The sequence below is a fragment of the Geminicoccus harenae genome, from assembly GCF_019800005.1.
Classification (GTDB): domain Bacteria; phylum Pseudomonadota; class Alphaproteobacteria; order Geminicoccales; family Geminicoccaceae; genus Geminicoccus; species Geminicoccus harenae.
Window position 1 is genome coordinate 1 of the sequence record NZ_JABGCL010000005.1, and the last position, 221,905, is coordinate 221,905.

Here is a 221,905-nt window from a genome sequence, read left to right on the forward strand (position 1 = left end):
AGGCAGTCGTCCAGCGGCAGCAGTGTATGCCGGCGGAAGGCGACGATGATCGCTTCCTCCTCGGGCGTCAGGACCGTCGAGCGGGCCTCCTTCGGACCCATCCGCGCGTCGCTGGTTGTCGGCCGCCCACGCCACTTCTGGATGGTGGTCGGACTGACGCCATAGCGCTTGGCCGCCGCCCTTACGCTCTCTTGACGTAGCTGGATCGCCCGACGGACCGCCTCCGTCGTGGTGGCGCTTCCATGAAGAACCTGGCCCATAGCGCATCCCTTGCCGCATGGTGATCCATTGTACCACCACATTGCGGGATCAAACACCTAATCGATCGATCCTCGAGAGGAGGCCGGTAAACGCGGGCTGAAGAAGCCGGATGAGGCGGCCGCCGCATGACCTGGGCCATTCATGGTCGTGCGGCTGCCGCGAACTCTTCCGATGGCTCAGCCCGTCACATCCTGGGGCTGCAGGCTGGTCACGCCGAACAGGGTGATATGGCCAAAGCCGGTTACCATGCCCGGAATGTCGGCCACATCCTCGATCACCAGGCTCGGCCGGCTCTCGCCCATGAAGGAGGCCGGGCCGATCGAGATGTTGTCGTCACTGCCGTCCACCCGCCCGTCACCGTTGCTGTCGAGATCAGAAAACCGCGCCTGATGGAACAGGAAGTCCGCGAGCAGCTCGTCGTAATACATCGAGGCGATATCCAACGTGTCGCCAGCCGAGAAGTCGGTGATCAGGACATTCGCTTCGAGCCAGGAGTTCTCTGGATCGTCCGAGAATAGGGCCGGAGAATCGAAAAAGAAGTCAAAGCGGTCCGCCCGGAGCCTCCGGTCAGGATGCCGCCACCTTCTCCGGCGCGAAGCACGTCGTCGCCATCCGCGCCGAGGAGGCGGTCGAAACCGTCACTGCCGGAGAGGTCATCATCGCCTTCGCCGCCGTCGAGGCGGTCGTTGCCGTGGCCGCCATACAGTACATCGTTGCCGGCCTCGCCGCGCATGTTGTCGTCGAGCGTTCCTCCCCAGGAGAGATCATTCCCTTCGCCGGCGAGCAAGATGGTGGATCCGGATTCGTCGAAGAAGAGTTCGTGGTACTCCACGCCGATCGTATCATCCCCGGCACCGGCACGGACGACATTGTTCCCGGCTCCAGGATCGAGCAGGTCATTGCCATCCCCGCCATCGAGACGGTCGTCGCCGGGTCCGCCGAAGAGCCAGTCGTCGCCCTCACCGCCGCGGATGGCATCGTCGCCCTCTTCCCCCCAAAGCCGATCCGGCCCGCTCCCGCCATCGACGACATCGTTGCCGACGCCGCCATTGAGGCGGTCCATGCCGGGGCCGCCAATGATTATGTCATTGCCGGCCTGTGCCCGTACAAGATCGTCACCTGGGCCTGCATAAATGACATCATCATCCGCTGTTCCGGATATTTCTTCGTTCAGTATGCTGCCTTGAATGACTAATGATATGCTGGCATTGGCGATGATATTCACATGTCCATCCTTGGAATGGGATAGCAAGGAGTGGAAGTGACTATGCAGAAATTGAAGAAATACGCTATATAGTTGTCATTAATGCTACTATAGCAACTTGCTGACCTGACTGCCGGATCGAGCGGCTACCTGAGCTGCCGGGACAGGCGTGGTAGCAGACGGCCAGGATCCGGCCTGCAGTTCCTCGTCGATCATCGCATGGAAGAAGGGGCATCGTGGTCGGGCCGCCAAGCCATGCGCAGCGTGCCGGCCGCGTGGTGCACGGACGGGTTACAGCGGTCGGAGTACGGCAAGTCGATGCCGCGGTGATCGAGGTGCAGCTCCGAGGTGGCGCCAGCGTGCGGCCTGCAGGAGACCGCACCCTGGCACCGTCAGCCGATGCCCTGGCGGTGCGGCGGCGCGAAGACCTGGTCCGGGTCGACCGCCCGGCGCACCGCGCGCAGCCGTTCCAGGTTCGGGCCGTAATAGGCGGCGGCCGGGTCGGGCAGGTTCACGTCGGGGAAGTTGACATAGCTGCCGCGCGCACCCGGCAGCGCTTCCTGCATGGCGGCATGGGCGGCCCGCTGCCAGTCCAGGGCCTGCTCCAGCCGGCCGTCCTGCTCGGTCCGTTCGGTCCATTCGAGCTCGGTGCCGGCGAGCCAGGCATCGCCGCGATAGGGCATCGCGGTGGCGTCGGGTGCCAGCGCGCCGATCCGGCCGCCGACCTGGAAGAACTTCAGGATGGCGCCCTCGCCCTTGGCGGCGGCCGGGTGGCGTTCGAGCAGGGTCATCAGGCGGTCCAGCGCCGCATCGTTCCCGGCCAGGGGCCGCACGAACAGCGAGGTCTCGTGATAGTGGGCCGGGTGGCCGATGTCCCCCAGGAACGCCTGGGCCTGCCAGTAGGGCAGCCGTGCCATCTGGTGCTCGTCCGCGCTCGCCAGGGGCGCCGCTACCATGTCTTCCAGGGCACCCTCCGGCGCGATCGCCTGCCCCATGAGCGACAGGTCGATCCCGCCGGCATGGCCGATCACGCTGATCTTGGAGCCGACCGAGGCGGGGGCCGCCTCCAGCACCCGGAACAGCTCGGCCAGGGTCTCGCGCTGGCGGCTGCGCCACACCGCCTTGAACACGCTGACCGGCGGGCTCCGCCAGGTTCGCATCCGCCAGCGCGTGGCGATGCCGAGATTGCCGCCGCCGCCACCACGCACCGCCCAGAAGAGGTCGGGCCGCTCGTCGGCCGAGCACTGGACGATGCTGCCATCGGCCAGGACCAGCTCCGCACCCAGCACGGCATCGCAGCCGAAGCCCTGGTGGCGCATGGCAAAGCCGATGCCGCCACCCATGAGGAACGCGCTGGCGCCCACGCCGGAGCAGCGCCCATGGACGATGGCGAGCGCCTCCTCGTCCCGCGATGCGTCGGCCAGCGCCGCGTAGAGGCCGGCATTCAGGGCACCACCGGCGAGTTCCACGACCTCGCCGTCCGGATTAGGGAAGCGCACGCCGTCCAGGCGGCGGAGGTTCACGATCAGGCCCGGCCCAGCGCTGCTGCCGGCATAGCTGTGCCCGCCGCTGCGCGCCGCCACCGGCATGCCCTGCTCGCGCGCCCACAGGATCGCCCGGCCGATCGCCTGCGGGTCACGCGGCAGCACCACCGCTGCCGGCTGATCCAGATCCCAGCGCAGGTTCTGCGGGCGGGTGTGCTCGCGATAGCCGGGCTCGCCACGGCGCAGGAGGCCGCCTTCGCCCATCATCTCCGCCAGGGCAGCCCAGGCCGCGTCGCTCGGCTCACCCGAGGCGAAGGCCGTCGTGCGGCGCAGGACCAGGGGTGCTGCCAGGACGCCACCGGCGAGCGTGAGAAAACGACGGCGGGAGGCCGGCACGACGGGGGAATTCATGGTCGGTGGTTCCCGACGATTTCTGGTGATTCAATAATCCTGTATCGGACTGCAACAATCAATCTGGAGAAAGTCCGATTGATCCGGATATTCCAAATAAAACACGTGAGACGTCCATCCAGGCCCAGTGAATTCGGATCTTGCTTGCGACGGGGGCTATGGTCAGGGATGCGGCGGTACGCGACGTGGCAGGAGCAGGGGGCCGACCGTGGATCGCTGGCAAGCCATGAGGGTATTCGTGAAGGTCGCCGAGCTGGGCAGCTTCGCCAAGGCCGGCCGCCAGCTGCACCTGAGCCCGCCTGCGGTCACCCGGGTGATCTCGGCGCTGGAGGAAGCCATCGGCGCCCGCCTGCTCACCCGGACCACGCGGTCGGTCAAGGCCACCGAGGCGGGCGCGCGCTACCTGGAGGACTGCCGCCGGATCCTGGCCGACATCGCGGACGCCGAAGCGTCGGCAGCCGGCTTCCATGCCGACCCTTCGGGCACGCTCACCGTCACCGCCCCGGTGATGTTCGGCCAGATGCACGTGCTTCCGATATTGCTCGACTATCTGGACATGTATCCGCAGGTGACGGTGCAGAGCGTGTTCGTCGACCGCATCGTGCACATGATCGACGAAGGGATCGACGTGGCCATCCGGATCGGGAACCTGCCGGCCTCCGATCTGCGCGCCATCAGGGTCGGTTCGGTCCGGCAGGTGATCTGCGGTGCGCCGGCCTATTTCGAGCGGCACGGCATCCCGGAGGTCCCGGCCGATCTCGCCCATCACCGGATCATCGCCCCGACCGCCGCCTGGATGTCGCCCGAATGGCAGTTCGGGGGGAAGGACCGGACGCGCGTCACGATCCGGCCGCGCCTCCTCTGCAATACCAACGACGCGGTCATCGCCGCCGTCGAGCAGGGCTGGGGTCTCAGCCGCGTCCTCGCCTACCAGATCGCCCCGGCCCTGCGGGACGGCCGCCTCAGGACGGTGCTGGCCGAGTACGAGGACACTGCCTGGCCGATTCATGTGATGCATGCCGAGGGCCGACGGGTCTCCGCCAAGGTGCGGGCGTTCGTCGATCTGGCGGTGGAGCGGCTGCGCAGGAACGACCTGATCCAGTAACAGAGAATCGCAGCGATTATTCCGCCTGACGGAAGAGTGCCTTTCGGCAGGGCGTCATTAACCGATCGGGCTGCGGAAACATATGGTCAGGCATCGCCCCGGATGATCATGCGTACCGACAATCGGGCGCAGGTGACGGAGTGATGAACAACAGATCGACGTTTGCCGGATTCATTACGGTGATCATCCGGAATGATCCTTCCGCATCGTCCAGAACTGGAGTGACGGCCATTCACGCGCCCATCACCGTGCACTATCGTTCTACCGAGGTCGATGGTGTCGACCTGTTCTATCGCGAAGCCGGTCCGGCCGATGGCCCGGTCGTGCTGCTCCTGCACGGCTTCCCGACCTCGTCGCACATGTTCCGCAACCTGATCCCACTCCTGGCGGATCGCTACCGGGTCATCGCCCCGGACTATCCGGGCTTCGGCCAGAGTGCTGCGCCGGACCGGGCGAGCTTCAGCTATGGTTTCGGCCACTTCGCCGACCTCGTCGACGGCCTGCTCGGCAAGCTCGGCGCCAAGAGCTATGCCATGTATGTCATGGATTACGGTGCCCCGGTCGGCTACCGCCTGGCCCTGAAGCATCCGGAGCGCGTCAGCGGCCTGATCGTCCAGAACGGCAACGCCTACGAGGAAGGGCTGGGTGCGTTCTGGGACGAGATCAAGGCCTATTGGGCGAGCGGCAGCGCGGAGCGGCGGCAGGTCCTGGCGGATCAGGTGACGCTGGAGGCGATCAAGTTCCAGTACACCGATGGCGTCCGGGACGTGACGCGGATCAGCCCGGACAACTGGGTCCATGACCAAGCACTGCTCGACCGGCCGGGCAACCGGGAGATCCAGCTCGACCTGTTCTACGACTATCGCACCAATGTGCAGCTCTACCCGCAGATCCAGGCGTTCTTCCGGGACCGCCGGCCGCCGACGCTGATCGTCTGGGGCGAGAACGACCAGATCTTTGCGGCGGCGGGTGCGCACGCCTACCTGCGTGACCTGCCGGACGCCGAGCTGCATCTGCTCGACACGGGCCATTTCGCCCTGGAGGACAAGCTCGACGAGATCGCTCCGCTCATCCACGATTTCCTCGACCGGAAGATCGCCGGGCGTTGAACGCAAGATCCAGCGGGCCGGCAGCTCGATCTGCCGTGGCAGCCGGCCCCCGGCTCAGAACCCGCCGAGATAGTCCATCTTGCCGATCGGCACGCCCTGCTCGCGCAGGATCGCGTAGGCGGTGGTGACGTGGAAGAAGAAGTTGGGCAGGGCGAAGCTCAACAGATAGGTCTTGCCGTCGAAGTGCAGCTCCCCGCCGCGTGGGCGCAGGACGATCTCGCGGCGCTCGCCGGCTTCGACCTGCTCGGCCGGAACGCTTTCCAGATAGGCAATGGTCTTCGCCAGCCGCTCCTGCAGCTCGGGGAAGGTCGTCTCGGTGTCGGGAAAGCTCGGGACCTCCTGGCCGGCCAGGCGGGCCGCCGCACCCTTGGCCGTGTCGCTGACCCGCTGGACCTGCTGGTTGAGCGGGAACATGTCGGGAGCGAGACGCGCCTCGATCAGCACGGAAGGCGGGTCGCCCCGGTCGCCGGCATGGGCCTCGGCCTTGGCCAGGATCGCCTGGAGATTGCGCATGCCGTGGATGAAGACCGGGACGGACGCCTCGTAGATCGACAGGCTCATCGGGAGCAGTTCCCTTCGGATGAATGACGCGCTCCGTCCTCATGTCGGTAGCCCCGGCCCCCGATGGTAGGCCGCCTCGCCCATCGCCGGCTCTTCCGGATAGCCAATGCCCGGGTGGTACCGCTAAGTCTGGGGCAGGGGTTGGGACTGGAACGCTTTCATGAGCATGGTTCGCGAGGACCGCGCGCCGTTCGGCGCGTGGCATACCTGGTACCGGGTGACCGGTGATCTGGAGAACGGCCGCCCGCCGCTGGTCGTGCTCCATGGCGGCCCGGGCTGCACCCACGACTATGTCGATTCCCTGAAGGACATCGCGGCGACCGGCCGGGCCGTGGTCCATTACGACCAGCTCGGCAACGGCCGCTCCACCCATCTGCCCGAGAAGGGTGCGGATTTCTGGACGGTGGAGCTGTTCCTGGACGAGCTGGACAATCTCCTGCGCCATCTGGGCATCGCCAACGGCTATCATGTGTTCGGCCAGTCCTGGGGCGGGATGTTGGGCTCCGAACATGCGATCCGCCAGCCAAAAGGCCTGCGCTCGCTGGTGATCGCCAACTCGCCGCCGTCGATGCGGCTCTGGGTCGAGGAGGCGAACCGGCTGCGCGCGGAGCTGCCGGCGGACGTGCAGGCGACCCTCTTGCGCCATGAGGCGGCCGGGACGGCAGACAGCCCGGAATATCAGCAGGCGATGCTGGCCTTCTACGAGCGCCATGTCTGCCGGGTGGTGCCGATGCCGGACGAGGTGGTGCGCACCTTCAAGGCGATCGAGGACGACCCGACCGTCTATTTCACCATGAACGGCCCGTCCGAGTTCCACGTGATCGGCACGCTGAAGGACTGGTCGGTGATCGGCCGGCTCGGCCGGATCCAGGTGCCGGTGCTGCTGATCTCCGGGCGCCATGACGAGGCGACGCCGAAGGTGGTGCAGCCGTTCGCCGATGAGATCCCCGACGTGCGCTGGACGATCTTCGAGCAGTCCAGCCACATGCCGCATGTCGAGGAGCGCGAAGCCTGCATGGAACTGGTCGCGGGTTTCCTGGACGAGCAGGACCGGGCGGGGCACGCGCCGGCCTGACATTGCGGCGATCCGCCATGGCGGGTGCGTTTTGCCTGGCATGGGCATGGCTGTCCGGCAGACGTGGTGGCGGAATTTCCGGCATCGTGCGAGGCTGGCCGCGGCCGTCCATGCTTTGCCTGAAATTTGCATGAACTTGCATGATGTGCGGCCCGGGCGAGCCGGCAGGGACGAGGAGAGGCGTTTCGATGTGGCGTGAGATCGAGCCGGACCGGATCCACGAGGTGCGGATCGACGGCGGCTTCAAGGTAGTCGCCTACGAGTTCGGCAGTGGCGACGAGACCGTGTTCTGCCTGAACGGCGGCCCGGGGCTCGCCTGCGACTATCTCCGCGAGGCTCATTCCTGCCTGATCGACCATGGCTACCGGGTGGTGGCGTTCGACCAGCTCGGTACCGGCAAGGCCGACCAGCCGACCGATCCGGCCCTTTGGACGATCGGCCGCTATGTCGAGGAGACCGAGCAGGTCCGCCGGGCGCTGGACCTGGGCAAGGTGCACCTGCTGGGCCATAGCTGGGGCGGCTGGCTCGGCATCGAGTATGCGCTGACATATCCGGACGCGCTCAAGACCCTGATCCTGGAGGACACGGTCGGGGACATGCCGCATCTGGTGAGCGAGCTGGAGCGGCTGCGCTCGGCCCTGGGTGCCGAGACGGTCGCGATGATGCAGCGCCACGAGGCCGAGGGCACGCTCGACCATCCGGAATACCAGGCGGCGGTCACCATCCTGAACTACCGCCATGTCTGCCGGCTCGACGAGTGGCCGGCCCCGGTCAAGCGCTCGCTGGATGGCTGGAACATGGGCCCCTACGTGACGATGCAGGGGCCCAACGAGTTCCTCTACACCGGCAACCTGAAGGACTGGAACCGCATCCCGGACATGCACCGGATCACCGTGCCGGCGCTGATCACGGTGGGGCAGCATGACGAGCTGACCCCGGCCTGCGCACTCAAGATGAAGCTGGCGCTGCCGGATGCGGAGCTGCACTGCTTCCCGAACAGCAGCCACATGCCGTTCTACGAGGAGCCGCACGCCTACTACCCGGCGTTGCTGGCCTTCCTCGAAAAGCACCGGGGCCGCTGATGTACGATCGTTCGGTCCTGGCGGACGGCTTCGTCGTCTGGGACGACCGGCCGGCGGATGCGACCCATGAGGTCGCGGTCGGCGGCGGCCACAAGGTCAGGGTCTATTCCTATGGCGAGGGCGACGAGACCGTCTTCCTCCTGAACGGCGGCCCGGGTCTGCCCTGCAACTATCTGCGCGCTCCGCATCTGCCGCTGGTGGAGGCGGGCTACCGGATGGTCGTCCACGACCAGCTCGGCACCGGCGCCTCGGATCATCCGGACGACCCGTCGCTCTGGACGCTCGGGCGTTATGTCGAGGAGGTCGAGGCGGTCCTGGCGGCACTGGACCTGAAGCGCATCCATTTCCTCGGCCATAGCTGGGGCGGCTGGTGTGGGATCGAGTATGCGCTGACCTACCCGCAGCGCATTGCCTCGATGATCCTGGCCAACACCGCGGCCGACATCCCGCATCTGCTCACCGAGATCGAGCGGCTGCGCGGGGCCATGGGTCATGAGACCGTGCAGATGATGCAGCGGTTCGAGGCGATGGGGAACTACGACCACCCAGCCTACCAGGCGGTCGTGGACCTGCTCGACTTTCGTCACATCCGCCGCCTGCCGGAACGGCCCAAGCCCGCCGCCGACAGCAAGGCCGGCTTCAACTACCCGATCTTCCTCGCCGTGCAGGGGCCGAACGAGTACCACTATACCGGCTCGATCCGGACCTGGAACCGGATCGACCAGCTCCATCGCTTCACCTGGCCGACCCTGGTGATCCAGGGCCAGCACGACGTGCTGACGCCGGCCTGCGGCATGCGCATCTTCAATGCGCTGCCGAACGGCGAGATCCGGATCTTCCAGAACAGCTCGCACTCGGCCTTCTACGAGGAGCCGCAGGCCTATCGCCAGACCCTGCTGGACTTCCTCGGCCGCCAGCGGGCGACGGGCTGAGCCGGACGGTTGACCATGCACCGCTTCCGCTTCGTCCTCTGGCGGCCCTTGCAGCTCCTCCCCGTGCTGTTCGGGATCAGCGTGATCACCTTCGTGCTGATCCGCTCGATCCCGGGCGACCCGGCGAGGCTCCTGCTCGGTACCCGGGCGACGCCCACGGCCCTGGCGAAGATCCGCGCCCAGTACGGGCTCGATGAGCCGCTCTGGACCCAATATCTCTATTTCCTGCAGAACCTGTCCCAGGGCGAGATGGGCCGCTCGATCGTGTTCAAGATCGGCGTGCTCGACCTGATGGCCAACCGGATCCTGCCGACCGTGCTGCTGGTGGTGGGCAGCGTGATCCTGTCCCTGCTGATCACCGTGCCGCTGGCCTCGGCCGCGGCGCGAAACCGCGGCCGGCCCCTGGACCATGCGATCCGGCTGGTCTCGACCGCCGGGCTGGGCCTGCCCGCCTTCTGGCTCGGCATCATGCTGATCATCCTGCTCAGCGTGAACCTGGGCCTGTTCCCGGTGGCGGGCTTCGGCGACACGTGGCTGGACCGGCTGCACCACATGGTGCTGCCCTGCCTGACCGTGGCGCTGGCGCTCTCCGCGGTGCTGACCCGCAACCTGCGCGCCTCGATGATCGCCGAGATGGCTTCCGACCAGGCCACGGCGGCGCGTGCTCGCGGCCTGCCCGAGCGGGTGATCTTCCGTCGCCACGTCCTGCCGAACTCGCTGGTGCCGACCATCAACCTGCTGGCGGTCAATATCGGCTGGCTGATCGGCGGCTCGGTGGTGGTCGAGACCGTGTTCTCCCTGCCGGGCCTGGGCCAGCTCCTGGTGCGCGGGATCTTCGCGCGCGACTACATGGTGGTGCAGGCGATCGCCATGGCGTTCGCGGTGGCGACCGTGCTGATCAATTTCCTGGCCGACGTGCTGACCGTCGCCATCGACCCGCGGATCCGGCTGTGAGCGTGGCGCTGGCGAGGCCGCGGCTGCGTATCCCGGGCCTGCCGGTGCCCCTGGTGCTGGGCGTGCTGCTGGTAGGTGCGTGGGCGGTGCTGGCCGCAGGGGCACCCTGGATCGCGCCCTATGACCCGATCGCGCAGGACCTGACGGTCAAGCTGCAGCCGCCTTCCGCAGCGCACTGGCTGGGCACCGACAATTTCGGCCGGGACATCCTGTCCCGGGTGATCTGGGGGGCCAGGATCGACCTGCAGATCGGCTTTCTCGGCGTGATCTTCCCCTTCCTGATCGGCACCTGCATCGGCGCCGTCTCGGGCTATGCCGGCGGAATCGTCGACAATCTGTTCATGCGGCTGGTCGACATCGTCCTGGCCTTCCCCTTCCTGGTCCTGATGATCGCGATCATCGCGGTGCTGGGGCCGGGGCTGGCCAGCTTCTACATCGCCATGGCCCTGGTCGGCTGGGTCTCCTATGCGCGGCTGATCCGGGCGCAGGTGCTGGTGCTCAAGCATGCCGACTTCGTGCTGGCCGCGAAGAGCCTGGATTTCGGCCATGGTCGGATCCTGTTCCGCCACATCCTGCCCAACGCGCTGACCGGCTCGATCGTGTTCGCCATGTCGGACGCGGTGCTGGTGATCCTGAACGGGGCGGCGATCTCCTATCTAGGCCTGGGCGTGCAGCCGCCCACCGCGGAATGGGGCCTGATGATCGCGGAAGGGCAGGGCTTCATCACCACTGCCTGGTGGATCACCACCTTCCCGGGCTTGGCGATCGTAGTGCTGGCCTTCGGCTTCTCGCTCCTGGCCGACGGGCTGGGCGAGCTCCTGGGGGTGCGCGAATGAGCGATGCCCTGCTCGACGTTCAGGGACTGACCGTCATGTCCGGCCGCGGCAGCGTGGTCGAGGACGTGGGCTTCAAGGTGGCACAAGGCCAGGTGCTGGGCCTGGTCGGCGAGAGCGGGTCGGGCAAGACCGTCACCTGCCGGGCGGTGATCGGCCTCCTGCCCACGGGCTCGCTCGCGATCACCAAGGGCTCGGTGCGGCTCGAAGGCCAGGAACTGGTCGGGCTCGACCCTTTGGCGATGGGCAAGGTCCGTGGCCGGCGGATCGGCATGATCTTCCAGAACCCGTCCAGCCATCTCGACCCGGTCATGCGGATCGGCGACCAGATCGGCCTGGCGGTGCGCCACCATATAGGCCTGTCCCGGCGGGAAGCCCGGGCACACGGGATCGAGCTGCTCCGCCAGGTCGGCATCCCGGACCCAGCGGCGCGGATCGACAACTACCCCCACGAGCTGTCCGGGGGCATGCGCCAGCGCGCCATGATCGCGACCGCCCTTGCCTGCGACCCGCAGCTCGTGATCGCCGACGAGCCGACCACCGCCCTGGACGTCACCATCCAGGCGCAGATCCTGCGCCTGCTGCTGGACCTGCGCGACAAGCGCGGCTTGGCGATCCTGCTCATCACCCACGATCTCGGGGTGGTGGCGCAGACTTGCGACCGGATCGCGGTGATGTATGCCGGCCGGATCGCCGAGCAGGGCGACAAGCGCCGGGTCCTCACCAGCCCGCACCATCCCTACACCGCGGCCCTGATCCGCTGCCAGCCGGCCAGCGGCGGGGGCCAGGGCGTCCTGCCGACCATCCTGGGCCAGCCGCCGCTGGTGGGGGCGATGCCGCCGGGCTGCCGCTTCCACCCGCGCTGCTCGCGGATGCAGCCGCGCTGCCGGGAAGTGGTGCCGCCGCTGGAAGCCAAGGGCGATGGCAGCGAGGCGGCCTGCCTCTACCCGATCGAGGCCCCGGTCCTGGAGTTCGGCCGATGAGCGCGCCACTGCTGGAAGCGCAGGACCTGGTGGTGCAGTTCCGCGGCAGCGGCGGGACGGTGCGGGCGGTCAACGGCGTGTCGCTGACGGTGCGGCCGGGCGAGACGCTGGGGCTGGTGGGCGAGAGCGGCTGCGGCAAGAGCACGCTCGGCCGGGCAATGATGGGCCTGACCCCGCTCTCCGGCGGCAGCCTGCGCTTTTCCGGCGAGGCGGTGGAGAGCCGCACGGCCTGGGCGGCGCTGCGCCGGCAGACCGCCATGATCTTCCAGGACCCGCTGAACTCCCTGAACCCGCGCCTGACCGTGGGGGAGACGCTGGCCGAGGTGCTGCGCGTCCACGGCAAGGTGCCGCGTGCCGGCGTGGCCGGGCGGGTCGCCGAGCTGCTGACCATGGTCGGCCTGCGCCCGGAGTTCGCCGCACGGCGGCCGGGCAGCCTGTCCGGCGGGCAGTGCCAGCGGGTCGGGATCGCGCGCGCCCTGGCGATCGAGCCGAAGCTGGTGATCGCCGACGAGTGCGTGGCGGCACTGGATGTCTCGATCCAGGCGCAGATCATCAACCTGCTGATCGAGCTGAAGGAGCGGATCGGCCTGGCGCTGGTGTTCATCGCCCACGACCTGGCCCTGGTCCGGCGCTTATGCGACCGGGTGGCGGTCATGTATCTCGGCCGGATCGTCGAGGAGGGGCCGACCGAGCAGGTGTTCGGCCGCCCACTGCACCCTTATGCCGACGCGCTGATCCGGGCGATCCCGGAGATCGACCCCGACCGGCCGCTGCCCGAGGCGATCCTGGCCGGCGAGCCGCCGAGCCCCCTGCGCCTGCCGGCCGGCTGCGCGCTCCATCCCCGCTGCCCCAGGGCCTTTGCCGACTGCGCCGGAGGGCAGCCGCCCCCGCTGCTGCCGGTCGAGGGCCGCGAGGTCGCATGCCTGCTTTATCGTCCGGCATCTGTGCCCGCCTGAGGGCCGCTGCCATCTCATAGGGAGGTCGAATCGATGAGACGTCGCACCATTCATGCCCTGGCCCTGGTGACCCTGCTCGCCGGCAGCGTGCTGGGCTCGAGCCTGGCGCTGGCCGAGGGCGGCGTCCTGACCATCGGCCGGCGCGAGGACGGCACCACGTTCGACCCGATCAAGACCGCGCAGAACGTCGACTTCTGGGTGTTCATGAACGTCCACGACGTGCTGGTGCGGGTCGACAAGAGCGGCAAGGAACTGGTGCCGGGCCTGGCCGAGAGCTGGGAGATGTCGCCGGACGGGCTGACCTACACCTTCAAGATGCGGGACGCGAAGTTCTCCGACGGCAGCCCGATCACGGCGGAGGACGCGGCCTTCTCGATCCTGCGCATCCGTGACAGCGAGGAATCGCTGTGGAGCGACAGCTATCAGGTGGTGAAGTCGGCGGAAGCCAAGGACGACCGGACGCTGGTGGTGACGCTGAACGCGCCGTCGGCGCCGTTTCTCGCCTCGCTGGCCATGCCGGGGGTCTCGGTCCTGTCCAAGGCAGCGGTCGAGGCAAACGAGATCGGCTTCGGCGAGATGCCGGTCGCGTCCGGCGCCTTCAAGGTCAAGGAGTGGATCCGCGGCGACAAGGTCGTGCTGGAGCGCAACCCGGAGTTCTGGGAAGCGGACAAGGTCAAGCTGGACGGGGTCGAGTGGGTCTCGGTGCCGGACGACAATACCCGGATGCTGAAGGTGCAGGCGGGCGAGCTGGACGCCGCGATCTTCGTGCCGTTCTCCAGCGTGGCCGAGCTGGAGAAGAACCCCGACCTCACCGTGCATAAGGACCCGTCCACCCGCGAGGACCATCTGCTCCTGAACCACGAGCATCCGGCGCTGGCGAAGAAGGAAGTCCGCCAGGCGCTGGACTTCGCGATCGACAAGCAGGCGATCGTCGACACCGTGACCTTCGGCGTGGGCGAGGTCGCGAACTCCTACGTGCCGCGCGGCGCGCTCTATCACAATGACGACAACCTGCAGCGGCCCTACGACCCGGAGAAGGCCAAGCAGCTCCTGGCCGAGGCCGGGGAAAGCGACCTCACCCTGAACTATCTGGTCGAGGCGGGGGCGCAGACCTGGGAACAGACCGCGGTCCTGATCCAGGAGCAGCTCGCCAAGGCCGGGGTGACCGTGAACCTGCAAAAGGTCGACCCCAGCACCGCCTGGGACATCGAGGTCGCCGGCGAGTATGACCTGGCCGAGAACTACTGGACCAACGACGTCATCGACCCGGACCAGAAGACGACCTTCGTGCTGGGCCACGACACCAACATGAACTACATGACCCGGTACAACAATCCGAAGGTCAAGGAACTGGTGGATCAGGCCCGCATCGAGATGGATCCGGCCAAGCGCGCGTCGCTGTACGAGGAGATCCAGGTCATCGCCAAGGACGACGTCCACTGGATCGATCTGTACTACAGCCCGTTCGTCAACGTTTCGCGCAAGAACATCGAGAACTTCTACCAGAACCCGCTCGGCCGGTTCTTCCTGGAAGACACGGTGAAGAACTGAGCCCCCGGTCCGGAGGCGGCGCGGTCGCTCAGGCGGCGACCGCGTCGTAGCTCTCCGGGCTCGGCCGGGCCGCGCGATCGCGCGGCTCGTCGTCCGGCTCCGGACGCACCAGCGCGAACAGATCCCGCACCGACACCAGGCCCAGCGGCCGGCCCTCGTCGACCACCGGGAGATGGCGGAAACGGCCGGCCCGCATCCGCTCCAGCGCCACCGAAGGGGCTTCCTGGGGGCGGACGGTCTGTGGGGCGCGGGTCATGACCAGGCCCAGCGGGGTGGTCGACAGCTCGAGCTGGAAGGCGATGCAGCGGGTCAGGTCGCGCTCGGTGAAGATCCCGAGCAGGCGGTCGCGCTCAGCTACCAGCACCGCGTCCACGCCCAGGCGGTACATGCGCAAGGCCGCCTCGGCGACGGTGGCGGCGCGCGGCAGGATGATCAGTTCCTGCCTGCCGTTGACGAGGTCGGGGATGATCCGTCGCTGCACCTCGTTCCTCCCTGGGAAGCATGGGCATCGACCGGCCGGGATCTCCCTGGTCCCATGGAATGGCCCGTCAACGGCTTCCAGGGGAGTCAATGTCACGGATCCGGATCTTGAAGTCAAGATCCGGACCGAGTTGTACAATACTATGACAGAAGACTAATCATCCGTTTTTTCGGTTCTTCTCGCGCTCGATGGCTTCCAGGATCACCACCTTGGCTTCGTCCACGTCGCCCCAGCCCAACACCTTGACCCACTTGTTCGGCTCGAGGTCTTTGTAGTGCTCGAAGAAGTGCTGGATCCGCTTGATGTCGATTTCCGGAATGTCCAGGTAGTTCTGTACCTTGTTGTTGATCTGCGTGATCTTGTCGTCCGGCACGGCCAGGATCTTCTCGTCCATCCCGGCCTCGTCCTCCATCTTCAGCACGCCGATCGGGCGTGCGCGCAGGATGGCCCCGGGCATCACCGCCATCCGCCCGACCACCATGCAGTCCAGGGGATCGCCGTCCTCGGACAGGGTGTTGGGGATGAAGCCGTAATTGCACGGGTAGAACATCGTCGTGTACAGGTAGCGGTCGACGAAGATCGCGCCGCTCTCCTTGTCGTACTCGTACTTGATCGGGTCGGAGCGCAGCGGCACCTCGATCAGGACGTTGATCTCGTGCGGCGGGTTCTTGCCCGGGGGGATGCGCTCGATATCCATTGAATTGCCTCGGTTCTTCGGCGTGAGGGTGAAGTAGTGATCACGGCCAGGCGGCGGAAGGCGGCAGCGACATGAGCACCGCCTCGGGGTTGCCGCCGGTCTTGAGCCCGAACTGGGTGCCGCGATCGTAAACCAGATTGAACTCGACATATCGGCCGCGCTTGACGGCCTGCAACTGCTTGTCGGCCTCCGTCCAGGGCGTGTGCATCCGCCGGCGCACGATCCGCGGATAGACGTCGAGGAACGCCTCGCCCACCGACTTGGTGAAGGCGAAGTCGCGCTCGAAATCGTCTTCCAGGTAGTCGTAGAAGATGCCGCCCTCGCCGCGCGTCTCGCCGCGATGCGGGATGAAGAAATAGTCGTCGGCCCAGGCCTTGTAGCGGGCGTAGCGCTCCGGATCGAACGGGTCGCAGGCATCCTGCAGCGCCAGATGGAAGTCGGCCGTGTCCTCGGCGATCGGGATGATCGAGTTCAGGTCGGCACCCCCGCCGAACCAGCGCCGCGTCGTCACGATGTGCCGCGTGTTCATGTGCGCGGGCGGGACGTGCGGGTTGACCATGTGCGCCACCAGCGAGATCCCGGACGCCCAGAAGCTCGGATCCTCGGCGGCACCCGGGATCGCCTTGGCGAACTCCGGCGCGAACTTGCCGTGCACGGTCGAGACGTTGACCCCGACCTTCTCGAACACCCGGCCGCGCATCAGCGCCATGATCCCGCCGCCGCCGCCCTCGCGCTGCCAGGGGCGCCGCTCGAAGCGCATCGGCGCCTCGCCCGGCGCATAATCGTCCTCGATCGCCTCGAAGGCCTGGCAGATCCGGTCGCGCAGCGCCTCGAACCAGGCGCGCGCGCGGCCACAGCGCTCGTCGTCGTCCCTCACCTCGTCCGTCCCCGTCCTGGGTCCACTTCCGGCACCTGCCGCTCCCGCTCGATCCCGTCGAAGAGGCCGGTCGCCTGCGCCGCGTGGGCCGCGACCATGGCGGCTGCCACGACTAGGTTCAAGGAACGGGCCTGCGGGCGGATCGGGATCCGCACGCGGGCTCCGGCCTGTGCACGGATTTCCGGCGGGACGCCAGCGCTCTCGCTGCCGAGCAGGAGGATGTCGGTCCTCCGGAACGCGAAGCGGTCGTAGCGGCACGCGGCCTGCGTGCTCAACAGGACCATGCGACGCGGCGTTCCCTCCGGGCCGTTGGCCAGTGCTGCCCGAAACGAGGCCCAGTCCTGGTGGCGGCGCAGTGCTGCCAGGTCGAGATAGTCCATGCCGGCCCGCCGCATCCGCTGGTCGTCCAGCGGAAAGCCGCAGGGTTCGATGATGTGCAGGCCGATGCCCAAGCATGCCGCGAGTCTGGCCGCGGCACCGACATTGCCTGCCTGGTCCGGGCAGTACATGGCGATGTCGATGCCGATTTGTTGCCGCTCCACGTCCGCGCTTTCCTGGAGTGATTCGTGCCTGACGAAATTTGCGAGCACCTTCATGGACTTGTGCGACCGATCGTCGCTTGTCGGGGCGCTGCACCCTCCGTATCTTCCGCCCCGCTTTCCTACATGCCCCCATGGAGAGGCGCATTCACATGGCCGATACGACGGTTCGACACGGCGAGAGCGGCGGCGCCACCCGGCGCGACGTGCTCGACGTGGTCACGTGGTCGGCGGTCGCGATCGGCGCCGGTACGATCGTGTGGCCGCTCATCAGCAGCATGAACCCTTCGGCCGACGTCCTCGCGTTGTCGTCCACCGAGGTGGACGTGTCCCAGGTTCCGGAAGGTTCGGGCATCACCGTGATGTGGCGCGGCAAGCCGACCTTCGTGCGCCATCGCACGCCTGCCGAGATCGAGGAGGCGAGGGCGGTGCAGCTTTCCGCGCTGAAGGACCCGCAGGCCGACGAGGAGCGGGTGAAGGCCGGCAAGGAGGCCTTCCTGATCGTCGGCGGCAACTGCACCCATCTCGGCTGCGTGCCGCTCGGCAACAAGTCGACCGACGACCGCGGCGACTTCGGCGGCTGGTTCTGCCCCTGCCACGGCTCGCATTACGACACCTCCGGGCGGATCCGCCTGGGCCCGGCACCCACCAATCTGCCCGTGCCGGAGTATGAATTCATCTCCGACACCGTGGCCCGGATCGGCTGAGCCGACGTACAAGAAGTGGATGCGGTGGCGCCCGGGGGACCGACCGAGGCGCAAGACCGCGAGCAAAGGGACGAACATGGCGGCGGGCTCCGGAAAAGTCGTCTTCAAGAGCAGTTTGCTCCGCTGGATCGACGACAGGCTTCCGATCGTAAGTGCGCTCTACAACGATGCGGTCGTCTATCAGACGCCCCGCAATCTCAATTACTGGTGGAACTTCGGTTCGCTGGCCGGCGTCATGCTGACGCTGCAGATCATCACCGGCATCGTGCTGGTGATGCAGTACACGCCGCATGCCGACATGGCGTTCGACAGCGTCGAGCGGATCATGCGCGACGTGAACTATGGCTGGCTGCTGCGCTACGCCCACGCGAACGGCGCCTCGATGTTCTTCATCGTGACCTACATCCACATGTTCCGCGGGCTCTATTACGGCTCCTACAAGGCGCCGCGCGAGCTCCTGTGGATGCTGGGCGTGGTCATCCTGCTCCTGATGATGGCCACCGCCTTCATGGGCTACGTCCTGCCCTGGGGCCAGATGAGCTTCTGGGGCGCCCAGGTCATCACCTCGCTGTTCTCGGCCTTCCCGCTGGTCGGTGACCCGATCGTCACCTGGCTGTGGGGCGGCTTCGCGGTCGACAACCCGACGCTCAACCGGTTCTTCTCGCTGCACTACCTCCTGCCGTTCGTGCTGGTCGGCGTGGTGTTCCTGCACCTGATCGCCCTGCACACCCACGGCTCGAACAACCCGGTCGGCATCGACGTCAGCAAGAAGGACAAGATCCCCTTCCATCCGTACTACACGGTGAAGGACCTGCTGGGCCTGTCGGTGTTCTTCCTGTTCTTCTCCTACTTCCTGTTCTTCTACCCGAACTCGCTGGGCCACCCGGACAACTACATCCCGGCCGACCCGCTGGTGACGCCGGCCCATATCGTGCCGGAATGGTACTTCCTGCCGTTCTACGCGATCCTGCGCTCGACCGTGTACGAGAGCCTGTTCACGCCGCTGGCGATCTTCGGCTACCTCGGCATCACCGAGAAGCTGATGGGCGTCATCGCGATGTTCGGCTCGATCCTGGTGCTGCTGGTCCTGCCCTGGCTCGACACCAGCCGGGTGCGCAGCGCCACGTTCCGGCCGATCTACAAGTGGGTGTTCTGGCTGCTCGTGATCGACGTGATCGTGCTGCACTGGGCCGGCGGCGAGGTGCCCACGCCGACGGTCGTGCTGGTCGGCCAGATCGCGACGCTCTACTACTTCGTCCACTTCCTGGTGATCATGCCGCTGCTCGGCAAGTTCGAGCGTCCGCGCCCGCTGCCGGACAGCATCGGCAAGCCGGTCCTGTCCCACGGCGCTGCCGCTCAGCCGGCGGAGTAAGTGATGCGTCTCCTGAAACTATCCGCTCTCCTGGTCGCCGCCGGCGTCGCCCTGTGGTCCGCCGGCTCCCAGGCGGCCGAGGGCGCGGCCGAGCCCAAGCAGATCTCCTGGCCGCATGACGGCTTCTTCGGCACCTTCGACCGGGCTGCCCTGCAGCGTGGCTTCAAGGTCTATCAGGAGGTCTGCCACGCCTGTCACGCGGCCAAGTACGTGACCTTCCGCGCGTTGAGCGACCTCGGCTTCAACGAGGACGAGGTCAAGGCGCTGGCGGCCGCCTACACGGTGACCGACGGGCCTGACGAGAATGGCGAGATGTTCGAGCGGCCGGCCAGGCCCTCGGACACCATGCCCTCGCCGTTCCCCAACCCGCAGGCGGCCCGTGCCGCCAATGGCGGGGCCTATCCGCCCGACCTCTCCCTGATGTCGAAGGCGCGCCATGACGGCGACAACTACCTCTTCTCCCTGCTGACCGGGTATGATGACCCGCCGGCCGGCGAGGAGGAGCTGGCGCCGGGCCAGTACTACAACCACTACTTCCCGGGCCACCGGATCGGCATGCCGCCGCCGCTCATGCCGGACCAGATCACCTATGACGACGGCACCTCGGCCACGGTCGAGCAGATGGCCAGCGACGTCACCCAGTTCCTCGCCTGGGCGGCCGAGCCCAAGATGGAGGAGCGCAAGCAGACCGGCATCAAGGTCATGCTGTTCCTGATCGTGCTGACCGTGCTGCTCTACCTCTACAAGCGGAAGGTCTGGGCCGACGTCCACTGACGTCAGCCGATCCTTTCCCCGACTCCACCATCGAACCGACGGGGCCGCTTCATGCGGCCCCGTTGCATTTCGGGCTGTCCTGCTGCACCCGGTCGGCAGAAGGAGACGCATCATGCAGGATCTTTGGCGCCGTTCCGCCCGCGCGATGGCGGCTGCCCTGGGTGGCGGCGAGCTTCGGCCGAGCGAGGCGATCCATGCCGCCCTGGACCGGATCGCCCAGGTCGAGCCCAAGGTGAACGCGGTGCCGACGCTCTGCCGGGAGCGCGCTTTGGCTCATGCCGAGCGGCTTGAGCGCCTGGCACCGGAGCAGCGTGGCCCGCTGGCGGGCCTCCCCGTGCTGGTCAAGGACCTGGTCGACGTGGCGGGCGTGCGCACCACCTACGGCTCGCCGATCTGGCGCGACCATGTGCCGGAGACGTCCGACTACCTGGTCGAGCGGATCGAGGCGGCCGGCGGGATCGTGCTGGGCAAGACCAACACGCCCGAGTTCGGCGCGGGTGCGGTGACCTTCAACGAGGTGTTCGGCGTCACCTCGAACCCCTGGGACACCGACCGGACCTGCGGCGGCAGCTCGGGCGGTTCGGCCGTGGCGCTCGCGACCGGCGAGGCTTGGCTGGCCACCGGCTCCGATCTCGGCGGCTCCCTGCGCACGCCCGCCTCGTTCTGCGGCATCGTCGGCTTCCGCCCTTCGCCCGGCCGGGTGCCGGCCGGGCCGCAGCGTGATCCCTTCCAGACGCTGCTGGCGGAAGGCCCCATGGCGCGCGACGTGCGTGACCTCGCTCTGTTCCTCGACGTGATGGCCGGGCACGACCCGCGCGATCCGCTGTCCTGGCCGTCCGAGCCCGACCAGCACCGCCGCGCGGTGGCAGAGCCCCGCCTGCCGGCACGGCTCGCCTTCTCGGCGGACCTGGGCGGGATCACCCCGGTGGACGAGGAGGTCGTGTCGGTCTGCCAGGCGGCGGTGGAGCGGCTGCGCGCGGCCGGCGTCGCCGTGAGCCAGGCCCAGCCGGACGTGTCGGATGCCACCGACATCTTCACCGTCCTGCGCGCTGCCAAGTATGCGACCGACAACGGCCCGCTGCTGCGCGACCACCGCGACCAGCTCAAGCCGGAAGTGGTCTGGAACATCGAGCAGGGCATGGCGCTGGATGCCGACAGGATCGGCCAGGGACAGCGGGCGCGTGGCGAGCTGCAGCGCCGAGCGGCGGCCTTCATGGCCGAGCACGAGCTGCTGCTCACCCCCACGGCGATCGTCCCGCCCTTCGCGCACGGCATCCGCTACCTGGCGGAGCTGAACGGCCACCGCTTCCCGAGCTATATCGACTGGGTGGCGATTGCTTATGCGGTCACGCTCACCGCCTGCCCGGCGATGAGCATTCCCTGTGGCTTCACGCGCGCGGGCCTGCCGGTCGGCCTGCAGCTGGTGGGGCGGCCGCGCGACGAGGCCGGGCTCCTGCGCCATGCCGCCGCCATCGAGGACACGCTGGGCCTGGCCGGGGCAGTGCCGATCGATCCCAAGCCTCCCGCTTCCTGAGCACCGCTGCTAGACCTGTCCGCCAGAGGCAAGAAGACCCAGGGAGGCGGCATGGTCCGGTTCGGCTTGTTCGGCTGCGGGCGCATCGGGCGGATGCACGCCGACGCGATCGCGAGCCATCCGCGCGCAAAGCTCGCCGCCGTGTTCGACGTGGTGCCGGCGGCCGCGGACGCGGTGGCGACGAAGCATGGCTGCCCCGCCGCGCGCGACGTCGACGAGCTGCTGGGCAGCGGCGAGGTGGACGCGGTGCTGATCGCGTCCTCCACCGACACCCATATCGACCTGATCACCCGGGCCGCCCGGGCGGGCAAGGCGATCCTGTGCGAGAAGCCGATCGACCTGGACATCGCGCGGGTGGATGCCTGCTGGCGGGAGATCCAGCCGCTCTCGCCCATCGTGCAGATCGGCTTCAACCGGCGCTTCGACCCGTCCTTCGAGGCGGTCCGCACCGCACTCACGGCTGGCGAGATCGGCCGGCTCGAGCTCCTGGTGATCACCTCGCGCGACCCGGGCCGGCCGCCCGCCGCCTATCTGAAGGTGTCGGGCGGCCTGTTCCGCGACATGATGATCCACGATTTCGACTTGGCGCGCTTCATGCTGGGCGAGGAGCCGGTCGCGGTGTCGGCGATGGCCTCGGTCATGGTCGATCCGGAGATCGGCCGGCTGGGCGACATCGACACCGCCATGGTGACGCTCAAGGCCGCATCCGGCGCCCTCGTCCACATCAACTGCTCGCGCCGCGCGGTCTATGGCTACGACCAGCGCCTGGAGGCGTTCGGCGAGAAGGGCATGCTGCAGGTCGGCAATCGCCGGGCCACCACGCTGCGCCGCTGGGGCAAGGCCGTGACCGAGGCCCAGGATCCCCTGCTCGACTTCTTCATCGAGCGCTATGCCGAGGCCTACCGCGCCGAGCTGGATGCGTTCATCGATGCGGTGACCGAGGGCAAGCCGGTCCCGGTCGGCTTCGAGGACGGCCGGCGTGCCCTGCTGCTTGCGGATGCGGCGCTCGAAGCGTTGAACTCCGGCAAAACCATCGAGCTGAAAGGGAGCTGAGCGGATGCAGCCGAACGGGCTCCGGCAGATTTGGGCAGAAGGCAAGGCCGCACTGAACGGCTGGCTGGCGATCCCCTCGTCCTTTTCCGCCGAGATCATGGCGCATCAGGGCTTCGACACCCTGACCGTCGACCTGCAGCACGGGGTGGCCGACTACCAGACGGCGGTCACCATGCTCCAGGCAGTCGCCACCACCAAAACAACCCCCTTGTGCCGGGTGCCGTGGAACGAGCCCGGCATCATCCAGCGCATGTTGGATGCCGGGGTGATGGGCGTGATCTGCCCGATGGTGAACAACCGCCAGGAGGCGGAGGCCTTCCTGTCGGTGATGCGCTACCCGCCGCAGGGGACCCGCAGCTTCGGGCCGATCCGGGCCCTCTACGCGCACGGGCCGAGCTATCCCACCAAGGCCAACGACGAGATCGTGGCGTTCGCCATGATCGAAACCCACGAGGCCCTGGCCAATCTCGACGACATCCTGAGCGTGCCCGGTCTGGACGCGGTCTATGTCGGCCCATCCGACCTGGCCGCCTCGCTGGGCTACCCGCCGCGCTTCGATCCCGAGGAGCCGGCGGTGGTGGATGCGATCCGGCACATCATCGCGCGGGTCAAGGCGCACGGCCTCAAGGCCGGCATCCACAACGGCTCGGCGGCCTATGCCAAGAAGATGATCGCCGCCGGGTTCGACCTGGTGACGGTCGGCTCGGATGCGCGGTTCATGGCGGCCGAGGCGGCCAATGTCGCTGCCGCCATGCAGGATCGTCCCGCACCCGGCGGCAGCGGCGGGACCTACTGAGATGCCGCACGTCCTGGTGGTGGGCCGGGTGGTCGAGGCCGGGCTGGCGGTGCTGCGCGCTGCACCGGGCGTCACCTTCGAGATGATCGAGGAGCCCGATCCCGAAGCGGTGCGCGTCCGGCTGCCGGAGGCGAACGGCCTGCTGGTGCGGACCATGCCGATGCCGCCGGACCTCCTGGACGCAGCACCGGGCCTCCAGGTCGTCTCCCGGCACGGGGTCGGTTACGACAATCTGGACGTCGGCTACCTGACCGGGCGCCGCATCCCGCTCGCGATCGCCGCCACCGCCAATGCGATCTCGGTCGCCGAGCACGCGTTCTGGATGATGCTGGAGCTGGCCAAGCGCGGCCGCGAGCATGACCAGACGCTGCGCGCCGGCGACTGGGGCTGGCGGCACGGCAACCATGCGATCGAGCTGAACGGCAAGCGGCTGCTGCTGGTGGGCGGCGGGCGGATCGGCCGGGAGCTGGCGCAGCGGGCGCTGGCGTTCGCCATGGACGTCACCGTGTTCGACCCGTTCGCGCCGGCCCTGCCCGGCTGCAGCAAGGCGGACGAGCTGGAGCCGGCGGTGGCCGAGGCCGATGTGGTAAGCCTGCACGTGCCGCGCACGGCGGCCACCGTGAATCTGTTCGATGCGCGGATGCTGGCGCGGATGAAGCCGGGTGCGATCCTGGTGAACACCGCGCGCGGCGGGATCGTCGACGAACAGGCACTGGTCCAGGCCCTGAAGGAGGGCCGGCTGCGCGGTGCCGGGCTGGATGTGTTCGACCGCGAGCCGCCGGCAGAGGACCATCCGCTGTTCGGCCTGCCCGACGCCCTGGTGACGGCCCATGTCGCCGGGGTCACGCAGGAAGCGATGGTGCGGATGGCGGTGGAATCGGCGGCCAATGTCGTGGCGGGGCTGGAGGGGCGGCTGGACCCGGCCGTGGTGGTCAACCGGGAGGTGCTGGCATGAAGCGACTCAATGTCGGCCTGATCGGCAGCGGCTTCATGGGCCGCAGCCATGCGCTGGCCTGGCGTGCCGCGGCGGCGACCTTTCCTTTGCCGGTCACCCCGCACCTGGCGCTGCTGGCCGATGTCGACGAGGCGACCGCCAGCCGGGCCGCGCAGGGCTTCGGCTTTGCCCGCGCCACTGCCGACTGGCAGGCCCTGGTGGACGATCCCGAGGTGGATCTGGTCGACGTCACCACGCCGAACCTCCTCCACGCGCCGATGTGCCGGGCGGTGATCCAGGCGAAGAAGCCGCTCTACTGCGAGAAGCCCCTGGCCCCGGACGCCGCCACCGCGTTCGCGCTGGCCAGGGAGGCGGAGGCGGCAGGCGTGCCGACCTTCGTCGGCTTCAACTACCTGCGCAACCCGATGACCGAGCTGGCTCGCGACATCGTGCAGAGCGGCGAGATCGGCGAGGTCTGGAACTTCCGCGGCATCCATGCCGAGGACTACATGACCGACCCGGACGGCCCCTGGACCTGGCGGCTCCACCCCAAGGGCGGGGCAGGTGCCGTGGCCGATCTCGGCAGCCATATCGTCAGCCTCGCCCGCTATCTGGTCGGGCCGATCGAGCGCCTGTCCGCCGACCTCGACACGGTGATCGCCGAGCGGCCGACCCGGGAGGGCGGGCGCCGGGCGGTCGAGGTGGACGACCAGGCACGGGCGCTGGTCCGCTTCGCCGGCGGGGCGAAGGGCACGCTGGAAGCGTCCTGGATCGCGACCGGGCGCAAGATGTATCAGGCGGTGGAGCTGACCGGCTCCAAGGGCGCGCTCGTGCTGAACATGGAGCGGATGAACGAGCTGAAGCTCTATGTCACGGGCCGCACGCCGGCGCTGGACGGCTGGGTCGAGATCCCGGCCACCCCGGCGCACAAGGACTATGCCGGGTTCATGCCGGCGCCTGGCCACCAATTGGGATTCAACGACATCAAGACCATCGAGGTCGCGGAGATCGTGCGCAGCCTGCACGGGCAGGGGCCGCAGCTCGTGCCGGACTTCCGCGAGGCCGCGGAGATCCAGGCGGTGATCGACGCCATGCTGATGTCGGCCAGAACCGGATCATGGGTATCGGTCGACGAGGTGGCGCGGGCGGCCGGCCGATGAGCCTGGCCCCGCCGCCCAGGGCGGGCAGCTATCGGACCATCTATGCCGACCCGCCCTGGACGTTCGGCACTTGGTCGGAACGGGGCAAGGGGCGCAGCGCCGAGGCGCATTACGACACGCTCGGCATCGACGGCATCGCCGCCCTGCCGGTGGCGGACTGGGCGGCGAAGGACGCCGTGCTGCTCATGTGGATCACCGACCCGCTCCTGCCGCGTGGCCTGGAGGTGATCCGCGCCTGGGGCTTCACCTACAAGACGGTGGGCTTCCACTGGACCAAGCAGAACCGCTCCGGGGACGGCTTCTTCACCGGCATGGGCTTTTGGACCCGCGCCAACCCCGAGCTCTGCCTGCTCGCCACCCGCGGCAAGCCGAAGCGCCGCTCGGGCGGGGTCAAGCGGCTGGTGGTGGCGCCGAGGCGCGAGCATTCGCGCAAGCCCGACGAGGTGCGCGACCGGATCGAGGCCTTATGCGACGGGCCCTATCTGGAGATGTTCGGCCGGGACAGCCGGCCGGGCTGGGACATCTGGGGCAACCAGGCCGGCCTGTTCGACCAGGGCCCAGTGCGCACCCGCCGCCGCCCATCGCGTGAGCCGCCGCCTGTGGGCGCGGAGGAACTGCCGGAGCACTGAGCAGCATACCGGTATGGCAGCCGCGACTTCACCCATCCGCGGCGGCCTAATCATGGCAGGCTGGTCCTGCCGACTGCCGCCAGTGACCGGAAGCAGCCCATGCAGACCCTTTCGCCGCATCTGTTCAGCCGCCGCCACGCCGTGCGGGAGGAGCAGGCAAGGCACATGGCCCTGCTGATCCGCTTCCTGGACGCAGCCGTCCGGCGCGCGCGGATCGGCCCTGACAACCACAATCGCTTCTATCGGCTGCCGGAATACGAGCTGTGCATGGGAGGAGCCTATGCGCTGGGCTTCGTCTGCCGGGACATCCCGCCGGACGACGTGCTTCTGGACCTGGTTGCAGCGCGGCCGGAACTCCTGGACGACCTGTCGCTCTCTGAACTGCGCCGCTACCTGCACCTGCTGATGCGCGCCGAGCGATGGAACTCTCCCGGGGCAAGCCTGATACTGGCGGCCCTGGAGGCCGGTGCGCTGCAACTGCTGGCACAGCGGCTGGAATCCGATGACCGGCTGCGGCTATTCTAGGTCGGTCGGACTCCCGCACGGCGCTGGCAGGTGACAGGCGAACGATACGCCCAGCGGGTTGGCGGAGCCGGGCTTCGCTCCTAGCATCACGTCCTTGCGGCTGGGCCGCGTGGCGCGGAGGCAGGGCATGGCCGGGATCGTCGATGCAGTCTTCCTCGACCGGGCGCTGGGCGAACTCGAGGTAGTGCGCTCCTGGAGCCCCAGGGTCGTGTCGCGTCTGGAGGCCTTGATCACGGCCGGCGAGGACGGGGACCTGTTCCGCGTCAACCCGCTCACCTTCGCGAAGGAACGCGGCGTCGCCACCGAGGAGGCGGTCGACCTGCTCCTGCACGCGACGGCGCTGGGCCTGTTCGAGATGGACTGGCTGCTGGTCTGCCCGCGCTGTGCCTGCGCGGTGAAGAGCTTTGCCCATCTGCGGGCGCTCAAGAGCCGGTATCGCTGCCCGGAATGCCACCACGACTACGAGGCGGCGCTGGACGACTTCATCGCCGTGTACTTCACCGTGTCGCCGAACGTCCGCACGATCCGCTACCATCGCCCGGAGACGCTGGAGCCGTTCGACTATCTCTACGTCTTCCGCGGCGTGCGCGAGGGCGTCGCCCCGGATGGGACGCCGTTCGTCGAGGCGTGCCGGCAGGCGCTGCGCGGCATCGGCTTCCTGGAGCCGGGCGAGACCCGGAGCTTCGCCTTCGAGGCGGCAGAAGGCCTGGTGTTCGGGCTGAGCCGCGACGCGGATGCCGGGTTCGTCATCCGGGTGGAGGGCCGACCGGCTGCAGCGCCGCAACGCATCGCGCTCACCTGGCGTGGGCAGGACTATGCACCCGACCAGATCGCGATAGCACCCGGCCCGGTCACCATCGACATCACCAACGACACGCCCGAGCGCGGCATCGTGGCGATTCTGCAGGGCGGTACCGCGGACGATCAGGGCTTCCTGCGCTTCGAGCCCTATCTGACCGGCAAGCGCCTGCTCACCAGCCAGACCTTCCGCAGCCTGTTCCGCTCGGAGATCATCGGCGGGGCCGAGGGCCTGGCGATCCGCGACGTGGCGCTGCTGTTCACCGACATCAAGGGCTCGACCCGGCTCTACCAGCGGATCGGCGACCTGAACGCGTTCGAGCTGGTGCAGCAGCATTTCGACCGGCTGCGCGAGGCCACGCGCCAGCATGGCGGGGCGATCGTGAAGACGATCGGCGACGCGGTGATGGCGGTCTATCCGGACGCCGCCCAGGCCGTGGCGGCAGCCTTGGAGATGCGCGAGGCGATCCGGCGGTTCAGCGCCGGCCAGTCGGACCGGGCGGTCGCGGTCAAGATCGGCATCCACCACGGTGCCGCCATCGCGGTCACGCTGAACGACCAGCTCGATTATTTCGGCCATACCGTGAACATCGCCTCGCGGGTCCAGGAGATGGCCGGGGCCGGCGAGATCTGGCTCACCGAGGACGTGTGGAGCTATCCGGGCGTGCAGAAGCTGCTGGACGGCCAGCCGGCACAGCATGAGGTCGCGCGGTTCCAGGGGATCGAGCAGCCGATGAGCCTGGTGTGCCTGCCAAGCCCGGCGGAGCCGGCCTGACGCGTCACTCGGCTGCCGGCAGCGCCACGTTGAGGCCCAGCCGCGCGCTCACCCCGGCATGGTCGGACGGCCACAGCCGCCAGCCGTCGAGCGGCCAGGTCCTGCTCGCGGCCTCCGCACCCACCACCCGCAGCTGGCGTGGCTGGATCGGCTCCTGGACGAAGATCAGGTCGACCCGCTGGGCCAGCTCCGACTGCGGGTTGCGCAGGTTCGCCGACTGGCAGCAGGTCGTACCCGGCAGGCTGCCGTAGCGGAGCTTCCAGGCATCGACCAGCCCGGCCCCGGTGAGCACCTGGTATGCGCTGCCCTCGGGCGCCCGGCCATAGGCATCCGGCCCCTCGCTGAACTCGCCGGCCAGGATCACCGGCGACGTGGCCGGCCCGGAAGCTGCGGCCAGCGCCGCGACCAGCTCGGCGGCCTGGGCCGGCGCGTGCTCGGTGCCGCGTGCCAGCCGGGTGGTGACGAAGCGGAAGCTGCGCCCGCGAATGGTGGTCTCGACGCCGACGAAGCCGTGCCGCGCCGTCAGGCGGGCGGCCTTGCCCAGGCCCGGCAAGGGGCGCGGTGGGTCGGCCCGATAGCGGCAGCCATCCTCCGAGCGCAGACAGCCGGCGAACTCGAGAGGCCGCGTCTCCACCCCGACCTGGCGCAGGATCACGTTGCGGCCATAGCCGCCGAGCAGGCCGCGCTTGCCGTCGATCGTGAACGGGATGCCGCGCAGCCGACCGACGCCCGGCAGCGCCGTCTCGATCTCGCGCAGGTCCAGGTCGATCACGCTGGCGGCGACCCGGTAGTCGGCGCCGCGATCGCGCAACGTGGCGAGCGTCGCGTCGAGCTGGTCGCCGAACGCCCGGGCGATCGCCGGGTCGCGGCAGGCACCGGGCACGGGCGGCAGGTCCTGGCAGGTCAGGCGATAGACTTCCTGGAGCGCGACTAGGTCGGCGCGCCGGCGCACGATCTCGGCCGCCTGACGCTCGGCCCGACGCGGGAAATAGTTCTCGGCCACCTGGCGGAGCAGTGCCACCGCCGCCTCGCCGGGATCGCCGGCCGCCGCCGCGTCGAGCAGCCCCTCGACATCACCGCCCGGGTACTGGTTCTGGGTCATGACGTCGATCTCGCCCGGCCAGCGGCGCAGGTCCGGGCGATCGGCAGCGAGCGCACCGGTCGCGGCCAGGAGGATCCACGACAGGCAGAGGGCCATGGCGCCCGTGCTGGCGCGCGACGGGCAGGGCAGGATCAGCCGGAATATCCGGCAAGCGACGTGAACCATTCGTTCGAGCCTGTAATCAGGTCCGCTCAACCAGCCACATGTAATAATCTAGCCGGCCATGACGAGCGGGAAAGTGACGAAGATCAACCGGTGGAAGGGCAATACGGGCCGCGGTGGCAGTGTGCCATACATCGAAAGATATCCTGCGCTGGTCCGGGAAACGGCCCCGCCCCTTCCGCCGGAACCGTTCTCTGGCCAACATATCATGCGTTCGTTAACGAACACCATGCAATCGATCAGGCCTCTTTGCGCCCAGCCGCTCAGAATCGCAGCCAGGCCGCCACGCCGGCATGGTCCGAAGGCCACAGCCGCACGCCGTTCACCGGCGCGGTTCTCGCCGCAGGCTGGTTGCCGTCCAGCCGCACCGCGCGCACCAGGGCCGGCCGGCTCACGAAGATCTGATCGATCCGCTCGGACAGGATCGAGCTCGGGTTGCGCAGATCGGCGGCCTGGCAGCAGGTGAAGCCCCGGGCCTGGGGGAAGCCCGCCGCCCAGCTGTCCAGGAAGCCGGCGGCCGTGAAGCGGCGGTAGGGCGAGACGATCGGTGCCGGCCGCTGGTCGGCCGGACCGGAATTGAAGTCGCCCACCACGATGGTGGGTCCAGCCTGCGCGCGCGGGGCCGTGTTCAGCGCGCCCAGAAGCTCAGCCGCCTGGGCCGACTGGACGGCGGCAGAGCCGGCCGGACCATCGCCCAGCGTTGCGACCTCCAGATGGGTGTTCACGAACCGATAGCTGCGCCCGAGGATCACCGTGTCCACACCGACGAAGCCGCGCCGGAAGCCGATCCGGCCGAGATTGCCCGGCAGCGGCAGGGGGATGCTCGCCTCGGTGCGATAGTTGCAGCCCTGGGCGGAGCGGCGGCAGCCGGGGAAGACCACCGGGCTGGTCGCGATGTCCCGGCGACGCAGGATCACGTCCTGGTCGTAGGCGGAAAGCAGGCCCAGCTTGCCGTCGATCGTGAACGGCAGGCCGCGCAGCAGCCCGATCCCGGGCAGCTCCGACAGGGCCTCGCGCAGGTCGAAGTTCACGACCCGCGCCGCCACCTCGTAGCCGCCGCCGTTGGCCTCCAGTGCCGCGAGCGTCGTGCGGAGGTGGTCGCCGAACGCGGCGGCGATGGTGGGCTCGGTGCAGGCACCGGGCCTGGGCGGCAGCTCGCGGCAGCTCAAGTGGAAGACTTCCTGCAGGCCGACCAGCTCCGGCCGCCGCGCCTGGATCTGGGCAGCCTGCCGCTCGGCGCGGGGCGGGAACGGGCTCGCCGCCGCCTGACGGAGGAGCTCCAGCACCGCCTCGTTCAGCTCCGACGGCGAGCCGGCGCCGGACAGGGTCGCGAGGTCGGCGCCGATATACTGGTTCTGGGTCATCACCAGGATCTCGCCGACCGGGCGCGCCTGGGCATGGGCCTGTGAACTGCCGAGTGCCAGGAGCAGGGCGGTGGCCAGACCGGTCAGGAAGCGGCTCGGACTCATGGCGAGATTCCCGGAACTGGTCATGGCAGCATCAGCAGATGGCCCCGCCGGGCGCGCGCGGTCAAGCCGGGCTGAAGGAGGCCGCCTCACCCGCGAGCAGGCGAGGCCAAGCTGGCCCGGTCCACGAACCGGCTCGGCAGCTCGACCGTCCCTGGCGGCGAGGCAGGATCGGCGAGGCGGGCCAGCATCATGTCCGCAGCCGCACGACCGATCGCACCAAAGTCGCGCACCACCGAACTCACCTCGGGGCTCGCCGCCATCGCCACGTCCTCGGCATCGAGCGCTGCGAGCGACAGGTCCTCCGGCACGGTCAGTCCCCGTTCCCGACAGGCGCGCAGGAGCGCCAGCAGCAGCCGGCTGCCCTCCGCGATCACGGCGCTGGGCCGGTTGCCGTCGTCGAGCAGCCGGCCGAGTTCGGCCGCTACGTCCTGGCCTGGCACCAAGCCGACCGGGAGCAGTCCGGCCGGTTCGAGCCCGGCGGCCAGTCCTGCCGCCAGGAAGTGCCGGCGCCGCTCCAGGGTCGGCCGGATCGCCAGGGTCTGCTGGACCAGTGCCAAGCGGCGGTGGCCCAGCAGCGCCAGCCGGGCCACCAAGGTGGTCATTGCCGCTGCATGATCGGTGCAGACCCGGTCGGCACTGACCGGCAGGTCCCGGTCGAGCAGCACCAGCGGGACGTCGGCCCGGCTGAGCCCCGCCTGGATCTGCGGGTCGGTCTGGTCGGACACGTAGAGGATGATCCCGTCGACCTGGCGGGTGCGCAGCAGGTCGAGGGCCGCGCATTCACGCTGGACCTGCTGGTCGCTGCTGGCGAGCAGCATGGCATAGCCGCGCTCCGCCAGCCGGTCGGCCGCCGCCTGGGCCACCGCCGCGTTGGGATAGGCAGTGAGGCTCGGGATCAGGATGCCGATGGTACGGGTCGCCTGGGTGCGCATCGCGCGCGCCGCCAGGTTCGGGATATAGCCCAGGCTGCGCATGGCCGCCTCGACGCGGGCGCGGGTCGCGGGCACCACCTTGTCCGGCTCGTTGCAGACCCGGGACACGGTGACGGTCGACACCCCGGCCTGGCGTGCCACCTCGCGGATCGTCGGACGGCGACGGCCGGCCGCCGGTTCCCCTGACGGGATGTTGACGTTTTCATCCGCCAAGCGCAGGCTCGGCCAGTTGCGTGAGCGACCAAGATCGGGAGAGGCAGGACATGGCCGTGCTGAGCAGCGAGCAGATTGCCGCCTACGAGCGGGACGGGTTCCTGGTTGTCAAGGACGTGCTGTCGGCGGACGAGGTGGCGGAGCTGCGCCGGGTCACCGAGGAGCTGGTCGAGAAGGCGCGTGGCGTGACGGCACATGACGACCTCTATGACCTGGAGCCCAGCCACTCGCCCGAGGAGCCGCGGGTCCGGCGGATCAAGACCCCGCACCTGCAGGCGCCGATCTACGACCAGGTGATGCGCCATCCGACCATCCTCGGCATCCTGCAGGACCTGGTGGCGCCGGCGATCCGGTTCGACGCGTCCAAGCTGAACATGAAGGCGGCCGGCTATGGTGCCGCGGTCGAGTGGCACCAGGACTGGGCGTTCTATCCGCACACCAACGACGACCTGTGCGCGGTGGGCGTGATGATGGACGACTGCGCCATCGAGAACGGGCCGCTGCTCTGCATCCCCGGCAGCCACAAGGGCAAGGTCTACGACCATCATGCGGACGGGTATTTCTGCGGGGCGATCGACCCCACCGGCTCGGACATCCCGTTCGACCAGGCCGTGCCCTGCATCGGCCCGGCCGGCAGCATCTCCATCCACCATGCCCGCACGATCCACGGCTCGGCGCTGAACACCTCGGACCGGATGCGGCGGCTCCTCCTGTTCCAGTACCGCGCCGCCGACGCCTGGCCCCTGTGCGCCGGCAACCAGATGGACTGGGAGGCCTGGGAGGCGCTGATGCTGACGGGGCAGACTGATCCGATCGCACCGCGCCTGGCCGACGTGCCGGTCCGTCTGCCGCTGCCCCCGGCCAGGAGCCAGGGCTCGATCTATGAGAACCAGCGCGGGCTGAAGACCAGCTTCTTCGGCAAGGCCGACACCCGGGCGGCGTGACCGGAGCACTGCGCCTGCTGGTCATGCTCGGCTGGCTCGCGTGGTCCGGCACGGCGTCCGCCTGTCCGGGTGGTGCCAAACCTTGCGAGGTCGAGGGTGGCAGCTACCTGATGCTGCTGCCTCTGGCCGGGCAGGACGGCCCGCCGCCGGTGCTGCTCCACCTGCACGGCTGGGGCGGGAATGCCGCCGCGGTGCTGCAGGCCGGCTTCTCGCAGGAATTCCTGGCGCGCGGCTTCGTGGTAATCGCACCGCAGGGGCTTCAGTCCAGGCCCGGCGGCAGGACCGACTGGTCAGTGGGAGACGGCCAGCCCCATCCGCGCGACGACCGGGCGTTCGTCGGCCGCGTCCTGGACGACGCCGCCCGCCGCTTCGGCCTGGACCGCGGCCGGGTGCTACTGAGCGGCTTCTCCCGGGGCGCGTCGATGGCGTGGGACATCGCCTGCCAGGAGCCCGCGATGGCCCTGGCCTATGCCCCGGTGGCCGGCGGGTTCTGGCAGAAGCAGCCCACCACCTGCATGGGGCCGGTCCGGCTCCTGCACACTCATGGCTTCGCCGATGCCACCGTGCCGCTGGAAGGCCGCGTGCTGCGCGGCGGTGCGCTGGCCCAGGCCGACATCTTCGCGGGGCTCGCCCTATGGCGCAGGGTGGATGGCTGTGACGGTCCGGCCGAGGTCCCCGCCACGGCCGACCGTTCTGGCGCAAGCGCTGGATCGGCTGCCGGGCGGGCACGGTGGAACTGGCGCTGCACCCGGGCGGGCACGCCATCCCCGATGGCTGGGCACAGCTGGTGATCGACTGGTTCCTGGCCCTGCCGCGCCGGTCGGGCGGAACCTCCGGATAGCGTCAGATCAGCTCGCGGACATGGGCCTCGCGGCCATAGATCGCGACCAGCGCCACGATGGTCACCCCGAGCGTGGCCTGGACCAGCGGCGGTCTGAGCCCCAGCCCGACCAGCACGGTGGTGAGCTCGATCAGGCAGAGCGCGCCGGCGATCGTGCCGAGATAGCCGCCCCGGCCGCCGATCAGCGTGGTGCCGCCAATCACCACCGCGGCGATGGTCTGGAACAGGTAGGGCTCGCCCACCCGTGCATAGGCGGCACCGGAGAAGCCCAGCAGGAGGACGCCGGTGAGCGCCGCGAAGCCGGCACTCAGCGCGAAGGTGATCGTCCAGGTGCGTACCGGGTCGACCAGCGCCAAGCGGGCGGCGCGCGGGTTGCTGCCCAGCGCATAGAGCCGCCGGCCATACACGGTCCGGCCGAGCGCCAGGATCACCACTGCCGCCAAGACCAGGAAGGCCGGAATCAGCCATGGAACCGGGATCGGCCCGATGCTGCCGCCGATCGAGACGAAGCTGGTCACGTAGGAAGGTGCGGCACCGGTCGGAAAGCCCGCCGTCCATAGCTGGACGGCACCTTGTAGGGCGGTGCCGGTGCCGAGGGTCACGATCAGCGGGTGGATCGCCAGACTGGCGGAGACCATGCCGTTGAAGGCACCGATCGCCATGGCCACGGCCAGGACCAGCGGCAGCACCACGGCGAACGGCACGCCGTCGCCGTAGAGCTGGGCGGCGGTGACATTGGCGAAGCCGATCACGAACGGGATCGAGAGGTCGATGCCGCCGATGATGATCACCAGCGTCTGGCCGATCGCGGCGATCGCCAGGAGCGTGGCCAGCACCAGCATGGCGCGGATGCCGAACATGGTGCCGAAGCCGCGGATCAACGCCATGCCGATCAGGTGGATGGCCAGCGCCAGCAGCAGTGCCGCCACCGGGCGCGGGATCCGGGCGAGGGCGGCGCTCATGTATGCCTCCGGCCGCGCAGGAGCTGGCGCAGGCGGTCGGCGTTGAGCACCACCGCCACGGTCAGCACCGTGCCATAGACGATCTGCAGGACGAAGGTCGACACGTTGAAGAAGGTCAGCGCGGTCTGCAGCAGGAAGATGTCCGCGGCACCCAGCACAGCGGCGACCAGCCCGCCGCGCCCGCCGGCCAGGCTGACCCCGCCCAGCGCCACCGCGGAGATCGCGAGCAGCGTGTAGGTGCCCGCGATGTTCGGGTCGGCCGAGCCGATCAGGCCGGTGAGGCACAGGCCGCCCACCGCGGCGATCAGGCCGGCCAGGACATAGGCCAGAAAGCGGACCAGGGTGACCGGGATGCCGGCCGTGTAGGCGGCGCGATCATCGCTGCCCACGCACAGGAGCTGCTCGTAGAAGGGCAGCCGCTTGATCAGCAGCCAGAGCAGCGCCACGGCTGCCAGCGGCAGGATCGAGGTCGGCCCGGCCAGCGCCTTGATCCAGCCGGGCACGGTGCCGGCCGGCGAGGGCACGATGGTGAGCGTGATGCCGGCATAGAACAGGGAGGTCCCGAGCGTGGCGACGATCGGCTGGATGCGCAGCACGGTCGCGAGCAGGCCGTTCAAGGCACCCGACAGGAGGCCCAGCAGCAGGACCAGGGGCACGATCAGGAACGGGGATTCGATGCCCAGCCCTTCCACGAGCCAGCGCACTACCACCACGTTGACCAGGCCCATGAGCGGGCCCACCGAGATGTCGATGCCGCCGCGCCCCGCCAGGATCGGCGGCATGGAGGCGATCGCGGCCAGGACCAGGCCGGAGGCCAGGCCGATCGTCACGCCCAGGCTGGTGGGCGCGAACCGCACAGGGTTCAGGGCGATGTTGACCGCCAGCAGGACGACGAACAGGCCGGCGGCCAGGCGAAGATAGGCGCGGCCGGCAAGCCAGCGGGACATTCAGGCGGCCTCCTGGCCGAACATCGCGGCGATCACCCGGTCCATGGTCATGGCATCGCGGTCCAGCTCGGCGAACAGCCGGGCCTCGCGGAACACCAGCACGCGATGGCAGAGCTGGAGGATCTCCTCGATCTCGCTGGACAGGATCACGAGCGGGATGCCCTGGTCGGCGGCCAGCCTGCGGAACACCTCGTAGAGCTTCATGCGCGTGCCGAGATCGACGCCGCGGGTGGGATCGTTCATCAGCATCACCCGGGGCTCGCGGGCGAGCCAGCGGGCCAGCAGCACCTTCTGCTGGTTGCCGCCGGACAGGGTGCCGATGGAGGCATGGGGCGAGCGGTAGACCATGCCGAGCTCACGGGTGAAGTGGGCGAGCTTCTCCCGCAGCCGGGGGCGGTCGACGATGCCGAAGCGCTGATGGTCGGGCAGGGCGGCGATCGCGAAATTGTCGAACACTGACAGCCCGCCCAGCACGCCGGTAGTCCGGCGGTCACGCGGCAGGTAGGCCAGCCCCTGTGCGGCGGCCTTGGCGAACTCCGTCACCTGGACGGTGTGGCCGTCCTTGCCCTGCAGGCGGATCTCGCCGGCTTCCGGCCGGTGCAGGCCGCACAGCGCCTGGATGAACATGTCCTGGCCGTGCCCCTCGAGCCCGGCCAGCCCGACGATCTCGCCCGGCCTGATCGCGAAGTCGATGGGCGACGCACCCGGCGCCAGCCGGATGCCCTGTGCCGCCAGGATCGCCTGCCCGTCAGTCATGGTGATGCACCGGGATGCGGGTGTCGGGCAGCATCAGGGCGAGCAGCCGGGCACCGGTGATCTCCGCCCCGGCCAGCGTCTCCACCACCCGGCCGCTGCGCAGCACGGTGACCCGGTCGGACAGGCGGCGGACCTCGTCCATCCGGTGCGAGATGAAGATCACCAGCCGGCCTTCTGCGACAAAGCTGCGGACCGCGTCGAACAGGACGTCGCGATCGCCGAAGTCCAGGGCGGCGGTCACCTCGTCCAGGATCAGGATACGCGGGTCGCGCACCAGTGCCCTTGCCAGCACGATGAGCTGCTGCTGGGCCAGGGCCGCCTCGCCGGCCGGCTGGTCGAGGTCCATGGGCGTACGCGACACGTGGGCCAGGATCTGGGCGGCCTTGGCCTGCCGCTCTGCCCGGCTCAGCCGGTAGGTGAGCAGGCCGTCATAGCCCATGAAGATGTTCTCGAGCACACTGCGCTCAGGCGCCAGCAGCACTTCCTGGAACACGGTGGCGATGCCGTGGCGCTGCGCGTCCGCCGGGCCGGTCAGGCGCAGTGGCTGGCCGTCCAGGCGGATCTCGCCGGCGGTGGGCGCCACCACGCCGGAAAGCAGCTTGACCAGCGTGCTCTTGCCCGACCCGTTCTCGCCCAGGATCGTGTGGACATGGCCAGGGGTGAAGGCGAGGTCCGCCTCGACCAGCGCCAGCGTCTCGCCATAGCGCTTGGTGACGCCGGACAGCGTCAGCATCGCCCACCCCCGCTTCTCGCCGTCGCTCTATCTGGCTCCGGTCGCCCTTCCGGCCGTAACGGTTTGCGCTGGCCCGCGCAAGGTCGCCCTGGTATCGTTTACATATGAAGAATGCCGGCCCAGCAACGAGGCCGGCGAGGGGGAGCAAGGAGCACATGACGGCACATGGCGCGCGCCGCACCTGGCTTGCGGCACTGGGGGGATTGGCGGGGCTGGCCCTGACGGCGGGCATGGCGGGCGGTGCCGCGGCGCAGTCGCTGGCCGACCTGCCGGAGGAGCTGCAGGCCCTCTACACCGACGGCATCCCGGTGGGCCCATCCGCCTATGACGACTTCCAGATGCCGGCCAAACCCTGGCGCTGGTGCCACTCCGAATCCTACATGGGCAACCCCTGGCGGGTCAGCGCCGCCAACGAGCTGAAGCGGCTGGTCGAGAACGCCAAGGCCGAGGGCCTGGTCTCCGAGTTCGAGATGTCGGACTCCAACGGCGACGTGACCCAGCAGATCGCCCAGGTCCGCGCCTTCATCGACAAGGGCTGCAGCGTCATCACCATGATCGCCGGCTCGTCCACGGCGCTGAACGACGTAATTGAAGCCGCCTACAAGGCCGGCATCCCCGTAGTGACCACCGCCAGTGCCGTCACCAGCCCCTATGCCCTGAACATCCAGCACAATCACAATGTCTGGGGCTACAACATGGGCAAGGGCATCGCCGCCTACCTGAACGGCCCGGGCAACGTGCTGGAGGTCGAGGGCATCCCGGGCAGCCCGATCGTCGCCCAGGAGAATTCCGGCGGCGAGCGCGCCTTTGCCGAGCATCCCGACATCACCATCCTGGGCCGGGTCAGCGGCAACTGGACGGCGAACGTCACCAAGAGCGTGGTGCTGCAGTTCCTGGCCACCAACCCGTCGCCTATCGACGCGGTCTGGACCACCGGCAGCGAGACCCGGGTGATCGCCGAGGCGTTCGAGGAGGCCGGCCGGCCGGTGCCGCTGATCACCGGCTCCATGTCGGGCGATGCGCTGGGCTACTGGAAGGAGCACCAGGACACGTTCAAGTTCTACGGCGGCGCCATCCTGCCGACCGTGGCCTCGCACAACACCTATCGCGCGGCGGTGCGCCTGCTCGAAGGCCAGCAGCCGATCGTGAACACGATCATTGTGCCGGTCCCGGAGATCAAGCAGGAGGATCTCGGCAAGTGGGCCGCCCCCTGCATGACCGTGGAGTCCGGCTCGATCTTCCCGATCCCGCCGGCCGACCCGATCAGCGAGACGATGATGGACGGCTATTTCCGCAAGGGTGCCGGCACGCCCGGCTACGACTTCGCCACCACGCCGGACCCGTGCGGCTGAGCGAGGGCTGACGGCGGCGGGAGCCTGGCCTCCTGCCGCAAACCCGGCGAGACTGCGGGAGAATCGACGGGAGAAGAGGGATGGACGAGCGGCTCCAGCGTAGCGCTGCGGCAGTGGCCGAGGCCGGGGCGGACTGGCTGGTCCTGACCGCACCGGATGCGGTCGCCTATGCCACCGGCCATGTCGTGCCGATCGAGGCCGGGCCTTCGCCCTTTGCCGGTGGCCCGACGCTCGCTCTGGTCGGCCGCGACGGCACGGCCGGCTTGGTCGTCGCCAATGTCGAGGCTGGTGCCGCGGCGCGTGCCTGGGTCGACCAGACCGTCGTTTACGAGGGCTACGGCTTCGAGCAGCCGGCCCCCTATCCGCAGAACTATCAGACAGCGGTGGCCGAACTCGTGCGCCGGCTGGGCGTGCGGGGGCGGATCGCCGCCGATCCGGTGACCTTCCCCGCCCGGCTGGCCGAGATCCTGCCGGCCGATCCCGGGCTGGACGCGATGATGTCCCTGGCACGGGCACGGGCCACCAAGACCGCCGCGGAGATCGTGGCCCTGCGCCGCTCGGCGGAGGCCGCGGCGGTGGGCCAGGCCGCGTTCGTCCGGGCATTGCGGCCCAGTCGCAGCGAACTCGCCGTGTTCGCCGAGCTGCGCTGCGCGATCGAGGAATTCGCCGGCGAGCGCGTGCCGATCACCGGCGACTTCATATCCGGGGTGGCCCGGACCGCGGCGTTCACCGGCTGGCCCAATGCCCGCGTGATCGAGCTAGGCGATCCGGTGATGGCCGACCTCGCCCCCAGGATCGCCGGCTACTGGGGTGATTCCTGCCAGGTGACGGTGGCGGGCACGCCGCGCCGTGGCCACGAGCGCCTGTACCAAGCGTCCAGGGGTGCGCTCGACCTGGCCATGTCGCTGATCCGCCCAGGCCTGCGCATCGACCGGTTCGATGCCGAGATCCGCGCCCATGTCGCCAAGACGGGCTTCGCCTACCCGCACCATACCGGGCATTCGATCGGCACCGCGGTCCACGAGTTCCCGCGCTTGGTGCCCTACGAGACCAGCGCGTTCCAGGAGGACATGGTCGTGCTGGTGGAGCCCGGGGCCTATGACCCTGAAATCGGCGGGGTGCGCTCGGAGTTCATGCTGCGGGTCACCGCCACCGGCTGCGAGCCACTGGCCGCGTTCGACCAGGTGATGGCGGTCGCCGGCTGAGCGTGGCCGGGCCGGAGGTCAGTAGGCGCCGCGCCCCAGCACCACGATCGGGATGGTCTTGAGCAGGATGACCAGGTCGTACCACAGCGACCAGTTCTTCACGTACCAGCAGTCCAGATGGACCCGGCGGCGATAGTCGACGTCGTTGCGGCCGCTGACCTGCCAGAGCCCGGTCAGGCCGGGGGTGCATTCGAAGTAGTAGGGGAGATTGTCGCCGTAGCGGGCCAGCTCTTCCGACACGACCGGGCGCGGCCCCACCAGGCTCATGTCGCCGCGCAGCACGTTCCAGAGCTGGGGCAGCTCGTCCAGGCTGGTCTGGCGCAGGAAGCGGCCGATCGGCGTGATGCGCGGATCGCTTTCCAGCTTGTGCCGCTCCTCCCATTCCCGCCGGCGGTCCGGGTCGCGCTCCAGCAGCTCGCGCAGCTTCTCCTCGGCATCCGGCACCATGGTGCGGAATTTGTAGCAGGTGAATGGCTCGCCGCGCCGGCCGATCCGGCGATGGCCGAACACCACGCCCCGGCCGGTGTCGCGGACCCTGAGCGCGATCCAGGCGAACAGCGGGGAAAGCACGACCAGCAGGAGGCTGGCCATCACCAGGTCGAAGGCGCGCTTGACCCCGCGGTTCCAGGCACTCGCCAGGTTGTTGTGCAGGCGCAGGGCCAGCACGTCGTGGCTGAAGAAATGGGTGACGCTGGCGGTCGCCACCGGCAGGCCGCGGATCGGCGACACGATGTCCACCGAGCGGGACGCCAGCGCGATCTGCTCGACCAGGCTGGTGTGCCGGTCGGCCTCGCCCAGCTCTAATGCAATCACCACGTGCGGCGTGCCCAGCTCCGGCGGCAGGAGGCTCGGCCAGGGCAGGGTGTTGAGGACCGGGAGCTCCTCCTCCTCGACCTTGAGGTAGCGCGGCGCGTCCGAGCCGGGCGGCACCAGGAAGGCGATCGGCTCGAAGCCCAGCATCGGCTCGGACTGCAGCGCCGCGGCGGCATCCACCGCGTTCGGGCCGATGCCGACGATCACGGTCGGCCGGCGCCAGGCGCCGAGTGCCATCAGCGCGTGCTTGGCGGCCATCCGGGTCAGCGGGATGGCGATCACCAGAAAGCCCCAGTTCGCCAGGAACCAGTGGCGCGACATCTCGGTGCGCGACAGGAACAGGCTGGCGGCGTCGATCAGCGCCATCACGCCCAGGACCGAGAGGACGTCGCCCACCTCCAGCCAGAACGGTCGTCGCCTGGCGTAATGGCCGAGCTTCCAGAAGGTGCCGACCGCGACCAGGGTGAGGGCCGCATAGATCCAGGGTCGCTCGTCGGCCGACATGTGGCCGAGCAGGACCGGCGGCAGAGCTTCCTCGACCGAGTAATAGGCAACCGCCCAGCGGGTGCACCAGAAGGCGAGGGCGAACAGACTGGCGTCGAGAAGCGGGAAGAACCAGGCTTCCCGGGCAGACCGGCGAGCACGTGCCGCGACTTCGAACCGTTCGAGCGTAGACGCCATACCGTTCATTCACCCGCCGGTACCGGGCCGCGGCAACGACCTTTGACACCGGTAGCAAGCATCAATGAAGGCTCTGTTAGAGCGCGCACGCCGTTGGCGCCAGCATTCTGAACTGCCACGGCACCTAGAACGGCGAAGCCGTGGCGCGGTTGCATACGCTCCGATAAAGCCCGGCATGCGCATCCACCATCCCGTCCAGGCGGGCGATCCGCGCCACCGCACGGCGCGCCCCGTCCACCAACTCGGCCGCGAACGGCGGATCGCCCAGGAGCCTCGCCAGGTCCTGGGCAAAGCCCGGGACGTCGTGCGGATCCCGGCGCAGGAGGCCGGACACGCCATGCTCCACCAGTTCCGGCACCCCGCGCACCGCCGACGCCACGACCGGCACCCCGATCGCCATGGCCTCCGCCAGCGCCAGGGGCAGGCCCTCCCAGAGCGACGGCAGCACCAGGGCGGCTGCCCGGCGGAGTTCGTCCAGGGCCTGGTCGCGCTGGAGGGCGCCGGTGATCCGCACCCGCTCCGCCACGCCCAGAGCGCGGGCGCGCGCGCGAACGGCATCCTCCAGCGGCCCGCCGCCGATCATGACCAGCCGCGCATCCCGCAGCGCCGGATAGGCCAGGACGTCCACCGCGAGCAGCGGATTCTTCTGCGGGACCAGCCGGCCCAGGAACGCGATCAATCCCGGCTCAAGGGTGCCCCGCTCGGGCAGGGCCGCCAGATCCAGGCCGTTATGGATGACGCCGTCCGCGGGCCGGCCCGGGTCCAGCCGCCACCGCCCTGCCAGTTGGCGGTCCGCCGCGCACACCCAGACGATCGCCGCGGCACGGCTGCCGGTCACCCGTTCCGCCAGCGCGCCGGCCAGCCGCTGCGGCCAGGGCTTGGTGGCGAAATGATAGCCATGCACCGTGTAGACGAAGGGGACGGGTCCCGAAGCCCGGGCGATCGCCAGGCCCGCGCGCCCGCCATGGGCATGAACCAGATCGGGGCGCACCTCGTCGATCAGCCGGCGCAGCCGCACCGGCGCGCTCCGGTCCAGCCGGGAGCGCCACAGATCGAGCGGGCGAGCCGCCAAGCCTGCGGCCGAAGCGGTCGCCAGCGCATAACTGTCCGGCGCACTCGCGACGATGCTCTCGATGCCGTGGCGGGCGCGCAGGCCCAGGCACAGGTCCAGCACCACGCTAGTGCCACCCCCTGGCCGGCCATCCGCCACGAACTGCAAGACCCGCATCGCTTGTCCCCCGCCCCCTGGGAGCGGCATGGTGGGGCGGAGGTCAAGAGTCGGAGCACGGGATGGGGCTGGAACAGATCTTTCCGCTGATCGCGTCCCTGGCCCTGCTGGTCTGGCTGTCGCCCACCGTGTTCCGGATGAGCCCGCGGACCCGGGAGTTGACCAGCAGGGTGGCGCTGGGTCTGATCGGGCTGGGGATCGTCCTGGCGCTGGCCGCGTTCTTCATGGGCTAGGGCCATGGGAGGAACAGCAATGGACCGGCTTCTTCTTCGAGTCTTTCTGGCGGCCGCAGTGCTGGCGTGGCCGCTCATCGGCACTGCCCGTGCCGCGGAAGAAAGTGCCTGGGACTTCGGCTTCAAGGCACTGGAGGGCGGCGACCTGCCGATGCAGCGCTTTGCCGGCCAGCCGGTGCTGCTGGTCAATACCGCCTCGATGTGCGGGTTCGCCTACCAGTTCGAGGGGCTGCAAAAGGCGTGGGCGGCCAACCGTGACGCTGGCCTGGTCGTGCTGGGCGTGCCGTCCGGCGACTTCGGCGGCCAGGAATATGGCGAGAGCGGCGAGATCAAGCAGTTCTGCGAGGTGAACTTCGCGGTCGATTTCCCAATGACCGAGAAGGAGCACGTGCGCGGGCCTGAGGCGCACCCGCTCTATCAGTGGCTGCTGGCACGGCTGGGCCCCTCGGCGGAGCCCAAGTGGAACTTCCACAAGATCCTGATCGGCCGGGACGGCCAGCCGGTCGCCGCCTGGCCCAGCCGCACCGAGCCCGATGCCCCGGAAGTCCAGGCGGCCATTCAGGCGGCACTCGCAGGCTCAGGCGAGGGCAGGCCCGGCGGGAGCTGAGGGCCGGCCCGCCACGACCCGCTCGGCCAGCAGCCCGCTGCCGAAGCCCATCCAGTAGCAGAGCTCGGCCGGCCGGCTGATCCGCCACAGGCAGAAGTCGGCGCGCTTGCCGACCTCCAGCGTGCCGCGATCGGCCGCCAGGCCCAGCGCCCGCGCGGCATGGGCGGTCATGCCCAGCAGCGCCTCGTACGGGGTGAGCCCGAACAGGACGCAGGCCAGGTTCATGGCGAGCAGCGGCGAGAGCAAAGGCGAGCTGCCGGGATTGGCATCCGTCGCGACCGCCATCGGCACAGCAAAGCGGCGGAGCAGCTCGACCGGCGGGCGCTGCCGCTCGCGCAGCAGGTAGAAGGCGCCCGGCAGCAGGACCGCGACCGTGCCGGCCGCTGCCATGGCCCGCACGCCCGCCTCGCTCGTGTACTCGACATGATCGCAGGAGAGCGCACCGTAGCGGGCCGCCAGCGCCGCACCGCCACTGTCGGAGATCTGGTCGGCATGAAGCTTGACCGGCAGGCCCTTGGCCTTTGCCGCCTGGAACACCCGTTCGGTTTCCTCAGGCGAGAACGCGATCGTCTCGCAGAACGCATCTACCGCGTCGGCCAGACCCTCTTCCGCCACAAGGTCCAGCATCGGTCCGCAGACCAGGTCGACATAGGCGGCCCGGTCCAGTTCGGCCGGGAAGGCATGGGCGCCGAGGAAGCTGGTCGCCACCGAGACGTCGCGGTCCCGGCCGAGCGCGCGCGCCACCCGCAGCATCCGAAGCTCGGTCTCGATGTCGAGCCCGTAGCCCGACTTGATCTCGACCGTGGTCACCCCTTCATCGACAAGACGATGGAGGCGGGCACGGGCCAGGCGGTGCAGCTCCTCCTCCGACGCGGCGCGGGTGCCGTCTACCGTGCGCCGGATCCCGCCGCCCCGCCTGGCGATCTCGGCATAGGGGACGCCTTCCAGCCGCTCCTCGAACTCGCCGCAGCGCTCGCCGGCGAACACCAGGTGGGTATGGCAGTCGATCAGCCCCGGCAGGATCCAGCCGCCGGCACCGTCATGGATCTCCACGGCCTCGCCCGGCAACTGGGCGCGCGGCCCCAGCCAGGCGATCCTGCCATCCCGTACCGCCAGGGCGCCGTCCCGGATCTCGCCACGATCCGGTGCCCCCGGTACCATGGTCGCGAGCTGCACGTTCACCCATATCCGGTCGAAGCGTTCCATCTGCCGGCTCCGGCCGCTGCTCTCCCGGAATGCTCCCTAGCAGGAAGTTCCAAGGCTGGCCAAACCGGGCGCGATCATGGGGGCGGACAAGCGGCGGATCGGCCTTGCGACCCTGCGCCTGTGGTCGGGCGCGTTCCTGTTCCTGTTCGCCACCACCCATCTGCTCAACCATGCGCTGGGGCTGGTCTCGCTCGATGCCATGGAAGCCGGCCGCGCGGTGTTCGTCGCGTTCTGGCGCTCGCCGGTCGAGCTCGTCCTGCTGGCGGCACTGCTGCTCCACCCGGCCGTTGCGATCGTCCGGCTGTTCCAGCGGCGCACGCTCCGCCTGCCGCCCCTGGACTGGCTGCAGGTGGGCCTGGGCCTGCTCATCCCCTACTACCTGACCATCCACGTGCTCGGCACCGGCGTGCTGCACCAGGTCCAGGGGCTCGATGACAGCTACGCCTACCTGCTCAACCTGATCTGGCCGGGCGGGATGCAGCGGCAGACGGAGCTGATGCTGGTGGTCTGGGGCCATGGCTGCATCGGGATGTACCACCGCCTGAAGCTGGAGCCCTGGTTCAGGGGTGCTGCGCCGCTCCTGCTCACGCTGGCCGTGCTGCTGCCCACGCTGGCCTTCTTCGGCATGCTGAACGGTGCGCGCGAGCTGGCGGCCAGGGCGGCGTCCGATCCCGCCTGGATCGCGGCGCTGGCGGCTGCCGAAAACTGGCCGGAGCCGGCCGAGCGCGCCTGGATCTATGTCCTGGAAAGCCGGCTGCTCCTCCTGTTCTACGGCACGATCGCGCTCCTGTTCCTCCTACGGCTGGCGCGTCAGGCGATCGTGGCGCGCACCGGGCCGGTCGCGATCGAGTTCCCGGGCAATTTGCTGGTGCGGGTCCCGCGCGGCACCTCCGTGCTGGAGGCGGCCGAGCTGGCGCGGCTGCCCCACGCCTCGGTATGCGGCGGGCGCGGGCGCTGCTCGACCTGCCGGGTCCGGGTCGGCCGGGGCAGCGACCACCTGCCGCCGCCGTCGGCCCAGGAGGAGCGGGTGCTGCGCCGGATCCAGGCCAGGCCCGACGTGCGCCTCGCCTGCCAGCTCCGGCCGACCCATGCGCTGCAGGTGACCCCGCTGGTCGCGGCCGGCCACGCTGCCGAGGAGGTCAGCCGGCCGATGTTCCCCAGGCACGGCGTGGAGCGCGAGCTGGTCGTGCTGTTCGCCGACCTGCGCGGCTTCACCATGCTTGCCGAGCACCGGCTGCCCTATGACGTGGTGTTCCTGCTGAACCGCTGGTTCGCACTGTCCGGCCAGACGATCGAGCAGGCCGGCGGCCGGGTCGACAAGTTCATCGGCGACGGCGTTATGGCCCTGTTCGGGCTGGACCACGGGCCGGAGGAAGGAGCGCGCAGTGCGCTGAAGGCGGCCCAGGCAATGGCCGCGGGCCTGAGCCAGCTTTCCCACGAGATGCGCGGCGAGCTGGGGCAGGCGACGCTCCGGATGGGGGTGGGCATCCATGCCGGCAGCGCCATCGTGGGCCAGCTCGGCTGGGGTCATGCGGCGGGCCTCACCGCGATCGGCGACGTGGTCAACGTCGCGAGCCGGCTGGAGACCGCCTGCAAGGAGCTGTCGGCCGAGGCGGTGATCTCCGCGGAGGTGTTCCGCCTGGCCGGGCTGGAGCCGCCGAGCGCCCCGGTCCCGCTCGAGCTGCGCGGCCGCCGCCGGTCCCTGCCGGTGGTGGCGGTGCCGAGGCTGGCCGAACTGCGCCAGACGGATCTGGCCAGCGCCTAGGCGAAGGCCGGCTGCGCTTCCGGCACGGTCGGGGCTGCCCCGATTTCCTCCAGGCCAGGAAGATCCGGCATGGCGCCCCGCCCGTACTGCGCGTCCCACCAGGCGAGCAGGAGATAGGTGGAAAGGGCGTCCTGGAAGGACTGTTGCAGCGTGTCACTGGCGAAGCGGATCGTCCGGGCGTTGCCGGCCCGGGGATGATCCTCGACCAGATATGGCAGGCCCTGACGCTCCGCATAGGCGGTCGCCGAGGGGAGCGTGGGAAAGGTCAGCTCGACCTGGGCCAGGGGTTCGGGAGCGGTGTCGTCGCCCCCGTCGCCGGCAGATGGGTGCTCCAGCACGAGATGCCAGCGCTGCCGGCCGGGGTGAACCGGTGCCGGACGTGGCGGGAGCGGCTGGAAGATCCGTGCGACCGTGCCAGGCGGGAAAGGTCGACGCTTGCTATTCGGTTGGAACGGATCGTCGGTGACTTGGGTCTCCATGGCTGGCTCCTCCCGAAGAAGGTGCGGGCGCGGCTGCCGCCGCGCCCGACTGGCCATCAATGCCTGGTCTCGCCCTCGGATGCCGCGTTGATGGCGATCCGCCTGGTCTTCGCCTGCGCCTGGACAGACTTCGGCAGGGTGACGGTGAGCAGGCCGTTCCTGAAGCTGGCGCTCACCTTGTCCTCCTCGACCTCGTATCCCAGCGGGATCCGGCGCTCGAACCGGCCATAGTAGCGCTCGCTGAACTGGCGCTCCTTGTCCTCGGTCTCCGAGCGCTTCTCACCGCGCAGGGTCAGCATGTCGCCGTCGAGCAGGACCTCGATGTCCTTCTCCTCGAGACCGGGAATCTCGGCCACCACCCGGATGTCACGGTCGGTTTCCGAGACCTCCACGCTCGGCCAGGTCGTGGCCCAGCCCTGCATCCGGCCGAACGAACGCGGCAGGTCGAGGCCACGGAAGGCCTCGTCGAACAGCCGGTTCATCTCCCGGTGCAGCGTGACGAACGGGTTCTGCTCCTGGTCGCGGTAGAGGGTCGGGGCCTGGCTCATGGTGCGGCCCCAGGGGATGAGATCGCGCATGTTCATGGCTCTTCTCCTCAGCTTTGGCAGCAGGAAGCAGGTCAGGCGTCAGGCTGCCTTACTCTGGTTCTCGATCTGCATGGGCTCAGGTCTCGGCAGTGCCTCGCTCCCGATCTCGATCCGCCGCGGCTTCATCGCATCGGGCAGCTCGCGGACGAGCTCGATCGTGAGCAGGCCGTTCTCCAGGGTCGCCGCCTTCACCTTGACATGGTCGGCCAGCTCAAAGCGACGCTGGAAGGTGCGGCCGGCAATCCCGCGATGCAGGTACTGCCCGTCATCCGGGCCGGGCTTCGCACCGCTGACGACCAGGAGGTTCGGCTCCTGGGTCAGGTCGAGTTCGTCCTTCGAGAACCCGGCCACCGCCATGCTGATGCGGTAGGCATCCTCGCCGGTCTTGACGATGTCGTATGGCGGCCAGTTGTCGATCGCCTGCAGGCGGCTGGCCCGGTCGAGCAGATCGAAGACCCGGTCGAAGCCGATGGTCGACCGGAAGAGTGGCGTGAAGTCGAGTGCTGTTCTCATAGCCATATCCTCCACTGAGCAACATGGGTACGAGAGGCGCCCAGGTTCGGGCGCCCTTGGATCTGCCAGCCCCGCATGGGCGGCCGGCACCCATCGATCTGGGCGTTCTCCTATCGTTTTCAAGAGGTTACCGAGGCGCATGACGATCGCTTCCGGGCGAACGGCTTGACGCCGCCACCCCCGCCCACCAAACCTGCTGGCAGCATCGAGAAAGGTGACAACCCGTCGATGAGCGGACCCGCACACGCCCTGGTCGCCGACGACATCCACAAGACCTTCGGCTCCCTCGAAGTCCTCAAGGGCGTCTCGGTGACCGCCGACAAGGGCGACGTGATCGCGATGCTGGGTTCGTCCGGATCGGGCAAGAGCACCTTCCTGCGCTGCCTGAACCTGCTTGAGATGCCGGACCAGGGGCGGGTCGTGGTGGCGGGCGAGGAGATGCGTCTCGTCCCGGACCGCGCGGGCAAGCTCAAGGCGGCTGATCGCCGGCAGGTCGAGCGGCTGCGTACCCGCCTTGGCATGGTGTTCCAGCAGTTCAACCTGTGGTCGCACATGACCATCCTCGACAACGTGATCGAGGCGCCGGTCCACGTCCTCAAGCTCTCGCGGGCCGAGGCGCTGGCCAGGGCGGAGGCGCTCCTGAACAAGGTCGGCATCTGGGACAAGCGCGATGCCTATCCCGCCCATCTCTCGGGCGGGCAGCAGCAGCGTGCCGCGATCGCCCGGGCGCTCGCCATGGAGCCGGACGTGCTCCTGTTCGACGAGCCGACCTCGGCGCTGGACCCGGAGCTGGTCGGCGAGGTGCTGCGGGTGATGCGCGATCTGGCGGTGGAAGGGCGCACCATGATCGTGGTCACCCACGAGATGGGCTTTGCCCGCGAGGTGGCCGACCATGTGATCTTTCTGCATCAGGGACGCATCGAAGATCAGGGGCCGCCCGACCAATTCTTCGGCGCACCAAGGTCTGAGCGGGTTCGGCAGTTCCTGTCGGGCAAGCTGAAGGGTTGACCCGGATGCCCGATCGGGGCATCGCTGCATACTCAACCAGTTAGCGGGTTTCGCTCATGCGCCGACCAACCATCGCTGCGTTCGTCGTGGCTCTCGGCCTGGCCTTTTCGGCCACTGCCTTCGCTCAGCCCCAGGCCATCCTGCGGGTCGCGGTCGACGGGAGCTACCCGCCCTACAGCATGGTCGACAAGAAGGGCCGGCTGTCCGGCTTCGACATCGAGATGGCCGACGAGATCTGCAAGCGGCTCGCGGCCAAGTGCACCAAGGTGCAGTTCACCTGGGACCAGATCCTGGACGCGGTGAAGTCGCAGCGTGCCGATATCGTGGTCGCTTCCACCTCGATCACCGACGGCCGGCGCCGGCGCGGCATCGCGTTCAGCCAGCGCTACTACCACACGCCCGCCATGTTCGTGCGCCGCAAGGGCGATTCGGTGGAAGGGATCTGGAAGGCGCTGCGCGGCAAGACGATCGGCGTGCAGGCGAACACCACCCACGACCAGTTCGTGACCTCCGAGTTCACCGCATCCGCCAAGATCGCACGGTTCAAGACCCTGCCGCAGATGGTCGACGCGCTGATGAAGGAGCAGGTCGACGTCATCCTGGCCGATGCCTGGGCGCTCGACCAGACCGCGATCAAGGGCAAGTACGGCAAGAAGCTGGAGTTCACCGGCCCGGCCTACAACGACCGGCGCTGGTTCGGCGAGGGGATCGGCGTGATCCTGCCGCAGGACGACCCGGCGCTGAAGGCGCGCATCGACGAGGCGATCGTCGCCATGCGCGAGGACGGCACCTACATGCAGATCGCCAACAAGTATTTCTCGTTCGACCCGTACGGGAACTGAAGCTGCCCCTGGCAGAACCGGGCCGCCTGCAGTACGGCCCGGCCCCTGCTACTTGAGGACCAGCGGCGACTGCTTCTGGAAGGTGAAGCTGTCGAAGCCGTCCCAGTAGTTGATGGTCAGGAACTTGGTGCCGTGGCAGACCGCCGCGGTCGGCCCGAAGCGGTGTGCCACCAGCACGCTGCCGTCCGAGAACAGGTCGAGCGCCACCTTCTCGGACTGCCTGACGTCGAAGTTCTGCATCTCCCCGCAGAAGACGAACTGGCCGGGCGCCGGTTGCTGGCGGCAGAAGCTCCGGTCGCTGAAGGTGCGCTTGGCATCGCCGGACAGCGCGCTGAAGCGCAGGCGCGGGCCACCCAGCAGCGGGTTGGAGCTGCTGCCGGGCATCACGACCACCCGGCCCTTGCCCAGCGAGCCGGTGCCGTAGTTCACCGTCCAGCGGCCGTTCGCCTGGTAGTTCATCGCCCAGTTGAACGTGACCGAGTTGCCGGGGTTGGCGTTCACCCAGGCGACCAGGTCGTTCATGAGCGGTGCGCACGGATCGGCCTTCGCGGCCCCGGGCAGCGCCAGCCCTGCTGCCAGCACCGCCACCGCCAGCCGTGCGGGCGTGCGGGTTCGACATGAGCTCGGTCGAGTGCTCATCCTGGTATCCTCTAGATGTCGATTGACCGGAACGGGTCCGGCGTCGAATCTATTAGATACGATACTTACACGTGTCTGTGATCCGCAGCACTAGTTTGCCGATGTTCCGTCAGTGCGCGTCCGGGGAAGGCCCCGCGGCCTTCGGCTTGTGCACCAGTGGCATCAGTAGGAGCGCCAGGAAGAACACCGCCGACATCAGCAAGAAGCAGTCGGCATAGGTGAGCACGCTGGCCTCGAGCTCGGCCATGCCGACCAGCGTGCGCAAGGCCGCCTGGTCGGGATCGGTGGCCAGAAGATCGCCCATGCGGCCGCTCATCGATTCCAGGGTCGAGGCCACGATGCCGCGCGACAGGCTGAGCTGGTCCAGGAGATGGCGCATGTGGTGCGCCATCCGGTGGTCGATCGCCGTGTTGATCAGGGCGAGGCCGATGGCCCCACCCAGGTTGCGCATCAGGTTGTAGAGGCCGGACGCGTTCTTGATCCGGTCGGGCGGCAGGGTGCCCAGCGCCAGCGTGTTGATCGGCAGGAAGCACAGCATCAGCGACACGCCGCGGATCGCCTGCGGGAGGAACAGTTCGGCCAGCGAGCTCTGGTTGGTCACCTCGTGGTTCAGGTAGACGCCCAGGCCGAACAGGATCAGGCCCAGCGCCAGCATCGCCCGGAGATCCATCCTCTTGCTGAGCATCCCGGCCAGCGGGGCGGAGAGGAACTGGAACAGGCCGGTGACGAACATGATCTGGCCGATCTGGAGCGCGTTGTAGCCGCGCACGCTGGCCAGGAAGAGGGGCAGCAGATAGACCGAGCCGTAGAGGCCGATGCCCAGGACGAAGCTCAGCACGCAGCCGATCGCGAAGTTCCGGTCCCGGAACGCGCGCAGCTCCACGATCGGCTGGCGGTAGCTCAGCACCCGCCAGAAGAACAGGACGCCCGCCACGGCCGCGATCACCGCCGCGTAGCGCACGCCGGGATCGTCCAGCCAGTCCCAGCGCGGCCCCTCGTCGAACACGTATTCGAGCGAGCCCAGGAAGGCCGCCATCGCCGCCAGGCCCAGCCAGTCGAAGCCCTTCAGGAGGCCGAGGTCCGGCTTGTCGATGTCCACCGTCCGCCAGACCAGGATCGTCACGATGATGCCGGGCGGCACGTTGGCCAGGAACAGCCAGTGCCAGGAGAAGGTCTCGGTGAGCCAGCCGCCGAGCGTAGGGCCGATGGTTGGCGCCATGGTGGCGACCAAGCCGATCAGCACGGAGATGCCGGCACGGCGCTCGGGCGGGAACAGGATGAAGCTGGCGGCGAACACGGTCGGGATCATCGCCCCGCCGAGAAAGCCCTGCAGCACCCGCCAGACGATCATCTCCTCGATCGAGCCGGCGGTGGAGCACAGGAACGAGGCGAGGGTGAAGGTGCCGCAGGAGACGGCGAACAGGATCCGGGTCGAGAACACCCGGGACAGCATGCCCGAGAGCGGGATCATCACGACCTCCGCGATCAGGTAGCTGGTCTGCACCCAGGCGATCTCGTCCGAGCTGGCGGCCAGGCCAGCCTGGATCTCGCGCAAGGACGAGCTGACGATCTGGATGTCCAGGATCGCCATGAACATCCCGAACACCATGGCGAAGAAGCCCAGCACCACGACCGGGCGCGGCCCGGCCGGCGCCCGGGTGGGCGCTGCCGCCGCCACTGCCGCCGAACTGGCCATCGTGCGTCAGAGCCGGTCGGCGAGCGATCCGCCGGCCAGGCCGGCCGGCTGCGCAGCACCGAACACGCCCTCGGCGAGCTGTGCGCCATCGCTCTCGCCGCGTGTGTCCACGCTGACCTCCACCGAGAGGCCCGGGCGCAGCAGGCCGGCCAGCGCGTTGCCCGGTTCCAGGTCGATGCGGACCGGCACGCGCTGGACGATCTTGGTGAAGTTGCCGGTGGCGTTCTCGGCCGGCAGCAGGCTGAACTCGGCACCGCTGGCCGGGGCCAGGCTGGAGATCACGCCCTCGATCTCCCGGTCCGGCCAAGCATCCACCGCCAGCCGCACGGTCTGGCCGATCCGCATCCGGCCGATCTGGGTTTCCTTGAAGTTCGCGACGACATGGACGTCGGGCAGCGGCACCACCAGCATGGCCTGGCTGCCGGCGCGCAGATACTGGCCGACCTGCACCGACTTGCCGCCCACCACCCCGTCCACCGGTGCGCGCACCTCCGTGGCCGCGAGGTCGGCGCGGGCGGCGGCAAGCCGCGCCTCGGCCTCGTGCAGGGCGGCACCGGCTTCGGTGCGCTGGGCCTGGAGCACGTCGAGCTGGCCCTTAGCACTGGCGAGGTCGGCCTCGGCCTGGCGCAGCGCGGCCGCGGCACGGGTCGCCTCGGAGGTCGCGCGCTCCAAGGTCTCGCGGCTGGTCCATTTCTGCTGGGCGAGCTTGCTGGAGCGCTCGGATTCGGAGCGGGCCAGCTCGAGCTGCGCCCGTGCCGCCTCGATGCCGGCGCTCGCCCGGTCGATCACGACCCGTTGCAGCTCGATCTGGGTGCCGATCGTGGCGATGCGCGCCGTCTGCGCCTCCACGGCCGCCCCGGCCGCCGCCTCGGCCGCGGCATAGTCGACCGGGTCGATGCGGAACAGGAGGTCGCCGGCATGGACCCGCTGGTCGTCGACTACGCGCACCTCCTGGACCATGCCCGCGACCTTGGGCGCGATCGGCGCGGTATCTGCCTGGACATAGGCGTTGTCGGTGGATTCGACGAAGCGCCACTCGTGCCAGTACTGCCAGCCGGCCCAGCCGCCGCCGACGATCGCGGCCGCCGCGAGACTGCCCAGCACGAGTTTCTTCACGCCCGCCATGATCACAACCTTCGGACCGTCACCGGCAGCGCCGGCGTGCAACAGGAATGAACTTCCGGCAGATGCGCCCGTGCCCTCCCAGGATCAAGTGGAAACTGAACCGTTCAGTTCTGAAGGCCGTGCAAGTCTGTCCTGCCGGGATCGCCTAGCTACGTCCTTGTCGCAGCGACGATCCTGCTCCACCATGATGGAGAACCGTTCAGTTCTGGTGCTGCCCACGATCATGCTGCCTCTTCCCGAACTCCAGGACTGCCAGCTCCCGGGCGAGGCTGCCGGCAAGCCGCAGGCGGTGCTGCATGCCGCCAGGATGCTGTTCGCGGAAAAGGGCTATGCCGCCACCAGCATGGATGACATCGCCCGCAAGGCGAAGGTCGGCAAGGCCACCGTATACGAGCATTTCCAGAGCAAGCAGGAACTGTTCGCCACGGTCGTGCTCCATGCCTGCCAGGGCCATGGCGGCATGGTGGCCCTGCCGGGCGAGGGTGACCTGCGCACAAGGCTCGTGGCGTTCGCCGAAGGCTTCCTGGACTTCATCCTCCGCCCGGACGTGGTCGCGATCTACCGCACCATCATGGCCGAGTCGGTGCGCGCACCCGAGCTCGGCATGACCTTCTACGAGAACGGCCCGCTCCGGCTGCGCGGGACACTGGCGCGGGTGCTGGCCGAGGCGGCCGGGCGGGGCGAGATCGAAGTCCCCGATCCGGAGCGGGCCGCGGTCGACCTGATCAGCCTGATACGGGCGGACCTCCATCTGCGCGCCCTGTTCGCGGTGCCCACCCTGCCGCACCGCAGCGAGCGCGCCCTGCTGGCCCGCACGGCGGTCGACCGCTTCCTCAAGGCCTACGCCCCCGGCGTCGCTTGACGCTGCTCCGCGCCTCGTCGACTGTCTCCCCATGGGCGGACGATTGCCGCAGCAGGAGATATTTGCCGTGCTCAAGCCAAGAAGAACTGTCCTCGGCGCGCTGGCCCTGGCCGTCAGCCTGGTCACGCTCGGCACGGCCGAGGCCAAGGAATGGACCAAGATCCGGTTCGGCACGGAAGGCGCCTATGCACCGTTTAACTACGTGACGCCGGACGGACAGCTCGCCGGCTTCGACGTCGACATCGCCTATGCGCTCTGCGAGGAGCTGAAGGTCGAGTGCGAGCTGGTCCAGCAGGACTGGGATGGGATGATCCCGGCACTGCTGGCCAACAAGTACGACGCGATCATCGCGTCCATGTCGATCACCGAGGAGCGCAAGAAGAGCATCAACTTCACCGACAAGTACTACGACACGCCGACCCGGCTGGTGGTGCACAAGGACTCCGGCATCGACGGCTCGCCCGAGAGCCTGAACGGCAAGCGGATCGCCGTGCAGCGCGAGACCACCCAGGACCGCTACGCGACCGAGAATCTGGAGCCGGCAGGCGTGGAGATCGTCCGCTACGCCACGGGCGAGGAGGCCACGCTCGACCTGGTGTCGGGCCGGGTCGACGCCCGGCTCGAGGACGCGGTGGTCCTGTCCGAGAGCCTGCTGAAGCGGCCCGAGGGCGCCGACTTCCAGTTCGTCGGCGAGCCGATCACCGAGGAGAAATATTTCGGCCTGGGTGCCGGGATTGGGGTGCGCAAGGGCGACGAGGACCTGGTGGAGCTCCTGAACAAGGCCATCGCGGGGATCCGGGCCAGCGGCAAGTACCAGGAGATCCAGAGCAAGTATTTCGACTTCGACGTGTACGGCGACTGAGCCGGCCGGGGCGACTCGCGGCTGCTACGCATGCTCGACCTGCACGGCTATGGATGGACCATCCTGGAAGGGGCGCGGCTGACGCTGGCCTCCGCCCTCCTGTCCGTCGTGCTGGCCGTGCTGATCGGCATCGCGGTCGCCCTGCTCCGCCTGTCCGGTAGCCGCTTCGCCAGCGGTGCGGCACTCACCTACACCACGGTGATCCGCGGCATCCCCGATCTGGTGCTGATGCTGCTGATCTTCTTCGGCGGCCAGATCCTGGTGAACAAGCTGGTTGCCGCCATCGATCCCTGGATCGAGGCGCAGGGCGGCACGCCGATCGGCTATCTGGACATCAACCCGTTCATCGCCGGCGTGCTGACCCTCGCGGTCATCTATGGCGCCTACATGGCCGAGACTTTCCGCGGCGCCATCCTGGCGGTGCCGCACGGCCAGCTCGAGAGTGCGCGCGCCTTCGGCATGACTCCGTTCCAGGTGTTCCGCCGCGTCCTGTTCCCCCAGGCGGTCCGCCATGCCCTGCCCGGCATCACCAACAACTGGCTGGTGCTCCTGAAGTCGACCGCACTGCTGTCGGTGATCGGCCTGGACGACATGGTGCGCAAGGCGCAGTACGCCGTGGGCGCCACCCGGCTGCCGTTCACCTTCTACCTGTTCGTCGCGGTGCTGTTCCTCCTGTTCACCACCGCCTCGCTCCTGGTCCTGCGCACGCTGGAAGCGCGGGCCCAGCGGCCCTACCGCTAGAAAGGGGGCAGGGGTTGGACTTCAGCGTCGTTTTGGAGAGCTGGCAGTTCTATGCGCTGGGCCTGTGGAACACGGTCTGGATGGTGGCGGTCTCGCTGCTGGTCGGCCTCATCCTGGCGATCCCGGTCGGGATCATGCGCGCCAGCCGCAACCCGCTGATCAACGCCCCGGCCTGGTTCTACACCTACTGCTTCACCGGCACGCCGCTGCTGATCCAGCTCTTCCTGATCTATTACGGCCTGGGCCAGTTTGCGGCGGTACGCGCCAGCCCGTTCTGGTTCCTGCTGCGCGAAGCCTGGTTCTGCGCGCTATTGACCTTCGTGCTGAACACCGCGGCCTACACCGCCGAGATCCTGCGCGGCGCCATCCAGACCATGCCCAAGGGCGAGATCGAGGCCGCCCGCGCCTGCGGCATGTCGCCGGGCCTGCTGATGCGCCGGATCATCCTGCCCAGCGCATTCCGCCGGGCACTGCCGGCCTATGGCAACGAGATCGTGTTCATGCTGCACGGCAGCTCGATCGTCAGCATCGTCACCGTGCTGGACCTGACCGGCGCCGCCCGCCTGGTCCAGTCCCGCTACTATGCGCCCTTCGAGGCCTTCATAACCGCCGGGGCGTGCTATCTGGCCCTGACCTGGCTGATCACCCTTGCCATGCGCCGCCTGGAGCGGTCCTGGTTCGCGCATCTGCGGCCGCGCACCGGCTAGGACGCCGGCGTGCCGTCGAGACGAGCCCTCGAACGAAGCGGGAGGAAGCGCCCATGTGCGTCGTATGCTATGTGAGCGAGGCCGAGAAACAGAAGATCGTCGCCTACAACGCCGAATTCCACAAGGTCACGAAGAGCCCCTACGGGCCGGACGACGAGATCGGGATGCTGAACGTGATCGACGGCGCCTCGCGCGCCGCGATCCTGGGCCGCGCCGATGCCACCAAGATCTTCGACCTCTCGGTCGACCATTTCATCGGCATGCCCGGCTGGTTCGGCGCCGGTGACCAGCCCTACCAGATCTGGATGACCCACACGCCGGCCGGCGAGATCGCCGGTAACAGCATGGGGGCGAGCCTGGAGGCGAACCAGCTCGTCGCCTACTCGGGCGACGCGATCTCGATGTACACCCATTGCGGCACGCATATCGATACGTTCAACCACTTCGGCTATAACGGCCAGATCTTCAACGGCTTCACCGCCGAGCAGTATCTGGGCAGCCGGGCCTGGACCAAGTGCGGGCCGGAGAAGTATCCGCCGATCCTGGCGCGCGGCATCCTGCTCGACGTCGCGGCGATGCATGGGGTGGAGACGCTGCCGCCCAGCTACGGCATCGGGGCCAAGGACCTGGACGACTGCCTGAAGCACCAGAAGCTCGAGCTGAAGCTGGGCGACGTGGTGCTGATCAACACCGGCCAGATGAAGAAGTGGCCGGACATGAGCTTCACCCAGAACACGCCCGGCCTGAACCGGGAGGGGGCGGAGTTCCTGTGCAAGAACGGCGCGATCATGATCGGCGCCGACAACCTGACGCTGGAGCAGACGCCCGGCGCCCATCCGCTCAACTTCTTCCCGGTGCACACCTACCTGCTGGCCGAGGCAGGGGTGCCGATCCTGGAGATGGCGTTCCTGGACGAGCTCATCGCCGACAAGGTGTACGAGTTCGCCTTCTTCGGTGCCTGCATCAAGTTGCGTGGCGCCACCGGAACGCCGATGCGGCCAGTGGCGATGCCGTTGCTCTGACCGGCCCTGCCCACTCGTCCTGGTAGCATTTATGCGGCATATTGCCGCATCTAGCGGACGGGTGACATGAACTGGGTGGTCGCCGCAGCAGCGGCGGCCGCCCAATGCTGCCCGGAACATCGGCCGCTCTTCCGCTTCCATCGGCCACCGGGCCATTGCTGCCGGCCGTCGAAACATTTCCATCCATTGCCCGCACTCCCGGAAAACCCGGGCCATGTGGTTTGCAATTTCCGGAAAGTAGCCCTACCAGATGGTTACCGGGGAGTTGCCGGATGTCGCTGGAAGTGATTCCAGTGCGCACAGGACAGGTTTGTCTTGTATATACGCGGTGGTGCGGGAGGCAGCTGTCACAAGGGCTAGATGAGAATCTGGAATTTCTGTCGATTCTTTTCGTGGCTGGGTGCTCCCTAGCCGGATGGAGAGAAAATTCCACCTCATTTCTGCGTGAATGACTGATGGCTGACCAGTTCCCGCTGGACCGGAGCGGATCGTGCATCCCTCCTGCCCGAATGCCGCCGCGTGCACGCGACCTGCCCCGGCTCGACCGTCACGGATGCCGAGCGGAGGGAAAGTGAGACGGTTCATTGCGAAGCTGGCCGGGCAGGGCGGGCGACTGGTCCTGACGGCCTCGCTGGCGCTGCTGGCGCTGGGCCAGACGGCGGGTTGGTCGCCCGCGCGAGCGGCAGCACCCGAGGTGATCGTCCTGACCGACATCGGCCAGGATCCCGATGATACCCAATCGCTGATCCGGATGCTGCTCTACAGCAACGAGCTCAGCATCAAGGGCATCCTGCCGACCTATATCCCGAAAGGGCCGGTGCGGCCGGATCTGGTCAACAACGTGCTCGACGCCTACGGCAAGGATCTGGCCAAGCTGCGGCAGCATGATCCGAACTTCCCCACGGCCAGCCTGCTGAAGGGCCGGGTCAAGCCGGGGCTGAGCCTCAACAACAAGGTCGGCAAGGGCTACGATTCCGCCGCGGCCAAGCACATCGTCTACATGGTCGACCAGTCGAAGGGGCCGATCTGGGTCCTGGTCTGGGGCGGCATCCGCGAGTTGGCCCAGGCGATCTACAACGTGAAGTCGACCCGCTCCGAGGCGGCCTTCATCGCGTTCCAGCGCAAGCTGCGGGTCTACTCGATCAGCCTCAGCCAGTACTCGCCCGAGCCCGGCCAGTACCTGATGGACAACGCCAAGGAGATGTTCTGGATTGCCAGCATCGAGCATGACGGCTCGAAGTCGGCCACCTTCCGGGGCATGTACCTGCTGGGCGACCAGTCGATGCAGAACGCGAACTGGCTGAACGCGAACATCCGGAATCGCGGCAATCTCGGCAGGATGTACCCGCTCAACACCACGGAGAACGGCCTGAAGGAAGGCGACAGCCCGTCCTTCCTCCATATCCTGCCGATCGGGCTCAGCGACCCGGAACTGCCCAAGGCCGGTGGCTGGGGCGGCCGCTACACCAAGGAAGACAAATACTACAAGATCTCGAAGAATCTCTACACCTCGGAAACTCTGCTGGACGAGGTGGATGGCGTGAAGTCGCGCCGCATGTCGGTGGCACGCTGGCGCCCGGCCTATCAGGCCGACTTTGCGGCCCGCGCCCGCTGGCTGGAGACCAGCTACGCCCAGGCCAACCACCCGCCGGTGGCCAGGCTCGCCAGTGCCAGCACGGTCACGGTCAAGCCGGGCGGCAAGGTGACGCTCGATGCCAGCAGGTCCAGCGATCCAGACGGCGACCGGCTGAGCTATCGCTGGTGGGTCTACAAGGAGGTCAGCGACTATTTCGGCAACGTCCGGATCGACAACGCCACCTCCGCCAAGGCGACCCTGACCGCGCCGGGCAGCGCCTTGTCGAAGCCGCTGAACGTGATCCTGGAAGTCACCGACAACGGCTCGCCCAGGCTGACCCGCTACCAGCGGGTGCTGGTGAACGTGAAGAAGTAAACGTCCACGGCTCCCCGGCAAAGAGGCCGGGGAGCCAGGGCTCCTTCCCATCTTGACGCGGAGATGACGGCGGGCTAATGCTTAACTCAATGGTTAAGCAATCCGACCCGATCCTCGACCGCACCTTCGCCGCCCTGGCCGATCCTACGCGGCGTGCCCTGCTCGCCAGGCTCGGCCAGGTCGAGACCCTGTCGGTGAGCGAACTCGCCCGCCCGTTCCCGGTCTCGCTGCCGGCGATCATGAAGCATCTCGACGTCCTGTCCGACGCCGGCCTGATCGAGCGCCGCAAGTCGGGCCGGGTCGTGTCCTGCCGGCTCAACGCCGCCCCGATGGAGGAGGCCATGGCGTGGCTGTCCCGCTACCAGCAGTTCTGGACCGAGCGCATCGATCGCCTGGCCGCCTTCCTGGAGAAGGACGCGCCGCTCGAGGAGGTTGAATGTCCGCCAAGCCCAGCCTCACCATCCGGCGGCGCCTGAAGGCGTCGCCGGAGCGGATCTGGTCGGCCTGGATCGAGCCCCGGCAGCTGGTCCAGTGGTTCGGCCCGGACGCGGGCCCCACCGTGCAGGCCGAGACCGATGTCCGGGCCGGCGGGCGCTTCCACATCGGCTTCCACACCCTGGACGGCGAGCGCCACGATGTCAGCGGCGAGTATCGCGAGGTGGTGCCGCACCAGCGCCTGGTGTTCACCTGGGCCTGGCGCAGCACGCCGGAACGGGAATCGCTGGTGACGGTGGCGCTGAGGCCGGACGGTGACGGGACGGTGATGACGCTGACCCACGAGCAGTTCTTCGACGAGGCGGCGCGCGACGCGCATCGCTCCGGCTGGACCGGCGCGGTCGAGAAGCTGGCAGCCCTGGTCGAGCGGGACGCCGGCCCGGGCTGAGCCGGCGCGGTCCCTGCCGCTTTCCTTCGTTCACGGCAACCGACCCGGAGTGCCGGCCGATGCCGCATGCGCTTCGGGCAGGAAGGAGCATGTCCCATGCATGAGGTGGTGACCCGCGAGGAATGGCTCGCCCGGCGCAAGGCGCATCTGGCGAAGGAAAAGGCGCTGACCCGCGCGCAGGACGCGCTGGCGGCCGAGCGGCGGGCACTGCCCTGGGTGCGGATCGAAAAGGACTACCGGTTCGAGGCGCCGCAAGGGCCGGTTGGCCTGCCCGATTTGTTCGGCCGGCACAGCCAGCTGGTCGTCCAGCACTTCATGTTCGGCCCGGACTGGGAGGAGGGCTGCGTCGGCTGCTCGTTCATGGCCGACCATGTCGAGCCGGCCTTCCGCCATCTGGACCATCACGATGTCGCCTTCGCCGCCGTCTCGCGCACTCCGCTGGCCAAGATCGAGGCGTTCCGCCGGCGGATGGGCTGGACGTTTTGCTGGGTGTCCTCGCTGAACAGCGACTTCAACTTCGACTTCGACGTGTCCTTCACCGAGGACGACCGGCAGCGCGGCGACGTCTACTACAACTACGCGTCGCAACCTTACGTATCCGACGAGCTGCCCGGCATCAGCGTCTTCCACAAGGACGCCGAAGGCCAAGTCTTCCACACCTACTCGACCTTCGCCCGCGGCGACGAGCGCCTGGTCGGCGCCTACAACTTCCTGGACCTCACCCCGTTCGGCCGCAACGAGAACGGCCCGAACGGCGACCTGCGCGACTGGGTCCGCCATCACGACCGCTACGAGGTGGCGGGCACGCCCGCCTGCGCCTGCCATGCGGAGCCGGTGCCGGCATGACCGTTCGGGCGAGCGACATCAGTAGGCCCTAGCCCGTCAGACCCGCCCGACCCGCAGCGACAGGGGGAAGCGGATCGGCCGGCGTGTTTCCGGCTCGCCCCAGGCCGGCAGCAGCTCCGCCCGGAACGGGGTGATCGGATCCTGCCCGAGGGCAGTGCGCGCCCGCTGCACCGCGGACCAGGTCCCGACATAGCCGATCAGGTCGTCCAGCCGCCACGCGACCTCGATCGCGAGCGGCGGGGCCGCGAACTCCCGGAACGGGAAGGGCAGGGACCGGTAGCCCTCCTCGACATGGCGGCGCTCGGGCGGCCAGTACGGCCCGATCGTGTCGCGGTAGAAGCGCTGCATGACCGGGCCGGCTGGCCCGTCGAGCTCCATGATGCCGTAGCTGATCAGCGCCAGCACGCCGTCCGGCCGTGCCACCCGCCGTACCTCGGCATAGAAGGCCGGCAGGTCGAACCAGTGCGCCGCCTGGGCAGCGGTGACCAGATCGACGCTGCCGTCCGGCAGGCCGCTCTGATCTGCTGGTGTTACCTGATACTCGACCCCGGGATGAGGCGTGGCCGCCGCGATCTGCTGGGCGCTGGCATCGGTCGCGACCAGGCGGGCGAACCGGGCGGCGAGCAGGGTCGAGAGCTGGCCGCTGCCGCAGCCGCAGTCCAGGGCGAGATCGCGGCCGGGTGCCTCGCCGGCCAGGAAGTCGACCAGGGCCTCAGGGTAGCTCGGGCGATGCGCGGCATAACCCTGCGCGGCGCCGGAGAAGTGATCCTTGAAGCCCTGGCCGCCCATCCGGCTCAGAGCTTGCCGGCGAGCGCGTTCTGGTAGAGCGCTTCGGCATCCGCCGCGGTGAGCTTGCGCGGGTTGGAGCCGGCCGTGGGATCGACCTCGGCCATCTTGGCCATCTCGGCGAACCTGTCCGCGCCGACCTTCAACCCCTCCAGCGTGTTGGGGATGCCCAGATCCTCGCGCAGGCGCAGGACCCACTGGAGGAAGGCGTCGTAGCCGGACGTGCCGGACAGGCCCAGCCAGGCCGAGAGCCGCTCCATCCGCTCCGCGATCACCTCGCGATTGAACGCCAGCACATAGGGCATGAACACGGCGTTGGTGAGGCCGTGATGGGTGTCGTAGATCGAGCCGACCGGATGGCTCAGCGAATGGATGGCGCCCAAGCCCTTCTGGAAGGCGGTGGCACCCATGGCCGAGGCGATCAGCATCTTGCCGCGCGCCTCCAGATCGCCCCCGTCGGCCACCGCCTTGGGCAGGGCGTCCTTGACCAGCCGGATGCCTTCCACGGCGATGCCTTCCGCCATCGGGTGGAAGCCCGGCGCGCAATAGGCCTCCAGGCAGTGCGCCAGCGCGTCGAAGCCGGTCCAGGCGGTCAGGTTCTTCGGCAGGCCGACCGTCATCTGGGCGTCGAGGATCGCCGTGCCGGGCATCATCTTCGGGTGGAAGATGATCTTCTTGGTGTGGGTGCGCTCGTCGGTGATCACGCCGGCGCGGCCGACCTCCGAGCCGGTGCCGGCCGTGGTCGGGATCGCCACGATCGGTGCGATGCCGTCCGGGTTGGCCCGGGTCCACCAGTCGCCGATATCCTCGAAGTCCCACATCGGCCGGGTCTGGCCGGCCATGAAGGCGATGACCTTGCCGGCATCCAGGCCCGAGCCGCCGCCCAGCGCCACCACCCCGTCATGCCTGCCGGCGCGGAACACTTCCAGGCCGGACGAGACATTGGCCGCGACCGGGTTGGGCTTCACCTCGGAGAACACTGCCGCCTCGAGCCCGCCGGCCTTCAGCGTGTCCAGGACCGTCCCCATGATCGGCAGCTTGACGATGCCGGGATCGGTCACCACGAGCGGGCGCTGCATGCCCGCCGCCTTGCAGGCCTCGGCGAGCTTGCCGACGGCACCGGCGCCGAACAGCACGCGGGTCGGATAGTTCCAGGTGGTCGAGAGCGTCGCAAAGTCGAGCATGGGCCTGTCCAAAGGCGGATGACGCCGGCTGGTTTAGCGCCGGCCCGCCGGCTCGGTAAGGGTGCTGACGTACGGCTGCGCCATCGGGCACCGGGGCCCGGTCATGCCACGGTGACCTCGGTCTTCACCGAGTTGGCGATGAAGCACAGTTCATGCGCCTCATGATGCATGGACTGGAGCTTCGCCTCGTCCGGTGCCGTGCCCTGCCATTCGACTCTGGGATGCAGCACGACCCGAGTCACCGCCTCCCGGCCGGGTGCGATCTCGGCCATCACGCCCTCCGCATGGTCCCGGTAGGTAGTCGCGGTGAAGCCCGCGAGCCTGGCCACATGGAGGAAGGACAGCATGTGGCAGCTCGAGATGGCCGCCACCAGCATCTCCTCCGGATCGACCGCCGAAGGGACTGCCCACTTACCGACCACGTGCGGCGAGGCCGAGGCCGGCATGACCACGCCGCCGTCGAAGCCGACCGTATGGCCGCGGCTGTAACGGCCCCTCGGAAAGTCCTCGCCGTCCTGGATCTGCCAGCTGATGTCTGCGGTATAGGTCGCCATCGGTGCTTCCTGTCGCCGTCATTGCGTCGCGTCGGGCCGGGCGAGGAGGTCCAGCACGGTCGCGACCACCGCTTCCGGCGCGTCCTCCTGGACCAGGTGCCTTGCCTGCGCCACCGAAGTGAAGGTCGCGCCAGGGATGCGCCTGGCGAGCTCTTGGCCCCGCTCCAGCGGGATCCAGGTGTCCTCTTCGCCCCAGAGGATGGCCGTGGGGCAGCGCACCTCGCCCAGGCGCTGCTCGATCTCGTCGGTGTAGCGGTCGCTCATCTGGGCGATCTGGCGATAGAACGCCTTTTGCCCCGCCTCGCCGAGCCATGGATCGAGATAAAGCTGCATCTCGCCATCACGCAGCCCGTTGAAGACCGCGCCGCCGATATAGGCGCGCAGGATCGCCTCGTGGATGTAGGCAGGCAGTGCGGCGAACACCGCCTCGTGGTCCCTGGCCGCCTGCACCAGGGCCGAGCCGGACGGCCCGATCGCCACCGGGTCGATCAGCGTGAGCGAGCGGTAGTCACGCCGGTCGAGCAGATGGGCGCGCAGCGCAGTGGCACCGCCGAAGTCGTGCGCGACGACGTCCGGCCGCTCCACGTGCCAGTGATCGAGCAGTGCGGCGAACAGCCCGTTCTGGACGCCCAGCGAGACGTCGCCCACCGGCTTGGCCGACCGGCCATAGCCGAGCAGGTCGAAGTAATGGACCTGCCGGTACCGGGCCAGCCAGGGCGCGATCCGCCGCCAGACCAGCGAGGAGAACGGCGTGCCGTGCAGCAGCACGAGCGGCCTGCCCTGGCCGATGATCCCGTAGCGGATCTCATGGCCGTGGAAATCGAAGCGCCCGGACAGATCCCAGCCGGCCGGATCGGTGCTCTCGGAACCCATGGGCAGATCCTTTCGTGCTGCACTCCGTTCCGTTGCGCCGGTGCGCTCCCTCAGATCTCGATCGTCTCGCCCGGCTTGGCGCGCAGCACCTGGCCGCGGTTGACCTCCGTCTGGAACTCGTCGGCCGAGCCGGTCAGCGCATCGAACGTGCCCCAGTGGATCGGCAGGACTGCGTCCATCTGCAGGAACTCGTTCTGCGCGATGGCCGCGGCGCGCGGGCCCATGGTGAAGCGGTCGCCGATCGGCAGGGCACCCACGCGCGGCCGGTAGAGCCGGCGGATCAGCGACATGTCGGAGAACAGGTCGGTATCGCCGGCATGGTAGAAGCTGTCCTCGTGGTTGCGCACCACGATGCCGCAGGGATTGCCCAGATAGCGGGCGACGTTGTTCTCGTGGATGCTGGAGGAATGGTAGGCGCGGGTCAGCGCCACCTGGAGGCCCGCCACCTCGATCTGGCCGCCCGGGTTCATCGGCTCGACATTTTCCACGCCCTGGCTGCCCAGATACAGCGCGATCTCGTAGGCGGTGACCACCGGGGCGCCCGTGCGCTTGGCGATCGGCACCGTGTCGCCCAGATGGTCCTCATGGCCATGGGTCAGGCAGATCAAGTCGATGTCGCCGAGCTTCTCCAGGGCACCTTCCGGATAGGACGGGTTGCCGGTCAGGAACGGGTCGAACAGCACCGAGCGCTCGCCGATCCGGAGGTGGATCGCGGAATGGCCGAGCCAGGTTACTCTGAGCATCTTGTTTCCACCTGTTCCAAATCTGGTTGGCAAAAAGCGTCGCAAGCTAGGCGAGCCCGAACGACAGGGCTAGACCGGGCGCATGAAGGCGCTCCTCCTGCCCATCCTGCTCGCACTTCCGGCGACGCCATCTGCCCTGGCGGCGGAGCCGCCCGCCAAGGAGTTGTTCGGTAGCGCCACGACGCCGGCCCCGGCACCAGCCGCCGTGTTCGGCAGCTACGCCAAGGGATGCCTCGCCGGTGCGGTGGCCCTGCCGCGGGGCGGCGAGGGTTACCAGACCATGCGCCCGTCGCGCAATCGCGGCTGGGGCCATCCCGACCTCATCCGGGTGATCGAGCGCCTGGCCCGGGACCTGCGCGGCCAGGGCTGGCCCGGCATCCTGGTGGGCGACATGGCCCAGCCGCGTGGCGGGCCGATGCGCACCGGCCATGCCAGCCACCAGATCGGGCTGGATGCCGACATCTGGCTGACGCCTATGCCCGGTCGCGCCTTGTCCGATCCGGAGCGGGAAAGCATCGGGGCGGTGTCGATGCTGCGGCCAAGCACGCGCGAGGCCGATCCGGATCTGCTGGGCCCGGCCCAGCTGGCGATGATCCGCACCGCGGCGCTGCAGCCGGAGGTCGAGCGGATCTTCGTCCATCCCGGCATCAAGCAGAGATTATGCACCACGGCCGGGGCCGACCGGGCCTGGCTCGGCAAGGTCCGGCCCTGGTGGGGGCACGACGCCCATTTCCACATTCGCCTGCGCTGCCCGGACGGCCAGCCGGCCTGCCGGCCACAGGAGCCGCCGCCCCCGGGCGATGGCTGCGGCGCGGAACTGGCCTGGTGGCTCAGCGACGAGCCCTGGCAGCCCTCCGACGAGCCGCCGCCCCCGCCCTTGCGGCTGGACGACCTTCCCGCCCAGTGCCGCACCGTGCTCGAGGCGCCCTGACCGATCCGGGCAGAGGCGCGGCGCTGGACGCATCCAATTTGCGTCGAGGCGGGAACTGCCCCTAGGATCGGGCCAATGCCGACACAGGGGGAGCGGTTGCATGCGGTTGCTGGCGATGCTGGCTCTTCTCGTCCTCGCCACGCCGGCCTTTGCCGCCCGCTGGGAAGCCGTGGGCGTGTCGGCCAAGGGCAATCAGGTCTTCATCGACGCCAGCAAGATGAAGCAGCAGGCCGCCGCCGAGGTCCGCGCCATCTCCTACCGGGTCCTCTATGCCACCCCGCTTGACCTGGACGGCCCGGTGATCGCGTCCGCCCGGTTCGACGCCCGCTTCGACTGCCGCTCCGGCACGGTCACCACCGACAAGATCACCCTGTTCAGCGACGCGGAGGGCACCCGGTCCCTGGCGCAGAAGCGCGAGCGGGTGCCGCTGACCCTGAAGGAGCCGGAAGGCTCCAGCGCCGACGTCGCCCGCCAGGCGGTCTGCCGCTAGTCGACAAGCTGCCGGCCGTTCCGTATCGCTGAACATAGGATTGCTGGATACGGAGTCGATGAATGCCAGCGGCCACCCGCCTTGCCAGGATCGCCATCGCCATCGTCCTGCTGGCGATGGGATCGCTCTCCCCGCCTGCCCGCGCCGACGGGCAGCCGACCGATGCCCTGCTGCTCGCCGGGCCGGATGGCCAGGCGGTGACACTGCGCCGCGAGGATCTCGCGCGGCACCCCGCCAGCACCGCCCGGGTGTTCTTCAGCACCGGCCATGGCCCGGTGGAGGCCAGCTTCGAGGGCGTGCTGCTGTGGACGCTCCTGGAGGAAGCGGGCCTGACGGAGGAGGCCACCAAGAACGCGATCCTGCGCCGCGTGTTCACCGTCACCGGGCGGGACGGCTACCAGGTGGTGCTCTCGGGCGGCGAGATCGCCCCGATGTTCGGCGGCGCGCAGGCCCTGGTCGCCCATGCGCAGGACGGCGAGCCAGTCGAGGGCCTGGCCCGCCTGGTGCTGCCGGGCGACAAGTCGGGCGGCCGCCATGTCGACGACATCATCCGCATCGAGGCGACGGACGGGGTGGCGCCATGAAGATCAGCGCCCGCAACCGCACCAGGGGCACGGCCCAGGCCGTGGCCAGGTCATCCGGCCTGTTGGTGGCGATCGATTGAACCGCGGCGAGGTCGTCCGCCAGCTCCGTGACCTCGGCGTGGCTGCGGGCGGCGTGCTGCTCGTCCACACGTCGTTCCGGGCGACACGGCCGGTCGAGGGCGGCCCGGACGGGCTGATCGACGCGCTGCTGGCGGCGATCGGCCCCGACGGCACGCTGGTGATGCCGTCCTGGTCGGGCGACGACGACCAGCCGTTCGACCCGGCGCGCAGCCCGGCGGCGGCCGATCTGGGTGTCGTCGCCGACCGGTTCTGGCACCGGCCAAACGTACGGCGCAGCGATCATGCCCAGGCCTTCGCGGCGCATGGCCCACTGGCGGAGCGGATCACCGCCGATCCTTTGCCCTTGCCGCCGCACATCCCGCAAAGCCCGGTGGGCCGGGTCCACGAGCTGGACGGGCAGGTGCTGCTGCTGGGCGTGGGCCACGATGCCGACACGACGCTGCACCTGGCCGAGCTGATCGCCGGCGTGCCCTACCGGACCCCGTCCTGGCTGACCGTGCTCAAGAACGGTCGGCCGGTGCGGCTCACCTATGCCGAGAACAACCATTGCTGCCAGCGCTTCGCCCTGGCCGACGAGTGGCTGCGCACGGCCGGCCTGCAGCGGGAGGGGCCGGTCGGCCACGGGCACGCTAGGCTCGCCCGCGCCCGGGACATCGTCCGGCTGGCCACGGCACATCTGGCGGCCGACCCGCTCCTGTTCCTGCACCCGCCCGGCGCTGGCTGCGCCGAATGCGACGAGGCCCGCGCCAGCCTGGCCTGAAAATCTGCCGTGCCGACGGTGCCGTGGCCGACCCGGACGGCCGGCAACGACCAATGGCTCCTGGATCTGCTCCCATGCAGCCGTGCAGCCCGTTCCCGTTCCGGGAAGGCGCAGTGTAACACCATGATACTGATGTATCTGGATAGAATAGTTAATGGCCCATGAACCATATGGACGGCGAAAATGGTTTAAATCAAGTAAACATTCACGCGCTGCCCGTGAAGGAACTGCCCAATGTCGATCGGAACGCTTGCCGGATTCGCCTCCACCCAGACCTGGCAGGAAGCGATCGCCGAAGACATCCGGCAGCTCGAGATCGACTACGACCCGAGCTGGGGCATTCTCTGGCTGCGCATGCGCCACCCCGAGCGCGCCTGCTTCACGCCGGAGCTGATGCGCGACATGCGCCGGGTCCAGCTCCGCCTGAAGGAGCTGTTCGGCGGGATCCGCGACCCGCGCGACCTGCCCTTCCAGTGGCTGGTCTGGGCCTCGGACGCGCCGCGTGCCTGGAGCCTGGGCGGCGACCTCTCGACCTTCTGCCGCTTCATCCGCGAGGGCGACCGGGCGGGCCTGCTGGCCTATGCCGAGCAGGCGGTGGAGATCCTCCACGACAATTACCGCTCGCTCGACCTGCCGATCATGACCGCTGCCCTGGTCGAGGGCGATGCGCTGGGCGGCGGCTTCGAGGCGATCTTGACCGACGACCTGGTGGTGGCCGAGCGCGGCGCCAAGTTCGGCCTGCCCGAGATCCTGTTCAACATGTTCCCCGGCATGGGCGCCACCTCGATCATGATCCGCAAGCTCGGCAGCGCCGCGGCCACCCGCCTGATCCTGTCCGGCCAGAGCTGGACCGCCGAGGAGGCGGAGCAGGCGGGCGCCGTCTCGCTGGTCGCCGAGCCCGGCACTGCCAAGGCCACCCTGCTCCGCTACATCGACACCCACCGCGCCCGCCTGCCGGGCGAGGTCGCCCTGCACCAGTCCCGCCGCCGTGCCGAAGCGCTGGGCCTGGACGAGATGCTGGACGTGGTCCGCATCTGGACGGACCTGACGCTGGGCCTGGGCGAGGACTCCCTGCGGCGGATGCAGGCTTTGGCGCGGGTGCAGGAGCGGCGAAGGGTAGGGGCATGATCGTTCCCAAGGAAACTCCATGTCATTTTGGCAATAATCCAGGATCGATAACCGATGAACAGTCAGTATCAAAAATGAATGGCATAAATAATTCGATGATATTTCTATTGTTCCAAATGTATTTTGACATGATCTGAAAACTCGACCATGATTACGAATGAGGTGGTCCCAGACGTAGTTGTTTAGAATCGTTGAGAATTCACGCCCTCAACATCGTCGTCCCTGAAAGGCTGCCGATGTTTAGATCCATGATGCTTGAGTATTGTATAGTGTTCAGTAATGCGCCGCTGAAACTTTCGAATTGGCAACAATATTAGCCTGCATCTTGTAGCGGATGTGCCGATGAGTACAACCAAAACGGGAAGTTAATTGCGCTGATATAATAATCAATTTCATAGAGAAAATTAATGTCATGTGCTGCGTATCTAGTTGTATGATGACTCGTGACTTATAGTTGGCCGAACAGGCAATGCTGGGTGAAGATCTCCATGCCGCGGGAGAATGAAGATGGCCGAGATAATCAATAATCTTGGTGAAGATGATCTTGTTGGTACTGACGAAAACGACGTGATCAAGGGGCTGGGTGGTAACGACATCATATCTGCAGGCCTGGGCAACGACCGCGTGGAGGGCGGCAGCGGCAATGACGACCTGTTTGGTGAAGAAGGGCGTGACAACATCATTGGTGGTACCGGGAGGGACTGCCTTTCCGGCGGCGAAGATTCTGACCGGCTGCAGGGCGGCAGCGGCAGTGACATGATCATCGGGGGACCAGGCAACGATTCCGCGCAAGGCGGCCGTAACGGCGACATATTCGTGGTGAGTCAGGGCGACGAAAGTCTTACCATCCTCGACTTCGAGCAGGGTTTGGACAAGATCGTGCTGGCAGGCTTTGGCGTCGAGGACGTGAGCGAACTGGAACTGGAGGACGCAACGGGTGGGGGCACCTTGATATTGCTGGACGACGACAGCGTGCGTATCAATGACGTTAGTCCCGACGACCTCAGCAATGCCGACTTCGCCTTCGAGCCGATCCCTTTTCAGGCCCTGACGTTGCAGGACGTCGAGAGCCTGAACGAGATCCCGGACATATTCGCAGGGTGGCTTAATATCTGATCACTCGGGCGGCCGTAGCGGCCGCCCCTGCCACGGCGGGACTGGGCACTGCGTCGACGATGTTTGGGCATTCCGCGCCACCCAGGCCGGTATGGCTCCCAGAAGAGTAGCAACCGGTCGTCAGCGCTGGGACCATCATCATGCCACCGTCATGGATGTCGCGAACCCGCCGATCAAGCCGGCGGCGAGAACCCCTGCGCGATCTCCTTGAACACCGGCAGCGCCTCGCACCTGTCCGAGTGCGCCGCCAGTGCTGGCCAACGCTCCCGCTCGAACCGGCCGGGGTGGGCGTCCTGGAGGAAGCGCAACGCCACTGCGACCGCGATGTCGGCATGGCCGATCCGTTCGCCTGACCACCAGGGGCCGGTCCGAGAGGCGCGCCCGGCTTCCAGTACGTCCAGCACCGCGGCGATCTGCCTGGCACAGCGCTCGACCCAGACCGCCGACTTCTCCCGGTGCAAAGCACCTTCGTAGAACAGGCTCACCGCCTTGTCGGCCAGACCCATCGCCAGCGCGCAGGTCTTGAGTGTGTGGCGGCGGGCGTCGCCGGCACGGGCGATCATGGCCTGTTCCGGCGGCACCAGCCCGTCCAGATGGTCCAGGATCGCCCCGCTCTCGATCAGCACCTCGCCATCGTCCAGCACCAGGGTCGGCACCCGGATCAGCGGGTTGTAGGCGGCGATCTTCTCCGCGTCGCCGAATACCGACCAGGGCCGCTGCTCGAAGGGCAGGCCGTAGAGGCGCATGGCGATCGCCACGCGCCGCACGAAGGGCGAGTCGTACTGGCCGATCAGGAACATGGGCGGCTCACTCGGCCGCCTTCAGCCGCATCGGGTTGTTCGGGTGCATGCTCCAGTTGAGGTAGGGCCGGCCGGTGTCGCGCTCCTGCATGGTGATGCAGTCGTCCACCGGACAGACATGCATGCACAGATTGCAGCCCACGCACTCGGCCTCGTTGACCACGTATTTGCGCTTGCCCTGCTCGCGCAGTGCGAAGATCGACTGGTGCGAGGTGTCCTCGCAGGCGATGTGGCAGAGCCCGCACTTGATGCACAGGTCCTGGTTGATGTTGGCGACGATCTTGTAGTTGAGGTCGAGGTCGCCCCAGTTGCGGTAGTTGCGGGTCGCCAAGCCCATGAACTCGTCGATGGTCCGGTAGCCCTTGCTGTCCATCCAGTTGGACAGGCCGGATGCCATGTCCTCGACGATCTTGAAGCCGTAATGCATGGCCGCGGTGCAGACCTGCACCGAGCCGCACCCCAGCGAAATGAACTCCGCCGCGTCCCGCCAGGTCTCGATCCCGCCGATCCCGCTGATCGGGATCTCGCCGCATTCCCCGTCGCGGTCGATCTCGGCCACCATGCCGAGTGCGATCGGCTTCACCGCCGGGCCGCAGTAGCCGCCATGGGCGCCCTTGCCGCCCACCACCGGCTCCGGCGCCATCCGGTCCAGGTCGACCGCGGTGATCGAGTTCACCGTATTGATCAGGCTGACCGCATCCGCCCCGCCCTTCACCGCGGCCCGGGCCGGGGCCAGGATGTTGGTGACGTTGGGGGTGAGCTTGACGAACACCGGCATCCGGGTCGTCTGCTTGCACCAGCGCGTCACCATCTCGATATATTCGGGCACCTGGCCCACCGCCGAGCCCATGCCGCGCTCGGACATGCCGTGCGGGCAGCCGAAGTTCAGCTCGACCCCGTCTGCCCCGGTCGCCTCGACCAGCGGCAGGATGCCCTTCCAGGCCTCCTCGGTGCAGGGCACCATCAGCGAGACCAGGATCGCCCGGTCCGGGAAGTCGCGCTTGACCCGGGTGATCTCCTGCAGGTTCACCTGGAGCGGCCGGTCGGTGATCAGCTCGATATTGTTGAAGCCGGCCATGCGCTGGCCGCGATAGGTCACCGCCCCATAGCGCGACGACACGTTCACGACCGGCGGGTCCTCGCCCAGCGTCTTCCAGACCACGCCGCCCCAGCCGGCCTTGAGCGCCCGGACGACGTTGTATTCCTTGTCGGTCGGCGGTGCCGAGGCCAGCCAGAACGGGTTCGGCGACTTCACGCCGGCGATGGTGCAGCGCAGATCGGCCATGACGTCGCTCCTTCAGTTGCCGCCCAGGCCGGGCCCGGCCGACAGGGCATGGTGGATCGAGCGGGCGGCCTGCTTGCCGTCCTCGACCGCCACCACGGTGAGATCCTGGTCCAGCCCGATCGCGTCGCCGCCGGCCCAGACCTTGGGCAGGGTGGTGCGTCGCTCGGCGTCCACCACGACCTTGCCGCCCGCCAGCTCCAGCCGCATGGCACTGCCGTTCAGGGCGGCCGGCACCAGATGCTGGCCCACCGCCTTGAACACCTGGTCCGCCGGCAGCACGAAGCGCTCGCCCGTGCCGGCCAGCACGCCGCCTTCGCCGATCCTGGTGTGCTCCAGCTCGATCCCGCTGACCGCACCGTCCGCGCCCAGGATCCGCACCGGGGCCACCCAGGTGCGGATGGTCACCCCGTTGGTCTGGGCCAGTTCCTGCTCGTAGCCGGTGGCCCCCATCTGCGCCGAGCCGCGCCGGTACGCGATCGTGACGTTCTCGGCACCCAGGCGCCGCGCCTGGATCGCCATGTCGATCGCGGTGTTGCCGCCGCCGATCACCACCACGTCCCGGCCGATCGGCAGCTCGCCCTTGTCCGGCGCCTGGCGCAGCGCCTCGATGAACGCCACCGCGTTCTCCACGCCCGGCAGGTCCTCGCCCTCGATCCGCAGCGCATTGCTGCCGCCAAGCCCGATGCCCAGGAACACCGCGTCGAACTCGTGCACGAGGTCGGCCAGATGCAGGTCCTCACCCAGCGTCGTGCCGCAGCGCAGCTCGATGCCACCCAGGGCCAGGAGGAAGTCGAGCTCCCGCTGGGCGAAGTTGTCCGTCATCTTGTAGGTGGCGATGCCGTACTCGTTGAGCCCGCCGCCCTTCGGCCGCCGCTCGAAGATCACGACCTCGTGACCGAGCCTGGCCAGGTGATGGGCGCAGGCGAGCCCGGCCGGCCCGGCACCCACCACCGCGATCCGCTTACCCGTCGCCGCGGCGCGTACGAAGGGCTGCTCTCCGGAAACGAACAGGAAGTCGGTGGCATAACGCTGCAGCGCCCCGATCGCGACCGGCTCGTGGTCCTGGTCCAGGCGCACGCAGGCGCCCTCGCACAGGATCTCGGTCGGGCAGACCCGCGCACAGGTCCCGCCCAGGATGTTGGCGTCCAGGATGGTGGTGGCGGCACCGCGGACATTGTCGGTCTGGATGCCGCGGATGAAGCGCGGGATGTCGATGCCGGTGGGGCAGGCCTCCACGCAGGGCGCATCGTAGCAGAACAGGCAACGGGACGCTTCCACCAGTGCCGTCTTGCGGGACAGAGGCGGGGTGAGGTCGGCGAAGGCTTCCGCATAGTCCGCTGGCGAAAGCCGATGCCCGGCAATGTCGCTCATGCTGCTGTCGTCTCCGCCGGCGTCCTGATCTTGCGCCGGAATCGGGTTCCCATTAACGGCACGTTATTGGGTAGGCCTGTGCCGTCAAGAATCATTCCAGTCGAGAACGATTCTATTTCGGCTGCGTGCGTCGACAACTGAAGGAAACCGTGAATGGCCGGCCAGATCCGCCGCAGGAACCGCGCGCGCATCCTCGCCGCCGCCGAGGAGGTGTTCGCCGAGATGGGGCTGGAGGGCGCCACCACCCAGGCGATTGCCGACCTTGCCGGCATGCCCAAGTCGAACATCCTCTATTATTTCGGCACCAAGGAACAGATCTACGTGGCCCTCCTACAGGAGGTGGTGCGGTTCTGGCACGAGAGCTTCAGCGGCTTCGGCCCGGAGGACGACCCGGCCCTGGCGCTGGAAACCTACGTGATCGAGAAGGTCCGGATGAGCTTCAGCCGGCCGGCGGCGTCCCGGCTGTTCGCCCGCGAGATGCTGAGCGGCGGCCATCGGCTGCAGCACTATCTGGAAGGCGAGCTGCGCCAGTGGGTCGAGGAGCGCAGCCTGGTGATCCAGGAGTGGATCGCCCAGGGGCGGATGGCGCCCGTCGACCCGCACCAGCTCATGTTCACGATCTGGGCCGCCACCCAGACCTATGCCGACTTCGCGCCGCAGGTGGCAGCCGTCCGCGGTGCCCCGCCCGACCCGGCTGCCCAGGAAGCGATCGCGCGCTCCTTGGCCGACTTCATCCTGCGCGCCTGCATCCCGTCACCGGCCCGCCCCGCCGCCTCGCTGGCCGGCCAGGGCTAGGCCCCTCACGCCGCGGAAGCCGCCGCCCGACGGCCGGCACCCCGCCAGATCTCGCGCAGCCGATGCCAGGTCAGGGCGGCGAAGGTCGAGCTCAGCACCACCTGGACCGCCACCCCCACCGATTCCAGCACCTGGCCGAAATGGGTGTAGCCGGTGGCGGTCTCGACCGCCTCGGGCCCGGCGAACCAGCCGAGCGGGATGCCGATCAGCAGGGCCAGCAGCAGGCCCAGGCCAGTGCCGACCGCCACGGACAGGATCACCAGCACCAGGGCCGGCCAGCGGTTGCCGCGGGTGAGCTGGCTGCTGCGCCGCACCGCCGAGAGCGGCGGCAGATCCTCGACGATCGCGGCCGGCACCGCGACGATCCACAAGGTGGCCAGCCACAGGCCGGGCACCACGAACAGGATGAAGCCGATCAGGACGCCGATCGAGACGAGCAGGCTGGCGCCGAACACGCGCAAGGCCGCCGGGCCGGCGGCCCGGTAGGCCTCGGCCACGCCCAGCTCCCTTCCGTCCGCCTGGGCCAGCACCACCCGGGTGACCGCCACCGCCGCCATGGCCGAGCCGCTCGCCTGGATGACGAAGCCCAGGATGTTGGCGAGATCGGCCGAGGCGATCAGCCGGGCCGCCAGCATGTCCAGGCCGGTCGCGACGAACACGGCGATCCCCGCCAGGCCGAACAGCTGCAGCGGCCGGGTCAGCACGATCTGCAGCCCGTGGCGGATGATCCGGACCGGATAGAGGCGGTCGGGTGCCTTCGCCGTTGCCATCAGTCCAACTCCCGCACGCGCGACCCGCCGGGATCAGAAGGGGATCGCCCGGGGCCGGTCAAGCCGTGGGCGGTGCGCGGCCGGGCCAGCCGGTGCAGGTGCAGCCAGGTCACGCTGACCAGCACCATGGACAGGATCGCGAAGCTGGTGAGCAGCAGGACCCGGAGCCCGTAGCCGGGCAGGCCTCCCAGCCCGCCCAGCTCCGCCTCGCGCAGCAGCCCGCTGCCATGGAAGAAGGTGATCGACAGGGTCAGGCCGCGAACGGTCCATAGATCGGCCGCCATGTCGACCAGCCACAGCAGGCCGAGCATGCCCAGATAGAGCGCCAGCACGCGCCAGCGCTGGCCCGAGGTCAACTGGTAGCTGCGCTCGGTGGCGGCCATCGGGCCGAGCCTGCCCGTCACCGCCGCCGGCACGGCCACGAACCAGGCGGTCATGACCCAGAGCCCGGGCAGGACCAGGAGGAGCGTGGCCGGCGTCGCGACCAGCAGGGTGAGGCCCATGGCGCCCAGCGCGCGCAGCGTCCTGACCGCTCGCCGCTCTGGCCGGCCGCCGGGTGCGAGAAGGCGTTGCCCATGGCCACTCGCCACCTTCTCGACGACCAGGGCCCAGGCGAAGCCGGCCATGGCGAAGCCGGCCGCGACGTGCAGCACCATGGCGACGTTCGGCCCGGCCAGGGCCACCGCCAGCACCGGCACGCTGACCCCCAGCATCGTGCTGACGGCGATCAGGCCGAACAGGACCCGGTGGTGGCGGGCGAGCGCCCGTCCCGTGTCGCGCAGGACCCTCCGCAACTCCAGCCGGGCACCAGGCTCCCGTCCCGCCATCCGCTCATCCGACCGGTAGCCGGCTGCTCAATACTGCACGCCCTTGGTGAGCGCGCCGTCGATCACGAGGTTGGTGCCGGTGGTGAAGCTGGAGGCGGGGCTCGCCAGGAACACCACGCCCTTGGCGATCTCCTCAGGCGTCGCCATCCGTCCGGTCGGGTTCAGGGCGAGCGCCTGCTGGAACAGCTCGGGATTGTTGTTCTCGATCCAGTGCCAGACGCCGCCCTCGAAATAGGTGTTGCCCGGCGACACGCTGTTCACCCGGATCATCTTGGGTGCCAGCTTGTAGGCCAGGCCATGGGCATAGTGGATCAGTGCTGCCTTGAACGCGCCATAGGCCGGCCCGGTGAAGTCGATCTCGCGGCCGGAGACCGAGCTGATCAGCACGATCGAGGGGTGCTCGGACTTCTCCAGATAGGGCATGGCCGCGTTCACCGTGTTCACGCTGTGCAGCATGTCCACCTCGAACTGCTTGCGCCAGGACGCCTCGTCGTCGGTCACCGCCAGGGCGGAGACGTTGGCGACCACGATGTCGATGCCGCCCAGCGCATCGGCGGAGGCCTCGATCCAGCCTTCCAGCGCCGCCTTGTCGGCGACGTCCAGCGCCTGGCCGAATCCGGTGACGCCCTGCGCCTTGATGGACGCCACCGCCTCGTCGACCTCCTGGCCGTTGCGCGCACAGATGGCGACATGCGCGCCTTCTGCCGCGAACGCGTCGGCGCAGCGCCGGCCGATGCCCTTGCTGCCCCCGGTCACGATCGCCCTTAGACCCTTCAGGCCGAGATCCATCGCGTCTAACCCCCCTGTTCGACAGTCCCGGAAAGGTCGATGCAAAGGCCCGGCAAATCAAGCGGCGAGCGTTCGCCTCAGCCGAGGCTGCCGATCGCAATGGCCGGCCCGTCGCCGAACTGGACGAGCTCGACGCCGGTCACCGTGTCGCGCCCGTCGGCACCGACGACCTGCCAGACACCGCCGCTCAGCCGGTCGACCGTGTAGCCGGCCTGCGGCCCGGAGAACTGGGCCAGATCGCGCCCGGCCCCGCCTTCCAGCCGGTCGTCGCCGGCGCCGCCCACCAGCACATCGTCCCCAGGGCCGCCGGCCAGGAGGTCATTGCCGGCCCCGCCGTTCAGCAGGTCGTCGCCATAGGCGCCGCGCAGCACGTCCTGGCCGTCGCCGCCATACAGATCGTCGTCGCCGGCCCCGCCCAGCAGCTCGTCATTGCCGGCACCACCTTCCAGCCGGTCGTCGCCTGAGCCGCCATCCAGGGAATCGTTGCCGGCCCCGCCCTGGACCAGGTCGTCGCCGAGCCCACCGGCGAGCTTCAGGTCGTCGCCGTCCCCGCCGCGGATCACGTCGTCGCCCAGGCTGCCGAACACGTAGTCCGCGCCGGCCCCGCCATCGAGGAAGTCGTTGCCGGCCCCGCCCAGCACCAGGTCGGTGCCGTCGCCGCCGTCCAGGATGTCGGCACCGAGGCCGCCATCGACCCGGTCGTTGCCGGCATCGCCCCGGATCCAGTCATTGCCCTCGCTGCCGGCCAGCTGGTCGTTGCCGGCCCCGCCGCGGATCACGTCGTCGCCGCCCTTGCCGAACACCAGGTCGGCGAACGGCGAGCCCAGGAACCGGTCGTCCGAATCGGTCAGGCCGCCGATGAAGGCCCGGTCGGGCGCGCCGGCGGCCGGCGTGGCGTCGACGAAGTCGCTGCCGTTCCAGCGATAGGCGGCGTCGTCCAGGTGGAGATGCTCGATCGCCGTGCCGCTGGCGAACTGGTCGCCCAGCAGGACCTGGGCGGTGCCGCCGCCGGTACGGGCGAAGTCGATGCGCAGGGACTGGCCGTCCCGGCCGATGGTCAGGTCGGCCATGCGCAGCCCGTCCAGCACCAGCCGGTCGGTGTCGCCCTCGTCGAACAGCACCGCACTGTTGATCGTCCGGGTCAGCCGATAGACGTCGTTGCCGGCCCCGCCGGACAGGCCGTCCGTGCCGGCGGTCGCGATCAGCAGGTCGGCCCCGGCCCCGCCCATCAGCACGTCGTTGCCGGCTCCGCCGTCCAGATGGTCGTCGCCGGCCCCGCCCCGGATCAGGTCGGCACCGTTCGTGCCGAGCAGGCGGTCAGCCTCGCCCCCGCCGGTAAGCCACAGGCGCTCCTCGCCGGAATAGGTCTCGCGCGTCGCGACCTCGGTGCCGTTCGCCAGGTAGACCCGCGGTGCAGTGCTGCCATTGCTGCGGATCGTCTGGCCGTTCGTGCCGTAATGGACCAGGAAGGCCGGCTCGGCCGCACCACCCGGGCCGGTGGCCACGGTCAGCCGCACGCTGTCGGCGGCGATGCCGCTCGGAAGGGTGACCAATCACCTGCTCCGCTGCTGTTTTCCGGAAAACACGACCTATCGCGGCCCGGCTACCCCATGCCAGGAGTGAGCGCAACGGCCCTGCGGCCGAGTTTCCGGATCAGCCAGGGTATTCGTGCGGCGGCAGCTACCGCCATGCGTCCTGTTCTACGGCAAGTGCCGGATGGCACTGGACCTGGCGATGCGCGCAAGAGGATCCGCTCTGGCATCGCCAAGGGACGAGGCACCCGGCACGGCCGGCCCGCCGATCCTGGTGATCTGCGCGTCGATGCGCTGCCCGTCCGATGGCCGGAACAGGTGCAACTGGTCGGGATCCAGGCGGAGCAGCAAGGTGGCGCCCGGCGGGAAAGGCAGGCCGGGTGCCGTCGTCACCGCGAAGTTCCGGTCCTTCAGCCGGGCATGGAGGATCCTGGTGGCGCCCAGCTCCTCGACCAGTTCCAGCGGCAGCTCCAGCTCGGCATCGTCCCGGCCGGTTGCGAGCTGCACATGCTCCGGGCGCACCCCCAGCAGCACCGGTCCGGGGGCGACACCCGGTGCTGCGACCGGCAGTGGGCCCAGCTCGGTGCCGAGCCGCCCGCCGGGCGCGATCTCGGCTTCGACCAGGTTCATGGGCGGCGTGCCGATGAAGCTCGCGACGAAGCGCGAGGCGGGCCGGCCATAGACCTCCAGCGGCGTGCCGGCCTGCTCGATCCGGCCGCCATTCATCACCACCAGCAGGTCGGCCATGGTCATCGCCTCGGTCTGGTCGTGGGTGACCAGCACCGAGGTGACGCCCAGGCGCTGATGCAGCCGGCGCAGCTCCAGCCGCATCTGCACGCGCAAGGTGGCGTCCAGGTTCGAGAGCGGCTCGTCGAACAGGAACACCCTGGGCTCGCGGATCATCGCCCTGGCCATGGCGACGCGCTGGCGCTGCCCGCCCGAGAGCTGGCCGGGCCGGCGCTCCAGATAGTCGACGAGGCCCACCGACCTCGCGGTCTCCCGCACCCGCCGCTCCCGCTCCGCTTTCGGCACGCCCGCCACCTTCAGCGGATAGGCGATGTTGCGGGCCACGGTCATGTGCGGGTAGAGCGCGTAGTTCTGGAACACCATGGCGCAGTGGCGCTCGCGCGGCTCCTTGTCGTTCATCCGCACACCGCCGATGGCGAGCTCGCCTGCCGTGATCTCCTCCAGCCCCGCGATCATGCGCAGGAGCGTCGACTTCCCGCAGCCCGAGGGGCCCAGGATCACCAGGAAGCTGCCGGCGGGTACCTGGAGGTCCACACCCTTGACCACCTCGTTGCCGCCATAGGACTTGCGCACGCCGCTGAGCGTGATCTCGGCCATGATGTCCTTCCTCATTTCTCGGTCGCGACCAGGCCGCGGACGAACCAGCGCTGCATCAGCATGACGACCAGCAGCGGCGGGAGCATGATGATCAGGGTGCCCGCCATGGCGATGTTCCACTCGGGCTCGCTGAACATGGACGGGATGAGCTGGCGGAGCTGCATGACCGCGGTGCCGTAATTGGCGCGGTCGGTGGTCACCAGCAGCGGCCAGAGATACTGGTTCCAGGCATAGAGGAACATGATGGTGCCCAGCGCCGCCATGTTGGTGCGCGAGAGCGGCAGGAGGATGTCGCGGAAGAAGCGCAGCGGACCGGCGCCATCCATGCGCGCGGCTTCCACCAGCTCGTCCGGGATGGTCATGAAATACTGGCGGTAGAGGAACGTGCCGGTCGCGGTCGCGACCAGGGGCAGGACCAGGCCCGTATAGGAATTGAGCAGGTTCCATTCGAGCGCCAGCTCGACGCCGGTCAGGAGCTGCCAGAGCCGGGCCAGGCCCGTGACCTCCAGGATGGTCTGCAAGGGCCCCAGCGCATTGGCCGCCACCGCATAGGTCGGGACGATCCGCACCTCGAGCGGCAGCATCAGCGTCACGAAGATCGCCCAGAACGCCAGCATCCGGAGCGGCCAGCGGAAGAACACGATCGCGAAGGCGGTCAGCGCCGCGATGAACACCTTGCCGCCAGCCACCAGCGTCGCGACCAGCAGGCTGTTGAACAGCTTCCAGCCGAGATCGCCGCGCTGCCAGACGGAAGCCATGTTCTCCAGGAGGTGGCTGCCCGGCAGGAGCGGCAAGGGCGACGTGTTCACTGCCTGGAGGTCCAGGCTGGCCGCCACCACCACCAGCCAGAGCGGCACCAGGGCGATCACCAGGCCCAGCACCAGCACGGCCTGGGTCACGAGGTCGAGGAACGGGGTACGTTCGATCATGCCCGTCACCTTCAGCTATAGTGGATCCGGCGTTCCACGAAGCGGAACTGGATGAAGGTCAGGGAGATCACCAGGACCATCAGGATGATGCTCTGCGCGGCGGCCCCCGAATAGTCGAGGCCTTTGAACCCGTCGAAATAGATCTTGTAGACCAGGAGCTCGGTCGACTTGTTCGGCCCGCCCTCGGTGGTCAGGTCGACGATGCCGAAGCTGTCGACGAAGCTGTCGGTGAGATTGACCACCAGCAGGAAGAAGATCGTGGGCGTCAGCAGCGGCAGCTGCAGGTCCCACATCCGGCGCAGCGGCCGGGCCCCGTCCATGGCCCCTGCCTCGATCACGCTCCGGGGGATCGACTGCAGCCCGGCCAGCAGGAACAGGAAGTTGTAGGCGACGTACTTCCAGCTATAGGCGACGATGATCAGCACCATCGCCTGCCAGCCGTTCACGACCGGGTTCCACAGGCCGGGAAAGCCGTGGTTGAGGTACGCGATCATCCCGGCCTCCGGCGACAGGAGGAAGCGGAAGGCCAGGCCCGCTGCCGGTGCCGCGATCGCATAGGGCCAGATCAGCGCCCAGCGAAAGCCGGCATGGCCCTTCAGCCGCCGGTCGACCGCCAGCGCCAGCAACATGCCCAGCCCCATGGCCAGCAGGGTCGAGGCCAGCGCGAACACCACCGAGCGGCCGACCGAGTTCCAGTAGAGCGGGTCGCCGAAGATCGCCCGGAAATTGTCCAGGCCGACGAAGACGTTGCCGCCACCCCAGGGCTGCTCCAGCGTGAATGCCCAGTAGAGCGCCGCCCCGGACGGCCAGTAGAAGAACAGCAGCACGAGCAGGAGCTGCGGGGCCGCCAGCGCCAGGGCCAGCGGCGTGTTGCGGAACCAGGCACGCTTGTCCACCGGATCGGGCACTCCGGAAATGTCGATGAGGAAGGTGGTCCTGTGCTATGCTGGCGGCTGGTGCCGGCAGCAGCAGGAGGAGGTCCCGGGTGCGCGCTGCGCAAAAGTGAATCTGCGAAACGAACCCGAGACCCGGGCCTTGCTCGAGGTCAGGGCAGGGTCTTGCCCGCGTAGGTCTTCTCGAAGCGGCGCAGGATCGCGTTGCCCCGCTCGACCAGCGCGTCCAGCCCCTCCTGCACGCCGCTGGTCCCGGCCATGATGCCGGTGAGCGCGTCGCGCGCCTCCTTGCGGATCTGGGTGAAGCCGCCCAGACGGATGCCGCGGCTGTTGGCGGAAGGCGGCGTATAGGTCAGCGACTGGATCGCTACCTCGCGGCCCTGATAGGGTGCTTGGTCATAGAAGCCCTTGGACTTCATGTACTCGAAGCCCGAATTGGTCACCGGGATGTAGCCGGTCACCGTCGACCACCACTCGGCCTGCTCGGGCTTCGCCAGGAAGGCGAAGAACGCCGCCGCACCCTCGTACTGTTCGGGGCTGTTGCCGGCCAGCGCCCACAGGGAGGCGCCGCCCACCAGCGAGTTCTTGCGCGCGGTCCCTTCCCAGACCGGCACCATCGCCACGCCCCACTGCACGCCGTCCGGCATGGTCTTGCCGACCGTGCCGTGGTCGGCGATCGAGGACTGCATCATCATGCATTCGTTGTTCATGAACGACTGCAGCCGCGCCTGGCCGTATTCTTTCAGCTGGAACAGGCCCTCGTCGGTCATCCGCTTGAAGAACGCGACATGGTCGACGAACCTGGTCTGGTTGACCACCAGCTCGGCATCCAGCCCGTCATAGCCGTTGTTCTTCGTCGCGATCGGCAGGTCGTGGACGGCGGAGAACTGCTCCATGAACTGCCAGGGATCGACGTCATAGGCATAGGGGCAGGCATAGCCCGCCTCCTTGAGCGCCCGCGCCGCCTGCTCGACCTCCTCATAGGTCTTAGGCGCCTCGGTGAGGCCGGCCTTCGCGAACGCGTCCTTGTTCCAGTACAGGACCGCGGTGGAGCTGTTGAACGGGAAGGAATAGAGCTCGCCCGAGGAGGTCGCGTAATAGTCCGCGATGCCCTTGAAGTAGTCGTCCCAGTTCACCTCGTGGCCGGCCTGCTTCATCAGCTCAGGGGCGGGCACGAACGCGCCGGACAGCATCAGGTCGGCGGTGCCGACGTCGAACACCTGCAGGACGGTCGGCTGCTGGTTGGCGCGGAACGCGGCGATCGCGTTCTGCAGGGCCGCCTCGTAGTCGCCCTGGCTGGTGCAGACCGCCTGGTACTGGTCCTGGCTCGCGTTGAAGCTCTGGCACATCTCCTGGATGCGCTCGCTGAGGTCACCGGTCAGCCCGTACCAGAACTCGAACGTCACCGGCTCGGCCTGTGCGGCGCCGGCGGACAGCACCACGCCACCGGCCAGCGCCAGCCCGCGCAGCCTCTGCATCACGGTCATTGTTCCCTACCCTCGAAAGTACGCCGCGCGCTGGGCTCGGCGGCCGCGAGGGGTAGTGCGGTTCGGTGACGGCTTCGTCACCGCTCCGAGACGGAAGCTGTCACGAAGCTCCGGCGCGCGGGAGCGTGGCGGCGTCCTTGGCCAGCGTCTCGATCTCCGCCCAGTTGCCGGCGGCCACCAGGGCGGGCGGCGCCAGCCAGCTCCCGCCGACGCAGACCACGTTCTTCAGCTTCAGATAATCGCCGGCCTTGGCTCGGTCGATGCCACCGGTCGGGCAGAAGCGCAGGTCCGGCAGCGGCGAGGCCAGCGACGCGATCAGCTTCGCCCCGCCCACCGCCTCGGCCGGGAACAGCTTGAGCACGCTGAAGCCGGCCTCGGCCAGCGTCATGCCCTCCGACGGCGTGGCGATGCCCGGCAGCCAGGGCACTGGCGAAGCTTTTGCCGCTTCGATCAGGGCAGGGGTGGCGCCCGGCGAGACCGCGAACTTGGCCCCGGCCTTTGCAGCGGCATCGAGCTGGGCCGGCCTGCGCACCGTGCCGACCCCCACCACTGCCTCGGGCACTTCCGCGGCGATCGCCCGGATCACGTCCAGGGCAGCGTCAGTGCGCAGCGTCACCTCCAGGACCCGGATGCCGCCGGCCACCAGGGCTCGCGCGAGCGGCACGGCGGTCCTGACCTCCTCGACGATCAGCACCGGCACGACGGGGCCGAGCCGCAAGGTGGAGAGCAGCGCTTCGCGGCGGGATTCAGCATCCATCAGGCATCAACCGTGCAGGAGTTTCGCAGTGCAGCCGTACAGGGCCGGCGTGGCGGCGGTGATCCTACGCAGCGGCACGCCGTCCAGGAAGGAAGACAGCCGGCCCTTGTCGCGGAACCGCGTCACGAACCGCGCCTCGTCCAGGAAGCCCAGCAGATGGTCGGTCACACCGCCGCCCAGATACACGCCGCCCCGCGCACCGAAGGTGAGCGCCACGTCGCCGGCGAAGACGGCGAGCTGGTCCAGGAACAGCCCGATCAGGTCGGTGGCGAACCGGTCGTCGCCCTCGGCAGCGGCCACGATCTCTTCGGGCTCCTGCCAGGGCGAGCGCCGGTCCTCGGCCTCCGCCAGGTCCTCGGCCAGCCGGACCAGGCCCGGCCCGCACAGCCAGTGCTCCGCCGAGACCCGCCCGCGCTTGCGGTAGGCGACCTCGAGGGCCGGGCGCAGCCGCGCGATCGCGGTGCCCAACTCGGTATGACCGCCTTCGCCCGGCACCGCGATCCAGCGCACCCGGCCGGGAATGGCGCCGGCCACGCCCAGGCCGGTGCCGGGCCCGAGCACTGCGATGGGCTTGCCGGGCACCGCCTGGCCCGGCGGCCCGATCGGCACGCTGCCGTCCGCCGGCAGATGCGGGCAGGCCAGCGCCAGCGCCTCGAAATCATTGAGGACGAGCAGTTCCTGCAGCTCCAGCCGGGCGCGCAGCGCGTCGATAGAGAAGTCCCAGCCCCGGTTGGTGAGCCGGACCAGGTCGCCGGTGACCGGCCCGGCGATCGCGATGGCGGCCCGGGTCGGCCGGGGGCCACCCATCTCCGTCAGGAATGCCGTGATCGCATCGCCCAGGCTCGAAAACTCGTCGTTCTTCAGCACGATCGGATCGTCGGCCCGGGCGCCGTCCTCCGTCACCAGGGCAAAGCGCCCGTTCGTGCCGCCGACATCGCCGACCAGGAGGAGTTCGCTCAAGCCGCCATCCCGAAGGGTCCGCCCACCACGGCCGCGCCCTGGTCCGCCGGACCCACGGCGGCACGGAAGGGGGCGAACAGATCGCGCCCGATGCCGCTGTGGTAGCATGACAGGTCGGCGCCGGCAGGTGCCCGCGCCGCCAGCTCGGCCGCCTCCACCAGGACCTCCAGGGTCCCAGCGACGGTATCGAGCCGGATCATGTCGCCATCCCGGATCTTCGCGATCGGTCCGCCATCGACGGCCTCAGGGGTGAGATGGATCCCGGCCGGGATCTTTCCAGATGCCCCCGACATGCGGCCGTCGGTGACCAGCGCCACCTGGAAGCCGCGGTCCTGCAGGATGCCCAGCGGCGGGGTCAGCTTGTGCAACTCCGGCATCCCGTTGGCCTTGGGGCCCTGGAAGCGCACCACCACCACCACGTCCCGGTCGAGCTCGCCCGCCTTGAAGGCCGCCTGCACCTCGGCCTGATCGTGGAACACCCGGGCCGGCGCTTCGACGACGCGCCGCTCGGGCTTCACCGCCGAGACCTTGCTGACCGCCCGGCCGAGATTGCCGGTGAGCAGCACGAGCCCGCCCTTGGCAGCGAACGGCAGGGCCACGGTACGGATGATGCTCCGGTCGAGCGGCTGGCCATCGCCCTCCGTCCAGGCCAGCCGCCCGTCCACCAGCCTCGGCTCCTGGGCATAGCGCGCGAGCCCGCCCTCGCCGGCCACCGTCTTGACGTCGGCATGCAGCAGGCCAGCACCCAGCAGCTCGCGGATCAGCGTGGCCATGCCGCCCGCCGCGTGGAACTGGTTCACGTCGGCCAAACCATTCGGATAGACCCGCGCCAGGAGCGGGGTCACCTCGGACAGTTCGGCCATGTCCTCCCAGGTGAGCCGGATGCCGGCCGCCCGGGCGATCGCGACCAGGTGGATCGTGTGGTTGGTCGACCCACCCGTGGCATGGAGGCCGACCACGCCGTTCACGATCGCGCGCTCGTCCACGACCTCGCCGATCGGCGTCCAGTCGTTGCCCAGTGCCGTGATCTCGGTGATGCGCCTGGCCGCGGCCCTGGTCAGCGCGTCGCGCAAGGGCGTGCCGGGATTGACGAAGGCAGCACCCGGCAGGTGCAGGCCCATCACCTCCATCAGCATCTGGTTGGAGTTGGCGGTGCCGTAGAAGGTGCAGGTGCCGGGGCCATGGTAGGACTTCATCTCGGAAGCCAGCAGCTCCCGCCGCCCGACCTTGCCCTCGGCATAGAGCTGGCGGACCTCCGACTTCTCCGCGTTGGAGGCGCCGGTAGTCATGGGCCCGGCCGGCACGAAGATCACCGGCAGGTGGCCGAACGCCAGCGCCCCCATGAGCAGGCCCGGCACGATCTTGTCGCAGATGCCGAGCGCCAGGGCGCCGTCGAACGTGTCGTGGGAAAGGGCGATCGCGGTCGAGAGCGCGATCGTGTCCCGGGAGAACAGGGACAACTCCATGCCGGCGAAGCCCTGGGTGATCCCGTCGCACATGGCGGGCGTGCCGCCGGCCACCTGCGCCACCCCGCCTGCCTCGCGCACCGCCTGGCGGATCAGCTCCGGATAATGCTCATAGGGCTGATGCGCGCTCAGCATGTCGTTGTAGGCGGTGACGATGCCGACCGACAGGGCCGCCTGGCCCTCCAGCTCCGCCTTGTCCCCAGGCCCGCAGGCGGCCAGCGCATGGGCGATGTTGGCGCAGCCCAGCTTGTGCCGGCGCGGCGCCCGCTCGCCCATCCGGCGCAACTGGTCGAGATAGCGGCTGCGCACCGGTGCCGAGCGTCGGCGGATCCGCTCGGTGACGGCCAGGACCGTAGGGTGGAGGGTTGCTGCCATGCGGAGGATTCCTCGGCTGGGATCTCAGCCCGCAGTATGGACCTGGGTCTGCGGCAGCTTCAGGGCGGCCCGGATAGGCAGCGCCTCGAGCGGGCCCGTCTCCAGGGCGCGCGCCAGGGTAGCGAGCTTGCCGGCGCCTTCCAGCGGCAGCAGCACCAGCCGCGCCCGCGCCACCACCGGCAAGGTGAGGGTGAGCCGTTCCCGCGTCGCAGCCGCGCTGTCCGCCAGCATCGGCATGACCAGCCGGAGGTTGCCCGGGTCGAGCACCGCGGCCAGCCGGTCGCCGTCCGGGAACCAGGACGCGGTATGCCCGTCCTCGCCCATGCCGAGCACGACCACGTCGAAGCTCTCGGGCAGAGCCGTGAGAGCCCGGTCCGCCGCCGCTGCCGCCGCGTCCAGGGAAGCGGCCGTGCCGCGCAGGCCGATGAAGCCGGCCGCCGCCGCTTCCCGCTGCAGCAGGTGGCGGCGCACCAGCGCCTCGTTGCTGTCGGGATGGTCGGTCGGCAGGAAGCGCTCGTCCACCAGCGTCACGCTCACCCGATCCCAGGGCAGCGCCTGCGCGGCCAGCGCCTCGAAGATCGGCACGGGGCTCTTGCCGCCGGAGACCGCCAGCACCGCCCGGCCCTGCGCCGTCACGCCCGCGCGCAGTGCCTCGGCGATCGCGGTCACCACCGCCGCGCGCAGCTCCTCCGCGCTCCCATGCTTGGTCTGTCGCGTGCTCATGTGCCCGGCTCCACCCAGCGACGTCCATCATGCACCATCAGCGCCACGGCGCTGGACGGTCCCCAGGAGCCGGCGCCGTACTGCTCCGGCCCCTCGTCGGCTTGGCGCCAGCCATCCAGGATCGGCTCGCACCAGGTCCAGGCCGCCTCGACCTCGTCCTTGCGCATGAACAGGGTCTGGTTGCCGCGCACCACGTCCATCAGCAGGCGCTCATAGGCGTCGGGATAGCGGACCTTGAAGGTCTCGCTGAAGCTCAGGTTGAGCGGCGTGTTCTTCAGCCGGATGCCGCCCGGCCCCGGATCCTTGTTCATCAGATAGAGGCGCACGCCCTCGTCCGGCTGGAGGCGGATCACCAGCCGGTTCGGCCGGACCTCGCCGGCATCGCGGGGGAAGATCGAGTGCGGGATCGGGCGCATCTGCACCACGATCTCCGAGGCGCGCTGCGCCAGCCGCTTGCCGGTGCGCAGGTAGAACGGCACGCCCGACCAGCGCCAGGTCTCGACCTCGGCCTTGATCGCCAGGAAGGTCTCGGTGTCGCTGGTCCGGCCGAGCTCGTCGCGATAGCCGGGCACCGCCTTGCCGTCGATCGCACCGGCCGAGTACTGGCCGCGCACCGTCACCTGGTCGACCCGGCCCGGCCGGATCGGCTTCAGCGCGTGCAGCACCTTCAGCTTCTCGTCGCGCACCGAATCGGCATCCATCGCATTCGGCGGCTCCATCGCGATCAGGCAGAGGAGCTGGAGCATGTGGTTCTGGACCATGTCGCGCAGGGCGCCGCTATGGTCGTAATAGTCGGCCCGGTTGCCCACGCCCACCGTCTCGGCCACGGTGATCTGGACATGGTCGATCGCCGCCCGGTTCCAGATCGGCTCGAACAGCGCGTTGGCGAAGCGCAGCGCCATCAGGTTCTGGACGGTCTCCTTGCCCAGATAATGGTCGATGCGGAAGATCTGCCGCTCCTCGAACACGGCGCCCACCGCCTCGTTGACCGCGCGCGCCGAGGCCAGGTCCTTGCCGATCGGCTTCTCGATCACGACCCGGGTCTCCGGCGTCACCAGCTCCTCGCTGCCGATCTTGGCGCAGATCGGCCCGAACAGGTCGGGTGCCGTGGCGAGATAGAAGATCCGTACCCGGTCCTGGTCGTCGGCGAGCCAGCGGCCGAGCTCGGGCCAGCCCTTGGCGCCGGTGGCATCCAGCGAAAGGAAGCTCAGCCGGCCGAGGAAGCGCTCCACCACGTCCGGCACCAGGTCATCGGCACGGACGTGATCGTCGAGCGCCGTGCGCACCCGGCCGCGAAAGTCCTCGTCGCTGAGCTCGCGGCGCGACAGGCCGACGATCCGGGCATCCTCCGGCATCTGGCCGTCGCGAAAGCGCTGGTAGAGGCCCGGCAGCAGCTTGCGCAGGGACAGGTCACCCGTGCCGCCGAACACCACGAGATCGAAAGGCTGAACCGGAATGATCTGTGCCGTCACGTGTGATCGCTTTCCGTGGTGGTCCGGACAAGCCCTGGGACGTGGCAAAGCACACCGGCTCCGTCAATATCCCAGCACCCCCAAAGCCCGCCGCCTGGGCTTCCTAGCAGCTCCCGCACCAAGGCTTAGCAGCAACTGGTTAACAATTTATAGCTAGCAATCCGCGTGCCAGCGGCTCAGGCGCCAGGCATTGGCCACCACGCTCACCGAGGAGAGCGCCATGGCGGCACCGGCGAGCACCGGGGTGAGCTGGCCCAGTGCCGCCAGCGGGATCAGCAGCACGTTGTAAAGGAAGGCGAACACCAGGCTCTGGACGATCGTCCGGCGGGTGCGCTTGGCTACGGCCAGGGCTGCCGCGACCAGAAGCGGATCGGGGCGCACCAGCGTCACCCCGGCGCTCGCCATGGCGACGTCGGTGCCCGAGCCCATCGCGATGCCCAGATCGGCCGCGGCCAGTGCCGGCGCGTCGTTGATGCCGTCGCCGACCATCGCGACCTGCGCACCGCCCTGCCGGAGCGCCTGCACCGCCTGAACCTTGTCCGCCGGCAGGAGGCCGGCATGCACCTCCTCGATGCCGATCTCGGCCGCGATCGCCGCGGCTGCCGCTGGATGGTCGCCGCTCAGCATGGCGACCCGCAACCCTTGCCGGCGCAAGGCCGCCACCGCTTCCGCCGCTTCCGGCCGGGGCCGGTCGCCGAACGCCAGCACGGCCAGCGCCTCGCCCTTGGGCAGGGCCACCAGCCAGGAGACGCTCTGCCCCCTGGCGGCGGCCGCCGCTGCCCAGGCGGCCAGCTCCGCATCGTCGGTCCCGGCCTCGCGGGCAGCCCGCTCGGACAGGATCGCGAAGCGCTGGCCAACCACGACGCCTTCCAGCCCACGGCCGGGCAGGGAGCGGACCTCCGTCGCCACGGCCGGAACGAGGCCAGTTTCCTGGGCCGCCGCCCGGACGGCCCCAGCCAGCGGATGCTCACTGCCCGCCTGCAGGCCGGCTGCCAGCGCCAGGAGGTGCCGGCGGTCCTGGCCTGCTGCCGTCGCCAGCCCTGCCAGCTCGGGCCGGCCCTCGGTCAGCGTGCCGGTCTTGTCGAAGGCCACGACGTCGATGGCATGGGCGGCTTCCAGTGCCGCCGGATCGCGGATCAGGATGCCGGCCCGCGCCGCGGCACCCGTGCCGGCCACGATCGCGACCGGCGTGGCCAGGCCCAGCGCGCAGGGGCAGGCGATCACCAGGACCGTGACTGCGTGGATGATGGCAGGCTCGATGCCGGCACCGGCAAGCCACCAGCTAAGCGCCGTCACCGCCGCGATGGCGAGGACCGCCGGGACGAACCAGGTCGAGATGCGGTCCACCAGGCGCTGCACGCTGGCTTTCTGTGCCTGGGCGTTCTCCACCATGCGGATGATACGGGCCAGCACGGTCTCGGCACCGGTGGCCGTGGTCACGACCACCAGGGCGGCGTCCTGGTTGATCGTGCCGCCGATCACCTTCTGGCCAGGCCCGCGCACCACCGGCAGGCTCTCGCCGGTGACCATCGATTCGTCGAGATGACCGCTGCCTTCCACGATCTCGCCGTCGACCGGCACCCGCTCGCCCGGGCGCATCAGCACCCGGTCGCCGGTCGCCACGGCCGCGATCGGCAGCTCGGTCGGCTCGCCATCGATCAGCACCCGCGCGGTGGTCGGCCGCAGGGCTGCCAGCGCGCGCATGGCCGCCCCGGTCTGGCGGCGGGCGCGGCCCTCCAGCCACTTGCCGAGCAGAACCAGCGCCACCACCAGGGCAGCGGCCTCGAAATAGAGGGCGTGCCCGCCATGGCCCGCCACCAGCCAGTTCCACAGGCTGAGCCCGAACGCAGCGCTGGTGCCCAGCGCCACCAGCAGGTCCATGTTGCCGGTGCCGGCGCGCAGCGCGGCAAAGCCCGCCCGGTAGAACCGGGCCCCCAGCCAGAACTGCACCGGGGCCGCCAGGAGGAACTGCAGCCAGGCCGGCAGCGCCAGCTCATGGCCGAACGGCATGGCCGCCATGGGCAGGACCAGCGGCAAGGCCAGCGCCAGGGCCAGGGCGGCATGCCAGAATTCTCGCCGCCCTCGGGCTTCCCGGGCGCGCTGCAGTTCGGCCTCGGCCGCACCATCCGGGTCATCGGCCAGGACCGAGGCGCGATAGCCGGTGCGGGCGACCGCAGCCACCAGGCTGGAGGTTGGCGCGCCGCGCGTTTCCACGTGTGCCTTCTCCGTCGCCAGGTCGACGCTGGCCGAGACCACGCCCGGCACCTGGCCCAGCGCCCGCTCCACCCGGCGCACGCAGGACGCGCAGGTCATGCCGTCGATCGCCAGATCGACGGCAACCCCGGGCTGCTCGGTCCGTTCGAGGGACATGGTGACCATCAAGACGCTCCACTGGCTGGCGCGATCCTTCAGGTGGCCCTTCCAGCGGCGGGAAGGTCAAGGGGTGACGTGGCCGTTCCATCTGCCGCTTGACCTTCTCCTCGCTGGAACCACCAGATGACGGCGCATCGGCAGGAAGGGACATGGCGATGCAGTTGACGGTCGAAGGAATGAGCTGCGCCCACTGCGTCCGCGCGATCACGGAAGCGGTGCGGCGGCTGGATCCGCAGGCGGAGGTGACGGTCTCGGTGGAGGAAGGCAGGGTGGAAGTGAAGGGCATCGAGGACCGCGCAGCGGTGACGAGCGCGATCGAGGCCGCCGGCTATGAGGTGCACCAGGGATGAGCGATACTGTCCTGATCGCACCCTCGATCCTGGCCGCCGACTATGCGCGGCTGGGCGAGGAGGTGAAGGCGGTCGAGGCCGCCGGTGCGGACTGGCTGCATCTGGACGTCATGGACGGCCATTTCGTGCCGAACCTCAGCTTCGGCGCCGACGTGATCGCCGCCCTGCGCGACCACTCCAACCTGCTGTTCGACGCCCACCTGATGTGCGCGCCGGTCGACCAGTGGATCGGCCCGGTCGCCAAGGCCGGCGCCGACCGGATCACCGTCCATGCCGAGGCCGGGCCGCATCTGGACCGCTCGCTGGCGGCGATCCGGGCACTCGGCAAGGGGGCAGGGGTGGCGCTCAACCCGGCCACGCCCGTCTCGGTCCTGGAGCATGTCCTGGATCATCTCGACCTGATCCTGATCCTGAGCGTCAATCCGGGCTTCGGCGGGCAGAAATTCATCACCTATGCCGCCGACAAGATCCGCCAGGCCAAGGTACTGGCCGGCGGGCGGCCGATCCGGGTGCAGGTGGACGGCGGCATCGACGCCCAGACCGCGCCCAAGGCGATCGAGGCGGGGGCGGACGTGCTGGTGGCCGGTTCCTCGATCTTCCGGAACGGCGACTATGCGCAGGCGATCGCGTCGCTTCGTCCTGCTGCGTGACGGCAAGCGCCGCGTGACGCCTGAGCGACGGGCACAGGTCCACCAGCCAGGAGGCCGGCCGTGGTGAATCTCCCGATCCCTGCCGGCAATCCGGTGGTGGACTATCTGGTCGACGCCTGGCAGCGGAACGTCCTGTTCCTCGACACGCTGCGCGAGCGCAGCCGGGCCTATCGGGAACACATGGCCTCCCCGGCGCCGAACGTGCTGCATTTCAGGCACGAGCTGGTGATGCATGGCCTGGAGCTGCCCCGCCCGGTCAATTACTGCCTCCTGCGAATCCTGCCCGACGCGGCGGCGCCGATGGACCCCTGCAAGCGGCCGATCATCGTGATCGACCCGCGCGCCGGGCATGGGCCCGGAATCGGCGGCTTCAAGCCGGACAGCGAGATCGGCGTGGCGCTGGCCTGCGGCCATCCCTGCTACTTCATCGGCTTCACCACCGAGCCGGTCGAGGGCCAGACGATCCTGGACGTGATCGACGCGCTCGGCAGCTTCCAGAACGAGGTGATCCGGCGTCACCCCGACGCCCAGGGCCTGCCGCTCGCCATCGGCAACTGCCAGGCGGGCTGGGCGCTGGCGATGGCGGCCGCCACCCGGCCGGAACGGTTCGGGCCGCTCCTGCTGCCGGGCGTGCCGCTCGCCTACTGGCAGGGCACCCATGGCGGGTCGCCCATGCGCTATGCCGGCGGGATGCTGGGCGGGACCTGGCTGACGGCGCTGGCCGGCGATCTCGGTGCCGGCAAATATGACGGCGCCTGGCTGGTCTCGAACTTCGAGAACATGAACCCGGCCAACACGCTCTGGACCAAGCAGTACAACGTCTGGGCGAACATCGACACCGAGCCGGAGCGCTATCTCGCGTTCGAGCGCTGGTGGGGCGGCCACGCCATCCTGGGTGCCGAGGAGATGCAGTGGATCGCCGACGAGCTGTTCGTCGGCAACCGGCTGGTCTCGGGCGAGCTCCGCGCCAATGACGGGACCCGGATCGACCTGCGCGACATCAAGGGGCCGATCATCGTCTTCTGCTCCAAGGGCGACGAGATCACCCCGCCGCCCCAGGCACTCGGCTGGATCCTGGAGCTCTACCAGGACGTCGACGACATCCGCGCGCACGACCAGACGATCGTCTACAGCGTGCACGACGCGGTCGGCCATCTCGGCATCTTCGTGTCGGGCTCGGTGGCGCGCAAGGAGCACCAGGAGTTCACCTCCAACATCGACCTGATCGACGTGCTGCCGCCCGGCCTGTTCGAGGCGGTCCTGACCAAAGCCGGACCGGACACGCCGAACGCCCAGCTCGTGGCTGGCGAGTGGGTGCTGCATTTCGAGCCGCGCAGCCTGGACGACATCCGGGCACTGGGCTGCAACGACCTGGACGACGAGCGCCGCTTCGCCACGGTCGCCCGCCTGTCCGACGTCAATCTCGGCCTCTACCGGACCTTCATGCAGCCCTGGGTGCGCGCAATGGCGACGCCGGAGCTGGCCCTGGCCGCGCGCAAGCTGCACCCCGCCCGCCTGCCCTACGAGCTGTTCGGCCATGACGGCTCGGCGATGCGCATGCTGGAGGAGGTCGCCGAGGAGGTGCGGGCACAGCGCCGGCCGGTGCCGGACGGCAACCCGTCACGCTCCTGCAGGAGCAGTTCTCCAAGGCCACGGTCACCATGCTCGACGCCTGGCGAGACCTGCGCGACGGCATGACCGAGCAGGCGTTCCTGGCCATCTACGGTCAGCCGATGCTGCAGGCCCTGGTGGGCCTGCGCGCGCGCGACGAGCCGCTCCGCCCGGCCCCGGGCGACGAGCCGGAGCACCGCGCCTTCGTCGCCGCCCGTGCTGCCGAGGTGCATCGCGGGATCGGGACCGGCACGCCGGCGGATGCGCTGATCCGTGCGCTTGTCTGGCTGATCATGCCGGGCGGCAGTGTGGACGAGCGGACCTTTGCCGCGGTGCGCAACCTCAGGGCCGAGCACCCGGAATGCCATGCCGCGGGGCTCGACGCATTCAAGGCCCGGGTGCGCCTGCAGACTGCCGTCCTGCGCGAGGCCGGCGAGGAAGCGATCTCGGCCCTGCCGCAGCTCCTGCCGGAGGATGCCCGCGAAGGCTTCCTGCCGCTGCTGCGCCATCTGGCCGAAGCCGCCGGGCCGCTGGTGCCCGAGGCGGAGCGGCGGCTGGAACGGATCACCGCCCTCCTGGCCGCCGAGCCTGCGCCAGCCCGGCCGCAGGCCGCCATGCCGCCGCCCGCACGCGAGCGTGCCCTGCCCAGGCGCCGCGCCGCCACCACACGTCCGCCCCGCAGCCGCAAGGGATCGACCTGAGATGACGGGCTCGCTGCTGGTCCTGAACACCGGCTCCTCCAGCATCAAGTTCCAGGTCTTCGCACTCGGGCAGAACGGGCCGGAGCGGCGGCTGAAGGGCCTGCTCGATGGCATCAGGGTCCATCCGCACCTGCAGGTGAGGGACGAGGCGGGTGCCGTCCTGCTCGACAAGGACCTCCGCGAGCATGGCGAGGATGTCGGTGCCGCGGTCGAGCATGTGCTGACCTTCCTGCATGACGCGCTGGGCGATGGCGGCCTCGTCGCGATCGGCCACCGGGTCGTGCATGGCGGGAGGCAATTCGAGGGACCCGCACGGGTCACGGCGGAGACGCTGGCGGAGATCGAGGCCCTGGTGCCGCTCGCACCGCTGCACCAGCCGAACAGCATCGCCCCCATCCGCACGATCCGGACGCTACGGCCGGACCTGCCCCAGGTCGCCTGCTTCGACACGGTGTTCCATCGCGGCCATGCCGAGTTGGCCGACCGGTTCGCCATTCCCGAGGCACTGGATCGCGAGGGCGTGCGGCGCTACGGCTTCCATGGCCTGTCCTACGCCTTCATCGCCGAGCGGCTGCGCGAGCTGGATCCCGGACTGGCCGGCGGGCGGGTGGTGGCGGCGCATCTGGGCAGCGGCGCTTCCTTGTGCGCGATCCGGAGCGGGCGCTCGATCGAGACCACCATGGGCTTCACCGCGCTGGACGGCCTGCCCATGGGCACCCGGCCCGGGCGGCTCGATGCGGGGGTGATCCTCTATCTGATGCAGCAGGGCTGGGACGCGAAGAAGATCGAGCGGATGCTCTACCACGAGAGTGGCCTGCTCGGCCTGTCCGGCGTGTCCAACGACGTGCGCGAGCTGAAGGCGAGCGAGGACCCGCGCGCGGCCTTCGCCCTGGACTATTTCGCCCACCGAATCGCCCAGGAAACGGCGCTGCTCGCCACCACCATGGGCGGGATCGACGGAGTCGTGTTCACCGCCGGGATCGGCGAGCGCTCCGCCAGCATCCGTGCCAACGTGGCCAAGCGGCTGGCCTGGCTCGGCATGGCGCTCGACGAGGAGGCCAACCGCGCCGACGCGCCGCTGATCTCGTCGGCGGACAGCCGCATTGTGGTTCGGGTGATCCCGACCGACGAGGAGGCGATGATCGCCCGGCAGACCCTGGAGGTGCTGGACCTGCGCTGAGCGTCAGAGAGCCCGGCGGGCCAGCAGCGCCGTGCCGTAGGAGGCCTGCTCGCTGGCCGGCGGGAGCATCGGCACGCCCAGCAGGTTCTGCCGGATCCTGGTCCAGGCCCGGTTGGCCGCCCCGCCGCCGACCGTGCGCACCGAGCGCAGCTTCGGCGCGCCCAGCTCGGCCAGGCGCCGGTACGCGCGCTGCTCCACCGAGGCGACCCCTTCCAGCAGCGCCTGGAAGAACCGCACATCCTCGGCCGGCCGCGGCTCGTGGCGCGATTCCATGGCGGGGTCGGCGACCGGGAAGCGCTCGCCCTTGCCGGCCAGCGGCCAGAAGTCCAGCCCGGTGGGATGGGCCGGATCCAGGCCCGGCTCCATCGCACGCATCTGCTCGCCGGTGAAGAAGCGCAGGAGGGCGGCGCCACCGGTGTTGGACGCACCGCCCGCCAGCCACATGCCGAGCAGGCGGTGGCTGTAGACGCCGGCGGCCGGGTCGAACACCGGCCGGTCGGACAGGAGCTTCAGGGTCAGCGTGGTGCCGAGTGCCGTGACCCCGTCGCCCGGCTGGTCGGCCCCGGTCGCGAGGAACGAGGCGCAGCCATCCGTGGTGCCGGCCACCACCACCGCACCCTTGGCAAAGCCTAGTTCCGGCAGGGCCGGGCCGACCACTTCGCCCGGCTCCAGCACCTGCGGCAGGAGGCGGCGCGCGATCCCGAGCCCGTCCAGCCAGTCGGGCCAGGTCCGGGCCACCGGGTCCCAGCCGGTCTTGAGCGCATTGTTGTCGTCGGAAACGCCGAACCGGCCGGTCAGCCGGCCGACCACCCAGTCGGCCTGGTGCAATGCCATGGCCGCATCCGGGTGGAGTGCCTGCAGGTCCAGCAGGCGGGCAGCCGGCGAGGTGGCGCCGTGCGCCGCACTCTCGGCGGGGGCGAGTTCACGGATCCGGGCGGCATGGGCGGCACTGCCGGCATCGTCGTAGCGCCGGGCAGCGGAAAGCGGCGTGCCGTCGGCGGCACAGAGCAGCAGGGTGCCCGACGTGCCATCCACCGCGACCGCGGCCACCCGCTCCTTCGGGATGCCGGCAAGGCAGGTCGCCACCGCCTCCCACCAGTCCGCGGCGGCGGTCCGGATCATGCCGTCGGCCCGGTCGGGCTCCGGCAGGGCGGCCTTGGCCTCGGCGACCAGGCGGCCGTCGCGGTCGACCGCCGAGGCGCGCACGCCCGAACTGCCGATGTCGATGCCGAGTGCCAGCCGGTTCATGCCGCCTCCCGTTCGTCCTCGAGCGCACCCGGCCGGCCGGCGAACCAGTCGCGGAAGGCCTGCTGTTCGTCTGCGCTCAGGTGCAGATAATGCTTGGTGCGGCGGGTCAGGATGTCGTCCGCCGAGCGCGCCCACTCGTTCGCCACCAGATAGTCGACCTCGCGCTCATAGAGCTCACCGCCGAAATGCCGGCCGAGATCGCCCATCCGCGCAGCACCCTCCAGCAGCCGGGCCGACCGGGTGCCGTAGCGCCGGCCGTAATGGCGGGCGAGGTTCTCCGGCAGCCAGGGAAGGCTTTTGCGGAAGCCGGCCAGCCAGGCGTCGAAGTCGGCCCCCGGCATGTCGCCGCCGGGCAGGGGTGCCCGCGCCGTCCAGGTGCCGGACCGCGTGCCGAGATAGGGCTGCAGCTTGTCCAGCGCGTGCTCGGCGAGCTTGCGGTAGGTCGTGATCTTGCCGCCGAAGATCGAGAGCAGCGGGGCACGCCCCCCGTCCGGGGCAGGAGGGTCGACGTCGAACACATAGTCGCGGGTGACCGCCGAGGCGTTCTTGGCGCTGTCGTCGTCGTAGAGCGGGCGCACGCCGGAGAACTCGGCGACGATGTCGGCCTCAGTGAGCTGGTGCCGGAAGTAGCGGTTGAGCACCCGCAGGAGGTAGCTGCGCTCCTTCTCCTCGACGCGCACGTCCTCCGGCCGGCCCTCGACCGGGATGTCGGTAGTGCCGATCAAAGCGAGGTCGCCCTCGTACGGGTTCACGAAGATCACCCGCTTGTCGTCGTTCTGCAGGAGATAGGCCTGCGAGCCCTGCCACCACTTCCGGAAGATCAGGTGGCTGCCCTTGACTAGGCGTACCCGGCGCGAGCTGTTCACCCCCGCGACGCTGCCCAGCACCCCCTCGATCCAGGGTCCGGCCGCGTTCACGATCGCACGCGCCCTGACGCTGCGCCGCTCGCCGGTGGTCGTGTCGGTGAGCTCGACCTCCCACAAGCCCCCGTCACGCCTGGCCGAGGTCGCCGGTGTGCGGGTCAGGATGACGGCACCCCGCTCCTTCGCATCCAGCGCGTTGAGCACCACCAGCCGGGCATCGTCCACCCAGCAGTCCGAATACTCGAACCCGTTGGGGAAGGCGTCCACGATCGGCGCACCCTCCGGGTCTTTCCTGAAGTCGAGTGAGCGCGTACCCGGCAGCTTCGCCCGGCCGCCCAGATGGTCGTAGAGGAACAGGCCCAGCCGGATCAGCCAGCGCGGCCGCTGGTCCGGGCTGTGCGGCAGGACGAAGCGCATCGGCCAGACGATGTGCGGGGCGGCGTTCAGCACGACCTCGCGCTCGATCAGCGCCTCGCGGACCAGGCGGAACTCGTAATATTCGAGATAGCGCAGCCCGCCATGGATCAGCTTGCCCGAGCGCGAGCTGGTCCCCTGGGCCAGGTCGTCCTTCTCGCACATGACGACCGACAGGCCGCGCCCGGCGGCGTCGCGGGCGATGCCGGCACCATTGGCGCCGCCGCCGATCACCAGCAGGTCGGCCGGGCCGGCCAGTTTGTCGAGTTCCGCGAGGCTCATGGTCGGCTCACTTCGTGGCGACGTTCAGCATCGGCTTGCCCTCGATCCAGCGCTGGACCTCGGCGGCGATCATCTGTGCGGCGATCTTCACCGTGGTGGTGGAGGCACCGGCGATGTGTGGGGTGAGGGTGACGTTCGGGTGGCGCAGCAGCGGCAGGTCCGGCGGGCAGGGCTCGACCGCATGGGTTTCCAGCATGGCGCCGCGCAGATGGCCCGACTGCAGCGCCTCATAGAGGTCGTCATAGTTCACCATCGGCCCGCGCGCCGTGTTGATGAACCAGGCACCCTTCTTCATCTTGGCGAAGGCCGCCTTGTTCATGAAGCCGGTGGTCTCCGGCGTCACCCGGGCATGCAGGCTCACCACGTCGGAGCGGCGCAGCAGCTCGTCCAGCTCGACCTGCTCCACGCCCGCTTCCCGGTCGGTCTCGTCCAGGGTCACGTAGGGGTCGGCCACCAGGATCCGGCAGCCGAAGGGTTTCAGCAGCTTGGTGACCTTGGTGCCGATATGGCCGTAGCCGATCAGGCCCACGGTCAGCTCGGAAAGCTCCGGCCCGGTGAGGTCGGCGCGGTACAGGTCGCCCCGCCACTCGCCCTTGCTCAGCGAGACATGGCCCTTGGTGATCAGCCGGGTCTCGGCCAGGATCGCGCCGATCGTGAACTCGGCCACGGCGGTCGAGTTGCGCCCGGGCGCGTTGACGACGATGACGCCGGCCTCCTTGGCCGCCTGCATGTCGATATTGACCGGTCCGCCGCGGCTGACCCCGATCAGCTTGAGCGGCGGCGCCATCACCTTCAGCATCGAGCGGGTGACCGGTGGCAGGTGGCAGACCAGGACCTCGGCACCCTTGACGAAGTTGGCGAGTTCGGCCGGGTCGCCCTGCAGCTCCCGCAGCCCCTCCAGCTCGGTGCCCTTCTCGCCATGGTAGGAAGGCTCGTCCGGCCAGGGCAGCTCCAGGCTGCGGATCTTCCATTCCACGCCCGGGATCTTGCGCAGATTCTCCTCGAACACCGAGGCGCGCATGAAATTGTCGCCGATGATGGCGGCTTCGATGGTCCGGGTCATGAACGCACTTTCGCAAGGTCGCGCCAGATGTCGCGCATCCGGCGGTGGGTCGACTGGTAGATGGGAAACAGCTCGGCGTAGAGTCTGGCCAGCTCCGGGTCGGGCGCGGTGAGTTCGCCCAGGGACGGGGTGACCCAGCTCGCGACCGCCTCGTCCAGCGAGGGGAACACGCCCACCGCGCAGGCGGCCATCATGGCCGTGCCGGTCGCCCCTTCCTCGCCGCGCGTCCCGGCCCGCACCGGCGTGCCCAGCACCGAGGCCAGGATGGTGCGCAGGGTCTTGGACCGCGCGGCACCCCCAGCCAGCCGGATCTCCTCCGGGACATGGCCCATCGCCGCATAGCAGTCGCGGCCGGCAAAGCTCAGGCCCTCGTAGACCGAGCGCAGCAGGTCGAGGAAGCGGACGTTCTGGTCCAGACCCGTCGCCATCGCGCGGGCATTGGCATCCACGAACGGGCCGCGCTCGCCGGCGGTATGGATGTAGGGATGCCAGATCGCGGCACCCGGCCGCGCTTCCAGCACCCGCGCGTCCAGCTTCGGCAGGGCCTCCCGCCGGCTGACCTCCAGCCCCAGCACGCCGGCGGCCTGGCAGGCCAGGTCGACCGCCCAGTCGATGTTGAGCGTGGCCGCCATGTTGGACTGGGCCTGGGAATACTTGCCGGGGATCGGCAGGCACATGGTGTAGCCGGACGGCCGCTCGCCCAGCATCACGTCGTCCGCGGAGCTGGCGAGGCGGATATGCATGCCGGTCGAGCCGATGATCGACACGCCGAGCTGGCGGCCGGGCTCGTAGAGGCCGGCGCCCAGCGCCGTGCAGGTGACATCCACGAAACCTAGCGAGATCGGCGTGCCGGGCTTGAGCCCGACCTCGCGCGCCGCTTCCGCGGTCAGCGGATGGTTGGTCTCGGCCCCGTTCAGGATCGGCGGCAGCAGGCGGGCCAGGTCGCTCAGCCCATAGTTGGCCAGCACGTCTGCCGAATAGCTGCGCGTGCGGAAGTCGCCGAAGGTGAACACGCCTTCCGACACGTCGGTCGCGCGCACGCCCGTCAGCTTGAAGTAGAGCCAGTCCTTGCAGTGCATGCCGGTCGCGGCACGCTCCAGGATCTCGGGCGTGTTCCGCTGCATCCACATCAGATGCGCCGACTGCTGGCAGGCATTCATGCCGCAGCCGGTGATCGGATAGTTGCGCGCCGTGGTGCCGTCCGCCTCGGCCGCTTCGACGATGCCGGCGGCCCGGCTGTCCAGCCAGAGCCAGGCCGGGGCCACCGGCTCGCCCGCCGCGTCGATCAGCCAGGTGCCGTCGCCCTGGGCGGTGACGCCCACCGCGACCACCCGGTCCGCCAGCCGCTCCACCCGGCTGCCCAATTCGCGCAGCACTTCCGCACAGTCGGCCCAGGTGCGATTGATGTCCTGCTCGCAGCCGCCGCCCGGCAGGTTCACGTACTGGTTCGGCTTGGCCGCGACCGCGACCTGGTGGCCCTGGAGGTCGAAGGCCACGACCTTGGTGACCGAGGTGCCGGCATCGATGCCCAGGATCAGTTCACTGCTCATGCCGCGCTGACCTCGCCATGGCGCAGCGCCGCACCACTCGCCGCATCGAACAGATGCAGCGCATCGCCCGGCAGTGCCACCGGTACGGCCTCGCCGATCCCGATATTGAGCGTGCCGTCGGTGACCGCCACCAGCAGTACCCCTTCCACCTCGATGCCCAGATGGGTCTGGTCGCCCAGCCACTGGTTGCTCACGACCTGGCCCTTCAGCGGGCCCTCGCCGACCCGGACCCGGTGCGGCCGGATGCCGACTCGGATCTCGCCCGGGCGGTCACCGGCCTGCGCCGGCAGGGTGAAGGCCTTCTCGCCCTGCACGGTGCGGATCACGATCTCCTGGCCGGCGATCTCGCCCGCCATGATGTTCATGGGCGGCTCGCCGATGAACGAGGCCACGAACAGATTGGCCGGCCGCTCCTTCAGGTCGGCCGGAGCCGCGAACTGCTGGAGGACGCCGCCCTCCATGACCGCGATCCGGTCGGCCAGCGCCAGCGCCTCGGTCTGGTCGTGGGTGACGAACACGGTCGTCATCTTGTGCTCGATGAGGAAGTCCTTGATCCGCGCGCGCAGGATCGCGCGCAGTTGCGGCTCGAGCTGCGACATCGGCTCGTCGAGCAGGGACAGGTCGGCCCGGCGGATCAGTGCCCTTGCCAGCGAGGTGCGCTGCTGCTGGCCGGCCGAGATGGTCGGCGGGTAGCGGTCCAGGATGTCGCCGATCTCGAGCAACGAGGCGATCTCGGCCACGCGCCGCTCGATCTCCGCTTTCGGCGTGCGGGCGCGCAGCAGCGCGAAGCCGACATTGTCGCGCACGGTGAGTGGCGGGTAGAGCGCATAGCCCTCGAATGCCATCGCCACGCCGCGCTCGGCCGGCGCCAGCTCGTTGAGCACCCGGCTGCCCAAGCGGATCTCGCCGCGGCTGACGTCCTCGAAGCCCGCGATCATGCGCAGCGTCGAGGTCTTGCCGCAGCCCGACGAGCCCAGGAGGCCCACGATCTCGCCATCGCCGATCGCCATGTCGACCGAGCGTACAGCATGGACGGGCGGCTTGCCCCGGCTCTGGTAGATCTTGTCGACGGCGGTGAGGTTCAGTTCTGCCATGATGCTCTCACGCCGCGGCCGGAAGACGGGTGCCGGAGGCGGGCTCGAAGAACAGCGCGCGCTCGAAGTCGATCCGCGCATGGACCGCGCGGTGGCCGCGCCCGAAATTGCCCTGCTCGTGCTCCGAGCAGGTGGCGAGCAGCTCGCGATTGTCCTGCGTCCTGAGGAACAGGACGGTGCGCACGTTCAAGGGCGTCACCGCATCCAGCTCCATGGGCAGGCCGCCCTCTACCGGCTCGGTATGGACATGGATGTGCTCGGGCCGCAGACCCATCAGGCATTCCCTGCCCTGGAGATGGCCATGGCTGCCCGGCAGGGTGACCTTGCTGCCGAACAGCTCGATCTCGATGCCGTTGCCGGCGGGCCGCGGCTGCACCGGGTAGAGATTGATGGTGGGGTCGCCGAACAGCCGGGCAATCCGCACGTCGGCCGGGTTCTTGTAGATCTCGGCCGGCCGGTCGATCTGCAGGAAGCGGCCGTCCAGCAGGACCGCCACCCGGTCCCCCAGCGCCATCGCCTCCTTGTAGTCCTGGGTCACGTAGAGGACCGAGCCGCCGAAGCTCTTGAGCAGCCGGGGCAGCTCGATGCGCATCTCGTAGCGCAGCTTGGCGTCGACATTGCGCAGCGGGTCGTCCAGCAGCAGCACTTCCGGCCCGGCGATCAGCGCCCGGCCGAGTGCGGTGCGCTGCTTTTGGCCGTTGCTCAGCTCCTTGGGGAAGTGCTTGAGCACATGGTCGATCTTGAGCAGGCGCGCGGTCTCGTGCACGCGCCGCTCGATCTCGCTGTCGGCGAGCCTGCGCGCGCGCAGCGGGCTCGCGATGTTCTCGAACGCCGGCATGTGCGGGTAGAGGGCGAAGTTCTGGAACGCCATGCCGACGCCACGCTCCTCCGGCCCCTGGTCCAGGATCGAGCGGCCGTTCAGCCGGACGTCGCCGCTGTCCGGCTGCATCACGCCCGAGACCAGGCGCAGGAGCACGGTCTTGCCGCCGCCCGACGGCCCGAACACCACCACGGTCTCGCCGCGTTCCACCTGGAGCGATGCTTCTTTCAGCACCTGCTCCTTCTTGAAGGCGAGCGAGAGCCGGTCGAGGTCGAGGAACGCCATGGCGTCAGCCCTTCACTGCGCCGAGCGACAGACCCTCGACGAGGTAGCGCTGCGCGTAGAGTGCCAGGAGGAGGGTCGGCAGGATCGACAGGATCACCGCCGCGGCGATCTGGCCGTACTGGATGCCGGACGCGGTGACGAAGGCCAGCGCCCCCACGGTCACCGGCTGCTTGCCGGCAGAAGCCAGGATCAGCGCGAAGATGAAGTTGTTCCAGCAGAAGATGAAGGACAGGAGCGCTGCCGCGGCGATGCCGGGCCTGGCCAATGGCAAGGCGATCTTGGTGAAGGTCTTCCACCAGCTATGCCCGTCGATCCGGTAGGCGTGCTCGATGTCCGGGCTGATGTCCTCGAAATAGCCGCGCACGATCCACAGGATCAGCGGCAGGGCGATCAGCTGGTAGACCCAGATCAGGCCGACATAGGTGTCGGTGAGGCCGATGTCCTGGAAGTACAGGCTGAGCGGCAGCAGGACCAGCAGCGGCGGGGCGAAGCGGAACGACAGGAGCGTGAATGCGATGTCCTCGCTCAAGCGGAAGCGGAACCGCGCGAACGCATAGGCCGCCGGCACGCCCAGGATCAGGGCCAGGGCCACCGAAGTCGTGGACAGGAACACGCTGTTCCACAGATTGCCCATGAACTTGATCTCGAGCACGCCCGCGGTGCTGACCAGGCGGCCGGAGATCAGCGCCCAGTAGTTCGAGAGCGTCGGCTCGAACACGATCGAGGGCGGGATGCGCAGGATCTGCTCGTTGGTCTGGAAGGACATCAGCGCCACCCAGAACAACGGGAACAGGAAGAACAGGCCGATGGCCAGGAGGGCCAGGCCGCGCAGGATCTTGGTGACGGGGTTGCTACGGTCCATGTCACGCCGCTCCGCGGGCGCGCTCGCGCAGGCGCAGCCAGTGTTTGATGAAGACGTTGGAGAGGAGGTAGGCGATCGCCCAGAGCACCATCAGCACGGCGGCCGAGCGGCCCACGTTGAAGTTCTGGAAGAAGTCCAGATACGCCATGACCTGGAACACCATCAGCGTGTCACCGGGGCCGCCCTGGGTCATCGCATAGATGATGTCGAACTGCTGGATGCTGTCGAGCATCCGGAACAGGGCTGCGGTGATGATGTAGGGGGTGAGCATCGGCAGGGTGATGCGGAAGAACACGAAGCTCGCCGGCACCCCGTCCAGCTCCGCCGCCTCGAACGGCTGCTTGGGCAGGCCGCGCAAGCCTGCGAGCAGCAGGATCATCATGAACGGCGTATAGACCCAGATGTCGACCAGCAGCACGGTGAACAGGGCCGAGGAAGGTGCCGCCGCCCAGCGGAAATTGGTGATGCCGACCTGCTGGATCAGCCAGCTCAGGATGCCGAAGTCCGGATGGGTCATCAGCTTCCACATGAGCGAGGCGATCGCGGGCGCCACCATCAGCGGCAGCAGCAGGGCGATGCTCATGATGTTGTGCAGCGTGGACGGCCGGCGCAGCAGCAGTGCGATGCCCAGCCCCAGCAGCAGCTCCAGGATCACGGTGAGGGCCGTGTAGAGCAGCGAGACCTGGACCGTGTGCCAGAAGGACGGGTCGCTGAAGAGGTCGATATACTGCTGGAACCAGACGAACCCGCGCAGATAGGGCAGGTTCAGATTGTAGCGCTGCAGGCTGTACCAGACTGCGGTGAAGAACGGGATGATGATCCCGATGCAGACCAGAAGGGCCGGCAGCGACAGCAGATAGGGCAGGAGGGCGGGCCCAAGGCGGCTCTTCCTCGGGCTTGCGGTCGGCTGGGTTGCGGTCGTGGCGGCCATGGCCAAGTGTCCAGTTGAAGGCGGGATCGGCCCCGCCACGGGTGTGCCGGGGCGGGGCCGATCCTGGATCGTCAAGAAGTGCGGATCAGCCGAGGCCGGCGGCCTTGAGCTGCCGGTCGATGTTGCCGGCCAGTTCGTCCAGGCCCTCGTCGACCGGGATCTCGTTGGCGACCATCTTCTGCAGGGCGGCAGCCCAGTCCGTGGTCACGGTCTGGAACAGCGGCTGCGGGGTGAAGTAGATCTTCGAGCCGGGGCTGGAGGCCTCGAACTGCTCGATATAGCCCGGATAGGACTTGGCGATCCGCGAGCGGAACTCCTCGTCCTTCCACACGCTCTGACGGACCGGGTTCACGAAGTCCATCTTGCGCGCGCCGAACAGGGCATGGTCGGTGCCCGAGGCCCATTGCATGAAGTACCAGGTGGCATCCTTCTGACCGCCGAACGTGCTCATCGCGAGCGACCAGATCCAGACGTTCGGCGTGGGCGCCTCGGCACCGGGCTTGGGCGTGAACGCGGAATAGGCGAGGTTGCCGGCTTCCTTGTTGTCGCCGCCGTTCATGAAGTAGCCGAGGATGTCGGCATCGTAGATCATCGCCGAGGCGCCCGCACCCAGGTCGGTGCCGACTTGGTACCAGGTGTAGGTCGCCCAGTTCTTGGGCCCGCTCTCCTGGATCATCTTCACCCAGAGCGCGGTCATCTCCTTGGCCTCGGGCGAGTTCATCGCCGCCTTGAGCATGCCGTCCTGGACCGTCAGGTCCTTCGCACCATAGTTGGCGAAGGCCGAGAGATAGCCCGGATGGATGGTGGCCCAGGAGCGGCTGCCGCGCACGCCGATACCGTACACGCCGGCGTCCGAATCGGTGATCTTCTTGGCCAGCTCGACTAGTTCCGGCAGGTCCTTGGCCGGCTCGACCTTGAGCTGGTCGAAGATCCGCCGGTTGTAGGAAATCGAGTTCAGCTCGAAGCCCCAGGGCAGCGCCCACTGCTTGGAGTCCTCGCCGCCCAGCTCCGCACCCGGCACGCCCGACCAGGCGGTGGACTTGCGGATGCCCTCCAGCATGTCGTCCCAGGCATAGTTGGGCGCGGTCTGGTCGCTGTCCTGGATGTACTCGTTCAGGTCCTCGACCCAGCCGGCCGGGCCGTACTGCCAGACCTGGTAGGCGCCGGTCATGAAGGCGTCGTACTGGCTGCTGCGCGAGGACAGGGCGGCCGCGACCTTGTCGAAATACACGTCTTCCGGGAACACGTCGTAGGTGACGTTCATGCCGGTGAGCGACTTGAAGTTCTCCAGGTTGGCGATCATCGCATCCGCATAGGGATGCTTGTTGAGCAGGAGGTTGATCGTCTTGCCCTCGTGCGCCTTCCAGTTGAACTCCTGGGCCAGCGCCTCGGTCATGCCCTGGTTCAGGATGTAGGCGCCCGCCGCGGCACCGATGCCCATGCGCCCCAGGCGCTCGATCATCTCGCGGCGGCTCATGCCGCCCTTGAGGAAGCGGTCGATGGTATCCTTTTGCTTCGTCGTCATTCTAAAGACCTCCCTTGAACTATGGGTCGACTGCCAAGGAAAACTCAGTTGCCCTGCGGCGCCGCCTCCAGGACGGCATGCGCCGTCGCCTCGTCGGTGACAAGGCGGGTGACCAGGCCCGTGGACAGGATCGAGCGGATCGCCTGCGGCTTGGTCCTGCCGCCTGCCAGGATCACGACTTCCTTGCCCTGCAGGTCGGCGAGATCGATGGCGATCGCGCGCGCATTGATCTCGGCATCCACCAGCCGGCCATCCGCGTCGAAGAACCGGCCCAGGATCTCGCCCACCGCGCCCAGGCGGCGCAGCTCGTCGAGTTCCTCCGTGGTGATCATGCCGGTCTTGACCAGGAACGAGCCGCTGGCGACTTCGCCCAGCCCGGCGATCACCAGGTCGGCTTGGCGACCGAGGTCCAGCGCATGGCGCACGCTGCGCTGCGCCATCAGCACCGCCTTGTCCTCGCCGGTGTCGGCGAAGAACGGGACGGGCAGGAAGTAGGATTCCGCGCCGGTGCGCTCGCACAGGCGGTGGATCACGTCGAACGGGTTGGCGGCGGCGTTGCGGGTGAGCGAGCCCAGCAGCGAGACGAACCGCACGCCCTCGCGCGGCTGGCGCGGCAGGCGGTCGGCCATCGCCGCCAAAGTGCGGCCGTGGCCCACGCCGATGAGGCGGGCCTGCCCGGTCTCCAGCGCATTGTGCAGGACGCGGGCACCCGCCACGGCCAGGGTCTCGACCGGCAGCGGCCGCTCATCCTCGCCCAGCATCGGAGCCACGAAGCAGCCGCTCAGCCCGAACATGCGGCACAGCCGGTCCTCCAGGGTCACGCATTCCTGCGGCGTGCCCTCGATGAACACCCGGATCAGGCCGTCGCGATGCGCCTGGGCGATCAGCCGGTTCACCTTCACACGGCTCATCGACAGGCGCGAGGCGATCTCGTCCTGGGTCAGTCCGCCGATGAATGACAGCCATGCGGCCCGTGTCGCGAGGCTGTTCTCGCCCCCCGACGGCCTGCTGGCCTCCCCGCTGAACATTCGTTCGATGCCCGTACGTTCGTAACCCCAGGGTGCGCTCTGTGCCATTCCGTGTCAATACGCGCGCAGGCAGAGCGCAGGAGAGAGCAACCGTGATCGGCAAGTTCAGGGTCGGCACCGGCTGGAAGATGAACCACACGCTGGCAATGGCGCGCGACTATGCCGGCACGCTGGCGGCAGCCGAGCGGCCCGACGGGATCGACCTGTTCGTGCTGCCGCCGGCCACGGCGCTGGCCGAGGTCGCGCGGCTGCTGGCGGGCTCTGGCGTCCGGGTGGGTGCTCAGAACGCGCATTGGGCCGAGAAGGGCGCCTGGACCGGCGAGATCTCCATGACCATGGTCGCGGAGGTCGGTGCCAGCCTGGTAGCGCTCGGCCATTCCGAGCGCCGCGCCCATTTCGCCGAGACCGACCTGGACGTGAACCGCAAGGTGCGGGCTGCCCTGGAGCATGGCCTGACCCCGCTGGTCTGCGTGGGCGAGACGGCGGACGAGAAGCGGCTGGGGGCGGCGGTAGCGACCAATGTCCGCCAAGCGCGCATGGCGCTGGCGGGCCTGACCCATGCCGAGGCCGCGCGGGTCTGGCTGGCCTATGAGCCGGTCTGGGCGATCGGTGAGGGCGGCGTCCCGGCCACGCCCGAGGATGCCCAGCCGATCCACGCCGCCATCAAGCAGGCGATCGTCGACCTGGTCGGCATCGAGCCGTCCGTGCTCTATGGCGGCAGCGTCAACCCGCAGAACGCCCAGGCGCTGGCGGTAGTACCCGAAGTGGATGGGCTGTTCGTCGGCCGCTCGGCCTGGACTGCTTCGGGCCTGCTCGAGATCGCGCGGCTGGCGGTCGAGGCGCGCGCAGCCGCCAGGGGCTGAGCCACGGGAGGTTCAGCCTTCCGCGATGCGCCGGCGGCCGTAGATGCGGTAGGGCTCGAAGCCGCTGGCGCGCCAGGCCTGGTCGGCCAGATGGTTGCCGGGCTGCCAGGAGAGCTGCATCCAGCCGACCTCGTGCGCCCGGAACCAGGCCTCGGCATGGGCCAGCAGGGCGCGCGCCACGCCCTGGCGCCGGTGGGCGGGCGCCACATAGACATGACCGACATGGCCCACCAGGTGGATCGGCGATTCGTGGACGAAGGGCCGGTCCAGTCGGGCGGAGAGATAGCCGGCCGGGATCGAATCGCGCAGCGCCATCACCCCCAGCCGGTCGCTCGGAAACGGCAGGATCAGGTCGCGCGCGACCGCCTCGGGGCGCAGGACCGCACCCTCGAAATACGGGTCGCCGCTGGCCTTGAGGTCCGCGAAGAAGTCGATGGTCCAGCGCACCATCTGCTCGCGGTCGGCAGCGCACAGGTCGCGGATCGTGATGGTCATGGCCGGAACCCTAGCCCCGCCAGGCCTGCAGAGCGAGCGGCAGGGCGATCGCGAACATGATCAGCGCGATCAGGAAGTCGAGGATGCGCCAGGCGGCCGGGCGCGCGAACAAGGGTGTCAGGACCCTGGCACCGAAGCCCAGCAGCGCGAACCAGATGAAGGACGCCGCTGCGGCACTGAGCGCGAACGAGAGCCGATCCGCGCCCTGGAACTGGGCGGAGATCCCGCCGACCAGGACCACCGTGTCTAGGAAGACATGCGGGTTCAGCCAGGTGAAGGCGGCAGCGGCAGCCAGCGCCGCAGGACGCGAGGCAGGCACGGCGGCCGCAGCGTCGAGTGCGCCGGGTGAGAGGCTGCGGCGCAGCGCCTGGATGCCATACCAGGCGAGGAACGCCGCACCCCCGGCCGCGACCAGCCGCAGGAGGGCCGGTGAGCCGCCGATCAGCGTGCCGAGGCCGAAGCACCCTGCAGCGATCAGCAGGGCGTCGGAGCAGGCGCAGAGCAGGACCACCGGCAGGACATGGCGGCGCGCCAGACCGCAGCGCAGCACATAGGCGTTCTGGGCGCCGATCGCGACGATCAGGCCGAAACCGAGCGCCAGCCCCTGCAGGGCCGCCGACAGGATGGGAGAGGGCATGAGGGTCGGTGGTGCGGCTGAATGGTTGTCCCGGTCGCCACGCCCGCACCACCGGAACGATCAGATGGGCGCTCGGGTGATCTGCGACAGCGTCTGGTTGACCTCGTAGACCTGGGCGAAGACGTCGTTCAAGCCCAGCGATTTCAGCCTGGCCAGATGCTTGTCCCGGAAACGCAGCGCGGCATCCGGATCGTTGAACAGATGGATGCCGCCGACACGCTTGGTCTGCCGGTTCTCGGTCCAGATCTTCCAGACCAGGCCCTGCTCGGTCGAGATGTCCTCCGCAAGTCCTTGCGAGGCAGCCGCCATCTCATCCCCCCAAGGGCCATCGAACGGAAAATCGAACACAAGGATCATGTGATTCATTATTATCACCGGAAAAGATGTAATTATTGCTCCCAGTCGGAAGAATGCTCCTGATCGCGCGACGCGCCAAGCCCCGGGGAACCGCAGGGGGCTGCCATCGCTTCAACCACTCATGGGTACGACGTTTCAGGATGCTGCGGCCAGGAGCCGGTTCGAGCTGGAGGAGGACGGCAAGCTGGTGTTTGCCGACTACCGCCGCCGGGACGGCATGCTCGTCATCACCCATGTCGAGGCGGACCCGGCCTTGCGGGGCAGGGGTGCGGCCGGCCGGCTCATGGAGGAGCTGACCAGGGTCGCGCGCCGGGACGGGCTGAAGCTGCGGCCATTCTGCTCCTATGCGGCCGCCTGGCTCCGGCGCCATCGGGAGCATCAGGACCTTCTGGCCTGACCAGGCAGCACCGGCGCGCGGCGGCCCCGCTGGCCCATGACCAGCCACACGCCGAAGGCGGCGAGGGCGAGACCGGCCAGCGCCAGCGGTGAGAAGGTCTCGCCCAGGATCAGCCAGGCCAGCGCCGCCGCCCCGCCCGGCACCAGGTAGAGCAGGCTGGTGACCCTGGCCGCCTCACCCTTGCGGATCATCAGGTTCATCAGGCTGACCGCGATCACCGAGTTGCCGATCACCAGATAGGCCATGACCAGGACGAAGCTGACGGTCGGGTTCACGCTCGGCGTCTCGGTGACGAGGACGGCCGCGATGGTGAAAGCGGCGGCCGCCAGATACTGGACCGCACCGCCGGTCCACAGGTCGAACACCGGGCAGAACCGCTTCTGCACGAGCGTGCCGACGGTGATCGACAGGACGCTGGCGGCCGCCCAGGCCACGCCGGCGGCCGTGCCCAGGCCGAGTTCCAGCTTGTTCCAGATCACCAGGGTCACCCCGGCAAAGCCCAGCACCAGCCCCAGCCACTGGTGGAGCCGGACCCGCTCGCCCAGGAGCGGCAGCGCCACGCAGGCGGTGATGACCGGCTGCAGCGCGCTGATCAGCGCCGCGGTGCCGGCACCGATCCCCTCGTCGAACGCGAGGTAGGCGAAGGTGAAGTAGAGGCCCTGGTTCAGGAGGCCCACCAGCGCGATCCAGCCCATCGCCGCCGGGCGCGGCCAGCGTGCCCCCATCAGCCAGGCGATCAGGACGAACAGGCCGGCGGCCACGACGAAGCGGATCGCGACCAGGGTGATCGGTGTGCTGTCGACGATGCCGAGCCGGCCCGCGACATAGCCGCCGCTCCACAGGAGCAGGAACAAAAACGGCGTCGCCCGTTCGAACCAATCGACTTGATCCCGCACCGTCCTGCCCGCCATCTGCCCACCGGCCGGCTGGTTTAGGCCGGCGGCGTGCAGGAGGCGAGGGCGTGCGGGGACTTTCGGGCAAGCGGGCGGTCGTGACCGGGGCGGCCACCGGGATCGGGCGGGCCACCGCCCTGCGGCTGGCCGAGGAAGGCGTGCGGGTCGCGGTGATCCACCACGGCCAAGCGGACGAGGCGGACACGCTGCTCCAGGCGATGCGCCCGGCAGACGGCCCGCATCTGGCCCTGGATGCCGACGTGGCCGACGAGGCCATGCTGGAGCGGGCGTTCGACGATGTGCTGGCGGCGTTCGGCGGGCTCGAACTGCTGGTGGCCAACGCCGCGACCAAGCGGATCAACGATCCTTCCGCCTATCCCATGGCCGACTGGGACGCGGTCCACGGCGTCAACCTGCGTGGCGCCTATATGACCGCCCGCGCCTTCCTCCGGCGCCGCACCGGGCCGACCGGGGCGATCGTGTTCGTGTCCTCGGTCCACGAGATCACGCCGCTGGAAGAGGATATCGGCTATGCCGCCTCCAAGGCGGGTCTGGCCGGTGTCACCCGGACCCTGGCGCTCGCCGAGGCGCGGCGCGGGGTGCGGGTCAACAACCTCGCACCGGGCGGGGTGATCACGCCGATGAACCCCACCTGGACGCCCGGCTCGGCCGTGCTCGCCGAGTTCGAGGCGAAGGTGCCGCTCGGTCGGGCCGCTCAGCCCGAGGAGATGGCCTCAGTGGCGGCCTTCCTCCTGTCCGACGAGGCCTCCTACGTCACCGGGCAGACGCTGGTGGCGGATGGCGGGGTCATGTGGTCGCCGCACTGACCGCTGGGCTGGCGGCGAGGCGGGCTCAGCGGGCTTCCGCGGTCGCCTCGCCGAGCGGCACGTAGATCTGCCCGGTGGTGAGGACCAGAGCGTCGACGGCCGTGCCGGGCTTGCCGTGGGCGATCTCGATGAAGTGCGATCCGGCCATGAGCGGCAGGAGGACCGGCTCGCCGTTGCCCCGGGACAGGTCCGTCCAGCGCAGGCGGGAACGGTGCGGCTCGACCTGCCACCAGATCCACTCTCTCCCGTCCACCCGCAGCCAGAAGCCGTTGCTGGCGTCGTCCGGTGCCCGGAACCGCCCCCACAACCGGTAGTTGCCCGCGCGGGGCAGGTCGACCCGCACCAGGGCGCGGCCGACCGGCCCCTCGGCAGGCCCGCCCGTCGCCTCCGTCATCAGCACCAGCCGGCCGCCGCTGGCGCCGGGATACTGCCAGGGGCTCATCGGCCGGCGCGCCAGCCCGGATTCCGCCTCCTGCCGCACCAGGACCGTGCCCGGCGGCAGGCGGCGCAGGGGCGTCTCGTGCATGAGCAGGAACGCACCCAGGCCATGCGGGTCGTCGACCACGACCCGCGAGAGGTCCAGATAGTCGGCTGCCGTCTCGCCGATTCCGGTGCCGCGCACCGCGCCGAGCAGGCTGGCGCGGCCATTCTCCAGGGACACCCGGTCGATCATGCCCTGCAGCGCACGCGCCGCCAGCGCATGGTCCGCGAGCGGCAGCCAGCGCCGCGTCACCGCGCGGGTGATGACATGGGCATGCATGGCCGAGCAGGAGGTCTCGACGAAATTCTGGGTGGAGCCGTTCGCCGTCTGGATCACCGCCGGGCCGGCCATGACCTGCCGCCAGCCGCCCGGATCGGCCACGAAGGTCGACCGGTAGCCCTCCACCAGCTTGGCCAGGCGCGCCAAGAGGGCCGGCCGGTAGGCATGGCCCTCGGGCAGGGCATCCAGCACGGTGACCAGGCTGATCCCGTACCAGCCGACCGCGCGGCACCAGATCACCGGGGCGTGCTGCGGCCTGGGCGGCCGCGCCCATGTGAAGTCGCGGTCCTGGTCATAGGCATGCCAGAGCAGCCCGGTGTCCGGGTCCTGCAGGTGCCGCCCATAGACGTCGAGCTGGCGCGCGGCCTCGTCCAGCCCGGTGCGGCCGTCGCCCGGCACCAGCCGGCTGTACTCCACCAGGAAGGGCGTGAACATGAAGCTGCCGTCCGCCCAGATCACGTTGGACGCGAACCGGCTGGACGGCGCATCACGATGCCAGAACGCACCGCTGGCGGTGCGCGGCCACTCGCGCAGGCGCTGGCGGATGGTGTCGGCCGCCACCCGGAACCGCTGGTCGCCCGTGGCCTGCCAGAGCTGCAGCACCAGCAGGCCGGGCATCAGGCTGTCCAGCGTATCGAGCTCGATCGCCGCCCCGCCCGGCGCCGCCACGATCCGCCCGTCCGGCTCGACATGCCGGTAGCCCCACTGCTTCACATGCTCCAGCAGGCGGCGGTCGCCGGTGCGGTCGTAGACGAGCTTCAGCCCGTACAGATAGAGGGCCTGCTGGTACTGCCAGGCCCGGGCGCCGCCGGAGACCGGCGCACCCTGGCGGTTGGTGAGCGCCGCCTCCGCGATCCTCAGGCCCCAGTCGGTGTCGGCGCGCGCGGCCGGCATGTGCAGCAGGACAAAAGCCACTGCCAGCAGCAGCGAAAGGCGCAGGGCCGCGAGAAGGCCGGACATGGTCACCCGATGATGGAAGCCGCCTGCCGCCTCAAGAGCAGAATTTCCGGCCGTCTGGAATGCGGCATGACGGTTGCAGGCCGATACCGGCCTGTTACCGGAAGTTGTGGCAGTCGAGCCTCAGGCGATCACGCCGCGCTGGCGGCCATAGACCAGCAGCATCAGGATGATCACCAGCCCATAGATGATCTGCCGCCCGGCTTCCGGCATTTGCATGACCGACAGCACCGAGGTCAGCAGCACGATCAGGATGGTGCCGACCACCGTGCCGAGATAGCGGCCGCGCCCGCCCAGGATGTTGGTGCCGCCGATCACCACGGCGGCAATCGCGGGCAGCAGATAGGGGTCGCCCATGCCCTGGTAGGCCTTGGACGAGTAGCCGGCGAGCAGGACGCCGGCCAGGGCCGAGCAGGCGCCGGATATGATGAAGGCCAGGATGATGACCATCCGGGTGTTGATGCCGGACAGGTAGGCCGCCCGCTCGCGGTTGCCGATCGCGTAGATGTAGCGGCCGACGGAGGTGCGCTGCAGGAGGAGGACCACCAGGACTGAGAGGACCGCCCAGACGATCAGCGGCATCGGGATGCCCAGCACGTGGCCGGTGGCTAGGTAGCTCATGAGCGGGGTGGCGGTGCTCTGCGGGGCGTAGCCGCCGGTGAGCATCACCATGAAGCCGCGCATCACCGCGTTCACGCCGAGGGTGAAGATCATGGACGGCACGCGCAGATAGGCCACGCCCAGCCCGTTCACCAGGCCCACCACCATGCCGACCGCCAGCCCCACCGGGATGGCATAAGGTCCGCCGATCGCACTGCCGAGCATGGCACCGGCAGTCAGCGTCCAGGGGATCGACAGGTCGATATGGCCCAGCAGGATCACCAGCATGGCCCCGGCGGCGACGATGCCCAGGAACGCGCCGACCTGGAGCTGCTGGAGCAGGTAAACGGGGCTGAGGAAACTGGCGGTGCCCTGGGTCGCCAGCGTGTAGGCGGTGCCGATCGCCAGGATCACCAGGATGAAGGCGCCGGCGATCAGGATCGGCTTGTCCTCGGGGGACAAGGACCAGCCGGAGGCGGGCTTGGGAAGGGAGCCGGTGGCCATGGTCGGTTCAGCCCAGCAGTTCGAGGCGGTTCTTGACGCGGAATACCCGGGCGGCACCGATTGAGACGGCGCCCAGCAGCACGATCCCCTCGAACAGAGGCTGGAGGAGCGGGGCGATGTCGAAGATCCGGAAATTGAACGAGATGGCGCGGATCACCATGGCGCCGATCAGGGAGCAGATGGCCCCGCCGGAGCCGCCCATCAGCGAGGTGCCGCCGATCACCACCGCCGCGATCGAGTTCAGCGTGTAGGCGCCGGCCTGGGGCACGTCGGCATTGCCGGAGCTGGTCTGCAGCGCGAGATAGAGGCCGCCCAGCCCGGCGAAGAACCCGGCCAGCGTGAAGGCGGCGATCTTGCAGCGGTCGATGCGCACGCCGGACATGTAGGCCGCGCCCTCCGACGAGCCGATCGCATAGACGCCGCGGCCGGTGACCGAGTTGCGGAACGGGATCCAGACCAGGAAGATCACCAGCAGCATGATCGCCAGCGGCATCGGGATCCAGGCGAATGGTGCCAGCCAGGCCGCCTCGCCGTCATCGAACAGGCCATAGGTGGCGCAGAACTCGTAGATGTCGTTGGTGAGCGCCCAGGACAGGTCGCCGTCGACGTCGCCGCCCGGCGTGGGCCGGATGAACAGGGCGATGCCGATATAGACGGCACCGGTGGCGAGTGTCGCGATGATCGGCTGGATCCGGCCATAGACCACGACCACGCCGTTGACCCAGCCGGCGAGCGTGCCCGCCGCCAGGCAGACCACGATGCCCAGCACCATCTGCCAGCCTGAGCCGTTGACCAGCACGCTGGCCAGGCAGTTGACCAGCGTCATCACCGCACCCACCGACAGGTCCAGGCCGCCGGCCAGGACCGGCACGGTCTGGGCCATGGCGACCGCGCCGATCACGAAGCTCTCGTTGGCGTTCTGGATCAGCACCGCCGTCGAGAAGCCCTTGGGGTGCAGGCCGTTATAGACCAGCCAGAACAGGAGGAAGAGGCCAATCGCGAGCAGGAGGCCGAGATTCTGGCCCAGGCGCAGGCGGAGATCGTTCACGGCGCAGCCTCGGCGGAGAAAGGTGTTTCGGCAGTCGTGGGCAGGTTGAGCGAGGTTGCCACGATCGCCTTCTCGTCGATCTCGTCGCCCTGCAGCTCGCGGACGATCCGCCCGTCATAGAGGATCAGCACGCGGTCGCAGCAGCCGATCAGCTCGTCATAGTCGGTGGTGTAGAACAGGATCGAGGCGCCCGCGTCGGCCAGGTCGCGCAGGAGCTGGTAGAGTTCCTGCTTGGTGCCGACGTCGATGCCGCGAGTGGGGTCGTTCAGGAGGATGATGCGCGGCTCGGTCAGCAGCCACTTGGCGATCACCACCTTTTGCTGGTTGCCGCCGGACAGGGTCGCAACCGGGTCGGCGACGTCCCCGACCTTGATCTTCAGCTTGTCGACCATCCGCTGGATGGCGGCACGTTCCTTGGCCGGGTCTACGAAGACACCCGAGGTCAGGCTCCCCATCGCCGCCATGCCGATATTGTCGGCGATCGACATGGGCAGCATCAGCCCCTCGGTCTTGCGGTCCTCGGGAATGAGCGCCATGCCGATCGAGTGGTGCTTGGCCTGGGCCGGGCTGGACAGCGTGACCGGCTTGCCGTCGACCAGGATTGTTCCGGAAAGCCCGCTCAGCACCCCGAACAGGGCGAGCTGCAACTCACGCTGGCCCTGGCCGTCCAGCCCGCCCAGCCCCACGATCTCGCCCTTGCCTACCTTCAGCGACACGCCGTTCAGGCGGTCGCCCCAGCGCAGGTCCTGTACCTCCAGGACCGGCGGCACAGCCCCCCGGCCCGCAGGCTTCGGCGGATAGACATGGGCCATCTCGCGGCCGATCATGAGCTGGACGATCTCGTCGGGGCCGCGCGTGCCGGCCGGGAAGGTCTCGATGTGGCGGCCGTTGCGGAACACCGAGCAGGTGTCGGCCAGCGCCTCGATCTCGTGCATCCGGTGGCTGATGTAGAGAAGGCTCAGCCCCTCCTCGCCCAGCTTCTTCAGGATGTCGTAGACTTTCAGCACATCCGAGCTGGTGAGCGCCGAGGTCGCCTCGTCCAGGATCAGGAGCCTGGGCCCGCGCCCCAGCGCCTTGGCGATCTCGACCATCTGCCGGCGCGACAAGGGCAGGTTCTTCACCTGCTCCAGGGGATTGACGTCCTCGCAGCCGACCCTCGCCAGGAGTTCCTCGGTGCGCCGGCGCTGGGCGCGCTTGTCGATCAGGCCCAGCCGGGTGCGCGGCGGGTTGGAGATGCCGATATTGTCCGCGACCGAGAGGTCGGGCATCAGCGACAGTTCCTGGAAGATGCAGACGATGCCGGCGGCGTTTGCCGCGAGCGGGTCGCGGAAGCGCACCGGCTGGCCGGCCAGGCGCATGATGCCCTCGTCGGGCTGGACCACACCGGCGATGATCTTGATCAGCGTCGACTTGCCCGCACCGTTCTCGCCCAGCACGGCATGGATCGAGCCCCGCCGGCAGGCGAAGTCGACATTCTCCAGCGCGCGGACGCCGCCATAGCGCTTGCTCACGCCGGAGAGTTCCAGGAACGGCGAGTTGTCTGGCGTCATCGGGCGCTGCTCGTGAAGTCGGGAAGGGAACGGGAGGAGCCGTGGCCAGGGAAGGGCCACGGCCGGAGGATCACTCCACGTTCTCGGCGGTCTTCGCCATGATGTCGACCGCCTTGATGTTCACGTCACAAGGCGGGAACTCGTTGGGCGTGAAGAAATTGTCGGTGAGATCCGACCAGTAGTTCTTCCCGTCCTCCAGGTTGGTGTAGTCGGCGACCGGGATCGGCACGGAGATCATCTGGGGCATCGTGTTGCCTTCCAGTGCTGCGATCGCCGCCTTGATCGAGATCGCCGCCAGGCCCGGCGACTGGCCATAGGACAGGCCCTTCAGCCCCTCCTTGGAGTACTGCGCGATCTGCTTGCGGAAGCCGTTCTCGCCCTCGCCCGCGATCGGCACGAACGGGTGTCCGGCATCCATCAGCGCGCGTACGGTGCCGTCCGAGCCGCCCTGGGTGAAGATGGCGTCGAAGCGGCCGTGCACGGCGAGCGCGTCGGCGGTGGCCTTCTGCGAGGTGCCGGTGTCCCAGTTGCCGACGATCTCGACCACCTCGAAGTCGCCCGCGGCCTCCAGCGCGTCGCGCAGGCCCTGGTGGCGGTCACGGTCGACGGAGTTGCCGGGCACGCCGCGGACTTCCAGGATCTTTCCGGAAGTCTTGCCCATCTCCTTGACCAGGAACTCGCCCGACATCTTGCCCATCTGATACTGGTCTTCGTTGACCTGCATCACCTTGTCGGTGTCGAGCGTGTTGTCGAAGGGCACGATCACCACGCCGTTGCGATCGGCCAGGCGGATCACCCGGTCGAAGCCCTCGGGGCTCACCGCGATGGTCACGATCGCATCGAAGCCCTGGTTGATGAAGTCCTCGATCGCACCCAGCTGTGCTGCCGCATCCGTGCCGGTGGAAACGATCTTGAACTCCTCGATCTTGTCCTTGATGCCTTCGGATTCGGCATAGACCTTGGCGGTCTGGATCATCTGGATCCGCCAGGTATTGCCGACGAAGCCGTTGACCAGGGCGATCCGGTAGGGGCCTTCCTTGGCCTCCCACTTCATGTACTTGGTGTCGGCATCCCAGGGGGCGAAGCATTCGGGCAGGTAGCCCGGGCCCTCCACGATCTCCGGCCCGGCCGCCTGGGCGCCGTGCGCCCCCACCAGCAAAGCCATTGCAGCAGCCGCGGCAAGCGCCGTGCGGCGCACCATGCTCGTCATTTCTCGCCTCCCTGAGTGGCCTTATCGAAGCCATCCATCCCGGTCGCCCAAGGGCGGCACGGTCAGGCATTCACCATCTCGGGCGGAAGAATGATCCTATTTTTGAGCAGCGCGCAAGATTGTCGCGCGGCCGAGGCGCTTCCCGCTGCCGCTCGGCCGGGACGGCCCGGGCTCGGCCAAGGGGGCGATCACAGGACCGCAGGCGGGTCGGCGCGACGGGATGCAGGTGCCGTCGGGGCCTGCCGCCTGCAGCCAAGGCCGGCCAGAAGTCACTGTCTCCCTGGCACCGTGCGCCGCACGGCGGGAGGATCGTGAACCGCGGCCGGCGACCGGACTACTGGAGGACGCGGGCAGTCCCGCTTGTCGTGCTCATGTGAGCATCGAGCTTATTGATCTGTTCTTTGATTTTAAGCTTCTCCCGCTTCAGGCGGGTCAGGATGCTCTGGTCTGGGAGAGGTCGGTGCTGTTCTTGATCGATCAGGTCCTCGATCTGGGACTTTTTCACGCGCAGGCTACCGACGTGCTCCAGCAACGACATGCGTGAGCTCCTTCCCAAAGGTGGTCTCCACCCTCGATATATAGCCTTGGCCAGCAAAGGTTGCCACTGCATGGTCACCATTTCGTCACGCCCTGGCGTGCGCGTCGGTCGCATGGGGAGCGCCGCGTGAGGCTGGATCTTCATTGGCTTGGCGCCGGCCGGAGGGTGCGACGCCGGATTGCAGTCCTAATCTGGGCCGGAACAGCGCAGGGGGCTTGACCCCGCCCGTTCTTGGAACCGGCGTGCCGATGCGACCGTTGAAACCAGAGCATATCCTCAGTGCCAGCTCCAGAGGACGACTCCAATGCTCAAGTTCATCGGCGGAACTGTTGGTATAATCTTCCTGATCGGCCTGCTGGTAGTGATCGGCCTGCTTGCCCTGATCTTCTGATGTATTGCCCATGCCGGTGAACTGGCTGTCCGGCTGCCCACGCCTGCCCCGCCTCCCGGGAACTGTACGGGACTTGATCGGCGGGTGGCGGCGGATCGTCATGACGCCCGGCGCGCCCGCGACATTCTGCATGTTCCCGCCATGGCCGGCACCGGCGAGCCGCCCGATGCCGGCCGGACGTCTCAGCGGGTCAGGAGCAGCGAGATCTCCGGGATGTAGGTGAGCAGGATCAGCGTGACGAACAGCGCTGCGTAGAGCAGCAGCGCCTGTCTGGTGAAGGCAGCCACGCTGATCTTCGCGATGTTGCTGACCAGGAGCATCACCGTGCCGACCGGTGGGGTCAGGGTGCCGATCGACAGGTTGAAGATGATCACGATGCCGAAATGGATCGGATCGATACCCAGGCTGCGCACGGTCGGCATCAGCAGCGGCACCAGCACGATCATCAGTGCTGTGCCCTCCATGAACATCCCGGCGATCAGCAGGACGACGTTCACCACGATCAGGAAGGCGAACGGGCTGTCGGTATGGCTGGTGATGAACTGGGACAGGCCGACGCCCGCCTGCTCCAGGGAGAAGATCCAGGCGAGCGCGGAGCTGGCCATGATCACCAGGAAGATCGAGGAAGTGGACTTGGCGGTCTCGGCCAGTGCCGCGCCGACGTCGGCCAGCCGCATCTGGCGGTAGATGACGAAGCCGATGATCAGGACGATCACGATCGCCACCGCGCCGGCCTCGGTGGGCGTGAAGACGTTGGCGCGGATGCCGCCGATGATCGCGATGATCAGGAGCAGCGCCGGCCAGGTCGCGAGCAGGGTCGAGCCGGTTTCCCGGGCCGTCGGCCAGGACTCCCGTGCCGGCCGGTAGCCGCGCCGCACCGCAGTGACATAGGTCGCGAGCATCAGCAGGAAGGCGCAGAGCAGGCCCGGCAGGATGCCGGCCATGAACATCTGCCCGACCGACACGTCGGCGAGCAGCGCATAGATGATGAGCGCGATCCCGGGCGGGATGATCGGGGTGACCAGCGAGCCCGCCGCGGTGACGGCGCCGGCAAACGCCCGGTCATAGCCCTGGCGCTCCATCTCGGGCACCATCATGCGGCTCAGCATCGCCGCGTCGGCCAGGTTGGAGGCGCTGATGCCGCCCATCAGGGTGGAGAGCAGGATGTTCGCCAGCCCCATCCCGCCGCGGATCCGGCCGACCAGCAGGTCCGCCAGCCGCAGCATCCGCTCGGCGATCCCGGTATGCGACATCAGCGTGCCGAGCATGATGAAGAACGGGATCGCCAGCAGCGAGACGTTCTCGGTCGGGCCCACCACGCGCTGGACCGCGATCACCAGCGGCACCGAGCCGAACAGGAGGAAGTAGGCGAGGACGGCGATCAGGATGCCGATATAGAGCCGCATGCCCAGGGCGAACGCCAGGAGCATGATGAGAGAGATGACGATGAGGCTCATCCGGCGTCTCGCATGCGCAGGCGCTTGAAGGTGCGGGCCGCCCGGTCCGCCATGACCATCGCGGCCCCCGCGGCTCCGACCGGCACCGCCAGGTCGATCCAGAACCAGGAGATCCGCAGGATGCTGGTGATCTTGAACTGGACGGTGTTGGCGAGGCGCCAGCCGAGCCAAGCCACGAACAGGAGCACCACGACCGAGAGGACGTCCGTGAGCAGGCCCAGGAGCTGCCGCGGCCGCTCGCGCATCAGGTCGGTCAGGACGGTGATCGAGAGATGCTGGTTCTCGTATTCGGCCGCGATCGTCCCGGCCATCACGATCCAGATCAGGAGCAGGGCCGAGAGTTCCTCGGTGAAGTGGATCGGCTGGTGGAAGACGTAGCGCATCAAAACGGCGGCATTGAACAGGACGATCAGGACCGCCAGCAGGATCGACGCGATCCAGACGGCGGCGCTGGAGAGATGCTTCATGGCGCTGGCCCCTTGGATGGCGAAAGCCGCCGGCGTCGGTGCGCCGGCGGCTTTCCCTCAAGTCCCGAACTGGCTTCTTACTGGAGCTGTTCCTGGATCTGCGCGTAGAGACCTTCGGACCATTCCGGGAACTGCTCGTAGACCTTGAGCGTGGCCTCGCGGAACGGCGCCTTGTCGACCTCGATCACCTCGACCCCGGCATCCTTCATCTTCTGGATGACCGCAGCGTCTTCCTCCGCCGTGATCTTCTGGCTGTAGACGCCGGCCTCATGGGCCGTTTCCTCGATGACCTTCATCTGCTCCTCGGGCAGGGTCGAGAAGAACGCCTCGCCGCCCACGAACACCGCCACGTTGGTCAGATAGCCGATCAGGCTCAGATACTTGGCTTCTTCGTGGAAGCGCTGGCCGTAGAGCACCGAGAGCGGGTTCTCCACGCCGTCGATCACGCCCTGCGACAGGGCGGTGAAGGTCTCGCCCAGCGGCATCGGCGTGGGCGTGGCACCCATCGCCTCGAAGGCCTTGATCTGCATGACGTTGTTCGGGACGCGGACCTTCATCCCGGCCAGGTCGGCGGGGGTGTGCACCGGCTTGTTCGCGATCAGGTGGCGCACGCCGTAGAGATAGTTCGGCAGGACGATCCGGATGCCCTTCTCGCGCAGCCCCTGCTCCTTCTCCTTGAACCAGTCGCTCTCGTAGATCTGGAGGATCTTGGCCGGGTCGTCGCTGAGGAAGGGCCCGAACAGCACGCTGAGGTCGGGGTCGTAGTCGGCGAGGAAGCCGGCATCCGTGATCGTGATCACGTTCATGCCCATCATGGCCTGCTCGGTCACGTCCTTCTTCGAGCCGAGCTGCGAGCTGGGATAGAGCTCCAGCGTGATCTCGCCGTTGCTGCGCTCGGCGATCAGGTCCTGCCAGTAGTGCATGACCTGGTCGACCGGCTCGCCTGGGTTGTTCTCGTAGGCGACCTTGATCGCGACCGGGTCGGCATGGGCGCTGCCGGCAACCGCACCGAGCAGCGCGATGGCTGCGGTGGCGAGCAGGGCCGTGCGGCGGAGCATCGTGGCAACAGGCCGTGTCATGACGTTTCTTCCAGTTGGTCTTGTCAAAACTCGATTCAGAAGCCGATCACGCCGCCGCCATCGACCACCAGGGTCTGCCCAGTGACATAGGCGGCGGCCGGCGAGGCGAGGAACACGGCGGTCCAGCCGATGTCCTCCGGCGTGCCCAGCCGGTTCATCTGGATGCGGCCCAGGATCTTGGCTTGGCGTGCGGGATCGTTCGCCGTGGCCTTGCGGTAGAGCGGCGTGTCGATCCAGCCGGGTGCGATCGCGTTGACCCGCACGCCTCGCCCGGCGAACTCGGCGGACAGGCCGCGCACGATTCCGGTGAGCGCGGTCTTGGCGGCGGTATAGCCCAGCACCAGGGGCTGGCCGATGAACGAGGTCATCGAGGCGGTGAACAGGACCACGCCCTCGCCCTGCGCCACCTGGCCCTTCAGCACATGGCGGGTCAGCTCCAGGGCACCACGGACATGGACGTCGAACACCGCGTCGAAATCCGCGAGCGTGGACTCCTCGAACGGCTTCTTGACGGTGTTGCCGGCATTGTTGACCAGGATGTCGATCGTGCCGAACGCCGCCGTCAGCTCCTCGACGAAGCCGCCCAGCGTCTCCGGCTGGCCGAGGTCGACCGTCCTGGCATGGACCTCCCCCTCGATCCCCGCCTTCGCTTCCTCCAGCACGTCGGCACGCCGGCCGGCGATGATCACCTTTGCCCCGGCCACAGCCAGGCAGCGCGCGATGGCAAGGCCGATCCCGGAGCCGCCGCCCGTCACCAGGGCGGTGCGCCCTGCCAAGCCGAAGGCCGCGGGAAAGCCCTGCGCAGGGGCGGTCGTCATGGCAGCTCCACCATGATCTTCAGCGTGGTGGCACGGTGCTCGTCCCAGTAGGGCAGCGCCCGGTCCGCCTCGGCGAGAGGGAAGGTGGTGGTGATCAGCCGGTCGGCCTGGGTGCCCATCCCCTGGAGGCCGCCGATCACCGCCTGGAAGTCCGCCAGCGTCGCGTTGCGCGAGCCCATGATGTCCAGCTCCTTCAGGTTGAAGATCTGGGTACGGTAGCTGACCTCGGTCTTGCAGTAGCCGATATAGACGACCCGGCCGGCAAAGCCGGCGAAATCCACCGCCTGGACGAAGGTCGCCGGCACGCCCACCGCCTCGATCACCACGTCGTAGCCGTCGCCCCCGGTGAGCTCGTCCACCCTGGCCTGGGCGTCCTCCCTGCCCGGGTCGATCACGTGCGCGGCACCCAGCTCCTGCACGAGGCCCAGCTTGTCGGCGGCGATGTCGAGCACGGTGACCTCGGCACCCTTGCGCAGGGCGCCCAGCACTGCGCCGACCCCGATCATGCCGGCACCCAGCACCAGCACCCGGTCGCCCGGCGCCACCCGGCCGCGCTCCACGGCATGGAAGCCCACGGAAAGCGGCTCGATCAGGGCCAGGTGGCGTTCGGCCATGCCGGCCACCGGGATCACCTTCTCGTGCGGGACGACCAGCCGCTCCTTCAGCCCGCCATCCTGCTGCACCCCCAGCGTGCGGTTGTAGCGGCAGGCATTGGTGCGGCCCTTGCGGCAGGACGAGCACTGGCCGCAGCTCGTATAGGGCAGCACGGTCACCGCGGCACCGGCCCGGAGATGAGCGGGCACTCCCTCGCCGCACTGGAGGATCACCCCGCCGATCTCGTGGCCGAGAATCCGCGGCAGCTCGACCAGCGGGTTGAGGCCGCAGAACGTGTTGAGGTCGCTGCCGCACAGGCCGACATGGCGCACTCCGATCTGCACCTCGCCCGGGCCCGGCAGGGTCTCCGGGACGTCGTCGAGCCGGGTCCGGCGAAGCGATTCGATCAGGAGGGCTTTCATCGGGCTGCCATGGCTGGAGGGGAGGAGGGGCACTGCTGGCGGCTTCCTGCCGGCTAGCGCCGCAGCGGCAGGTCGTCCGGATGCCGGCGGATCAGGTCGTCCCGGCTGGCCTGGAGATGGTCGCGCAGCGCAGCCTGCATGGGCTCCAGCTCGCCGGTGTGCAGCGTGGCCAGGATCCGCTGGTGCTCGTCGCGCGAGCGCCCGAGGTCGTAATTGGCGATGGAGTAGGTCTGGACGGTCTGGAGCTGGAGTTGGATGCCGCGGTGCCAGTCGGCCAGCACCGTGTTCCCGCCGGCCTCCAGGATCATCGCGTGCAGGCCGCGGTCCAGCGCGATGATCTCGGCCAGGCTTTCCTTGGTGCCCAGGTCGTGATGCGCCGCCTGCGCCGCCAGGTTCCGTTCGACGGCAGTGATGAAGGCGGCATCGAGCCGGCCGGCATGGAAGCCCGTCGCGAGCGCGTTCAGCTCCAGCAGGATGCGGGCCTCGTAGATCTCCAGGATGTCGGTCGGCGTGAAGCGGCGCACCAGCGAGGCGCGCCGGTCGACGCCGGTGACCAGCCCGTCACGCTCCAGGAGCGCCAGCGCTTCCTTGACCGGGGTCTGGCTGATCGCGAGCGCATTGGCCAGGGCATCGGGCAGGAGCCGCTGGCCCGCAGCGAGCTCACCCGACAGGATCTTGCGCTGGATCTCTGCATAGGCCTGCCGTGCCAGTGTCAGTCGTTCCACGTCCCTGCCCCTGCTCAAGCGCCCGGCAACCAGCACATGGCCGGCAGGCTGGTCAAATATAAAATTTTCTATTTTCCAAGTTGACGATCGGGAGCAGGTGGCGGCACCTGCCGCCAATCAGGAGACATCATGACCAGCGATCCACGGCTGCTGCTGCTCGACCCGCAGGACGACATCCTGGTCGCGATCGGCCGGATCCGCCGCGGCGAGCCCATGGTGGTGGAAGGGCAGGAAGTGCCCGCCGATGCCGACATCGCACTCGGCCACAAGGTGGCGCGCCACCCGCTCCAACCGGGCATGCCGGTGCGCAAGTACGGCGTCGCGATCGGCCGCGTCACCCGCCCGATCGCCCTGGGCGCCCATGTCCATGTCCACAACATCGCCAGCAACTATACTGCGACCCATACGCTGGACGACGCCAAGCCCCGCCCCGGAGACGCCTGATGGCTGAGATGAGTGCGCCTGTTCCCGCCATGCGTGGCTGGCTGCGCCAGGACGGGCGCAAGGGCATCCGCAATACGGTCGCGGTGGCCTATCTGGTCGAGTGCGCCCACCATGTCTGCCGCGAGATCGCCTGGCCCCTGCGCGAAGAGGGCGTCCACGTGATCGGCTTTCCCGGCTGCTTTCCCAACGCCTATGCCCAGCGGATGATGGAGGCCTTGTGCACCCATCCGAACGTGGGTGCGGTGCTGCTGGTGTCGCTGGGCTGCGAGAGCTTCAACAAGTACAAGCTGGAGCAGGTGGTCCGCGATTCCGGCCGGCCGGTCCGCACGCTCACCATCCAGGCCACCGGCGGGACGCGCGCCTCCATCGCGGAGGGCCGCGCCTGGGTGGCCGAGCAGGCCGCACTCCTGGCGGCAGCACCGACCGTGCCGATGGCCGTCGACGAGCTGGTGGTCGGCACGGTCTGCGGCGGCTCGGACGGGACCAGCGGGATCACCGGCAACCCGGCGGCGGGCCGCGCCTTCGACCGGCTGGTCGAGGCCGGTGCCACCTGCATCTTCGAGGAAACCGGCGAGCTGATCGGCTGCGAGCACATCATGGCCGCGCGCGCGGTCACCCCGGAGCTCGGCCAGGAGCTGGAGGCGAGCGTCGCCAAGGCCGCCCGCTACTATGCGACGCTGGGCTACGGCTCGTTCGCCCCGGGCAATGCCGATGGCGGGCTGTCCACCATCGAGGAAAAGTCGATGGGCGCCTATGCCAAGTCCGGCCGCTCGCCGATCTTTGGCCTGATCAAGCCCGGCGACCTGCCGCCCAGAGGCGGGCTCTACCTCCTGGACGTGGTGCCGGACGGCGAGGTCCGGTTCGGCTTTCCCAACATCAACGACAATGCCGAGATCGCCGAGCTGATCGCCTGCGGCAGCCATCTCGTGCTGTTCGTGACCGGGCGCGGCTCGGTGGTGGGCTCGGCGATCTCGCCGGTCGTCAAGATCTGCGCCAATCCCGAGACCTACAAGCGCATGGCCGACGACATGGACGTCGATGCCGGCCGGATCCTGAACGGCGAAGCGACCCTCGACGAGGTCGGCCAGGAGATCTTCGACCTGATCCTGGCGGCGGCCGGCGGCCAGAAGACCCGCTCGGAGGATCTGGGCCACCAGGAATTCATCCTGGGCTACAAGAGCTTCGAGCCGCTGGGCCCGGCCTGCCTGCCTTCGGCGGCCTGAGCCGGCCGGGCGTCAGCCGCCGCCTCCTTTGGCTTCGGCCAACTGCTGCTTCAGCCGCCTGGTCTCCTCGAACCGGGCGGTGACGTCGCGCATCACCGCGACCATGCCGGCGATCCGGCCCCCGTCGTCATGGAAGGGGACGATCGTGAACTCCAGCGAGATGCGCTGCCCGTCCCTGCGGATGCCCGGGACGGCCAGCAGGTCGCCCGCACCGTAGCGGCTCTTGCCGGTGCGGATGACCTCGTGGAAGCCTTCCCAGTGGCGGGCGCGCAGCCGCTCGGGGATGATCAGGTCCAGCGACTGGCCGACCGCCTCCCCGGCGGCATGGCCGAAGATACGCTCCGCTCCCGGATTCCACGCCCGGATGATCCCTTCGGCGTCCGTGGCCACGACGGCATCGGCGGCCGCGGCGAGAATGCTGTCGGCCGCGATGCGCGAAAAATCCATGCCGTTCATTCCCTCGATGGTTGGTCCCGGGCAGCCGGGAGGCGCGCCAGCACGGCCGCGGTCATCCGCTCGCAGCGCGCGCCGTCGAACGGGAACGCATCCGCCAGGGTGGCGGTGAAGCTCCGCGTGAGCGTCTGCCGCAGGAGGCGGCGGGCACGGTGCAGCCGTGTGCGCACGGTCTCGGCGAGCAGCCCGAGCTGGACGGCGGTCTCGTCGACGCTCATCTGCTCGACCTCGCGCATCATGAACACCATGCGGAACGCATCCGGCAACCGGTCGATCGCGTCCTCCAGCAGGCGACGCGCCTGGGCGCGGGCGGCAGCTTCTTCCGGTCCTCCATCCCGCGCGGCCGATGGGAGGAAGATCACCTCGGCCTCTCCCTGGTCGTCCATCGTGTCGAGAACATTCAAGTCGAACAGGGGCCGCCGCTGCCGGAGCCGGCCCAGCGCCTCGTTCACCGCGATCCGGGTGAGCCAGGTCGACAGGCGCGCATCGCCGCGGAAACCGTCCAGATGGGTGAAGGCGCGCAGATAGGTCTCCTGGACGATATCCTCAGCCTCGCTGTCGTCGCCGAGGATCCCGCGCGCCACCCGGTAGAGCCGCCGGTTGTGCCGCTGCATGATCAGGCGAAACGCCTCCTGGTCACGACGTCGGGCCCGCTCGACCAGCGCCAGATCGTCCAACTCGTCCGGCACCCATGCCGGCGCGGCTGCTCCTGCCATCATCGCCCATCTCCCTGAGCCTGATCATGAGATGCACGAAGCCACGAAATGTTCCCGACGGCGGCGCAACGCCGCCGCCGTCCGGCTGCGCCGGACCGAGCCCTCCCGCAGGATCTGCTCGACCGAGGGAAACACGCCCGGCACGTCGCCGGGAGGCGGCCCGGCCACCGGCGGGCTGCCCACGACGATCCGCCCGACCATGCCGGCCGGCTCATGGGGAAGGCAGAAATAGTCATAGACACCCTCCACCAGGAGGGTGACGGCAAAGCTCTCGCCCGGCAGGAGATAGTCGGAGTCCCAGGGCACGGCGTCCGGTGGCATCCGCGCAGGACGGCCGGCATGGTGCGGGTGATAGGCGGTGGCCGTATGGGCATTGCCGGCGTCATGGTTGGTCCACCGGATGGTCTGGCCCGGGCGGACATGGAGGCCGACCGGATCGTACCACACGTCGGAGCCGTCTTCATTGCCCCGCATGGCGATCTCGGCGGCCCCGCCGGTGCTGCCGGATGCGGTGCCGGCCAGACCGGCGAGGACGACCCCGCCGATCCGCAGCACCCGCCGGCGCGTGACGATCACTTCGCCACCCGCACTTCGTCCGCGGCCGGGACATGCCACAGCACCACATGCGTATGCGGCATCTCGACCCCGGGATGGCCGGCATTGAGGTAGACATCGACATGATCGACCGCCCCGCCGGGAGCGGCCAAGTCGTCGAAGCGCTTGTCCTTGTTCGTGAGGTCCGCGACCGGCAGCATGTAGATCGTGCTGACCAGGCTGCCGTCATGGTCGTAGGCCAGGAAGGGGCCGGCCGGCAGGGTCGCGGGATCGACGTAGAGCTGGCCGAGCCCGGGCAGGAAGTCCGGCAGCTTCACCAGCTCGCTGACCTTGCGGTACTCGCCCTCCGGCGGGGCCTTGGCGACCCCATCGGCGGCAAGGACGGGACTGGCGAACAGGCTGGCGAGCGCCAGGACGGCGAGGCTCGTTCTCATCGCATCCTCCAGGGAAGAGCGCCTGCCCGCTGAAGAGCGGCAGGCACTCCATTCGATGGAGGACCGGCGGGAATGTTCCCCAGGCACGACGCCCCCGCAGTGATGGTCATCCTTGAGAGCGGCTTTGCCGGCGTTCCATAACTTGTGCCAGGTGATGGCCAGGAGGAGCAGCCATGCGGATCGTGCCGGTCGACGAGCGGCTAGCGGTGGCGCCGCAGCCCGACGTCGCGGAGCTGGGTGACCTGGCGGCCCAGGGCTTCCGGGCGCTGATCAATGCCCGGCCGGATGGCGAGGATCCGGGCCAGCCGGGCAGTGCCGCCGAGAAGGCCGCCTGCGCGGCGGCGGGCCTGGCCTACCATTTCATCCCGGTGGCGGAGGCGGCGGTCACGCAGGCCGATGTCCAGGCGTTCGGCCAGGCACTCACCAAAGCAGACGGCCGGGTCCTCGCCCATTGCCGCACCGGCCAGCGGGCGCTGATGCTCCATGCGCTGGGCCAGGCGCTGGAAGGCCGCATGGCCGCACCGGAGATCGCAGGCTTCGGCACTGCCCACGGCTTCGACCTGACGGGTGCCGTGCGCTGGCTGGAGCGGGAGCGCGCCTGCGTTCCGCAGGTCACGGGCTTCTTCGATGGGCGCACCGCCAGCGTGCAGTACATCGTCACCGACCCCGCGACCAAACACTGCGCGATCATCGACCCGGTCTACGACTTCGACGAGAAGTCCGGCGCCACCGCCACCCGCAACGCCGATGCGCTCCTGGCCCATGTCGAGCGGGAACGGCTCACGGTCGAGTGGATCCTCGACACCCACCCCCATGCCGACCATTTCTCAGCCGCCCATTATCTCAAGACCAGGACCGGCGCGCCCATCGCGATCGGCGCCCGGGTGGTCGAGGTCCAGCGTCTCTGGCAGCAGCTCTACCATTGGCCGGAGCTGCGCACCGACGGCGCGCAATGGGACCGGCTGTTCGCGGACGGCGACCGCTTCCGGATCGGCGAACTGGAGGCACGGGTGATGTCCTCGCCCGGCCACACCCTGGCCTCGGTCAGCTACCTGATCGGCGACACCGCCTTCATCCACGACACCGTCTTCATGCCCGACGGCGGCACGGCCAGGACCGACTTCCCCGGCGGCAGCGCCGAAGCCCTGTGGGATTCCATCCAGGCCATCCTGGCCCTGCCGGACGACACCAGGCTGTTCACCGGCCACGACTACCAGCCGGGCGGCCGGCACCCGCGCTGGCAAACCACCGTGGCGGAGCAGAAGCGCTCGAACCCCCATCTGGCGAACTGCGACCGCGCGGCCTTTCTGAAGCTCCGCCAGGCGCGCGACCGCACCCTGCCGATGCCCAAGCTCATCCTCCACGCGCTGCAGGTGAACCTGCAAGGCGGGCGGCTGCCCGAGCCGGAGGCGGATGGCCGCCGCTACCTGAAATTCCCGCTGGACGCGCTGCCGGGCGCGGTCTGGTGAGAGCGGGCAGGAAGGGGATCGGGCGGATGGTGCGGGCGGTCGGAATCGAACCGACACTCCTTTCGGAACCGGATTTTGAGTTTGTATGGCAAGTGTTCTCTGGTTTTCACGGAGATACACGAAAGTGCCTGATTTCAACGGGTTATACCGCTCCTTCCCTGCGCCCGACTTCCCTAACTTGCGCCCGGGATCACCCCCATTCACGCAAAACTGCGCCCGACCTGCGCCCGGAGATTTCGGGCCCAAATTTTCGGGCGCAGCTCTCGGGCGCAGGAGCTGAGCATGCCGAAGCTGACCAAGACCCTGGTCGATGGGCTGAAGCCGGGCGAGAAGGACCAGTGGATATGGGACACCGAGGCGCCAGGCTTCGGCGTCCGCGTCCAGCCCAGCGGCCGCAAGACCTACGTGGCGCGGTACCGGACCATCGACGGCAAGGTGCAGCGCAAGATGACCGTGGCGCGCTGCACCGACATGCCGCCGGACCGCGCGCGCGACCTGGCGCGCAAGGTGTTCGCGGCGGTCGCCGCCGGCGAGGACCCGGCCGCACAGCGCCGCCAGGACAAGGACGCGCCCACGGTGGCGGACCTCGAGCGCCGCTTCACCAAGGAGCACGCCATCCCGTTCAAGAAGGCCAGCAGCCGCGAGCGCGACGACATCAACTGGCGCTGCCACATCCTGCCGGCCCTGGGCACCAAGCGCGTGGGCGACCTCACCAAGGCGGACATCCTCAAGCTGCAGGGCAGCCTGTCGGAGAAGCCGGCCGTGGCCAACCAGTGCGTGGCGATCCTCTCCAAGGCGCTGAACCTCGCCGAGGATTGGGAATGGCGGGCGCCCGGCACCAACCCGTGCCGGCGGCTGAAGAAGTACAAGATCGCCGAACGCGAGCTGATCCTCACGCCCGAGCAGATCGCCTGCCTGGACGCGGCGCTCACCGAGCTGGTGAACGACGGCGCCATCCGGCCGGCCTTCGCAGCCTTCGTGCGGCTGCTGATGCTCACCGGCTGCCGCAAGTCGGAGATCATGGAGGCCAAGCGGTCCTGGGTGGATTTCGAGCGACGGCTGCTGCTTCTGCCCGACAGCAAGGTCGGCCAGCGGCGCATCCCGCTGTCGCAGGCCGCGATCGACATCATCAAGGCCCTGCCGGAGAACGAGTGGCTCATCCCGGGCCGGCTCGACGGACGCAGCATGCAGTCGCCCTACGGCACCTGGGCGATCGTGAAGGCGCGCGCCGGGCTGCCCAAGGCGCTGCGGATCCACGACCTGCGCCACGGCTTCGCGTCGCTCGGCCACATGGCGGGGCTCACGCAGAAGCAGATCGCCACGGCGCTGGGGCACCGTCAGCTATCCACGACGGAGCGCTACCTGCACGGGCTCGTGGGGGATCAGGCCAAGGTGGCCGATAAGATGGCGGAGGTGATTGCCGGCAACTGGAGCAAGCCGGCGGCGGCCGCCTAGCGCCGCTTCTCGCGCCGCTCTGCGCAGTGCACGCAGTAGCGGTAACCGTAGGCGCGGCGCGGCTCCGGCATCTCGACTTCACAGTCATCGCACTCGGCGGGTCCATACTCTGGCTCGCCGGGTGCGAATTTCGTTTTGGTGGGGCGGGCCGCGTTGCGCAGCTCCCATTCCAGGGCTTCGTGCTCCTGGGCTTTATCTTCGAGCGACATCAGGGTTTCATGCAGTGCTGCAGCGCGGCTTCGAGCTCGGCCTCGTAGCCGATGCGCTGCTTGCGTTCGGCGCGCAGCGCGCGCATCTGCGCCGGGGCCTTGGAGCCCAGCGGCAGCGCGTCCACGGCGAATGCGGGTTTGCTGACCGGCTGCACCATGCAGGGCACCGGGACGGGAATCTTCACCTCGACCGTGCGCACCTCGGGCGCCGGTGGCCGCGTGGTGCCGCAGCCGGCCAGGGTGAAGGCAAGGATCAGGGCGGCGGCGCGGATCATTTGGCGCGCTCCCGGGCAAGCTCGGCATCGAAGGCGGCCTGAGCGGCGTGCACCGCCTCCAGCTCCGTCGCACCTGCCGGGTCGGTTTCGGCCAGGGTCTGCTGGGCCTCGGCGTCGGTCCTGCCGCGCCGCTCCTGGGCCTCCAGACGCGCCGCGCGGGCATCCGCCTCGGCCTGGGCGAGCCTGGCGCGCAGTTCCTCGACGGCCTGGCCCTGACGCACGGCCAGGTCGGCGCTGTCGTTGGCGGCCTTGCGGTCACGCTCGGCGTCGGCTTCCGCGCGAGTGGCGCGCGCCTCAGCGGCTTGCAGGCGCGGCGACCAATAGCCCCAACTGATGCCGCCAGCGCCGGCCAGGGCAGCCACCGCCAGGGCGATGAGAGCGATCAGCGCGTTCTTGGCGGTCAGCATGGCTTACTTCTTGATCGTGTCGCGGATCTCGTCGATCAGCGACCCGATATCGGCGTCCTTGCGCTTGTCGAACCAGCGCATGAAGGCGCCCACGATCCACCACGCCGGCATGCCCGCCAGGACCTGGAGCGGCGCGGCGATGTACATGATGCCGAATTCCTTGTCCTGGCCGTTGAGCTGGGCAACGGCGATCGCCGACTCGAATAGGCCGGGATACCAGGAGTGCGCGGCGGCGACGAGGATGGGGCCGAAGATGAAGGAGGACAGGAGGGTACAGACCATGCGGCCGAACAGTTCCCGGGTCGATTTCGGCGGCATGACGATGAAGGCGAGGGCCGTGGCGAAGGCGCCGAAAATAAGCTGCGAACCCAGGTACTTCACCAGAGCAAGGCCAGCGACGGAACTGGTGGAGGTAGGTTCCATTATGGATTTTCCGGAGTGAGATTTGGTGTCCATGGCCGAAGCATATGGCTTGTCGGTCAGGCGATACGGACGCGGTTGAGCATCCAGCCGAACAGGAACTTTTTGTTGGCCGGGCGCGATTCGGTGAGGCGGAGATACTTGTCGCCCTGGCTGCTATTGAGGCCGCGCACCAGTACGGTCTGGCCGTCGCGGCCGCGCCACTTCAGGTAGGCATCCAGGGCAGCATAGGTGATCGGGCCGAGCCGGCCGTCCACGAACAGGGTCTGGTAGCGCGAGCCGGTGTCGTTGAGCGCGTTGAGCCAGCGCTGCAGGAACTCGGACGCCTGGGAAGGGCCCATATTCACGCCGGTGTCGATGAGCTCGATGCCCACGGCCTCGTTGATCTGGAGGACCCGGTCGAAGCCTGGCGTGGTGATGTAGCGGTTGCTGTAGATCGCGCGGGCCACGCTCACCGGCAGGTCGCGCATGGCGCCGGTGTAGCCGTAGGCCCGGGCGACGGCGACGGTGATCCCGTAATTGGTCTCGCCGCCGGCGTCGGCGGGGTCGTTGACGTAGCCGCCCTCGGCCTGAAGAACTTCGTCGATGATTTGATCGATGCTGAGCATCGGCTACCCCCATTGAGTTGAGGGTAGTGTCCCGTCACGACGATGCAGCCGCCCGAGTCTTGCGGGACTGGATGATGTCCAGCACGCCGGCCTTGATCCGGTCTGCTGCTTCCACGCCACGAATCTTGGCGACGCAGCCCCTGGGGAAGTTCCCGTCGGCCGGCTGCGCGCCATCTGGGCTGCCGTACAGCCAGCGGTTGCGGCTCTCCTTGGAGTGCAGCCCGTCCAGCACGTAGCGGCACTCGCACTCGTGCCGCCACGCCTCGGAGTAGATATCGACGGGCTCGTCCGACAGCTCGGAGCGGACTTTGATGCCGGTCACGCAGCCCCCGGGACGACGCGACCGACCACCCGCTCGGCGGCAAGCTCCGTCTCGATCATCCGCTCGCGAACCTTGTCGCGCTTGGGCAGCGGCGACCAGGCCAGGTAGAACTCGCCGACGCGGCCTTCCCAGCGGCCCAGCACGGCGATGTGGCCCACGGTCAGCAGCAGGACCTTGGCCCCACGGTCGGGGGGAATCGAGTAGTTCCAGCCGATCTCGCCGGCAGGCGCGGTGATATGGGTCTTCATGCGGCCTCCTGTGCCAGCGGTTGTTGGGCTTGATCGAGACGGTGGTAGGCGTCCCACATGCGCAGGCTTGCCAGCCGGGCGATATCGACGGCGGCGGCCGGGCTGATTGGCTTGGCGTCCCGGTTGGGCGTGGCGCGGCGCAGGCAGGACACCGTCATGAATTCGCCGACCCGACGCGGGTAGCCGTCCTTGTCGAGCAGCAGGATGCCGCTGTTCTGGTTCGGCAGGGCGTCCAGCAGCTCCTGCGTCCAGATTTCCTTGGGCAGCGCGTAGTAGTGCTTCCAGACCTTGTCAGGCCAGTCCTTCGGCGTGTTCTTGTAGCGGCTGCGTCGCGCCCTGCTGAACAACGCGAGGTCATTCGACAGATAGCTATGACGCATCTCTGTCACAGTCGGCCAGTAGCCGATGTGCTCGCGCTTCCACCACTTCTCCTTCTTGGCGTCGGCCTTCAGGTCAGGCCGGCTGATCTTGATCTCGACGTCGATGAGCCGGAGGTTCTCGGTCACCGCGAGCAGGTCGCACTCGTGGCCGGTCCAGTTGCAGTTGGGCACGACGCACAGGTACTTGCGGTTGAAGAACTGCAGGGCCAGCGCGCGGCCGATGCTGTGCTCGGACCATTTCATGCGGCCACCTTCAGGGGGGCGACCTTGGACAGCACGTCGCGCAGCACGGCGGCCTGCTCGAAGCGCTCGGCGCGAATGGCCCGCTCCTTCAGGTCGCCCAGGCGCTTGGCGACGCGCTGCTGGCTGAACCAGCGCCCGCGCAGCTCGCCAATGTCCTCGCGGTGGAACAGCTCGAAGGCGGCGATGTTGCGCAGCGTGCCGCAGGGCAGCAGCACCCACCACATGTTGTTGATGTGGTGCCAGGTCTGGCCGCGCTGCCACCGGCCGTCGAAGTACCGGAAAAAGACGATGTCGCCGTCGCGCACGATCTTGCCGGCGCCGGTCTCCGAGTTGTAGCGCGGCGGGACGCGGGCATACATCTGCGGGCCCTGGAACGCCTCAAGCTCGTCGCGCTCGGCCTTCAGGCGGGCATAGCCCGTGAGCCTCACGTCCAGCTTCAGCGTGCCGCCCAGGCTCTCGATCATCGCGGCGATCGCGCGGCGCGCGGCCTCGTACTGCTTACCGATCAGGTAGGGCATCTTCTGGCGCTTGCTGAAGTCGTAGTAGCCGCCGTTGCGGTTCTCGCGGACGACGTTCTGGAAGAACGTGATCTTGCACGAGCGGCCGGACGCCTCGGTCTTCACCTCCAGCGCGCCCTGGCGGCCGTAGTGGTGGTGCCGCGCCAGGATCGGATAGTTCTTGGCGATCTCCGGATCCCGGTGCATGCCGAAGCCGCGCCGGTTCAGCACCTCCAGGACGCGGTCGCGGAACGCAGCCACGTCCGGGTCCTTGGGGTCGTTCCACCAGCCGCTGATGCTGGTGTCGTACTCGTTGAATTCAGGCAGTGTGGTCATGTTCTTCCCTTAGATTACGATGGTCACGCGCTCTGCGGCGCGGGTCAAAGCCGTGTAACTCCAGCGGCGGGCATTCTCGCGGAACGCCGCGCCCTCATCGAACACCATGACGTCGTCCCATTGGGAGCCTTGCGACTTGTGCGCGGTGATCGCGTAGCCGAAGTCGAATTCTTCGGTGTACATGCGATCGCGCCAGTGCAGCGCTTCCTCGGTGCCGACGAAGAAGTTCTGGTAGACGTTCACGTCGATCGGGCTGTCGAGCATGGGGTCGTCGTCCGACAGGACGGCCATCTCGATGATGCCGCGCTCGTCCGGCTGCCCGGCACGCTTGGCGGTCCAGATGCCGCCGTTGAGCAGTTGCTTGTCGCGCTTGTTGCGCAGGCAGATCAGCCGGTCGTTGCGCTGCGGAAGGTGGCTGGTGAAGCCCTTCAGCTCGCGGATCCGGCCGTTGAAGCCGCGCCGCGTGCGATTGAGGCCCACCAGCACCTGATCGGCCGCCAGCACCTGATCGGCGTCGATGTCGCGGCGCGTGCAGACGCGGCTCTCGCCGTAGTCGCCCAGGCGCAGGCCACGGCCCTCGCGCACGTCGATCGACAGGCGGATGATCGGGTTGTCGGCGGCCTGGCGGTGGATGTCGGTCAGCATCACGTCGGGCTCGCCCTGGGTGAAGAAGCCCGAGCCCTTCACCGGCGGGAGCTGCGCGGGGTCGCCCAGCACCAGGATGCGCGTGCCGAACGACAGCAGGTCGCGCGCCAGTTCCTCATCGACCATCGAGCACTCGTCGATGATCACCAGCTTGGCGCTGCGGACGTTGCTGTCCTCGTTGAGCACGAAGGCCGGCTGGCCGTTCACGTGCTCGTCGAACTTGTAGATCATGCTGTGGATGGTCGAGGCGCCGACGCATCCCTTGCGGCGCATCACCAGGCAGGCCTTGCCGGTGTAGGCGCCGAACAGAACGGTGCCCTTCACCCCTGCCGCCAGTTCGATCGCCAGCGTGGTCTTACCCGTGCCGGCGTAGCCGAACAGCTTGAATACCTGCTTCCCTGTCTTGTCCTTCAGCCATGCGCGCACGGCTTGAAGGGCGCCTTCTTGCTGCGCGCTCCATTCCATAGTTGTTCCTCGGAGAACGGGGCCGACCGGCCCCGCTATTGATCAGGCGGCTTTGTAATTCGACGTGGACTGGAAGACGCTGTTGCGGTCCCATTCTTCCAGCAGGTCGATCGGGTAGAAAATCTTGCCGCCGCGCCGGACGTACTTGGGTCCCTTGCCCTGACTGCGCCAGTTGTCGAGGGTGCGCTTGGAGATCCGCCCGTTGTAGCGCTCCACGACTTCCTGCGTGGAAAGCTCACGCACGCGGGTGGTGGTGTCGTCGGCGGTCATCAGAACACATCCTTTTCTTCAGGCGTCGCGGCCGGAGACTGGTTTGTTTCCGGGACGCTCGCCGCCTGCTCTACGGCTGCTTCTTTGGGTTCTTCTTCCTCCGGCTTGCTCACTTTTTGCGCAGGCTTGCTGTCGGCTTGGGCAGCCTGTTGCGTGTCGCCGGAATTTTCTGCCGTCGATGGAGGCTTTACGGCCTTCTTGGCCGTTACCGGCTTGTCTGCCGATTTCGCGGCCTGTTGCTTGTTGACCACAGCCTTGGCGGCGGCCGTCTCGCTGTCGTCGACGACCTCGGCTTCACCGTCGAGCTTGAAGTAGTCGCTGGCCTTCGCGCCCTCGCGCAGGGCGTTGTAGATGCCCATCAGGTCGCCGAGCTCGTCGACGGTAGTGTCGTCCACCGGGTGCCCGAGGTAGGCCACCAGGTGCTTGTCGTTCACGCCGTACTTGGCAAAGGCCGCCGCCATCTTGATCAGACGCTCGCGCAGCGGGGTCTCGCCGCCGCCGGCAATCGTGCGCTTGCAGACGTCCTGGCCGATGGCGACCATGTGCTTGGGCAGCAGCGCCAGGATGCGACCGCGCATCTGCTTGCTGGCGACGTTGGCGATCCGGTTGTCGATGTCGGTCTGGTCGGTGAGCTTCTTCGGGCCCTGGCTGGTGTCGCGGACGTGGACGACCGTGACCTGGCGCTTGCTGTAGTTGTTGTTCTGCATGTCCCAGGCGAACACCTCGACCTCGCTGCGCCCGTATTCATTGGGACCGGGGCCGGCCGGGATGCGGCTGAGTTCACGGTGTCCGTACTGGAAATTGCCGTAGCAGCGCGCGGCTTCCTCAGCGAAGCGGATGCTGGGGCCGCTGCCACGGTTGGGCACGCTGTAGAACGCCGTCGCCGCGAATTCCGGGCTGTTGCAGGTGTCGGTGAACTCGGCGATCGCCGCCGTCATGCTGCGCGGGAACTTCTTCGCCAGGGTGAGCTGGCCTTGTGCCTCGGCGATCGCGCGGTCGGATTCGATCGCCACCGCGCCGACGTTGCGGCCATCGTGGGCAGCAAGACGGGCGAAGGGGCTGTGCGCGACCGGGGCGCCGTGGTTGATGGTGGCGGGCAGGTTATCCATGAGTTCTCCAGAATGATTTGGTGGATGAAGTATAGTTTGGGTGAGAACCGCCATTGTACTGGAATGGCGGGAAGAATAGGTAACGGCAGGGAATTTTAGGGATTGATCGTGAGTTCCGTGTCGCCGACTTTGGCCACAAAGAGCTGCAGGCCGCTGGCCTCGATCTGCTGGCGGAATTCCTCGTAGGCCTCGCTGTCGAGCAGCTCGATGCCGTCCACGACGCACACCTTCAGGTCGCCGGCGCGCAGCTTGGCGATCTCGACGGCGATCTTGACCTGGCCGGCCGTGTTGATGCGGTCCAGCGGGATGCCGTCGCGGAAAATCTCGCCGTCACGCACCTCCAGGCCCGGGATCGGCAGGTCGGCCAGCAGCTCGGACTTGTAGGCGTTGATGCGCGCCAGGGCCTCGGTATGGCCCTCGGCCTCCTCGATCAGCTCGGACAGCTCGTCCTTCATGGTGGCGATGAAGTCGAGCGCCTGCTGGCGCTTGGCGGCGACGTCGCGATTGGCGCGGATGGCGGACAGCGCCTGATTGAGCGGCTCGGCGGCCGTCTGGAATTTGTCCTTGGTCTTGTCGGTCTGCGTCTGCGCCAGGCCCTCGATGCGCGCGAGCTCGGCGTCCTCGGCCGCCAGGTCCGACGCCAGCTTGTCCTTGATCTTGTCGATCTCGGCCTGGGCGGCGTCGCGCAGGGCCTGCTTCTTGCCGGACGTCTGGGTGCGGATGCCGTCGATCTTGGTGCGGATCCGCTCCAGCTCGGCATCACGGGCCGTGCGCGCCGTCTCGAGCTGGCTGGTCAGCGAATCCTCGTCGCCGTCGACGCCGCCCGGCGCGTCCGGCACAGTCTGGCTGAACTGCGCGATCGAGCCTTCCTTCTCCTTGATGGCCCGGTTCGCGCCGGTGCGCATGTCGTAGACGGTCTTGTGCACGGCATCGATCGCCAGCATGGCGTGCATGCCCTTGGGCAGGTCGCCCACCGCCACGCCGGACACCTCGGCCAGACGCGCCGGGTCCACCTCCAGCGGCAGGCTTTCCAGCAGCGCCTTCACGCGCTCGGCGGGCTTGGCGCGCAGGAAGTCCACCGGGTTGACCGACAGCATGTCGGACAGCGCCTTGATCGACTCCACGGCCTTGGGCTGCTTCTTGCCGTCGCGCAGCAGGTCCGTGATCGAGCCCGAGGCCGAGACACGCCGGCGGATGCTGGTCTGCTCGTCGTCGAGCACCAGGACGATCTCGCCCTTTTCCTCGCCCTTGCGCAGCAGCGTGGCGTCGTGGCCGCCCTTGATCGCTTCCTTGATGGACTCGATGACCGAGGTTTTGCCCTCGCCATTCTTGCCGACGATTTCGTTGAACCCGGTAGCCGGGTCGAATTCGAGATCCTTGATGCCGAGGATATTGGAGATTTTGACGTGTTGGATTTTCATGGTCTTTGGTCGGCTCAATAGCCGTCGTTGCGGTTGTACCAGTAGGGGAGGTCAAGCGGGGTTGCGTCGAAAGCGTGGTCAGGCCAGTGGCCCTCGTTGCGGCACTGCGCGATCAGCAGCAGGTCGCGGCGCGCACGCGCACGGCCCGGCGCCCGGTCGATGTCGCGGAACAGATGCAGGCCCATCGCGAACGGCTCGTCTTTCTCGATGGCCAGGAAGAACCAGTATTTCGGACGCTCGCCATAGAGGTCTTCGAAGATCGGCTCGTAATGTCCGACCTGAACGTCGTAGCGATGCTCGGCCACCGACTTGGCGAACTTGCGCGGACTGGCGCTCTCGGCCGTCTTCACGTCGAGGATGTAGTCGCCGCCGTCCGACAGGAAGTCGGTGCGGCACTTGATGAGCAGCCCGGTTTCCTTGTCCACCGTGTAGAAGGACTGCTCGGCCTTGCCGTTGCGCAGCATGGGGCCGACCACCGGGTGCGCGTGCACCACGTCGCGGATACGCAACACTTTCGCGTAGTCGTCGACCTTCAGGATGATCTTGCCGGCGTGTTCTTCCTCGAACTGCGCCCAGGCGAACTTGTTGGCCGTCGAGCGGCGGTCGTGGTCCAGGCCCTTGATGACGTGATCCGTGAAGCGATCAGGCTCCAGGATGGCCGTGTGCACGGCGTCACCGAAAATCAGCGCCGGCGTCTTTTCCTCCGGCTCGCGCTCCGGGTTCAGGTACTGGTGCCAGTAGTGGCGCGGCGTGCGGTCGAGTTCCGGCGCGATCCAGTCCAGGTGCGACTTCGAGATGCCTGGGCCCGAGTGATATTCCTCGTTCGTGCATTCGACCAAGCCATGCGGCTCAATTTCCATCATTTTCCTCTGGTGGGTGGGTCAAGATGGATGAATTGTGCCTATTTTTTGAGTAAACCTCAATCAGGTTGCACGGTTATTCACGATCTTTATTGTAACTGCACGCAAATGCATAAGTAATAACGGCACCGGATTTGCGCGTTTACTCTTTTTCGGTCAAAATGCGGACTCATCCATTCAATCAAGCCATCAGGCACTCATGAATAGCCACGACCCCAAAGCACTTCCCAATGACCGGACCGACCCGGCCGACGACCAGCGCTTCGACGCCGTGTTCAAGCAAACGCTGTCCGACCTCGAGGCCCGCGCGAAGGCCGTGGGCATGACCTGGAATTCGCTGTGCAAGGAAGCGGGCATTGCGCGCGCCACGCCGGACCGCTGGCGCGCCAACTCGCCCAAGACGGTCGAGCTGGTCACCAAGATGCAGACCATCGTCGCCGAGGCCGAGGCCAACGGCGCAACTCATCAGGCCGCCCGCACGCGCCGGGTGTAAGCACGTGTCCAACATCGTCCTGCGCGACTACCAGCAGAAGGCGGTCGGCGAGATCCGCATCGCCTTCCGCGACCACGGCGTGGTCCTGTTCGTGCTGCCGACCGGCGGCGGCAAGACCTACACGTTCTGCTACATCGGTGACGCTGCCGCCCTGAAGGGCCGGCGCGTAATGATCATCGTGCACCGCAAGGAACTGCTGAAGCAGGCGTCGAAGTCGCTGTCCAAGCTGGGCATCGACCACGGGCTGATCGCGCCGTGGGCCAGCCCCAAGCCGCGCGCCATGGTGCAGGTCGCCAGCGTCGATTCGCTGAATTCGAAACGCGGCCGCGCCATGCTGGCGTCCGGGGTGATCCGGGCCGACCTGCTGATCTTCGACGAAGGCCACCACGTCCAGGCCGACAACAAGTGGGGCGCCGTCTGGTCGGCCATGGGCGAGCCCAAGACCCTGCTGGTTACGGCGTCACCCGGACGGCCGGACTTCCGAGGCATGGGCAAGGGCCATGGCGGCATCGCCGACGTCGTGGTCGAGGGCCCGAGCGTGCCCAAGCTGATCGAGCGCGGCGCGCTGATCAAGCCGCGCGTGTTCGGCAGCACCGAGCTGCCCGACATCGAGGGCGTGAAGCTCAACGCCGAAGGCGACCTCGACGCCAAAGAACTCGCGCACCGCGTGGACAAGCCGCACCTGATCGGCAACGCCGTGAAGGAATACACCGAGGTCTGCCCGGGCACGCGCGCCGTGGCGTTCTGCGTGAACGTCAAGCACGCCATCCACGTGCGCGACGCCTTCAACGCCGCCGGCTATCGGTTCAAGCTGCTGGTCGGCGACAAGGACATGGTGTCCGAGGCCGAGCGCACGCAGATCGTGGACGAGCTCGATCGCGGCGAGATCGACGGCATCTGCACGGTGGACCTGGTGTCCGAGGGCTTCGACTGCCCGGGCTTGGTCACGTGCATCATGCTGCGGCCGACCCATTCCGAGATCGTGTTCCTCCAGCAGGCCGGCCGCGTCATGCGACCCGATGAGGGCAAGGTCGAGGCCTTCCTGCTGGACCACGCCGGCAACGTCGGCCGCTGGGTCGACGGCGACTTCAAGGTCAAGCACGGCTTCCCCAGCGTGGCGCGCGACTGGAGCCAGTGTCTGGTCGGTCGCAAGAAGAAGCCGCGCGGCAGCAAGAAGGAAGTCGAGCCGCTCGCCTACCCCGGCATGACGCAGTGCAAGGGGTGCAAGACCATCTTCGACGTGCTGGAGCTGAAGGAGCAGGGCAAGCCCGACGACAAGTGCCCGACCTGCGGCGAGCCGATCCCTGTGGAGCATCAGGCTGCCCAGCGCATGCCCAAGGTCGTCGAGGGCCGCCTGGGCGAGCTGGATCCGGAGATCGTCGCCCAGCAGAAGAAAGAGGCCTACCGCGAGCAGGGCAAGGCGCAGACCGTCGAGGAACTGCGCCGCAACCTCGGCTACTCGCGCGGCCGCGCCAACCACGTGCTCCAGGCCCGCAAGGAAAAGGAAGCCCTGGTCGACGGGCTGCTCACCGACCTGCGCGCCTGGCGTGACCAGACCGGGCAGAACATCGCCGACGTGTTCGGCGTGGCCACCTTCGAGGTGAAGGCCATGAAGCCCAAGCAATTGCGGGAACTGCGCACCCGGCTGGACGACCATCTGGCCGTCTGGCGCGCCGTCACCGGCGACACCACGCCCGCGCTAGCGCAGGCAACCATCGATTTCTAACCGCCCCGACCGGGCATCATCACACTAAGGGAAGGCATTATGGCCATGACCAAGAAGTACGACCTCGCAGTAAAGACCGGCACCTATCAGAAGGATGGCGAGACCAAGAACCGCTACGAGAACATCGGCGCCGTGTTCCAGGGCGACGACGGCCCGTTCATCGTGCTCAAGCGCTCGTTCAACCCGGCCGGCGTGCCGTTCAAGGAAGGCAGCGACAGCATCATGGTGTCGTGCTTCGCGCCCAAGGACAACAACGGCGGCGGCAATGGCGGCGGCCAGCGCCAGGCGGCACCTGCGCAGCGCCCGGCCCCGGCCCAACGTAGCGACATGGACGACGACATCCCGTTCTGACCATGAGCAGCCCCACCGCCTCCCATGAGGCGGACGGCACCCTGCCGTCTGCCACCGCCATCCTTGGGCGCGCCGCGCAGCACCAGCGAGAGCGTGCCAAGGCCTACGATCAACCCGGCGGCGAGCGCAGCGCCGGCCGCATCGCGGCAGCCTTCAACGCCATCACCGGACGCACTGGCGCGCGCGCCATCAGCGAGGCCGAGGCCTGGCTGTTCCTGCAGGTGCTCAAGCAGGTCCGGCTGTTTTCCGCGCCCGGCTACCACGCGGATTCGGCCGAGGACAACGTCTCCTACGGCTCGCTACTTGCTGAGGCGAAAGCCCGCGAGGCCACCGGCTAACTTTTCAGGGAGACATGATGAACAACGGCAGCGTGAACGATCTGATCTCGTCCAATGATGGGGACTGGCTGCGCTGGAATGGCAGCCAGATCAATCCGCTGCCGCCCGGCACGCTCGTTAAGGTCCGCTTCCCGGACCTCGGCGAGTTCGGCCCCTGGCCAGCGCAGACGCTGCTCTGGGACATGATCGACGAATACAAGGTGGTCCAGAATGGGCGCACGTGAGAACCCGCAGCAGCGGGAATGCTGGCTGGAGATCGGCAAACAGGGCGGCAAGGCCTTCCGCCTGAACTCGGGCAAGGCCTGGGCGGGCAAAGGCCAGCGCCAGCCCGACGGTTCGGTGGTCATCCCCTACCCGCAACACATCACCGTAGGCTTCGGCTACGTGGACAACACGGCGGTGTCCGGCCCCGGCGACCTGTTCGGCTGGCTGCCGGTAACGATCACCCCGGAGATGGTCGGCAAGACCATCCCGGTCGTCTTGAGCGCCGAGGCCAAGCGCCTGGTCGGCGGCACGGTCAGCAAGGACCAGCGCGACTGGATCGAGCTGGTGGATGGCGACGGCGGCATCGCTGGCGTCGTGCGCACGGCCAGTGACGTGCGTGGCCTCATCCACGGCTGGTTTACAAAAATGATGAAACCAACTGCGCCGAAACTCTGATTTGGACGCTATCATTCACGCCTAGTCACGATATTACGTAGCGACTCGCGTCCTCGTCTTTCAGTTTCCGAGTTACACACGGTTATGGGCTCAGGCGGCGGTTAGCTCCCGTCGCTGAAAAGCGGTTCCTGCGGCCGCCTGCCCGCCTTTTTTACACGCGGACTACCCCGGCAGGAGGGAAGCAATATGCTGAACAACACCCGCGCCGTCTCCAACCGGAGCCGGTATGCTGCATGAGACAGAAGTAATCGCTCAGTTCGTCGATGCCATGGCGTCGAACGGCATTCACGTCCAGCCCAGCGACATCATCGCCGACGGTCTCTTTCACCGCGTGCACGTCGCCGGCGACAAGAAGGGCTCCCGCAACGCCTGGTACAAGCTGGTCATCGACGGCCATCCGGCCGGCATGTTCGGCGACAACAAACGCCTGGGCTACCTCACCAAGATCCGCTGGACCGCCAAAGGCGTCGTGCAAATGACGCCCGACGAGCGCATCGCCATGCGCAAGAAGATGCGCGAGGCCCGCGAGGCCAAGGAAGCCGCCGACCGCGAGAAGGAGGCGAAGGCCGCCGCGCGCGCCGTCAAGATTTGGGAAGCGGCCACGCCGGCCGTCGAGCACCCGTATCTGGAGCGCAAGGGCATCCAGGCTCATGGCGCGCGCATCGCGCCGTGGAAATCGGTCAACGCCGACGGCGAGTTCTACACCGTCACCGAGAACGCGCTGGTCCTGCAATTGCGCGACCTGGAAAAGAATACCTGGTCCCTGCAGGGGATCTTCCCCGAGCAGGTCGAGATCGGCGGCGTGCTGCGCGACAAGACCTATCTGTACGGCGGCCGCAAGATCGGCGTGTTCTACACCATCGGCAAGCCGGTCGCGAACACCGTCCTGTTCTGCGAAGGCTTCGCCACCGGCGCCAGCCTGCACGAGGCCACCGGCCACGCCGTGGTGGTGTGCTTCGACACCAGCAACATCGCGCCGGTCGCCCGTATCTTCCGCAACAAGTTCCCCGACTTCACCCTGGTGCTCTGCGCCGACAACGACCGCTGGACCACCCGGCCCGTCGAGAACCCAGGCGTGCACTACGCGCGCGCGGCGGCCAAGGAAGTGAACGGCCGCGTGGCGATCCCGGAGTTCGTGGACATCGGCGGCGAGCCGACCGACTTCAACGACCTGCACGATCTGGAGGGCTTGGCGGCCGTCAAGGCGATCATCGACGCCGTCCTCAACGACGAGCCCAGCGCCGACGACACGCCGCCCTGGGAAGCCGACGACGCCTACGAGCCGCCGGCCGAGGCCAGCCAGGATGCGCCGCCCGCACCGGCGCCCGCAGCGCCCCCCGAGGATCGCGGCCCGGCCGTGCAGGCCTACGACACCGGCGGGCACTTCGTCATGCTCGGCTACGACCACGAGCGCTACTACTTCTTCCAGCACGAGAAGAAGCAGGTCCTGGTCTACACCAAGGGCGACTTCACCGTGTCCGGCCTCATCGCCCTGGCGCCGCTGAACTGGTGGGAGATGGAGTTCCCCAAGAAGGGCGGCGGCGTCGACCGTGACATCGCCATGGACTGGCTCATGCGCGGCTGCAACCGCGCCGGCATCTACGACCCGTCCCGCCTGCGGGGGCGCGGCGCCTGGCCGGACGCCGGCCGCGTCGTGTTCCACCACGGCAGCTACCTGTCGGTCGACGGCGTCACCACCAGCATCACGCACATCAAGTCGCGCTACGTCTACGAGCTCAGCTTCCCGCTGCCCGAGCCGGCCGCCGACGAGCTCACCGACAGCGAAGGCCAGCACCTGCTGGAGGTGGCCAAGATGTTCCGCTGGTCGAAGGCGGGCAGCTCCGCGCTGCTGGCCGGCTGGGTGGCGCTGGCGCCGCTGTGCGGGGCCCTGCGCTGGCGGCCGCACATCTGGATCACCGGCGGCGCAGGATCCGGCAAATCGACCGTGCTGGAGCGCTACGTGCACCCGCTGATGAACGGCATCGAAATCTACGCGCAGGGTAACTCGACCGAGGCCGGCATCCGCCAGACCCTGAAGTCCGACGCCCTGCCGGTGCTGTTCGATGAGAGCGAATCGAACGAGGAAAAGGACGCGCTGCGCGTGCAGAACATCCTGGCGCTGATCCGCCAGGCGTCATCCGAATCCCATGCCCGCACCCTCAAGGGCTCGGCCGGCGGCGACGCCATCGCCTTCCACATCCGTTCGATGTTCTGCTTGGCGTCCATCCAGGTGGCGATCAAGCAGCAGGCCGACGTCGAGCGCATGACCAAGCTGTCGATGAAGGCCAAGCGCGATGACACCAACTTCGCCGAGACCTGGGAGAAGATCGACGGAGCCCTCTACGCGATCGGCCGCGACGAGACCCTGCCGGCGCGCCTGTTCCGCCGTGCCCTGGCCCTGCTGCCGGTCACGCTCAAGAACATCGACACCTTCACCAAGGCGGCCGCGCTCAAGTTCGGCAGCCAGCGCGACGGCGATCAGTACGGCACCATGCTGGCCGGCGCGTGGTCGCTCACCAGCCGCGAGCTGGTCACGCCCGAGCAGGCGGCCAACATGATCGACGAGTACGACTGGTCCGAGCACCTGGAGGGCGCCGACGAGGATGAGGCCTCGCATGCCCTGGCGGCGCTGCTCGAGGCGCACGTCAGGCTCAAGGGCGGCGACACCCTGTCGGTCTGGGAACTGGTGCGCGTGGCTGTGAACAAGTCTGTGGAAGGCGCGGGAAATCTCACGTCGGCGGAGGCCGATGCGGTGCTCCAGCGCTACGGACTGCGCGTGAAGGACGGCCGCCTGCTGATCTCGAACCGCTCGGAGAAGCCCAAGGCCCTCGTGCATGGCACCAAGTACGAGGCCGATCTGCGCGGCGTGCTGCTGCGCGTGCCCGGCGCCACGCGGCACGACAACAAGTCGGAGCGCATCGGCGGCACAACGTCCAAGGTCATCAGCCTGCCGCTGTCGTTCGTCGACGATGAACCGCCGCCGCAGCCGGCCGGCGTGGCGCCGCGCCGTGTCCTGCTCGATGATGATGAGCCGCCGTTCTGATCTGTCGCTGTTACAAAAAAGTTCTCTGGAATTCACGTAAAGTCACGGGAAAGGCGTATAGTTCACTCCATTGCATCAAATTTGATTAAACGAGTGATCGATATGCCTCCCGTCCAACGCTACCAGCTCAAAGCCATCCAGCAACTGCGCACGCTGAATAGCCGTGCCCAGCGGATGCTTAACCCGACCGCCCAGCCGGGCCGCGACACGGCCGCGATCTTCGCTGTCGGCACGGCCGGGGCCAAGCAGGCGGCGCAGCGCGCCGACGGCCAGTGGTTCTACCGGGTCAAGCAGAAGGTGTGGGGCCGCTGGCTGCCCTGCGAAGGCCGCCCCGACCACGCATGGTATGACCCGCGCGCCGGCCGCGCCCGACTTCCGGAGAACTGACATGCTCAAAGACTTTCTGTTCAACCTGCGCGCCAACGCGCCGTACCTGATCGTTCTTCTGGCCGTCCTTGGCTACTTCATCGGCTGGTAAGCCAGCCCGCAACAACCAATAAGCACGGAGACAACCATGCACCCGTTCGTCAACCTGAACACCGCCCTCGCCGGCCGCCTCGAACTGCCCGCCGCCGAGCGCAAGAACCTCGCGCCCAAGGTGGCGATCGGCTCGCAGTGGAAGCCGCGCGAGCGCGAGTTCCTGGATCACCGTGGCGGCATCTACCTGGGCAAGAACCCGGCGATGGACCGCGACGCGATTAACGTGCAGGCCGCCATGCTGCGCCCGTCGCTGTGCGAGTACACGCCCAGGCACCCGAAGCGCCGACCGCGCAAGTGGGTCGAGGCAGGCTGGTGGATGCTGGGCGGCGCGCTGCTCACTGCCCTGGTCGTGCTGTGCTGCGCCATGGCGGCCGTGCCGACCTTCTAACAACCCCGCCCCGGTTCGCCGGGGCAGCACTGAGGAAAGCCATGTGCAAGGAAATCGAACTCGCCCGGAAACACGCCCAGCGCGGGCATAGCTTTTCTTTCACCCGCCAGTTGATTGGCATATCCAACACGAAGCTCCGCCGCCTACTGAAAATGCCTGAAGCCGCCGATATCCAGTTTGTGAATGGCGGCCAAAGCCTCGCGACGAAAAAGCGGCTCGCAGACTTGCATGAACGCCTGCGCGGTAGGGGGTTATCCCTGAGCGACGAGAGCCGCGCCGCAATGGCGCGCGGTGCCGAGAAAGGCCGCGAGAAGCGCTGCACCAAATACACGGCGTTTGGCGTGACAGGGTATCTCCCGGAGCTGGCGAAGCGCTTCGGCGCTGTAAGCCACAAGAGTGTCCGTGCGAGGCTGCAAAAAGGCATGGCAATCGAGGAAGCGTTGACCGCTCCGTACAAGCCAAACCCCCGTGGTGTCATCCCGCCAGCGTTTTTGGAACAGGTGTACAAGCAACGGCGCGCTGCGGCGGCACGCATCTATCCCATCATCGCGAAGCGCCTCCAGCCGACCATGCTGCAATTCCGGTCCTCCGACCACGAGATCGTGGTGACACAGTGCGAACTTTCGCGCATGGCCGTAGATGTCCGCACGAGCGACGGGGTAGTGCTGCACCGTCTGAGGTTCGAAAAGTCTTTCGATAGCGGTGTCCTGTTTGTTTTTAACGATACAACGAAAGGGCTGCTTGACTTCATCGCCTTTGAGCCAGACAGCCCCGCATTGGTCGCAACAGCCTGACAGCCCCGGCTCATGCCTCGCGCGCGGGGCATGGGCAGGCGCTGTGACCTGACCACACAACAAGGAAGGATATGACCACCCCCAAGCCGACCGTGCAGGTGTATCTGCCTGCCCTCAAGGCCGTATCCCGAATGATGGCGAAGGCCGACATCCGCTACTACCTGAACGGCGTGCACGTCGAAGCCACGGCCAAGGAAACTGTCCTGGTCACCACGGACGGCCACCGCCTGCTGGCGACCCGCCGCGAGGCCGAGAACACCATCGACGCGCCTGTCAACTTCATCATCCCTTGCGACGTCGTGAAGCTGATGCTGGCCAACTGCATGGCAGGCGGCAGAAGCCTTAAGAATGCGGCGGTTCGAACCGTGCCTGTCGAACTCCGCGATGGACCCACCGGACAGCGCTGGGCCGCGCCTATGTACCGCTTGGGCAGCGGCTGCTTCGTCGAGTTTGAACCAGTCGCCGGCAAGTTCCCCAACTGGCGCAAGGTCATCCCGAAGAAGATACCGGCGAACGATAAGCCCACGCAGTTCCGGCCGCAGAACCTGGTGGATTTCGAGGACGCAGCGCGCGACCTGGGCAATGTGATGAAGGGCATCTGCGCCATTACGGCCCTGCACGACGGCGAAATGGTGGTCATCCGTACCGCCTACGCCGGCGACACCGGATACTTTGGCGTGATGATGGGCCTGCGGGACTACGACGCCGCGCGCTTCGCTGGCGATCGCCCGGCCTGGCTGGCGTTGCCCAAAGCCGCCACCCCCGAACTGCCGGCCGCCTAACAGCTTCGGCTAATGCCCCGCGCGCGGGGTATCGGCAGGCGCTGTGCCTGATTTTCATAGGAACCAAACCATGTTCAATCGTTCTTCTGCCCTGGCGATCCTGGGCGCCGCCGCCGCAATGTCCAGCCGCGTCCTCTCCGGCATGCACTCCCTCGTCGAGCCGGTTGACCGCGCACCGCGTGACCGCCGCCCGGCGCTGGCCAGCGGCCCGAGCCACATGATGTACGGCATCACCAAGCGCGGCAGCGGCACCGTCGCCCAGGCCAAGCGCGCCGCCCTCAAGTCCCGCAACCGCGCCCGCAACAAGGCCGCGCATCGCGGATAACCGACAGCGCCGGCCCGTCCGGCGCCGCATTGACATGAACGCCAAGCAAGCCAAGCGCATCCGCCAGGCGCTGCGCCGCCACGGTCTGGATCCCAACAGCTCCAGCACCGTGGCCGACGCCAGCCTGCCCGGCATCACCGGCACACAGCGCCTGCAGCCCGACAGCGGCCGCAGCGTCTACCGCCGCCTCAAGCAATTGAACCTCGACCCCAAACAAAAATGAGCCAATCCCAATTCTTCAAGAATGCCCGCGTCTACCGGCTGACCAGCGGCGCGGCCGATCTGTTCGCCGCCCACGACCTCGACGAGCACCTGGCTAAGTTCCGCTTCATCGGCGGCACCAACCTGGAGATGCAGTCTTTGGGCTGGGCGCCGCCCTATGAGGGCCACGACAGCCTGATCCGCCGCGTCGGCGATGCCGTCCTGATGGTGCTGCGCACCAGCAAGAAGCTGCTGCCGACCAGCGTGGTCAACGAGGTGGCCAAGGCCCGCGCCGCCGAGATCGAGGAACAGCAGGGCTACAAGGCCGGCCGCAAGCAGATGAAGGAGATCAAGGAGCGTGTCACCGACGAGCTGCTGCCCAAGGCGTTCAGCGTGAGCCGCGACACCCGCGTGTTGTTCGACCTGGCGCGCGGCTTCCTGGTGATCGACGCCGCGTCCAGTGCCAAGGCCGACGAGGTCATCGGCTGGCTGTCCAAGACCTTCGACCAGTTCCCGCTGGAGAACCTCTACGTGGCCACCAGCCCGGCCCAGGCCATGACCGGCTGGCTGGCCGAGGACGAAGCCCCGGCCAACTTCAGCATCGACCAGGACACCGAGCTGCGCGCGTCTGGCGAAAGCGGCGCGGCGATCCGCTACGTGAAGCACTCGATCGACGCCGAGGATGTCGGCCGGCACATCCAGTCGGGCAAGCAGTGCACGCGCCTGGCGATGACCTGGGCCGACCGGATCTCGTTCGTGCTGGACGAGGGCCTGAACATCAAGCGCATCGCGCCGCTGGATGTGCTGAAGGAAGGCGAGGGCTCCGGCATCGACAAGAACGACGACGAGCGCCGCGACAGCGACCTGGCGTTGTTCGCCGGCGAGTTCGGCAAGCTGATGGCCGAGCTGATCGCCGCCCTGGGTGGCGAGAAGGATCTGAGCGGCATGGGCAGCCAACCCACCGCGTAACCACCCAACCGGTTGCACGGCCCCGAGCCGCCCCACCCCGGGCGGCTTTTTTGCGCCCTTCCCGCCCCGGGTTGCGCCGCCTCGGCCGTCGCCACGCGGGCATCGGGCACCGGCCATCGGCGTAACCCGGTTACAACAGGGCTCGCCTAAGTCATTGATTTATAGGCGTAACCTTGTAACCGTAAAAACAGGTATAGCCGCAGATGGTCCCAAATGTCGCCCAAATGCCATATCGACGACAATTTACCGTAACCGCGTAACCGCAACCACCGCGACCGGTTGCGTTTTCGGTTGCGCGCCTAAGTCTTTGATCTATAAGGAAAATACATCGTCTATATATATAATATAACCATGTAACCATATAGTTATAGTTATAGATACGTACATGCACGCGCACCCACACATGCGCATGCACGCGCACACACACGCATTGGGGTTGTCTGTCTTTTCCGAGTTTTTCCGGTTTCGCGGTTACAACGCACTTTTTCTTAATGAAATCACAGAGTTAGGTGTAACCAAGCCTGCAACCAGACATTTTTGAGCAGTAACTCGGTGACAGCCCCGCCAAGCCACCCCGGGAAGTCACGAGCTGACGTTGAAAAGCAACGCGTCACCACTGGATTTGCCGCACAATGCGCGAATACGGCAGGGTATTCCCGTAGTTACAGAATCGCTCACTGCTATACATCCTGCATTTCTTGTAAGTCTGCTAAAATTTGATCATTGAGGGCAGGCAAGCCCTTGAAATCCTTAGACGATTACCCGCGCATGATCGAATACTTCACCATCGAGGGGTTCGACCGTCAGATGTTCCGGTGCGAACGCCTGCGAGCCTCCCTCTCTACCGAGTCCTGCGCCAACAACTGGAAAGCCGCCAACGACGGCAACGAGAAGCGCGCAGCCTGCCGCTCATGCCCGATCGGCGCATCCCACGCCGGCGAGGAACTCGCATCCTGCTCACCGCTCAAGGGCTCACTCACCTGCGCACGCTGTGCCCGCGCATCGTCGCGTGGCTGGCTGCTCGACAAGCACCTCTGCGTCTCCTGCTGGAACCGCGAGCGCGAGTGGAAGACCGGCAAGAATGCCAAGGGCTCCAAACCCAGCAAGATGCGCCCCCTCGACGCCCGCGCCATCCGCATCAGCGAAGCCGGCGCCGTCCGCATCCTGGCTAGGCCAAGGACCGAACACCCCGAAGAACTCGTGCTGGCCGCGCTGCGCGACAGCAAGGGCACCGTCACGTTCATGCCGAACAAAACCGCCGGGCTTCAGGTCCGGCAAGGATCGCTGTTCTGATGAAGCCCCGCCTGATCTTCCCGTCGGCTGCTGACGAGCCCGCCGAGCTCGAGATTCCCGGACCAAACGACCCCAGCAGGTCCTGGGCATTCACCGACCACGTGTGCCGCGTGTGCTTCTCCAGGATCATGTCCAGCAAGAACCCCGACGGCACCTCCATGTACCGCTGCAGCGGCTGTGGCATCAGCGGCATCAGCAGGTCAGCCGCCGTCATCTGCTCGTGCGGCATGAAGCTGCCACGCACCACCCGCGACGCCGGCATCCGCTGCGTGCGCAACGACGCCGTCACCCCCGAGACTCCCTTTGAGATCGTCGCCCGGCAAGTGGTGACGTGACGGTAGCATCAGGCCATGTCTGGAAAACGCCTATCACCTGAAGAATGGGCCGCCGCTCGCGCCGCATGGGAGAACGAGCCCGCCCTGTCCATTACCGCGCTGGCCGCACGCATTGGCGTGTCCAAGCAGTCCTGCGCCGACCAGGCCAAACGGCACGGCTGGGAGAAGCGCGCCGACCTGCGCGAGCTGGCCATCAAGGCCCACGCGAAGGCCGACAAGGTCGTGCCGCCCAAAGAGGCCGCCCGTCAGCCTGACGGTCAAGGTCTAGACCCTGACCCTGACACGAACCCTGACCCCGACGCTAACGCCGGTAAAAAGCCCGTCACCGAACACCCCGACCCTGTCGATGCCCGCACCGAGATCATCGCCCGCCACCGCCAGGAATGGCGCGCCGCGCGGGTGAACCTCTACACGGCGATCAACAAGAAGGACTTCGAGATGGGCAAGGTCGCCAAGATCACCCTCGAAGGCCTGTCGATCCTCCAGAAGGGCGAGCGCGCCGCCTGGGGTCTGGACGCCATCGATCCCGAGAAACAAGCGCCGGTGGTCGTCATCGAGCGCGGGTGACGCCTTGTCGCTCACATTCCAGCCAATCCGAGGGACAACCGCTGTTGTCTCTCATTTCCACCAGCCGAGGCCCCCTTGTCCGTCATCAACCTGGTAACCGACCCCGCGCCACCGCAGCTCGTCTTCCGGCCCATCGACACTCTGGCGGTCTACGCCAAGAACGCCCGCACCCATTCCCGCGCCCAGATCGAGCAGCTCGCCCGCTCGATCGACGCCTTTGGCTGGACCAACGCCGTGCTGGCCGACGACGCTGGCATCGTGGCGGGTCACGGCCGCGTGGAGGCCGCCAAGCTGCTGTACAAGCAGGGCAAGGTGCTGCGCTTCCCCAACGGCGCCAAGATCCCCGATGGCATGGTGCCGGTGGTGCCGTGCGATGGCTGGGATGATGACAAGCGGCGCGCCTACATCCTGGCCGACAACCGCCTGGCGCTCGACGCCGGCTGGGACATGGACATCCTGCGCGATGAGGTCCTGGTGCTGCAGGGCGAGGGCTTCGATCTCGATCTGCTGGGCTTCAGCGACCAGGAGCTGCACGACCTGCTCGAGGTGCCCGAGCTCGCGCCCGAGGCCGACCCCGACGCAGTGCCCGACGCGCCCGAGGACCCGCACAGCCAGCCTGGCGACATCTGGGTCATGGGCCCGCACCGCGTCATCTGCGGGTCGTCGCTGGAGCAGGACACCTGGGACGCGCTGATGTCCGGCGAGCGCGCCGACCTGGCGTTCACCGACCCGCCCTACAACGTGGACGTCGGCCGCAAGAACCGGCTCATGGACACCGTGGACGGCGGCGGGCGCGCCAAGAGCGGCGCCATCAAGAACGACAAGATGAGCGCCGCCGAGTTCGGCGAGTTCCTGCGCGACGCCTACCTGGGCCTGTTCTCGGCGCTCAAGCCGGGCTCGCCGGTCTACGTGGCGCACTCGGACACCGCCGGCGGCCAGTTCCGCCAGGAGTTCGAGGCGGCGGGCTTTCACTTCAGCCAGACCGTGATCTGGCGCAAGAACGTGCACGTGCTGGGGCTGGCCGACTTCCAGCCGATCCACGAGCCGATCCTCTATGGCTGGAAGCCGGGCGCCAAGCACCGCTGGTATGGCGGACGCAAGCGCACCACGGTGGTCGATCTGGGCGAGGGCGGGCCGATCACCAGGCTGCCCGACGGCCGCTGGCAGATCGCCGTGGGCGACGCCGTCATGATCGTGGACGGCCAGGCCACGGTCGAGCAGCACCCGTCGGGCATGATCCACGAGGCCAAGCCGCCCGCCAGCAAGCTGCACCCGACGCAAAAGCCGGTGGCGCTGGTCGAGCGCCTGCTGCGGCACTCGGGCCGCCGTGGCGACCTGGTGGTCGATGGCTTCGGCGGATCCGGCTCGACGCTGATCGCCGCCGATCAGGCCGGCATGGAAGCGCGCCTGGTGGAGCTCGACCCGAAGTTCGTCGACGTCATCGTGCGCCGCTGGCAGGACTTCACCGGCCGGCGCGCGGTGCACGCGGCGAGCGGCCAGCCGTTCCCGGAGCCGCCCAAGGGGGCGTGACCGGATACATAGTCTTTTGCCGGTATGGCCTAAGCCCATGGGAGGCCATGGTTTTTTTCGTGGGCGCGACGGCCCGGGCGCAGGTCGGGCGCAGCACCCGCGCGGCATCAATCTGTGCGATAATCGAATTTGATTAACTCAACCGGGCTCGCGCGCTGGGCGTCGTGACCGCCCCTTTCCCTGATGAGCCAGATCCTCTTTGGAGACTGCCGCGACATCCTGCGTGGCGTCGCGATGCCCGATTCCCTCGCCAGCAGCTTTATGTCATAGATCAAGCCGAGCATGAGATCTGCGTCGAAGTAGCCGCAGTTTACAACAGTGCGCACCGTGATGTTGCCAGGTCGGAGATTGATGGCGTGAACGTCGGCGATTTTCTCGATGATCTTTCGGGGCTCAGCTTTCTTCACGCCTTCAATCCTTACTCTGAGAAGTGCGCCGTTCATGATATTGACGAGGCCCCGGCTATCCGGCGCAAGAACCTAGAGGCGATACTTCTCGCTGCGACAACGAACGGCATCGATTCGCTCTGGATCGGCCGTGACCTCGGTTATCGCGGGGGAAGGCGAACCGGGCTTCCTCTGACAGACGAGGCCCATTTACCATCCCATGCTGCGATCTTCGGCTGCACCTCTCTCTCCCGTGCGACGAAAGGGCCAATGGTAGCGGAGCGCACCGCGACAATCATTTGGCGCATGCTGGAGAGTATCGGGCGCCCCGTGTTCCTGTGGAACGTGTTTCCCCTTCATCCCCACGAGGAAGGCGACCCCCTTTCCAACAGATGCCACACAAGGGCGGAGCGCCAGGCTTGCAGGAGCCTGCTGGTATGGCTCCTACGGACTTTGAACCCGCGGCATGTGGTTGCGATCGGGAAGGATGCGCAAAGCGCGTTAGCGGACCTCGATATCCCCGCTGTCAGCGTGAGACACCCAAGCTACGGCGGGCAGACCGAGTTCATCACCGGGATCGCGACGCTTTACAAACTGCCGGAAGCCAGACGCGAGAGCCGGCAACTGTCTCTGTCGCTAACCTGAAACTCAAGGATCAGGGGGAATAGGCGAGCGTTCTGTTTTCGAGATCCGCCGTGACAACACCGCCACGGTTGGCCTGGAGTTGGCGAAAGACGTCGTAGCCCGACAAGATGGCCTCCTCCCAAAGCCACAAGGGCATGCTCGCAACCTCGTATCCGTCTACAAATTCTCTGACCATCTTCAGAAGGCCATAGTCGAGCACGGGCATGCCCTCGAACAGGTTCAGCCGCTGCGCGTGGTTGAACACCCAGGTGGAGACGCCCTCTTCGATCAAAACCGCACGCGCGCCATCCTCGACCTCGTCGATTTTCGCAATGCTCTTGCGCTTGCACTTCAACAGGCGTCGAAGATTCGGCGACCATCCAAGTTTTGCCGCGAATGCCATGTGAAAGGCATCGTGGAATCGATAGTCGTCATCTTCCATGCGGTTGTCCGTCAGCTTGTCACCGAGCGGCTTACCTTCGTAGTAAGGCGTAACCTGTTTCTTCCCAGGTTCGCCGTTTTCGACCAGCGTCAGGGAAAACTTCCGAGGAAGCCGTTCGTGCTCAGGAAAATCCGCATCCAGCAGCGCTGGATAGCGCTTCTGCTGTGGCCAGCGCTCATACGATTTCTTGAGATTTTCGGCTGCCGCATCGGCAAGACTGAGTCCGGCTTCCTGAGCTGAATCCCTCAGGCAGCGCAGGATGGCTACGAGCCTGCCAACAATCGAGGCTTGGTTGTCCTCCAGTCGGCCAGCCTGAAAATCAACGACCAGAAGACCAACCTCCGAGGCCAGTTTGAGCAAGCGCCGTTCGAATTGGCTGCTGGGTTCAGAGGCTTTGATTCCCACCGACTTCTGCAGATCGACAAATTTGAGGTCTTCGGGCGCAGAGAACTGCCAATCTTCCACCGGCCGATCGATGTTATGCCCGATGTAGGCAAGGCTGATGTTTGCCCTGCATGCGATCGCATTCAGATACCATAGCGTATCGCCGAATTCCTCTATCACCGTCTTCTGGTAGCCTGTATAGGCAGTCCGATCCCGCTGCTTCTTTTTTACCTCGCTCAATATGCTTCCGGCTTCTCCGAAGATCCCGAGAAGGGGAAAGGACAGACCCCTGTCGGACTTGAAGAGCTTGTCTGTTTTGCGAGCGGCCTTCTGATACGCATCAAGTGTCAAAGTGCCTGCTGAAAACTCGCTCATGCGCGGTTAACCCTTTGCTATTCCACCACCTTATCCATGCGCTTTGAGTAGCGCGAACTGCTCTTCATGAATTGATATGGATCACCAACGACCGTATTGACACGTCCCTTGTATTGTTCCTGGATCCAGTGTAGCAATGGCTGGGCTTGAGCCAGGGTAAGTTTTCGATACCCTCTTCCGTTGTTATATTTAAGCTGCTCAAGAATCTCTTCCGGAATTGAAGGAGCTGCTTCGCCAAAATAGAAAAAGTTACGGGAGATCAATACCCGATCTGTCTGGGTGTCATTTTGGATATTCGACGGTTCTGGTCTGCCGTCTATCTGGCTATGATGCGAATCCTCCTGCACCCACGCGGTCGTTCCGACCGGGCGATGATAGATATTGTCGCCCATGATCGTCATGCGACTGCCGTTTCGAACGGGCCGTTTGCAGCGATACTCAGGATGGTCCCAGTACGCGTCGAAAGTGAGCGTGTCGGTCACCTGCATGAGATAGATGCATCGGCCGACCGCATTCAGTTTTGCCCCGCCCATGCCGATGATCCAGTCGCCAACCTGAGCTTTGCGACGGATCATCGGCTTACATGTGGCCAGAGTGCATACTCCGTGAAAAGGATTCGGAGCAAAGCCGAAGTCTCTCGCGACCACGTACATATAGACATTGGGCATAGGACGTTCAGCACCGCGACGTTGGCGCGGCATGCACAGGCTCGCGCGCGGTGCTGCTGCCTGGATCCTCGAACGGACTGTCTTTACCCTCGATGGCGTCGATGATGCTGTCCGAGTTCCAGTTCACGAGTGTGCTTCCGTACTTTTCCAAGGCCGGCGGGATGTCAGCCTTCGTACCTCCATGTGTGTAGACGCCTACAATCCGCTTCCCCAGTTCCTTCGCCTTGCGGATTTCCCAATCCACCCATGGGCGTTTATACGTGTCCTTGCCAATTAGGACGACCACGGCTCCGGCCCACGACATCTTCATCCGCAGCAGCCGCTTGAGCGTCCGCTCCGGAATTTTTCCGGCGTCCAGGCGAGCCTGGTTGGAGGGCTTCGCACGGATCGAACTGTTGCGGATTTCGAAACCATTGCGGCCAAGCAGGCTGGTTAGTTTGGTCACGTGATCATCATCAGCATGGTGGTGGCTGATAAATACATGCCGGCGTTTCGACATTTTCGACCTTCCTATAGAGCTCTGCGCGCCCACTCAAATTGGGTCACATTGTGTAACGAGTCGCGTACAAAGGCTAGTAATCCGTGCGGCGTCAGCACAAAGCTTCTGGAGCTTACGAATCGATGGGAGCACGAAAGTTTTGGTAGGCAACAGCACGGAAACTTGGGAGAAGAAAATTCGGCCGGCGCTCTCACCCAGCGCGGCGTTCGGCGAGACGTTCTTCAAGGAGCATGGTGACCGGCCATGGGCTCCGAACGAAGCGGACCATCGTGCCGCCGTATCGCTCCACATCGAACTTGTCTCGCGAGTCGCCACCCAGCCTCTCGACTACAGCCAAGGCGTCGAGGAGGCTGCCCTCAACAGCATTTTCGAGCTGTTCGGGAAGACCAGATCCTTCTGCTTGAATAACCTGGGCTGCAGCACCTTCGAAATAGTGGCCTGGCATGTACTGAACTCAAAGGTTCGCCCGTTTACTGCCCGGTGGCATGCTATCAGCCAGTCAGGAGGGCTCCGCGCCTTAGACACCAGCGACGAGTTCCGGGCAGAGTTGGAGGTCATGCAGCAGGCTTTGCTCGACCTGGATAAAGCACTGCAGCTGATCGCCGGGTATGACGGTTACTCTACGCCTCGAGCGTCAAATCCCTTGCATGCGGGCATTGATGAGGAGTTGCAACTGTCTCCAGTGTGGCGGCCCATGGGGCTTCGTAATGGCACCGAGGAGTTAGCGGCGCGGGAGCGGGACCTTGTCCTGGCCCGACGACATCAATACCAGATCGACCCGGAACGGAGGTGGGCTGCGGGAATTGCGCTTTCCGGCGGGGGCATCAGGAGCGCAACATTTGCGATCGGCGTGCTCGCGGCTCTCGCGCGCAGAAATCTTCTGCCGCAGTTCGACTATATCTCCAGTGTTTCCGGCGGCGGATTTGCCGCAGGCTTCCTGACGCAGCTTCTCGGCGGACCGGACAATGACCCTCGCTTCGGACTGGATGCAAACAAACAGCCGTTCCAGAGGGATGAAGGCGAGTCGCTCATCCTAAGAAAAGTTCGTCATGGTGCCAGCTACCTGTCGGGTTCGTTTCTCGAACGCTTGGCGCTCGGGACGATCCAGGCGCACGGGATCTTCATAAATCTATTGGTCATCACACTGTTGATCTCTATCTTTGCGTTTGGCGAGTTTGCTATCAGCAGTTTCATTCCGGGAAACGTGACGAGTATATTCTTGGCATTTCTGCCACTCGCCGCTGTGAGCGGCATTCTGATCATTCCGCTGGCAAGCAAAACTTTCTACTGTGACAACAAACCATCCTTCTTGATGTCGTTTTTCGGCTTGCTATTTCTTTTGCCACCGGCAGTTTTTTTTCTGCATCTGTTTCACGCTGGCGTGCGCTACCTCACAGGGCTGTTTGTGGTCGGCACGCAAACGAGTGTCACCTACGCTCCGGTCACACTGGGTGCCATCGTGACCTGGCTCGCACTCACCATCTCCGGTTTCGTCGCGGCGGGGGCGATAATCTCGCAGTTCAATCGGCTACGCCCAGCATTCCTGACTGTATTTGCAGTCGTGTTTCTGTTGATGACCGAGTCTCTTTTTTACACGTTCTTTGTTGATAGCAGCCCGTCGTCCGGCATCATCTCTGCAGGCTTGGCGGCAGTCATCCTCTTCTTTCTGTGGCTATTTCTCGACATCAATGTTGCGTCACTGCATCATTACTACCGCGCCAAGCTGTCCGATGCGTTCCTGCTTCGTCCCTCGGGTGAGCCCGCAGATCCGATGAATCTGAGTACGTTCGACGGGCGGCGGGCTCTGTTTCCCATCATCAACTGCGCGCTGAACGTTCCAAATTCAAAAGATCCGGTCATGCGCGGGCGCCTGTCGGATGTGTTCGCGATCACGCCTGTGGCAGCGGGTGCGGGTGTCCTCGGCTATCTCGAAACTCCCAGTTGGGAGAAGTCTAATACCAACCTCGATCTGGGATCCACCATCGCCTTGTCCGGCGCGGCGGTCTCACCGCAAATGGGCTTGCGGACAAAACGCTACGCAAGCTTCTGGCTCACGGCACTCAATCTTCGATTGGGCATCTGGCTCAGCAGACCAGGGAAAACATCACGAGGGCCGGGGCTATGGCAGCTGGTGAAAGAAATGACCGCCACGGCCGACGAGCATGGTGCATTTCTCAGCATCTCTGACGGAGGCCATATCGAGAACCTGGGTGTCTACGAGTTGCTGAAGCGTCGATGCCGCTTTATCGTGGCTGTTGACGGCGAGAACGATCCGACGATGACATTCCACGCGCTGACAAACCTGCAACGGCTCGCCTATATCGATTTCGGGATCGTCCTCGATCTAAATTTGGACGATCTAAGGCTTGGAGAGGCGGGCTATAGCCGGTCGCACTTTCAGCTCTGCCGAATATTCTACCCGCAAGCACCGGACCAAGTGTCTCGGGAAATCGGTTACCTACTCTACATTAAGCTCTCCCTGACGGGCAACGAGGGAGAGTACCTCAGGCGCTACAAGCTCGATGAGCCGACGTTTCCACACCATTCGACCGCGGATCAGTTCTTCTCCGAGATCCAATTCGAGGCGTACCGATCTCTTGGAGAACACGTAGGTGAAAAGCTGTTCCTGCCGGCGATCATCGGTCCGCTAGACCAGAAAGACGTTCCGCTTGAGGAGTGGTTTCGTTGTCTTGGCCACAGCTTGTTGCGGCCGATGCCTAGCAGTCAACGTGCCCATCAAACCGTTCAGTCAAGTAGCAACGCAGAATGAGTGGTGCGTCCACTGAGGTCGATTTGTCGACGACGTTTGATGTCACAATAGCCGGCTATTCAGGTTCAGCATCCTTCGCCAATGCCGATGTCTTTCAGGAGAAGCGAAAGGGCCGGGCCGAGCCTTTGAGACATCCATCCTCCAAACTCGCTTACGTCCCCTCAGAGAGTTGTTGTATAATCAAATCTGATTAACAATCACCTACTGCGTCCCGCCAAGCCTCTGCCGTTCCCGCGTTTTTCCGCCAATGCACGGGACGCCGGGCGCTAGGCGGGCGCACCATCCGCCAAATGTCTGCCTTCCACCACAACGACCGGTCGTCACCGGTCATCCTCGAAGCCCTGCGCACCGCCGGGGCTATGACCGCGCCCGAGATGGCCGACTTCCTCGACCTGCCGCTGCGCACCGTCCGCCGCCGCCTGACGCGGCTGCACGAGCTCAAGCTGATCCACCTGGCGCCGTGGCGGCATCCTGGCCGGCAAGGTGGCCGTATCACGCCGGTCTACCGCTTCGGGCCTGGCCGCGACCACGGCCGCCCACCGGTCCAGACCCGGGACGAGATCAACGCCCGGCACCGCGAGCGCCACAAGCGCAACCGCGAGGAAGCCGCCGCGACGCGCCCGGTGCTCAAGGCCGCCAAGCGTGATCCGCTCAACCCGTTCGCGGGTCTGATGGCGCAGGTGACCCAGTGACCGCCCGCGAGGCCAACTACCTGATCCTGGCCGCCGGCGCCGTCAGCCTGCTGGTGCTGCTGTTCGGCCGCCCCGACGCGCCGCGCCATCGCGTGGCCGGCCCCTGCGAGGTCCCGCGATGAGCCCGCGCAACATCGAGCGCGCGGCGATCGCCGCTGCCGTGGCGCTGGGCGCCGGCGTGCTGACGGCGTTGGTTTCCGCCTACAGGATCGGCCTGGCATGCCTGGCGCGCGGCCCGCTGTAGAAGCGCTGGCCGGAAACTGTGCGATAATCAAATTTGATCAACTTCTATTGGGAGGTCGCGCGCGCGGCGTCGTGACTGTCCCCTATTCGACATGACGACTTTCAACCTGCACCACGGCGACTGCCTGGAGGTCATGCAAGGCATGGCCGGGAGACGCCGCCAAAGCCGCCAGGATCCGATCCGCAACTGCGGACGGGTGCTGCTTGATGTGGCTTTCCCACAGCCGCAGAACCCGGTAGCCGCACGCCGCCATGTAGGCGTCTTGGCTGACATCGAGCTTCATCCGCTTGCGCTGGCGCGCGTCAGGAACGGGGAAGCGCTCCGGATTGCCGTGCCAGTAGTCGCCGTCGAACTGGATCACCAGCTTGGCCTCTGGGACAAAGGCGTCCACGCAAAACTTGCCGCCAATCATGCACTGCGGATCGTAGGATACGCCAATGCTGTCGAGCATCGCGTACCCTGCGCGCTCCAAGTTGTTGGGCCGGAGTCGAGCTTGCATCGCGTTCATCTCACGAAGCATGATTGTCCGTTCCGGGTCAGTGTCACGGCACTTCAGCGAGCAGTAGAGAGGCTTCACGGCTTTGCGCGATGGCGACCAGCGAAACTCCTTCGCGCATACTTTGCAGGCGTAACTATCCTTGTTCCTTCCCTGCCAAACATCGCAGCATTCTTTCGAGCAAAAACGAGAAGTGCTCTTGAGGCTTTGCGGCACGTAGAACGGTTTGGTGCAGACCTCGCAGTTCTTGGTCTCGCCCTTGGCCCGGTAGATGTGGCCGCACACGCGCGAGCATGTCGGTTGCGCCGCGCTCCCAAATCTCGGCTGCCACAGCTTTCCGCACACAGCGCAGACCTTCTTCGGAAGCCTGCTGCCGATGCCTTTACATGCTCGGCTGCAAAATTGTGCCCGAGCGGCTCGCGCGCCATGCGTGTTGAACTCGGTCCCGCAAATAGAGCAATTCTTCTTCATTCCGAGATTCTTCAGGAAAGCGCAGCTACCGTCAAGGCGTCAGAGCTTATGCGATACCTGTACAGCACACCACCTCGAAAGAGGCTCTCCGCGGTCTGTCTTGCGACTTACGGTAACGACCCGAAGCATAGGCGAACAAATTCTTGGCCACGGCTGATGGCATACTTTCGTGGTGCGGCCGCCCAAGCCGCCGCGTTCAACCCACAACTCGGCCTTTTTGGGGAGGCAGCATGAAGAAGACGAAACGCTGGACCTGCACGCTGTGCCAACAAGACACCGGCGTGCTCTGGGCGATGCTGATCTTCCTGGTGCTGGCCTACTGCGCGCCGGCCTTGTGGTCGATGTACCGGATGATCGTGGGCACCACGCCGCCAGAGCTGTTCCCGGTGGTGGCTGTAGTGCTCGCGTTCATGGCCTGGCTGGCGCGACCGATCTGGGGGGAGCTGTCGCGCCGGCCATGGAAGCCGCTGTTCCGTGGCGATCGCCACCGTGGATAAGGTCGAGGTCTGGCGCAAGTTGGCGTGCCGGTGCTGGTGGCGGTTCGGCACCAGGGTGGAACGCATCGCGGTCCGTGCCGACACCATGATCAACCAGTTCTATCGCACGCGGGCAGACGAGCTGTAGCGCTGATCGAGGATGCGTTCTCCGACCTGCTCGAGCACTTCGATGCCGAGATTGATGCACTGATGGAGCAGGATCCCGACCCGCAGGGGCGCTTCACACGGGCCTACGCCAGCACGTTGTACACCAAGCGTGAACCGCAAATTGAATGCCGATGGACCGCACTTTCCGTGTCGTCCGTGGCTGATCCAGGGCTTCGACGGACGTGGGCAGACTCGTTTGAGAGGAGGCTTGATAGGCACAAGGAGACAGATAGCGGCATGGGCCTCACGATTATCCGTCTTGCCGCTGGCGGCCTGTGGCTGGCCGGCCTGCTGGACTATGGGGACGGCGTGCTGGCCGACCAGAAGGAATTGTACGCTCGCCTGATCGTTGTGAAAAAAACATCAAGCTGACGAACGATAACGGTCGCCTACCGGACGAAGTACCGGCCAGTAAGGGATGGTAGTTTGATTATAATGATAATCAAATAGTTCCAGAAGATACTGGTTTACAGTTCGTTACCGGGATGGATAGAGCAGGTCCCTGTCGGGACTGCCGGATTGTCTTTTAACATGCCGAAACTGGTGTGTTGAACAGCGGTGGTTGCTTTGCTTTAGCGGCTCGTCCTGCGCTTATCGTCCTATCTACGAAGCGAGAAGAATTATGAGATCGGCCCCGGGCTCCCTGGCACGCAGGCTGTTGCTAACCTCGATTCTGACCGCCGCCTCCCTGCAACCGGCGTTCGGGCAGGCCAGTGACGAGGCTGTGCAGCCCGTTCTGGATGATGCCGCCGAGGCGACCGGAGCGGACGCGATAACTCAGGAGGGTAACGCGGTGCAGCTATCGTCTGTGGTGGTGACCGCCACGGGCGCACCGGTCGATCTCAGAGATGCACCAGCCAGCATCAGCGTCATCACCCGCGAGGACATCGAGCGTCAGCCGGCCAATGATCTGGCCACCGTGCTACGCCGCATTCCTGGGGTAACCGGCGGTTTTGGCCCAGAAGGGGAAGCGTCCAAGATCAAGATACGCGGGCTGCCCGACCAGTACACTCTGATCCTGGTGGACGGTAAGCGGGTCGGTAGCTCGGCAGATACCAACTATCGCCGTGACCTCGGCCGCCAGGATCTGAACTGGATCACGCCGGACCTGATCGAGCGGATCGAGGTCGTGCGTGGCCCGATGTCATCCTTGTACGGCTCCGACGCAATGGGTGGCGTGATCAACATCATCACCCGCAGGACTGCGGCTAAATGGGGTGGATCAGTCACCTCCAACTACACGATGGCTGAAGAGTCCGATCGAGGCGATGCCTACCAGCTGGGCTTCAGCAGCAGCGGCCCGCTCACCGACGCGCTGGGATTGCGCTTGAGCGGCAGCACCTCTCAGCAGGACGCCGACGAGACCGATGAACTCGGTACTGGCGGTTCTAAAAATCAGAACTTCGATGCGCAGCTCAACTGGGACATCACGCCCAGCCAAAACCTCGCGCTCGACCTCGGCTACGGGAAGCAGCGGGCTGAGAGTTCGTCGAAGACAGATGCCGAAGGCGATCCTCTCCAAGAGGCCTGGGGTGCAACCAAGCTGGAGCGCCGATCCATCGGGCTCACCCACGAGGGCGACTGGGGCTTTGGTCGGTCGACGCTGTCGATCTACCAGAACGAGTTCAAGAACAAGATCGACGACGGCCGATCCGATTCGACCGAGCAGTTCATCGACGGCAGCTTCAATCTGCCGGTCGACTACCTGTTTCCACAGGCAATCACGCTTGGTGGTCAGTGGAAGCGCGAGAAGCTGACCAACACCGAGACGATCGGCACGGTGCCGATCGACTACGAGGGCAATCCCGTCAGCGGCGCCACGGTGGATGGCGATACCTCCGCGCTGTTCATTGAGGACGAGATCTACCTCTTGGACAACCTGTCCCTGACGCTCGGCCTGCGGGGCGACTTCCATGATGAATATGGGAGCCATGCCAGTCCGCGCGCCTACCTGGTCTATCATCCACTGCCGGAATGGACGCTACGGGGAGGCATTGCGCGCGGCTTCCGCGCGCCCAGCCTGAAGGAAAGCACCGCTGGTGCGGCGACCTTCTCGCGCGGCTTTGGCTGCACCAGCCTGATCCCGCTCGGCTATGTGGCTGGCGGCTGCTACATGGCAGGCAATCCCGACCTGGATCCGGAGACCAGCACCAACTACGAGGTCGGCGTCGGTTACAACAACAATGACGGCTGGGACCTGGGCCTCACCTACTTTCACACCGATTTCAAGAACAAGATCGACTACGCACCGCTGGGGTTCTTCAATGGCCAGTGGTGGACCCAGATGCAGAATGCCGAGAAGGCGCGTACCCAGGGCCTCGAGGGCACGGCAGTTGTGCCGGTTCTCGATAGCCTGATCTGGCGGACCAACTTCACCTACATGATCGAGGCGAAGAACCTCACCACCGGTGCGGACCTACTTTCGACACCGGAATGGTCGGTCTGGTCGGCGCTCGACTGGCAGGCCACGGAAACGGTCTCTGCGGAGCTTTCGGCCGACTATGCCAGTAAGCAGCTAGGTGGCGGCGACACCTTCGCCAAAGCCTACATACTGTTCAACCTGACCGGCGCCTATCAGCTCAACGAGAACCTGATCCTACGGGCGGGCGTCCTCAATATCGCCGACGAGGACACTGCAGGCGATGGCTCGACCAACTTCTACGTGCCCGGGCGGCGCTACTTCGCCGGGCTCACTGCGCGCTTTTGATCCTCTGGAAGCCTGCAGCCTCACTTGATCCACAGCTCAATGAACCTGGAATGTGGTTGAAGAAGTTCTTGGTGCCTGCTTCGGCGCTGGGAGCCTTTGCTGCGGGTACCGCCGGGGCGCAGACGCTGCAGGAAGCCCTCGTGAATGCATACGGTACTAAGTGCCGATAACACGGGCACAATTTGTCTGTCTGGCGACCTATCGGGCGCTGGCCGGGCCTGCCACGGAAGATCCGCCCCTACTTCATCATTTCAATCCGCCAAAGCGGCTCCTGCGGCTTCCCTTTGCACCAGATTGCAGGTCGCGCGCCAGGTGGGATACGTGGTTCGACTTCCAGATAGTTCACAGATCCATCGAAACCGCCACCGTGGCTGACATCCGTCAGTCTGGTCGCCCGCGCGGCTCGCTGAGCTCCGACCATTATGTAGCACAAGCCGGGCCTTTGCTTCTGGCTCTTGATCGGATAGCTGTATAGCTTCCATGCGGAAAAGGGGCTTGGCACAACTTATAATCGTTCCAATGGAAGGTGGTGAGGTAAATGAAGATCTTTGCCGTCCTTGTGATCTTTACGCTACACACGGCAGTCGCTCTGTCTTCTGCCTCGGCGAGTAGCGTAAGTAACTGCACGTGGCAGGCGCTCAAGCAGGAACGTCGAGATTACATCTTAACGGAATATGAGCGCTCCATGGAGCGAGGGGCCGCCGCACTGACTGCGCAAGATACTGAGATCATGGCCGCCTCGGCAAAATGTGCCGGACGAGATGACATCCCACCACCTTTGTTGAAAGCGGCAATCGGTTCTTTCGCAATCCAAGCCGGTATGGCTCAAGCATTAACCCGCCAGTGGGGAATAGGTCGGGAAACCCTAGAGCATTATTGGACGCAGGCGCCTGAAGCTGCTCGAAACTGCTTTCTATCAAATTCTGCAAAAGTCTTTGGCGTTGAAGGTCCGAACTGCACGGATGCTAAAGCCATACTTTGGTTCCCGCAGGCTCTTGATATTCCAGTTACACAAGATGTGTCTGGTCCGGCGGGACAGGTTCTGATCTTTTATAATGCCAAAGCTCAGAACAGCTTGGCAGAAGAGATGCTAGGCCGTCTGATCACCGGCTAGTGAGTTCGAGTCCATCAACTCTGGAACCAACTGAGCGCACCTGCAAGGCAGAGTGCGCACGTGAAAGAGTGGCCTCTTCTACTAGCGAGTGGCGACGACGTGCCACTCCTTTAGCCGAGTAGCCGCACGACCCTATCGCTTTCCCGGTAGATCTAGGCGCAATCTGCTCTTTGTGCCCGCCGTGGCGGGACCGCCGTCCGAACGTCCGGGTTCGAGATATGTCCCCGCAAGGAATGCCGGTATGGCCGAGATTGCCACCAGTTAGAGCCCGTTTGAGAATGGCTATGGGTGGCTGATGCGGCGCAGGAGCAGGCTGCCCATGGCGACGTGGATGAAGGCTTCCGAGACATCGAGCCTGGCCTCGTAGTCGCGCACGAGACGGCGCCAGCGGACCATCCAGCCAAAGGTGCGCTCGACCACCCATCTGCGCGGCAGGAGCTTGAAGCCTGGCTCGTGATCGATGCGCCGGACGATCTCGACGACGAAGTCGAGAAAGGCGGCCTTGCTCATCAGCCTGCCCCGGTCATAGGCGCCATCGGCGAACAGGTGTTTCAGCCAGGGCCAGCGCTTGCGGATGGCGGCGAGGATGGTTTGGGCACCAGCACTGTCCGAGATGTCGGCACTGGTCAGGTTGACCATGAGCAGCCGGCCCTCTGTGTCGACCGCGATGTGGCGCTTGCGGCCCAGCACCTTCTTGCCGGCGTCGTAGCCCCTGATTGCCCCGTGTGGCGCCTTGACCGACTGGCTGTCGAGGATGCCGCCGGACGGACTGGCTTCCCGCCCCGCCCGCTCGCGATCCAGCATCAGCGCCACGTCGTGGATCGTGCGGAACAGCAAGAGCCGCACGAAGCGCCGAAACCACCAGTAGATGGTTTGCCAAGGCCCGAAGTGGATCGGCAGCATCCGCCAGCCGCCACCGCTGCGTGCCATGTAGCGAATCGCGTTCAGCACTTCCCGCAGGTCAGACTTCGGCCGGCGCCCCCGCCTTGGCACCTCAGGCAGCAGCGGCTGGATCCGCTGCCACTCCTCGTCGGTCAGGTCAGTGGGATAGCGCTTGGTCTTGCGGGCGATCTCGGCCATCCGGCCACGGCTCTCTCGGGTCCACATCCCGAGTTTCCACCACAGCCCTTCCAGCTCAGCAACCCTTTCTCAAACGGGCTCTTAGCGTGGCGAACACAGCAGACGCTTCAGCAGCCTTCTTCAAATCTTCCATTTTAAGAGGATAGTTTCCCCTGAAGGAGACTTGCACGCCGCTGTTCCTGCATCAGTTCGCTTGGCGTCTGCATCGTACTTGAACGTACATGTCATGACGTTGCCGACGCCGAGGCCTCCATCCCACAACTGTCTATCAACCTGCTCTGCATACTGAATTGGCGTGAATTCTGCACCGGGTGGCAGATTGTCAGGGATATCCTGAGGCGGAGGCGTCTCGCCGGGCTTAAGCAGGTTCGATAACTCAAGATAACCCTGAAATACTCTTCCATCTGGCAGCGAGACAACAAACGTCTCGGCTGTCGGCAGTACCACTCTCCGAGCTTCCACCTTTTGTCCCGTTTCCAACATCTCACCGCTGAACACGATACTGTCGAACATGATCCCCCCGAGCTCGTGGGGCGACAACGTTCCACGTCCCCCCGTTGAAGCGTTAGCACCAACTCGAGTCTCAGTCCACCAGAGGCTCGTCGGACACCTAGCAGTTCCTACGCAGAATCTTAAATAGCCCCTGAAGACGACACGGAACCGATATGTTTATCGCCTCGGAAGTGGAATGTTTGTCAGAATTTTCTGGAAAATATAAGACATCCACGTCTCGTTTCGCTTGAAGTGGTCTTTCTGAGGTGCTTTGCATGAATGCGTCAGGTTTGACCTGGCTGCAGAGGCTACTTTGGAGTTATTCAAAGATGGGTCAGATAAAGGTTCATCAGTACACCGACGGCCCAACGGGACACGTCAACGTCACTCTGATCAAAAACGGAGTGAATCTCGGGACCTACGGTCAAAACAAGAACTACCAAAATAGCGGAGTAATGCTCGAAAATGGAATGCCAGGAAACAGACCTGGAATAACAGTAACATTCACCGTGCCAGATGCTGATGTCCAGAGGGGATATAACTATGCAAATACAGCAGCAATAAGGACATCGCAAGGACAGGGTGAGTATTATATACTTGGGTCAAACTGCATCGATTTTGTTCAGGATGTTCTTATCAAATCAAATACAGGCGTATTTTTGGGAAACCATACGATTGAAGGGACGCTGGTAGATTGGTACGCAGATGAGGCTCCTTGGCTAAAGGAGAAGTACTGGGATCAGCATTCGACAATTGTTAACAGCTGGGACGAATTTTATCAGAAAAAGGTAGAAAAAGTAGATGAAGCTATCAGAAAGTATGATGGAAGTAAATTTGAAGAAGAGCTGAAAGAAATAATTGACGATTTTCGTGCTGAAAGTGTTCTTTCCCCGATTGCGGTGGATCTCGATGGCGATGGATTGGAGACGGTCAGCATCTCCGATTCTCAGGTTGAGTTTGATCTTGCCGGAGATGGAATCCAGCGGAAAGTCGGCTGGCTAACAGGCGACGATGGATTTATCGTGATCGATCGGGATGGCGACGGTTCAATCGTTGACGTCTCGGAGATGTTCGGTGGTGCCAATAGGGGAGAAGGGTTTGGCGAGTTGGCAGCCCTTGATACGAACGGAGACGGCAAGCTCGACGCGGCGGACAGTGAATTCACCAATATCGCTGTATGGCAAGATGCTAACGAGAATGGCGTGACTGATGCCGGTGAGCTTCACACTCTCGCAAGCCTGGGCATCACCCAGATTTCACTTGATTATGTGAGCGAGGATACTTGGAGCAACGGGAACCTCATAGGGGAGGTTGCGAGCGCGACTAAGGACGGTGGGTCTGTTCTGGTGGCGGACATCTATTTCCGCTTTGACTCTACAGCGCAGCACATTGGTGATCGTTTGGTAGCAGTGGGAGATCGGACACCAATAGCGAACCAGCAGATCATGGATAATCCGTCTGTTACCACTCTCGACTCAAACGGTCACGAGGGAGTATTTGTTACCGGGACGTCTGATGCTGACATCGTTGATTTAGATGAAATAAATCTGATCGGCATTCATACCGTCAAGGGCTTTGACGGAGATGACCAGATTGTTGGATCGGATGGCAATGAGATCATCGTTGGAGGGTTCGGTGCGGATATCCTGACTGGAGGTGCGGGTCAGGACACGTTCCAGTTTAGCCGCTTGTATGACTCCGATGATGAGCGAGGCGTCGACACAATCACGGATTTCGATCGGTTTGAAGGCGACAAGATCGACGTTGGACAAGCCTTCGCAGAGTTCTCGTCTAGTCCTGCAGTTTTCATCGGATCTCAAATGTTCGATGAAAGTGAGCCTCAGATTCGGTCATTCATCCGGAGTGATGGGAAGACCGAAGTGCAGGGAAATCTAATTGGGGGTGAGGTGGAATTTCGCCTCGTGTTGAGTTCGTCGGTTACTCTAGCTTCCTCTGATTTTATCGTTGCCTAACAGCCGTGCGTAACATGTTGAGCCAATCATAGAGAATTCGTAAGCCCTCAGCCCCGCTTGGTCCCTGCCACCCTACGATGCGCCGCTGCCGATGACAGGCAGTAGCTGCTTCGAAATAAGAATGCAGAGCGGCCAACAGGGATCTGGCCGACGCGCTCGCGGAGATTGGCTTGGTGCCCCTGCAGCCGCTGCCCATAGGCGGCCTGGAAATGGTCGTGGGAGTGCGGCCGGCGCAGGTGCGCTAAAGCCCATCCTGAACAAGCACCACTACGGTGGCCAAGTGCCTGCCGGCGCCAACGAAATCATGCGCGGCACGCAGTTCGGCGATCCACTTATGGGGCCGCGATGGCGAGCGCGCGGATGCAGTCGCAAATTACCGCCGGCTCCTGTGGCGCAAGAAAGTACCAGCTAGGATTCGCCGATCAGGTCCTCGTGTTCCACGGCCGGAACCCGTGCTGCTGTTGCGCACTGCTGACCTGCCATGCCGACGTGCTGGAGTGGGCGTCCGCGTGGCTGCACAACGTTCACTGGACTAACAATCACCTGATCCGCCCCGGCAAGTCACGGTGATGCCGGATTATTCACCCTGATCCCCAGGCGCCCGGGCGCTACCCGGTCGATACCTCTTTTATGACCAACCGAGAACGAACGCTGCGGGCGCTGATCGCGTCCGCCGGCCTGACCCTCCACGAGCTGCGCCAGTCGGGTGACAGCCACTACCGCGTCGCCGTGGCGGCCCCCGACGGCCGCACGACCGTCCTGTTCTGCGCCAAGACCGGCAGCGATCGATGGGGCGACAAGAACCTGCTGGCCGACATGCGCCGCTTCGCGCGCGGGCAAGTCACGGCGTAGTTGCGCAAATCGGGGTAAGACGATGTATAATCAAATCCGAGTAAACAACACGCCGCAGGGCGCACAACCAGGGACGGATATGGACCACTCCTACAAGCACGCAATCAGCACTAAGAATTACTTAACCCTGATCAAGACCGCAGGCAAGAACCTGCAGCACGTCTGCCACGGCCTGTCCCGCGAGTCTGGCTGGTGGAACGACCCAAAGACCGCCGCGCCGATCGATCCCAAGACCCCGTTCCTCGTGGCCGCCAAGCTCATGCTGTGCGTGACCGAGCTGGCCGAGGCCTGCGAGGGCGACCGCAAGGGCCTGCCTGACGACAAGCTTCCGCACCGCCCGATGCTGGAGGTCGAGTTGGCCGATGCCATCATCCGCTGCTTCGACCTGGGCGGCGCGCTCGGCTTTGATGTTGGCGGCGCCATCACCGAGAAGCTCGCCTTCAACGCGCAGCGCGCCGACCACAAGCCCGAGAACCGCGCGCAGGCCGGCGGGAAGGCGTACTGATCATGGGCTGGCCTCAATACGTCTATATCGCCCTGACACTGATTGGCCTGAGCGTGTCGCTGGCGAACCACGACCAGCCGAAGAAGGGCAAGGAAAACGCCATCCCGACAATCCTGGCTATGGTCCTGGTCTACTACCTGCTCTGGAAGGGCGGCTTCTTCTCCGAGGCTCACCTGTGACTGAGCGCAGCGACCACGACGACCTCGTCGAGTGCCCGGACTGTGGCGGATCGGGCAAATGCTACGGCCCCTGCGCCCTCTGCCAGGGCAAGGGCGGCCTGAACTGGCACACGGGCGAGCCCGTGCCGCTGTCCGACGTGCCGCTGCGCGTCGCCGCCGACAACGACTTCGAAGGAAAGGAATGAGCGACTTCTACATCATCAGCGTGAAGCACACGCGCAGCGACCAGCGTTACATCACGCTGTGGGGTGCCGACGACTGTGGCTACAAGCAGCGACTGAACACGGCGGGCCGCTACACCGAGGACAACGTGCGCGCGCGCCTCGGTTACTACAACTCGGGCAGCAGCACGATCGCCGTGCCGGCCGACGTGGTCGAGCGCCTGGCCGTCGATGGCGACTCCCGCCAGTTCGTCGGCGCCGATCCTGCGCCTGGCGTGCCGCGCGTGCTGCTGAACGTGCGCGACGTATGGTCCGAGCTGATCCTGAACGCGGTCGAGCCGCCGCCGTACAAGGTCGATCCGCAGTACCAGGGCGCGGCCGTCGGCAAGGTGGCATGATGGCCGGCTCGTTCAACATCTGGGAACGCAACCCGGGACGGGCTGGCGACCGCGAGCTGCTGGAGCGCGCCGCGCGCGCCTACGGGTGCCAAGGCCTGGACTGGCGCAACGGCAGCTTGGCCTTCTACTACGACGACCCCGAGACCGGCCGCGAGGAATGGAACCCGCTGCAGAGTCTCGATCAGGCCATGCGCCTGGCTGTGCTCAAGGGCTTTACCGTGAGCACGCGGGCGGGCAGCGGCCACAAGTCCCGCGTCTGGGACCAGTTCGGCGTCAGCCTGTGCACGGTCGGCCACAACGGCGATCCGGTGGCTGCGACCTGCCGGGCGATCGTGGTGGCGGCCTCCGAGGCTCTGGACCGGTCATCATGAGCGGCCAATCCCGCCGCGCCAGCCTTGCCGAGGCTGGCGTCAACATCGCCATCGGCTATGTGGTCGCGATTGCCGCGTAGTGCCTGATCTTCCCGCTGTTCGGCATCCACGTCGGGCTGGCCGAGAACCTGGGCATCGGCGCGGCCTTCACGGTCGTCTCGCTGGTGCGCAGCTACGTGCTGCGCCGGCTGTTCAACTGGCTGCAGGTTCGGCGGGCCTGACGCCGGATTGATAGTCTCGTGCGCGCAACAGCTAAGGCGTTGGGAAACCAGCGCCTTATTCATTTTTGATGATAGAATGGGCGCTCGTCGGGCGTGGTGCCCGTAAATCAAGGAAGGGAATGGACCTTAACATCGAAGCCATGAAGGCGGCCGCGCGCGCGCCGGACCGTAACCCGCCACCGGACCCCGCCGCCGTCCTGGCGCTGATCGAGGAACTGGAGCGGACGCAACGCAACCGCGACATGTGGAAGGGGCAATGCGAGAGGCAGGCCGACGAGCTGCGCCGCATCCACGTCGAGCAGGCCGAAGCCGTGGGGTTCAAGCCGTGAGCTACGTCCCCCATCCTTCGACTATTGCCCACCGCGCCATCGAGCACCTGAAGGGGCTGCCGCCCGGCGGCACGATCGCCACGGGCCCGCTGGCGGAAATCCTCGGCACCGACACTGGCACGATCCTCACCGGCCTGCAGACCGCCATCAAGCACGACGTCGTGGTCCGCGAGCGCATCAACGGCCTGTTCCACTGGCGGATGGCCGATCAGTCGGCCCGCGTGGCGGCCTCGCCCGAGCTGCTGGTGGCCAAGCCGCCCGTGCCCAAGGTGGAGCCGCCCAAGCCCAAGCCGGACGAGCGCCGGTTCGAGGGCGTGGACATCGACGGCCCGCGTGTCCGCCGCCCCGAGCCCGAGCCGGAACCGGCCCCGCCGCCGCCGCCCGCGCCGGAACCGGAGGCCCCGCCGCCCGCGCCGACGCCGGTTGCCGAGCCGGTCGTCGATCCGCTGCCCGTCGAGATGCCACCGGTGGTGCCCGTCGTCGAGGCCCAGCCGTTCCGCTTCTCCTGGTGCAACGACGGCACGATCACGGTGAGCAAGGGCGGCGGCTCGGTCGTGCTCGAAGGCAAGGAATACGACGAGCTCGCGCGCTTCATCTACGTGGTGCGAAACCATCTGTAACGTGCGCTGCGCGCCCGATGTCGTGACCAGATGATGAACCTGTCGAAGCACCGATCCATCGGCCAATCTTCAGGAGAACATCATGCTCGGTTTCGTGTTGGGCGTCGCAGTCACCGCTGCGGCATGGGTATACGAGGCCAGGACTGGCTTCTTTGCCGGCAAGATCAAGGCCCTGCGCGGGTCGTTCGATAACCTCCTGGGCTGACATGGCAGTTTTCGGTCAGCTCTCCCGGGACGAGATCATCCAGGATTTCACGCACTACGGCCTGATCTATGGCTGCGTGCCGGTTTACCTGGGTGATCCCTACGGACCGGCACCGCTCGTCCAGGTGCGCAACTGGTGGCCGGATTGGGTCCTCGATGCGGCCGACGCGATGTTCGGCTTCATGGCGGGCATCCGCCAATCCATCGATCCGACCTGGGAACATCCGGGCTTTCCGATCGCCGTCCTCGGCAAGATTGAGGCGTAGCATGGAACAGCACCGCAACCCCGACGGCACGTACAACGGCGCTGCGGTGCTTTCCGACCTTACCGGCATCCCGCAGGACGGGGTGCGGCAAATATTCGAGCAGGTGAAGGCCAACCACGCCAAGCTGGTCGCCTGCCCATTCCACGACTTCGTCCCGCTGGGAGGTCCGCGCAAGCGCTACCGCTGCCAGAATTGCAGCGGCGAGGTCGATTTCAATGCCTACCACTGGCACGAACAGGGACGTAGGCCACGATGATCAGCGATCAACTGTCATTCTTCTCCGGCGCGGCTGCTGCCGGTGCATTTCTGTCGCTCTGCAACAGGGACACGATTAACGCCGGCTATCTCGCGTTCTTGGCGTGGGCATGCTGGACCGGTCGGAAGCTGCCGCCATGCTGACGATCCCGCCCGCCGCCGCCAGCCGGTTCACCCAGCTATTCTGGCCGCAGCTCGATGCCGCCAGCGAGGCCTGCGCCATCATCGAGGACTTCGCGCCCGCCGACCGCCAGCCGGACGGCCCAATCGACGCGCCAGGCCTCACGCCGGCACAGCGCCTCTACCTGTTCCACCTCGCCCAGCAGATGGCCCTGCGCAATCACCTGGCGCTGGGCGACGCCGACGATTTTCTGGATCGCCTGGCGGCCTGAATCGGCTGCGGTGCGGCGGGCGTCGTGACCGTACTGTGGTGTCATGCGCCCGAACCTCGCCTCCGCCGTGCCGATCCTGTTCCTGAAGTCGTCCTTCAAGGGCCAGCACGGCTATGCCCTCTACGGCCACCCGATGCGGTGGCACAAGATCACCGCCGAGAAGCCTGCGCCCAAGGGCGCGCCGACTGCCGCGCACCCGCTGGCCAGTGGCGAGCACGCGCCGACGCAGCACCTGGCCGAGCACGAGTGGGACCAGCTCAAGCTGCCCGAATCGAACACCAACGCCGGCACCTACAACGGCCAGCTCGCCAAGCTGAAGCAGATGTCTGAGGCCGGGCACGTCACCGGCATTCTGGCGTCCAGCTTCGGCACCAACACCTACGGCAAGAAGCTGGCGGCGGTGGCCAACCACCTGCTCGGGCTGCACGGCAGCGAGCACAAGGTGACGCCAGGCCAGAAGGCCGGCGAGCACCCGGCGGTGCAGACGCGGCCGGCGCCCAAGCCGGATCCCGCGCTGAGCGGCGACGCCTGGTCCTATCTCGGCTCGGCCGCATCGACCGCCGACACCGCGCAGAAGTGGCTGGATGCCAACCCCGGCAAGGCCGACGAGCTGTCCTCCGCCCTGGTCGACAAGGGCAAGCTCGACGTGGCGAAGAAGCTGGGCATCTACAAGCCGCCGTCGTCCGGCCAGCCGCCCGCGCAGGCCCTGAAGGCCCCGACGCCGCCGTCGCTCAAGGACTTCAACTACAACCTGGTCGCCAAGCAGTGGGCGCAGATGTACGAGGCCGGTGCGCACGAAGCGCTGAAGGCCAGCCTGTCCAAGCTCGCCGCGAGCGTGCAGGACAAGCCGAGCCTGGCGGCAGGTTCGGACGGCCTGGCGCTGCTGAAGTACGGCGTGCAGCTCGGCAAGCTGGTCGGCGGCGACAACCCGCTGCAGGCCACCGTGGCGTCGGCCACCGCAGCGCCGAAGGCGGCCGCGCCGGCACCCAAGCCCGCGCCGACGCAGCCGGCCACGCACCAGGCCGCCGCCGCCGTTGATTGGTCCGCGCTTACCCTGCCGGAGTCGAACTCGAACGCCGCCTCGGTCAACAAGAAGGTCGCCGCGCTGAAGGCCGCCGCCGAGAAGGGCGACGTGGCCGCCGTGCAGGCGATAGCGACCGGCAAGAACACCTACAACCTGAAGATCGAGGCGGCGAAGCAGAAGGTGCTGGCGGCGCTGGGCGGCGGGCAGCCACCCGCTGCGCCCAAGGTCGCGCGCGTGTCTGCGACTAGCGCGCCGGCATCCGCTGCGGACAAGTTCAAGGCGGCCCTGGCTGCCGCGACGACGCCCGCTGCCGCGCAGAAAGCCGCGCTCCAGTATGTCGTCGATGCCGGCCAGTCGGCGAACGCCTGGACCACGGCGATCAACAACCTGGGTTTCGCGGGCTTCGATCTCCCCGCCAACAACCTCGCCGCGAACCAGGGCTTCGGCCAGGCGGCGAAGATGCTGGCGGCGCTGGATGACGACGCGCCGGCGGCCATGCCCGAGCTGTCGCTGCACGGCAAGGTCGCAGCGGCTGGCAGCTCCAGCAAGGTCGCCGACCTGCTCTACGCCCACGTCACCGGCAAGGGGAAATCCCCCGAGGCTTTCGACGAGGCCCAGGCGGCCGCCTTCGACCACGGCTACCACGACCACGCCGACAACATCGCCAAGTGGAAGGACAGCACGCATCCGCCTGTGGTGCAGCCGCCAGCGCCTGACCCCGCCCCGGCGCCCGCCGCGAAGATTGGCGTCGACGCCGTCCAGGTCCCCGACTTCGGCCAGGCCGAGGTCTGGGACAAGCGCTATGCGATGATGGCCGAGCACATCAAGCAGTCGGTCCTGGAGAAGGGCAAGCTGGGCTTCAGTGGCGGCCTGGTCACCGTCCACAAGACCGGCTCGAAGGCGGGCGGCTTCACCCTGAAGGTGCCGAACCAGCAGGGCGGGTACTTCAAGGCCTTCGTGGGCGCGGAGTCTACCAAGCCCCGCGTGCAGAAGATGCACGCCTTCCTGCAGGAGCTCCAGGCGGCCGCCGGCAAGACGCCGGCCAAGAAGGCGCCGAAGGTCTCCAACGTCGTGCAGGCCGGCCCGAAGGAAGGCGACACCAAGACCGAGAACGGCGTCCAGTACGTCCTGAAGAACGGCCGCTGGCACAAGGTGCAGGCCGACGCGCCGGCGCCCGAGCCGGCCGACGCCGGTCCGACCGACATCTCGAGCTGGAAGAAGGTCGGCCAGCAGCAGGGCTCGAACCCGGGCGGCCTGTTCGAGGCGCCCGACGGCACCAAGTGGTATTGCAAGTTCCCGTCCAACCCCGAGCACGCCAAGTCCGAGGTGCTGGCCGCCAAGCTCTACGAGGCAGCCGGCGTGAAGGTGCCGTCGCTCAAGACGGTCGAGCAGGGAGGCAAGCTGGGCATCGCCTCCAAGTGGGTGGACGGGCTCAAGCAGGCCGGTCCGGACAAGCTGGCGAAGGCCAGCGGCGCGCACTCGGGCTTTGCCGTCGACGCCTGGCTGGCCAATTGGGATGTGGTCGGCCTGGGCAACGACAACCTGGTGCTCGGCGCCGACGGCAAGGCCGTGCGCGTGGACGTGGGCGGCGCGCTGGAGTTCCGCGCGCAGGGCGGCAAGAAGGAGCTGGCGGCCTCGGTCACCGAGCTCAACACCCTGCAAGACCCGAAGATCAACGTCCAGGCGGCCGCCGTGTTCAAGGGCATCACGCCGCACGACATCGCCGCCAGCGTGGCGAAGGTCGTCTCGGTGCCCGACAGCGTGATCAAGTCGCTGTGCAAGCACTACGGGCCCGGCGACGACGCCGCACGCCTGGCGCTGGCCGAGAAGCTGATCGCGCGCAAGGACGACCTGCTCAAGAAGTACCCGAAGGCGGCCAAGGCCCTGAAGAAGCGCCTGAACCCTTCGTCGCTGCCGGTGGACCCGGCGCGCCTGCCGAAGGCGCACGACTTCGCCAACTGGAACGGCCCGGGCAAGGGCCTGTCCTCCAAGGACCACGTCAACGCGGCCAACGCCGCCGTCGAGCAGGAGATGTTGGCGCTGGCCGCTGCCGGCAACCTGCCGGCGCTCAAGGCCTTCCAGTTCCACTCCCTAGACAAGGAGACCGGGCAGGCCACCGGCGCCGCGCACCCGATCACGCAACACCCGTCCAAGCACGTCGTGCAACTGCACATGGACCTGGTGCAGATCCTTGACGAAATCGCCAACCCGCCCGAGCCGCTGAAGCTGTTCCGCTCGACGGACGTAAGCAGCGTGGAGGCGCTTGCCGATGCCTTCCCGTCGCAGCCGTTCGGCACGACCGTCGCAAAGGTCAAGTCGAACGAGAAGCTGGGCTTCTGGGTCGCCATGGGCCAGGTCTCGTCGGTCGAGCACCTGCGGCCCAAGACGGTCTCGCACCTGTCGTCGGCGGCGATCGCGGCGGCCAAGCAGAAGTTCCAGGAGGCGTCGCCGCTGGCCAAGCACTTCGTGCAGTCGGTGCAGGCGTCGGGCTCCTACAACGACCTTTTCCGGCAGGGCAAAGAAAAGGACCACACCGGCAACAAGCTGTCCGACGTCGCGCAGGCCGCGCTGGAGTTTGCGACCAGCCAACCGGAAGGAACCACCGTCTATCGCTGGCAGAACATGTCGGATGAGATGGTGAAGAAGGTTCTCCAGGCACCCGAGGGCACCGTATTTCAGGCGACGGGGCCGATGTGCACGTCGTATGATCCAACGGCAACGTCGCACTTTGGCAAGCATCGCGTGGTAATCCGTTACGCCAAGGGCGCCAAGGCCGTTGAGTCGTTCGGGTCCGGAGCATTCAAAGGTGAGAAGGAAATCACCACGCTGCCCAACTCGCGGTTCGTCGTGCTGTCGCGCCAGATGACTAATGGCCGCCTGGAACTCGAGGTCCTCATGCTCCCGCCCGACTTGGGCATTACTCAAAAAAGCGCGTAAAATATGACCATGGAAAAACGTGAAATCGAAGGCTCGCCGGAGCGTGCAGCCGATCGCGGGAGGGGCGAAGATCTCGGCTTCCCGACCGGCGATGTCCGGCCCTCGCTTGGCGATCCTGATGTGGTCCGTGGCCTGGTGCAGGACTTCGGCCAGGCGGTCGTCGGCGTGCGCGCCGACTACAACGGCGGCAAGCTCACCGGCGAGCAGGCCCAGGACAGCATCAAGAAGCTGGCGCAGGCCTACGGCGACAAGTTCATGGGTCGCGACGCGCGCTTCGCGGCGCTGCCGTGGAACTCGCCCGAGCATCTGGGCCAGCGGATCAAGCATGCCGTGCCGGATACCGGCGACACCGACCCGGGCGCCGCGCTGTTCCTGGCGCTGGCGGCGTCCTTGATCGACGTTGCCATCCAGTACGAGAACCAGAAGCTGTCCGACCCTGCTGCCAAGGCGCACGTGCAGGACGCCATCTCCAGCGTGTCCACGCTGCTGCTGGGCACGCCATGACGGGTCCGATCCTGTTCGTGAAGGCCTACGTCCCGCCGCATCTGCGCGGCGGCCATCAGGTGAAGGGCTACCATCGCCGCGATCGCCCGGGGCACAGCCAGCCTGCCAAGGTGGTGCACCACACCGAGCTCGACCACCACGGCGAGCCGGTGAAGATCCACCAGCCGTCCACGCCCACGCCGCTCGCCGCTTTCGGCGATCCCAAGGCGGTGGCCACGGTCGTCCCTGGTGGTGAGGTTCCGGCGCAGCTCCACGGTGTGCTGTTCGAGCCGTGGGCCGACCACCCGACCACGGCCGAGGGCTGGGACTACGTCGACGGCGTCAACGACGACCTCGATGAGCCGCCCATCCACGCGCCGAAAGGCAAGGCAGTCGCTTCTGGCGTGGTGATCGAGGAACCCGACGGCCGCGTGTGGCTTGTAGCGCCGACCAACGGGTTCGGCGGCTACAAGGCTTCGTTCCCGAAGGGAAACGCGGAGCCGGAATTGTCGCTGCAGGCCAATGCGATCAAGGAAGCCTTCGAGGAAACCGGATTGAAGGTAGAGATCACGGGCCTTGTCGGGGACTTCGAGCGCACTACCTCCGTGGCGCGCCTGTATCTGGCCAAGCGGATCGGCGGCACGCCGGCGCGCATGGGCTGGGAATCCCAGGCTGTGCACTTGGCACCCAAGGACAAGCTGTACGGCCTGCTGAACATGGCGACCGACCACGGGCCCGCTGAGGCCATCGGCGCCGGCCCGAAGCCGCCGCCTCCGCCCAAGCCGCCCAGCCAGACGTATCCAAAAAACCACAAGTCCGGCATGTTATTTTAGGTGACAGAAGAAACCGAGCCGATTTAGACGACCCTTGCTCAAATTTGAGTATACTAAGACTTTCCATCCAGGGTCCTCAAAATGTGGTTCTGCCTAAACAACGGTTTCCTCTCGGTCGTCGCTCCTGCCGATAATCTTGAAGGTGAATTCTTGCTGGTTCGCGCTCGCCGGCAAGGTGATATTGAGCGTTATTTTCCCGGAGCCAAGGTCGAGCGTCGTCCGGAGCGCGATTACTTGTTCCGTGCGCTAGTCCCGCGCGAGGAAGTGGCGGCTGTGATCGCCGCCGAGATCGCGGGTATCAACTACAACAACTTCAAGAACTCGGTGTGCGACGACCGCCTGCACGGGGCCTACTCCCGTGTGTGGAGCACAATGGCTGCCTTGCAGCCCACGCCGCCTTACTCGGGCACCCGTGGCCGCCGCCGCCCCGCTCAATTGGCGTTCCCCAAGGGGACTGAATGAGTTCGAGATAGCGGGCACACGCGGTTCTTCGGACCGACATCGTGACCACACAATGGGGCCGATCCAATAGATTGGCCCCACTACCATGCAAAAGTGCATCCTGCTGTTCGGCGCGTGCGCCGCGATCGGCGAGCTGACCAAGTCCATGCCCGCCGGCGACAACCGCCCGCCGGCTCCCCCCGCCGAGCAGCCGGCCAAGCCTGACGGCGACCCGATTGACCGACACCACAAGCAGGCCGCTGCCGACTTTGCAGGGTGGGCTGAGCATCCTGAGCTTCCCGATCACGTGAAGCAGGCAGCGGCAGAGCAGCGGGACCGTCTGCTGGACGCTAAGACGCCGGAGCACAAGCGCAAGGCGCTCAAACATGTCCACATGGACCTGGTCGGGATGCACCAGGACGAGGACGTGCCGAGCCATGTCAGCAAGCAGATGCTCGATCGGATGCAGACCATCCACGTTGCCCTTAAATAAAGTTCTCTCACTTGCCGGGGCCAATCCAGTTGTGGCCCTGCCTGTTCCGGCGAGACTTTTCTATTGGGGTGCCGCCTGTCAACTTAGTTGTGCGCGGTAACAACCGCTTTGCGGGACAAAGCTGCCGCTCACTGAGCCTTTGTGGTTTTCCGCCAGATGCCAACGGCCGTGCTCATGACCAGAACCGCAGCCAGAGCGATCACACCAGCAAATGCTTGATCAAAGGCCGCGCGCGCCAACTCGATTAACTGCGCCGCCCTTGCCTCGTCGAGTGCGTCTGCCGCCAGGAGCGCCTCATCGAGGCTGTCGGCCACCGTGGCCGCCAGACCTGCGGGAACGCTTATGGCGCTGGTGTAGAGCGCTGACATCACACTGCCCAGGATCGCGATGCCGAACGCTCCACCGAGCTCAAAGGACACTTCTTCGATGGATGCTGCCATCCCGGCACGATCTTCGGGAGCAGATAGCATGATCACGCTGGATGCGGCTGTCATCGTGGCACCCACGCCAAATCCCATCACGGCCAGCATGGACAGCCAAAACCAGGCCGACCCGTGATAACTGAGCAAATATGCTACCAGTGCTACACTTGTCAGCGTCATGGCCGACGCCAGCACTCGCATTGCCCCAAGTCGCGGCAGCGCCAAGCCCGTCAGCGGTCCGGCGACAAAGGACGCGGCCGGGATTGGCAGGATCATCAGCCCGGCCTGTAGCGGTGACAGACCCAGCACCAACTGCAGCCGCTGGCTAAAGACCAGTTCCACGCCGATCAGGGCTGTAGACGCCACAAGTGCCGCCACCACACCAGACGTAAAGCGGGCGTTGCGAAACAGCGAGAAGTCGATCAGGGGGCTTGCGCTTGCTCGCTGACGGCGCACGAAGGCCGTCATGGCACCGATGCCGATGACGAGGATGACACCCGCATTCAGCCAGGACGGCTCGCGCTTGCTCGCCTCCTTGATCGCATAGACGATCCCCACCAGCCCGACCATGACCTGCACCGAGCCGATCAGATCAAAGGGATGGGCCTGAGCGGGCCGCTTGTTGCCCAGCACGAGTGCTCCAGCGAGCAGGGCGAGAAGGACGATAGGAATATTGATAAGGAAGACCGACCCCCACCAGAACCATCCGAGCAACAGCCCGCCTATGACCGGTCCCAGGGCAGCGCCACCCGAAGCAACAGCAGCCCAGATCCCGATGGCAAGCGCCCGCTCCTTCTCGTCGGTGAACGTTAGGCGGATCAGCGACAGGGTTGCGGGCATCATCATGGCTGCTCCGACCGCCAGCACGACCCGGGCAGCGACAAGCGCCGCAGGAACTGGAGAGAACGCCGCCCCCAGCGAACCTGCTCCGAAGACCACTAGACCAGCTAGGAACATGTGCTTGTGGCCGAAACGATCGCCCAAGCCGCCCAAGCCTGGCAGCAACCCGGCCACCACCAACGGATAGGCATTCACGATCCAAAGCTTCTCGGTCGCTGTGGCGGCGAGATCGTGGGTTAGCCGCGGCAGCGCTGTGTAGAGCACCGTCATGTCGATGACGATCAGGAAGAGGGCGCTCGACACGATGATCAGAACGAGCCAGCGGTTGTGGGAAGGCATACCATGCTCTTTGGAGTGGGTGAGCGCGCACTCGCATTAATGATGCGCTGCATATAAATACGTTCGTACCGTATTGGAAGGGTGGGAATGGCTGGACGACCCCGCAACATCGACCGTGACGTGCTGCTCGATGCGGCTGAAGCACTGGTGCTGAAGAGCGGTGCGGCAGCGCTGAGCTTTGAGGCTGTGGCGAAAGCGGCCGGTGTGACCAAGGGTGGGGTGCAATATGCCTTTGGGACGCGCGACAACCTCATCCGGGCCATGATCACGCGGTGGGGCGAGGCGTTCGACGCCGATGTAGCCGAACGAACGGGGCCGGACCCTTCGCCCCGTGCGCTGATCCGGGGGCACTTGGCGGCGACACGCGATGCGGACGAGGCGGATCATTCGCGATCGGCCGTAATGATGACGATGCTCCTGCAGCATCCCGATCAGCTGTCGGATACACGCGACTGGTATAACTCACGTCTTGCCGGTCTTGATCTGGCGAAGCCAGACGACCGTCAGGTGGCGTTAGCCTTTCTGGCCGGCGAAGGGGCCTTTTTGCTGAAGGCCTTCGGACTGATGGACCTGAGCGATACGCAGTGGAAGACGCTGTTTGAGGATATGCTTTCTGCCACAACATCAACTCCACCGGAGGCAGGGTTTCCTGAGCCTTGATCCTCGCGCCGGTGTCGTGACTGTCGCAACGGGCTCAAAGCGGCCTTTGCAGGCTGACTCCCAGATTGGGTCATACCACAGGAGATGTTATGCGCAACGCGGTTAGTCCCGGCAGGTGTTTTGCTCCTCTTCGGAGTCGGCACAAACGCTGCTTCATGATGGGGTCGGAAGGAGAGGCATCCCGTTCTTTTTTTTGTCGTGACCGCATCCTGTCGCCATGGGAAGTGAGATCAAGATCAGGCTGCCGGAGCCGCACAAAGCCCAGCAGAAAGCGCTGGCGCGGGCCGGGCGCTTCAACGTCGTCGCCATGGGTGAGCAGGGCGGCAAGACCACGCTCGGCATCGAGGCGCTGCTGGCCGGGTCCAAGGGCGCGCTGCGCGGCTTCCTCACGGCCTGGTTCGCCGAGACGGCGGCCGATCTGGTGGAGGTCAAGCGCCAGGTCCTGCGCACCGTTGAGCCGCTGATCAAGCGCCGGCCGAACGCGCGGCGCGTGGAGCTCACCACGGGCGGCCTGATCGACTTCTACGCCCTCGACGAGAACAAGCTCGAGACCTTCGAGCAGTACGGCACGGTCGTGCTCGACGACGTGGCTCGGGTCGACGGCCTGCTCGACCTGTGGGAGGACCTGGTCCTGCCGGCGCTGCGCCAGCATGGTGGCCAAGCTTGGCTGCTGTCGGTGCCCTTCGGCAAGAAGAACGCCTTCCACAAGCTCTACCAGATGGGCCGCGAGGATCCGGACTGGTCGTGCTGGCAGTTCAGCAGCTTCGCCAACCCGCACCTGCCGGCCGAGATGTCCGCCGAGGCTGAGAAGGTGACCGAGCCCGAGCGGCTCCAGCGGTTCGAGGCCGAGTTCCTCGAAGTGGCCATCGAGCTCACCGACGCGCAGCGCATCATCGGGCCCGAAGAGCGCTTCATCGACTGGTGCGAGCGGCTCGAGCAGGACGGCCTGAAGGTGGACGGCCACCCGTTCTCGCTGTCGGACCGCCCGGCCATGCGGTTCGTCTACGAGCTGATCCCGTCCACGATCGAGGAAGCCTACGAGCGCACCGACGTCATCATGAAGTGCACCCAGGTCGGCTTCACGGTCATGGAGATGCTGGCCATGATCTACCTGGCGCTGCGCTTCGCGCCGGCCAAGATCGGTATGTTCATGCCCTCGCAGATGCTGGCGTCCGGCAAGTCGAGCGAGCGGTTCATGCCGATCGTGAAGACCGTGCCCAGCGTCTACCGGATGATGACCGAGAAGAACGCCTCGGGCGGGCGCGGCGGCGAGGGCAACGTGCTGATCCGCAACCTGGGCCCGTCGCGGTTCCACTTCCTGTGGACCTCGGGCAAGACCGCCACCGAATCCTTCCCGATGGACGTCGTGTCCTTCGACGAGGTGCAGGAGATGGCGATCGCCGACATGGAGAAGACGCAGGAGCGTCTGTCGGCGTCGTTCCTGAAATACACCCTGATGGGCTCTACGGCCAACTGGCCGGATAGCGACATCCATTTCTGGTACAAGAAGGGCAAGCAGTACCAGTTCCACACGCTGTGCCCGCACTGCGGCACCCACCAGGTGCTCGACGAGCACTTCCCGCAGTGCATCGGCTACGACCCCGAGGCGCCCAAGCGCGTCACCCGCCGTGGCGAGCCGAACCTGCCCGGCGAGTACCGCTACCGCTGCCACGAGTGCCAGGGCTGGATCGACGACCCCCAGCAGGGCGAATGGCGCGCCAAGAACCCCGACGCCGAGATCCGCTCGATCCACTTCCCGCAGTTCCTGTCGCCGACTATCTCGCCGCGCAACATGATCGAGGCGTACCACAACGCCGACGACATGAAGAACTACTTCAACCGGAAGCTCGGCAAGCCGTACACCGACCCCAGCCAGGTCCCGGTCAACTTGGAGATGCTCAACACCTGCGCCGAGGAAGGCATGGCGCGCGGTCTGGTCTGGAAGACGCGCGCGCGCGGCACCTTCATGGGCATCGACCAGATGGGCAACTTCATTGTCGCGATCATCAAGGAGCGGCTGCCGGACGGCAAGCAGGCCGTCGTGCACATCGAGTACATCTTCATCAGCCCGACGAAGGATGACCCGGATGCGTCGCCGTGGCGGCGGTGCGACGAGCTCATGGTGCAGTACGGCGTGCAGTCGTGCGTCCTGGAGACGCTGCCCAACTATGACAGCGCCAAGAGCTTCGCGCGCCGGCACCACGGCAAGGTGTTCCTGGCGGGCTACGGCAACATGGATGGCGAGATGCTGGTCTGGGGCGACACCCCGACCAGCAACGCTTCGGATCGGCGGACCGCTGATGAGGCACTCGACCGCTACACCGTGCGCCTGGACCAGTACAAGTGCATGCAGGTGTCGATGGCGCGCTTCGCCAAGAAGCTCTGCCTGTTCCCGGATCCGGCGGGCCTGGTGCAGGACTACACCGAGAAGGGCGAGACCAAGCCGGTGCCGGTCTGCAAGGATGTGGCCTTCTTCCACTTCACCCGCACGGCGCTGATCGCCGAGAAGGACGAGGAAGAAAAGAAGTACAAGCGCCGCGTGGTGAAGGTCGGCATCGACCCGCACACCAGCTACGCCAACATGCTGTGCGACGTGGCGTGGGCGCGCGCGCACGGCACCGGCTTCTTCCTGATGCCGCAAATCGATGAGAAGCCTGTGCAGATCACGCGCGGCGCCGGATCGGCCGTGCTGGAGACCATGCCAAGCGCAGCGCGGCAGGTCCTGCAGCAGGATGACCTGTCGGGCGAGGTGTGCGGCCGCTGCACGGCGTTTGATGCCCAGCGCGGCTACTGCAACGAGCGCGTCGTGCTGGTGCGCCCGGGCGATCCCGGCTGCTTCCAGTTCGTGGCGAAGGACTGGTAGGTCAGGCGGCCGCCTGCTGGGCCTTGGCGCGCGACTTGCGGTAGTAGGTCGCGTCGGCGCGCTTGCGGTGGTAGCGCGCCATCTGGTCGGCCGACCTGCAGGTCCGGCACCAGCCATCCAGCTTGCCCTGCTTGTCACGCGGGGCGAAGTTGAACAGGTCGGCAGTCATTTCCTCGTCGCACTTGGGGCAGCGTTTCATCTTCATGCCACCACCCCGGCCTGGGCCCTGGCGATCTCGATGAGGCGCGGGTCGGCCTGGGTCAGCACGTCCAGCAGGAGGCGCTTTTCCTCCAGGTAGGTCACCGCGAACTTCGGGTCGTGCATGACGATGCTGCTGGTGTTGCTGATGAGGTCGGCGACCTTGATGGTCTGGACCCATGCCGGCGCACCAGACAGCCGCCGGCGCGAGGCCGCCTTGCGCTCGGCTCGATTGCCCTGCTCCAGGTCGGACAGCAGCAGCACGCCGGACAGCACGCGCAAACCGAACTTGTCGGCCAGGGTCTGGTCGGGCACGCCCTGGTCCTCGATGCAGTCGTGCAGCCAGGCCGTGGCGATCATGGCGTCGTGCAGATCACCGGGCGCCACCGTGGCGACGATGCCGGCCACCTCGGCCAAGTGATCGGTGTAGGGGTTGTTGGTGTACTTGCGGCGCTGGTCCTGGTGGACCTCGCGCGCGAACTGCATGGCTCGAAAGGCAAGGTTCATCATTTCTCCTTGGGCAGGGCTGGATGGCAATGATTGTGCCTCAAAATTGAGCAACATGCCGGATGCTTACAAATTAGTCTTCGGGCGTCGTGACCTTATGCTGTTGCCATGACCGATACTGCCCGCGCTGTAGCCGCAAACCCTGACGCGCCCGCCGATGAGCGGTTCGACGCGACTGCCGAACGGCAGCGCGAGTTCCTGCCGTCTTCCGTGCCCGACATGCTGCCGCTCGTGCAGTACGTGGCCGAGCAGTATGCGGAGCAGCAGGGGATGGAGAAGGCCCTCACCCGGGCCAAGGTGATCCCGTTCCCGTCGCGCGCCGCCGAGCAGAAGAAGGCCGGCATGCAGTCGGTCTTCCTCGACGACCGGCGCATCAACATCCAGGGCGAGTGGTTCGACCGGCAGTCGAACTTCTCGTTCGACGCCATGCGCAACATGGTCGTCCAGACGCCGGTGCTGGCCTCGGTGATCAAGACCCGCCAGCGCCAGGTCAAGCGCTTCTGCCGGGTATCCGAGAACGGCAAGGGCCCGGGCTTCCAGATCAAGCTGAAGGACCCCAACGGCAAGGTCGGCAAGACCCAGCAGGATGAGATGCTGGCGCTGAGCGGCTTCTTCACCAACTGCGGCTGGGAGAGCAACCCGCGCCGCCGCATGCGCCTGCGCCGCGACAACTTCTCGAACTTCATGGCCAAGCTGGTCGAGGACAGCCTGATCATGGATTCGGCCGCCATCGAGACCGAGTACAAGCGCAACCGCGAGCTCGGCATGGATGGCATGTACGCCGTCGACGGCGCAACGATCCGGCTGTGCAGCGAGCAGGGCTACCAGGGCGATGATGAGCTGTTCGCGCTTCAGGTCATCGATGGGCAGATCCGGGCCGCCTACACCTACGACGACCTGATCTATGTGCCGCGCAACCCGTCCACCAGCGTGCTGGCGGGCGGCTACGGACAGTCGGAGACCGAGCTGCTGATCCGCACGGTGACCGGCTTTTTGAACGCCTTCACCTACAACACCCGTTACTTCGATTCGAACTCGATCCCGAAGGGCCTGCTGCACCTGCACGGCGACTACTCGCAGGAAGACCTGGCGGCCTTCAAGCGCATCTGGAACGGCATGGTGCGCGGCATCAACAATGCCTGGGCGCTGCCCGTCATGGTCTCGAAGAACAGTGAGTCCAAGGCCAGCTTCGAGAGCTTCAACAACGACGTCAGCGACGTGTTATTTGGCAAGTGGATGACCTTTTTGACTGCGATTATCTGCGCAGTCTACGGGATGTCACCCGACGAGATCAACATCGAGAGCTTCAGCACGGGCGCTTCGACTTTGTCGGGCAGCGACACCGAGGAAAAGCTCATCAGCTCGAAGGACAAGGGCCTGCGCCCGCTGCTGGCGCACTTCGAGGACCTGTTCTCGGACTACGTCGTGTCGGACTTCGGCGACCAGTACGTGTTCCGCTGGACCGGCCTGGATGACGAGGACCCCAAGACCGCCTGGGACAAGTTCGTGTCCACCGCCACAGTCAACGAGGCGCGCAAGGCCCAGGGCCAGGACCCGGTCAAGGAGACGTGGGGGGATGCACCGCTGAACCCGGTGCTGGTGCCGGTGTGGCAGGCGGAGAACCAGGCCAACAGCGAGGACTTCGGCGACCCCGACGAGGATACCCCGCCGGGCGGCGAGTTCGGCGGCAGCGATGCCGACGGCGACCCGAAGGGCGACGACCAGGCGGACCAGCAACAGGATGACGCCGCCGAGCCCGCCGATGACGGGCCGGACCTCGCCAAGTCGTTCGGCCTGCCGGTGTTCCGGATCGAGGTATGAACGAGAAGCCGATGCCCACCGGGCAGCACCCCAAGCGCGCCGGCGTGCACCGTGGCGACGAGGTCTACTACGACCACCCGCGCGGCGCGCGCTCGGGCACCGTCCTGGCCCACGGCGAGCACGGCTGCACGATCCAGTGCGGCAAGCAGCGCCACAAGGTGAAGTGGGACCGAATCCTCGGCCACAAGAAGCGCTCCGAGCAGCACTACGCCGTGGTCGAGGATGGCGAGGACGGCATGGTGGTGGCCGACAAGGCCGGCCGCCGTCGCTTCATCGGCACCGTGCCTGATCAGACGCCGGAGCGGGTAATTGTGAAGTCGTTCATGGCCGACAGAAAATAGTAGTGGTTGCTCTATTTTGAATAATACTGTGCTACTATCCGTTTCGCGGTGTAGCGCAGTTGGCAGCGCGCCGGGTTCATACCCCGGAAGTCGAGGGTTCAAGTCCTTCCACCGCAACCAATTCCCCTGTTCGTCGCTTTGCTGCAGTTGGCCCGGGCCGGGTTGGGGCAGCAAGGTGACAACCAACGCCTCCCCCGTGAGCGCATAGACCCGGAAACCGGCGAGCGCAGGCGCAGCGCAATCCGCATAAGTTGTCGCCCAGAACCCCGCTTCGGCGGGGTTTTATTTTGGTTCCAGGAATTTTGCGACGATTTGTAATTTATTGAGCGATGATCGACGCTTATCGCGAATTCGACGCAACAATATGTGCGGCAATTTTGCCATTCATCTCCAAGGACTATTATGTCTCTCGTCAGCGAGCCGTTCAACGGCTCTGGTATTGGCAGTGAAGTCGTCGGCATCCAGGGGAACATCACGGTGTGGAACGGAAAGCGGGTCGGTTTCCGCTACCGCGCCCGCCATGACGGCGCCCTGAAGTCGGTGTCCGTCCACGTGAAGGGCGAGATCGTGGCGGGCGTCACCCCCACGACGTCCTCGTCCGGTGCAACCTATGGCTATGGAACGCGCGGCAACCTGCGCGCCCGTGTTTACGCCGACAACGGCAGCGGCTCGCCGGATCTGAGCAACGAAGTGGCGCGCTCGGCGAACAAGACCGGCCTGCCCTCGGACAACACGGTTCTGACCTTCGACCTGTTTACCCCGGGATCCGGCACTACCGGCCTCGGCACCGGCCGCTTCACCCAGGTCGCCGGACAGCGGTACCACGTGCTGTTCGAGAACGACGCCGCCAACAACCACCTTAATTTCTCGTCCGTGAACTACGCGCACTGCCGCCACGGCCCGCGCATGGTCACGCCCCGTCAGCCCTGGAGCCCATACTTCGACGACGAAATCTCCTGGACCTTCATGCCTGGCGACACGCCGGCCGAAAGCCCACGCCACCAGCCCAGCTTCCAACTGGAGGTCGAGGTCTCCAACCCGGTGGTGCATTGGGGGCCGATCAACATGTTGACCCACACGAACCTGGAGCAGGCGACGGGCAGCGCCATCGGCGGGATCTACCAGATCAACGCCGCCAACGGCCTGATGCTGCGCCAGAAGTTCGCGGTGCCCAAGGACATGTCAATCAGCAAAGTTCGCATCATGCCCGCCTGGTTCGGTCCGTCGAACGGTACCGGCAACCTGCTGGTCAGGCTGAAGAACTCGTCCGGCACGGTGCTCGCCACCGCCACCTACACGCCGGCCGACGGTATGTGCGTTGGCAGCACCTACAAGAACCCGTGGAGCGACTCCACGGCCATGCCCGACCCGCTCCAGTTCGTGGACAAGAGCTTCAGCTCGACGGTCAACCTGTTGGCGTCGGCCTCCCACTACTTCCTGGAGTTCTCCCAGGCGTCGGGCGGCAACATCACGTGGTTCAATGCGGTCCACGAGGATGCGGCCGAGAAGGGCTACTTCGACGGCCGGACCGATCCGGCTCCGGAAAGCTGGGCGCCCACGCCAGCTCTGGCGGCTGTCGCCCAGGCCGAGTGGTCGAAGGACGGCGGCTCGACCTGGCAGGTCTGCTCGATCTGGAACGCCTCGACCTCCAACGCCAACGAGGTACGGGCGCGCATCCTCCCTTAAAAAGGGAGCCAGGGCGAAAAATTACCTTTACGTAATGATTTGCCCAGGTTAGGACGCATGTGTGTCCGGGCGGCTTCTTCTTGGTGCTCTCGCCCGGACACCTCTCAGACCCTGACCTGTGTGTGTTCGTTTTCCATAGTTGTGCCTTGCGATCGTCACTTCGATGGCGATCGCGTTGTTTCAGCTTTCCTCATCTCGACTTCCATTCTCGCGCCGCTCAGCCATCCCCCCAAGCTGAGCGGCGTTTTTTTGTCGTGACGCCACCATGGCTTTGCCAACAACAGCCATGTGCGGGCGCCCAGCCGGCGGTGGCGCGTAACACCGGCAGCAGGCCATGCGGCAGCCTCCGGGCGCATCCTCCCCGCAGGGGCCTGCCGGCAGCGGCCCGGCGTTTCATCGTCGGGCCGCCGTCGTGATTGCATGCTCTGTCCATGGGCATCTTCCTCGACCTCATTCACCTGTCGCCGGAGCAGACCGATCGCGCGATCGGCTACATCCTCAAGGCTGTGCACGACCATGATGGCGATGGCGACGAGCCGCACGAGTCGCCGTTCATCCGCCGCCTGATCCAGCTTTTCATGGAGCGTGGCTTGCAGCGCATCGACGCCGTCCAGTCCGAGCTGTCGAAGTGGCAGGCCGGCAAGTACCTCGCCAAGGGCGCTGAGGTGCCGCTCAAGCCGCCGGGCGCCATGGTTCGCTGGAGCGAAGCTGAGCTCGACCTCGTGCGCATCTACCTGCGCGCGCTGCCGCCCGAGGCCTGGACCCTGGCCGACCACATGATGCTCGTGGACTTCCTATTCCAGCGCTACCTGCCGGTCGACGACCTGCGCACCGAGGCCGAATGGATGGCCACGCGCTCGTCGCTGATGGGCAAGGTGCAGGCCAACTTCGACCGCGAGCCATCGCTCAAGCAGGCCGACGTCATCCTGGCGGCGCTGCCCAACACGGCAGCCCAGGCCGCCGAGCAGTTCCTGCTGTCGCCCATGCAGCAGGCCGTGCTCGAGATCGGCCAGGCCAAGGCCGCCGAGTACGTGACGCGCTTCTCCGACGAGGCGCGCGCCAGGCTGCGGTCGGTCATCATGAAGGACGCCGAGCAGAAGATGCTGTCCGTGCGCGGCGTGCCGGACTCGGCGCTCCAGACCAAGCTGCTCGACACCTTCGCCACGATGAACCGCGACTGGCAGCGCATCGCCGTCACCGAGGCCGGCAACAACGCGCTGGTGGGCTTCATTGCCAGCCTGAAGCCCGGCACCAAGGTGCGCCGCGTCGAGCGCTACGTGAACGTCTGCCCGAACTGCCGGCGCATCGACGGCAAGGTCATGACCGTGGTGGACCCGGCCGACCCGAACAAGAATCCCGACACCGACATCTGGGTCGGCAAGGACAACTTCGGCCGCTCGGCCTCGCCGAAGAAGCGCGTGGGCGACGAGCTCGTGGACCGCACGCCCGATGAGATGTGGTGGATCCCGGCCGGCCTGATGCACCCGAACTGCCGGGGCCGCTGGGTGCTGGCCGAGCCCGACGCCCACCCCGGCGATGACCCCGAGTTCGCCGCCTGGCTGCGCGAGCTGCTCGATCCCAACAAGGAGACGGCGTGATCCTGTTCCTGAAGGCGCACCACGGCGCCATGGCGGCCGGCTGGACGCCGCCCACGCAGGCCCAGGCCGACGCCGGCAACTACCTAAAGCCGCGCATCCGCTGGAACGGGTTGGAGATCGCCATCGAGAACCCGGCCGGCTCCACCCGATCCGGGCAGGACCGCAACGGGAACCGCTGGTCGATCACCGTGGCGCACCCCTACGGCTACGTCGTGGGCAGCATGGGCGTCGATGGCGACCCCGTGGACGTTTATGTCGGGCCGGATGCGGCGGCGCCGATGGTCTACGTGATCCATCAGCGCCGCGTAGGAGATTGGGTGGCCTACGACGAGGACAAGTGCATGATCGGTTTCGGCAGCGAGGATGAGGCGCGCCACGCCTTCCTGCAGCACTACAATGATCCACGCTTCCTCGGGCCGATCACGGCCATGCCGGTCGATGAGTTCGTCGCCAAGGTGCGCGCCACGCGCGAGCGGCCGGCGATGATCAAGGCCGTCATCTGCTGACCTGGCGGCGGTACTGGCCCGGTGTGCAGCCCAGGACGTGCCGGAAGGCGTCGTTCATGTGGCTTTGGCTGGCGAAGCCGCTCGCAAAGGCGACGTCGGCGAAGGACCGCATCTTGCCGTCCCGGATCAGGCCCTGGGCCCGGAGAACGCGCCGCTCAATGATAAACCGGCGCGGGGGAATGCCCACGACATGCTTGAAGGATCGGGCGAAATGGTAGGGGCTCAAATGGGCCACGCCTGCCAGCTCGGCGATCATCATGGGCTCGGCGAGATTCGCCTCGATGTACTCCACCACGCGGTGGATCCGATCGTGAAGCGGTCGGTCGTCGCTTGGTGGCGGCCGATCCACGTACCAGCCACCGGTCCTGGTCACCAGTGCGTTTGTCAGGTGATCAACCAGCACCTTGTCGTCATCGGCGTGGCTGGCGAGCATCACCGCCCGCGTCAGGTGCGCGGCCAGCGGGTCGTCCACGTTGAGCATCTCCCGCACATCGGGAGGGCGCGGCCTGCAAAATGTCTTCCGGTATATCTCGTCCGGAATGCCTAACTCGACAAAGCGAACGTCCTCCTGTGAGCCTGCCTCGACATCGAACCGCATCCCGGCGGGGATGAAGGTGGCCTTGCCGGCCTGGTAGGTGACGGGTTGCGGCGGCCCTTCGATGCCAATCTTGCCATCGAAATCCACCAGCGGGAGGAATAGTTTGTTGTGGTGCGGGTACTGGAAGGTGCCAGTACGGGTCTTCACGCGATGTATCGCCACGAGTCCATTGTGGAACACCACGGACCTTGGCCCTCGAGTAGGCACCGAAACCTCCTTCGGGTTACGTAACCCGCAGATCACCTGCGTGGTTTCGCTCTTGGTTACGGCCTAACTATTTGATAAGTATACGAAAATCCGATTCTGTAACCGTGAAACCAATTTTTCGGGAAACAAAGATGTATAGACGTTGTGCGCGCGGGTGTGCGCGTGTGCGTGCGCATGCGCGCACGATGCGCATGATGTATATCTATAAATAATAATAAACTGGTTACATGGTTATATTTATATATAACATCATGATTTAATTGAGATTTCCGCGTAACTAAAAACGCAACCTGACCGCAACCGTCCGGTTGCAGTAACCGGGGGTGGGGCTGGCCGCGTCGTGACCGCTGGATCGACGTTAGAATCCCAGCATGAAAATGCTGCATATCGTCCCTCGAAGCGTCGCGAAGGCGCGCGGCTATCGCCTCTACTGCACTGGTGAGGCTTGCTTGCGAGGGCACCTGTGCGAGCGATTCACCGTGAACAAGCGATGCGTCTTCTGCAAATGGGATGCCGATAAGGAACGGGCAGCCAGACCTGAGCAGAAGACAGCGCGCCGCGCCTACGACCGGGAGCGCTGGGAGAAGGACCGGGATGCGCTGCAAGCCAAGAATCTTGACTACTATGCAGCCAACAAAGACCGGGTGAACGCCCAGAAGCGAGCCTATTGGGCAGACAATTCCGACAGAATGAAGGTGGCGCGCACGCGGTGGTCGGCCAATAACAGGCACGTTATCCAGGAACTGAATCGCCGCCGCAAGGAGCGCATCGCACTCGCCACGCCACCATGGGCAGATCGGGAACAGACCCGGGAAGTGTATCGGCGCGCGAACGAGCTGACGGCCCTCACTGGCGTCCAGCATCACGTCGACCATATCGTTCCGCTTACGGGCGAGAACGTGTGCGGTCTGCACGTTCACTGGAACCTTCAGCCGCTCCCTGCCGCCGACAACATCGCAAAGTCCAATAGGCTGCTGGAGCATCCAGATCGTCGTGACCGCACCATGCCTGAATGCGACACCGCCACCACATCCATGACCTGCTAAAGGCCCAGGCGCTCGGCCCTGGAGAAAGATGGATAACCGTTACGCCGCCCGGCCACGAGAAGGGCAGCCCGGTGCTGATCCGGGAGAACCCGGACGGGTCGGCGCACATCATCGGCGGGGCAGGCGGCAAGCTCACCGGCCTGCGCATCCACCCGTCCAAGCCTGGCGAGACCGCTTCGGACGCCGCCAGGCGCCGCCAGGAGGCCCGCCGCAAGGCCAAGGCCGACCGCGTGGCCCAGGACAAGGCTAGCGGCCTGCACGAGGCCAAGCAGGAGGCCAAGAAAGGCCTGCGCGAGCAGCGCCTGACGGCCGAGAAGGAGTTCATCGAGACCGTCGCCAAGGCGAAGGGCTGGGACCCGGCCACGCTGGCGTTCGATCCGTCCAAGTACACCGACCTCACGCCGCAGGCGCAAAAAACCCTGGAGGGCCGTCACCACCGCGAGATGCTGGCGGCGGCACACGCTGCAGCGCGCGAGGCCGGCGACCAGGCGCGCCTGGACCATCTCGGCCGGGCTGATGAGGTCGGCGAGATCCCGCTCGAATCCCAAGACCCCGGCGTGCTGTCGGTGGCGGACATCGACCCGATGAAGCAGACCGACGGCGGCCTGGGGTTTGCCGCCGACTACGGCAAGCGCGCCGCCGAGGCCGGACTGTCGAAGGAAGCGCTGGACGCCGAGCTAGCCCAAGCCAAGGAGGCGAAGCTCGCCGCGATGACGCCTGAGCAGCGCGCCCAGGCGCTGGCGCGCGGCGAGGCCAAGGCCGTGCTCGCGCAGGAGCTCGACGCGCTGCGCGACACGCCGCTGTTCGACCCGAAGGGTGCCGAGAAGCAGGCCGACATGAAGGCGTCGCTGGACATCCTCAAGGCCCGCAAGAAGCTCCAGCTCATGCAAAAGCAGGCGGCGGCCGCCGGGCAGGAGATCGACGAAAGCACCGCGCTGCCCAAGGCCTACGCGCTCGAGGCGGCCGACGACGCCACCGTGGACGAGGCCGTGCGCGCCGACATCGAGAACGACCTGCGCACGGCCGCCGCGCGCTCATTCCTGTCGGAGATCGACCAGCACGACCGCAACGCGCTGGGCCGGCATATCGGCGTCGGCGCCTTCAACGCGATCAACTCGCTGTCGCTGACCGTGGCCGGCGAGGGCGTCATGGATCGCTCGGTGGTCGACGTGCTGGGCGTGGCCGGCGCCGCGCAGGTCATGGCGCGCCGGCTGCGCGCGGGTCTATCGCCGGAGGCCTTCGAGCAGACCCGATCCGCCCTGGAAGACTTCCACGCCGACACCTATGCCAAGGCCACGGCCGAGGCGCTGACGCAGGCCAAGGGCTGGCACGAGATCGCCGCCGGCATCGAGCTGCCCGAGACGGTCGAGACCGGCGCCGACATGCAGCACGCCCAGGACCTGAACGCCAAGCGGCGCGACGCGATCGGCGAGGCCCGGCGCATCCTCGGCACCGTGCTGGGCGAGACCGAGGCCAACGCCGCGCTGATCGCGGCCATGCAGGCGCCGGACCGGGACAAGCTCGAGATCCCCATGGGCAGGATGCAGGAGGGCGCCGTGATCACCCAGGCGGCAGCGCTGGGGCTGAAGAAGGGCGACTATGCTGTCGAGCGCGTCGGACCCGAGCTGATCCTCACCGTCAATGCTGCCGGGCAGGAGCGCCTGGCCAAGCCGATCGAGCGCGAGGACCTGGCGCAGCTCAAGCGCAGCCAGGCCATCATCAGCGGCGCCGCCGACGAGGATGGCTGGCTGCCGCTGGGCTTCGCCTCGCGCCCCGACCTGGCGACCGACGCGAAGCCCGGCGTGGCTGCCCGGCTGGCGCGCCCGTTCGACCCGTCGGGCGGCGACCTGCAGGAGGCGCTGCGCGACTATATCGGTGGCCGCATGGCCGATGGCGACGCGCCGGCCGACATCCTGGCCGACGTCCTGTCGGCGGACATGATCAAGAAGGCGGGCGACGCCAAGGCGTACCAGGCCGCCGTCGATGCCGTGGCGCCGCTCAAGGACAGCAAGGGCAAGGCGCTGACCGCCGACGCCATGGCGCCGGCCTTCGACAGTTATGCGGATGCCTTCGTCGAGAAGGCCTACGGCGGCGAGCGCTCGACGCTGAACCGCCAGAACTTCGCCATGGACCAGGTGTCCACCGAGGCGCTGCACCGCGCACTTTCCGACCATCCGGACGGCGTGGCCGCCTACAAGCAGGTCGGCGAGCTCACGCCCCAGGACCAGCGGGCGCTGCGCGACTACTTCGCCAAGAACGTGGCGCGCGAATCAGCCGAGACCGCCACGCTGCGCGCGCGGGTCGAGGAACTGGACGCGGCCGAGCCCGAGCGCACCACCACCGACATGTTCGGGGACACCGTCACCAACCCGGCCTGGTCGCAGTGGAAGACCGACCGCGACGACGCGGCGGCCGCCTACAACAACTCGTCCCTGTCCTGGGGCAAGTACGTGAAGTCGATGCGCGGCACCGCGCGCGCCTACGAATCGATCCAGGACGTGATCCGCTCGGAGGTGACCAGCCGGTTCGCCGAGCACTACAACCGGCTGCGCCCCGACGCCGCGCTGAAGGTCGGCCGGGCCAGCATCCGCAACAACCTGGCGCACCTGGACACCGTGGACCCGGCGGCGCGCGCCGCGCGCGCGGCCAAGGAGGCGGCGCTGCGCGACAGCCTGCGCGAGCGCGTCGGCGGCAAGTATGCGAGCGGCTCGGTGCTGGACAAGCTGGACGCCGCCCACGAGCAGCAGGCCGCCTTTGAGCAGGCCCAGATGAGCTTCTTCTCGTCGGATGATGGCCCGGCGGCAGAAGATGCCCCGCTGCGGCCCCTGGCGGCCGACGAGCGCCACACGATCGGGCACGCCGCCGAGAACCAGATCGCGAAGATGATGAGCGTGGTGGGCCAGAACTTCAAACCGGGCGAGCCGGTCAAGCTCTGGAACCCGTCGATGTCGGGCAAGTACGCCCCGCAGCAGCGCGCCATCAAGCTGCTGGAGGCCAACAAGCGGCTGGGCGGCGCGTTGGGCGCAGGATCCGGCAAGACCGCGATCATGCTGGGCGGCTTCTCGCACCTGCACAGCAAGGGCAAGGTCAAGCGCGCCCTGATGCTGGTGCCGTCGATCGTGCAGGGCCAGTTCGCCGGCGAGGCGCTGCGCTACCTCCAGCCGGGCAAGTACAAGTGGCACATCCAGCCCGGCGCCTCGCGCGACGAGCGGATCGCCGCCTACAAGGACCCGGAGACTCACTTCGCCGTCATGACGCACCAGTCCTTCCGCGACGATGCGATCCACCTGGGCGCCAAGCACGCCGGCATCGACGAGGCCACGATGGCCGATCGAGTCGCCTCGATGAGCCCCGATGCCCGTAAGGAGTGGATGCGCGGCGTCATGGAGAAGGAGGGCATCAACTTCGACATGACCATGGTCGACGAGGCTCACGAGACCGTGAACCGGGCCGGCAAGGAGAACTCGTCGCTGGCCAACGTGACCGATGCTCTGTCGGACAACACGCCCTACTACGGCTATTTCTCGGGCGACCCCATCAAGAACGACGCCTCGGAAATCCACTCGGTGCTCTCGAAGCTGGACCGCAAGCGCTACGGCGATCGCGCGACCTTCATGCGCAAGTACGGCGCCGACACCCTGGGGTCCAAGGAGGCGCTGCGCCGCGAGATGAGCCGCTACGTGTTCCCCAACCGGATCAGCTCTGGCGTGAACGCGGAGCGGCAGACCGTGCAGGTCGAGCTCACCGGCGGGCAGAAGCAGGCGCTGGCCGAGCTCGACAAGCACTTCTCCGCCGCGCGCCTGGCGCGCATGCGCGGCAAGGTCGACGTGGGCGCGGTCAAGGCGATCTCGCCCGGCTCGTTCGAGGGCGTGCCGGAGGACCAGCACCAGGCGCTGGCCGAGAAGCTCCAGAAGTCGATCGGCATCCTGAAGAACGCGGCCACCCGCCGGGTCATCAACTCGCACCCGGACAACGCCAAGATCGACGAGATGGTCAAGCAGGTGCAGGCCCGGCCGGACAAGCAGGGCGTGGTGTTCGCCCACGCGCGCGCCGACATCGAGGCGATCAAGGCCCGGCTCGAGGCCGCCGGCAAGCGGGTGGTGACCATCACCGGCGCCGACAGCGCCGCCGAGAAGGACCGCAAGCGCAAGCTGTTCAACCCGGAGAAGGGCGAGGCCCAGGCCGACATCCTGCTGGCGTCCGACGCCGGCGCGGTGGGCATGAACCTCCAGTCCGGCCGCTACCTGATCCAGCACGACGTTCCGGATACCGCCAAGACCCACGGACAGCGCAACGCGCGGATCGACCGGCTGGGCCAGAAGAACGACGTCGAGCTGATCGACCTCGTGGCCAACCACCGGGAAGAACACCGCGCGCGCGACCGGCTGTCGAAGAAATACGCCCTGCGGGACCTGATGACCTCGCCGATGGAAGGCCTCGATGACACGGGGCTTGCTTGGTACATCAAGCAGAAGCAGCTCGCTGAGGCGGGACAAATGTAAAAAAATGAGCAATAATAGGCCCATGAATACCCTGCGCAAATTCTCCCTTGCCGTCCTGACCGTCGCGGTGCTGGCGCTCATGCTGGCACCGGTCGCTGCATTTTCGGCTGATGCCGGCGCCTGCTATTCGATCGCCGACCCGGACCGGCGCGCCTTCTGCCTTGCCAAGGCCCACCAGGACCCGGGCCGCTGCTACGCGATCAAGGACCAGGCGCTGCGCGCCGAGTGCCTGTCGGAAACCCGATGATGAGCACGGACGACCTGCGCGGCCAGCTCGCCGACCTGGCCGGTCTCCAGGCCAAGACCGACGCGGCCGAGCGCCAGATCCTGTCCAGCGCACAGCAGCGCCTGGGCACGGTGAATGCCATGCTGAGGCTGGCCGAGCCCGGTGCGCGCCGGGGCGACCCGGACGCCGAGGCGCAGTATCAGGCGCTGGTGCTGGAGCGCGGCGAGCTGAACATCGTGATCGCCAAGGCCCGCCAAGCCCTGGCGTAGCTGCCGCGCATCGCCCTGCAAAGGCCGCCTCCGGCGGCTTTTTTTGCTTTTCGGTGCGCGCATGAGCGGGTCGTGACGGCACCATTCGTGGCATGCGTTCAGACGAACAACTGCTCGGGCAAGTCCCCGACTACATCAGCTTCGAGTCCATGCTGAAGGCCACCCCGGCCGAGGAAGCAGGGGAGCGCTTCATCTATCTGGAGGCCTCGCGGGAGGAACGCGACCAACAGAACGAGATCGTGCTGCAAAAGGCGCTGGGCGATTCGGCCGACCACTTCATCAAGTTCGGCAACATCGACATCGATCACAAGACCATCCCGGCGGTGGCCCGCCGGCTTGGCATCTCCGATCCGGAGATGTGGGAAGTCGGCGCGCCCATCGAGGTCAAGTTCCGCGACGGCGCCACCTTCGTCAAAGCCAAGCTGTACAGCGGTGACACGCCGCTGGCTGGGCGCGCCAACATGGTGTGGGACAGCATGACCCGGCTGAACCCGCCCAAGCGCTGGTATCCGAGCGTCGGCGGATCGGTCCTGGAGAAGGCCATCCGCACCGACCCGGCCACCAAGGAGCGCGTGGCCGTCGTGTCCAAGGTCCGCTGGACCAACCTCGCCATCAGCCAGCAGCCGGTGAACCAGCACGTCGGCGGCATCTCCACGGTGCCGTTCGGCGCCCTGGCGAAGTCCTGGGTGGGTGGCGAGCTGATTATCTCGAAGGCGTTGGAGGCCGGCTACGGCTCCGACGTCTCGCAACTGGCGGGTGGCTCTGCCATGCGCATCCAATCTCTGGATGGCGTGCCGCAGAGCTACACCGAGTTCCGCGACAGGTTTGCCAAGAAGTTCCTCGAAGGTGTGCCCGGCATGGGCAAGAGCACCGGAGAAATGGCGGCCTATTGTGGGCGTGAATTTGGCCTTTCGTCCGACGAGGCGGCTGAATGGGTTTCGCGCTTTCTGCGCGATCTGAAAACTGGACTTAGGAGCAAACCATGAGCATGCAAGAGCTTCTGGCGACGCTGAAGACGATTGAAGCTGGCGAAACCGCTCAGCTTGCGAAGTCGCAGGCCGCCGCCGAGGACCCCGCTACCACCCCGGCGCCGGCCACCCCCGCCGCCGATCCCGACGCCGACCCCAATGCGGATCCGGATGCGGACCCGGACGCCGATCCCGACACGGATCCCGACGCCGACCCCGAGGTGCTGGGCAAGTCGTTCAGCTTCACGCTGGAAGACGGCACGGTCATCGAGGCCCAGGACGGCACCGAGCTGGTCAAGTCGCTGATCGGCCAGGTCTCGGCGCTCAAGACGGCCAACCAGACCCTCGAAAGCGAAGCGTCCGAAGCCATCGGTGGCGCCCTCAACCTGATCAAGTCGCAGGGCGCGCGCCTGGAGAAGGCCGAGGCGCTGATCAAGTCGCAGGCCGAGCAGATTGCCAAGCTGGGTGGCGCCGGCCGTGGCCGCATCTCGACCGTGAGCGTCGCCGACAAGGTGCCCGCGAGCACGCTGGCGAAGTCGGCGCGTGCTGAAGAAGACGGCCTGACGCCGCGCGAAGTCCTCGCGAAGTGCCAGACCGCCCTCCAGGCCGGCAAGATCACCGGCATGGATGCCGTCCGCATCGAAACCTCGATCAACCAGGGCATCGCACCGCCGGCGGATGTGCTGGCCAAGATCGCCTAAAAACCACAGTCCGCCTTCTCAGGAGCATCCATGGACTTTCTCAATAACACGGGCCCCGGTGTCACTGCGGGCGACATGAGCACCGACGATCTGGCGCAGCTCCAGAAGTCGCTCGAGGCCGGCTACGGCTCCGAGATGAGCAACCTGACCGGTGGCTCGGCGCTGCGTATCCAGTCCCTGGACACCACGCTCCAGGCCACGGTGCAGGACAACGAGCACTTCGCTCTGTTCAACGCGCTGCCCAAGCCCAAGGCTACGGCGGTGCTGGACGAATGGACCGAGCAGTCGTCGATCGGCGGCTTCGAGGGTGACTCGTTCAACGACCAGGACGGCGCTGCCGCCGAGGCCAATGGCGAGTACGCCCGCCGGGTCGGCCGCGTGAAGTACCTGACGACCTACCGCAAGATCCCGATCGTTCTGTCCACGCAGAACAACATCGTGGATCCGGTGGCTACCGAGCAGGTCAACGGCGCCAAGCAACTGCTGACCTCGATCGAGTTCAGCCTGTTCGAAGGCGACGAGGATGTCACGCCCAAGGCCTTCGACGGTATCGCCAAGCAGATCGAGGGCCTTGGCTCGGTCGATCACGTGATCAACATGGACGGCCAGGCCCTGTCGGCGGTCGATCCTGTCATGAAGGCCGCTGAAACCGTGTTCGGCTTCGGCAACTTCGGCAAGATCACCGACCTGTACATGCCGCCCTCCGTTCAGACCGACCTGAACAACAAACTGGATCCGGCCTTCCGCGTCGCGCTGGACAACAGCCCGAACAGCATCACCTACGGCACCCACGTGCGCGGCATCCAGACCTCCTGGGGCGCCGTCGCCACGCGCAACGACGTGTTCATCCGCGACGAGAAGCGCAAGCAGCCGTTCCAGCTTCGCGGCGGCCAGCACGCGGCGATCGCCACGAAGAACGACCCGTTCAAGCCGGCATCGGTCACTGGCGTGGCGGCCGCTGGCAGCCCGTCCTCGAAGTGGAAGGCCTCGCGCGCCGGCGAGTACCGCTACGCGGTCACCGGCATCAACCACAACGGCGAATCGACCGCCGTAGTGTCGGATGCCGTCACCGTGGCCGCCAACGGCAAGGTCACGCTGACCATCGGTCGCTCGTCCTCGCAAGCCGAAACTGGCTATGTGATCTACCGCAGCCGCCAGGATGTGGTGACCGGTGAGCTGTCCGACATGCGCGAACTGGCCCGCGTGCCGGCCTCGGGCTCGGCCACCACGGTCTACGTGGACGAGAGCCAGAGCATCCCGGGCTCGACCAACGCCTACGCGCTGAACCTGTCGGCTTCGGATCACGCCATCGCCTGGCGCCAGTTCCTGCCGATGCTGAAGATCCCGATGGCGGCGGTCAACTCGCCGATCATCCCGTGGCTGCAGATGATCTGCGGCTACCTGCGGATCACCAAGCGCAACCAGCATGTTCTGATCAAGAACATTGTGCCGCTCGGCGCGAGCTGGCGTCCGTTCACCGCCGAGTAATCGCCGGTGGGCTCGGGGCGGCTCCGGCCGCCCCGTTTTACTTAGGAGGCATCGTGCCCGAACTGTTGAAAGTCATTCGCAAGCGTCCCGGCCTGCTCACGCCCATCAACGGCGTGAAGTTCGAGCCCTACGAGGACGCATCCATTTCCGAGACCATCTCGCGCGAGATGGCCGATCTGTTCCTGGCCGTCCCCGGCTACGTGCTCAATGGCGCCGTCGATCCCGACGCCCAGGCCCGGGCCGACGAGGCTGCCGCTGCCGGCAAGCGCGAGGCCGACGCGATCGCCGCCGCCAAGAAGGAGGCGGACGAGAAGGCTGCCAAGGAAGCTGCCGAGAAGGAAGCCGCTGATGCTGCTGCCAAGGAAGCCGCTGACAAGGAAGCTGCCGATGCTGCCGCCAAGGAGGCTGCTGATAAGGAAGCTGCCGACAAGGCCGCAGACGAAGCCGCCGCCAAGGGCGACACGGGCAAGGAATCGAAGGCCAAGGGCGCGCGCGCCAAGGCCGGCGACAACAAGCCCACCAGCCTCGCCGAGGGCAGTGGCGAGGTTTTCTAAGGAGCCATCATGTCTGACACCCCCTTCTTCAAGACCAACGTCCGCGAGCTGCTGAACAACATCAGCCCCGGCGCCGCGAAGGCGCTGCTCGGCGACATCATCGTCGGCCTGCAGGAAAAGGTTGCCGAGCTCGAGCAGTCCAGCGGCGAAGGCGGCTCGGTGACGGTCGATACCCTTTCGGGCGCGACCGCCGTTGGCCGCAGCGTGATGAAGGCCGCCGACGGGGCTGCGGCGCGCACGGCGATCGGCGCCGGCACATCCAGCCTGGCGCTCGGCACCACCGCCTCGACGGCCAAGGCCGGCAACTACCAGCCCACGGCGGCCAACATCAGCGACGCCAGCGCAATCGGCCGTCAGATCCTCACGGCGGCCGACGCGGCGGCCGTAAAGACCTTGCTGGGCATCGCCTAAGCAAGCCGCCCCGGCTGCCCGGGGCTTGTTCCTGGTGGCTGCCTGTACGGGGCCACCGTCCTTTGTGAGCTCGCATGGCAACCATCATCGCCGGCGGCGACGCCATCGTCACCGTCAACCTCCTGCAGAACGGCAAGCCCTATCCGGCGACCGGGCCGATCAAGGCCGCCATCTACCCGATGAACGGAAAGACCGCCCTGTACGGGGAGGTCGATGTCCCGGATGACGTGCAGGGCACTGATTGGCCGGCCGGCGTCGTCGCCGTCGAGATTCCTGGCAGCGCCACGGCGAGCCTGGCGTCTGGCGACTACCTGCTGGTGCTCACCGGGCCGGCGATGATCAAGCGCAGCCGGCTCACGGTGGAAACCCTGTTCCTGCCCACCAGGAACTCGCTGTTCATCCGTGACATCGTGGTGGACGAGATCCGCACCGACCAGTTGATGGCGGCCGCCGCAAGCGTCCTGTCCGGCGTCGAGGTCTCCGACGACTACATCTGGGGCAAGGTGCGCGCCGCCGAATCGGAAATCTCGCACACGCTGGGCGTGCCGCTGGTGCCCACCCGGTTCTTCTCGGTGGAGCCGCCGACCCAGGAGCAGATCGATGCCCTGGACGGCATGGCCTGGGAGGTCGAGCCGGCCTACGACTATGCGCCCGACCTGTTCCGTGGCGACCGCTGGGGCCTGCTGGTCACGCGCCAGCGCCCGATCATCGACATCATCAGCTTCTCGTTCACCTACCCGTCCTCCAAGGACTCCTACATGCCGATCCCGCTGGACTGGATCCGCTGGGATGCCAAGTATGGGTCGCTGAACCTGGTGCCGTCCTCGCCGGCGATCTTCGCCCAGATGGACGCCATCATCATGACGGCGCTCACCGGCGGCCGCGCGATCCCGCAGATGATGCGGCTCGACTACACGGCCGGTCTCCAGGATGTGCCCAACCAGTATCCGGAACTGATCGACGTCATCAAGAAGCTGGCCGTGCTCAAGATCGTGGCCGACTCCTACCTGCCGCAGTCCGGATCGATCAGCGCCGACGGCCTGTCGCAGTCGCTGAGCGTGGACATGGGCAAGTACCAGGAGGTGATCGATCACACGCTGAACGGGCCTGACGGCTCGAATGGCGGCTTGATGCGCAAGCTGCACGGCATCCGCATGCTGGTGATGTGATGCGCCTGAATCCCGCCGCCTTCAATCGTCACCTCGACCACATCGGCCAGTCCTTCCGCTGGCGCAAGGCGTTCGCCTGCCCGTGCGTCGACCAGAACTCCGGCTCGGCCGACTACAACTGCCCGCGCTGCCACGGCCAGGGCGTGATCTGGAACGCCGCCGTCGACGCCAAGGCTGGGGTGGCATCGCAATCCGTGCAGACGCGCTGGGCGCAGTCCGGCCGCTGGGAGGATGGCGACCTGGTGCTGTCCGTGCAGGGCAGCTCGCCCATGTGGGCGATGGGCATCTTTGACCGGGTCACCTCGATGAACGCCTCCGACCCGTTCTCGATGGCGCTGGTGCGCGGCGCGCCGACCGAGCGCCTGCGGTTCGTCATGGACAGCGTGCAGCGCGTGTTCTGGTATCACCAGGCCACCGGCGAGATCGTCGAGGGCAAGGCGCCGGTGCAGGCCGACGACGGCAGCCTGGCCTGGCCGGATGGCGGCGCGCCGCCCGACGGCATGCAGTACAGCCTGTCGGGCACCAAGCGCCTCGAATACTACGTCTACGACCAGTTGCCTCGGAACCGGAACGAGCACCACGGCGCCCGGCTGCCCAAGGCGGTGGTGCTGCGCCGCTTCGACCTGTTCGGCCGGGGCTTCAACCAAGGGTCCGCTTGATCGCCTCGGTCATGGCGGCCAGCGCCAGGGGCTGCATCTTGTCGGTGACGCCCTTGGCGATGAAGCGCCCGGGCTCCGGCTTGGTCACCCAGCCCTTTGAGCCTTCGATCATCACCCGGAAGGTGAGGTAGGTCGAGTGCGGGGTCTGCGAGGTGCCGGTGTCGAATCGGACCATGCCGTTCAGGTTGCGCCGCTGCTGCGGCGTCAGGCCCTCCATCCCCTTGGTGTTGAGCCGCCCGCCCCACTGGTAGTGGTTCTGGTTGACCATGGCATGGCCCTTGGTCTTCGGGTCGGACAGGAAGGGCGAGTGCAGGGCGCTGGCGCTCATGCCTGACTTCGGGTTCAGGTGCACCATCTGGCCGGACGGCCGCTGCCCCTGGCCGGTCACGCGGCTGGCGTTCAGGGCCTTGGCCATGGCGTAGACCGATTCCGGCATGGCTGGCGCGTGCGCATTGTTGCCGGGCGTCTGGTGCCGGAACGGGATGATCAGGAAGCGCTTGCCCTTCTCGGTGCGCCGGACCTTGTCCGACGTGTTGAGCATCTTCTTGAGGTCGCGCCCGGGCCGGCCGTTCTCGATGCCGACGGCCCCCTCGTAGGAGGCCTCGACCACGGCGGTGAAGTCGCCGGTCATCTTCCAGGTGATCGACTGCGCGTAGCGGTCCTTCTCGCCGGACCACAGGCCGCCTTGCTGGAGCACGGCCTGCTGCCAGTTGGCGCTGGTCTGGAACGCAACTGCGCGCACCGCCTGGTGGACCAGCGGGAAGACCTCCTTGGTGATCGCGCCCTTGATGGCCAGGAGGTCGCCGAGCTCAAGGGTCATGTGCATCTGGATCATGCAGGCAGGTTACCGTCACGCCTGGGTCGTGACGGCATCATGTTGCCATGATCCATACGGTCCACTCCCTTCCTGTCGGCAATGCGCTGCGGCTGTTTCTGTCGCCGCCGGCCGACGCGCTGCGTTGGCGCATCCTGCGCAAGGGAACGGATGATTTCGCCGGCCCGGAGGATCCGGGCGCGGTGCTTGTCTACGTGGGCGACGAGAAGGCAGTCCTCGACACCAAGGCGCTGACCAACGACCTGGCCGCCTTCTACCGGCCCTTCTACTGGATCGACGGCGCCTGGGTCGATGGTGGTGCCAGCGCCTCTGGCACGCCGCGCGCCACCTATCAGGATGCCAGCACCGACGTGCTCACCGTCGTCCGTGACCGGCTTGCTGCTGGCCTGGAGGTCGAGCTCCAGCGCAACGTGCTGCGTCACCCGACCGGACAAATTCAGGTCCTGACGGCACCGCCCCAGGCCGACAATGCCCGCCTGCCGCTGGTCACGGTGCAGCTCGTATCCGAGGAACCGCCCGAGCGCGCCGCCGGCGATGAGCTGGACACCTCGTTCGACGCCATCGGCGGCGTTTGGGTGGACAGCGAGGGCTGGCTCGCCCGCGTGACCCTGTCCGTCACCGGCTGGTCGCTGAACCCCCAGGAGCGCAACGCGCTGCGCCAGGCCCTGCGCCGGATCATCGTGGCGAACCTACCGGTGTTCGATGACGCCGGCATGCTGAAGATCGAGTTCAGCATGCAAGACCACGATGCGGTCAACGATGAATTCAAGGCCCCGCTTTACCTGACGAATGGCTCGCTGGTCTGCTTGGCGCCTGTCGTCGTCACCAACGAAGTCCAGACTATCCGCGTCGTCGAAACGGATCTTCTTGCCGATTAATGAGGAAATGATGGCTAAGACCACTGCTGCAACCAACCCGGGCGACGAAGCCCAGACCACTCCCGCAACCGTGAAGGATGACCCGGCCGCCGAGAAGGTCACGCTCGACGAGTTCTGCCTGCGGCTGTCCGCGTCGGTTCGCCGGCCCGAGCTGATCAACGGCTTCTACTACGTCGAGACCAAAGCAGGGCGCGTCAAGGATTACGAAAGCGCCTTCAAGTCTCGCTTCGACGCATTCGTCAAAACTCCCGTCTGATTGGAGCAATCATGCCTGTTTTCTTCGATGGCCGTCTGCTTGTCTCGCCCACCACCGCTTCGAAGGTGGACGACAGCGCGATGGCGAACAAAAACCTGACCGTTGGCAACGTCGTCGCCTTCATCGGTCGGTCGCTCGGCGGCAAGCCGAACACGGCGCTGCGCTTCGGCACGCCGTCCGAGGCGGAGGCGGTGCTGGTCGAGGGCGAGCTGCTGGACGCCGTGCGTGCCGCATTCGATCCGAGCCCGGAAACCAATGCGCCGCAGTCGGTCGTGGCCGTCCGGGTGAACCCGGCGGAGCAGGCTTCGCTGACCCTGCTGGACGCCAGCTCCAACCCGGTGATCACGCTCAAGTCCACCGACTACGGCCTGCGCAACAACCAGATCAAGGTGAAGGTCGAGACCGGATCGACCGCCGGCAAGAAGCTGACCACGCAGTTCGGCAACGACTACTACACCGCTGACAACGTCGCGCGGAACGCCTTCGGCGTGCAGTACAGCGGCGCTGCCGCCACGGCCACGATGTCGATCACCGGCACCAGCATCGTGCTGCAGGCGCCCTCCGGCACCACGATCGACACGATTGAACTGGCGACCTTCAAGACCGTGCAGCAGGTCGTGGACCGCATCAATTCGCTGACGGGCTTCGCGGCGTCGGTGAAGGACGGCAACAACAACAAGCTCGCCCTGAACGGCCTGGACTATGTGACCAGCCAGGATGTGAAGACCGCCGAGTTCGTGGTCACAGCGAACCTGCAGGCCATCATCGACTGGTTCAACAGCTCGGGCGAAGGCTTTGTCACGGCCACCCGTGGCGCCACCGCCGGTGCTGTGCCTGGAAACGTCGGCTTCACGTACCTGTCCGGCGGCTCGGATGGCATCGTCACCAATGCCGAGTGGGCCGATGCCTATGAGACCCTCCAGACGGTGGACGTGCAGTGGGTGACCCCGATCTCGCCCGAGCCCTCCATCTGGGCCATGAACGACGCGCACGTCTCCTTCATGTCGAACAACAAGAAGGAACGCCGCGCCATCGTCGGCACCAACCTTGGCACGTCCAACGAGGACGCGATCTCGGCCGCCAAGTCGCTGAACAGCGACCGGACCTCGCTCGTGCACATCGGCCACTACAGCTACGACCCCCAGGGCAACCTGGTGCTGCGTCCGGCCTACCTGACCGCCGCCCTGATCGCTGGCGCGTTCGCCGGCGTGAACCCGGGCACGCCGATGACCAACAAGGCGCTGAAGGTCGTGGCGCTGGAGCGCGACCTGCGCAACCCGACCGAGACCGACGTGCTCATCAACGGCGGCGTGCTGTGCGTCGAGAACACCGACACCGGCTACAAGGTCGTGCAGTCGATCAGCACCTGGCTGATCAACAGCAACTACAACCGCCGCGAGGTCTCCACCGGCGTTGCCGTGGACTTCACCGCGCGCAACTGGCGCCAGGCGGTCGATTCGCTGCGCGGCTCGAAGTCCAACCCGCTGCTGATCTCCCAGGCCATCAGCCGCTCGGACAGCGTGCTGCGCGAGCTGTCGCGGCCCGAGCCGCAGGGCGTGGGCGTGCTGGCCGGCGACGAGGCCAACCCGCCCTACAAGAACATCCAGGCCAGCATCGAGGGCGATGTCCTCCGGCTCCAGGCGCAAGTCTCGCCGGTCATCCCCAACAACTACATCCTGATCACGATCGCTGCGGTGCCGTGGTCCGGCTCGGCCTCGGCTTAATCGTTGGATCGCACCCGGGAGTAATCAGCAATGCAACAAAATATCAAAGTACGGTCGGGTAACCGGATCGTCGTGCGGTTCGACGGCAAGGAAATCGGCCTGATCCAGAACGTCAGCATGAACGACGACTATGCGCCGGAGCCCGCCTCGGGCGTCGGCGACATCCACGTCGCCGAATGGGTGCCGACCATGGCCCGCCACACGCTGAACGTGAGCGCCATGGTCCTGCGGCGCGGCGCCATGCTCGAGGCCGGCATCGCCATGGAGAACGGCGACGCCGTCCTTCAGGGCTTGGTGTTCGACTTCGAGTCCTACGACAAGGACACCGGCGACCTGCTGCGCAAGTACATGGGCTGCTCCTACGCCTCGGGCAGCATCGAGATCCAGAAGCACGCGATCACGGTGCAGCAGGCCGTGTTCAACGCGCTGGATGTATCCGGCCTGGCTGCCTAACGCGGCCATGCCCCACGACAGCCGCCTGCTGGCGGCTGTTTTCTATCTCACCAGGAAAACTCATGGCCCGCCTCCCCAACCGCACCGATTTCACTGTTCCCGTCGAAGGCATCGGCGCCTTCACCTTCGCCAAGCGCAGCTTGCGCGACGAGCTGGCGATCGGCTCGGAATACTCGCGCCTTACCGAGGGAGTGGATACTCCGACGCCCTGGCTCGAGGCGGTTGCCGGCTGGATCGCCGCGCTGAAGGTGCTCACGGTCGAAGCGCCCAAGGGCTGGAACATCGACGAACTGGACCCGCTCGACCCGGACACCTACGCGAAGCTGCGCAAGGTGCATGCTGCGCTCCGCGAAAAGGAGGGCTCCTTTCGCCGCCCTGGCAATGCAAGCGGCCAGGCGGACGGGCAGGGAGTGGGCCCGGACAATGGAGTTCGCGTTCCGGCGCCGGTACAACCTGCCGCCGACTGATCCGCGTTTCCTCGACGCCACGCGCGAAGAAATCGCTGCTGATTTTTGGGCGCACCATTACGCCGAAAGCAACGTGACGGAAGAATTCGAGGATACCGAGTTCGATGCCGACGAGATCACTGCGCAATGGGCCAAAGAAGATGCAGCCGCTAACCGGGCAGGTGATCCTGACGACGAATTCGAAACGGTGATCGACACCACCAAGGGCATTTCATGAGCATCAAGATCCCGGTCGAAGCCAAGTTCGACACCGGCGACGTCTCCCAGGCCACCGCGAAGCTGGTTCAGCAGATCAATGCGGTGGGCAAGGCCGTCGCCGAGGCCAACAAGGTCAAGTACAGTCCGATCAGCAAGGCTTCGATCGACGATCTGAAAAAGATGCAGGCTCAGTACGAGAACCTGCAGAAGATTTCGGGTGCCTTCAACTCGAAGCTCAAAGCCACCGGCCAAAAGGGTCAGGACTTCTTCAGCCTGGACTGGTCGAAGATGTACGCCGACCCTGCCGTGCGCGCCCGCGCGATGCGGCAGCACTTCGAGTACGTCACCGGGCGCACCTTCACCGGGGCGACGCCGCCTGCGCAACCGCCTGTCCCGCCTGGCACGCCGCCCGCGCCGCCGCCACCGCCGGGCCATCCGCCCGGCCCCGGCTCGTCTCGGGTGATCGGCCGGCAGATCCTGGCGTCGGGCCTCAATGCCGCCGGTCCGGTCGGCGGCGTCACCAACACCGCGATCGGCATGGGGATGTCGGGCGGCGTTATCTCCGGCTTGGCCGGCCTGGCGGGCGGCCTGGTGGCGCTCGCCGTCGGCAAGGCCGTGGGCGGGGTCCGCGACAAGATCGGCGACGCCGAGCAGGAGGCCATCCGCTACGACACGCTCAAGCGCACGCTGGGCGACGTGAACGTCGGCTTCAACCTGCTGCGCGACAGCCTGCGCACGGCCTCCAAGGAGCTCGACGTCACCTTCGAGGAAGGCCAGCGCCTGGGACTGGAGTTCGCCAAGGCGGCGGGACAGCGGCCGGGCGACGCCGATTCGCTCGCCGAGGACGTGCTCGTCAACGCCGGGTTCGCGCGCGCCTTCGGCCTCGATCCGTCGCAGAGCAACAACTTCTTCGGCCAGATGCGGGAGATGGGCGTCACCCGCAACGCCAACGATTCGCGTGCGCTGGCACTGATGATCGGCGAGGCGATCGACAAGTCGGGCACCTTCGCCAAGGCCGACGAGGTGCTGGCGGCGATCGCCAACTTCACCCAGCAGCAGACCCGCCTGGGGCTTACCGCCGCCAACGCCAGCGGCTACTCGTCGATGCTCACCGGCCTGATGGGCAGCGGCATCCCGGGTCTGGACCCGCAGGGCGCAGCCATGATGCTTGGCCGCGTCAATGCCTCTATCCAGGCGGGCGGCGCCGCCGGCGAGGCCGGCCAGAACTTCACCTATGCGGCGCTCGGCCGCCGGCTGGGCCTGGACCCCATCCAGACGCGGCTGCTGCAAGAGCAGGGCGCGTTCGGCACCGGCGCCGACACCTTCAAGAGCGGCGGGGTCTACGACCGGTACCGGTCGATGTTCGGCGGCTCGTCGCCGGGCACGGCGTCCGGCTCGGCCGCAACCAACCTCCAGATGCTGATGGACAAGTTCAAGGAGGTCTATGCCGGCCGCCCTGAACTGATGGCCAGCGCCATGAGCAACTATTTCGGCATCAACACCTCGCAGGCGATGGCCCTGGCTACGACCTCGCCCGCCGACCTTGGCGGCGTCATGGGTCGCCTGGGGCGCCAGGGCGTCGATCTCAGCAAGGTCAACGCCAAAGGCATCTCGACCCTGGCGCGCATCAACTCCGGCGACCGCTCGACGCTCGACGAGGTTGCGGGCGGCCTGTTCAACCGGATCGGCAGCGACGCGCTGTCGGACAAGGATGCCCGCCGGCTGCGCGACGCGATGGCCAGCGGCAACGAAGAACAGATGCGCGACGTCCTGTCGGAGCTCGTGGCAACGCGCGACCAGGAGAAGACTGAGGGCTCGGAGACCCGCCGCACCATCGTAGGCGTGCAGAACGAGCTGCAGGAACTGGCCGCCAAGATGATCCCGCTCATGAACGACATGCGCGCGGGCATCCTGCTGATGGCTGGCGGCAAGGACAAGCTCGGGCCCATGGGCATCCGCCTGGCGGTGGCGGAGAACGAGGCGAACGAGCGCAAAGCGGCGGTCGACGCCGGCTTTGCCCAGCGGATCAAGGCCGCCCAGGACGAGGCCAAGCTCGCCAAGGCGGAATCGGAGCGGCTGCGCCAGGAGCAGATGGACCTGGCCAAGACCGGACAGTGGGCGGGCAAGCCGCTGGAGGAACGACAGGCGCATGCCGCCGAGGTCGAACGCCTCCAGCAGGTCGAGGCCGACGCGACCGCGCGCGCCCAGGGGCTCCAGAAGGAGCGCGAGGCGGCCAGCAAGGGCGCCGACCAGGCCCTGCAGGTTGAGCGGGCCAAGATCCGCGCCGAGTTCGGCAAGACGCCAGGCGCCAGCAGCGGGCCCGTCAGCGGCACGATGAAGGATGCCGTGCAGGAGCTCGAGCGCCTGGGCTGGTCCCGCGAGCAGGCCATCGGGATCGTGGCCAATCTCCAGGCCGAGAGCGGCATGCGCACGGACGCCGTGGGCGACGACGGCAAGGCGCACGGGGTCGCGCAATGGCATCCGGACCGCCAGGCCAAGTTCAAGGAGCTGTTCGGCATCGACGTGAAGGATGCCACGCTCAAGCAGCAGTTGGCATTCGTAGATTGGGAGCTGCGCAACACCGAGAAGGCCGCCGGCAACAAGCTGAAGAACGCGACGTCGGTGGAGGAAGCCTCGACCATCGTGCAGCGGGAGTACGAGCGCCCCGCCCAGAAAGACGACGCCTACAACAAGGCGAAACGTGAGGCGATCGCCCGGGACCTCTACGCGAGCATGCAGGACAGCCACAGCACGCCCCTGCCTGCTGGCGTGCCTGCCAACAGCGGTAGCGCCGGCAGCAGCACGCTCAACGTGCACGTCATCGGCACCATCAACAACACCGAGGGCAAGCCCGTCGGCACCGTCCAGCCCATGACGGTCGCCACCCGGACTGGCGCGCCCACCCCGTCCGGAGCCGTGCGATGAGCCCGACCGTCAAAGTCTACCAGCCCGGGGTCCGGGTGACCCTGTTCAAGACCGTGCGGCGGGCCTTCCTCGACGGCACCAACCCCGTCTCGATGCGCTTTAGTGACCAGGACGAGGTGATCGACCTCACGCCCTTCCTGGGCGAGGGCAGCGGCGTGCGCACCTCCAAGTCGGTGCGCGAGCCCGCCGGCGGCTTCTCGCTCACCTTCGCCGACAAGCCGGTGAAGGGCACCAGTTCCTTCGAATCGCTGTTCGGCATCATTGAGCCCATGGACCTGATCGAGATCAGGATGCGCCACGACCCGCCCGATCTGATCGGCAACGTGATCGGCGCCGGAGGCAGCGACGAGGACCCGACCCGGCCCACCATCGTGATGCGCGGCTTTGTGTCGGAGGTCGTGCGCGACGAGATCATGTCGGCGGACGGCAAGCCCACGCGCGCGATCGTGGTGAACGGCCAGGACTACGGCAAGATTTGGCAGCAGCTCCAGATCCGGCTGCTGCCGGGCTACGTGATCGGCGAGGACCTGCTGTCCAGCTTCCGCCTGTTCGAGCGGTTCGGCGTGGGCTTCAAGACGGTCATGCCGGCAAACGAGTTCATCGCCGAGGTGATCGACAAGATCATCAACCCCTACCTGGCGGGCTTCATCCCCGAGGACGCGCTGCTGCCGCGCGCGGTGATCCCCGACATCCAGGTGACCCATGGCGTCACCAGCATCGCTGGCATCCAGAGCCAGCAGGGCACGGTCTACGAGCTCATGCGGATGTTCACCGACGTCGGCGCGTGGAACGAGTTGTATCTTGAGGATCGCGAAGACGGTGTGCACTGCGTGTTCCGGCCGAACCCGGCCAAGGACATGGACGGCGAGCTGATCTACAACAAGGTCCACAACGAGGACTGGTCGGTTCCCGAACAAATCATTGTGCCGGCCAAGGACATCGTGCAATCGCGCCTGTCGCGCTCGGATGCGAACGTCGCCAACTATTATTGGGTCAGGGCGCCACGCTTTGAGCTGGTCAGCGACATCGACGCGCGCCTGTTCGCGATCCAGGGCAACGACCGCGACAACGTCCTGCTCGAGAACTACCAGAACAGCGCCGTGAGTCTGTACGGGCTGCGCATGATGGACACCCAGACCGAGATGGGTGGCGATGCGGTGACGACCTTCAACAGCGGCCAGGACAAGCAAGACCAGCAGAAGCGCAACAACGACATGACCGACTGGATCGGCCTGCGCCGCCGTGCCCTGGTTGAGCAGAATAAGGACAACGTGCTGCTCGAACGCGGCATGCTGCGCGTGCGCGGCAACGAGAACATCCGCGCCGGGTCGTACATCATGACCGATCGCGGCGGCATGATGGCAGAATACTATGTGGCCCAGGTGGACCACGAGTACATCCCGTTTCAGGGCTTCTTCTCAACTTTGACGGTCGATCGCGGCATGGGCTTTGTCGAGCGCGTCCGCCGCGAGGGCGGGGCATCCAGCCCGTATCTGGCCGAACTCTATGGTGGCATGGGTGGATAACGGACCTCTGCGCTGGGGCCGCGTCGCGGCCATTCATCCCGAGGACTACTCGGTCGATCTGGTCATGACCGATGACGGCGCGCATCTGGCGGGCGTGCAGGTGCTGGCGCCCATGGCGGCGACCAATGCCGGGTCCAACGACCTGTCGCCGGTGGCGACGCCGCGCAGCGGCAACAAGTGGGACCTGCGCCGGCCGACCGACCAGGATGTGTTGGCCGCCGTGCTGTTCTACGGGCGCTACCCGGTGGTGATCGGGTTCCGCTTCCCGCAGATTTGCCAGATGCTGTTCAAGGAGCTGGGCCGCCGGGTCAACCGGCACACCTCCGACGTCTATTCGACCACGGACGCCAAGGGCAACACCGAGTGGTCCCACCCGAGCGGAACCTACCTGCGCATCGCGGAAAGCCCGGACCACGAGGATCTGACCGGCAAGGACGTCGACGGCAACTGGAAGATCACCAAGAACACGGCCACTGCGCCGCACGTCCAGCTCGTCGTGGCGAATGCCGGCAGCCCGGTGGCGACCTTGCACATCGACCCGAGCGGCAACGTCACGGTCGAGCACGACGGCAACTTCCTGCACAAGGTCGGCGGCACCTACACGATGGAATCGGCCGGTGCTGCCACGATCAAGGCGCCCAGCGTCACCAATGACACGCCGCAGACCACGATGACCGGCAACCAGTCGGTGACCGGCGTCATGAACGTCGACGGTGAGGGCGGGTCCGGCGGCGCCACCTCCACGATCAAGGGCTCGATCCTGGTCGTCGGTGGCGATGTGCAGGCCGACGACATCTCGCTCAAGGGCCACGGCCACACCGAGAACGATGCGGGCGGCCGGACCTCGGACGCGGTGCCCTAACGGTCGGTGGTGCGCATCCGGCGCAGCACGGCGAGGCAGTGCTCCTTGCCCTGGATCAGGACCCGGGGCGGGTAGCGCTCGGCCCGGTCCATGAACAAGGCGACCCGGTCCGAGGCGTAGTCCACGTACAGGGTCTGGCCGGTATACTGCGGGATCATCCGCGACAGCTCCTGGGGCGAGGATATGCCCTGGAAGATGTCCCGCATGGGCATGCAGATGATTTCGGTATCCGAGGCCAACTGCCACTCATCGTCGGCGGCGTCTCCGGCGTGGGCGGAGGTCACCATCAGGGCGGCTGCCATTGCCAACAGAACGTGTTTCATGGTCGCGTCTGAAAATGGGTTGGAGTCCCGATTCTACAGCTCTACTCAATTTCGAGCAATATTAGATTTTCCGTCGTGACGGCACACTCTGCGCATGAACTTCTCCACGCCCGCCAGTCAGAAGGCTGCTGAGCGCCCGATCAGCTTCGTGCTGAACGACCAAGCGTCGGGCGACGCGCCCGTGAGCGTCGATCTGGTCATCCGGCCGGAAGACCTCACGCGCACCGACACGTCGCGCATGAACGTTCAGCAGACCCTGGGCGGTGCCTGGGCCGACAACTTCGGCCCGGGCGTGCCCATCGTGAACATCTCCGGCAGCACCGGCTGGCGCGGGCAGGGGTTTGCCGGCGCCGACGGCGAGACCCGCTTCCGCCAGTTGTTCGACCAAGTGTTCACGCAGTGGCACGAGCGCCGCGAAGACGCCGTGCTCCAGGGGCGCGACCCAGACCTGGTGCAGCTCATCTTCAGCGACACGCTCGATCAGTTCAGCGGCGTGGTGGCGCCGACGTCGTTCGTGCTGCGCCGCTCGAAGGCCAGCCCGCTGCTGTGCCGCTACCAGATTTCCATGGCGATCCTCGACCAGAACGTCGATCAGCAGGCCGGCCTGAACCTGTCCTCCGGCCCGCTCGGCGGCAGCCTGACCGAAAAGCTTGGCATCGCCAGCATCATCGATTCGGTCAAGAAGATCACCGCCTTCATCAACGAGGTGAACCAGTTCGTCCAGAACACGCTGGTAGCTCCGGTCAGGGCCTTCCTGCAGTTCACCCAGCAGCTCTACAGCGCGGTGCGCGGCACCATCTCGGCCATCGACAATCTCGCCGGCAGCTTCATCAGCATCGCGCAGTATGTCGCCCAGGCCGGCGTGAACATATTCCGCACCCTGGCGGCGGTGGCCAGTATTCCCGGCCAGATCAAGACCCGGTTGCAGCAGATCGCGGGCGCCTACTCGAACATCTTCTGCGTGTTCAAGAACGCGCTGCGCAAGAAAATCTTCTACCCCGACTACACGCCCATGTTCGGCGCCTCGAACTGCTCGTCGACGGCTGGCGGCCGCCCGATCAGCACGATCTCCGGCGAGAACCCCTTCTACAAGGCGGTGCCCACCGGCGGCCCGGGCCCGGTCACCATCACGCAAAGCTCCAACATGGCGCTGCGCACCCTGGCGGCCAATGATCCGGTCCTGCAGCCGATGTCCACGGACCAGCTCGGCAGCACCATCCAGGCAGCCACCGACGGCATGGCGATCGCGGCATGAGCACTCAATTCGACCGCGAACTCTACGGCTATCGCTACGTCGAGGTCCGGCGTGGCGACAGCCTCCAGAAGATCGCCGCCCGCGAGCTGGGCGACGCCGGCCGCTGGTACGAGCTGATCGCGATCAACGACCTGCTGCCGCCGTTCGTCAGCGACACGCCTGCGGGCCCGCGCGTGGCCGTGGCCGGCCAGGCCATCATGGTCCCGGCGCCGACGCGGCCGGAGGTGGTCAACACCAATCCCGACCAGGTCTTCGAAGCGGACATGACGCTGAACCGTGGCCGCCTCGAGGTGGAGGACGGCGACTTCAAGGTGGTCACCGGTCGTTCGAACCTGCGCCAGGCGCTCAAGCACCGCGTCGACACGGCGCGCGGCGAGCTGCTCTACCACCAGGACTACGGCTCCTTGGTCAAGCGCATGCTGGGGGCCGTGAACGGGCCCACCAAGGCGCTGCTGTGCGCCCAATACGCCCGCGCCGCCGTGGCCGCTGACCCGCGTATCGCGCGGATCCGCAGCGCCGTGGCGGACACCTCTGGCGACACCACCCGAATCACCGTCGTGGCCGAGCCGATCTCCGGCAATGCGGTCGAAGTATCGACCACGGCACAAGGATCATAGATGGCCTTTCAGACCAAGGATTTTGTGTCGATCGTTGCCTCGATTGGCAACGTGATGAAGTCCACCCAGAACAAGGTGACGGACTTCAACATCGGCTCGGTATTTCGGACGCTGGTCGAGGCGCCGGCGGCCGAGATGGACGAGATGTACCAGCAGTTCGTCATCGGCCTGATCGAAGGCATCCAGACGGCGGTCTACACCTCGTTCAGCTTCGATCCGATCGACGCCGTGGCGGCGGCCGGCCTGGTGCGGGTGACCATCGAGGCCAGCGAGCAGCCCGTTCTGATCCCGGCCGGCACCTCGTTCTCGCCGGCTAACGGTCGCGTGGACTATACCTCCAGCGAGGATGTCACGATCCCACCGGGCAACACCGTCGCCGACATCCTGGTTGCCGCCGACTCGCCGGGCGTCATCGGCAACATCATGGCCGGCCAGGTCTTCACCCTGTCGCCTGCCCCGGACGGCCTGGTAAGCGCCACCAACCTCGATGACTTCGCCAGCGGCACCGACGCGGAAAGCGAGGACGACCGCAAGGTCCGGTTCAACGCCTTCATCCAGTCCTTGAACCGGGGCACGGTGGCGGCCATCGACTACGGCCTGAAGTCCACGACGCGCGAAGATGCCCAGGGCAACCTGATCGAGCGCGTGGTGGCGGCGGCCGTCGTGGAGCCCTACCTCGACGACCCCAATCAGCCGATCGCCTGGGTGCAGTGCTACGTGCACAACGGTGTCGGCAACACCACCAGCGCCCTGGTCGAGCGGGCGCGGGAGGTGATCTACGGCTACGTCGACGCCAGCGGCAAGAAGGTGCCCGGCTGGAAGGCGGCCGGCGTCAAGGTGGACGTGCATGCGGCCTTCGAGCAGGTCGTGGACGTCGCCGGCGTGCTCACGCCGCTGGCCGGCTACGACAAGCCCACCCTGCTCACCCAGGCCGAGCAGGCGATCTTCGGCTACATCCGGTCCCTGGATATCGGCCAGCCGGCGATCCTGGCCGAGATCATCGCGCAGATCATGGAGATCGAAGGGGTCTACGACTTTGTCCCTTCCCAGCCGCTGGCCAGCGTCCAGCCGAACAAGCGCACCAAGCTGATGCCTGGCGCGATCGACCTGACCTGACATGCAGCTCACTCCGAAGCTCCTGGCCTACCTGCACCGCATCTTCGTCGTCGAGGCGGATCAGTTCCTGGCCCTGCGGCTCACCCACCGCGATGGCATGACCTGGAAGGTGGCCGACGCCCGGCTCACCACCACGGTGCCCGGCCATCCGGAGGCCGGCCTGGACGTGGACCTGTCGCAGTACACGGTCGCCTCGCTGATCAGCTACCTGGCGGCCCAGCCTGGCTACATCATCCAGTACGGCGACCAGTCCGAGCTCGCCGCGCTGTCGGCGCGCGTGCTGATCGACGGGCAGAACGACGTCGCCCGCTCGAACGGCGACCACCTCTACGGCTACACCAACATCCTGTGGTCCTACATGGAGGCCATGGCCGTCGAGCTGCAGGAGGCCCGGCGCCAGATCGTCGAGGCGCTCAAGCAGTTGAACACCAAGACGGCCCAGGGCGAGTGGCTGGACCTGCTGGGCAGCTACTACGCGGTGCCGCGCATCCAGGGCGAGCTGGATGCCTCCTACGGCCCGCGCATCATCGCCGAGGTGCTGCGCCCGCGCGCGAACAACGTGGCGATGGAAGAAGCCATCAAGGTGTTCACCGGGCAGGACGCCAAGGTGACCGACGTCACCCTCTATGGCGAGACCTTCCCGCTCTACGATGGCGCGATCACCCATAACGGCACCTGGAACTACAATGCCAGCGCCATCCCGATCTATGGCCTGTTCGACGTCGAGTATGGCTACGACTTCGAGGGCGGCGCCGACATTACGGCCTTCCAGCAGATCGTCCGCGAGCTGATCGGCCGGCTGCGCGATGCCGGCACGCATCTGCGGTCGCTGCTGCTGCGCGGCTCGGATATGTCCGACACCTTCACGCCGCCCACCGACGGCGGTCCGATCGACTGGTCGATACAGGCCACGCTCGAGGACACGCTCGACGAGCCCGACGACCCGGACTTCGCCATGCAGGCTACCCTGGCAGCCATGCAGGACACCCTGGCCGAGCCTGCCGACGAGGCCGAGCTGAGCATCGCCTACGCCTACAGCTACAACGGGCTGCGCACGCACAACGGCATCATCACCCACGCCGGCGGCCAGACCCTGGCCGAGTCGCTCTAGGCGGGTCGTGACGGGACAATCTCCGTATCTAACGGAGGTCGGCTTGAGCCTTTCCTTTCATGACCAATTCGAACGCCCGCCGACCGGTGACTTCTACCTGGAGGTCTTCCGGCGCGGCCAGCTCATCGAGGTTGTCGACGAGAAGAACCTGATCGTCGCCAACTCGAAGCTGATCCATGCGCGCCTTCTGGGCGGCGACGTGGCCAACCGCAGCGTCACCCAGATCGCGTTCGGCACCAACCCGGTGGCGCCCAGCACGGGCAACACGACCATCACCGATCCCTACACCAAGGCGATCGACCTGGTCAGCTACCCCGCCACCAACCAGGCGCGGTTCGCGTTCTCGCTGGGCACCGCCGAGGCCAACGGCAAGGCCATCGCGGAGTTCGGCCTGCTCACCGCAGGCGGCATGCTCTACGCCCGCAAGAACCGCTCGAACCCGCTCCACAAAGAATCGGACATCACGTTCGCCGGAACGTGGACGATCAACTTCTGATCGGCGACTAGACCATGGCGAACCAACCAGAACAAATTCAGTGGGACGAGGGCGTCTACCAGCTCGAGACTACTGATCCCGTACAGGGCGGCGTCGGCGGCACGTCGAACCGGCCAATTCTCAACCTGGCGAACCGCACGGCTTACCTGAAGGACCGCCAGGACAAGCTGGTGAGTGGGGAGACCATCCCGCCCACGGTGGCGCCGAAGAACTCGCCGGAATTCACGGGC

The 221,905-nt window shown here is 67.0% G+C and carries 238 protein-coding genes, 1 tRNA gene and 2 pseudogenes (1 of these 241 cut by a window edge); 137 read left to right on the plus strand and 104 right to left on the minus strand.

The features are described from left to right. The 4 genes from HLA95_RS05175 to HLA95_RS05190 all read right to left on the minus strand — a co-directional run. The coding region (locus tag HLA95_RS05175; RefSeq protein WP_222182697.1) for a helix-turn-helix domain-containing protein at nt 1-260 on the minus strand (260 nt) is incomplete at its 3' end. Between the two features lie 177 nt (nt 261-437). Beyond that, nucleotides 438-689: a hypothetical protein gene (locus HLA95_RS05180; RefSeq protein WP_191059696.1), complete on the minus strand. Its 252-nt coding sequence runs from the start codon at nt 687-689 to the stop codon at nt 438-440. A 41-nt stretch (nt 690-730) separates the two neighbouring features. Further along, a complete protein-coding gene (locus tag HLA95_RS05185) occupies nt 731-1,486 on the minus strand; it encodes a calcium-binding protein (RefSeq protein WP_191059695.1) in 756 nt (251 codons plus the stop codon). A 371-nt stretch (nt 1,487-1,857) separates the two neighbouring features. After that, a complete protein-coding gene (locus HLA95_RS05190) occupies nt 1,858-3,360 on the minus strand; it encodes an FAD-binding oxidoreductase (protein WP_191059694.1) in 1,503 nt (500 codons plus the stop codon). A 208-nt stretch (nt 3,361-3,568) separates the two neighbouring features. On the opposite strand from HLA95_RS05190, the gene HLA95_RS05195 reads away from it, so the two are divergent. Together HLA95_RS05195 and HLA95_RS05200 are read left to right on the plus strand one after the other, a co-directional pair. Continuing rightward, complete coding sequence (locus HLA95_RS05195) at nt 3,569-4,465, plus strand: LysR family transcriptional regulator (RefSeq protein WP_191059693.1); 897 nt, start codon at nt 3,569-3,571, stop codon at nt 4,463-4,465. 221 nt (nt 4,466-4,686) lie between these two features. Next, nucleotides 4,687-5,574: an alpha/beta fold hydrolase gene (locus HLA95_RS05200; RefSeq protein WP_322100107.1), complete on the plus strand. Its 888-nt coding sequence runs from the start codon at nt 4,687-4,689 to the stop codon at nt 5,572-5,574. 54 nt (nt 5,575-5,628) lie between these two features. Here HLA95_RS05200 and HLA95_RS05205 read toward each other — a convergent pair whose 3' ends face one another. Next, nucleotides 5,629-6,135, minus strand: a complete 507-nt coding sequence (locus HLA95_RS05205) for a DUF1993 domain-containing protein (RefSeq protein ID WP_191059691.1) — start codon at nt 6,133-6,135, stop codon at nt 5,629-5,631. Between the two features lie 160 nt (nt 6,136-6,295). Between HLA95_RS05205 and HLA95_RS05210 the strand changes: the two genes are divergently transcribed. The 8 genes from HLA95_RS05210 to HLA95_RS05245 all read left to right on the plus strand — a co-directional run bounded on the left by HLA95_RS05210 (nt 6,296) and on the right by HLA95_RS05245 (nt 14,501). After that, on the plus strand, nt 6,296-7,210 hold the full coding sequence (locus HLA95_RS05210; RefSeq protein WP_191059690.1) for a proline iminopeptidase-family hydrolase: 915 nt from the start codon (nt 6,296-6,298) through the stop codon (nt 7,208-7,210). 188 nt (nt 7,211-7,398) lie between these two features. Next, nucleotides 7,399-8,292: a proline iminopeptidase-family hydrolase gene (locus HLA95_RS05215; protein ID WP_222182699.1), complete on the plus strand. Its 894-nt coding sequence runs from the start codon at nt 7,399-7,401 to the stop codon at nt 8,290-8,292. Continuing rightward, entirely contained in the window at nt 8,292-9,224 is a 933-nt protein-coding gene (locus HLA95_RS05220; RefSeq protein ID WP_191061323.1) for a proline iminopeptidase-family hydrolase, read from the plus strand. Before HLA95_RS05215 ends, HLA95_RS05220 begins: the two co-directional genes overlap by 1 nt. Before the next feature lie 15 nt (nt 9,225-9,239). Then, nucleotides 9,240-10,178: an ABC transporter permease gene (locus HLA95_RS05225; RefSeq protein WP_222182701.1), complete on the plus strand. Its 939-nt coding sequence runs from the start codon at nt 9,240-9,242 to the stop codon at nt 10,176-10,178. Between the two features lie 23 nt (nt 10,179-10,201). Continuing rightward, nucleotides 10,202-11,014, plus strand: coding sequence for an ABC transporter permease (locus HLA95_RS05230; protein ID WP_370467476.1), 813 nt, complete (start codon nt 10,202-10,204; stop codon nt 11,012-11,014). Beyond that, the gene (locus tag HLA95_RS05235) at nt 11,011-11,994 is read left to right on the plus strand and encodes an ABC transporter ATP-binding protein (RefSeq protein WP_222182703.1); all 984 of its coding nucleotides are present in this window, start codon (nt 11,011-11,013) and stop codon (nt 11,992-11,994) included. Before HLA95_RS05230 ends, HLA95_RS05235 begins: the two co-directional genes overlap by 4 nt. Further along, on the plus strand, nt 11,991-12,950 hold the full coding sequence (locus HLA95_RS05240; RefSeq protein WP_222182705.1) for an ABC transporter ATP-binding protein: 960 nt from the start codon (nt 11,991-11,993) through the stop codon (nt 12,948-12,950). Before HLA95_RS05235 ends, HLA95_RS05240 begins: the two co-directional genes overlap by 4 nt. A 33-nt stretch (nt 12,951-12,983) precedes the next feature. Continuing rightward, a complete protein-coding gene (locus HLA95_RS05245) occupies nt 12,984-14,501 on the plus strand; it encodes an ABC transporter substrate-binding protein (protein WP_191059752.1) in 1,518 nt (505 codons plus the stop codon). A gap of 28 nt (nt 14,502-14,529) precedes the next feature. Here the strand turns inward: HLA95_RS05245 and HLA95_RS05250 are convergent, their stop codons facing one another. The 4 genes from HLA95_RS05250 to HLA95_RS05265 form a co-directional block, all read right to left on the minus strand. Further along, entirely contained in the window at nt 14,530-14,982 is a 453-nt protein-coding gene (locus tag HLA95_RS05250; RefSeq protein ID WP_191059751.1) for a CBS domain-containing protein, read from the minus strand. A 157-nt stretch (nt 14,983-15,139) separates the two neighbouring features. After that, entirely contained in the window at nt 15,140-15,679 is a 540-nt protein-coding gene (gene ppa / locus HLA95_RS05255; RefSeq protein WP_191059750.1) for an inorganic diphosphatase, read from the minus strand. A gap of 40 nt (nt 15,680-15,719) precedes the next feature. Then, a complete protein-coding gene (hemF, locus tag HLA95_RS05260) occupies nt 15,720-16,556 on the minus strand; it encodes an oxygen-dependent coproporphyrinogen oxidase (protein ID WP_191059749.1) in 837 nt (278 codons plus the stop codon). Next, nucleotides 16,553-17,098 (minus strand): tRNA (cytidine(34)-2'-O)-methyltransferase, encoded by a 546-nt coding sequence (locus tag HLA95_RS05265; RefSeq protein ID WP_223861513.1) that lies wholly within the window; start codon nt 17,096-17,098, stop codon nt 16,553-16,555. The genes hemF and HLA95_RS05265 overlap by 4 nt, the downstream gene beginning before the upstream one ends. A 149-nt stretch (nt 17,099-17,247) precedes the next feature. Here HLA95_RS05265 and petA point away from each other — a divergent pair, with 149 nt between their 5' ends. The 11 genes from petA to HLA95_RS05320 all read left to right on the plus strand — a co-directional run bounded on the left by petA (nt 17,248) and on the right by HLA95_RS05320 (nt 28,152). After that, a complete protein-coding gene (petA, locus tag HLA95_RS05270; protein WP_191059747.1) occupies nt 17,248-17,802 on the plus strand; it encodes a ubiquinol-cytochrome c reductase iron-sulfur subunit in 555 nt (184 codons plus the stop codon). 76 nt (nt 17,803-17,878) lie between these two features. Then, complete coding sequence (locus tag HLA95_RS05275) at nt 17,879-19,174, plus strand: cytochrome b (protein WP_191059746.1); 1,296 nt, start codon at nt 17,879-17,881, stop codon at nt 19,172-19,174. A 3-nt stretch (nt 19,175-19,177) separates the two neighbouring features. After that, complete coding sequence (locus HLA95_RS05280) at nt 19,178-19,948, plus strand: cytochrome c1 (RefSeq protein WP_191059745.1); 771 nt, start codon at nt 19,178-19,180, stop codon at nt 19,946-19,948. Nucleotides 19,949-20,060: 112 nt separating this feature from the next. Continuing rightward, nucleotides 20,061-21,482: an amidase gene (locus HLA95_RS05285; protein WP_222182707.1), complete on the plus strand. Its 1,422-nt coding sequence runs from the start codon at nt 20,061-20,063 to the stop codon at nt 21,480-21,482. Between the two features lie 51 nt (nt 21,483-21,533). Continuing rightward, the gene (gene iolG, locus HLA95_RS05290) at nt 21,534-22,535 is read left to right on the plus strand and encodes an inositol 2-dehydrogenase (RefSeq protein ID WP_191060100.1); all 1,002 of its coding nucleotides are present in this window, start codon (nt 21,534-21,536) and stop codon (nt 22,533-22,535) included. Between the two features lie 4 nt (nt 22,536-22,539). Continuing rightward, nucleotides 22,540-23,331: an HpcH/HpaI aldolase family protein gene (locus HLA95_RS05295; RefSeq protein WP_191060101.1), complete on the plus strand. Its 792-nt coding sequence runs from the start codon at nt 22,540-22,542 to the stop codon at nt 23,329-23,331. Nucleotide 23,332: 1 nt separating this feature from the next. Then, nucleotides 23,333-24,286, plus strand: a complete 954-nt coding sequence (locus tag HLA95_RS05300; RefSeq protein ID WP_191060102.1) for a hydroxyacid dehydrogenase — start codon at nt 23,333-23,335, stop codon at nt 24,284-24,286. Continuing rightward, complete coding sequence (locus HLA95_RS05305; protein WP_191060103.1) at nt 24,283-25,425, plus strand: Gfo/Idh/MocA family protein; 1,143 nt, start codon at nt 24,283-24,285, stop codon at nt 25,423-25,425. The genes HLA95_RS05300 and HLA95_RS05305 overlap by 4 nt, the downstream gene beginning before the upstream one ends. Then, complete coding sequence (locus HLA95_RS05310) at nt 25,422-26,054, plus strand: MT-A70 family methyltransferase (protein WP_191060104.1); 633 nt, start codon at nt 25,422-25,424, stop codon at nt 26,052-26,054. The genes HLA95_RS05305 and HLA95_RS05310 overlap by 4 nt, the downstream gene beginning before the upstream one ends. A gap of 99 nt (nt 26,055-26,153) precedes the next feature. Beyond that, a complete protein-coding gene (locus HLA95_RS05315) occupies nt 26,154-26,579 on the plus strand; it encodes a hypothetical protein (RefSeq protein WP_222182710.1) in 426 nt (141 codons plus the stop codon). Nucleotides 26,580-26,706: 127 nt separating this feature from the next. After that, a complete protein-coding gene (locus HLA95_RS05320) occupies nt 26,707-28,152 on the plus strand; it encodes an adenylate/guanylate cyclase domain-containing protein (RefSeq protein ID WP_191060106.1) in 1,446 nt (481 codons plus the stop codon). A 4-nt stretch (nt 28,153-28,156) separates the two neighbouring features. Here the strand turns inward: HLA95_RS05320 and HLA95_RS05325 are convergent, their stop codons facing one another. The 3 genes from HLA95_RS05325 to HLA95_RS05335 form a co-directional block, all read right to left on the minus strand. Next, a complete protein-coding gene (locus HLA95_RS05325) occupies nt 28,157-29,419 on the minus strand; it encodes an exonuclease/endonuclease/phosphatase family protein (protein ID WP_222182711.1) in 1,263 nt (420 codons plus the stop codon). A gap of 260 nt (nt 29,420-29,679) precedes the next feature. After that, nucleotides 29,680-30,885: an endonuclease/exonuclease/phosphatase family protein gene (locus HLA95_RS05330; RefSeq protein ID WP_222182712.1), complete on the minus strand. Its 1,206-nt coding sequence runs from the start codon at nt 30,883-30,885 to the stop codon at nt 29,680-29,682. An 86-nt stretch (nt 30,886-30,971) separates the two neighbouring features. After that, complete coding sequence (locus HLA95_RS05335) at nt 30,972-32,030, minus strand: LacI family DNA-binding transcriptional regulator (protein ID WP_191059596.1); 1,059 nt, start codon at nt 32,028-32,030, stop codon at nt 30,972-30,974. A gap of 50 nt (nt 32,031-32,080) precedes the next feature. On the opposite strand from HLA95_RS05335, the gene HLA95_RS05340 reads away from it, so the two are divergent. Both HLA95_RS05340 and HLA95_RS05345 read left to right on the plus strand, forming a co-directional pair. Then, nucleotides 32,081-32,974, plus strand: a complete 894-nt coding sequence (locus tag HLA95_RS05340) for a phytanoyl-CoA dioxygenase family protein (RefSeq protein WP_222182713.1) — start codon at nt 32,081-32,083, stop codon at nt 32,972-32,974. Beyond that, on the plus strand, nt 32,971-33,765 hold the full coding sequence (locus HLA95_RS05345; RefSeq protein WP_191059595.1) for a CE1 family esterase: 795 nt from the start codon (nt 32,971-32,973) through the stop codon (nt 33,763-33,765). The genes HLA95_RS05340 and HLA95_RS05345 overlap by 4 nt, the downstream gene beginning before the upstream one ends. Nucleotides 33,766-33,817: 52 nt before the next feature. Here the strand turns inward: HLA95_RS05345 and HLA95_RS05350 are convergent, their stop codons facing one another. The 4 genes from HLA95_RS05350 to HLA95_RS05365 are packed head-to-tail and all read right to left on the minus strand — an operon-like array spanning nt 33,818 to nt 37,213. Next, nucleotides 33,818-34,777, minus strand: coding sequence for an ABC transporter permease (locus HLA95_RS05350; RefSeq protein WP_191059594.1), 960 nt, complete (start codon nt 34,775-34,777; stop codon nt 33,818-33,820). Then, a complete protein-coding gene (locus tag HLA95_RS05355) occupies nt 34,774-35,724 on the minus strand; it encodes an ABC transporter permease (protein ID WP_191059593.1) in 951 nt (316 codons plus the stop codon). The genes HLA95_RS05350 and HLA95_RS05355 overlap by 4 nt, the downstream gene beginning before the upstream one ends. Further along, nucleotides 35,725-36,480, minus strand: coding sequence for an ATP-binding cassette domain-containing protein (locus tag HLA95_RS05360; protein WP_191059592.1), 756 nt, complete (start codon nt 36,478-36,480; stop codon nt 35,725-35,727). Further along, entirely contained in the window at nt 36,473-37,213 is a 741-nt protein-coding gene (locus HLA95_RS05365; protein ID WP_191059591.1) for an ATP-binding cassette domain-containing protein, read from the minus strand. The genes HLA95_RS05360 and HLA95_RS05365 overlap by 8 nt, the downstream gene beginning before the upstream one ends. 155 nt (nt 37,214-37,368) lie before the next feature. Between HLA95_RS05365 and HLA95_RS05370 the strand changes: the two genes are divergently transcribed. Continuing rightward, entirely contained in the window at nt 37,369-38,565 is a 1,197-nt protein-coding gene (locus HLA95_RS05370) for a substrate-binding domain-containing protein (protein ID WP_191059590.1), read from the plus strand. A gap of 80 nt (nt 38,566-38,645) precedes the next feature. After that, the gene (locus HLA95_RS05375; protein ID WP_222182714.1) at nt 38,646-39,770 is read left to right on the plus strand and encodes a M24 family metallopeptidase; all 1,125 of its coding nucleotides are present in this window, start codon (nt 38,646-38,648) and stop codon (nt 39,768-39,770) included. A gap of 18 nt (nt 39,771-39,788) precedes the next feature. On the opposite strand, the gene wbaP is transcribed toward HLA95_RS05375, so the two are convergent. Both wbaP and HLA95_RS05385 read right to left on the minus strand, forming a co-directional pair. Then, a complete protein-coding gene (wbaP, locus tag HLA95_RS05380; RefSeq protein WP_222182715.1) occupies nt 39,789-41,264 on the minus strand; it encodes an undecaprenyl-phosphate galactose phosphotransferase WbaP in 1,476 nt (491 codons plus the stop codon). Nucleotides 41,265-41,388: 124 nt separating this feature from the next. Then, nucleotides 41,389-42,492 carry a glycosyltransferase gene (locus HLA95_RS05385; RefSeq protein ID WP_222182716.1) on the minus strand — a complete coding sequence of 368 codons (1,104 nt, stop codon included), beginning with the start codon at nt 42,490-42,492 and terminating at the stop codon, nt 41,389-41,391. A gap of 62 nt (nt 42,493-42,554) precedes the next feature. Between HLA95_RS05385 and HLA95_RS05390 the strand changes: the two genes are divergently transcribed. Together HLA95_RS05390 and HLA95_RS05395 are read left to right on the plus strand one after the other, a co-directional pair. Further along, nucleotides 42,555-42,725 (plus strand): hypothetical protein, encoded by a 171-nt coding sequence (locus HLA95_RS05390; RefSeq protein WP_191062467.1) that lies wholly within the window; start codon nt 42,555-42,557, stop codon nt 42,723-42,725. Between the two features lie 19 nt (nt 42,726-42,744). Further along, on the plus strand, nt 42,745-43,332 hold the full coding sequence (locus tag HLA95_RS05395; RefSeq protein WP_191062468.1) for a glutathione peroxidase: 588 nt from the start codon (nt 42,745-42,747) through the stop codon (nt 43,330-43,332). Here HLA95_RS05395 and hutI read toward each other — a convergent pair. Next, nucleotides 43,303-44,538 (minus strand): imidazolonepropionase, encoded by a 1,236-nt coding sequence (gene hutI / locus HLA95_RS05400; protein ID WP_222182717.1) that lies wholly within the window; start codon nt 44,536-44,538, stop codon nt 43,303-43,305. The two genes, HLA95_RS05395 and hutI, sit on opposite strands and share 30 nt — an antisense overlap. Nucleotides 44,539-44,614: 76 nt before the next feature. On the opposite strand from hutI, the gene HLA95_RS05405 reads away from it, so the two are divergent. Then, nucleotides 44,615-46,303, plus strand: a complete 1,689-nt coding sequence (locus HLA95_RS05405; RefSeq protein WP_222182719.1) for an adenylate/guanylate cyclase domain-containing protein — start codon at nt 44,615-44,617, stop codon at nt 46,301-46,303. On the opposite strand, the gene HLA95_RS05410 is transcribed toward HLA95_RS05405, so the two are convergent. The 3 genes from HLA95_RS05410 to HLA95_RS05420 are packed head-to-tail and all read right to left on the minus strand — an operon-like array spanning nt 46,300 to nt 47,882. After that, nucleotides 46,300-46,782 (minus strand): hypothetical protein, encoded by a 483-nt coding sequence (locus HLA95_RS05410; RefSeq protein ID WP_191060441.1) that lies wholly within the window; start codon nt 46,780-46,782, stop codon nt 46,300-46,302. The two genes, HLA95_RS05405 and HLA95_RS05410, sit on opposite strands and share 4 nt — an antisense overlap. 56 nt (nt 46,783-46,838) lie before the next feature. Next, nucleotides 46,839-47,366 carry an Hsp20/alpha crystallin family protein gene (locus tag HLA95_RS05415; RefSeq protein WP_191060439.1) on the minus strand — a complete coding sequence of 176 codons (528 nt, stop codon included), beginning with the start codon at nt 47,364-47,366 and terminating at the stop codon, nt 46,839-46,841. 42 nt (nt 47,367-47,408) lie between these two features. Then, the gene (locus HLA95_RS05420) at nt 47,409-47,882 is read right to left on the minus strand and encodes an Hsp20 family protein (RefSeq protein ID WP_191060438.1); all 474 of its coding nucleotides are present in this window, start codon (nt 47,880-47,882) and stop codon (nt 47,409-47,411) included. A gap of 228 nt (nt 47,883-48,110) precedes the next feature. Here HLA95_RS05420 and HLA95_RS05425 point away from each other — a divergent pair, with 228 nt between their 5' ends. Together HLA95_RS05425 and HLA95_RS05430 are read left to right on the plus strand one after the other, a co-directional pair. Further along, entirely contained in the window at nt 48,111-48,890 is a 780-nt protein-coding gene (locus tag HLA95_RS05425) for an ABC transporter ATP-binding protein (protein ID WP_191060437.1), read from the plus strand. Between the two features lie 56 nt (nt 48,891-48,946). Then, entirely contained in the window at nt 48,947-49,732 is a 786-nt protein-coding gene (locus HLA95_RS05430; RefSeq protein WP_191060436.1) for a transporter substrate-binding domain-containing protein, read from the plus strand. Between the two features lie 48 nt (nt 49,733-49,780). Here the strand turns inward: HLA95_RS05430 and HLA95_RS05435 are convergent, their stop codons facing one another. The 3 genes from HLA95_RS05435 to HLA95_RS05445 all read right to left on the minus strand — a co-directional run bounded on the left by HLA95_RS05435 (nt 49,781) and on the right by HLA95_RS05445 (nt 53,192). Beyond that, nucleotides 49,781-50,371 (minus strand): hypothetical protein, encoded by a 591-nt coding sequence (locus HLA95_RS05435; RefSeq protein WP_191060435.1) that lies wholly within the window; start codon nt 50,369-50,371, stop codon nt 49,781-49,783. Nucleotides 50,372-50,480: 109 nt separating this feature from the next. Then, nucleotides 50,481-52,067, minus strand: coding sequence for a DHA2 family efflux MFS transporter permease subunit (locus tag HLA95_RS05440; protein ID WP_222182721.1), 1,587 nt, complete (start codon nt 52,065-52,067; stop codon nt 50,481-50,483). A 6-nt stretch (nt 52,068-52,073) separates the two neighbouring features. Beyond that, nucleotides 52,074-53,192, minus strand: a complete 1,119-nt coding sequence (locus tag HLA95_RS05445) for an HlyD family secretion protein (protein WP_222182723.1) — start codon at nt 53,190-53,192, stop codon at nt 52,074-52,076. A gap of 184 nt (nt 53,193-53,376) precedes the next feature. On the opposite strand from HLA95_RS05445, the gene HLA95_RS05450 reads away from it, so the two are divergent. From HLA95_RS05450 to HLA95_RS05490, 9 genes are all read left to right on the plus strand, one after another. Then, nucleotides 53,377-54,054: a TetR/AcrR family transcriptional regulator gene (locus HLA95_RS05450; protein WP_191060304.1), complete on the plus strand. Its 678-nt coding sequence runs from the start codon at nt 53,377-53,379 to the stop codon at nt 54,052-54,054. Nucleotides 54,055-54,121: 67 nt separating this feature from the next. Next, the gene (locus HLA95_RS05455) at nt 54,122-54,916 is read left to right on the plus strand and encodes an ABC transporter substrate-binding protein (RefSeq protein WP_223861574.1); all 795 of its coding nucleotides are present in this window, start codon (nt 54,122-54,124) and stop codon (nt 54,914-54,916) included. A 30-nt stretch (nt 54,917-54,946) separates the two neighbouring features. Beyond that, nucleotides 54,947-55,657 (plus strand): ABC transporter permease, encoded by a 711-nt coding sequence (locus HLA95_RS05460; RefSeq protein ID WP_191060306.1) that lies wholly within the window; start codon nt 54,947-54,949, stop codon nt 55,655-55,657. Between the two features lie 14 nt (nt 55,658-55,671). Next, nucleotides 55,672-56,364, plus strand: a complete 693-nt coding sequence (locus HLA95_RS05465) for an ABC transporter permease (protein ID WP_191060307.1) — start codon at nt 55,672-55,674, stop codon at nt 56,362-56,364. A 53-nt stretch (nt 56,365-56,417) separates the two neighbouring features. Beyond that, nucleotides 56,418-57,386, plus strand: a complete 969-nt coding sequence (locus tag HLA95_RS05470; protein WP_191060308.1) for a cyclase family protein — start codon at nt 56,418-56,420, stop codon at nt 57,384-57,386. 571 nt (nt 57,387-57,957) lie between these two features. Then, on the plus strand, nt 57,958-59,337 hold the full coding sequence (locus tag HLA95_RS05475; protein WP_222182725.1) for a DUF1593 domain-containing protein: 1,380 nt from the start codon (nt 57,958-57,960) through the stop codon (nt 59,335-59,337). A gap of 89 nt (nt 59,338-59,426) precedes the next feature. Then, nucleotides 59,427-59,813 (plus strand): ArsR/SmtB family transcription factor, encoded by a 387-nt coding sequence (locus HLA95_RS05480; protein WP_191060059.1) that lies wholly within the window; start codon nt 59,427-59,429, stop codon nt 59,811-59,813. Next, complete coding sequence (locus HLA95_RS05485; protein WP_191060060.1) at nt 59,774-60,220, plus strand: SRPBCC family protein; 447 nt, start codon at nt 59,774-59,776, stop codon at nt 60,218-60,220. Before HLA95_RS05480 ends, HLA95_RS05485 begins: the two co-directional genes overlap by 40 nt. A 66-nt stretch (nt 60,221-60,286) precedes the next feature. After that, nucleotides 60,287-61,066, plus strand: coding sequence for a DUF899 domain-containing protein (locus tag HLA95_RS05490; protein WP_370467475.1), 780 nt, complete (start codon nt 60,287-60,289; stop codon nt 61,064-61,066). 36 nt (nt 61,067-61,102) lie between these two features. Here HLA95_RS05490 and HLA95_RS05495 read toward each other — a convergent pair whose 3' ends face one another. The 5 genes from HLA95_RS05495 to HLA95_RS05515 all read right to left on the minus strand — a co-directional run bounded on the left by HLA95_RS05495 (nt 61,103) and on the right by HLA95_RS05515 (nt 65,206). Further along, nucleotides 61,103-61,855, minus strand: a complete 753-nt coding sequence (locus tag HLA95_RS05495; RefSeq protein WP_191060062.1) for a class I SAM-dependent methyltransferase — start codon at nt 61,853-61,855, stop codon at nt 61,103-61,105. Nucleotides 61,856-61,860: 5 nt separating this feature from the next. Continuing rightward, nucleotides 61,861-63,036 carry an iron-containing alcohol dehydrogenase gene (locus HLA95_RS05500; protein WP_191060063.1) on the minus strand — a complete coding sequence of 392 codons (1,176 nt, stop codon included), beginning with the start codon at nt 63,034-63,036 and terminating at the stop codon, nt 61,861-61,863. A gap of 101 nt (nt 63,037-63,137) precedes the next feature. Further along, nucleotides 63,138-63,590 carry an OsmC family protein gene (locus HLA95_RS05505; RefSeq protein WP_191060064.1) on the minus strand — a complete coding sequence of 151 codons (453 nt, stop codon included), beginning with the start codon at nt 63,588-63,590 and terminating at the stop codon, nt 63,138-63,140. Between the two features lie 18 nt (nt 63,591-63,608). After that, on the minus strand, nt 63,609-64,463 hold the full coding sequence (locus tag HLA95_RS05510; protein WP_191060065.1) for an alpha/beta fold hydrolase: 855 nt from the start codon (nt 64,461-64,463) through the stop codon (nt 63,609-63,611). Between the two features lie 50 nt (nt 64,464-64,513). Next, nucleotides 64,514-65,206, minus strand: coding sequence for a metal-dependent hydrolase (locus tag HLA95_RS05515; RefSeq protein ID WP_191060066.1), 693 nt, complete (start codon nt 65,204-65,206; stop codon nt 64,514-64,516). 82 nt (nt 65,207-65,288) lie between these two features. On the opposite strand from HLA95_RS05515, the gene mepA reads away from it, so the two are divergent. The 6 genes from mepA (at nt 65,289) to HLA95_RS05545 (ending at nt 70,296) form a co-directional block, all read left to right on the plus strand. Next, a complete protein-coding gene (gene mepA, locus HLA95_RS05520) occupies nt 65,289-66,137 on the plus strand; it encodes a penicillin-insensitive murein endopeptidase (protein ID WP_222182727.1) in 849 nt (282 codons plus the stop codon). A gap of 100 nt (nt 66,138-66,237) precedes the next feature. Next, on the plus strand, nt 66,238-66,627 hold the full coding sequence (locus HLA95_RS05525) for a surface-adhesin E family protein (protein ID WP_191062041.1): 390 nt from the start codon (nt 66,238-66,240) through the stop codon (nt 66,625-66,627). 62 nt (nt 66,628-66,689) lie between these two features. Further along, the gene (locus tag HLA95_RS05530) at nt 66,690-67,211 is read left to right on the plus strand and encodes a molybdopterin-binding protein (protein ID WP_191062042.1); all 522 of its coding nucleotides are present in this window, start codon (nt 66,690-66,692) and stop codon (nt 67,209-67,211) included. Nucleotides 67,212-67,287: 76 nt separating this feature from the next. Then, nucleotides 67,288-68,052 carry an AAC(3)-IV family aminoglycoside N-acetyltransferase gene (gene aac(3)-IV, locus HLA95_RS05535; protein WP_255591511.1) on the plus strand — a complete coding sequence of 255 codons (765 nt, stop codon included), beginning with the start codon at nt 67,288-67,290 and terminating at the stop codon, nt 68,050-68,052. Nucleotides 68,053-68,286: 234 nt separating this feature from the next. Next, the gene (locus HLA95_RS05540; protein WP_191060198.1) at nt 68,287-69,180 is read left to right on the plus strand and encodes a crotonase/enoyl-CoA hydratase family protein; all 894 of its coding nucleotides are present in this window, start codon (nt 68,287-68,289) and stop codon (nt 69,178-69,180) included. Between the two features lie 507 nt (nt 69,181-69,687). Beyond that, a complete protein-coding gene (locus tag HLA95_RS05545) occupies nt 69,688-70,296 on the plus strand; it encodes a calcium-binding protein (RefSeq protein ID WP_191060199.1) in 609 nt (202 codons plus the stop codon). A 173-nt stretch (nt 70,297-70,469) separates the two neighbouring features. On the opposite strand, the gene HLA95_RS05550 is transcribed toward HLA95_RS05545, so the two are convergent. Genes HLA95_RS05550 through HLA95_RS05560 form a run of 3 tightly spaced genes read right to left on the minus strand, consistent with a single transcriptional unit; the run spans nt 70,470 to nt 73,752 of the window. Beyond that, nucleotides 70,470-71,096 carry a glutathione S-transferase family protein gene (locus HLA95_RS05550; RefSeq protein ID WP_191060200.1) on the minus strand — a complete coding sequence of 209 codons (627 nt, stop codon included), beginning with the start codon at nt 71,094-71,096 and terminating at the stop codon, nt 70,470-70,472. A gap of 7 nt (nt 71,097-71,103) precedes the next feature. Then, on the minus strand, nt 71,104-72,381 hold the full coding sequence (gene preA, locus HLA95_RS05555; RefSeq protein ID WP_191060201.1) for an NAD-dependent dihydropyrimidine dehydrogenase subunit PreA: 1,278 nt from the start codon (nt 72,379-72,381) through the stop codon (nt 71,104-71,106). A 12-nt stretch (nt 72,382-72,393) separates the two neighbouring features. Beyond that, the gene (locus HLA95_RS05560) at nt 72,394-73,752 is read right to left on the minus strand and encodes an NAD(P)-dependent oxidoreductase (RefSeq protein ID WP_191060202.1); all 1,359 of its coding nucleotides are present in this window, start codon (nt 73,750-73,752) and stop codon (nt 72,394-72,396) included. Nucleotides 73,753-73,905: 153 nt separating this feature from the next. Here HLA95_RS05560 and HLA95_RS05565 point away from each other — a divergent pair, with 153 nt between their 5' ends. Continuing rightward, nucleotides 73,906-74,547, plus strand: coding sequence for a TetR/AcrR family transcriptional regulator (locus HLA95_RS05565; protein ID WP_222182732.1), 642 nt, complete (start codon nt 73,906-73,908; stop codon nt 74,545-74,547). Nucleotides 74,548-74,552: 5 nt separating this feature from the next. Here the strand turns inward: HLA95_RS05565 and HLA95_RS05570 are convergent, their stop codons facing one another. From HLA95_RS05570 to HLA95_RS05635, 14 genes are all read right to left on the minus strand, one after another. Beyond that, complete coding sequence (locus HLA95_RS05570) at nt 74,553-75,317, minus strand: glycerophosphoryl diester phosphodiesterase membrane domain-containing protein (RefSeq protein WP_191059157.1); 765 nt, start codon at nt 75,315-75,317, stop codon at nt 74,553-74,555. After that, on the minus strand, nt 75,317-76,144 hold the full coding sequence (locus HLA95_RS05575; RefSeq protein ID WP_191059158.1) for a hypothetical protein: 828 nt from the start codon (nt 76,142-76,144) through the stop codon (nt 75,317-75,319). The genes HLA95_RS05570 and HLA95_RS05575 overlap by 1 nt, the downstream gene beginning before the upstream one ends. A gap of 27 nt (nt 76,145-76,171) precedes the next feature. Beyond that, a complete protein-coding gene (locus tag HLA95_RS05580) occupies nt 76,172-76,933 on the minus strand; it encodes an SDR family NAD(P)-dependent oxidoreductase (protein ID WP_191059159.1) in 762 nt (253 codons plus the stop codon). A gap of 77 nt (nt 76,934-77,010) precedes the next feature. After that, nucleotides 77,011-78,486, minus strand: a complete 1,476-nt coding sequence (locus HLA95_RS05585) for a calcium-binding protein (protein WP_191059160.1) — start codon at nt 78,484-78,486, stop codon at nt 77,011-77,013. A 147-nt stretch (nt 78,487-78,633) separates the two neighbouring features. Beyond that, nucleotides 78,634-79,809: an ABC transporter ATP-binding protein gene (locus tag HLA95_RS05590; RefSeq protein ID WP_191059161.1), complete on the minus strand. Its 1,176-nt coding sequence runs from the start codon at nt 79,807-79,809 to the stop codon at nt 78,634-78,636. A gap of 11 nt (nt 79,810-79,820) precedes the next feature. After that, nucleotides 79,821-80,738: an ABC transporter permease subunit gene (locus HLA95_RS05595; RefSeq protein ID WP_191059162.1), complete on the minus strand. Its 918-nt coding sequence runs from the start codon at nt 80,736-80,738 to the stop codon at nt 79,821-79,823. 11 nt (nt 80,739-80,749) lie between these two features. Continuing rightward, complete coding sequence (locus HLA95_RS05600; protein WP_191059163.1) at nt 80,750-81,634, minus strand: ABC transporter permease subunit; 885 nt, start codon at nt 81,632-81,634, stop codon at nt 80,750-80,752. Nucleotides 81,635-81,783: 149 nt separating this feature from the next. Further along, entirely contained in the window at nt 81,784-83,118 is a 1,335-nt protein-coding gene (locus tag HLA95_RS05605; RefSeq protein WP_191059164.1) for an extracellular solute-binding protein, read from the minus strand. A 100-nt stretch (nt 83,119-83,218) separates the two neighbouring features. Beyond that, a complete protein-coding gene (gene eda, locus HLA95_RS05610) occupies nt 83,219-83,875 on the minus strand; it encodes a bifunctional 4-hydroxy-2-oxoglutarate aldolase/2-dehydro-3-deoxy-phosphogluconate aldolase (protein WP_306422242.1) in 657 nt (218 codons plus the stop codon). Nucleotides 83,876-83,881: 6 nt separating this feature from the next. Next, a complete protein-coding gene (locus HLA95_RS05615) occupies nt 83,882-84,835 on the minus strand; it encodes a glucokinase (RefSeq protein WP_222182734.1) in 954 nt (317 codons plus the stop codon). Beyond that, nucleotides 84,832-86,676, minus strand: a complete 1,845-nt coding sequence (gene edd, locus HLA95_RS05620) for a phosphogluconate dehydratase (RefSeq protein WP_191061786.1) — start codon at nt 86,674-86,676, stop codon at nt 84,832-84,834. Before edd ends, HLA95_RS05615 begins: the two co-directional genes overlap by 4 nt. A gap of 24 nt (nt 86,677-86,700) precedes the next feature. Further along, the gene (gene pgl / locus HLA95_RS05625; protein WP_222182736.1) at nt 86,701-87,399 is read right to left on the minus strand and encodes a 6-phosphogluconolactonase; all 699 of its coding nucleotides are present in this window, start codon (nt 87,397-87,399) and stop codon (nt 86,701-86,703) included. Beyond that, nucleotides 87,396-88,871, minus strand: a complete 1,476-nt coding sequence (gene zwf, locus HLA95_RS05630; protein WP_222182738.1) for a glucose-6-phosphate dehydrogenase — start codon at nt 88,869-88,871, stop codon at nt 87,396-87,398. The genes pgl and zwf overlap by 4 nt, the downstream gene beginning before the upstream one ends. A 153-nt stretch (nt 88,872-89,024) precedes the next feature. Beyond that, a complete protein-coding gene (locus tag HLA95_RS05635) occupies nt 89,025-91,250 on the minus strand; it encodes a heavy metal translocating P-type ATPase (protein ID WP_255591516.1) in 2,226 nt (741 codons plus the stop codon). A 143-nt stretch (nt 91,251-91,393) separates the two neighbouring features. Here HLA95_RS05635 and HLA95_RS05640 point away from each other — a divergent pair, with 143 nt between their 5' ends. The 4 genes and pseudogenes from HLA95_RS05640 to HLA95_RS05655 all read left to right on the plus strand — a co-directional run bounded on the left by HLA95_RS05640 (nt 91,394) and on the right by HLA95_RS05655 (nt 95,736). Beyond that, the gene (locus HLA95_RS05640; protein ID WP_191061940.1) at nt 91,394-91,594 is read left to right on the plus strand and encodes a heavy-metal-associated domain-containing protein; all 201 of its coding nucleotides are present in this window, start codon (nt 91,394-91,396) and stop codon (nt 91,592-91,594) included. Then, nucleotides 91,591-92,244: a ribulose-phosphate 3-epimerase gene (rpe, locus tag HLA95_RS05645; RefSeq protein WP_191061939.1), complete on the plus strand. Its 654-nt coding sequence runs from the start codon at nt 91,591-91,593 to the stop codon at nt 92,242-92,244. Before HLA95_RS05640 ends, rpe begins: the two co-directional genes overlap by 4 nt. 96 nt (nt 92,245-92,340) lie before the next feature. Next, nucleotides 92,341-94,556 (plus strand): annotated as a pseudogene (locus tag HLA95_RS05650) (DUF3141 domain-containing protein). A 1-nt stretch (nt 94,557) separates the two neighbouring features. Next, nucleotides 94,558-95,736 (plus strand): acetate/propionate family kinase, encoded by a 1,179-nt coding sequence (locus HLA95_RS05655; protein ID WP_222182740.1) that lies wholly within the window; start codon nt 94,558-94,560, stop codon nt 95,734-95,736. Nucleotides 95,737-95,739: 3 nt separating this feature from the next. On the opposite strand, the gene HLA95_RS05660 is transcribed toward HLA95_RS05655, so the two are convergent. The 10 genes from HLA95_RS05660 to HLA95_RS05705 all read right to left on the minus strand — a co-directional run bounded on the left by HLA95_RS05660 (nt 95,740) and on the right by HLA95_RS05705 (nt 107,701). Then, nucleotides 95,740-96,984 carry an FGGY-family carbohydrate kinase gene (locus HLA95_RS05660; RefSeq protein WP_222182742.1) on the minus strand — a complete coding sequence of 415 codons (1,245 nt, stop codon included), beginning with the start codon at nt 96,982-96,984 and terminating at the stop codon, nt 95,740-95,742. Further along, a complete protein-coding gene (locus HLA95_RS05665) occupies nt 96,981-98,543 on the minus strand; it encodes a glycerol-3-phosphate dehydrogenase (RefSeq protein WP_191061249.1) in 1,563 nt (520 codons plus the stop codon). Before HLA95_RS05665 ends, HLA95_RS05660 begins: the two co-directional genes overlap by 4 nt. 7 nt (nt 98,544-98,550) lie before the next feature. Then, nucleotides 98,551-99,606: a 2-hydroxyacid dehydrogenase gene (locus HLA95_RS05670; protein WP_191061248.1), complete on the minus strand. Its 1,056-nt coding sequence runs from the start codon at nt 99,604-99,606 to the stop codon at nt 98,551-98,553. After that, nucleotides 99,603-101,156 (minus strand): FGGY-family carbohydrate kinase, encoded by a 1,554-nt coding sequence (locus HLA95_RS05675; RefSeq protein WP_222182744.1) that lies wholly within the window; start codon nt 101,154-101,156, stop codon nt 99,603-99,605. The genes HLA95_RS05670 and HLA95_RS05675 overlap by 4 nt, the downstream gene beginning before the upstream one ends. Then, nucleotides 101,153-102,250: an ABC transporter ATP-binding protein gene (locus HLA95_RS05680; RefSeq protein ID WP_191061037.1), complete on the minus strand. Its 1,098-nt coding sequence runs from the start codon at nt 102,248-102,250 to the stop codon at nt 101,153-101,155. Before HLA95_RS05680 ends, HLA95_RS05675 begins: the two co-directional genes overlap by 4 nt. A 7-nt stretch (nt 102,251-102,257) precedes the next feature. Continuing rightward, on the minus strand, nt 102,258-103,355 hold the full coding sequence (locus tag HLA95_RS05685; RefSeq protein WP_191061038.1) for an ABC transporter ATP-binding protein: 1,098 nt from the start codon (nt 103,353-103,355) through the stop codon (nt 102,258-102,260). A gap of 4 nt (nt 103,356-103,359) precedes the next feature. After that, complete coding sequence (locus HLA95_RS05690) at nt 103,360-104,217, minus strand: carbohydrate ABC transporter permease (protein WP_191061039.1); 858 nt, start codon at nt 104,215-104,217, stop codon at nt 103,360-103,362. Between the two features lies 1 nt (nt 104,218). Beyond that, nucleotides 104,219-105,148 (minus strand): carbohydrate ABC transporter permease, encoded by a 930-nt coding sequence (locus HLA95_RS05695; RefSeq protein WP_191061040.1) that lies wholly within the window; start codon nt 105,146-105,148, stop codon nt 104,219-104,221. An 85-nt stretch (nt 105,149-105,233) separates the two neighbouring features. Then, the gene (locus HLA95_RS05700; protein WP_191060479.1) at nt 105,234-106,673 is read right to left on the minus strand and encodes an extracellular solute-binding protein; all 1,440 of its coding nucleotides are present in this window, start codon (nt 106,671-106,673) and stop codon (nt 105,234-105,236) included. A gap of 44 nt (nt 106,674-106,717) precedes the next feature. Then, nucleotides 106,718-107,701, minus strand: a complete 984-nt coding sequence (locus tag HLA95_RS05705; protein WP_191060480.1) for a sugar-binding transcriptional regulator — start codon at nt 107,699-107,701, stop codon at nt 106,718-106,720. Between the two features lie 95 nt (nt 107,702-107,796). Between HLA95_RS05705 and HLA95_RS05710 the strand changes: the two genes are divergently transcribed. Further along, nucleotides 107,797-108,564 carry a triose-phosphate isomerase gene (locus HLA95_RS05710; protein ID WP_191060486.1) on the plus strand — a complete coding sequence of 256 codons (768 nt, stop codon included), beginning with the start codon at nt 107,797-107,799 and terminating at the stop codon, nt 108,562-108,564. Between the two features lie 12 nt (nt 108,565-108,576). Here the strand turns inward: HLA95_RS05710 and HLA95_RS05715 are convergent, their stop codons facing one another. From HLA95_RS05715 to HLA95_RS05725, 3 genes are read right to left on the minus strand one after another with little or no spacing between them, the layout of a single operon-like run. Then, nucleotides 108,577-109,059 (minus strand): GNAT family N-acetyltransferase, encoded by a 483-nt coding sequence (locus tag HLA95_RS05715; protein WP_191060481.1) that lies wholly within the window; start codon nt 109,057-109,059, stop codon nt 108,577-108,579. Nucleotides 109,060-109,069: 10 nt separating this feature from the next. Then, nucleotides 109,070-109,696, minus strand: a complete 627-nt coding sequence (locus HLA95_RS05720; RefSeq protein ID WP_191060482.1) for a LysE/ArgO family amino acid transporter — start codon at nt 109,694-109,696, stop codon at nt 109,070-109,072. 60 nt (nt 109,697-109,756) lie between these two features. Beyond that, complete coding sequence (locus HLA95_RS05725) at nt 109,757-110,062, minus strand: monooxygenase (RefSeq protein WP_191060483.1); 306 nt, start codon at nt 110,060-110,062, stop codon at nt 109,757-109,759. A 112-nt stretch (nt 110,063-110,174) separates the two neighbouring features. Between HLA95_RS05725 and HLA95_RS05730 the strand changes: the two genes are divergently transcribed. Further along, nucleotides 110,175-110,450: a GNAT family N-acetyltransferase gene (locus HLA95_RS05730; RefSeq protein ID WP_191060484.1), complete on the plus strand. Its 276-nt coding sequence runs from the start codon at nt 110,175-110,177 to the stop codon at nt 110,448-110,450. On the opposite strand, the gene HLA95_RS05735 is transcribed toward HLA95_RS05730, so the two are convergent. Next, complete coding sequence (locus HLA95_RS05735; RefSeq protein ID WP_222182750.1) at nt 110,432-111,361, minus strand: DMT family transporter; 930 nt, start codon at nt 111,359-111,361, stop codon at nt 110,432-110,434. The two genes, HLA95_RS05730 and HLA95_RS05735, sit on opposite strands and share 19 nt — an antisense overlap. A gap of 50 nt (nt 111,362-111,411) precedes the next feature. Here HLA95_RS05735 and HLA95_RS05740 point away from each other — a divergent pair, with 50 nt between their 5' ends. Beyond that, the gene (locus tag HLA95_RS05740; RefSeq protein ID WP_191062199.1) at nt 111,412-112,170 is read left to right on the plus strand and encodes an SDR family NAD(P)-dependent oxidoreductase; all 759 of its coding nucleotides are present in this window, start codon (nt 111,412-111,414) and stop codon (nt 112,168-112,170) included. 25 nt (nt 112,171-112,195) lie between these two features. Here HLA95_RS05740 and HLA95_RS05745 read toward each other — a convergent pair whose 3' ends face one another. From HLA95_RS05745 to HLA95_RS05805, 13 genes are all read right to left on the minus strand, one after another. After that, on the minus strand, nt 112,196-113,890 hold the full coding sequence (locus tag HLA95_RS05745; RefSeq protein ID WP_222182752.1) for a glycoside hydrolase family 88/105 protein: 1,695 nt from the start codon (nt 113,888-113,890) through the stop codon (nt 112,196-112,198). Between the two features lie 120 nt (nt 113,891-114,010). After that, a complete protein-coding gene (locus tag HLA95_RS05750) occupies nt 114,011-114,991 on the minus strand; it encodes an ABC transporter permease (RefSeq protein WP_191058343.1) in 981 nt (326 codons plus the stop codon). Nucleotides 114,992-114,998: 7 nt separating this feature from the next. After that, complete coding sequence (locus HLA95_RS05755) at nt 114,999-116,039, minus strand: ABC transporter permease (protein WP_191058342.1); 1,041 nt, start codon at nt 116,037-116,039, stop codon at nt 114,999-115,001. After that, nucleotides 116,036-117,589 (minus strand): sugar ABC transporter ATP-binding protein, encoded by a 1,554-nt coding sequence (locus HLA95_RS05760; protein WP_191058341.1) that lies wholly within the window; start codon nt 117,587-117,589, stop codon nt 116,036-116,038. Before HLA95_RS05760 ends, HLA95_RS05755 begins: the two co-directional genes overlap by 4 nt. A 70-nt stretch (nt 117,590-117,659) precedes the next feature. Continuing rightward, nucleotides 117,660-118,799, minus strand: coding sequence for a sugar ABC transporter substrate-binding protein (locus HLA95_RS05765; protein WP_191058340.1), 1,140 nt, complete (start codon nt 118,797-118,799; stop codon nt 117,660-117,662). A gap of 334 nt (nt 118,800-119,133) precedes the next feature. After that, nucleotides 119,134-119,337: a YdcH family protein gene (locus HLA95_RS05770; RefSeq protein WP_191058339.1), complete on the minus strand. Its 204-nt coding sequence runs from the start codon at nt 119,335-119,337 to the stop codon at nt 119,134-119,136. Nucleotides 119,338-119,422: 85 nt separating this feature from the next. Beyond that, nucleotides 119,423-119,860, minus strand: a complete 438-nt coding sequence (locus tag HLA95_RS05775; protein WP_191058338.1) for a hypothetical protein — start codon at nt 119,858-119,860, stop codon at nt 119,423-119,425. Between the two features lie 50 nt (nt 119,861-119,910). Next, the gene (locus HLA95_RS05780) at nt 119,911-121,185 is read right to left on the minus strand and encodes a TRAP transporter large permease (RefSeq protein WP_191058337.1); all 1,275 of its coding nucleotides are present in this window, start codon (nt 121,183-121,185) and stop codon (nt 119,911-119,913) included. After that, the gene (locus HLA95_RS05785; RefSeq protein ID WP_191058336.1) at nt 121,182-121,652 is read right to left on the minus strand and encodes a TRAP transporter small permease; all 471 of its coding nucleotides are present in this window, start codon (nt 121,650-121,652) and stop codon (nt 121,182-121,184) included. The genes HLA95_RS05780 and HLA95_RS05785 overlap by 4 nt, the downstream gene beginning before the upstream one ends. A 77-nt stretch (nt 121,653-121,729) precedes the next feature. After that, nucleotides 121,730-122,710, minus strand: coding sequence for a C4-dicarboxylate TRAP transporter substrate-binding protein (locus HLA95_RS05790; protein ID WP_191058347.1), 981 nt, complete (start codon nt 122,708-122,710; stop codon nt 121,730-121,732). Nucleotides 122,711-122,766: 56 nt separating this feature from the next. Beyond that, nucleotides 122,767-123,549 (minus strand): SDR family NAD(P)-dependent oxidoreductase, encoded by a 783-nt coding sequence (locus HLA95_RS05795; protein WP_191058335.1) that lies wholly within the window; start codon nt 123,547-123,549, stop codon nt 122,767-122,769. Next, a complete protein-coding gene (locus HLA95_RS05800) occupies nt 123,546-124,565 on the minus strand; it encodes a zinc-binding alcohol dehydrogenase family protein (RefSeq protein WP_191058346.1) in 1,020 nt (339 codons plus the stop codon). Before HLA95_RS05800 ends, HLA95_RS05795 begins: the two co-directional genes overlap by 4 nt. Before the next feature lie 53 nt (nt 124,566-124,618). Then, nucleotides 124,619-125,290, minus strand: a complete 672-nt coding sequence (locus tag HLA95_RS05805) for a GntR family transcriptional regulator (protein WP_191058334.1) — start codon at nt 125,288-125,290, stop codon at nt 124,619-124,621. Between the two features lie 129 nt (nt 125,291-125,419). On the opposite strand from HLA95_RS05805, the gene HLA95_RS05810 reads away from it, so the two are divergent. Both HLA95_RS05810 and HLA95_RS05815 read left to right on the plus strand, forming a co-directional pair. Next, nucleotides 125,420-125,734, plus strand: a complete 315-nt coding sequence (locus tag HLA95_RS05810) for a UxaA family hydrolase (RefSeq protein WP_191058333.1) — start codon at nt 125,420-125,422, stop codon at nt 125,732-125,734. Then, on the plus strand, nt 125,734-126,957 hold the full coding sequence (locus HLA95_RS05815) for a UxaA family hydrolase (protein WP_222182754.1): 1,224 nt from the start codon (nt 125,734-125,736) through the stop codon (nt 126,955-126,957). Before HLA95_RS05810 ends, HLA95_RS05815 begins: the two co-directional genes overlap by 1 nt. Nucleotides 126,958-126,969: 12 nt before the next feature. Here HLA95_RS05815 and HLA95_RS05820 read toward each other — a convergent pair whose 3' ends face one another. Genes HLA95_RS05820 through HLA95_RS05835 form a run of 4 tightly spaced genes read right to left on the minus strand, consistent with a single transcriptional unit; the run spans nt 126,970 to nt 129,115 of the window. Next, on the minus strand, nt 126,970-127,404 hold the full coding sequence (locus HLA95_RS05820) for a PAS domain-containing protein (RefSeq protein ID WP_191060716.1): 435 nt from the start codon (nt 127,402-127,404) through the stop codon (nt 126,970-126,972). Between the two features lie 5 nt (nt 127,405-127,409). Then, entirely contained in the window at nt 127,410-128,126 is a 717-nt protein-coding gene (locus HLA95_RS05825; protein WP_191060720.1) for an RNA polymerase sigma factor, read from the minus strand. Nucleotides 128,127-128,150: 24 nt separating this feature from the next. Then, complete coding sequence (locus tag HLA95_RS05830; RefSeq protein WP_222182758.1) at nt 128,151-128,702, minus strand: plastocyanin/azurin family copper-binding protein; 552 nt, start codon at nt 128,700-128,702, stop codon at nt 128,151-128,153. After that, the gene (locus tag HLA95_RS05835; RefSeq protein ID WP_191060717.1) at nt 128,699-129,115 is read right to left on the minus strand and encodes a DUF5602 domain-containing protein; all 417 of its coding nucleotides are present in this window, start codon (nt 129,113-129,115) and stop codon (nt 128,699-128,701) included. The genes HLA95_RS05830 and HLA95_RS05835 overlap by 4 nt, the downstream gene beginning before the upstream one ends. A gap of 173 nt (nt 129,116-129,288) precedes the next feature. Here HLA95_RS05835 and blh point away from each other — a divergent pair, with 173 nt between their 5' ends. Together blh and HLA95_RS05845 are read left to right on the plus strand one after the other, a co-directional pair. Next, nucleotides 129,289-130,584 (plus strand): bifunctional sulfur transferase/dioxygenase Blh, encoded by a 1,296-nt coding sequence (gene blh / locus HLA95_RS05840; protein ID WP_191060718.1) that lies wholly within the window; start codon nt 129,289-129,291, stop codon nt 130,582-130,584. Nucleotides 130,585-130,866: 282 nt separating this feature from the next. Then, nucleotides 130,867-132,039 carry a site-specific integrase gene (locus tag HLA95_RS05845; protein ID WP_222182760.1) on the plus strand — a complete coding sequence of 391 codons (1,173 nt, stop codon included), beginning with the start codon at nt 130,867-130,869 and terminating at the stop codon, nt 132,037-132,039. Here the strand turns inward: HLA95_RS05845 and HLA95_RS05850 are convergent. The 14 genes and pseudogenes from HLA95_RS05850 to HLA95_RS05915 form a co-directional block, all read right to left on the minus strand. Further along, the gene (locus HLA95_RS05850) at nt 132,036-132,248 is read right to left on the minus strand and encodes a TraR/DksA C4-type zinc finger protein (RefSeq protein ID WP_191062371.1); all 213 of its coding nucleotides are present in this window, start codon (nt 132,246-132,248) and stop codon (nt 132,036-132,038) included. The two genes, HLA95_RS05845 and HLA95_RS05850, sit on opposite strands and share 4 nt — an antisense overlap. After that, nucleotides 132,248-132,523 carry a hypothetical protein gene (locus HLA95_RS05855; protein WP_191062370.1) on the minus strand — a complete coding sequence of 92 codons (276 nt, stop codon included), beginning with the start codon at nt 132,521-132,523 and terminating at the stop codon, nt 132,248-132,250. Before HLA95_RS05855 ends, HLA95_RS05850 begins: the two co-directional genes overlap by 1 nt. After that, on the minus strand, nt 132,520-132,930 hold the full coding sequence (locus tag HLA95_RS05860; protein ID WP_222182762.1) for a hypothetical protein: 411 nt from the start codon (nt 132,928-132,930) through the stop codon (nt 132,520-132,522). The genes HLA95_RS05855 and HLA95_RS05860 overlap by 4 nt, the downstream gene beginning before the upstream one ends. 3 nt (nt 132,931-132,933) lie before the next feature. Next, the gene (locus HLA95_RS05865) at nt 132,934-133,353 is read right to left on the minus strand and encodes a hypothetical protein (protein ID WP_191058452.1); all 420 of its coding nucleotides are present in this window, start codon (nt 133,351-133,353) and stop codon (nt 132,934-132,936) included. A 56-nt stretch (nt 133,354-133,409) separates the two neighbouring features. Further along, nucleotides 133,410-133,958 (minus strand): glycoside hydrolase family 108 protein, encoded by a 549-nt coding sequence (locus HLA95_RS05870; protein ID WP_191058450.1) that lies wholly within the window; start codon nt 133,956-133,958, stop codon nt 133,410-133,412. 34 nt (nt 133,959-133,992) lie between these two features. Beyond that, entirely contained in the window at nt 133,993-134,280 is a 288-nt protein-coding gene (locus tag HLA95_RS05875; RefSeq protein ID WP_191058449.1) for a DUF7696 family protein, read from the minus strand. Continuing rightward, complete coding sequence (locus HLA95_RS05880) at nt 134,277-134,528, minus strand: hypothetical protein (protein ID WP_191058448.1); 252 nt, start codon at nt 134,526-134,528, stop codon at nt 134,277-134,279. The genes HLA95_RS05875 and HLA95_RS05880 overlap by 4 nt, the downstream gene beginning before the upstream one ends. Beyond that, on the minus strand, nt 134,525-135,151 hold the full coding sequence (locus tag HLA95_RS05885; RefSeq protein ID WP_191058447.1) for a hypothetical protein: 627 nt from the start codon (nt 135,149-135,151) through the stop codon (nt 134,525-134,527). The genes HLA95_RS05880 and HLA95_RS05885 overlap by 4 nt, the downstream gene beginning before the upstream one ends. After that, nucleotides 135,148-135,984, minus strand: a complete 837-nt coding sequence (locus HLA95_RS05890; RefSeq protein WP_191058446.1) for a UvrB/UvrC motif-containing protein — start codon at nt 135,982-135,984, stop codon at nt 135,148-135,150. Before HLA95_RS05890 ends, HLA95_RS05885 begins: the two co-directional genes overlap by 4 nt. A gap of 9 nt (nt 135,985-135,993) precedes the next feature. Continuing rightward, nucleotides 135,994-137,094, minus strand: coding sequence for an ATP-dependent DNA helicase (locus tag HLA95_RS05895; protein WP_191058445.1), 1,101 nt, complete (start codon nt 137,092-137,094; stop codon nt 135,994-135,996). 42 nt (nt 137,095-137,136) lie between these two features. After that, nucleotides 137,137-137,364: a helix-turn-helix transcriptional regulator gene (locus HLA95_RS05900; RefSeq protein WP_159711589.1), complete on the minus strand. Its 228-nt coding sequence runs from the start codon at nt 137,362-137,364 to the stop codon at nt 137,137-137,139. Further along, entirely contained in the window at nt 137,364-138,473 is a 1,110-nt protein-coding gene (locus tag HLA95_RS05905) for a hypothetical protein (protein ID WP_191058444.1), read from the minus strand. The genes HLA95_RS05900 and HLA95_RS05905 overlap by 1 nt, the downstream gene beginning before the upstream one ends. 1,178 nt (nt 138,474-139,651) lie before the next feature. After that, nucleotides 139,652-139,894 (minus strand): annotated as a pseudogene (locus tag HLA95_RS29805) (AAA family ATPase); the annotation flags it as partial. 14 nt (nt 139,895-139,908) lie between these two features. Beyond that, nucleotides 139,909-140,754, minus strand: a complete 846-nt coding sequence (locus tag HLA95_RS05915) for a PD-(D/E)XK nuclease-like domain-containing protein (RefSeq protein ID WP_222182766.1) — start codon at nt 140,752-140,754, stop codon at nt 139,909-139,911. Between the two features lie 199 nt (nt 140,755-140,953). Here HLA95_RS05915 and HLA95_RS05920 point away from each other — a divergent pair, with 199 nt between their 5' ends. The 19 genes from HLA95_RS05920 (at nt 140,954) to HLA95_RS06010 (ending at nt 156,060) form a co-directional block, all read left to right on the plus strand. Continuing rightward, a complete protein-coding gene (locus HLA95_RS05920; protein ID WP_191058441.1) occupies nt 140,954-141,247 on the plus strand; it encodes a helix-turn-helix domain-containing protein in 294 nt (97 codons plus the stop codon). Nucleotides 141,248-141,251: 4 nt separating this feature from the next. After that, nucleotides 141,252-142,973, plus strand: a complete 1,722-nt coding sequence (locus HLA95_RS05925; RefSeq protein WP_191058440.1) for a DEAD/DEAH box helicase — start codon at nt 141,252-141,254, stop codon at nt 142,971-142,973. A gap of 39 nt (nt 142,974-143,012) precedes the next feature. After that, nucleotides 143,013-143,324, plus strand: a complete 312-nt coding sequence (locus HLA95_RS05930) for a hypothetical protein (RefSeq protein WP_191058439.1) — start codon at nt 143,013-143,015, stop codon at nt 143,322-143,324. Nucleotides 143,325-143,326: 2 nt separating this feature from the next. Continuing rightward, entirely contained in the window at nt 143,327-143,662 is a 336-nt protein-coding gene (locus HLA95_RS05935; RefSeq protein ID WP_222182768.1) for a hypothetical protein, read from the plus strand. 17 nt (nt 143,663-143,679) lie between these two features. After that, on the plus strand, nt 143,680-143,886 hold the full coding sequence (locus HLA95_RS05940; RefSeq protein ID WP_191058438.1) for a hypothetical protein: 207 nt from the start codon (nt 143,680-143,682) through the stop codon (nt 143,884-143,886). Further along, entirely contained in the window at nt 143,873-144,322 is a 450-nt protein-coding gene (locus HLA95_RS05945) for a hypothetical protein (protein WP_191058437.1), read from the plus strand. The genes HLA95_RS05940 and HLA95_RS05945 overlap by 14 nt, the downstream gene beginning before the upstream one ends. Nucleotides 144,323-144,548: 226 nt before the next feature. Further along, a complete protein-coding gene (locus HLA95_RS05950; RefSeq protein WP_222182770.1) occupies nt 144,549-147,365 on the plus strand; it encodes a toprim domain-containing protein in 2,817 nt (938 codons plus the stop codon). 102 nt (nt 147,366-147,467) lie between these two features. After that, nucleotides 147,468-147,752, plus strand: a complete 285-nt coding sequence (locus HLA95_RS05955; RefSeq protein ID WP_222182772.1) for a hypothetical protein — start codon at nt 147,468-147,470, stop codon at nt 147,750-147,752. A gap of 127 nt (nt 147,753-147,879) precedes the next feature. Then, the gene (locus tag HLA95_RS05960) at nt 147,880-148,233 is read left to right on the plus strand and encodes a hypothetical protein (protein WP_191058014.1); all 354 of its coding nucleotides are present in this window, start codon (nt 147,880-147,882) and stop codon (nt 148,231-148,233) included. Between the two features lie 41 nt (nt 148,234-148,274). Further along, complete coding sequence (locus HLA95_RS05965; protein WP_191058013.1) at nt 148,275-149,027, plus strand: hypothetical protein; 753 nt, start codon at nt 148,275-148,277, stop codon at nt 149,025-149,027. 71 nt (nt 149,028-149,098) lie between these two features. Continuing rightward, entirely contained in the window at nt 149,099-149,809 is a 711-nt protein-coding gene (locus HLA95_RS05970) for a DNA polymerase III subunit beta family protein (protein WP_191058012.1), read from the plus strand. Nucleotides 149,810-149,879: 70 nt separating this feature from the next. Next, nucleotides 149,880-150,134, plus strand: coding sequence for a hypothetical protein (locus HLA95_RS05975; protein ID WP_191058011.1), 255 nt, complete (start codon nt 149,880-149,882; stop codon nt 150,132-150,134). Nucleotides 150,135-150,168: 34 nt separating this feature from the next. Continuing rightward, on the plus strand, nt 150,169-150,357 hold the full coding sequence (locus HLA95_RS05980; RefSeq protein WP_191058010.1) for a hypothetical protein: 189 nt from the start codon (nt 150,169-150,171) through the stop codon (nt 150,355-150,357). Then, entirely contained in the window at nt 150,354-151,304 is a 951-nt protein-coding gene (locus tag HLA95_RS05985; protein ID WP_191058009.1) for a recombination-associated protein RdgC, read from the plus strand. The genes HLA95_RS05980 and HLA95_RS05985 overlap by 4 nt, the downstream gene beginning before the upstream one ends. 768 nt (nt 151,305-152,072) lie before the next feature. Continuing rightward, entirely contained in the window at nt 152,073-152,597 is a 525-nt protein-coding gene (locus HLA95_RS05990) for a hypothetical protein (RefSeq protein WP_191058008.1), read from the plus strand. Continuing rightward, on the plus strand, nt 152,597-152,932 hold the full coding sequence (locus HLA95_RS05995) for a hypothetical protein (protein WP_191058007.1): 336 nt from the start codon (nt 152,597-152,599) through the stop codon (nt 152,930-152,932). Before HLA95_RS05990 ends, HLA95_RS05995 begins: the two co-directional genes overlap by 1 nt. 15 nt (nt 152,933-152,947) lie before the next feature. Further along, on the plus strand, nt 152,948-153,499 hold the full coding sequence (locus HLA95_RS06000; RefSeq protein ID WP_191058006.1) for a hypothetical protein: 552 nt from the start codon (nt 152,948-152,950) through the stop codon (nt 153,497-153,499). A 75-nt stretch (nt 153,500-153,574) separates the two neighbouring features. After that, nucleotides 153,575-155,029 (plus strand): site-specific DNA-methyltransferase, encoded by a 1,455-nt coding sequence (locus HLA95_RS06005; RefSeq protein WP_191058005.1) that lies wholly within the window; start codon nt 153,575-153,577, stop codon nt 155,027-155,029. 356 nt (nt 155,030-155,385) lie between these two features. After that, a complete protein-coding gene (locus HLA95_RS06010) occupies nt 155,386-156,060 on the plus strand; it encodes a uracil-DNA glycosylase (RefSeq protein WP_191058004.1) in 675 nt (224 codons plus the stop codon). Between the two features lie 10 nt (nt 156,061-156,070). On the opposite strand, the gene HLA95_RS06015 is transcribed toward HLA95_RS06010, so the two are convergent. From HLA95_RS06015 to HLA95_RS06025, 3 genes are read right to left on the minus strand one after another with little or no spacing between them, the layout of a single operon-like run. Continuing rightward, entirely contained in the window at nt 156,071-157,240 is a 1,170-nt protein-coding gene (locus HLA95_RS06015; RefSeq protein ID WP_191058003.1) for a nucleoside triphosphate pyrophosphohydrolase family protein, read from the minus strand. A 17-nt stretch (nt 157,241-157,257) separates the two neighbouring features. Further along, nucleotides 157,258-157,941 carry an Nmad2 family putative nucleotide modification protein gene (locus HLA95_RS06020; protein ID WP_222182774.1) on the minus strand — a complete coding sequence of 228 codons (684 nt, stop codon included), beginning with the start codon at nt 157,939-157,941 and terminating at the stop codon, nt 157,258-157,260. After that, the gene (locus tag HLA95_RS06025; protein ID WP_191058002.1) at nt 157,916-158,407 is read right to left on the minus strand and encodes a TIR domain-containing protein; all 492 of its coding nucleotides are present in this window, start codon (nt 158,405-158,407) and stop codon (nt 157,916-157,918) included. Before HLA95_RS06025 ends, HLA95_RS06020 begins: the two co-directional genes overlap by 26 nt. A 139-nt stretch (nt 158,408-158,546) precedes the next feature. On the opposite strand from HLA95_RS06025, the gene HLA95_RS06030 reads away from it, so the two are divergent. The 4 genes from HLA95_RS06030 (at nt 158,547) to HLA95_RS28060 (ending at nt 162,113) form a co-directional block, all read left to right on the plus strand. Further along, a complete protein-coding gene (locus HLA95_RS06030; protein WP_222182776.1) occupies nt 158,547-161,177 on the plus strand; it encodes a patatin-like phospholipase family protein in 2,631 nt (876 codons plus the stop codon). A gap of 290 nt (nt 161,178-161,467) precedes the next feature. Beyond that, entirely contained in the window at nt 161,468-161,869 is a 402-nt protein-coding gene (locus tag HLA95_RS06035) for a helix-turn-helix domain-containing protein (protein ID WP_191058001.1), read from the plus strand. Beyond that, nucleotides 161,866-161,991 carry a hypothetical protein gene (locus HLA95_RS28055; protein ID WP_255513111.1) on the plus strand — a complete coding sequence of 42 codons (126 nt, stop codon included), beginning with the start codon at nt 161,866-161,868 and terminating at the stop codon, nt 161,989-161,991. Before HLA95_RS06035 ends, HLA95_RS28055 begins: the two co-directional genes overlap by 4 nt. Then, nucleotides 161,988-162,113, plus strand: coding sequence for a hypothetical protein (locus HLA95_RS28060; protein ID WP_255513136.1), 126 nt, complete (start codon nt 161,988-161,990; stop codon nt 162,111-162,113). Before HLA95_RS28055 ends, HLA95_RS28060 begins: the two co-directional genes overlap by 4 nt. An 82-nt stretch (nt 162,114-162,195) precedes the next feature. Here the strand turns inward: HLA95_RS28060 and HLA95_RS28895 are convergent, their stop codons facing one another. Beyond that, on the minus strand, nt 162,196-162,894 hold the full coding sequence (locus HLA95_RS28895; RefSeq protein ID WP_191058530.1) for an endonuclease domain-containing protein: 699 nt from the start codon (nt 162,892-162,894) through the stop codon (nt 162,196-162,198). Between the two features lie 416 nt (nt 162,895-163,310). On the opposite strand from HLA95_RS28895, the gene HLA95_RS06045 reads away from it, so the two are divergent. The 4 genes from HLA95_RS06045 to HLA95_RS06060 all read left to right on the plus strand — a co-directional run bounded on the left by HLA95_RS06045 (nt 163,311) and on the right by HLA95_RS06060 (nt 167,545). Next, nucleotides 163,311-163,577, plus strand: a complete 267-nt coding sequence (locus HLA95_RS06045; RefSeq protein ID WP_191058531.1) for a hypothetical protein — start codon at nt 163,311-163,313, stop codon at nt 163,575-163,577. Between the two features lie 24 nt (nt 163,578-163,601). After that, nucleotides 163,602-164,096, plus strand: a complete 495-nt coding sequence (locus HLA95_RS06050) for a TetR/AcrR family transcriptional regulator (protein WP_191058532.1) — start codon at nt 163,602-163,604, stop codon at nt 164,094-164,096. A gap of 286 nt (nt 164,097-164,382) precedes the next feature. Next, nucleotides 164,383-166,431 (plus strand): TonB-dependent receptor domain-containing protein, encoded by a 2,049-nt coding sequence (locus tag HLA95_RS06055; RefSeq protein WP_222182777.1) that lies wholly within the window; start codon nt 164,383-164,385, stop codon nt 166,429-166,431. A gap of 538 nt (nt 166,432-166,969) precedes the next feature. Beyond that, nucleotides 166,970-167,545, plus strand: a complete 576-nt coding sequence (locus HLA95_RS06060; protein WP_191058534.1) for a hypothetical protein — start codon at nt 166,970-166,972, stop codon at nt 167,543-167,545. 282 nt (nt 167,546-167,827) lie between these two features. Here the strand turns inward: HLA95_RS06060 and HLA95_RS06065 are convergent, their stop codons facing one another. Together HLA95_RS06065 and HLA95_RS06070 are read right to left on the minus strand one after the other, a co-directional pair. Beyond that, nucleotides 167,828-168,652 carry an IS5 family transposase gene (locus HLA95_RS06065; RefSeq protein WP_191058535.1) on the minus strand — a complete coding sequence of 275 codons (825 nt, stop codon included), beginning with the start codon at nt 168,650-168,652 and terminating at the stop codon, nt 167,828-167,830. Between the two features lie 93 nt (nt 168,653-168,745). Beyond that, nucleotides 168,746-169,138: a hypothetical protein gene (locus HLA95_RS06070; protein WP_191058536.1), complete on the minus strand. Its 393-nt coding sequence runs from the start codon at nt 169,136-169,138 to the stop codon at nt 168,746-168,748. Between the two features lie 308 nt (nt 169,139-169,446). Between HLA95_RS06070 and HLA95_RS06075 the strand changes: the two genes are divergently transcribed. The 19 genes from HLA95_RS06075 (at nt 169,447) to HLA95_RS06155 (ending at nt 182,054) form a co-directional block, all read left to right on the plus strand. Continuing rightward, on the plus strand, nt 169,447-171,090 hold the full coding sequence (locus HLA95_RS06075) for an SPM autocatalytic domain-containing protein (RefSeq protein ID WP_191058537.1): 1,644 nt from the start codon (nt 169,447-169,449) through the stop codon (nt 171,088-171,090). Between the two features lie 630 nt (nt 171,091-171,720). Further along, nucleotides 171,721-171,942, plus strand: a complete 222-nt coding sequence (locus HLA95_RS06080) for a hypothetical protein (protein WP_191058538.1) — start codon at nt 171,721-171,723, stop codon at nt 171,940-171,942. Nucleotides 171,943-172,021: 79 nt separating this feature from the next. After that, nucleotides 172,022-172,447, plus strand: coding sequence for a nucleoside triphosphate pyrophosphohydrolase family protein (locus HLA95_RS06085; protein WP_191058539.1), 426 nt, complete (start codon nt 172,022-172,024; stop codon nt 172,445-172,447). Nucleotides 172,448-172,449: 2 nt separating this feature from the next. Further along, the gene (locus HLA95_RS06090) at nt 172,450-172,626 is read left to right on the plus strand and encodes a hypothetical protein (protein WP_191058540.1); all 177 of its coding nucleotides are present in this window, start codon (nt 172,450-172,452) and stop codon (nt 172,624-172,626) included. After that, nucleotides 172,623-172,811, plus strand: a complete 189-nt coding sequence (locus HLA95_RS06095) for a hypothetical protein (RefSeq protein WP_191058541.1) — start codon at nt 172,623-172,625, stop codon at nt 172,809-172,811. The genes HLA95_RS06090 and HLA95_RS06095 overlap by 4 nt, the downstream gene beginning before the upstream one ends. Beyond that, nucleotides 172,808-173,185: a hypothetical protein gene (locus HLA95_RS06100; RefSeq protein WP_191058542.1), complete on the plus strand. Its 378-nt coding sequence runs from the start codon at nt 172,808-172,810 to the stop codon at nt 173,183-173,185. Before HLA95_RS06095 ends, HLA95_RS06100 begins: the two co-directional genes overlap by 4 nt. Next, nucleotides 173,182-173,556: a hypothetical protein gene (locus HLA95_RS06105; protein ID WP_191058543.1), complete on the plus strand. Its 375-nt coding sequence runs from the start codon at nt 173,182-173,184 to the stop codon at nt 173,554-173,556. The genes HLA95_RS06100 and HLA95_RS06105 overlap by 4 nt, the downstream gene beginning before the upstream one ends. 95 nt (nt 173,557-173,651) lie before the next feature. Continuing rightward, complete coding sequence (locus tag HLA95_RS29885; protein ID WP_440588844.1) at nt 173,652-173,777, plus strand: DUF7220 family protein; 126 nt, start codon at nt 173,652-173,654, stop codon at nt 173,775-173,777. Nucleotides 173,778-173,896: 119 nt separating this feature from the next. Then, nucleotides 173,897-174,106: a hypothetical protein gene (locus tag HLA95_RS06110; RefSeq protein WP_191058544.1), complete on the plus strand. Its 210-nt coding sequence runs from the start codon at nt 173,897-173,899 to the stop codon at nt 174,104-174,106. Further along, nucleotides 174,103-174,726, plus strand: a complete 624-nt coding sequence (locus HLA95_RS06115; protein WP_222182778.1) for a hypothetical protein — start codon at nt 174,103-174,105, stop codon at nt 174,724-174,726. Before HLA95_RS06110 ends, HLA95_RS06115 begins: the two co-directional genes overlap by 4 nt. Before the next feature lie 82 nt (nt 174,727-174,808). After that, nucleotides 174,809-174,931 (plus strand): hypothetical protein, encoded by a 123-nt coding sequence (locus HLA95_RS28070; protein WP_255513295.1) that lies wholly within the window; start codon nt 174,809-174,811, stop codon nt 174,929-174,931. Nucleotide 174,932: 1 nt separating this feature from the next. Next, nucleotides 174,933-175,196, plus strand: a complete 264-nt coding sequence (locus HLA95_RS06120) for a hypothetical protein (RefSeq protein ID WP_191061894.1) — start codon at nt 174,933-174,935, stop codon at nt 175,194-175,196. Nucleotide 175,197: 1 nt separating this feature from the next. Continuing rightward, nucleotides 175,198-175,452: a hypothetical protein gene (locus tag HLA95_RS06125; RefSeq protein WP_191061893.1), complete on the plus strand. Its 255-nt coding sequence runs from the start codon at nt 175,198-175,200 to the stop codon at nt 175,450-175,452. Nucleotides 175,453-175,561: 109 nt separating this feature from the next. Continuing rightward, the gene (locus tag HLA95_RS06130) at nt 175,562-175,843 is read left to right on the plus strand and encodes a hypothetical protein (RefSeq protein ID WP_222182779.1); all 282 of its coding nucleotides are present in this window, start codon (nt 175,562-175,564) and stop codon (nt 175,841-175,843) included. A 43-nt stretch (nt 175,844-175,886) separates the two neighbouring features. After that, nucleotides 175,887-179,804, plus strand: a complete 3,918-nt coding sequence (locus tag HLA95_RS06135; RefSeq protein ID WP_222182780.1) for a hypothetical protein — start codon at nt 175,887-175,889, stop codon at nt 179,802-179,804. 9 nt (nt 179,805-179,813) lie between these two features. Further along, nucleotides 179,814-180,308, plus strand: coding sequence for a hypothetical protein (locus HLA95_RS06140; protein ID WP_191057706.1), 495 nt, complete (start codon nt 179,814-179,816; stop codon nt 180,306-180,308). Next, on the plus strand, nt 180,305-181,120 hold the full coding sequence (locus HLA95_RS06145; protein WP_191057705.1) for an NUDIX hydrolase: 816 nt from the start codon (nt 180,305-180,307) through the stop codon (nt 181,118-181,120). The genes HLA95_RS06140 and HLA95_RS06145 overlap by 4 nt, the downstream gene beginning before the upstream one ends. Nucleotides 181,121-181,201: 81 nt before the next feature. Then, nucleotides 181,202-181,582 (plus strand): hypothetical protein, encoded by a 381-nt coding sequence (locus tag HLA95_RS06150; RefSeq protein WP_191057704.1) that lies wholly within the window; start codon nt 181,202-181,204, stop codon nt 181,580-181,582. A gap of 85 nt (nt 181,583-181,667) precedes the next feature. After that, on the plus strand, nt 181,668-182,054 hold the full coding sequence (locus HLA95_RS06155) for a hypothetical protein (protein WP_191057703.1): 387 nt from the start codon (nt 181,668-181,670) through the stop codon (nt 182,052-182,054). A 128-nt stretch (nt 182,055-182,182) separates the two neighbouring features. On the opposite strand, the gene HLA95_RS06160 is transcribed toward HLA95_RS06155, so the two are convergent. Next, nucleotides 182,183-183,655, minus strand: a complete 1,473-nt coding sequence (locus tag HLA95_RS06160; protein WP_191057702.1) for an MFS transporter — start codon at nt 183,653-183,655, stop codon at nt 182,183-182,185. Nucleotides 183,656-183,742: 87 nt separating this feature from the next. Between HLA95_RS06160 and HLA95_RS06165 the strand changes: the two genes are divergently transcribed. Then, complete coding sequence (locus tag HLA95_RS06165; RefSeq protein WP_191057701.1) at nt 183,743-184,315, plus strand: TetR/AcrR family transcriptional regulator; 573 nt, start codon at nt 183,743-183,745, stop codon at nt 184,313-184,315. A 217-nt stretch (nt 184,316-184,532) separates the two neighbouring features. Further along, nucleotides 184,533-187,178 carry a phage terminase large subunit family protein gene (locus tag HLA95_RS06170; RefSeq protein WP_191057700.1) on the plus strand — a complete coding sequence of 882 codons (2,646 nt, stop codon included), beginning with the start codon at nt 184,533-184,535 and terminating at the stop codon, nt 187,176-187,178. Between the two features lies 1 nt (nt 187,179). On the opposite strand, the gene HLA95_RS06175 is transcribed toward HLA95_RS06170, so the two are convergent. Together HLA95_RS06175 and HLA95_RS06180 are read right to left on the minus strand one after the other, a co-directional pair. Continuing rightward, a complete protein-coding gene (locus HLA95_RS06175; RefSeq protein ID WP_191057699.1) occupies nt 187,180-187,383 on the minus strand; it encodes a hypothetical protein in 204 nt (67 codons plus the stop codon). Then, nucleotides 187,380-187,883 carry an HD domain-containing protein gene (locus tag HLA95_RS06180; protein WP_191057698.1) on the minus strand — a complete coding sequence of 168 codons (504 nt, stop codon included), beginning with the start codon at nt 187,881-187,883 and terminating at the stop codon, nt 187,380-187,382. The genes HLA95_RS06175 and HLA95_RS06180 overlap by 4 nt, the downstream gene beginning before the upstream one ends. Before the next feature lie 108 nt (nt 187,884-187,991). Between HLA95_RS06180 and HLA95_RS06185 the strand changes: the two genes are divergently transcribed. The 6 genes from HLA95_RS06185 to HLA95_RS06210 all read left to right on the plus strand — a co-directional run bounded on the left by HLA95_RS06185 (nt 187,992) and on the right by HLA95_RS06210 (nt 193,835). Further along, nucleotides 187,992-189,704: a phage portal protein gene (locus HLA95_RS06185; protein WP_191057697.1), complete on the plus strand. Its 1,713-nt coding sequence runs from the start codon at nt 187,992-187,994 to the stop codon at nt 189,702-189,704. Beyond that, the gene (locus HLA95_RS06190; protein ID WP_191057696.1) at nt 189,701-190,045 is read left to right on the plus strand and encodes a hypothetical protein; all 345 of its coding nucleotides are present in this window, start codon (nt 189,701-189,703) and stop codon (nt 190,043-190,045) included. The genes HLA95_RS06185 and HLA95_RS06190 overlap by 4 nt, the downstream gene beginning before the upstream one ends. A gap of 44 nt (nt 190,046-190,089) precedes the next feature. Beyond that, nucleotides 190,090-190,165 (plus strand) — tRNA-Met (locus HLA95_RS06195). Nucleotides 190,166-190,447: 282 nt separating this feature from the next. After that, a complete protein-coding gene (locus tag HLA95_RS06200; protein WP_191057695.1) occupies nt 190,448-191,731 on the plus strand; it encodes a hypothetical protein in 1,284 nt (427 codons plus the stop codon). A gap of 431 nt (nt 191,732-192,162) precedes the next feature. Further along, nucleotides 192,163-193,329 carry a hypothetical protein gene (locus HLA95_RS06205; RefSeq protein ID WP_191057694.1) on the plus strand — a complete coding sequence of 389 codons (1,167 nt, stop codon included), beginning with the start codon at nt 192,163-192,165 and terminating at the stop codon, nt 193,327-193,329. Then, nucleotides 193,326-193,835, plus strand: a complete 510-nt coding sequence (locus HLA95_RS06210) for a pyrophosphatase-like OB fold-containing protein (RefSeq protein WP_191057693.1) — start codon at nt 193,326-193,328, stop codon at nt 193,833-193,835. Before HLA95_RS06205 ends, HLA95_RS06210 begins: the two co-directional genes overlap by 4 nt. Here HLA95_RS06210 and HLA95_RS28900 read toward each other — a convergent pair. Beyond that, nucleotides 193,825-194,580 carry a helix-turn-helix domain-containing protein gene (locus HLA95_RS28900; protein WP_191057692.1) on the minus strand — a complete coding sequence of 252 codons (756 nt, stop codon included), beginning with the start codon at nt 194,578-194,580 and terminating at the stop codon, nt 193,825-193,827. The two genes, HLA95_RS06210 and HLA95_RS28900, sit on opposite strands and share 11 nt — an antisense overlap. Nucleotides 194,581-195,011: 431 nt before the next feature. On the opposite strand from HLA95_RS28900, the gene HLA95_RS06220 reads away from it, so the two are divergent. The 11 genes from HLA95_RS06220 to HLA95_RS06270 all read left to right on the plus strand — a co-directional run bounded on the left by HLA95_RS06220 (nt 195,012) and on the right by HLA95_RS06270 (nt 206,633). Then, on the plus strand, nt 195,012-195,686 hold the full coding sequence (locus HLA95_RS06220; protein WP_191057691.1) for a hypothetical protein: 675 nt from the start codon (nt 195,012-195,014) through the stop codon (nt 195,684-195,686). Nucleotides 195,687-195,757: 71 nt separating this feature from the next. Continuing rightward, nucleotides 195,758-200,188, plus strand: a complete 4,431-nt coding sequence (locus HLA95_RS06225; protein ID WP_222182781.1) for a helicase-related protein — start codon at nt 195,758-195,760, stop codon at nt 200,186-200,188. A gap of 22 nt (nt 200,189-200,210) precedes the next feature. Next, nucleotides 200,211-200,435: a hypothetical protein gene (locus HLA95_RS06230; protein ID WP_191058330.1), complete on the plus strand. Its 225-nt coding sequence runs from the start codon at nt 200,211-200,213 to the stop codon at nt 200,433-200,435. Beyond that, a complete protein-coding gene (locus HLA95_RS06235) occupies nt 200,435-200,683 on the plus strand; it encodes a hypothetical protein (RefSeq protein WP_191058329.1) in 249 nt (82 codons plus the stop codon). Before HLA95_RS06230 ends, HLA95_RS06235 begins: the two co-directional genes overlap by 1 nt. Nucleotides 200,684-200,775: 92 nt before the next feature. Then, nucleotides 200,776-201,669 (plus strand): hypothetical protein, encoded by an 894-nt coding sequence (locus tag HLA95_RS06240; protein WP_191058328.1) that lies wholly within the window; start codon nt 200,776-200,778, stop codon nt 201,667-201,669. Beyond that, nucleotides 201,666-202,352 carry a hypothetical protein gene (locus HLA95_RS06245; protein ID WP_191058327.1) on the plus strand — a complete coding sequence of 229 codons (687 nt, stop codon included), beginning with the start codon at nt 201,666-201,668 and terminating at the stop codon, nt 202,350-202,352. Before HLA95_RS06240 ends, HLA95_RS06245 begins: the two co-directional genes overlap by 4 nt. Nucleotides 202,353-202,382: 30 nt before the next feature. Next, nucleotides 202,383-203,840: a hypothetical protein gene (locus HLA95_RS06250; RefSeq protein ID WP_191058326.1), complete on the plus strand. Its 1,458-nt coding sequence runs from the start codon at nt 202,383-202,385 to the stop codon at nt 203,838-203,840. 53 nt (nt 203,841-203,893) lie between these two features. Next, nucleotides 203,894-204,394, plus strand: coding sequence for a hypothetical protein (locus tag HLA95_RS06255; protein ID WP_191058325.1), 501 nt, complete (start codon nt 203,894-203,896; stop codon nt 204,392-204,394). A gap of 9 nt (nt 204,395-204,403) precedes the next feature. After that, entirely contained in the window at nt 204,404-204,805 is a 402-nt protein-coding gene (locus HLA95_RS06260; RefSeq protein ID WP_222182782.1) for a hypothetical protein, read from the plus strand. 74 nt (nt 204,806-204,879) lie between these two features. Beyond that, nucleotides 204,880-205,974 carry a hypothetical protein gene (locus HLA95_RS06265; RefSeq protein WP_191058324.1) on the plus strand — a complete coding sequence of 365 codons (1,095 nt, stop codon included), beginning with the start codon at nt 204,880-204,882 and terminating at the stop codon, nt 205,972-205,974. Continuing rightward, nucleotides 205,974-206,633 (plus strand): hypothetical protein, encoded by a 660-nt coding sequence (locus HLA95_RS06270; protein WP_191058323.1) that lies wholly within the window; start codon nt 205,974-205,976, stop codon nt 206,631-206,633. The genes HLA95_RS06265 and HLA95_RS06270 overlap by 1 nt, the downstream gene beginning before the upstream one ends. Here the strand turns inward: HLA95_RS06270 and HLA95_RS06275 are convergent. Further along, nucleotides 206,614-207,453 carry a hypothetical protein gene (locus HLA95_RS06275; protein ID WP_222182784.1) on the minus strand — a complete coding sequence of 280 codons (840 nt, stop codon included), beginning with the start codon at nt 207,451-207,453 and terminating at the stop codon, nt 206,614-206,616. The two genes, HLA95_RS06270 and HLA95_RS06275, sit on opposite strands and share 20 nt — an antisense overlap. Before the next feature lie 62 nt (nt 207,454-207,515). Here HLA95_RS06275 and HLA95_RS06280 point away from each other — a divergent pair, with 62 nt between their 5' ends. The 9 genes from HLA95_RS06280 to HLA95_RS06320 all read left to right on the plus strand — a co-directional run bounded on the left by HLA95_RS06280 (nt 207,516) and on the right by HLA95_RS06320 (nt 216,757). Further along, the gene (locus HLA95_RS06280) at nt 207,516-208,346 is read left to right on the plus strand and encodes a hypothetical protein (protein ID WP_191058321.1); all 831 of its coding nucleotides are present in this window, start codon (nt 207,516-207,518) and stop codon (nt 208,344-208,346) included. A 10-nt stretch (nt 208,347-208,356) separates the two neighbouring features. Beyond that, nucleotides 208,357-208,602, plus strand: a complete 246-nt coding sequence (locus HLA95_RS06285; protein WP_159711431.1) for a hypothetical protein — start codon at nt 208,357-208,359, stop codon at nt 208,600-208,602. Nucleotides 208,603-208,682: 80 nt separating this feature from the next. After that, on the plus strand, nt 208,683-210,326 hold the full coding sequence (locus tag HLA95_RS06290; protein ID WP_191058320.1) for a phage tail sheath subtilisin-like domain-containing protein: 1,644 nt from the start codon (nt 208,683-208,685) through the stop codon (nt 210,324-210,326). A 30-nt stretch (nt 210,327-210,356) separates the two neighbouring features. Beyond that, nucleotides 210,357-210,779, plus strand: a complete 423-nt coding sequence (locus HLA95_RS06295) for a hypothetical protein (protein ID WP_159711427.1) — start codon at nt 210,357-210,359, stop codon at nt 210,777-210,779. Between the two features lie 62 nt (nt 210,780-210,841). Then, on the plus strand, nt 210,842-211,246 hold the full coding sequence (locus HLA95_RS06300) for a hypothetical protein (RefSeq protein ID WP_191058319.1): 405 nt from the start codon (nt 210,842-210,844) through the stop codon (nt 211,244-211,246). Next, on the plus strand, nt 211,203-211,463 hold the full coding sequence (locus HLA95_RS06305; protein WP_191058318.1) for a hypothetical protein: 261 nt from the start codon (nt 211,203-211,205) through the stop codon (nt 211,461-211,463). The genes HLA95_RS06300 and HLA95_RS06305 overlap by 44 nt, the downstream gene beginning before the upstream one ends. Next, complete coding sequence (locus HLA95_RS06310; RefSeq protein WP_222182786.1) at nt 211,460-214,369, plus strand: phage tail tip lysozyme; 2,910 nt, start codon at nt 211,460-211,462, stop codon at nt 214,367-214,369. Before HLA95_RS06305 ends, HLA95_RS06310 begins: the two co-directional genes overlap by 4 nt. Continuing rightward, nucleotides 214,366-215,895 carry a hypothetical protein gene (locus HLA95_RS06315; RefSeq protein ID WP_191058385.1) on the plus strand — a complete coding sequence of 510 codons (1,530 nt, stop codon included), beginning with the start codon at nt 214,366-214,368 and terminating at the stop codon, nt 215,893-215,895. The genes HLA95_RS06310 and HLA95_RS06315 overlap by 4 nt, the downstream gene beginning before the upstream one ends. Beyond that, nucleotides 215,888-216,757 (plus strand): hypothetical protein, encoded by an 870-nt coding sequence (locus tag HLA95_RS06320; RefSeq protein ID WP_191058386.1) that lies wholly within the window; start codon nt 215,888-215,890, stop codon nt 216,755-216,757. The genes HLA95_RS06315 and HLA95_RS06320 overlap by 8 nt, the downstream gene beginning before the upstream one ends. Here the strand turns inward: HLA95_RS06320 and HLA95_RS06325 are convergent. Beyond that, entirely contained in the window at nt 216,754-216,969 is a 216-nt protein-coding gene (locus HLA95_RS06325; RefSeq protein ID WP_191058387.1) for a hypothetical protein, read from the minus strand. The two genes, HLA95_RS06320 and HLA95_RS06325, sit on opposite strands and share 4 nt — an antisense overlap. A gap of 205 nt (nt 216,970-217,174) precedes the next feature. Here HLA95_RS06325 and HLA95_RS06330 point away from each other — a divergent pair, with 205 nt between their 5' ends. The 6 genes in view from HLA95_RS06330 to HLA95_RS06355 are tightly spaced (at most 43 nt apart) and all read left to right on the plus strand, a layout consistent with a single transcriptional unit that may run on beyond the window. Beyond that, nucleotides 217,175-218,335, plus strand: coding sequence for a hypothetical protein (locus HLA95_RS06330; protein WP_191058388.1), 1,161 nt, complete (start codon nt 217,175-217,177; stop codon nt 218,333-218,335). Then, nucleotides 218,332-218,952, plus strand: a complete 621-nt coding sequence (locus tag HLA95_RS06335) for a LysM peptidoglycan-binding domain-containing protein (RefSeq protein WP_191058389.1) — start codon at nt 218,332-218,334, stop codon at nt 218,950-218,952. Before HLA95_RS06330 ends, HLA95_RS06335 begins: the two co-directional genes overlap by 4 nt. Next, nucleotides 218,953-220,068: a baseplate J/gp47 family protein gene (locus tag HLA95_RS06340; protein ID WP_191058390.1), complete on the plus strand. Its 1,116-nt coding sequence runs from the start codon at nt 218,953-218,955 to the stop codon at nt 220,066-220,068. 1 nt (nt 220,069) lies between these two features. Then, entirely contained in the window at nt 220,070-221,179 is a 1,110-nt protein-coding gene (locus tag HLA95_RS06345) for a UCP028438 family phage-derived protein (RefSeq protein ID WP_191058391.1), read from the plus strand. Nucleotides 221,180-221,222: 43 nt separating this feature from the next. Next, nucleotides 221,223-221,675 (plus strand): hypothetical protein, encoded by a 453-nt coding sequence (locus tag HLA95_RS06350; RefSeq protein ID WP_191058392.1) that lies wholly within the window; start codon nt 221,223-221,225, stop codon nt 221,673-221,675. A gap of 14 nt (nt 221,676-221,689) precedes the next feature. Beyond that, nucleotides 221,690-221,905: the beginning of a hypothetical protein gene (locus tag HLA95_RS06355; RefSeq protein ID WP_191058393.1), read on the plus strand. The gene runs 498 nt beyond the window's last position; only the first 216 of its 714 coding nucleotides appear in the window; it begins with the start codon at nt 221,690-221,692; its stop codon lies beyond the right edge, outside the window.

Bases quoted from the DNA above. Each gene is read 5' to 3' on its own strand.
- HLA95_RS05395 (WP_191062468.1), top strand. From the start codon at position 42,745: ATGGACCGGCTTCTTCTTCGAGTCTTTCTGGCGGCCGCAGTGCTGGCG.
- HLA95_RS05750 (WP_191058343.1), bottom strand. From the start codon at position 114,991: ATGGCCACCGGCTCCCTTCCCAAGCCCGCCTCCGGCTGGTCCTTGTCC.
- HLA95_RS06120 (WP_191061894.1), top strand. From the start codon at position 174,933: ATGGCAGTTTTCGGTCAGCTCTCCCGGGACGAGATCATCCAGGATTTC.
- HLA95_RS05880 (WP_191058448.1), bottom strand. From the start codon at position 134,528: ATGAAGACCCATATCACCGCGCCTGCCGGCGAGATCGGCTGGAACTAC.
- HLA95_RS06020 (WP_222182774.1), bottom strand. From the start codon at position 157,941: ATGCCGCGCCAACGTCGCGGTGCTGAACGTCCTATGCCCAATGTCTAT.
- HLA95_RS05975 (WP_191058011.1), top strand. From the start codon at position 149,880: ATGTTCAATCGTTCTTCTGCCCTGGCGATCCTGGGCGCCGCCGCCGCA.
- HLA95_RS06345 (WP_191058391.1), top strand. From the start codon at position 220,070: ATGCAGCTCACTCCGAAGCTCCTGGCCTACCTGCACCGCATCTTCGTC.
- HLA95_RS05705 (WP_191060480.1), bottom strand. From the start codon at position 107,701: ATGTTCAGCGGGGAGGCCAGCAGGCCGTCGGGGGGCGAGAACAGCCTC.
- HLA95_RS05895 (WP_191058445.1), bottom strand. From the start codon at position 137,094: ATGGAATGGAGCGCGCAGCAAGAAGGCGCCCTTCAAGCCGTGCGCGCA.
- HLA95_RS05845 (WP_222182760.1), top strand. From the start codon at position 130,867: ATGCCGAAGCTGACCAAGACCCTGGTCGATGGGCTGAAGCCGGGCGAG.
- HLA95_RS05590 (WP_191059161.1), bottom strand. From the start codon at position 79,809: ATGGCCGAGATCACGCTCAGCGGCGTGCGCAAGTCCTATGGCGGCAAC.
- HLA95_RS05505 (WP_191060064.1), bottom strand. From the start codon at position 63,590: ATGGCGACCTATACCGCAGACATCAGCTGGCAGATCCAGGACGGCGAG.
- HLA95_RS05690 (WP_191061039.1), bottom strand. From the start codon at position 104,217: ATGGACCGTAGCAACCCCGTCACCAAGATCCTGCGCGGCCTGGCCCTC.
- HLA95_RS05350 (WP_191059594.1), bottom strand. From the start codon at position 34,777: ATGAGCGCCGCCCTCGCCCGGATCCCGCGCCCGGTGGCGGCACTGCTG.
- HLA95_RS06155 (WP_191057703.1), top strand. From the start codon at position 181,668: ATGCAAAAGTGCATCCTGCTGTTCGGCGCGTGCGCCGCGATCGGCGAG.
- HLA95_RS06295 (WP_159711427.1), top strand. From the start codon at position 210,357: ATGCAACAAAATATCAAAGTACGGTCGGGTAACCGGATCGTCGTGCGG.
- HLA95_RS05855 (WP_191062370.1), bottom strand. From the start codon at position 132,523: ATGATCCGCGCCGCCGCCCTGATCCTTGCCTTCACCCTGGCCGGCTGC.
- HLA95_RS05240 (WP_222182705.1), top strand. From the start codon at position 11,991: ATGAGCGCGCCACTGCTGGAAGCGCAGGACCTGGTGGTGCAGTTCCGC.
- HLA95_RS05660 (WP_222182742.1), bottom strand. From the start codon at position 96,984: ATGAACCGGCTGGCACTCGGCATCGACATCGGCAGTTCGGGCGTGCGC.
- HLA95_RS05470 (WP_191060308.1), top strand. From the start codon at position 56,418: ATGTGCGTCGTATGCTATGTGAGCGAGGCCGAGAAACAGAAGATCGTC.
- HLA95_RS05225 (WP_222182701.1), top strand. From the start codon at position 9,240: ATGCACCGCTTCCGCTTCGTCCTCTGGCGGCCCTTGCAGCTCCTCCCC.
- HLA95_RS06205 (WP_191057694.1), top strand. From the start codon at position 192,163: ATGGGCATCTTCCTCGACCTCATTCACCTGTCGCCGGAGCAGACCGAT.
- HLA95_RS06290 (WP_191058320.1), top strand. From the start codon at position 208,683: ATGGCGAACAAAAACCTGACCGTTGGCAACGTCGTCGCCTTCATCGGT.
- HLA95_RS05495 (WP_191060062.1), bottom strand. From the start codon at position 61,855: ATGGGCGGCCAGGGCTTCAAGGATCACTTCTCCGGCGCCGCGCAGGGT.
- HLA95_RS05665 (WP_191061249.1), bottom strand. From the start codon at position 98,543: ATGAGCCTCGCGGAACTCGACAAACTGGCCGGCCCGGCCGACCTGCTG.
- HLA95_RS05545 (WP_191060199.1), top strand. From the start codon at position 69,688: ATGGCCGAGATAATCAATAATCTTGGTGAAGATGATCTTGTTGGTACT.
- HLA95_RS05715 (WP_191060481.1), bottom strand. From the start codon at position 109,059: ATGACCATCACGATCCGCGACCTGTGCGCTGCCGACCGCGAGCAGATG.
- HLA95_RS05300 (WP_191060102.1), top strand. From the start codon at position 23,333: ATGCCGCACGTCCTGGTGGTGGGCCGGGTGGTCGAGGCCGGGCTGGCG.
- HLA95_RS05530 (WP_191062042.1), top strand. From the start codon at position 66,690: ATGCCAGCGGCCACCCGCCTTGCCAGGATCGCCATCGCCATCGTCCTG.
- HLA95_RS06240 (WP_191058328.1), top strand. From the start codon at position 200,776: ATGCGTTCAGACGAACAACTGCTCGGGCAAGTCCCCGACTACATCAGC.
- HLA95_RS05490 (WP_370467475.1), top strand. From the start codon at position 60,287: ATGCGCTTCGGGCAGGAAGGAGCATGTCCCATGCATGAGGTGGTGACC.
- HLA95_RS06145 (WP_191057705.1), top strand. From the start codon at position 180,305: ATGACGGGTCCGATCCTGTTCGTGAAGGCCTACGTCCCGCCGCATCTG.
- HLA95_RS05940 (WP_191058438.1), top strand. From the start codon at position 143,680: ATGAACAACGGCAGCGTGAACGATCTGATCTCGTCCAATGATGGGGAC.
- HLA95_RS05325 (WP_222182711.1), bottom strand. From the start codon at position 29,419: ATGGTTCACGTCGCTTGCCGGATATTCCGGCTGATCCTGCCCTGCCCG.
- eda (WP_306422242.1), bottom strand. From the start codon at position 83,875: ATGGATGCTGAATCCCGCCGCGAAGCGCTGCTCTCCACCTTGCGGCTC.
- HLA95_RS05305 (WP_191060103.1), top strand. From the start codon at position 24,283: ATGAAGCGACTCAATGTCGGCCTGATCGGCAGCGGCTTCATGGGCCGC.
- HLA95_RS05595 (WP_191059162.1), bottom strand. From the start codon at position 80,738: ATGATCGAACGTACCCCGTTCCTCGACCTCGTGACCCAGGCCGTGCTG.
- HLA95_RS05785 (WP_191058336.1), bottom strand. From the start codon at position 121,652: ATGAAGCATCTCTCCAGCGCCGCCGTCTGGATCGCGTCGATCCTGCTG.
- HLA95_RS05835 (WP_191060717.1), bottom strand. From the start codon at position 129,115: ATGAGAACGAGCCTCGCCGTCCTGGCGCTCGCCAGCCTGTTCGCCAGT.
- wbaP (WP_222182715.1), bottom strand. From the start codon at position 41,264: ATGGCGTCTACGCTCGAACGGTTCGAAGTCGCGGCACGTGCTCGCCGG.
- HLA95_RS05795 (WP_191058335.1), bottom strand. From the start codon at position 123,549: ATGACGACCGCCCCTGCGCAGGGCTTTCCCGCGGCCTTCGGCTTGGCA.
- HLA95_RS05320 (WP_191060106.1), top strand. From the start codon at position 26,707: ATGGCCGGGATCGTCGATGCAGTCTTCCTCGACCGGGCGCTGGGCGAA.
- HLA95_RS05210 (WP_191059690.1), top strand. From the start codon at position 6,296: ATGAGCATGGTTCGCGAGGACCGCGCGCCGTTCGGCGCGTGGCATACC.
- HLA95_RS05890 (WP_191058446.1), bottom strand. From the start codon at position 135,984: ATGACCACACTGCCTGAATTCAACGAGTACGACACCAGCATCAGCGGC.
- HLA95_RS06230 (WP_191058330.1), top strand. From the start codon at position 200,211: ATGAATACCCTGCGCAAATTCTCCCTTGCCGTCCTGACCGTCGCGGTG.
- HLA95_RS05900 (WP_159711589.1), bottom strand. From the start codon at position 137,364: ATGACCGCCGACGACACCACCACCCGCGTGCGTGAGCTTTCCACGCAG.
- pgl (WP_222182736.1), bottom strand. From the start codon at position 87,399: ATGAGCACGCGACAGACCAAGCATGGGAGCGCGGAGGAGCTGCGCGCG.
- HLA95_RS05825 (WP_191060720.1), bottom strand. From the start codon at position 128,126: ATGGCAGGAGCAGCCGCGCCGGCATGGGTGCCGGACGAGTTGGACGAT.
- HLA95_RS05775 (WP_191058338.1), bottom strand. From the start codon at position 119,860: ATGCAGAATGTCGCGGGCGCGCCGGGCGTCATGACGATCCGCCGCCAC.
- HLA95_RS06310 (WP_222182786.1), top strand. From the start codon at position 211,460: ATGAGCATCAAGATCCCGGTCGAAGCCAAGTTCGACACCGGCGACGTC.
- HLA95_RS05445 (WP_222182723.1), bottom strand. From the start codon at position 53,192: ATGGCGGGCGTGAAGAAACTCGTGCTGGGCAGTCTCGCGGCGGCCGCG.
- HLA95_RS05745 (WP_222182752.1), bottom strand. From the start codon at position 113,890: ATGTCCGGCCTTCTCGCGGCCCTGCGCCTTTCGCTGCTGCTGGCAGTG.
- HLA95_RS06100 (WP_191058542.1), top strand. From the start codon at position 172,808: ATGAGCGACTTCTACATCATCAGCGTGAAGCACACGCGCAGCGACCAG.
- HLA95_RS05930 (WP_191058439.1), top strand. From the start codon at position 143,013: ATGGCCATGACCAAGAAGTACGACCTCGCAGTAAAGACCGGCACCTAT.
- HLA95_RS05735 (WP_222182750.1), bottom strand. From the start codon at position 111,361: ATGGCGGGCAGGACGGTGCGGGATCAAGTCGATTGGTTCGAACGGGCG.
- HLA95_RS05725 (WP_191060483.1), bottom strand. From the start codon at position 110,062: ATGAATCACATGATCCTTGTGTTCGATTTTCCGTTCGATGGCCCTTGG.
- HLA95_RS05245 (WP_191059752.1), top strand. From the start codon at position 12,984: ATGAGACGTCGCACCATTCATGCCCTGGCCCTGGTGACCCTGCTCGCC.
- HLA95_RS06330 (WP_191058388.1), top strand. From the start codon at position 217,175: ATGAACTTCTCCACGCCCGCCAGTCAGAAGGCTGCTGAGCGCCCGATC.
- HLA95_RS06045 (WP_191058531.1), top strand. From the start codon at position 163,311: ATGAAGAAGACGAAACGCTGGACCTGCACGCTGTGCCAACAAGACACC.
- HLA95_RS06160 (WP_191057702.1), bottom strand. From the start codon at position 183,655: ATGCCTTCCCACAACCGCTGGCTCGTTCTGATCATCGTGTCGAGCGCC.
- HLA95_RS06110 (WP_191058544.1), top strand. From the start codon at position 173,897: ATGGACCTTAACATCGAAGCCATGAAGGCGGCCGCGCGCGCGCCGGAC.
- HLA95_RS05915 (WP_222182766.1), bottom strand. From the start codon at position 140,754: ATGGAAATTGAGCCGCATGGCTTGGTCGAATGCACGAACGAGGAATAT.
- HLA95_RS05370 (WP_191059590.1), top strand. From the start codon at position 37,369: ATGACGGCACATGGCGCGCGCCGCACCTGGCTTGCGGCACTGGGGGGA.
- HLA95_RS06315 (WP_191058385.1), top strand. From the start codon at position 214,366: ATGAGCCCGACCGTCAAAGTCTACCAGCCCGGGGTCCGGGTGACCCTG.
- HLA95_RS05415 (WP_191060439.1), bottom strand. From the start codon at position 47,366: ATGAACATGCGCGATCTCATCCCCTGGGGCCGCACCATGAGCCAGGCC.
- HLA95_RS05635 (WP_255591516.1), bottom strand. From the start codon at position 91,250: ATGGTCACCATGTCCCTCGAACGGACCGAGCAGCCCGGGGTTGCCGTC.
- HLA95_RS05730 (WP_191060484.1), top strand. From the start codon at position 110,175: ATGGGTACGACGTTTCAGGATGCTGCGGCCAGGAGCCGGTTCGAGCTG.
- HLA95_RS06200 (WP_191057695.1), top strand. From the start codon at position 190,448: ATGTCTCTCGTCAGCGAGCCGTTCAACGGCTCTGGTATTGGCAGTGAA.
- HLA95_RS06105 (WP_191058543.1), top strand. From the start codon at position 173,182: ATGATGGCCGGCTCGTTCAACATCTGGGAACGCAACCCGGGACGGGCT.
- HLA95_RS05810 (WP_191058333.1), top strand. From the start codon at position 125,420: ATGACCAGCGATCCACGGCTGCTGCTGCTCGACCCGCAGGACGACATC.
- HLA95_RS05425 (WP_191060437.1), top strand. From the start codon at position 48,111: ATGAGCGGACCCGCACACGCCCTGGTCGCCGACGACATCCACAAGACC.
- HLA95_RS06090 (WP_191058540.1), top strand. From the start codon at position 172,450: ATGGGCTGGCCTCAATACGTCTATATCGCCCTGACACTGATTGGCCTG.
- HLA95_RS05790 (WP_191058347.1), bottom strand. From the start codon at position 122,710: ATGCTCCGCCGCACGGCCCTGCTCGCCACCGCAGCCATCGCGCTGCTC.
- HLA95_RS05820 (WP_191060716.1), bottom strand. From the start codon at position 127,404: ATGGATTTTTCGCGCATCGCGGCCGACAGCATTCTCGCCGCGGCCGCC.
- HLA95_RS05605 (WP_191059164.1), bottom strand. From the start codon at position 83,118: ATGACCGTGATGCAGAGGCTGCGCGGGCTGGCGCTGGCCGGTGGCGTG.
- HLA95_RS06000 (WP_191058006.1), top strand. From the start codon at position 152,948: ATGTCTGGAAAACGCCTATCACCTGAAGAATGGGCCGCCGCTCGCGCC.
- HLA95_RS06175 (WP_191057699.1), bottom strand. From the start codon at position 187,383: ATGAAGATGAAACGCTGCCCCAAGTGCGACGAGGAAATGACTGCCGAC.
- HLA95_RS05205 (WP_191059691.1), bottom strand. From the start codon at position 6,135: ATGAGCCTGTCGATCTACGAGGCGTCCGTCCCGGTCTTCATCCACGGC.
- HLA95_RS06080 (WP_191058538.1), top strand. From the start codon at position 171,721: ATGACCAACCGAGAACGAACGCTGCGGGCGCTGATCGCGTCCGCCGGC.
- HLA95_RS05435 (WP_191060435.1), bottom strand. From the start codon at position 50,371: ATGAGCACTCGACCGAGCTCATGTCGAACCCGCACGCCCGCACGGCTG.
- HLA95_RS05815 (WP_222182754.1), top strand. From the start codon at position 125,734: ATGGCTGAGATGAGTGCGCCTGTTCCCGCCATGCGTGGCTGGCTGCGC.
- HLA95_RS06025 (WP_191058002.1), bottom strand. From the start codon at position 158,407: ATGTCGAAACGCCGGCATGTATTTATCAGCCACCACCATGCTGATGAT.
- HLA95_RS05765 (WP_191058340.1), bottom strand. From the start codon at position 118,799: ATGACGAGCATGGTGCGCCGCACGGCGCTTGCCGCGGCTGCTGCAATG.
- HLA95_RS05565 (WP_222182732.1), top strand. From the start codon at position 73,906: ATGGCCGGCCAGATCCGCCGCAGGAACCGCGCGCGCATCCTCGCCGCC.
- iolG (WP_191060100.1), top strand. From the start codon at position 21,534: ATGGTCCGGTTCGGCTTGTTCGGCTGCGGGCGCATCGGGCGGATGCAC.
- HLA95_RS06165 (WP_191057701.1), top strand. From the start codon at position 183,743: ATGGCTGGACGACCCCGCAACATCGACCGTGACGTGCTGCTCGATGCG.
- HLA95_RS05575 (WP_191059158.1), bottom strand. From the start codon at position 76,144: ATGGCGGGACGGGAGCCTGGTGCCCGGCTGGAGTTGCGGAGGGTCCTG.
- HLA95_RS06190 (WP_191057696.1), top strand. From the start codon at position 189,701: ATGAACGAGAAGCCGATGCCCACCGGGCAGCACCCCAAGCGCGCCGGC.
- HLA95_RS05340 (WP_222182713.1), top strand. From the start codon at position 32,081: ATGGCCGTGCTGAGCAGCGAGCAGATTGCCGCCTACGAGCGGGACGGG.
- HLA95_RS06340 (WP_191058390.1), top strand. From the start codon at position 218,953: ATGGCCTTTCAGACCAAGGATTTTGTGTCGATCGTTGCCTCGATTGGC.
- HLA95_RS05510 (WP_191060065.1), bottom strand. From the start codon at position 64,463: ATGGGTTCCGAGAGCACCGATCCGGCCGGCTGGGATCTGTCCGGGCGC.
- HLA95_RS06270 (WP_191058323.1), top strand. From the start codon at position 205,974: ATGCGCCTGAATCCCGCCGCCTTCAATCGTCACCTCGACCACATCGGC.
- HLA95_RS06185 (WP_191057697.1), top strand. From the start codon at position 187,992: ATGACCGATACTGCCCGCGCTGTAGCCGCAAACCCTGACGCGCCCGCC.
- HLA95_RS06325 (WP_191058387.1), bottom strand. From the start codon at position 216,969: ATGCCCATGCGGGACATCTTCCAGGGCATATCCTCGCCCCAGGAGCTG.
- HLA95_RS05870 (WP_191058450.1), bottom strand. From the start codon at position 133,958: ATGCTCAGCATCGATCAAATCATCGACGAAGTTCTTCAGGCCGAGGGC.
- HLA95_RS05540 (WP_191060198.1), top strand. From the start codon at position 68,287: ATGTCGATCGGAACGCTTGCCGGATTCGCCTCCACCCAGACCTGGCAG.
- hutI (WP_222182717.1), bottom strand. From the start codon at position 44,538: ATGGAACGCTTCGACCGGATATGGGTGAACGTGCAGCTCGCGACCATG.
- HLA95_RS05670 (WP_191061248.1), bottom strand. From the start codon at position 99,606: ATGACCCGGACCATCGAAGCCGCCATCATCGGCGACAATTTCATGCGC.
- HLA95_RS06085 (WP_191058539.1), top strand. From the start codon at position 172,022: ATGGACCACTCCTACAAGCACGCAATCAGCACTAAGAATTACTTAACC.
- HLA95_RS06060 (WP_191058534.1), top strand. From the start codon at position 166,970: ATGAAGATCTTTGCCGTCCTTGTGATCTTTACGCTACACACGGCAGTC.
- HLA95_RS06235 (WP_191058329.1), top strand. From the start codon at position 200,435: ATGAGCACGGACGACCTGCGCGGCCAGCTCGCCGACCTGGCCGGTCTC.
- HLA95_RS05760 (WP_191058341.1), bottom strand. From the start codon at position 117,589: ATGACGCCAGACAACTCGCCGTTCCTGGAACTCTCCGGCGTGAGCAAG.
- HLA95_RS05960 (WP_191058014.1), top strand. From the start codon at position 147,880: ATGCACCCGTTCGTCAACCTGAACACCGCCCTCGCCGGCCGCCTCGAA.
- HLA95_RS05640 (WP_191061940.1), top strand. From the start codon at position 91,394: ATGGCGATGCAGTTGACGGTCGAAGGAATGAGCTGCGCCCACTGCGTC.
- HLA95_RS06130 (WP_222182779.1), top strand. From the start codon at position 175,562: ATGCTGGACCGGTCGGAAGCTGCCGCCATGCTGACGATCCCGCCCGCC.
- HLA95_RS05680 (WP_191061037.1), bottom strand. From the start codon at position 102,250: ATGGCAGAACTGAACCTCACCGCCGTCGACAAGATCTACCAGAGCCGG.
- HLA95_RS06220 (WP_191057691.1), top strand. From the start codon at position 195,012: ATGAAAATGCTGCATATCGTCCCTCGAAGCGTCGCGAAGGCGCGCGGC.
- HLA95_RS05375 (WP_222182714.1), top strand. From the start codon at position 38,646: ATGGACGAGCGGCTCCAGCGTAGCGCTGCGGCAGTGGCCGAGGCCGGG.
- HLA95_RS06070 (WP_191058536.1), bottom strand. From the start codon at position 169,138: ATGTTCGACAGTATCGTGTTCAGCGGTGAGATGTTGGAAACGGGACAA.
- HLA95_RS06125 (WP_191061893.1), top strand. From the start codon at position 175,198: ATGGAACAGCACCGCAACCCCGACGGCACGTACAACGGCGCTGCGGTG.
- HLA95_RS06245 (WP_191058327.1), top strand. From the start codon at position 201,666: ATGAGCATGCAAGAGCTTCTGGCGACGCTGAAGACGATTGAAGCTGGC.
- HLA95_RS28060 (WP_255513136.1), top strand. From the start codon at position 161,988: ATGAGCCCGCGCAACATCGAGCGCGCGGCGATCGCCGCTGCCGTGGCG.
- HLA95_RS05480 (WP_191060059.1), top strand. From the start codon at position 59,427: ATGGTTAAGCAATCCGACCCGATCCTCGACCGCACCTTCGCCGCCCTG.
- HLA95_RS05850 (WP_191062371.1), bottom strand. From the start codon at position 132,248: ATGTCGCTCGAAGATAAAGCCCAGGAGCACGAAGCCCTGGAATGGGAG.
- HLA95_RS05550 (WP_191060200.1), bottom strand. From the start codon at position 71,096: ATGTTCCTGATCGGCCAGTACGACTCGCCCTTCGTGCGGCGCGTGGCG.
- HLA95_RS05685 (WP_191061038.1), bottom strand. From the start codon at position 103,355: ATGGCGTTCCTCGACCTCGACCGGCTCTCGCTCGCCTTCAAGAAGGAG.
- HLA95_RS05385 (WP_222182716.1), bottom strand. From the start codon at position 42,492: ATGCGGGTCTTGCAGTTCGTGGCGGATGGCCGGCCAGGGGGTGGCACT.
- HLA95_RS05500 (WP_191060063.1), bottom strand. From the start codon at position 63,036: ATGCTCGACTTTGCGACGCTCTCGACCACCTGGAACTATCCGACCCGC.
- mepA (WP_222182727.1), top strand. From the start codon at position 65,289: ATGAAGGCGCTCCTCCTGCCCATCCTGCTCGCACTTCCGGCGACGCCA.
- HLA95_RS05860 (WP_222182762.1), bottom strand. From the start codon at position 132,930: ATGCTGACCGCCAAGAACGCGCTGATCGCTCTCATCGCCCTGGCGGTG.
- HLA95_RS06015 (WP_191058003.1), bottom strand. From the start codon at position 157,240: ATGAGCGAGTTTTCAGCAGGCACTTTGACACTTGATGCGTATCAGAAG.
- HLA95_RS05280 (WP_191059745.1), top strand. From the start codon at position 19,178: ATGCGTCTCCTGAAACTATCCGCTCTCCTGGTCGCCGCCGGCGTCGCC.
- HLA95_RS05985 (WP_191058009.1), top strand. From the start codon at position 150,354: ATGAGCCAATCCCAATTCTTCAAGAATGCCCGCGTCTACCGGCTGACC.
- HLA95_RS06275 (WP_222182784.1), bottom strand. From the start codon at position 207,453: ATGACCCTTGAGCTCGGCGACCTCCTGGCCATCAAGGGCGCGATCACC.
- HLA95_RS05965 (WP_191058013.1), top strand. From the start codon at position 148,275: ATGTGCAAGGAAATCGAACTCGCCCGGAAACACGCCCAGCGCGGGCAT.
- HLA95_RS05180 (WP_191059696.1), bottom strand. From the start codon at position 689: ATGTATTACGACGAGCTGCTCGCGGACTTCCTGTTCCATCAGGCGCGG.
- HLA95_RS05430 (WP_191060436.1), top strand. From the start codon at position 48,947: ATGCGCCGACCAACCATCGCTGCGTTCGTCGTGGCTCTCGGCCTGGCC.
- petA (WP_191059747.1), top strand. From the start codon at position 17,248: ATGGCCGATACGACGGTTCGACACGGCGAGAGCGGCGGCGCCACCCGG.
- HLA95_RS05920 (WP_191058441.1), top strand. From the start codon at position 140,954: ATGAATAGCCACGACCCCAAAGCACTTCCCAATGACCGGACCGACCCG.
- HLA95_RS06250 (WP_191058326.1), top strand. From the start codon at position 202,383: ATGGACTTTCTCAATAACACGGGCCCCGGTGTCACTGCGGGCGACATG.
- HLA95_RS05285 (WP_222182707.1), top strand. From the start codon at position 20,061: ATGCAGGATCTTTGGCGCCGTTCCGCCCGCGCGATGGCGGCTGCCCTG.
- HLA95_RS05885 (WP_191058447.1), bottom strand. From the start codon at position 135,151: ATGAAATGGTCCGAGCACAGCATCGGCCGCGCGCTGGCCCTGCAGTTC.
- HLA95_RS05700 (WP_191060479.1), bottom strand. From the start codon at position 106,673: ATGACGACGAAGCAAAAGGATACCATCGACCGCTTCCTCAAGGGCGGC.
- HLA95_RS05865 (WP_191058452.1), bottom strand. From the start codon at position 133,353: ATGGAACCTACCTCCACCAGTTCCGTCGCTGGCCTTGCTCTGGTGAAG.
- HLA95_RS05360 (WP_191059592.1), bottom strand. From the start codon at position 36,480: ATGACTGACGGGCAGGCGATCCTGGCGGCACAGGGCATCCGGCTGGCG.
- HLA95_RS05485 (WP_191060060.1), top strand. From the start codon at position 59,774: ATGTCCGCCAAGCCCAGCCTCACCATCCGGCGGCGCCTGAAGGCGTCG.
- blh (WP_191060718.1), top strand. From the start codon at position 129,289: ATGCGGATCGTGCCGGTCGACGAGCGGCTAGCGGTGGCGCCGCAGCCC.
- edd (WP_191061786.1), bottom strand. From the start codon at position 86,676: ATGGCAGCAACCCTCCACCCTACGGTCCTGGCCGTCACCGAGCGGATC.
- HLA95_RS06035 (WP_191058001.1), top strand. From the start codon at position 161,468: ATGTCTGCCTTCCACCACAACGACCGGTCGTCACCGGTCATCCTCGAA.
- HLA95_RS05410 (WP_191060441.1), bottom strand. From the start codon at position 46,782: ATGGAGACCCAAGTCACCGACGATCCGTTCCAACCGAATAGCAAGCGT.
- HLA95_RS05420 (WP_191060438.1), bottom strand. From the start codon at position 47,882: ATGAGAACAGCACTCGACTTCACGCCACTCTTCCGGTCGACCATCGGC.
- HLA95_RS05220 (WP_191061323.1), top strand. From the start codon at position 8,292: ATGTACGATCGTTCGGTCCTGGCGGACGGCTTCGTCGTCTGGGACGAC.
- HLA95_RS05995 (WP_191058007.1), top strand. From the start codon at position 152,597: ATGAAGCCCCGCCTGATCTTCCCGTCGGCTGCTGACGAGCCCGCCGAG.
- HLA95_RS06075 (WP_191058537.1), top strand. From the start codon at position 169,447: ATGGGTCAGATAAAGGTTCATCAGTACACCGACGGCCCAACGGGACAC.
- HLA95_RS06335 (WP_191058389.1), top strand. From the start codon at position 218,332: ATGAGCACTCAATTCGACCGCGAACTCTACGGCTATCGCTACGTCGAG.
- HLA95_RS05365 (WP_191059591.1), bottom strand. From the start codon at position 37,213: ATGCTGACGCTGTCCGGCGTCACCAAGCGCTATGGCGAGACGCTGGCG.
- preA (WP_191060201.1), bottom strand. From the start codon at position 72,381: ATGGCCGATCTGCGCTGCACCATCGCCGGCGTGAAGTCGCCGAACCCG.
- HLA95_RS05955 (WP_222182772.1), top strand. From the start codon at position 147,468: ATGCCTCCCGTCCAACGCTACCAGCTCAAAGCCATCCAGCAACTGCGC.
- HLA95_RS06265 (WP_191058324.1), top strand. From the start codon at position 204,880: ATGGCAACCATCATCGCCGGCGGCGACGCCATCGTCACCGTCAACCTC.
- HLA95_RS06065 (WP_191058535.1), bottom strand. From the start codon at position 168,652: ATGTGGACCCGAGAGAGCCGTGGCCGGATGGCCGAGATCGCCCGCAAG.
- HLA95_RS05235 (WP_222182703.1), top strand. From the start codon at position 11,011: ATGAGCGATGCCCTGCTCGACGTTCAGGGACTGACCGTCATGTCCGGC.
- HLA95_RS05215 (WP_222182699.1), top strand. From the start codon at position 7,399: ATGTGGCGTGAGATCGAGCCGGACCGGATCCACGAGGTGCGGATCGAC.
- HLA95_RS05780 (WP_191058337.1), bottom strand. From the start codon at position 121,185: ATGAGCCTCATCGTCATCTCTCTCATCATGCTCCTGGCGTTCGCCCTG.
- HLA95_RS05460 (WP_191060306.1), top strand. From the start codon at position 54,947: ATGCTCGACCTGCACGGCTATGGATGGACCATCCTGGAAGGGGCGCGG.
- HLA95_RS06260 (WP_222182782.1), top strand. From the start codon at position 204,404: ATGTCTGACACCCCCTTCTTCAAGACCAACGTCCGCGAGCTGCTGAAC.
- HLA95_RS06150 (WP_191057704.1), top strand. From the start codon at position 181,202: ATGTGGTTCTGCCTAAACAACGGTTTCCTCTCGGTCGTCGCTCCTGCC.
- HLA95_RS06280 (WP_191058321.1), top strand. From the start codon at position 207,516: ATGATCCATACGGTCCACTCCCTTCCTGTCGGCAATGCGCTGCGGCTG.
- HLA95_RS05355 (WP_191059593.1), bottom strand. From the start codon at position 35,724: ATGTCCCGCTGGCTTGCCGGCCGCGCCTATCTTCGCCTGGCCGCCGGC.
- HLA95_RS05440 (WP_222182721.1), bottom strand. From the start codon at position 52,067: ATGGCCAGTTCGGCGGCAGTGGCGGCGGCAGCGCCCACCCGGGCGCCG.
- HLA95_RS05390 (WP_191062467.1), top strand. From the start codon at position 42,555: ATGGGGCTGGAACAGATCTTTCCGCTGATCGCGTCCCTGGCCCTGCTG.
- HLA95_RS06140 (WP_191057706.1), top strand. From the start codon at position 179,814: ATGGAAAAACGTGAAATCGAAGGCTCGCCGGAGCGTGCAGCCGATCGC.
- HLA95_RS05580 (WP_191059159.1), bottom strand. From the start codon at position 76,933: ATGGATCTCGGCCTGAAGGGTCTAAGGGCGATCGTGACCGGGGGCAGC.
- HLA95_RS05935 (WP_222182768.1), top strand. From the start codon at position 143,327: ATGAGCAGCCCCACCGCCTCCCATGAGGCGGACGGCACCCTGCCGTCT.
- HLA95_RS05800 (WP_191058346.1), bottom strand. From the start codon at position 124,565: ATGAAAGCCCTCCTGATCGAATCGCTTCGCCGGACCCGGCTCGACGAC.
- HLA95_RS28070 (WP_255513295.1), top strand. From the start codon at position 174,809: ATGCTCGGTTTCGTGTTGGGCGTCGCAGTCACCGCTGCGGCATGGGTA.
- HLA95_RS05190 (WP_191059694.1), bottom strand. From the start codon at position 3,360: ATGAATTCCCCCGTCGTGCCGGCCTCCCGCCGTCGTTTTCTCACGCTC.
- ppa (WP_191059750.1), bottom strand. From the start codon at position 15,679: ATGGATATCGAGCGCATCCCCCCGGGCAAGAACCCGCCGCACGAGATC.
- HLA95_RS06305 (WP_191058318.1), top strand. From the start codon at position 211,203: ATGGAGTTCGCGTTCCGGCGCCGGTACAACCTGCCGCCGACTGATCCG.
- rpe (WP_191061939.1), top strand. From the start codon at position 91,591: ATGAGCGATACTGTCCTGATCGCACCCTCGATCCTGGCCGCCGACTAT.
- HLA95_RS05950 (WP_222182770.1), top strand. From the start codon at position 144,549: ATGCTGCATGAGACAGAAGTAATCGCTCAGTTCGTCGATGCCATGGCG.
- HLA95_RS06180 (WP_191057698.1), bottom strand. From the start codon at position 187,883: ATGAACCTTGCCTTTCGAGCCATGCAGTTCGCGCGCGAGGTCCACCAG.
- HLA95_RS05450 (WP_191060304.1), top strand. From the start codon at position 53,377: ATGATGGAGAACCGTTCAGTTCTGGTGCTGCCCACGATCATGCTGCCT.
- HLA95_RS06135 (WP_222182780.1), top strand. From the start codon at position 175,887: ATGCGCCCGAACCTCGCCTCCGCCGTGCCGATCCTGTTCCTGAAGTCG.
- HLA95_RS06285 (WP_159711431.1), top strand. From the start codon at position 208,357: ATGGCTAAGACCACTGCTGCAACCAACCCGGGCGACGAAGCCCAGACC.
- HLA95_RS05405 (WP_222182719.1), top strand. From the start codon at position 44,615: ATGGGGGCGGACAAGCGGCGGATCGGCCTTGCGACCCTGCGCCTGTGG.
- HLA95_RS05905 (WP_191058444.1), bottom strand. From the start codon at position 138,473: ATGGATAACCTGCCCGCCACCATCAACCACGGCGCCCCGGTCGCGCAC.
- HLA95_RS05330 (WP_222182712.1), bottom strand. From the start codon at position 30,885: ATGAGTCCGAGCCGCTTCCTGACCGGTCTGGCCACCGCCCTGCTCCTG.
- HLA95_RS05570 (WP_191059157.1), bottom strand. From the start codon at position 75,317: ATGGCAACGGCGAAGGCACCCGACCGCCTCTATCCGGTCCGGATCATC.
- HLA95_RS05525 (WP_191062041.1), top strand. From the start codon at position 66,238: ATGCGGTTGCTGGCGATGCTGGCTCTTCTCGTCCTCGCCACGCCGGCC.
- HLA95_RS05310 (WP_191060104.1), top strand. From the start codon at position 25,422: ATGAGCCTGGCCCCGCCGCCCAGGGCGGGCAGCTATCGGACCATCTAT.
- HLA95_RS06300 (WP_191058319.1), top strand. From the start codon at position 210,842: ATGGCCCGCCTCCCCAACCGCACCGATTTCACTGTTCCCGTCGAAGGC.
- HLA95_RS05770 (WP_191058339.1), bottom strand. From the start codon at position 119,337: ATGTCGTTGCTGGAGCACGTCGGTAGCCTGCGCGTGAAAAAGTCCCAG.
- HLA95_RS05295 (WP_191060101.1), top strand. From the start codon at position 22,540: ATGCAGCCGAACGGGCTCCGGCAGATTTGGGCAGAAGGCAAGGCCGCA.
- HLA95_RS05945 (WP_191058437.1), top strand. From the start codon at position 143,873: ATGGGCGCACGTGAGAACCCGCAGCAGCGGGAATGCTGGCTGGAGATC.
- HLA95_RS05675 (WP_222182744.1), bottom strand. From the start codon at position 101,156: ATGAGCAGTGAACTGATCCTGGGCATCGATGCCGGCACCTCGGTCACC.
- HLA95_RS05515 (WP_191060066.1), bottom strand. From the start codon at position 65,206: ATGCTCAGAGTAACCTGGCTCGGCCATTCCGCGATCCACCTCCGGATC.
- HLA95_RS05315 (WP_222182710.1), top strand. From the start codon at position 26,154: ATGCAGACCCTTTCGCCGCATCTGTTCAGCCGCCGCCACGCCGTGCGG.
- HLA95_RS05655 (WP_222182740.1), top strand. From the start codon at position 94,558: ATGACGGGCTCGCTGCTGGTCCTGAACACCGGCTCCTCCAGCATCAAG.
- HLA95_RS05275 (WP_191059746.1), top strand. From the start codon at position 17,879: ATGGCGGCGGGCTCCGGAAAAGTCGTCTTCAAGAGCAGTTTGCTCCGC.
- HLA95_RS05695 (WP_191061040.1), bottom strand. From the start codon at position 105,148: ATGGCCGCCACGACCGCAACCCAGCCGACCGCAAGCCCGAGGAAGAGC.
- HLA95_RS06170 (WP_191057700.1), top strand. From the start codon at position 184,533: ATGGGAAGTGAGATCAAGATCAGGCTGCCGGAGCCGCACAAAGCCCAG.
- HLA95_RS05970 (WP_191058012.1), top strand. From the start codon at position 149,099: ATGACCACCCCCAAGCCGACCGTGCAGGTGTATCTGCCTGCCCTCAAG.
- HLA95_RS05980 (WP_191058010.1), top strand. From the start codon at position 150,169: ATGAACGCCAAGCAAGCCAAGCGCATCCGCCAGGCGCTGCGCCGCCAC.
- HLA95_RS05720 (WP_191060482.1), bottom strand. From the start codon at position 109,696: ATGCCCTCTCCCATCCTGTCGGCGGCCCTGCAGGGGCTGGCGCTCGGT.
- HLA95_RS05990 (WP_191058008.1), top strand. From the start codon at position 152,073: ATGATCGAATACTTCACCATCGAGGGGTTCGACCGTCAGATGTTCCGG.
- HLA95_RS05560 (WP_191060202.1), bottom strand. From the start codon at position 73,752: ATGAGCGACATTGCCGGGCATCGGCTTTCGCCAGCGGACTATGCGGAA.